Source organism: Salmonella sp. 32031103-2018-00083-FB-01-SM-01 (assembly GCF_017571995.1).
In the GTDB taxonomy this organism is placed as follows: Bacteria; Pseudomonadota; Gammaproteobacteria; order Enterobacterales; family Enterobacteriaceae; genus Salmonella; species Salmonella enterica.
Genome location: NZ_JAGEQL010000003.1, coordinates 113,650 through 344,335 on the forward strand (window position 1 = coordinate 113,650; position 230,686 = coordinate 344,335).

At 52.6% G+C, this 230,686-nt stretch carries 214 protein-coding genes, 13 tRNA genes, 2 other RNA genes and 3 pseudogenes (2 of these 232 running past the window's edge); 113 read left to right on the forward strand and 119 right to left on the reverse strand.

Annotated elements, in window-relative coordinates:
- From slrP to bioB, 7 genes are all read right to left on the reverse strand, one after another.
- Nucleotides 1-74: the 5' end (the start) of an SPI-1 type III secretion system effector E3 ubiquitin transferase SlrP gene (gene slrP, locus J4614_RS10215; RefSeq protein ID WP_208293164.1), read on the reverse strand. Its footprint begins 2,194 nt before the window's first position; the window shows 74 of its 2,268 coding nt (coding positions 1-74); the start codon lies at nt 72-74; its stop codon lies beyond the left edge, outside the window.
- 7 nt (nt 75-81) lie between these two features.
- Nucleotides 82-255, reverse strand: coding sequence for a hypothetical protein (locus J4614_RS10220; protein ID WP_001563585.1), 174 nt, complete (start codon nt 253-255; stop codon nt 82-84).
- Between the two features lie 308 nt (nt 256-563).
- Nucleotides 564-2,585 carry an excinuclease ABC subunit UvrB gene (gene uvrB, locus J4614_RS10225; RefSeq protein ID WP_000042502.1) on the reverse strand — a complete coding sequence of 674 codons (2,022 nt, stop codon included), beginning with the start codon at nt 2,583-2,585 and terminating at the stop codon, nt 564-566.
- Between the two features lie 650 nt (nt 2,586-3,235).
- Nucleotides 3,236-3,922, reverse strand: coding sequence for a dethiobiotin synthase (gene bioD / locus J4614_RS10230; protein WP_208293165.1), 687 nt, complete (start codon nt 3,920-3,922; stop codon nt 3,236-3,238).
- Nucleotides 3,915-4,670 carry a malonyl-ACP O-methyltransferase BioC gene (gene bioC / locus J4614_RS10235; RefSeq protein WP_000079904.1) on the reverse strand — a complete coding sequence of 252 codons (756 nt, stop codon included), beginning with the start codon at nt 4,668-4,670 and terminating at the stop codon, nt 3,915-3,917. The genes bioD and bioC overlap by 8 nt, the downstream gene beginning before the upstream one ends.
- Nucleotides 4,654-5,811, reverse strand: a complete 1,158-nt coding sequence (gene bioF, locus J4614_RS10240; protein ID WP_208293166.1) for an 8-amino-7-oxononanoate synthase — start codon at nt 5,809-5,811, stop codon at nt 4,654-4,656. Before bioF ends, bioC begins: the two co-directional genes overlap by 17 nt.
- Nucleotides 5,808-6,848 carry a biotin synthase BioB gene (bioB, locus tag J4614_RS10245; protein WP_000090724.1) on the reverse strand — a complete coding sequence of 347 codons (1,041 nt, stop codon included), beginning with the start codon at nt 6,846-6,848 and terminating at the stop codon, nt 5,808-5,810. Before bioB ends, bioF begins: the two co-directional genes overlap by 4 nt.
- A gap of 86 nt (nt 6,849-6,934) precedes the next feature.
- Between bioB and bioA the strand changes: the two genes are divergently transcribed.
- Together bioA and J4614_RS10255 are read left to right on the forward strand one after the other, a co-directional pair.
- Nucleotides 6,935-8,224: an adenosylmethionine--8-amino-7-oxononanoate transaminase gene (gene bioA / locus J4614_RS10250; protein ID WP_000205503.1), complete on the forward strand. Its 1,290-nt coding sequence runs from the start codon at nt 6,935-6,937 to the stop codon at nt 8,222-8,224.
- Between the two features lie 57 nt (nt 8,225-8,281).
- Nucleotides 8,282-8,758, forward strand: coding sequence for a kinase inhibitor (locus J4614_RS10255; RefSeq protein WP_000767403.1), 477 nt, complete (start codon nt 8,282-8,284; stop codon nt 8,756-8,758).
- Nucleotides 8,759-8,842: 84 nt separating this feature from the next.
- Here J4614_RS10255 and hutH read toward each other — a convergent pair whose 3' ends face one another.
- The 5 genes from hutH to hutI form a co-directional block, all read right to left on the reverse strand.
- Nucleotides 8,843-10,363 carry a histidine ammonia-lyase gene (hutH, locus tag J4614_RS10260; protein ID WP_183054696.1) on the reverse strand — a complete coding sequence of 507 codons (1,521 nt, stop codon included), beginning with the start codon at nt 10,361-10,363 and terminating at the stop codon, nt 8,843-8,845.
- Nucleotide 10,364: 1 nt separating this feature from the next.
- Nucleotides 10,365-12,050: a urocanate hydratase gene (gene hutU / locus J4614_RS10265; RefSeq protein WP_001115208.1), complete on the reverse strand. Its 1,686-nt coding sequence runs from the start codon at nt 12,048-12,050 to the stop codon at nt 10,365-10,367.
- Between the two features lie 196 nt (nt 12,051-12,246).
- On the reverse strand, nt 12,247-12,972 hold the full coding sequence (locus J4614_RS10270; protein WP_000287407.1) for a histidine utilization repressor: 726 nt from the start codon (nt 12,970-12,972) through the stop codon (nt 12,247-12,249).
- 44 nt (nt 12,973-13,016) lie between these two features.
- Nucleotides 13,017-13,958 carry a formimidoylglutamase gene (gene hutG / locus J4614_RS10275; protein WP_208293167.1) on the reverse strand — a complete coding sequence of 314 codons (942 nt, stop codon included), beginning with the start codon at nt 13,956-13,958 and terminating at the stop codon, nt 13,017-13,019.
- Nucleotides 13,955-15,178 carry an imidazolonepropionase gene (hutI, locus tag J4614_RS10280; protein ID WP_001249490.1) on the reverse strand — a complete coding sequence of 408 codons (1,224 nt, stop codon included), beginning with the start codon at nt 15,176-15,178 and terminating at the stop codon, nt 13,955-13,957. The genes hutG and hutI overlap by 4 nt, the downstream gene beginning before the upstream one ends.
- Before the next feature lie 237 nt (nt 15,179-15,415).
- Here hutI and J4614_RS10285 point away from each other — a divergent pair, with 237 nt between their 5' ends.
- The gene (locus tag J4614_RS10285; protein ID WP_208293168.1) at nt 15,416-16,699 is read left to right on the forward strand and encodes a putative acyl-CoA thioester hydrolase; all 1,284 of its coding nucleotides are present in this window, start codon (nt 15,416-15,418) and stop codon (nt 16,697-16,699) included.
- Between the two features lie 143 nt (nt 16,700-16,842).
- Here the strand turns inward: J4614_RS10285 and pgl are convergent, their stop codons facing one another.
- The gene (pgl, locus tag J4614_RS10290; RefSeq protein WP_023137454.1) at nt 16,843-17,838 is read right to left on the reverse strand and encodes a 6-phosphogluconolactonase; all 996 of its coding nucleotides are present in this window, start codon (nt 17,836-17,838) and stop codon (nt 16,843-16,845) included.
- A gap of 163 nt (nt 17,839-18,001) precedes the next feature.
- On the opposite strand from pgl, the pseudogene J4614_RS10295 reads away from it, so the two are divergent.
- The 6 genes and pseudogenes from J4614_RS10295 to J4614_RS10320 form a co-directional block, all read left to right on the forward strand.
- Nucleotides 18,002-18,151 (forward strand): annotated as a pseudogene (locus J4614_RS10295) (HAD hydrolase family protein); the annotation flags it as partial.
- Between the two features lie 130 nt (nt 18,152-18,281).
- Nucleotides 18,282-19,118, forward strand: a complete 837-nt coding sequence (locus J4614_RS10300) for a pyridoxal phosphatase (RefSeq protein ID WP_001109271.1) — start codon at nt 18,282-18,284, stop codon at nt 19,116-19,118.
- 22 nt (nt 19,119-19,140) lie between these two features.
- Nucleotides 19,141-19,305, forward strand: coding sequence for a hypothetical protein (locus J4614_RS10305; RefSeq protein ID WP_023139965.1), 165 nt, complete (start codon nt 19,141-19,143; stop codon nt 19,303-19,305).
- 130 nt (nt 19,306-19,435) lie between these two features.
- A complete protein-coding gene (locus J4614_RS22310; RefSeq protein ID WP_024151559.1) occupies nt 19,436-19,897 on the forward strand; it encodes an STM2901 family protein in 462 nt (153 codons plus the stop codon).
- Nucleotides 19,882-20,211 carry a DUF1493 family protein gene (locus J4614_RS10315; protein WP_077912235.1) on the forward strand — a complete coding sequence of 110 codons (330 nt, stop codon included), beginning with the start codon at nt 19,882-19,884 and terminating at the stop codon, nt 20,209-20,211. Before J4614_RS22310 ends, J4614_RS10315 begins: the two co-directional genes overlap by 16 nt.
- Nucleotides 20,212-20,584: 373 nt before the next feature.
- Nucleotides 20,585-20,740, forward strand: a pseudogene (locus J4614_RS10320) (HAD hydrolase family protein); the annotation flags it as partial.
- Here the strand turns inward: J4614_RS10320 and modC are convergent.
- From modC to J4614_RS10340, 4 genes are all read right to left on the reverse strand, one after another.
- Entirely contained in the window at nt 20,741-21,799 is a 1,059-nt protein-coding gene (modC, locus tag J4614_RS10325) for a molybdenum ABC transporter ATP-binding protein ModC (protein ID WP_000891710.1), read from the reverse strand.
- Nucleotides 21,800-21,801: 2 nt separating this feature from the next.
- Nucleotides 21,802-22,491, reverse strand: a complete 690-nt coding sequence (gene modB / locus J4614_RS10330; protein WP_000604026.1) for a molybdate ABC transporter permease subunit — start codon at nt 22,489-22,491, stop codon at nt 21,802-21,804.
- Entirely contained in the window at nt 22,491-23,264 is a 774-nt protein-coding gene (gene modA, locus J4614_RS10335; RefSeq protein ID WP_000951416.1) for a molybdate ABC transporter substrate-binding protein, read from the reverse strand. The genes modB and modA overlap by 1 nt, the downstream gene beginning before the upstream one ends.
- Nucleotides 23,265-23,430: 166 nt before the next feature.
- Complete coding sequence (locus J4614_RS10340; protein ID WP_000891513.1) at nt 23,431-23,580, reverse strand: AcrZ family multidrug efflux pump-associated protein; 150 nt, start codon at nt 23,578-23,580, stop codon at nt 23,431-23,433.
- A 128-nt stretch (nt 23,581-23,708) separates the two neighbouring features.
- Between J4614_RS10340 and modE the strand changes: the two genes are divergently transcribed.
- The 8 genes from modE to gpmA all read left to right on the forward strand — a co-directional run bounded on the left by modE (nt 23,709) and on the right by gpmA (nt 32,576).
- Nucleotides 23,709-24,497 carry a molybdenum-dependent transcriptional regulator gene (modE, locus tag J4614_RS10345; protein WP_001147418.1) on the forward strand — a complete coding sequence of 263 codons (789 nt, stop codon included), beginning with the start codon at nt 23,709-23,711 and terminating at the stop codon, nt 24,495-24,497.
- 67 nt (nt 24,498-24,564) lie between these two features.
- Complete coding sequence (gene modF / locus J4614_RS10350; protein ID WP_024155092.1) at nt 24,565-26,040, forward strand: molybdate ABC transporter ATP-binding protein ModF; 1,476 nt, start codon at nt 24,565-24,567, stop codon at nt 26,038-26,040.
- Nucleotides 26,041-26,210: 170 nt separating this feature from the next.
- Nucleotides 26,211-27,119 (forward strand): DUF2167 domain-containing protein, encoded by a 909-nt coding sequence (locus tag J4614_RS10355; RefSeq protein WP_000885516.1) that lies wholly within the window; start codon nt 26,211-26,213, stop codon nt 27,117-27,119.
- Between the two features lie 222 nt (nt 27,120-27,341).
- A complete protein-coding gene (gene galE / locus J4614_RS10360) occupies nt 27,342-28,358 on the forward strand; it encodes a UDP-glucose 4-epimerase GalE (protein ID WP_001265465.1) in 1,017 nt (338 codons plus the stop codon).
- A 10-nt stretch (nt 28,359-28,368) separates the two neighbouring features.
- Nucleotides 28,369-29,415: a galactose-1-phosphate uridylyltransferase gene (gene galT, locus J4614_RS10365; protein ID WP_208293169.1), complete on the forward strand. Its 1,047-nt coding sequence runs from the start codon at nt 28,369-28,371 to the stop codon at nt 29,413-29,415.
- A 2-nt stretch (nt 29,416-29,417) separates the two neighbouring features.
- On the forward strand, nt 29,418-30,566 hold the full coding sequence (gene galK, locus J4614_RS10370) for a galactokinase (protein WP_001049369.1): 1,149 nt from the start codon (nt 29,418-29,420) through the stop codon (nt 30,564-30,566).
- Nucleotides 30,560-31,600 carry a galactose-1-epimerase gene (gene galM / locus J4614_RS10375; RefSeq protein WP_208293170.1) on the forward strand — a complete coding sequence of 347 codons (1,041 nt, stop codon included), beginning with the start codon at nt 30,560-30,562 and terminating at the stop codon, nt 31,598-31,600. The genes galK and galM overlap by 7 nt, the downstream gene beginning before the upstream one ends.
- Nucleotides 31,601-31,823: 223 nt before the next feature.
- Entirely contained in the window at nt 31,824-32,576 is a 753-nt protein-coding gene (gene gpmA / locus J4614_RS10380; RefSeq protein WP_000301554.1) for a 2,3-diphosphoglycerate-dependent phosphoglycerate mutase, read from the forward strand.
- Between the two features lie 90 nt (nt 32,577-32,666).
- On the opposite strand, the gene J4614_RS10385 is transcribed toward gpmA, so the two are convergent.
- From J4614_RS10385 to aroG, 3 genes are all read right to left on the reverse strand, one after another.
- Nucleotides 32,667-33,443, reverse strand: a complete 777-nt coding sequence (locus J4614_RS10385; protein ID WP_001214710.1) for an ABC transporter ATP-binding protein — start codon at nt 33,441-33,443, stop codon at nt 32,667-32,669.
- Nucleotides 33,443-34,522, reverse strand: a complete 1,080-nt coding sequence (locus J4614_RS10390; RefSeq protein ID WP_053258957.1) for an iron ABC transporter permease — start codon at nt 34,520-34,522, stop codon at nt 33,443-33,445. Before J4614_RS10390 ends, J4614_RS10385 begins: the two co-directional genes overlap by 1 nt.
- A gap of 153 nt (nt 34,523-34,675) precedes the next feature.
- The gene (gene aroG / locus J4614_RS10395) at nt 34,676-35,728 is read right to left on the reverse strand and encodes a 3-deoxy-7-phosphoheptulonate synthase AroG (RefSeq protein WP_001109234.1); all 1,053 of its coding nucleotides are present in this window, start codon (nt 35,726-35,728) and stop codon (nt 34,676-34,678) included.
- A gap of 319 nt (nt 35,729-36,047) precedes the next feature.
- Here aroG and J4614_RS10400 point away from each other — a divergent pair, with 319 nt between their 5' ends.
- Both J4614_RS10400 and zitB read left to right on the forward strand, forming a co-directional pair.
- Nucleotides 36,048-36,434 (forward strand): YbgS-like family protein, encoded by a 387-nt coding sequence (locus J4614_RS10400; RefSeq protein WP_000784380.1) that lies wholly within the window; start codon nt 36,048-36,050, stop codon nt 36,432-36,434.
- A 110-nt stretch (nt 36,435-36,544) separates the two neighbouring features.
- Nucleotides 36,545-37,483 carry a CDF family zinc transporter ZitB gene (gene zitB, locus J4614_RS10405; RefSeq protein ID WP_000951250.1) on the forward strand — a complete coding sequence of 313 codons (939 nt, stop codon included), beginning with the start codon at nt 36,545-36,547 and terminating at the stop codon, nt 37,481-37,483.
- On the opposite strand, the gene pnuC is transcribed toward zitB, so the two are convergent.
- From pnuC to J4614_RS10550, 29 genes are all read right to left on the reverse strand, one after another.
- Nucleotides 37,480-38,199 (reverse strand): nicotinamide riboside transporter PnuC, encoded by a 720-nt coding sequence (pnuC, locus tag J4614_RS10410; RefSeq protein ID WP_000345365.1) that lies wholly within the window; start codon nt 38,197-38,199, stop codon nt 37,480-37,482. The genes zitB and pnuC overlap by 4 nt on opposite strands.
- 24 nt (nt 38,200-38,223) lie before the next feature.
- A complete protein-coding gene (gene nadA / locus J4614_RS10415; RefSeq protein ID WP_138019868.1) occupies nt 38,224-39,267 on the reverse strand; it encodes a quinolinate synthase NadA in 1,044 nt (347 codons plus the stop codon).
- Between the two features lie 393 nt (nt 39,268-39,660).
- Nucleotides 39,661-39,785, reverse strand: a non-coding RNA gene (locus J4614_RS10420) — RtT sRNA.
- Nucleotides 39,786-39,814: 29 nt separating this feature from the next.
- Nucleotides 39,815-39,940, reverse strand: a non-coding RNA gene (locus tag J4614_RS10425) — RtT sRNA.
- Nucleotides 39,941-39,969: 29 nt separating this feature from the next.
- Nucleotides 39,970-40,045 (reverse strand) — tRNA-Lys (locus J4614_RS10430).
- Between the two features lie 34 nt (nt 40,046-40,079).
- Nucleotides 40,080-40,155: transfer RNA gene (locus J4614_RS10435), tRNA-Lys, on the reverse strand.
- Nucleotides 40,156-40,294: 139 nt separating this feature from the next.
- Nucleotides 40,295-40,370: transfer RNA gene (locus J4614_RS10440), tRNA-Lys, on the reverse strand.
- Nucleotides 40,371-40,373: 3 nt separating this feature from the next.
- Nucleotides 40,374-40,449: transfer RNA gene (locus J4614_RS10445), tRNA-Val, on the reverse strand.
- 137 nt (nt 40,450-40,586) lie between these two features.
- Nucleotides 40,587-40,662 (reverse strand) — tRNA-Lys (locus J4614_RS10450).
- Between the two features lie 164 nt (nt 40,663-40,826).
- The gene (gene cpoB, locus J4614_RS10455; RefSeq protein WP_000097547.1) at nt 40,827-41,615 is read right to left on the reverse strand and encodes a cell division protein CpoB; all 789 of its coding nucleotides are present in this window, start codon (nt 41,613-41,615) and stop codon (nt 40,827-40,829) included.
- Nucleotides 41,616-41,624: 9 nt separating this feature from the next.
- Nucleotides 41,625-42,149: a peptidoglycan-associated lipoprotein Pal gene (gene pal / locus J4614_RS10460; protein ID WP_001176621.1), complete on the reverse strand. Its 525-nt coding sequence runs from the start codon at nt 42,147-42,149 to the stop codon at nt 41,625-41,627.
- A gap of 34 nt (nt 42,150-42,183) precedes the next feature.
- Nucleotides 42,184-43,476: a Tol-Pal system beta propeller repeat protein TolB gene (gene tolB / locus J4614_RS10465; RefSeq protein ID WP_001562341.1), complete on the reverse strand. Its 1,293-nt coding sequence runs from the start codon at nt 43,474-43,476 to the stop codon at nt 42,184-42,186.
- 123 nt (nt 43,477-43,599) lie between these two features.
- Entirely contained in the window at nt 43,600-44,778 is a 1,179-nt protein-coding gene (gene tolA / locus J4614_RS10470; protein ID WP_000030589.1) for a cell envelope integrity protein TolA, read from the reverse strand.
- 64 nt (nt 44,779-44,842) lie between these two features.
- Entirely contained in the window at nt 44,843-45,271 is a 429-nt protein-coding gene (tolR, locus tag J4614_RS10475; RefSeq protein ID WP_000124676.1) for a colicin uptake protein TolR, read from the reverse strand.
- Nucleotides 45,272-45,274: 3 nt separating this feature from the next.
- Nucleotides 45,275-45,967, reverse strand: a complete 693-nt coding sequence (tolQ, locus tag J4614_RS10480; RefSeq protein ID WP_000131318.1) for a Tol-Pal system protein TolQ — start codon at nt 45,965-45,967, stop codon at nt 45,275-45,277.
- Entirely contained in the window at nt 45,964-46,368 is a 405-nt protein-coding gene (ybgC, locus tag J4614_RS10485) for a tol-pal system-associated acyl-CoA thioesterase (RefSeq protein WP_208293171.1), read from the reverse strand. The genes tolQ and ybgC overlap by 4 nt, the downstream gene beginning before the upstream one ends.
- Nucleotides 46,369-46,596: 228 nt before the next feature.
- A complete protein-coding gene (gene ybgE / locus J4614_RS10490; RefSeq protein WP_000875305.1) occupies nt 46,597-46,878 on the reverse strand; it encodes a cyd operon protein YbgE in 282 nt (93 codons plus the stop codon).
- Between the two features lie 211 nt (nt 46,879-47,089).
- Nucleotides 47,090-47,203 (reverse strand): cytochrome bd-I oxidase subunit CydX, encoded by a 114-nt coding sequence (gene cydX, locus J4614_RS10495; RefSeq protein ID WP_023214132.1) that lies wholly within the window; start codon nt 47,201-47,203, stop codon nt 47,090-47,092.
- A gap of 14 nt (nt 47,204-47,217) precedes the next feature.
- Nucleotides 47,218-48,357 (reverse strand): cytochrome d ubiquinol oxidase subunit II, encoded by a 1,140-nt coding sequence (cydB, locus tag J4614_RS10500; protein ID WP_000568258.1) that lies wholly within the window; start codon nt 48,355-48,357, stop codon nt 47,218-47,220.
- A gap of 15 nt (nt 48,358-48,372) precedes the next feature.
- The gene (gene cydA, locus J4614_RS10505; RefSeq protein ID WP_000884369.1) at nt 48,373-49,941 is read right to left on the reverse strand and encodes a cytochrome ubiquinol oxidase subunit I; all 1,569 of its coding nucleotides are present in this window, start codon (nt 49,939-49,941) and stop codon (nt 48,373-48,375) included.
- 1,582 nt (nt 49,942-51,523) lie between these two features.
- On the reverse strand, nt 51,524-52,393 hold the full coding sequence (gene sucD / locus J4614_RS10510) for a succinate--CoA ligase subunit alpha (protein ID WP_000114631.1): 870 nt from the start codon (nt 52,391-52,393) through the stop codon (nt 51,524-51,526).
- Nucleotides 52,393-53,559 (reverse strand): ADP-forming succinate--CoA ligase subunit beta, encoded by a 1,167-nt coding sequence (gene sucC, locus J4614_RS10515; protein WP_079982515.1) that lies wholly within the window; start codon nt 53,557-53,559, stop codon nt 52,393-52,395. The genes sucD and sucC overlap by 1 nt, the downstream gene beginning before the upstream one ends.
- A gap of 141 nt (nt 53,560-53,700) precedes the next feature.
- Entirely contained in the window at nt 53,701-54,909 is a 1,209-nt protein-coding gene (odhB, locus tag J4614_RS10520) for a 2-oxoglutarate dehydrogenase complex dihydrolipoyllysine-residue succinyltransferase (protein WP_000099858.1), read from the reverse strand.
- Between the two features lie 14 nt (nt 54,910-54,923).
- Nucleotides 54,924-57,725 carry a 2-oxoglutarate dehydrogenase E1 component gene (gene sucA / locus J4614_RS10525; RefSeq protein ID WP_001181500.1) on the reverse strand — a complete coding sequence of 934 codons (2,802 nt, stop codon included), beginning with the start codon at nt 57,723-57,725 and terminating at the stop codon, nt 54,924-54,926.
- A 525-nt stretch (nt 57,726-58,250) separates the two neighbouring features.
- Nucleotides 58,251-58,967 carry a succinate dehydrogenase iron-sulfur subunit SdhB gene (gene sdhB, locus J4614_RS10530; RefSeq protein WP_001537859.1) on the reverse strand — a complete coding sequence of 239 codons (717 nt, stop codon included), beginning with the start codon at nt 58,965-58,967 and terminating at the stop codon, nt 58,251-58,253.
- A gap of 16 nt (nt 58,968-58,983) precedes the next feature.
- Nucleotides 58,984-60,750 carry a succinate dehydrogenase flavoprotein subunit gene (sdhA, locus tag J4614_RS10535; RefSeq protein WP_000775561.1) on the reverse strand — a complete coding sequence of 589 codons (1,767 nt, stop codon included), beginning with the start codon at nt 60,748-60,750 and terminating at the stop codon, nt 58,984-58,986.
- The gene (gene sdhD, locus J4614_RS10540; protein ID WP_000254356.1) at nt 60,750-61,097 is read right to left on the reverse strand and encodes a succinate dehydrogenase membrane anchor subunit; all 348 of its coding nucleotides are present in this window, start codon (nt 61,095-61,097) and stop codon (nt 60,750-60,752) included. The genes sdhA and sdhD overlap by 1 nt, the downstream gene beginning before the upstream one ends.
- Nucleotides 61,091-61,495 carry a succinate dehydrogenase cytochrome b556 subunit gene (sdhC, locus tag J4614_RS10545; RefSeq protein WP_000263340.1) on the reverse strand — a complete coding sequence of 135 codons (405 nt, stop codon included), beginning with the start codon at nt 61,493-61,495 and terminating at the stop codon, nt 61,091-61,093. Before sdhC ends, sdhD begins: the two co-directional genes overlap by 7 nt.
- A gap of 393 nt (nt 61,496-61,888) precedes the next feature.
- The gene (locus J4614_RS10550; protein ID WP_001539488.1) at nt 61,889-62,134 is read right to left on the reverse strand and encodes a hypothetical protein; all 246 of its coding nucleotides are present in this window, start codon (nt 62,132-62,134) and stop codon (nt 61,889-61,891) included.
- A 100-nt stretch (nt 62,135-62,234) separates the two neighbouring features.
- Between J4614_RS10550 and J4614_RS10555 the strand changes: the two genes are divergently transcribed.
- Together J4614_RS10555 and J4614_RS10560 are read left to right on the forward strand one after the other, a co-directional pair.
- Nucleotides 62,235-63,518 (forward strand): citrate synthase, encoded by a 1,284-nt coding sequence (locus J4614_RS10555; RefSeq protein WP_000785811.1) that lies wholly within the window; start codon nt 62,235-62,237, stop codon nt 63,516-63,518.
- A 136-nt stretch (nt 63,519-63,654) separates the two neighbouring features.
- Entirely contained in the window at nt 63,655-64,701 is a 1,047-nt protein-coding gene (locus J4614_RS10560) for an AbrB family transcriptional regulator (RefSeq protein ID WP_001122054.1), read from the forward strand.
- 54 nt (nt 64,702-64,755) lie between these two features.
- On the opposite strand, the gene nei is transcribed toward J4614_RS10560, so the two are convergent.
- From nei to ybgI, 18 genes are all read right to left on the reverse strand, one after another.
- On the reverse strand, nt 64,756-65,547 hold the full coding sequence (gene nei, locus J4614_RS10565) for an endonuclease VIII (protein WP_023262610.1): 792 nt from the start codon (nt 65,545-65,547) through the stop codon (nt 64,756-64,758).
- Between the two features lie 33 nt (nt 65,548-65,580).
- Nucleotides 65,581-65,733, reverse strand: coding sequence for a hypothetical protein (locus tag J4614_RS10570; protein ID WP_001145918.1), 153 nt, complete (start codon nt 65,731-65,733; stop codon nt 65,581-65,583).
- A 67-nt stretch (nt 65,734-65,800) separates the two neighbouring features.
- On the reverse strand, nt 65,801-67,696 hold the full coding sequence (locus tag J4614_RS10575) for a glycosyl transferase (RefSeq protein WP_077914925.1): 1,896 nt from the start codon (nt 67,694-67,696) through the stop codon (nt 65,801-65,803).
- Between the two features lie 57 nt (nt 67,697-67,753).
- Nucleotides 67,754-68,587, reverse strand: coding sequence for a glycosyltransferase family A protein (locus J4614_RS10580; protein WP_131065482.1), 834 nt, complete (start codon nt 68,585-68,587; stop codon nt 67,754-67,756).
- Nucleotides 68,588-68,778: 191 nt separating this feature from the next.
- Nucleotides 68,779-70,557, reverse strand: a complete 1,779-nt coding sequence (locus J4614_RS10585) for a glycosyltransferase (RefSeq protein WP_131065483.1) — start codon at nt 70,555-70,557, stop codon at nt 68,779-68,781.
- A gap of 93 nt (nt 70,558-70,650) precedes the next feature.
- The gene (locus J4614_RS10590; protein WP_000702849.1) at nt 70,651-71,361 is read right to left on the reverse strand and encodes an ABC transporter ATP-binding protein; all 711 of its coding nucleotides are present in this window, start codon (nt 71,359-71,361) and stop codon (nt 70,651-70,653) included.
- A 3-nt stretch (nt 71,362-71,364) separates the two neighbouring features.
- Complete coding sequence (locus J4614_RS10595; protein WP_000998822.1) at nt 71,365-72,135, reverse strand: ABC transporter permease; 771 nt, start codon at nt 72,133-72,135, stop codon at nt 71,365-71,367.
- Between the two features lie 128 nt (nt 72,136-72,263).
- Nucleotides 72,264-73,397, reverse strand: a complete 1,134-nt coding sequence (locus J4614_RS10600) for a glycosyltransferase family 4 protein (protein ID WP_001628634.1) — start codon at nt 73,395-73,397, stop codon at nt 72,264-72,266.
- A gap of 12 nt (nt 73,398-73,409) precedes the next feature.
- Nucleotides 73,410-74,306, reverse strand: coding sequence for a glycosyltransferase family 2 protein (locus tag J4614_RS10605; protein WP_162493579.1), 897 nt, complete (start codon nt 74,304-74,306; stop codon nt 73,410-73,412).
- The gene (glf, locus tag J4614_RS10610; protein ID WP_001531005.1) at nt 74,303-75,454 is read right to left on the reverse strand and encodes a UDP-galactopyranose mutase; all 1,152 of its coding nucleotides are present in this window, start codon (nt 75,452-75,454) and stop codon (nt 74,303-74,305) included. The genes J4614_RS10605 and glf overlap by 4 nt, the downstream gene beginning before the upstream one ends.
- 285 nt (nt 75,455-75,739) lie before the next feature.
- Nucleotides 75,740-76,480, reverse strand: a complete 741-nt coding sequence (locus J4614_RS10615) for a hypothetical protein (protein WP_001194235.1) — start codon at nt 76,478-76,480, stop codon at nt 75,740-75,742.
- 1 nt (nt 76,481) lies between these two features.
- A complete protein-coding gene (locus tag J4614_RS10620; RefSeq protein ID WP_077906418.1) occupies nt 76,482-76,817 on the reverse strand; it encodes a hypothetical protein in 336 nt (111 codons plus the stop codon).
- Nucleotides 76,818-77,276: 459 nt separating this feature from the next.
- Nucleotides 77,277-77,843, reverse strand: coding sequence for a tyrosine-type DNA invertase (locus J4614_RS10625; RefSeq protein ID WP_000824704.1), 567 nt, complete (start codon nt 77,841-77,843; stop codon nt 77,277-77,279).
- Nucleotides 77,844-77,902: 59 nt separating this feature from the next.
- Nucleotides 77,903-78,034, reverse strand: a complete 132-nt coding sequence (locus tag J4614_RS10630; protein WP_001528846.1) for a hypothetical protein — start codon at nt 78,032-78,034, stop codon at nt 77,903-77,905.
- 323 nt (nt 78,035-78,357) lie between these two features.
- On the reverse strand, nt 78,358-79,092 hold the full coding sequence (gene pxpA, locus J4614_RS10635) for a 5-oxoprolinase subunit PxpA (protein ID WP_001017913.1): 735 nt from the start codon (nt 79,090-79,092) through the stop codon (nt 78,358-78,360).
- Entirely contained in the window at nt 79,082-80,014 is a 933-nt protein-coding gene (pxpC, locus tag J4614_RS10640; RefSeq protein WP_000932036.1) for a 5-oxoprolinase subunit PxpC, read from the reverse strand. The genes pxpA and pxpC overlap by 11 nt, the downstream gene beginning before the upstream one ends.
- The gene (gene pxpB, locus J4614_RS10645) at nt 80,008-80,664 is read right to left on the reverse strand and encodes a 5-oxoprolinase subunit PxpB (RefSeq protein WP_001188376.1); all 657 of its coding nucleotides are present in this window, start codon (nt 80,662-80,664) and stop codon (nt 80,008-80,010) included. The genes pxpC and pxpB overlap by 7 nt, the downstream gene beginning before the upstream one ends.
- A 15-nt stretch (nt 80,665-80,679) precedes the next feature.
- Nucleotides 80,680-81,423 (reverse strand): radiation resistance protein YbgI, encoded by a 744-nt coding sequence (gene ybgI, locus J4614_RS10650; RefSeq protein ID WP_000798844.1) that lies wholly within the window; start codon nt 81,421-81,423, stop codon nt 80,680-80,682.
- A gap of 328 nt (nt 81,424-81,751) precedes the next feature.
- On the opposite strand from ybgI, the gene J4614_RS10655 reads away from it, so the two are divergent.
- Nucleotides 81,752-83,233: an MFS transporter gene (locus J4614_RS10655; protein WP_001041123.1), complete on the forward strand. Its 1,482-nt coding sequence runs from the start codon at nt 81,752-81,754 to the stop codon at nt 83,231-83,233.
- A 38-nt stretch (nt 83,234-83,271) separates the two neighbouring features.
- On the opposite strand, the gene phrB is transcribed toward J4614_RS10655, so the two are convergent.
- Nucleotides 83,272-84,693 (reverse strand): deoxyribodipyrimidine photo-lyase, encoded by a 1,422-nt coding sequence (phrB, locus tag J4614_RS10660; RefSeq protein ID WP_208293172.1) that lies wholly within the window; start codon nt 84,691-84,693, stop codon nt 83,272-83,274.
- Nucleotides 84,694-84,803: 110 nt separating this feature from the next.
- Nucleotides 84,804-85,010, reverse strand: coding sequence for a YbfA family protein (locus J4614_RS10665; RefSeq protein WP_000401433.1), 207 nt, complete (start codon nt 85,008-85,010; stop codon nt 84,804-84,806).
- A gap of 336 nt (nt 85,011-85,346) precedes the next feature.
- Between J4614_RS10665 and kdpF the strand changes: the two genes are divergently transcribed.
- The 10 genes from kdpF (at nt 85,347) to J4614_RS10715 (ending at nt 97,959) form a co-directional block, all read left to right on the forward strand.
- Nucleotides 85,347-85,436, forward strand: coding sequence for a K(+)-transporting ATPase subunit F (gene kdpF / locus J4614_RS10670; RefSeq protein WP_001670793.1), 90 nt, complete (start codon nt 85,347-85,349; stop codon nt 85,434-85,436).
- Entirely contained in the window at nt 85,436-87,115 is a 1,680-nt protein-coding gene (kdpA, locus tag J4614_RS10675; protein ID WP_000730068.1) for a potassium-transporting ATPase subunit KdpA, read from the forward strand. The genes kdpF and kdpA overlap by 1 nt, the downstream gene beginning before the upstream one ends.
- Before the next feature lie 20 nt (nt 87,116-87,135).
- Nucleotides 87,136-89,184: a potassium-transporting ATPase subunit KdpB gene (gene kdpB / locus J4614_RS10680; RefSeq protein ID WP_000088039.1), complete on the forward strand. Its 2,049-nt coding sequence runs from the start codon at nt 87,136-87,138 to the stop codon at nt 89,182-89,184.
- A gap of 8 nt (nt 89,185-89,192) precedes the next feature.
- The gene (gene kdpC / locus J4614_RS10685; protein WP_208293191.1) at nt 89,193-89,777 is read left to right on the forward strand and encodes a potassium-transporting ATPase subunit KdpC; all 585 of its coding nucleotides are present in this window, start codon (nt 89,193-89,195) and stop codon (nt 89,775-89,777) included.
- Nucleotides 89,774-92,458 carry a two-component system sensor histidine kinase KdpD gene (gene kdpD, locus J4614_RS10690; protein ID WP_001528833.1) on the forward strand — a complete coding sequence of 895 codons (2,685 nt, stop codon included), beginning with the start codon at nt 89,774-89,776 and terminating at the stop codon, nt 92,456-92,458. Before kdpC ends, kdpD begins: the two co-directional genes overlap by 4 nt.
- Nucleotides 92,455-93,132 (forward strand): two-component system response regulator KdpE, encoded by a 678-nt coding sequence (gene kdpE / locus J4614_RS10695; RefSeq protein ID WP_000186053.1) that lies wholly within the window; start codon nt 92,455-92,457, stop codon nt 93,130-93,132. Before kdpD ends, kdpE begins: the two co-directional genes overlap by 4 nt.
- Before the next feature lie 277 nt (nt 93,133-93,409).
- A complete protein-coding gene (gene speFL / locus J4614_RS10700; protein ID WP_015632840.1) occupies nt 93,410-93,514 on the forward strand; it encodes a leader peptide SpeFL in 105 nt (34 codons plus the stop codon).
- Nucleotides 93,515-93,894: 380 nt separating this feature from the next.
- On the forward strand, nt 93,895-96,093 hold the full coding sequence (speF, locus tag J4614_RS10705) for an ornithine decarboxylase SpeF (RefSeq protein WP_001292402.1): 2,199 nt from the start codon (nt 93,895-93,897) through the stop codon (nt 96,091-96,093).
- Nucleotides 96,090-97,409 carry a putrescine-ornithine antiporter gene (gene potE / locus J4614_RS10710; RefSeq protein WP_000042658.1) on the forward strand — a complete coding sequence of 440 codons (1,320 nt, stop codon included), beginning with the start codon at nt 96,090-96,092 and terminating at the stop codon, nt 97,407-97,409. The genes speF and potE overlap by 4 nt, the downstream gene beginning before the upstream one ends.
- Nucleotides 97,410-97,473: 64 nt before the next feature.
- Nucleotides 97,474-97,959 (forward strand): pyridoxamine 5'-phosphate oxidase family protein, encoded by a 486-nt coding sequence (locus J4614_RS10715; protein WP_000070056.1) that lies wholly within the window; start codon nt 97,474-97,476, stop codon nt 97,957-97,959.
- 114 nt (nt 97,960-98,073) lie between these two features.
- Here the strand turns inward: J4614_RS10715 and pgm are convergent, their stop codons facing one another.
- On the reverse strand, nt 98,074-99,714 hold the full coding sequence (gene pgm, locus J4614_RS10720) for a phosphoglucomutase (alpha-D-glucose-1,6-bisphosphate-dependent) (RefSeq protein WP_000974385.1): 1,641 nt from the start codon (nt 99,712-99,714) through the stop codon (nt 98,074-98,076).
- A 24-nt stretch (nt 99,715-99,738) separates the two neighbouring features.
- Nucleotides 99,739-100,281 (reverse strand): replication initiation negative regulator SeqA, encoded by a 543-nt coding sequence (gene seqA, locus J4614_RS10725; RefSeq protein ID WP_000848395.1) that lies wholly within the window; start codon nt 100,279-100,281, stop codon nt 99,739-99,741.
- Nucleotides 100,282-100,465: 184 nt separating this feature from the next.
- On the opposite strand from seqA, the gene ybfF reads away from it, so the two are divergent.
- The 9 genes and pseudogenes from ybfF (at nt 100,466) to tcuC (ending at nt 108,101) form a co-directional block, all read left to right on the forward strand.
- Complete coding sequence (ybfF, locus tag J4614_RS10730) at nt 100,466-101,236, forward strand: esterase (protein ID WP_000773245.1); 771 nt, start codon at nt 100,466-100,468, stop codon at nt 101,234-101,236.
- 133 nt (nt 101,237-101,369) lie between these two features.
- Nucleotides 101,370-101,663 (forward strand): LexA regulated protein, encoded by a 294-nt coding sequence (gene ybfE / locus J4614_RS10735; protein ID WP_001040939.1) that lies wholly within the window; start codon nt 101,370-101,372, stop codon nt 101,661-101,663.
- A gap of 150 nt (nt 101,664-101,813) precedes the next feature.
- Complete coding sequence (gene fldA / locus J4614_RS10740; RefSeq protein ID WP_001018621.1) at nt 101,814-102,344, forward strand: flavodoxin FldA; 531 nt, start codon at nt 101,814-101,816, stop codon at nt 102,342-102,344.
- Between the two features lie 203 nt (nt 102,345-102,547).
- A pseudogene (locus tag J4614_RS10745) lies at nt 102,548-102,633 on the forward strand (ryhB-regulated fur leader peptide).
- On the forward strand, nt 102,626-103,078 hold the full coding sequence (fur, locus tag J4614_RS10750) for a ferric iron uptake transcriptional regulator (RefSeq protein WP_000131699.1): 453 nt from the start codon (nt 102,626-102,628) through the stop codon (nt 103,076-103,078). Before J4614_RS10745 ends, fur begins: the two are co-directional and overlap by 8 nt.
- 114 nt (nt 103,079-103,192) lie before the next feature.
- Nucleotides 103,193-104,119 carry a tricarballylate utilization LysR family transcriptional regulator TcuR gene (gene tcuR, locus J4614_RS10755; protein ID WP_000423371.1) on the forward strand — a complete coding sequence of 309 codons (927 nt, stop codon included), beginning with the start codon at nt 103,193-103,195 and terminating at the stop codon, nt 104,117-104,119.
- A 97-nt stretch (nt 104,120-104,216) separates the two neighbouring features.
- Entirely contained in the window at nt 104,217-105,620 is a 1,404-nt protein-coding gene (tcuA, locus tag J4614_RS10760) for an FAD-dependent tricarballylate dehydrogenase TcuA (protein ID WP_000228705.1), read from the forward strand.
- The gene (tcuB, locus tag J4614_RS10765; protein ID WP_000811149.1) at nt 105,607-106,746 is read left to right on the forward strand and encodes a tricarballylate utilization protein TcuB; all 1,140 of its coding nucleotides are present in this window, start codon (nt 105,607-105,609) and stop codon (nt 106,744-106,746) included. Before tcuA ends, tcuB begins: the two co-directional genes overlap by 14 nt.
- A 50-nt stretch (nt 106,747-106,796) precedes the next feature.
- Nucleotides 106,797-108,101: a tricarballylate/proton symporter TcuC gene (gene tcuC, locus J4614_RS10770; protein WP_000057011.1), complete on the forward strand. Its 1,305-nt coding sequence runs from the start codon at nt 106,797-106,799 to the stop codon at nt 108,099-108,101.
- 48 nt (nt 108,102-108,149) lie between these two features.
- On the opposite strand, the gene chiQ is transcribed toward tcuC, so the two are convergent.
- From chiQ to nagE, 4 genes are all read right to left on the reverse strand, one after another.
- Entirely contained in the window at nt 108,150-108,482 is a 333-nt protein-coding gene (gene chiQ / locus J4614_RS10775; RefSeq protein ID WP_000722260.1) for a ChiQ/YbfN family lipoprotein, read from the reverse strand.
- A gap of 49 nt (nt 108,483-108,531) precedes the next feature.
- The gene (gene chiP / locus J4614_RS10780) at nt 108,532-109,938 is read right to left on the reverse strand and encodes a chitoporin (RefSeq protein ID WP_001258803.1); all 1,407 of its coding nucleotides are present in this window, start codon (nt 109,936-109,938) and stop codon (nt 108,532-108,534) included.
- Between the two features lie 599 nt (nt 109,939-110,537).
- The gene (glnS, locus tag J4614_RS10785) at nt 110,538-112,205 is read right to left on the reverse strand and encodes a glutamine--tRNA ligase (RefSeq protein ID WP_001287186.1); all 1,668 of its coding nucleotides are present in this window, start codon (nt 112,203-112,205) and stop codon (nt 110,538-110,540) included.
- 210 nt (nt 112,206-112,415) lie between these two features.
- Nucleotides 112,416-114,368 carry a PTS N-acetyl glucosamine transporter subunit IIABC gene (nagE, locus tag J4614_RS10790; protein ID WP_023262936.1) on the reverse strand — a complete coding sequence of 651 codons (1,953 nt, stop codon included), beginning with the start codon at nt 114,366-114,368 and terminating at the stop codon, nt 112,416-112,418.
- A 326-nt stretch (nt 114,369-114,694) separates the two neighbouring features.
- On the opposite strand from nagE, the gene nagB reads away from it, so the two are divergent.
- From nagB to J4614_RS10850, 12 genes are all read left to right on the forward strand, one after another.
- The gene (gene nagB / locus J4614_RS10795) at nt 114,695-115,495 is read left to right on the forward strand and encodes a glucosamine-6-phosphate deaminase (RefSeq protein ID WP_001237059.1); all 801 of its coding nucleotides are present in this window, start codon (nt 114,695-114,697) and stop codon (nt 115,493-115,495) included.
- A 59-nt stretch (nt 115,496-115,554) separates the two neighbouring features.
- Nucleotides 115,555-116,709, forward strand: coding sequence for an N-acetylglucosamine-6-phosphate deacetylase (gene nagA, locus J4614_RS10800; RefSeq protein WP_000271186.1), 1,155 nt, complete (start codon nt 115,555-115,557; stop codon nt 116,707-116,709).
- Between the two features lie 4 nt (nt 116,710-116,713).
- The gene (locus tag J4614_RS10805) at nt 116,714-117,934 is read left to right on the forward strand and encodes an N-acetylglucosamine repressor (RefSeq protein WP_001529052.1); all 1,221 of its coding nucleotides are present in this window, start codon (nt 116,714-116,716) and stop codon (nt 117,932-117,934) included.
- Between the two features lie 46 nt (nt 117,935-117,980).
- Entirely contained in the window at nt 117,981-118,733 is a 753-nt protein-coding gene (nagD, locus tag J4614_RS10810; protein WP_000153143.1) for a ribonucleotide monophosphatase NagD, read from the forward strand.
- A gap of 289 nt (nt 118,734-119,022) precedes the next feature.
- Nucleotides 119,023-120,687: an asparagine synthase B gene (asnB, locus tag J4614_RS10815; RefSeq protein ID WP_001728312.1), complete on the forward strand. Its 1,665-nt coding sequence runs from the start codon at nt 119,023-119,025 to the stop codon at nt 120,685-120,687.
- 221 nt (nt 120,688-120,908) lie between these two features.
- Nucleotides 120,909-120,985, forward strand: a tRNA-Met gene (locus J4614_RS10820).
- Between the two features lie 8 nt (nt 120,986-120,993).
- A tRNA-Leu gene (locus tag J4614_RS10825) sits at nt 120,994-121,078 on the forward strand.
- A gap of 23 nt (nt 121,079-121,101) precedes the next feature.
- Nucleotides 121,102-121,176 (forward strand) — tRNA-Gln (locus J4614_RS10830).
- A 35-nt stretch (nt 121,177-121,211) separates the two neighbouring features.
- Nucleotides 121,212-121,286 (forward strand) — tRNA-Gln (locus J4614_RS10835).
- 15 nt (nt 121,287-121,301) lie between these two features.
- Nucleotides 121,302-121,378, forward strand: a tRNA-Met gene (locus J4614_RS10840).
- 46 nt (nt 121,379-121,424) lie between these two features.
- Nucleotides 121,425-121,499: transfer RNA gene (locus tag J4614_RS10845), tRNA-Gln, on the forward strand.
- A 43-nt stretch (nt 121,500-121,542) separates the two neighbouring features.
- A tRNA-Gln gene (locus tag J4614_RS10850) sits at nt 121,543-121,617 on the forward strand.
- Between the two features lie 132 nt (nt 121,618-121,749).
- On the opposite strand, the gene ubiF is transcribed toward J4614_RS10850, so the two are convergent.
- Complete coding sequence (gene ubiF, locus J4614_RS10855) at nt 121,750-122,925, reverse strand: 3-demethoxyubiquinol 3-hydroxylase (RefSeq protein WP_000184627.1); 1,176 nt, start codon at nt 122,923-122,925, stop codon at nt 121,750-121,752.
- A 143-nt stretch (nt 122,926-123,068) separates the two neighbouring features.
- On the opposite strand from ubiF, the gene miaB reads away from it, so the two are divergent.
- The 10 genes from miaB to rihA all read left to right on the forward strand — a co-directional run bounded on the left by miaB (nt 123,069) and on the right by rihA (nt 133,422).
- Nucleotides 123,069-124,493, forward strand: coding sequence for a tRNA (N6-isopentenyl adenosine(37)-C2)-methylthiotransferase MiaB (miaB, locus tag J4614_RS10860; protein WP_001519200.1), 1,425 nt, complete (start codon nt 123,069-123,071; stop codon nt 124,491-124,493).
- Between the two features lie 204 nt (nt 124,494-124,697).
- Complete coding sequence (locus J4614_RS10865; protein ID WP_023213793.1) at nt 124,698-125,744, forward strand: PhoH family protein; 1,047 nt, start codon at nt 124,698-124,700, stop codon at nt 125,742-125,744.
- Nucleotides 125,741-126,214 (forward strand): rRNA maturation RNase YbeY, encoded by a 474-nt coding sequence (gene ybeY / locus J4614_RS10870; RefSeq protein WP_000084477.1) that lies wholly within the window; start codon nt 125,741-125,743, stop codon nt 126,212-126,214. Before J4614_RS10865 ends, ybeY begins: the two co-directional genes overlap by 4 nt.
- 157 nt (nt 126,215-126,371) lie before the next feature.
- Nucleotides 126,372-127,250 (forward strand): CNNM family magnesium/cobalt transport protein CorC, encoded by an 879-nt coding sequence (gene corC / locus J4614_RS10875; RefSeq protein ID WP_001278612.1) that lies wholly within the window; start codon nt 126,372-126,374, stop codon nt 127,248-127,250.
- A gap of 19 nt (nt 127,251-127,269) precedes the next feature.
- Entirely contained in the window at nt 127,270-128,808 is a 1,539-nt protein-coding gene (gene lnt, locus J4614_RS10880) for an apolipoprotein N-acyltransferase (RefSeq protein ID WP_023213792.1), read from the forward strand.
- A 354-nt stretch (nt 128,809-129,162) separates the two neighbouring features.
- Nucleotides 129,163-130,071 carry an amino acid ABC transporter substrate-binding protein gene (locus J4614_RS10885; RefSeq protein WP_001518176.1) on the forward strand — a complete coding sequence of 303 codons (909 nt, stop codon included), beginning with the start codon at nt 129,163-129,165 and terminating at the stop codon, nt 130,069-130,071.
- A gap of 159 nt (nt 130,072-130,230) precedes the next feature.
- Nucleotides 130,231-130,971 (forward strand): glutamate/aspartate ABC transporter permease GltJ, encoded by a 741-nt coding sequence (gltJ, locus tag J4614_RS10890; RefSeq protein ID WP_000020930.1) that lies wholly within the window; start codon nt 130,231-130,233, stop codon nt 130,969-130,971.
- The gene (gene gltK / locus J4614_RS10895; RefSeq protein ID WP_000272802.1) at nt 130,971-131,645 is read left to right on the forward strand and encodes a glutamate/aspartate ABC transporter permease GltK; all 675 of its coding nucleotides are present in this window, start codon (nt 130,971-130,973) and stop codon (nt 131,643-131,645) included. The genes gltJ and gltK overlap by 1 nt, the downstream gene beginning before the upstream one ends.
- Nucleotides 131,645-132,370 carry a glutamate/aspartate ABC transporter ATP-binding protein GltL gene (gltL, locus tag J4614_RS10900; RefSeq protein WP_000631369.1) on the forward strand — a complete coding sequence of 242 codons (726 nt, stop codon included), beginning with the start codon at nt 131,645-131,647 and terminating at the stop codon, nt 132,368-132,370. Before gltK ends, gltL begins: the two co-directional genes overlap by 1 nt.
- Before the next feature lie 116 nt (nt 132,371-132,486).
- On the forward strand, nt 132,487-133,422 hold the full coding sequence (gene rihA, locus J4614_RS10905; protein ID WP_001207417.1) for a pyrimidine-specific ribonucleoside hydrolase RihA: 936 nt from the start codon (nt 132,487-132,489) through the stop codon (nt 133,420-133,422).
- Nucleotides 133,423-133,507: 85 nt separating this feature from the next.
- Here rihA and J4614_RS10910 read toward each other — a convergent pair whose 3' ends face one another.
- The 5 genes from J4614_RS10910 to J4614_RS10930 form a co-directional block, all read right to left on the reverse strand.
- On the reverse strand, nt 133,508-133,981 hold the full coding sequence (locus J4614_RS10910) for a zinc ribbon-containing protein (protein WP_001044885.1): 474 nt from the start codon (nt 133,979-133,981) through the stop codon (nt 133,508-133,510).
- Nucleotides 133,982-134,073: 92 nt separating this feature from the next.
- Nucleotides 134,074-136,002: a sigma-54-dependent Fis family transcriptional regulator gene (locus J4614_RS10915; RefSeq protein WP_001044197.1), complete on the reverse strand. Its 1,929-nt coding sequence runs from the start codon at nt 136,000-136,002 to the stop codon at nt 134,074-134,076.
- Nucleotides 136,003-136,069: 67 nt separating this feature from the next.
- On the reverse strand, nt 136,070-137,023 hold the full coding sequence (locus J4614_RS10920) for a 2-keto-3-deoxygluconate permease (protein WP_000694477.1): 954 nt from the start codon (nt 137,021-137,023) through the stop codon (nt 136,070-136,072).
- Nucleotides 137,024-137,072: 49 nt separating this feature from the next.
- Nucleotides 137,073-138,245: a UxaA family hydrolase gene (locus tag J4614_RS10925; RefSeq protein ID WP_001670689.1), complete on the reverse strand. Its 1,173-nt coding sequence runs from the start codon at nt 138,243-138,245 to the stop codon at nt 137,073-137,075.
- Between the two features lie 16 nt (nt 138,246-138,261).
- Nucleotides 138,262-138,603 (reverse strand): UxaA family hydrolase, encoded by a 342-nt coding sequence (locus J4614_RS10930; protein ID WP_001574029.1) that lies wholly within the window; start codon nt 138,601-138,603, stop codon nt 138,262-138,264.
- Between the two features lie 236 nt (nt 138,604-138,839).
- On the opposite strand from J4614_RS10930, the gene leuS reads away from it, so the two are divergent.
- From leuS to nadD, 4 genes are read left to right on the forward strand one after another with little or no spacing between them, the layout of a single operon-like run.
- On the forward strand, nt 138,840-141,422 hold the full coding sequence (gene leuS, locus J4614_RS10935) for a leucine--tRNA ligase (RefSeq protein WP_001157912.1): 2,583 nt from the start codon (nt 138,840-138,842) through the stop codon (nt 141,420-141,422).
- 14 nt (nt 141,423-141,436) lie between these two features.
- Complete coding sequence (gene lptE / locus J4614_RS10940) at nt 141,437-142,027, forward strand: LPS assembly lipoprotein LptE (RefSeq protein ID WP_001269951.1); 591 nt, start codon at nt 141,437-141,439, stop codon at nt 142,025-142,027.
- Nucleotides 142,027-143,058, forward strand: a complete 1,032-nt coding sequence (gene holA, locus J4614_RS10945; RefSeq protein WP_000620491.1) for a DNA polymerase III subunit delta — start codon at nt 142,027-142,029, stop codon at nt 143,056-143,058. Before lptE ends, holA begins: the two co-directional genes overlap by 1 nt.
- Nucleotide 143,059: 1 nt before the next feature.
- Complete coding sequence (gene nadD, locus J4614_RS10950; protein WP_023137128.1) at nt 143,060-143,701, forward strand: nicotinate-nucleotide adenylyltransferase; 642 nt, start codon at nt 143,060-143,062, stop codon at nt 143,699-143,701.
- On the opposite strand, the gene cobD is transcribed toward nadD, so the two are convergent.
- Nucleotides 143,676-144,770, reverse strand: coding sequence for a threonine-phosphate decarboxylase CobD (gene cobD, locus J4614_RS10955; RefSeq protein ID WP_208293173.1), 1,095 nt, complete (start codon nt 144,768-144,770; stop codon nt 143,676-143,678). The two genes, nadD and cobD, sit on opposite strands and share 26 nt — an antisense overlap.
- A 96-nt stretch (nt 144,771-144,866) precedes the next feature.
- Between cobD and J4614_RS10960 the strand changes: the two genes are divergently transcribed.
- From J4614_RS10960 to lipA, 11 genes are all read left to right on the forward strand, one after another.
- A complete protein-coding gene (locus tag J4614_RS10960; protein ID WP_001241918.1) occupies nt 144,867-145,475 on the forward strand; it encodes an adenosylcobalamin/alpha-ribazole phosphatase in 609 nt (202 codons plus the stop codon).
- 327 nt (nt 145,476-145,802) lie between these two features.
- The gene (rsfS, locus tag J4614_RS10965; RefSeq protein WP_001161670.1) at nt 145,803-146,120 is read left to right on the forward strand and encodes a ribosome silencing factor; all 318 of its coding nucleotides are present in this window, start codon (nt 145,803-145,805) and stop codon (nt 146,118-146,120) included.
- 3 nt (nt 146,121-146,123) lie between these two features.
- The gene (gene rlmH, locus J4614_RS10970; protein ID WP_000776107.1) at nt 146,124-146,591 is read left to right on the forward strand and encodes a 23S rRNA (pseudouridine(1915)-N(3))-methyltransferase RlmH; all 468 of its coding nucleotides are present in this window, start codon (nt 146,124-146,126) and stop codon (nt 146,589-146,591) included.
- Between the two features lie 30 nt (nt 146,592-146,621).
- Nucleotides 146,622-148,523 carry a peptidoglycan DD-transpeptidase MrdA gene (gene mrdA / locus J4614_RS10975; RefSeq protein WP_000828700.1) on the forward strand — a complete coding sequence of 634 codons (1,902 nt, stop codon included), beginning with the start codon at nt 146,622-146,624 and terminating at the stop codon, nt 148,521-148,523.
- Nucleotides 148,524-148,525: 2 nt separating this feature from the next.
- Nucleotides 148,526-149,638 carry a peptidoglycan glycosyltransferase MrdB gene (gene mrdB, locus J4614_RS10980; RefSeq protein WP_000131713.1) on the forward strand — a complete coding sequence of 371 codons (1,113 nt, stop codon included), beginning with the start codon at nt 148,526-148,528 and terminating at the stop codon, nt 149,636-149,638.
- A 10-nt stretch (nt 149,639-149,648) separates the two neighbouring features.
- On the forward strand, nt 149,649-150,782 hold the full coding sequence (rlpA, locus tag J4614_RS10985) for an endolytic peptidoglycan transglycosylase RlpA (RefSeq protein ID WP_001529015.1): 1,134 nt from the start codon (nt 149,649-149,651) through the stop codon (nt 150,780-150,782).
- Between the two features lie 139 nt (nt 150,783-150,921).
- On the forward strand, nt 150,922-152,133 hold the full coding sequence (dacA, locus tag J4614_RS10990; protein WP_000858711.1) for a D-alanyl-D-alanine carboxypeptidase DacA: 1,212 nt from the start codon (nt 150,922-150,924) through the stop codon (nt 152,131-152,133).
- Nucleotides 152,134-152,241: 108 nt separating this feature from the next.
- The gene (gene ybeD, locus J4614_RS10995) at nt 152,242-152,505 is read left to right on the forward strand and encodes a DUF493 family protein YbeD (protein WP_000850547.1); all 264 of its coding nucleotides are present in this window, start codon (nt 152,242-152,244) and stop codon (nt 152,503-152,505) included.
- 99 nt (nt 152,506-152,604) lie between these two features.
- Nucleotides 152,605-153,246 carry a lipoyl(octanoyl) transferase LipB gene (lipB, locus tag J4614_RS11000; RefSeq protein WP_000284011.1) on the forward strand — a complete coding sequence of 214 codons (642 nt, stop codon included), beginning with the start codon at nt 152,605-152,607 and terminating at the stop codon, nt 153,244-153,246.
- Nucleotides 153,247-153,547: 301 nt separating this feature from the next.
- Nucleotides 153,548-154,501, forward strand: a complete 954-nt coding sequence (locus tag J4614_RS11005; protein WP_001282817.1) for a YbeF family transcriptional regulator — start codon at nt 153,548-153,550, stop codon at nt 154,499-154,501.
- Between the two features lie 205 nt (nt 154,502-154,706).
- Nucleotides 154,707-155,672, forward strand: coding sequence for a lipoyl synthase (gene lipA, locus J4614_RS11010; protein ID WP_000042640.1), 966 nt, complete (start codon nt 154,707-154,709; stop codon nt 155,670-155,672).
- Nucleotides 155,673-155,757: 85 nt separating this feature from the next.
- Here the strand turns inward: lipA and tatE are convergent, their stop codons facing one another.
- Nucleotides 155,758-155,961 (reverse strand): twin-arginine translocase subunit TatE, encoded by a 204-nt coding sequence (gene tatE, locus J4614_RS11015; protein WP_000503938.1) that lies wholly within the window; start codon nt 155,959-155,961, stop codon nt 155,758-155,760.
- A 128-nt stretch (nt 155,962-156,089) separates the two neighbouring features.
- Entirely contained in the window at nt 156,090-156,878 is a 789-nt protein-coding gene (locus tag J4614_RS11020) for a deaminated glutathione amidase (RefSeq protein WP_000495793.1), read from the reverse strand.
- 90 nt (nt 156,879-156,968) lie between these two features.
- Between J4614_RS11020 and crcB the strand changes: the two genes are divergently transcribed.
- Nucleotides 156,969-157,352, forward strand: coding sequence for a fluoride efflux transporter CrcB (crcB, locus tag J4614_RS11025; protein WP_000939753.1), 384 nt, complete (start codon nt 156,969-156,971; stop codon nt 157,350-157,352).
- 60 nt (nt 157,353-157,412) lie between these two features.
- Here the strand turns inward: crcB and cspE are convergent, their stop codons facing one another.
- Together cspE and pagP are read right to left on the reverse strand one after the other, a co-directional pair.
- Nucleotides 157,413-157,622, reverse strand: coding sequence for a transcription antiterminator/RNA stability regulator CspE (gene cspE, locus J4614_RS11030; RefSeq protein ID WP_000034826.1), 210 nt, complete (start codon nt 157,620-157,622; stop codon nt 157,413-157,415).
- Between the two features lie 187 nt (nt 157,623-157,809).
- On the reverse strand, nt 157,810-158,382 hold the full coding sequence (gene pagP / locus J4614_RS11035) for a lipid IV(A) palmitoyltransferase PagP (protein WP_001623090.1): 573 nt from the start codon (nt 158,380-158,382) through the stop codon (nt 157,810-157,812).
- A gap of 378 nt (nt 158,383-158,760) precedes the next feature.
- On the opposite strand from pagP, the gene dcuC reads away from it, so the two are divergent.
- The gene (gene dcuC / locus J4614_RS11040) at nt 158,761-160,146 is read left to right on the forward strand and encodes an anaerobic C4-dicarboxylate transporter DcuC (RefSeq protein ID WP_000958619.1); all 1,386 of its coding nucleotides are present in this window, start codon (nt 158,761-158,763) and stop codon (nt 160,144-160,146) included.
- A 53-nt stretch (nt 160,147-160,199) separates the two neighbouring features.
- Here dcuC and dpiA read toward each other — a convergent pair whose 3' ends face one another.
- Nucleotides 160,200-160,880 (reverse strand): two-component response regulator DpiA, encoded by a 681-nt coding sequence (dpiA, locus tag J4614_RS11045; RefSeq protein WP_000138778.1) that lies wholly within the window; start codon nt 160,878-160,880, stop codon nt 160,200-160,202.
- Entirely contained in the window at nt 160,849-162,510 is a 1,662-nt protein-coding gene (dpiB, locus tag J4614_RS11050; protein ID WP_000121807.1) for a sensor histidine kinase DpiB, read from the reverse strand. Before dpiB ends, dpiA begins: the two co-directional genes overlap by 32 nt.
- Before the next feature lie 385 nt (nt 162,511-162,895).
- Here dpiB and citC point away from each other — a divergent pair, with 385 nt between their 5' ends.
- The 9 genes from citC to rnk all read left to right on the forward strand — a co-directional run bounded on the left by citC (nt 162,896) and on the right by rnk (nt 171,194).
- The gene (gene citC, locus J4614_RS11055; RefSeq protein WP_000467874.1) at nt 162,896-163,972 is read left to right on the forward strand and encodes a [citrate (pro-3S)-lyase] ligase; all 1,077 of its coding nucleotides are present in this window, start codon (nt 162,896-162,898) and stop codon (nt 163,970-163,972) included.
- A complete protein-coding gene (gene citD, locus J4614_RS11060) occupies nt 163,969-164,265 on the forward strand; it encodes a citrate lyase acyl carrier protein (protein WP_000700685.1) in 297 nt (98 codons plus the stop codon). Before citC ends, citD begins: the two co-directional genes overlap by 4 nt.
- Nucleotides 164,262-165,170 carry a citrate (pro-3S)-lyase subunit beta gene (gene citE / locus J4614_RS11065; protein WP_000622347.1) on the forward strand — a complete coding sequence of 303 codons (909 nt, stop codon included), beginning with the start codon at nt 164,262-164,264 and terminating at the stop codon, nt 165,168-165,170. Before citD ends, citE begins: the two co-directional genes overlap by 4 nt.
- Nucleotides 165,171-165,179: 9 nt before the next feature.
- Entirely contained in the window at nt 165,180-166,709 is a 1,530-nt protein-coding gene (gene citF, locus J4614_RS11070; protein ID WP_000192323.1) for a citrate lyase subunit alpha, read from the forward strand.
- A 3-nt stretch (nt 166,710-166,712) separates the two neighbouring features.
- A complete protein-coding gene (gene citX / locus J4614_RS11075; RefSeq protein WP_001238275.1) occupies nt 166,713-167,264 on the forward strand; it encodes a citrate lyase holo-[acyl-carrier protein] synthase in 552 nt (183 codons plus the stop codon).
- Nucleotides 167,236-168,132: a triphosphoribosyl-dephospho-CoA synthase CitG gene (gene citG / locus J4614_RS11080; RefSeq protein WP_000982652.1), complete on the forward strand. Its 897-nt coding sequence runs from the start codon at nt 167,236-167,238 to the stop codon at nt 168,130-168,132. Before citX ends, citG begins: the two co-directional genes overlap by 29 nt.
- Nucleotides 168,133-168,169: 37 nt before the next feature.
- Nucleotides 168,170-169,633 carry a citrate/succinate antiporter CitT gene (gene citT, locus J4614_RS11085; protein WP_000059039.1) on the forward strand — a complete coding sequence of 488 codons (1,464 nt, stop codon included), beginning with the start codon at nt 168,170-168,172 and terminating at the stop codon, nt 169,631-169,633.
- Nucleotides 169,634-169,742: 109 nt separating this feature from the next.
- Nucleotides 169,743-170,549, forward strand: coding sequence for a ribonuclease I (gene rna, locus J4614_RS11090; protein WP_001092571.1), 807 nt, complete (start codon nt 169,743-169,745; stop codon nt 170,547-170,549).
- A gap of 234 nt (nt 170,550-170,783) precedes the next feature.
- Nucleotides 170,784-171,194 (forward strand): nucleoside diphosphate kinase regulator, encoded by a 411-nt coding sequence (rnk, locus tag J4614_RS11095; protein WP_000089748.1) that lies wholly within the window; start codon nt 170,784-170,786, stop codon nt 171,192-171,194.
- An 84-nt stretch (nt 171,195-171,278) separates the two neighbouring features.
- Here rnk and J4614_RS11100 read toward each other — a convergent pair whose 3' ends face one another.
- On the reverse strand, nt 171,279-172,517 hold the full coding sequence (locus J4614_RS11100) for a zinc-dependent alcohol dehydrogenase (protein WP_000646115.1): 1,239 nt from the start codon (nt 172,515-172,517) through the stop codon (nt 171,279-171,281).
- Nucleotides 172,518-172,738: 221 nt separating this feature from the next.
- On the opposite strand from J4614_RS11100, the gene uspG reads away from it, so the two are divergent.
- Complete coding sequence (gene uspG, locus J4614_RS11105; protein WP_000278499.1) at nt 172,739-173,167, forward strand: universal stress protein UspG; 429 nt, start codon at nt 172,739-172,741, stop codon at nt 173,165-173,167.
- 67 nt (nt 173,168-173,234) lie between these two features.
- Here uspG and J4614_RS11110 read toward each other — a convergent pair whose 3' ends face one another.
- The 6 genes from J4614_RS11110 to ahpC form a co-directional block, all read right to left on the reverse strand.
- Nucleotides 173,235-174,002: a dimethyl sulfoxide reductase anchor subunit family protein gene (locus J4614_RS11110; protein WP_000417108.1), complete on the reverse strand. Its 768-nt coding sequence runs from the start codon at nt 174,000-174,002 to the stop codon at nt 173,235-173,237.
- Nucleotides 174,002-174,559 carry a 4Fe-4S dicluster domain-containing protein gene (locus J4614_RS11115; protein ID WP_001250387.1) on the reverse strand — a complete coding sequence of 186 codons (558 nt, stop codon included), beginning with the start codon at nt 174,557-174,559 and terminating at the stop codon, nt 174,002-174,004. The genes J4614_RS11110 and J4614_RS11115 overlap by 1 nt, the downstream gene beginning before the upstream one ends.
- The gene (locus J4614_RS11120) at nt 174,556-176,835 is read right to left on the reverse strand and encodes a molybdopterin-dependent oxidoreductase (protein ID WP_086776511.1); all 2,280 of its coding nucleotides are present in this window, start codon (nt 176,833-176,835) and stop codon (nt 174,556-174,558) included. The genes J4614_RS11115 and J4614_RS11120 overlap by 4 nt, the downstream gene beginning before the upstream one ends.
- Nucleotides 176,828-177,388, reverse strand: a complete 561-nt coding sequence (locus J4614_RS11125; RefSeq protein WP_023215211.1) for a molecular chaperone — start codon at nt 177,386-177,388, stop codon at nt 176,828-176,830. Before J4614_RS11125 ends, J4614_RS11120 begins: the two co-directional genes overlap by 8 nt.
- A 332-nt stretch (nt 177,389-177,720) precedes the next feature.
- Nucleotides 177,721-179,286, reverse strand: coding sequence for an alkyl hydroperoxide reductase subunit F (gene ahpF / locus J4614_RS11130; RefSeq protein WP_000887645.1), 1,566 nt, complete (start codon nt 179,284-179,286; stop codon nt 177,721-177,723).
- A 241-nt stretch (nt 179,287-179,527) separates the two neighbouring features.
- A complete protein-coding gene (ahpC, locus tag J4614_RS11135; protein WP_000052802.1) occupies nt 179,528-180,091 on the reverse strand; it encodes an alkyl hydroperoxide reductase subunit C in 564 nt (187 codons plus the stop codon).
- A gap of 440 nt (nt 180,092-180,531) precedes the next feature.
- On the opposite strand from ahpC, the gene dsbG reads away from it, so the two are divergent.
- The 4 genes from dsbG (at nt 180,532) to J4614_RS11155 (ending at nt 184,488) form a co-directional block, all read left to right on the forward strand.
- The gene (gene dsbG / locus J4614_RS11140) at nt 180,532-181,278 is read left to right on the forward strand and encodes a thiol:disulfide interchange protein DsbG (RefSeq protein WP_000597129.1); all 747 of its coding nucleotides are present in this window, start codon (nt 180,532-180,534) and stop codon (nt 181,276-181,278) included.
- Nucleotides 181,279-181,594: 316 nt separating this feature from the next.
- Entirely contained in the window at nt 181,595-182,497 is a 903-nt protein-coding gene (locus tag J4614_RS11145) for a LysR family transcriptional regulator (RefSeq protein WP_115396171.1), read from the forward strand.
- Nucleotides 182,498-182,662: 165 nt separating this feature from the next.
- Entirely contained in the window at nt 182,663-183,898 is a 1,236-nt protein-coding gene (locus tag J4614_RS11150; RefSeq protein WP_000118132.1) for a phosphoadenosine phosphosulfate reductase, read from the forward strand.
- A complete protein-coding gene (locus J4614_RS11155; RefSeq protein ID WP_001164754.1) occupies nt 183,871-184,488 on the forward strand; it encodes a ParB/RepB/Spo0J family partition protein in 618 nt (205 codons plus the stop codon). Before J4614_RS11150 ends, J4614_RS11155 begins: the two co-directional genes overlap by 28 nt.
- Here J4614_RS11155 and J4614_RS11160 read toward each other — a convergent pair whose 3' ends face one another.
- Nucleotides 184,489-185,649, reverse strand: coding sequence for a pyridoxal phosphate-dependent aminotransferase (locus J4614_RS11160; RefSeq protein WP_058111977.1), 1,161 nt, complete (start codon nt 185,647-185,649; stop codon nt 184,489-184,491).
- A 126-nt stretch (nt 185,650-185,775) separates the two neighbouring features.
- Here J4614_RS11160 and J4614_RS11165 point away from each other — a divergent pair, with 126 nt between their 5' ends.
- On the forward strand, nt 185,776-186,864 hold the full coding sequence (locus tag J4614_RS11165; RefSeq protein ID WP_001016865.1) for an oxidoreductase: 1,089 nt from the start codon (nt 185,776-185,778) through the stop codon (nt 186,862-186,864).
- A 35-nt stretch (nt 186,865-186,899) separates the two neighbouring features.
- Here the strand turns inward: J4614_RS11165 and J4614_RS11170 are convergent, their stop codons facing one another.
- The 7 genes from J4614_RS11170 to entC form a co-directional block, all read right to left on the reverse strand.
- Nucleotides 186,900-187,097, reverse strand: a complete 198-nt coding sequence (locus J4614_RS11170; protein ID WP_000460619.1) for a YbdD/YjiX family protein — start codon at nt 187,095-187,097, stop codon at nt 186,900-186,902.
- A gap of 63 nt (nt 187,098-187,160) precedes the next feature.
- Nucleotides 187,161-189,266, reverse strand: coding sequence for a pyruvate/proton symporter CstA (gene cstA, locus J4614_RS11175; protein ID WP_001043108.1), 2,106 nt, complete (start codon nt 189,264-189,266; stop codon nt 187,161-187,163).
- 181 nt (nt 189,267-189,447) lie between these two features.
- Nucleotides 189,448-189,861, reverse strand: coding sequence for a proofreading thioesterase EntH (gene entH, locus J4614_RS11180; protein ID WP_000637966.1), 414 nt, complete (start codon nt 189,859-189,861; stop codon nt 189,448-189,450).
- 2 nt (nt 189,862-189,863) lie between these two features.
- Nucleotides 189,864-190,619 carry a 2,3-dihydro-2,3-dihydroxybenzoate dehydrogenase EntA gene (gene entA, locus J4614_RS11185; RefSeq protein ID WP_208293174.1) on the reverse strand — a complete coding sequence of 252 codons (756 nt, stop codon included), beginning with the start codon at nt 190,617-190,619 and terminating at the stop codon, nt 189,864-189,866.
- Nucleotides 190,619-191,476 (reverse strand): isochorismatase, encoded by an 858-nt coding sequence (locus J4614_RS11190; protein ID WP_001007166.1) that lies wholly within the window; start codon nt 191,474-191,476, stop codon nt 190,619-190,621. The genes entA and J4614_RS11190 overlap by 1 nt, the downstream gene beginning before the upstream one ends.
- 13 nt (nt 191,477-191,489) lie before the next feature.
- Nucleotides 191,490-193,100, reverse strand: coding sequence for a (2,3-dihydroxybenzoyl)adenylate synthase EntE (entE, locus tag J4614_RS11195; RefSeq protein WP_001222461.1), 1,611 nt, complete (start codon nt 193,098-193,100; stop codon nt 191,490-191,492).
- 9 nt (nt 193,101-193,109) lie between these two features.
- Nucleotides 193,110-194,285 carry an isochorismate synthase EntC gene (gene entC, locus J4614_RS11200; protein ID WP_000367597.1) on the reverse strand — a complete coding sequence of 392 codons (1,176 nt, stop codon included), beginning with the start codon at nt 194,283-194,285 and terminating at the stop codon, nt 193,110-193,112.
- A gap of 308 nt (nt 194,286-194,593) precedes the next feature.
- Between entC and fepB the strand changes: the two genes are divergently transcribed.
- Nucleotides 194,594-195,550, forward strand: a complete 957-nt coding sequence (fepB, locus tag J4614_RS11205) for a Fe2+-enterobactin ABC transporter substrate-binding protein (protein WP_001238994.1) — start codon at nt 194,594-194,596, stop codon at nt 195,548-195,550.
- A gap of 62 nt (nt 195,551-195,612) precedes the next feature.
- On the opposite strand, the gene entS is transcribed toward fepB, so the two are convergent.
- Nucleotides 195,613-196,857, reverse strand: coding sequence for an enterobactin transporter EntS (entS, locus tag J4614_RS11210; protein WP_001081661.1), 1,245 nt, complete (start codon nt 196,855-196,857; stop codon nt 195,613-195,615).
- Between the two features lie 110 nt (nt 196,858-196,967).
- On the opposite strand from entS, the gene fepD reads away from it, so the two are divergent.
- Genes fepD through fepC form a run of 3 tightly spaced genes read left to right on the forward strand, consistent with a single transcriptional unit; the run spans nt 196,968 to nt 199,755 of the window.
- Entirely contained in the window at nt 196,968-197,975 is a 1,008-nt protein-coding gene (gene fepD, locus J4614_RS11215; RefSeq protein WP_001277869.1) for a Fe(3+)-siderophore ABC transporter permease, read from the forward strand.
- Nucleotides 197,975-198,964 carry an iron-enterobactin ABC transporter permease gene (fepG, locus tag J4614_RS11220; RefSeq protein WP_000480064.1) on the forward strand — a complete coding sequence of 330 codons (990 nt, stop codon included), beginning with the start codon at nt 197,975-197,977 and terminating at the stop codon, nt 198,962-198,964. Before fepD ends, fepG begins: the two co-directional genes overlap by 1 nt.
- Nucleotides 198,961-199,755: an iron-enterobactin ABC transporter ATP-binding protein gene (gene fepC, locus J4614_RS11225; RefSeq protein ID WP_000140622.1), complete on the forward strand. Its 795-nt coding sequence runs from the start codon at nt 198,961-198,963 to the stop codon at nt 199,753-199,755. Before fepG ends, fepC begins: the two co-directional genes overlap by 4 nt.
- A gap of 53 nt (nt 199,756-199,808) precedes the next feature.
- On the opposite strand, the gene wzz(fepE) is transcribed toward fepC, so the two are convergent.
- The 4 genes from wzz(fepE) to fes all read right to left on the reverse strand — a co-directional run bounded on the left by wzz(fepE) (nt 199,809) and on the right by fes (nt 206,548).
- The gene (gene wzz(fepE), locus J4614_RS11230) at nt 199,809-200,945 is read right to left on the reverse strand and encodes an LPS O-antigen length regulator Wzz(fepE) (RefSeq protein WP_208293175.1); all 1,137 of its coding nucleotides are present in this window, start codon (nt 200,943-200,945) and stop codon (nt 199,809-199,811) included.
- Nucleotides 200,946-201,194: 249 nt separating this feature from the next.
- Nucleotides 201,195-205,079 carry an enterobactin non-ribosomal peptide synthetase EntF gene (entF, locus tag J4614_RS11235; protein WP_023232980.1) on the reverse strand — a complete coding sequence of 1,295 codons (3,885 nt, stop codon included), beginning with the start codon at nt 205,077-205,079 and terminating at the stop codon, nt 201,195-201,197.
- On the reverse strand, nt 205,076-205,294 hold the full coding sequence (locus J4614_RS11240; RefSeq protein ID WP_000396015.1) for an MbtH family protein: 219 nt from the start codon (nt 205,292-205,294) through the stop codon (nt 205,076-205,078). Before J4614_RS11240 ends, entF begins: the two co-directional genes overlap by 4 nt.
- A 30-nt stretch (nt 205,295-205,324) precedes the next feature.
- Nucleotides 205,325-206,548, reverse strand: coding sequence for an enterochelin esterase (gene fes / locus J4614_RS11245; RefSeq protein WP_265413290.1), 1,224 nt, complete (start codon nt 206,546-206,548; stop codon nt 205,325-205,327).
- 179 nt (nt 206,549-206,727) lie between these two features.
- Between fes and J4614_RS11250 the strand changes: the two genes are divergently transcribed.
- The 4 genes from J4614_RS11250 (at nt 206,728) to J4614_RS11265 (ending at nt 211,179) form a co-directional block, all read left to right on the forward strand.
- Complete coding sequence (locus tag J4614_RS11250) at nt 206,728-208,983, forward strand: TonB-dependent siderophore receptor (RefSeq protein WP_001034964.1); 2,256 nt, start codon at nt 206,728-206,730, stop codon at nt 208,981-208,983.
- 46 nt (nt 208,984-209,029) lie between these two features.
- A complete protein-coding gene (gene entD / locus J4614_RS11255) occupies nt 209,030-209,734 on the forward strand; it encodes an enterobactin synthase subunit EntD (protein WP_023220102.1) in 705 nt (234 codons plus the stop codon).
- A gap of 11 nt (nt 209,735-209,745) precedes the next feature.
- The gene (locus J4614_RS11260; protein ID WP_208293176.1) at nt 209,746-210,864 is read left to right on the forward strand and encodes a YbdK family carboxylate-amine ligase; all 1,119 of its coding nucleotides are present in this window, start codon (nt 209,746-209,748) and stop codon (nt 210,862-210,864) included.
- Between the two features lie 66 nt (nt 210,865-210,930).
- Nucleotides 210,931-211,179 carry a DUF1158 family protein gene (locus J4614_RS11265; protein ID WP_000682498.1) on the forward strand — a complete coding sequence of 83 codons (249 nt, stop codon included), beginning with the start codon at nt 210,931-210,933 and terminating at the stop codon, nt 211,177-211,179.
- Nucleotides 211,180-211,184: 5 nt separating this feature from the next.
- On the opposite strand, the gene J4614_RS11270 is transcribed toward J4614_RS11265, so the two are convergent.
- Entirely contained in the window at nt 211,185-211,526 is a 342-nt protein-coding gene (locus tag J4614_RS11270) for a RamA family antibiotic efflux transcriptional regulator (protein WP_000155635.1), read from the reverse strand.
- A 288-nt stretch (nt 211,527-211,814) separates the two neighbouring features.
- On the opposite strand from J4614_RS11270, the gene J4614_RS11275 reads away from it, so the two are divergent.
- The 3 genes from J4614_RS11275 (at nt 211,815) to nfsB (ending at nt 213,514) form a co-directional block, all read left to right on the forward strand.
- Nucleotides 211,815-212,396 (forward strand): TetR/AcrR family transcriptional regulator, encoded by a 582-nt coding sequence (locus J4614_RS11275; RefSeq protein WP_000113609.1) that lies wholly within the window; start codon nt 211,815-211,817, stop codon nt 212,394-212,396.
- Nucleotides 212,396-212,764 carry an MmcQ/YjbR family DNA-binding protein gene (locus J4614_RS11280; protein WP_195700605.1) on the forward strand — a complete coding sequence of 123 codons (369 nt, stop codon included), beginning with the start codon at nt 212,396-212,398 and terminating at the stop codon, nt 212,762-212,764. The genes J4614_RS11275 and J4614_RS11280 overlap by 1 nt, the downstream gene beginning before the upstream one ends.
- 96 nt (nt 212,765-212,860) lie before the next feature.
- The gene (gene nfsB / locus J4614_RS11285; RefSeq protein ID WP_001585524.1) at nt 212,861-213,514 is read left to right on the forward strand and encodes an oxygen-insensitive NAD(P)H nitroreductase; all 654 of its coding nucleotides are present in this window, start codon (nt 212,861-212,863) and stop codon (nt 213,512-213,514) included.
- 266 nt (nt 213,515-213,780) lie between these two features.
- Here the strand turns inward: nfsB and J4614_RS11290 are convergent, their stop codons facing one another.
- Nucleotides 213,781-215,751, reverse strand: coding sequence for an autotransporter domain-containing protein (locus J4614_RS11290; RefSeq protein WP_208293177.1), 1,971 nt, complete (start codon nt 215,749-215,751; stop codon nt 213,781-213,783).
- Between the two features lie 310 nt (nt 215,752-216,061).
- On the opposite strand from J4614_RS11290, the gene J4614_RS11295 reads away from it, so the two are divergent.
- Nucleotides 216,062-217,309 (forward strand): mechanosensitive ion channel family protein, encoded by a 1,248-nt coding sequence (locus tag J4614_RS11295; RefSeq protein WP_001156978.1) that lies wholly within the window; start codon nt 216,062-216,064, stop codon nt 217,307-217,309.
- Nucleotides 217,310-217,350: 41 nt separating this feature from the next.
- On the opposite strand, the gene pheP is transcribed toward J4614_RS11295, so the two are convergent.
- Complete coding sequence (pheP, locus tag J4614_RS11300; RefSeq protein ID WP_000786283.1) at nt 217,351-218,745, reverse strand: phenylalanine transporter; 1,395 nt, start codon at nt 218,743-218,745, stop codon at nt 217,351-217,353.
- Nucleotides 218,746-219,070: 325 nt separating this feature from the next.
- On the opposite strand from pheP, the gene J4614_RS11305 reads away from it, so the two are divergent.
- The gene (locus J4614_RS11305) at nt 219,071-220,246 is read left to right on the forward strand and encodes a DnaJ family molecular chaperone (RefSeq protein ID WP_001033457.1); all 1,176 of its coding nucleotides are present in this window, start codon (nt 219,071-219,073) and stop codon (nt 220,244-220,246) included.
- A 78-nt stretch (nt 220,247-220,324) separates the two neighbouring features.
- Here J4614_RS11305 and rclC read toward each other — a convergent pair whose 3' ends face one another.
- The 3 genes from rclC to rclA form a co-directional block, all read right to left on the reverse strand.
- On the reverse strand, nt 220,325-220,885 hold the full coding sequence (gene rclC / locus J4614_RS11310) for a reactive chlorine resistance membrane protein RclC (RefSeq protein WP_023230865.1): 561 nt from the start codon (nt 220,883-220,885) through the stop codon (nt 220,325-220,327).
- Nucleotides 220,886-220,897: 12 nt separating this feature from the next.
- Nucleotides 220,898-221,134 (reverse strand): reactive chlorine resistance periplasmic protein RclB, encoded by a 237-nt coding sequence (gene rclB / locus J4614_RS11315; RefSeq protein WP_000922170.1) that lies wholly within the window; start codon nt 221,132-221,134, stop codon nt 220,898-220,900.
- Between the two features lie 156 nt (nt 221,135-221,290).
- Nucleotides 221,291-222,616, reverse strand: coding sequence for a reactive chlorine resistance oxidoreductase RclA (rclA, locus tag J4614_RS11320; protein ID WP_000195929.1), 1,326 nt, complete (start codon nt 222,614-222,616; stop codon nt 221,291-221,293).
- Nucleotides 222,617-222,831: 215 nt separating this feature from the next.
- Here rclA and rclR point away from each other — a divergent pair, with 215 nt between their 5' ends.
- Nucleotides 222,832-223,686 carry a reactive chlorine-specific transcriptional regulator RclR gene (gene rclR / locus J4614_RS11325; RefSeq protein ID WP_023230866.1) on the forward strand — a complete coding sequence of 285 codons (855 nt, stop codon included), beginning with the start codon at nt 222,832-222,834 and terminating at the stop codon, nt 223,684-223,686.
- A gap of 50 nt (nt 223,687-223,736) precedes the next feature.
- Here rclR and J4614_RS11330 read toward each other — a convergent pair whose 3' ends face one another.
- Complete coding sequence (locus J4614_RS11330; RefSeq protein WP_228413429.1) at nt 223,737-223,826, reverse strand: cation transporter; 90 nt, start codon at nt 223,824-223,826, stop codon at nt 223,737-223,739.
- A gap of 331 nt (nt 223,827-224,157) precedes the next feature.
- Nucleotides 224,158-224,234, reverse strand: a tRNA-Arg gene (locus J4614_RS11335).
- A gap of 254 nt (nt 224,235-224,488) precedes the next feature.
- Between J4614_RS11335 and fimW the strand changes: the two genes are divergently transcribed.
- From fimW to fimZ, 4 genes are all read left to right on the forward strand, one after another.
- Complete coding sequence (fimW, locus tag J4614_RS11340) at nt 224,489-225,085, forward strand: fimbria biosynthesis transcriptional regulator FimW (RefSeq protein ID WP_000948629.1); 597 nt, start codon at nt 224,489-224,491, stop codon at nt 225,083-225,085.
- A 161-nt stretch (nt 225,086-225,246) separates the two neighbouring features.
- Entirely contained in the window at nt 225,247-225,558 is a 312-nt protein-coding gene (locus J4614_RS11345) for a hypothetical protein (RefSeq protein WP_000226500.1), read from the forward strand.
- 18 nt (nt 225,559-225,576) lie between these two features.
- Entirely contained in the window at nt 225,577-226,299 is a 723-nt protein-coding gene (fimY, locus tag J4614_RS11350) for a fimbria biosynthesis regulator FimY (RefSeq protein ID WP_001258106.1), read from the forward strand.
- A 603-nt stretch (nt 226,300-226,902) separates the two neighbouring features.
- Nucleotides 226,903-227,535: a fimbria biosynthesis transcriptional regulator FimZ gene (gene fimZ / locus J4614_RS11355; RefSeq protein WP_000801272.1), complete on the forward strand. Its 633-nt coding sequence runs from the start codon at nt 226,903-226,905 to the stop codon at nt 227,533-227,535.
- Nucleotides 227,536-227,580: 45 nt separating this feature from the next.
- On the opposite strand, the gene sfmF is transcribed toward fimZ, so the two are convergent.
- The 3 genes in view from sfmF to J4614_RS11370 are tightly spaced (at most 14 nt apart) and all read right to left on the reverse strand, a layout consistent with a single transcriptional unit that may run on beyond the window.
- On the reverse strand, nt 227,581-228,099 hold the full coding sequence (sfmF, locus tag J4614_RS11360) for a fimbria assembly protein (protein WP_001642932.1): 519 nt from the start codon (nt 228,097-228,099) through the stop codon (nt 227,581-227,583).
- A 9-nt stretch (nt 228,100-228,108) separates the two neighbouring features.
- On the reverse strand, nt 228,109-229,116 hold the full coding sequence (fimH, locus tag J4614_RS11365; RefSeq protein ID WP_000708670.1) for a type 1 fimbria D-mannose specific adhesin FimH: 1,008 nt from the start codon (nt 229,114-229,116) through the stop codon (nt 228,109-228,111).
- A 14-nt stretch (nt 229,117-229,130) separates the two neighbouring features.
- Nucleotides 229,131-230,686: the 3' portion of a fimbrial biogenesis usher protein gene (locus J4614_RS11370; protein ID WP_000754219.1), read on the reverse strand. It continues 1,057 nt past the right edge of the window; the window shows 1,556 of its 2,613 coding nt (coding positions 1,058-2,613); the start codon falls outside the window, past its right edge; its stop codon occupies nt 229,131-229,133.

Sequence of the window (230,686 nt, forward strand, 5' to 3'; positions counted from 1 at the left end):
GGCACCTCTGTTGATGCCTCATTGCTAATACTTTGATGCCTTGCCGTAGATTGTATATTAGTAATATTAAACATATTTTCCCTACCTGATCTGAACGTAACCTAAAGTAACAGATAAGGATATTCTCAACTTTAAACAAGAGGTCATAGTCATCATTATTTCGGACAAATCATTCAGTATTTGCAGCGCTTGACTTATAAATGCTCGCGCTTCCATCACCTCTTTTTTAAGTAGAATGATGTAATCTGTTGCCATGACACGCTTTCAACGAACTCACATAAGATTAAAATGACGATCATAAGGATAGCTATACCGATAATACGGGGCGTTTTTTTTCATAGCCGAGGAGAGAGGGAAAATTAGCGTTGGGTTCAGCCTCAACGCTAATTTTCTTCAGTTGTGATTAAACTAGCTACCCCATTGATGTTTTGAGTTTTTCGACAATCCCGTTAGTCAAAGCCTGTCACTGTTTTTCATTCCTGACTGACTTAGCCCTTACTATTGCACTGAAATTCTCAAAAGCGAGCCATGGTAACGATGACTCGCTGCCGATCGACACATTGTCAGGACGCCGCGATAAACAACTCGCGTAACTGGTGCAACTGGTCGCGAATTTGCGCGGCTTCTTCAAACTCCAGATTTTGCGCGTGCTGCATCATTTGCCCTTCCAGTTCATGAATTTTCTGCTGCAACGCTTTCGGCGTCATATCCAGTTCGACAATTCCGGCTTTTGCCGTAGAACGGCCCTTGCCTTTCCCCTTCGCTTTGGTTTTCGCAATGTTCTGCCCCAGCGCCAGGATGTCGACCACTTTTTTATTCAGCCCCTGCGGAGTGATACCGTGCTCTTCGTTGTACTTCTGCTGCTTCTCGCGACGTCGCTCGGTTTCGCCAATCGCCTTCGCCATCGACGGCGTGATTTTATCGCCATACAGAATCGCTTTACCATTAACGTTACGCGCCGCGCGTCCTATGGTCTGAATCAGGGAGCGCTCGGAGCGCAGGAAGCCCTCTTTATCGGCGTCCAGAATCGCCACCAGCGAGACTTCCGGCATATCCAGCCCTTCGCGCAGCAGGTTAATCCCCACCAGAACGTCAAACTCGCCCAGACGCAAATCGCGGATGATTTCCATGCGCTCCACGGTATCAATATCTGAGTGCAGGTAACGCACGCGCTCGCCGTGTTCTTCCAGATATTCGGTCAAATCTTCCGCCATCCGTTTGGTAAGCGTAGTGACAAGGACACGCTCATTAATGGCCGCACGCTGACGAATTTCGGACAGCAGATCGTCCACCTGGGTCGCCACCGGACGCACTTCAATAATCGGGTCCAGCAGCCCGGTCGGTCGCACGACCTGATCCACCACCTCATCACCAGATTTTTCCAGCTCATAGTTGCCGGGCGTGGCGGAAACATAGATAGTTTGCGGCGCTAAGGCTTCAAACTCCTCAAACTTCAGCGGACGGTTATCCAGCGCCGAAGGCAGACGGAAGCCATACTCGACCAGCGTCTCTTTGCGCGCCCGGTCGCCGCGATACATGCCGCCTATCTGCGGGATGGTGACATGAGACTCATCCACCACCAGCAGTCCGTCGGCGGGCAGATAATCGAACAAGGTTGGCGGCGGTTCGCCCGGCCCGCGGCCCGACAGAAAGCGGGAATAGTTTTCAATGCCTGAGCAGTAGCCCAGCTCGTTCATCATCTCTAAATCGAACTGCGTGCGCTGGCTTAATCGCTGCTCTTCAAGCAGCTTATTATTTGCCAGCAAGACTTTACGCCTGTCCGCCAGCTCATCTTTTATCTCTTCCATCGCCTGCAGAATACGCTCGCGCGGCGTCACGTAGTGCGTTTTGGGATAGATGGTATAACGTGGCACCGTTGACTCTACCTGCCCGGTTAACGGGTCGAACAGCGACAGGCGTTCCACTTCTTCATCAAACAGCTCAACGCGTAGCGCGATATCGTCAGATTCAGCCGGGAAGATGTCGATCACTTCGCCGCGCACGCGAAAGGTACCACGCTGAAAAGCTTGATCGTTACGGGTGTATTGCAATTCCGCCAGCCGACGCAAAATCGCGCGCTGGTCAATCAGCATTCCCACCGTCAGATGCAGCATCATTTTCAGGTAGAGATCCGGATCGCCCAGACCGTAAATCGCGGACACGGAAGCCACCACCACGACATCGCGTCGCTCAAGCAACGCTTTCGTTGCCGACAACCGCATTTGCTCAATATGTTCGTTTACCGAAGCGTCTTTTTCGATAAACGTATCCGAACTTGGCACATACGCTTCCGGTTGATAGTAGTCATAGTAGGAGACGAAATACTCCACCGCGTTTTCCGGGAAAAACTCTTTCATTTCGCCGTAGAGCTGCGCCGCCAGGGTTTTATTGGGCGCAAGCACCATCGTTGGCCGCTGCAAGTCCGCAATGACGTTGGCGATGGTGAATGTCTTCCCGGAGCCGGTCACGCCCAATAACGTCTGATGCGCCAGCCCGTCCTCCAGCCCCTCTTCCAGACGACGTATAGCGTCCGGCTGATCGCCAGAAGGTTTAAAAGCGGAATTCAGTTTGAACGGTTTACTCATGAGCGGCTACCTGAAGGAGTGAGCGGGCAGGGGTGTAATTTTACTCTCGACGGTGAATATTGCCAATAAAAAATACTGGATGAAAAAACAGTAACACTTCAGTGTATAATGGCTATCGGCAGATACCCCACGCTATTTAGAGGTAAAACATAGACAGTCGCGGGGTAAAATTCCAGCAGTGTGCTGGTTATCCCCAGACCAGAGTCTTTTTTAACATTTGTCAAGTCGGATGATGAAAGTTTTATGTCAACGTATCCCCCTTCCTTTACAACCATTGATTTTATATAACTTGCTGTCTGAAAAGGGATATTTTCTCAAGCCGTCTTTCGCGCCAATTTAGTCGCAGGCCGCGTCGCCTCTCGCTTACGTTGTGTTTTCTAACTCTAATACACAAGGTTATCCACAGGAATAGTGGATAACTGCTTCCAGCCCGTATCCCCTGCCGCCTGGCAAAATCAGCCCTTGACGTTTTCGCCGGGCGATAAAAAAAAATTATCGCTATTTTTGGCAGATTATTGGCTAACGAGAAGGGAAAAATTGAGGCGTAGACGCTCACATTTTGCACATTTTTAGCATGGCGACGTCAGGAGGGTCTGGCGAAAGAACAGCAGGATCGTCTGATCCTGCAAGAAGGCGGTTTTTAAGCGCGGTCAGGCGCGTTCCAGGGGGCTGAGGTCCAGATACTGTCCTGTCGCCGCCTGCGATGGAGAAACGCCCAGCCACGGGATTTCCCCTAACAGCGGGGCCGGTATGACGCGGCGAAGCGTCGCGAGATATTCACCATGACGCGCGCCCGGCGGCTGTATGTCGTTGGCTATCCATCCGACAAGTGGTAATCCGGCCTGTTCTACCGCCAGCGCCGTCAGCATGGCGTGATTAATACAGCCCAGCTTGACGCCAACAACCAGAATCACCGGCAGCTGTTCCGTCTGTACCCAGTCGACAAACGTCAGCGTGGCAGAGAGCGGTGTAAACCAGCCGCCCGCCCCTTCTGTCAACACCCAGTCTGCCTGCGCCTCCAGCGTTCGCAATCCGCGTGATAACACCGCCGCGTCTATCGCCCGGCCTTCGTCGGCGCTAACGATGTGGGGAGAGGTAGGCTCGGCAAAAGTATAAGGATTGATAGCGGAATAAGGTTGCGGCAGGCTGCTGTTACGCTGCAAGGCCAGGGCATCGCTATTGCGTAGCCCGTCGGTTGTCATTTCGCTGCCGGAAGCGACGGGCTTATAGCCTACGGTTTGATAACCTAACTGCGTTGCGGCCTGCAATAAGGCGCAACTGGCAACCGTTTTACCGACTTCAGTATCAGTACCGGTCACAAAATAGCGTTTAGTCACGTTCAATCACTCCCATAAAAAGATGGTACGTCAGCGGATATTTCCCCTGCCGCTGCGGCCATGCCAGTTGAATCTGTCTAAGCCGGGCGCGGGTTAATACATCCGACTCCCGCCCTTCATGAAGATGGGTGGCGCCAATGCCTTTAAGCGAGCGCATCGCGCTCAGGGCATCCTCAAACCACAATGTCATCGCCTGAGTATGACGAGACGCCCGCCAGCCGCGCAGCGCGTGGTCAATTGCCTCTTCCGGCAAAAAGCTATTCGCGTGAGCGCGATTATCGACGGCCTGCCATGCCTGACGCAGCTCCGGCAACGACCCCTGGCACAAGGTGGTAAACGCCACCACGCCGCCGGGCCGTACAACCCGATACAACTCGCTCAACGCATCACGTAAATCGCCGCACCACTGGACCGCCAGGTTGCTCCAGGCCAGGTCAAAAACTTCGGCGTCATGGGGAATCGCTTCGATATCCGCCAGCAAATAGTGATGCGCCGCCTGACGATCGCGCGCCTGTTGCAGCATCGCCAGCGAAAGATCCAGGGCGGTCACTTCGCTCCCCCGCTCTCGCCAGTAACGACTCATACGTCCAGGGCCGCAGCCTGCGTCCAACACACTGGCAAACTGGCGGCCTGCCAACAGCGTCAGCAGCGCATCCGCGCTGTGTTGCTGCAAAGAGGCGTGTTGTTCATATTGCGATGCGGCCCGGCCAAACGCCGCCGCAATAGCCTGCTTATTCACCTGCGCCATGCAGCACCTCCAGCAGACGGTCGATATCGCACGCTTCATGCGCCTGCGTTAACGTTAAGCGCAGGCGCGCCGTACCGACAGGCACCGTCGGCGGACGAATCGCCGTCGCCCAGCATCCTTGTTGACGCAGCGCCTCCGCCAGGCGCAATGCACGGCTGTTATCGCCCACGATTAACGGCTGGATGGCGCTATGGGCATTCAGTAGCGTAAATCGGGACGCGTTAACGCCGGCCCGAAAGCGCTGAACCAGAGCGGCGAGTTTTTCGCGCCGTTCACCACCTTCATCGCTACGGATCACCGCCAGCGAGGCGCTTAACGCCTGCGCCTGGGCGGGCGGCATACTGGTGCTGTAAACCAGATGGCGGGCGAATTGCAGCAGATAATCCGCGACGCTTTCCGAGCAGAGCACCGCTGCGCCGCTGACGCCAAACCCCTTACCGAAAGTCACCACCAGCAACTCAGGCTTCACCCCCCGTTGCCAGCAGGTGCCCCGCCCCTCATCGCCAGTCACGCCGATGCCGTGCGCATCATCAACCAACAGCCAGGCATGATGCTTGCGGGCAATGTGCTGGATTTCCGCCAGCGGCGCGCTGTCGCCGTCCATGCTGTATACACCTTCTGTCACCACCAGTTGCTGGCCCACGCAGGGCGATTGCAGTAAACGGGACAGATGCTGCGTATCGTTATGGATAAAGCGGCGAAGCTGCGCCGGACTCAGATTAGCGGCTTCCAGCAGGGAAGCATGACTCAACCTGTCGGCCACAATCCGGTCATTTTTTTTCATTAAGGCGGTAATGACCGCCTGATTCGCCGCAAAGCCAGAGATAAACAGCAGCGCGCGTGGATATCCTAACCATTGCGCCAGTTCCTCCTCTAACGCCTGGTGCGCCACGGAATAACCGCTGATATGACCCGACCCGCCGCTGCCGACGCCAAAACGCGTCGCTGCCTGTTGCCAGGCGCGAATAATCTGCGGGTGTTGGCTTAAGCCGAGGTAATCATTGCTGGAGAAGTTAAGATACTGTCGCCCGTTCACTACCAGCCAGCGTCCGGCGCCCTGCGACACCACATAGCGGCGGCGCAATGTATCCGTCGCCCGACGCGCCGTCAGCGCATCGTCGACGCGTTGTTGCCAACTCATAAGGCTGCCGCGTTGTAATAATCATCGGTGTCAGGCGTCATCAGCGTCTGCTCCAGACGTTGCTGCTGCTCGTTATCGCCCGCCAGCACCCTGGTCTGCTGCGGATTCAGCCCCAGCTTACGGAATAACTGCAGATCCTTGTCCTCTGCCGGATTTGGCGTAGTTAACAATTTGCAGCCATAGAAAATCGAGTTCGCCCCGGCCATAAAGCACATCGCCTGGGTCTGCTCGTTCATCTGTTCACGTCCTGCGGAAAGACGCACGTATGAGGTCGGCATCATGATGCGCGCCACGGCGATAGTACGAATAAAATCAAACGCATCCACGTCATCGTTATCCGCAAGCGGTGTGCCTTTCACCTTCACCAGCATGTTGATTGGCACGCTTTCCGGCGGCGTCGGCAGGTTCGCCAACTGCAACAACAGTCCGGCGCGATCGGTAACCGTTTCGCCCAGACCCACAATGCCGCCGGAGCACACTTTAATCCCTGCTTCACGGACTTTTTCCAGCGTGTCGAGGCGCTCCTGATAGGTACGGGTAGTGATGATATTGCCGTAAAACTCCGGCGAGGTATCGAGGTTGTGGTTGTAGTAATCCAGCCCGGCGTTAGCCAGACGCTGCGCCTGGCTCTCGTTCAACATACCGAGCGTCATACAGGTTTCCAGCCCCATCGCTTTGACGCCCTGTACAATCTTCTCCAGATAAGGCATATCGCGTTCATGCGGATTCTTCCAGGCCGCCCCCATACAGAAGCGGGTCGAACCGGCGTTTTTCGCTTTACGGGCGGAGTCCAGTACCTGCTCTACTTCCATTAAACGCTCGGCTTCCAGCCCGGTTTTATAGCGCGAGCTCTGCGGGCAGTATTTACAATCCTCCGGGCAGGCGCCGGTTTTGATCGACAGCAGCGTACTAACCTGTACCTGCTGCGGATCGAAATGCTGGCGATGAATTTGCTGCGCTTCAAACAGCAATTCCAGCAGTGGTTTTTCAAATAATTCGGTTACTTGCGACAGTGTCCAGCGTGGGTGGCGAGCCATCGGGCTTCTCCAAAATATGTTGTTTGTTTTTGATATGGTGTAGACTCGTAAACCTAAATCTTTTTAATTTGGTTTACAAGTCGATTATGACAACGGACGATCTGGCCTTCGATAAACGCCATATTTGGCATCCTTACACTTCCATGACCTCGCCGCTGCCGGTATATCCCGTTGAGCGGGCCGAAGGCTGCGAGCTGGTTCTCGCCTCGGGCGAACGCCTGATTGAGGGGATGTCCTCCTGGTGGGCGGCCATTCATGGTTATAACCACCCGCAATTGAACGCGGCGATGAAAGCGCAAATTGACGCCATGTCGCATGTCATGTTCGGCGGCATAACCCATCAACCTGCGGTGAATCTGTGCCGTAAGCTGGTCGCGATAACGCCTGAGCCGCTGGAGTGTGTCTTTCTGGCCGACTCTGGTTCGGTGTCGGTAGAAGTGGCCATGAAGATGGCGCTGCAATACTGGCAGGCGCGGGGCGAATCGCGTCAGCGTTTTCTGACGTTTCGCCACGGTTATCATGGCGACACGTTCGGCGCGATGTCGGTGTGCGATCCGGATAACTCCATGCACAGCTTGTGGAAAGGCTATCTGCCGGAAAATCTGTTCGCGCCGGCGCCGCAAAGCCGGATGGATGGCGAATGGGATGAAAGCGACATCGCGCCATTTGCCCGCCTGATGGCCGCGCATCGCCATGAAATCGCCGCCGTGATTCTGGAACCTATCGTTCAGGGCGCGGGCGGGATGCGCATATATCATCCACAATGGCTCAGGCGTATTCGTAACATGTGCGATCGCGAAGGCATTCTGCTGATTGCCGATGAAATAGCCACCGGGTTTGGCCGTACCGGCAAACTGTTCGCCTGCGAGCACGCCGGGATCGCGCCGGATATTCTGTGTCTTGGCAAAGCCTTAACCGGCGGCACCATGACCCTCTCGGCAACGCTCACGACACGCCAGGTTGCAGAGACTATTAGCAACGGCGAGGCGGGGTGTTTTATGCATGGCCCGACGTTTATGGGGAATCCGCTGGCCTGCGCCGTCGCTTGCGCCAGCCTGACGCTGCTGGAAAGCGGCGAATGGCGTCAGCAGGTGGCGTCTATCGAGTCTCAGTTACGCGCTGAGTTAGCCCCCGCGCAAAGTTCTCCCTGGGTGGCGGATGTGCGGGTGTTGGGCGCGATTGGGGTGGTTGAAACCACGCATCCGGTCAATATGGCGGCGCTTCAACGCTTCTTCGTCGGGCAAGGCGTCTGGATCAGGCCGTTCGGCAAGCTAATCTACCTGATGCCGCCCTACATTATTCGTCCGGATCAACTGCGCCGTTTGACCCAGGCGGTCAATGACGCGGTACACAATGAAACATTTTTTAGCCATTAATCAGCGGTAAGCGATGCTGCTTCTGGCTACACTTCTGGTGAGTCAAAAGGAGAGCGCATGAAACTTATCAGCAACGATTTGCGCGATGGAGATAAACTTCCTCATCGCCACGTTTTTAACGGTATGGGCTATGATGGCGATAATATTTCGCCGCATCTGGCCTGGGACGACGTGCCGATGGGCACCAAAAGTTTTGTCGTGACCTGTTACGATCCCGACGCGCCGACCGGCTCCGGCTGGTGGCACTGGGTGGTGGTGAACCTCCCGGCGGATACGCGCGTACTGACCCAGGGGTTCGGCTCAGGACTGGTGGCCGTACCAGACGGCGTCATTCAGACGCGTACCGATTTCGGTAAAGCGGGCTACGGCGGCGCGGCGCCGCCTAAAGGGGAAACGCACCGCTATATCTTTACGGTTCATGCGCTGGACGTCGAGCGTCTTGACGTTGATGAAGACGCCAGCGGCGCGATGGTCGGCTTTAACGTGCATTTCCATTCGCTCGCCAGCGCCTCGATCACGGCGATGTTCAGTTAAACGCTGTGCCGGATGGCGGCGTAAACGTCTTACCCTGCCAACGGGTTGGGTAAGCCGAATAAGCGCCTCGCCATCCGGCAGCATTCACATAAAGTCCGGCACCAGACGCTGTAACGCGCCTTGCGCCAGCAGCGCCGTCGCACACTCAATATCGGGTGCGAAAAAACGATCCTGCGTATAGTGCGCCACCCGCTCGCGTAGTGTCTGCCGCGCCTGTTCCAGTAACGGGCTGGAGGTTAACCCTTCCCGTAAATCTATCCCCTGACAGGCAGCCAGCCACTCCACGGCAATGATGCCGCGGGTATTCGCCGCCATTTCCCAGAGTCGCCGTCCTGCCGCCGGGGCCATTGAGACATGATCTTCCTGATTCGCCGAGGTCGGCAGGCTATCCACGCTGTGCGGGTGCGCCAGCGCTTTATTCTCGCTGGCGAGCGCTGCGGCGGTGACCTGGGCAATCATAAAACCGGAATTAACGCCGCCATTTTTCACCAGGAACGGCGGTAACTGCGACATATGTTTATCCATCATCAGCGCGATGCGCCGCTCCGATAGCGCGCCGATTTCCGCTATCGCCAGCGCCAGATTATCCGCCGCCATGGCAACCGGTTCAGCATGGAAGTTACCGCCGGAGATCACCTCCCCCGCATCGGCAAAGACCAGCGGATTATCGGATACCGCGTTGGCCTCAGCCAGCAGTACCTCTTTCGTCTGACGTAACTGGGTCAGACAAGCGCCCATTACCTGCGGCTGACAGCGAAGGGAATACGGGTCCTGAACTTTATGACAGTGGTGATGTGATTCAGCAATAGCACTGGTATCGGTCAGCAGATGCCGGAACAACCGCGCGACGTCAATTTGCCCCTGTTGTCCGCGCGCGGCATGAATGCGCGCATCAAAAGGACGGCGCGATCCCAGTACGGCTTCGGTGGTCAGCGCGCCGCAGACAACGGCGGAGGCAAATAACTCCTGTGCCTCAAACAAACCGCGCAGCGCGAAGGCCGTTGACGCCTGGGTGCCGTTAAGCAGCGCCAGCCCCTCTTTGGCCGCCAGCGCGACAGGCTCCAGTCCGGCCTTTTTTAGCGCCGTCTGCGCCGGAAGCCATTCACCCTGCCAGCGCGCTTTTCCTTCGCCAAGCAGCGTCAGCGACAGATGCGCCAGCGGCGCTAAGTCGCCCGACGCGCCAACCGAGCCTTTGGCCGGAATCAGCGGATACACGCCGGCATTCACCAGAGCGATGAGCGCTTCTATCTCGCTCAACCGAATCCCGGAAAACCCGCGCGCCAGGCTATTGATTTTCAATACCATGATCAGACGCACCATCGCGTCATCCAGTGGGTCGCCTACGCCCGCGGCGTGAGACAGCACCAACGATCGCTGTAGATTTTGCAAGTCTTCATCAGCGATGCGCGTCTGCGCCAGCAGGCCGAAACCGGTGTTGATGCCGTAGGCGGTACGCCCTTCGGCAACGATATCATTGACGCACGCGACGCTGGCGTTAATGCCGTCAATGGCGCTGGCGTCCAGCCGAAGCTGTACCGGATGACGCCAGACATCGTGCAGTTGAGAGAGGCTTAACTGCCCCGGAGTGAGTGTTATGGTGTTCATATCAGTCTTTCCCCTGCGTCGCCGCAACCATCGGTAAATTCAGACCTTGCTCAACAGCGCATTCCACCGCGAGATCATATCCGGCATCGGCATGGCGCATGACGCCCGTCGCCGGATCGTTGTGTAACACGCGGCGAATACGCGCGGCGGCCTCGTCAGTGCCATCACAGACAATCACCATACCGGCGTGTTGCGAAAAACCCATCCCCACCCCGCCGCCATGATGGAGCGATACCCATGTCGCCCCGCTGGCGGTATTCAGCAACGCATTTAACAGCGGCCAGTCGGAAACCGCGTCGGAACCGTCGCGCATCGCTTCGGTTTCACGGTTAGGGCTGGCGACAGAACCGGAATCCAGGTGATCGCGGCCAATCACAATAGGCGCGGATACCTCACCGCAACGCACCATTTCGTTGAACGCCAGCCCCAGTTTTTGCCGCCACTCCAGGCCTACCCAGCAGATACGCGCCGGTAGCCCCTGAAAATGAATGCGCTCGCGCGCCATATCCAGCCAGTGATGCAGATGTTTATCCTCAGCCACTATCTCTTTGACTTTGGCATCGGTTTTATAGATATCCTGCGGATCGCCGGACAGCGCCACCCAGCGAAACGGCCCGATGCCACGACAGAACAGCGGACGAATATAGGCTGGCACAAATCCCGGAAAATCAAAGGCGTTTTCCACCCCCATCTCTTTCGCCATCTGGCGAATATTGTTGCCATAGTCAAAGGTCGGCACGCCCATTTTACTGAACGCCAGCATCGCCCGAACATGCGCCGCCATGGAACGTTTCGCTGCCTGCATCGTCCCGTGGGGATCGGATTGCGCGTTTTTCTGATACTCCTCCCAGCGCCAGCCGGAGGGTAAATAGCCATGTAGCGGATCGTGGGCGCTGGTCTGATCGGTCACCAGGTCCGGGCGCACGCCGCGATTAACCAGTTCCGGCAGGATATCCGCCGCGTTCGCGCACAGGGCGACGGACACGGCTTTCCCCTCGCGGGTGTAGCGCGTAATGCGGGCCAACGCGTCATCCAGCGTGGCGGCCTGCTCATCCACGTAACGAGTACGCAGACGAAAATCGATACGGCTTTGCTGGCATTCAATCGTCAGCGAACACGCTCCGGCCAGCGTCGCGGCTAGCGGTTGCGCGCCGCCCATGCCGCCCAGCCCGGCGGTCAGCACCCAGCGTCCCGCCAGCGTGCCGTTATAGTGCTGACGCCCCGCCTCGACAAAGGTTTCGTATGTTCCCTGCACGATTCCCTGACTGCCGATATAGATCCAGCTTCCGGCCGTCATTTGACCGTACATCGCCAGCCCTTTCGCATCCAGTTCGTTAAAGTGTTCCCATGTCGCCCAGTGGGGAACCAGGTTGGAGTTGGCGATTAATACCCGCGGCGCGTTGTCGTGCGTTTTAAATACGCCGACCGGTTTACCAGACTGAATAAGCAACGTTTCGTCCGCCTCCAGCCGGGTGAGCGCATCAACAATAGCGTCATAGCATTCCCAGTTGCGCGCGGCGCGACCAATCCCGCCGTAGACCACCAGCTCATGCGGATTTTCCGCCACGTCAGGATCGAGATTATTCATTAACATCCGCAGCGGGGCTTCTGTCAGCCAGCTTTTCGCCGTTAATACCGTGCCTCGGGGCGCGCGGATAGTCTGCTGACGATACTTGCTTTCAGGCATAGCAATGACTCCTCATTGTTATCGGTCTGCCATCGCCAAATAACGCTAAAACGCCACTATCAGGCACCGCCGCAGACCCACAGATAAGAATCAGACATATACTTGTCTATACAAGTAAGCACAAGAATAGAATTAACAAAAATGATACAATTTTGTTATATTGTGTCAGCAATCACGTTTTCCGGCAGCAGTCCGCTCAGGAGATAAATCGTCCCTGTAGCCGGTAGCGCGACCCGGGGAAAAGTAAGCGGGCGTGAGAAACAATCCGCGACGCGGACCAGGTTGTACGACGAATGAGCAGACAAGGCTCATGCTCTTTGATAGTTAACCACGCGCACTCTTGCGCCGTGGCGCGCACCGCCTCCACAATATGTTCCCCTTCCGTTAGCGGCGCGATCCGCGACAAATAAGCGTGCGGCGTGGTCTGACGGTAATCTTGCGTCAGGTAATCCACGGCAATATCCGCATTCACGCAGCGATCTTCAATTTGTACCGGCAGATCGTTTTCATAATGCACCATGATGGAATGGAAAATGACATCGCTCTCATTGACGTTGAGAGCGCTGGCCTGGATAGCGTTTGCCCGCACGCGCTCCAGCGTGAGCACCTCACAACGATGCTGATGACGGCGGGCGGCAATCTCCTCGGCGATACTGCGGACTTCAAACAGCGCGGACTGGCCTTTTGGTTCGGCGACAAACGTCCCCACGCCCTGTAAACGCACCAGCCACCCTTCATCCGTCAGCTCACGCAGCGCCCGGTTGATGGTCATTCGGCTAAAGCCATACTGCGCGACCAGTTCAGCTTCCGACGGAATGCGATCGTGCGGCTGCCAGACGCCGTCGGCTATTTTTTTACAGATGTCCTGTTTCACCGTTTCGTAAAAAGGCGCAGGCGCAGAACGGGAGCGGGATGAATACATGCGTGAAGCCTTCCTTATGCGGATAGTGTTTTCCGGATGACAGATTAACGCCACCAGTGCGCGATTTGCCAGCCAAGCCGCGCCGCCACGCGCGCCGCTGCGCCATCTTCATCAAAGCGTGGATTAAATTCAACCAGATCCGCCGCCTGTAATTTTCCGCTGCGGCAAACCGGCTCAATTAAACGCAGAACCTGTATCAGTGGCACGCCCAGCGCTGCGGGAGCGGAGACGGCCGGCATTTCCCAGACAGGCAATACGTCGAGATCGATAGTCAGATAAATTTTATCCACCTTGTCGATAAACTGCGTCATCTGCGCCAGCGCGTCATGGCAGTCCAGATCCTCCACCACGGTAGCATTCCGCCACTGCGCTTCCCGCCACAACGCCTGCGTATTTGCCGCACGGCTCACGCCGAAACAGGCATAATGAAACGCGCGGCTCTGCGCGTCGCATAGCTGCGCCAGTTGACGAAACGGCGTCCCGGATGTTGCCCGGTCGGTCTGACGGAGATCCAGATGCGCATCAAGATTAATGATCCCTACGCTTTCCTGCGCAAACACGTCCAGCACCCCCGCGCCGTGTCCAAATGCGGTTTCATGCCCGCCGCCCAGCACCAGCGTGCGCATCCCGGCCCGCAGGCAGCGGCTTACCGCATCGCGCAAGGCCTGCTGCGCGCCTTCCAGATCGGGCGTCGGCGCAACCCAATTGCCTAAATCCACCAGCCGTTCATGTCCCTGATGGCTGGCCATATTCGCCAGCGCTTTACGCAACGCGTCCGGGGCGCCTGCCGCGCCGGGACGCCCTGCATTGCGTTTTACCCCCTCGTCGCAGGCAAATCCCATTAACGCGATCTTTTGCTGCCAGTTTTCGGGGGAAAAGGTCTCGCTGCGCGTGACGGTCTGAAACAGACGCCGCGCATCCGGCGCTTCTATACTGTCATCGCGCCCCTGCCAGAGCGCCGGAGAAGCCGGATACCATTGCGTCATGAGATTTGTCCTCTGTATACCCGCTGATATAAAGGATTACGCCCCGGCTCATACACAACCTCTACCGGCTGTTCAGCATCCCACACCACAAAATCCGCCCGGTAGCCGGCCCTGAGCTGCCCATGCGTCGCCTGTCTTCCCAGCGCACGAGCGGCATGGCGCGTAACGCCCGCCCATGCCTCTTCCGGCGTCAGACCAAACTGTACGCAGGCCATATTCATCGCCAGATGCAAACTGCAAAACGGGCTGGTGCCGGGATTGAAATCGCTGGCGACGGCGACAGGCACCTGATAGCGGCGCAGCAGTTCTACCGGCGGGCGCTGCGTCTCGCGCAGAAAATAAAACGCGCCGGGCAATAATACGCCGACAGTACCGCCGTCACGCATCGCCGCGACGCCCGCTTCATCAAGATATTCGATATGATCCGCCGATAAGCCCTGATAACGGCTCACCAACTGCGCGCCGCCCAACAGCGAAAGCTGCTCAACATGGCCTTTAACGGGAATACCTAACGCCTTCGCCGTCTGCAACACGCGCTCACTCTGCGCCACATTAAAGCCGACGCTCTCGCAAAAGAGGTCTACCGCATCAAATAACCCTTTTTGCCAGAGCTGCGGAATCATCGTCTCGCAGACCAGAGTGATGTAGCCGTCCGGGTCGTCACGATACTCCGCTGGCGTAGCATGAGCGGCAAGTAGCGTGGGGCTAATGTCGATAGCGTTTTCGGCGGCAAGTTTTGCAGCGACGCGCAACAGCTTTTCTTCTGTCGCCAGCTCCAGACCATAGCCGGATTTAATCTCCAGCAGCGTAACGCCTTCGCTGGCAAGGCGCATCATGCGTTCGCGCGCCAGCAGGTAGAGCGTCTCCTCCGCACAGGCGCGGGTTGCTGATACCGTCGCGTTAATGCCGCCGCCCTGAGCGCTAATATGCTGGTATGACGCGCCGTTAAGCCGCTGTTCCCACTCTGCGGCGCGGTTACCGGCAAACACCAGATGCGTGTGGCAATCGATAAGTCCCGGGGTTACCAGTCGTCCCTGCATATCATGGATATTGTCCCCACTGACAGGAAGCTGCGTCTCTGGCACGATATCGCAAATATACCCTTCGCGTACAATCAGCGCCTGGTTATCCACCAGCCCATACGGGGCTTGCCGCTGCGGGTCCATTGTCGCCAGCCTGATGTTTCGCCAGACAGTATCGCCCGGTAAAAGTTGCCGCATTCCTGTCGCTCTCTTGCCTGTCATGAGTTGTATAGACATTTATTTTCTTTCTGCTCCGGATTGTCAACTCAAAGCGCGAAAGTTGTTGCTTAATTGTGATAAAACTATCTGATGCTACAGGTGTTTCCAGCCTGAAAAGGAACTTTTTACCTTTTCGCCTTCCCGTTTCGTTCAACTTAGTATAAAAAAGCAGGCTTCAATGGATGTCATTTAACTTTTTCAAGCCCGGAGCAACCTGTGAATACATTATCGGTTTCCCGTCTGGCGCTGGCACTGGCTTTTGGCGTGACGCTGAGCGCCTGTAGCTCTACGCCACCCGATCAGATCCCTTCCGATCAAACCGCGCCTGGCACCGCCTCGCGCCCAATTCTGTCGGCAAATGAAGCGAAAAACTTCGTTGCGGCGCACTATTTTGCCTCCCTGACGCCGAATACCGCCCCGTGGTCGCCGTCGCCGATTACCCTGCCCGCACAGCCTGACTTTGTGGTGGGGCCGGCAGGTACGCCAGGCGTTACGCACACCTCGATTCAGGCCGCGGTCGATGCGGCAATGGTTAAACGCACGAACAAACGCCAGTACATTGCTATTATGCCGGGCGACTATCAGGGGACCGTGTATGTTCCCGCCGCGCCGGGAAGTTTGACCCTGTACGGGACCGGTGAAAAACCGATCGATGTGAAAATTGGGATGGCGATTGATGGTGAAATGAGCGTCGCTGACTGGCGCCGCGCGGTGAATCCCGGCGGGAAATATATGCCTGGTAAACCCGCCTGGTATATGTTCGATAACTGCCAAAGCAAACACGCCGCGACGATCGGTGTGATGTGTTCTGCCGCGTTCTGGTCGCAGAATAACGGTCTGCAGCTACAAAATCTGACCATCGAGAACACGCTGGGCGACAGTGTCGATGCCGGAAACCATCCGGCAGTGGCGCTGCGTACCGATGGCGACAAAGTCCAGATTAACAAGGTCAATATCCTTGGCCGCCAGAACACCTTCTTTGTGACCAACAGCGGCGTGCAGAACCGTCTGCAAACCGATCGTCAGCCGCGTACGCTGGTGACGAACAGCTATATTGAAGGCGATGTGGATATGGTGTCCGGACGCGGCGCCGTGGTGTTCGATAACACCAACTTCCAGGTCGTCAACTCCCGCACACAGCAGGAAGCCTACGTCTTCGCCCCGGCTACGCTGTCCAATATTTACTATGGCTTTTTGGCGATCAACAGCCGCTTTAACGCCTCCGGCGATGGCGTTGCGCGGCTTGGCCGCTCGCTGGATGTCGACGCCAACACCAACGGTCAGGTAGTGATCCGCGACAGCGTGATTAACGAGGGCTTCAACGTTGCCAAACCGTGGGCCGACGCGGTCATCTCGAAACGTCCGTTTGCCGGAAATACGGGAACCGTGGATGACAAAGACGAGGTGCAGCGTAATCTGAACGACACTAACTACAACCGCATGTGGGAATACAACAACCGCGGTGTAGGCAGTAAAGTGGTGGCGGAACCTAAGCAGTAATCGCTGTTCCGGTTCAGGCTTATAAACGGGCCGCCGCAGCAGATGTGGCGGCCCGTGGTTTTACTGCAAGCGATGTTTATCGAAATTAATCAGGCATCCTGCCCTGGTGAGCTCCAGCCCGCCGTCCTCCGGCACACAGCGCTTTAGTACGCGTTCACCACAACCCACATTGGCCCCTGGCCGACGGCATAACGGCCTTTTTCCGTCAGCAACCCCTGAGTGCCCGTAATTTCATAGACCGCGATATGATGTGATTTTTGACCCGCAGCAATCAGGTATTTTCCGCTATTGTCGATATTAAAGCCGCGCGGTTGGGCTTCCGTCGGCTGGAAGCCTTCAACACTCAGTACGCTGCCGTCTTCGGAGACACTAAAGACGGTAATCAGACTGGCGGTGCGGTCACAGGCATACAGATGCCGTCCATCCGGCGTAATATGAATATCCGCCGCCCAACGGGTATCGGAAAAATCGGCGGGCATCATATCCAGGGTTTGTACGCACTCTATCTCACCATGCGGATTTTTAAGCTGCCAGACATCCACCGAACTGTTCAGTTCATTGACGCAATAGGCATATTGTCGATTCGGGTGGAAGACCATATGACGCGGGCCTGCCCCTTCAACTGTATTCACTTCCGCCGGCTCCAGGGCCACCAGATGGCCGTCATCGCTTAGCGTAAACAGACAAATGCGATCCTGTTTTAGCGCAGGCACCCACAAAGTACGGTTATCAGGCGTAATATTTGCCGAGTGGCAGCCGTCCAGCCCCTCCACCACATCCACCAGCTCAACCGGCAGGCCATCCTGTAAACGCGTCACGCTGACATTACCGGCGTTATACGATCCGACAAAGACAAAACGACCATGATGATCGGTAGAAATATGGGTCGGGCTACCCGGCAGGGCGGATTCGGCGGCAAACGTCAGCGCGCCATCATCCGGCGCAATACGATACGCCAGGACACGAAACTCCGGGCGCACGCCGACATAGAGGTAGCGTTTATCCGGACTGACCACCATCGGCTGAACCTGACCGGGCACATCCACGACCTGTACCAGCGTCAGCGTCCCTTCGTGGTTCAGGCTCCAGACGTGAATTTGCTGACTCTCAGGGCTGGCGGTATAGACTGTTTGTTTCATGAATACTCCTTTGCATATGGCATGTAGCTGCAATAACAGGACACAGCTTAACGTAGTCGCTTTTGACGGCGAATGCTGAATTCAGACGCAGAATTTTGTCTGCTTACCGTCCCGGTGTACCATGCCGACAGACGGAATTATTACTCTTAATCTGGAAAAAATTATGACTGCACGCGTGATTGCCCTCGATTTAGACGGAACATTATTAACCCCGCATAAAACCTTACTCCCCTCCTCGCTTGACGCGCTATCACGCGCCAAGGCGCTGGCGCTGGAAACACCTGCTATTTGCTGCAACGGCACCTATTTGTATAAGTGAAGCATTACTACAATAAAAAACTTACTCATGCTTCGCTTCCCATCCCATGACATACAACTATTGATCAACAAAGTGAGCGGTGTACTATCAGTGCAACTTCTAAAATGGACACAGCGAAAATAGCATGAATTATCAGGTAATAGCTCTCGATCTGGACGGTACTTTATTAACACCTGGAAAAAAAATCCTCCCTGAATCACTCACTGCCTTAGAAAATGCCCGAAAATCTGGTGCAAAAGTCGTCATTGTTACCGGAAGGCATTTTGTTGCAATTCATCCTTTTTATCAATCACTTAGATTAGATACTCCTGCAATATGTTGCAATGGTGCATTATTATACGATTACCAAGAAAAGAAGGTGCTTGAGTCTGATCCCCTGCAAGCAGAACAAGCTTCACAACTAATTTCCCTTCTTGATAGTTACAATGTTCATAGTCTGATGTATGCCGATGATGCCATGTTCTACCAAGAACCTACGGGGCATATTATCCGTACAGAAAATTGGGCTAAATCTCTCCCAGAGTCACAACGTCCAATCTTCAAACAAGTACCCTCTCTTAGTGAAGCATCTCAGAACGTTGATGCTATCTGGAAATTCGCCCTTACTGACTCTGATACTGAGAAACTGCATAGCTTTGGTCAAATTGTAGAACGTGAGCTTGGCCTTGCCTGTGAATGGTCCTGGCACGATCAAGTAGACATAGCACAAGCCGGAAACAGTAAGGGTAAACGCTTGGCACAATGGGCAGAATCACAAGGTTTATCAATGGATCAAGTTATAGCCTTTGGCGATAATTTCAACGATCTTAGTATGTTGAAGTCTGCTGGTTTGGGTGTTGCTATGGGTAACGCTGTTGATGAAGTCAAAGCCTGTGCTGATTTGGTTATAGGTAATAATGCTGAAGCTGGTATAGCTGATGTAGTTAATCAGTACTTTTCAGAAGAGAAAATAACAGCGTGACACTGAAACAGGGAGGTGTGTAATGATAGAATTTAAACCAGAAATTGGAATGCGAACTTATATTGATGAACAGTTAGAACAATTTGGTTTTCAATTTAATAATGGCTTAACAACACTTGAAAAATTAAAGACTGTTTTTGCATTACAAAGAAAGATACCAAGTATTAAAAGAAGAATAGTAATCTAACTACCAAGAATTCAAGTGCCTAAGGGAACAGAAAAGGCATATTGAATCGCTTACTACCCCCGTAATTGTTAGTTAGAACAAGAGATTGGGTGTTATATAATTGTTGGTCATGGCTAGAAGGGATGAGTAAATGGACACTACTGAAACATTGAATGGTACGTACTTCTACGGCGGGTTATCCAACCTGACACCACAACAGCTATGGTGGGCTATCACCATCGCCGTTGTGAGCGATCGTCTGGGGATCTCAGCGGTTGATGCTGCACTGGTTATCTCAGGGCAACCAATTCTACCTACGAGGGGTAAACCTCGTGGGACAACTCCAGGAACATCAATTGCTTCTAAGTACATCAGTAATTGGTTGAACTATAAACTGCCACCTGGAATCAGATTACCAACGTTGACAGGCAAAACCATCAACTCATTACAGCTAAGCTCAACGAATAATTTAGGTCGTTTCATTGGTCGTAATGTACCCTGGCTCGGTTGGGTTATGACATTCACTACGATTTATGATATCCAGCGTGATATTAAAGATACATTTAATCGTGTGGCGGTTCCTAAAGATCGCATTCAGTGGACGTATTTCTAATGAGAGATATTGAGAAAGAAATTATCGATTTTATCGATCAGGAATATAACACTAAAAAGTACTTTCTCTTTGGGCCAAAGCGAACCATCATACTTGATACCAGTATTAGGGATGATCTTAAACTCGTTTTTGAAGATAGTGAAGAACTTCTACAAGAGTACTTCAAGCGTTGGAATGTAGATTCAGAAGGATTTGACATACTTAACTATCTGAATCCAGAGTACTTTGGAAGTAAAGAGCCTGATCCGCGTAAGCCACTAACAGTTGGTATGCTCGTTGAAAGTGCTAAAGCTGGACGTTGGTTATATAGTTGAAGAATAAATTTATTATATTTTAAACGCCCATTATTTGGGAATTTTTATTATCATAATGGTAATATGATTAGGCGTATATTTTCATGATTACTAGTAAATACATAGAATGGTTAGCAGTACTAACCAACTATGGGATTTACAGAATGATTAGAATGGAATTTAATACATACGATGATGGAACATACTACTTTCTCTATATTACAGAGGAAGTACGGATAGAAACTAATGGTATTAATGGCTTGCAGATGGAAACCCGCGATTGGCGAGTACGTGATTCAGGCGATCCGTTCCAGTACTTAACCATCAGAAAAAGAAAGGATAAGTACTTTAATGAAGCCATTGTAAATCCGTATACTGAAGTATTAATTATAGCGGCGATAACTACAACGACATCAGTATGCTGGAGGCGGCAGGCACCGGCGTTGCGATGGGCAACGCCGATGAGACGGTGAAAGCGCGCGCTGACGTTGTGATCGGCGATAACACTACCGATAGCATCGCCAAATTTATTTACACCCACCTGCTATAGTCAGGCGGTGATAGAAACGCTTTTCACCTGCGCGTAAAGCCACAGGCCAGGCTTGATATTCAGCTCATCCCTGGCCCACGGGCTTATTCGCGCCCACAGCGTTCTGCCGCCTATCTCAAGCTGGACTTCCACCTGCCCGTTATCGTCATAACAATTCGCCACTTTTGCCCGCAATACGTTGCGGATACTGGTCTGCTGCGGCGGCTGTAGTACCAGCGAGACATCCGACGCCTGTATACGAATACGCAGTGTGGATTGCAGCGGCTGATTGAGTTTATTTACCCACAGGTGCTGGTCGCCAAGCGCCAGAGCGGTCATGGCATAATGCGGGTGATGCTCCAGCACGCTGACTTTCAGAATACTGCTCTGTTGCTCTTTCGGCAGCCACGGGTGCATAACGCTGCTTCCCCAGACCTCCTCCAGCGGGCCAAACGCTTTAACCTGTCCATCCTCCAGCACCATGACTTTATCCGCCAGGTGGAGAATTTCATCAAGAGAATGGCTGACATACAGCATGGGAATATTGATTTCTCGCGCCAGCCGTTGCAGGTACGGCAGTAATTCGCGTTTTCGCGGGATATCCAGTGAGGCCAACGGTTCGTCCAACAGCAGCAACTCCGGGGCGGTGAGCAATGCCCGGCCTATCGCTACGCGCTGTTTTTCTCCGCCGGACAAGCTCCCCGGCAGGCGATCAAGCAACGCTTCAATTCCCAGCAGCGACACCAGCTTATCAAACTGACCGGTCATGCTTTTCGCCATGCCGTAACGCAAATTGCCGCGTACTTTGTAATGGGGGAACAGGCGCGCATCCTGGAAAACATAACCGATGCGGCGCTTTTCCGGCGTTAAACAGATACCGTTTTCCGCGTCATGCAACACCCGGCCATTCAACGCGATGCGTCCTTTTTGCGGGCGAGTCAAACCGCTGATGGCATTAATCAGCGAGGTTTTTCCCGCGCCGGAGACGCCAAAGATAGCCGTGATCCCACTGGCTGGCAGCGTTTCGTTGAGGGTTAAACAGTGCGTTCCCAGCGTCTGGGAAAAATTAAGCTCCAGCATGGTTAGCGCCCCGTCCGTTCACGGCTAATCCGCGCCAGCCATTCAGAAATCAACAGCGAAATCAGCGCTAATACAATCGAAATCACGCACAGCCTCGCCGCCGCGCTCTCCCCGCCCGGCGTCTGGATCAAGGTATACATGGCGGAAGGTATGGTGCGGGTTTCGCCCGGAATATTGGAAACAAAGGTAATGGTCGCGCCAAATTCGCCAAGCGAACGGGCAAACGCCAGCACCGTACCGACAATAATGCCCGGCAGGGTAAGCGGTAAGGTGATAGTCAGAAAAACGCGCCAGCGCCCGGCGCCCAGCGTTCTGGCGGCCTGTTCAAGCTTGATATCCACCCCCTCCAGCGCCAGCCGAATGGCCCGCACCATCAGCGGGAAGGACATCACCGCCGCCGCCAGCACGGCGCCGCGCCAGCTAAAGGCAAACGTGAGACCGAACCAGTCATACAGCCACTGGCCAATAAACCCGCGTCGCCCCATCGACACCAACAGCAGATAGCCGACCACCACCGGCGGCAGCACCAGCGGCAGATGCAGGACGCTATCAAGTAAGGCTTTGCCCGGAAACCGGCATCGCACCAGTAACCAGGCAAAAAAGATCCCAAACGGCAGGCTAAACAGCACGGCCAGGGAAGACACTTTCAGGCTAAGAAGGACAGCCTGCCATTCTGGATCGGTCAGTATCATTACTTCGTCGTAAATCCATAACGTTTAAAGATTGCCGAGGCCTGCGGTCCTTTCAGGTAATCATAGAACGCGCTGACGGTCGCATTTTTATGCCCCTCCACGATAGCGATGGGGTATTCCACTTTTTTATGTGAATCTTCCGGGAACGTCGCCACCACGTTGACCCCCTTGCTGGCGACCGCATCAGAACCGTATACAATGCCCAAAGGCGCTTCGTTACGTTCGACCAGCGCCAACGCGCCGCGCACATCCTCGCCCGGCGCCAGTTTCGGTTCAAGCGTTTGCCATGCGCCCAACTTTTGCAGCGCTTCTTTGGCATAAATTCCCGCCGGTACGTGTTGCGGATCGCCCACTGCCAGACGTCCGCCGTTCAGCAGACGAATCCAGTCCGTTTTGTTGTCGATGGTAAACGGTTTTTGCTCGCTGGCTTTCGGCGCCACCACCACCAGGCTATTGCCAAGCAATGTTTCGCGCGTCGTGGTATCCACCGCTTTTTTATCGGCTGCGTAATCCATCCATTTCTGGTCAGCAGAGATGAACAGATCCGCCGGCGCGCCCGCTTCTATCTGGCGCGCCAGCGTTGAAGAGGAGGCGAATGAGGAGACCACATCCACATTTTTCTCTTTTTTATATTCTGCCGCAATGTCTTGCATCGCGTTCGTTAGCGACGCGGCGGCAAATACGGTGATCTTGCCTTCATCCGCCAGCGCATGACCAGCGATGACGAAAGATAATGTCGCCCCTGCGACCAGGCGTAACCAGGAATGCGCCATCTGTAACTCCTTGTGCGTTTCGTTATGTAAACGACAATATAACGATAATCTCAGGGGTTTCCCAGCGGTTATTCATACCCATTAACGATTAAACACAGAAAATATCGGCAGGAAAAGCAGGATCTTGAGTAACAAAAACGCCCGACTGAGCGGGCGTTTGGGGAAATCAGCGGTTCTGTCTGGACTGGTCTTTCTGACCGATACCGGAAAAAATGTTAAACACCTCACCCAGACCGTAAATCAGACCGAGGATGATGGCCATCACTACCGGTACCATGATGACGGCGAATACCAGACTTTTTAATAACTCTAACATGGGCAACTCCAGATATAGTCCTTTTTGTATTTTAACCGCATCACACAGAAAAGCACTCCCCTTTTGTGCGGTCGGCTTTGCGCTGACGCGCTTTTCAGTCACAATAGTCTTTTTACCAGGAGCTGGTTATGCAGGCCGAAATCCTTCTTACCCTGAAACTTCAGCAAAAGCTTTTTGCCGATCCCCGACGTATCTCTCTGCTGAAACACATTGCGCTTTCCGGCTCGATTAGTCAGGGCGCGAAAGACGCGGGAATCAGCTATAAGAGCGCCTGGGATGCGATAAACGACATGAACCAGCTTAGTGAACATATGCTGGTTGAACGCGCAACGGGCGGCAAAGGCGGCGGCGGCGCGGTATTAACCCGCTATGGTCAGCGTCTGATCCAGCTTTACGATTTGCTGGGCCAAATTCAGCAAAAAGCGTTCGATGTGTTAAGCGACGATGACGCCCTGCCGCTTGACAGTCTGCTGGCCGCTATTTCCCGCTTTTCACTGCAAACCAGCGCCCGAAATCAGTGGTTCGGCACCATTACCGCCCGCGATCGCGATCAGGTGCAACAGCATGTCGATGTGCTGCTGGCCGACGGCAAAACGCGGCTTAAAGTCGCGCTGACGGCGCAAAGCGGCGAGCGTCTCGGCCTGGAGGAAGGTAAAGAAGTGCTGATCCTGCTAAAAGCGCCGTGGGTTGGCATTACCCGGGATGCAGCCGTTGCGCGCGCCGCTGACAATCAGTTGTCGGGAACGATCAGCCATATCGAGCGCGGCGCGGAACAGTGTGAAGTGTTGATGGCGCTGCCGGACGGCCAGACGCTGTGCGCCACGATACCGACTTCAGATGCCGCCACGTTAAAGGAAGGCGATGACGTGATTGCCTGGTTTAATGCGGACAGAGTGATTATTGCAACGTTGTGCTAAGCACATTGACATCCGTTGCCGAAAGACGTATCCCTGTCATTCATCGCTGCAAAAAATGGGATGCAAAATGTCATCGTTGCAAATTTCGCAAGGCACGTTTCGTCTGAGCGATACAAAAACACTTCATCTGGATTCGCTGACGCTCAATGCGGGCGATAGCTGGGCATTCGTTGGGGCTAACGGGAGCGGGAAGTCGGCGCTCGCCCGCGCGCTGGCGGGTGAACTGCCGTTATTAACAGGCGAGCGCCAGTGTCGGTTTACCCGCATTACTCGTCTGTCCTTTGAACAATTGCAAAAGCTGGTCAGCGATGAGTGGCAACGTAATAACACCGATATGCTCAGTCCTGGCGAAGACGATACCGGGCGCACTACCGCGGAAATTATTCAGGATGAAGTTCACCATCCTGCCCGCTGTGCGATGCTGGCGCAGCAGTTCGGCATTTCCGCTTTACTCAACAGGCGTTTTAAATACCTTTCTACCGGCGAGACGCGAAAAGCGCTGCTGTGTCAGGCGCTGATGTCTGAGCCGGAGTTATTGATCCTTGATGAACCGTTCGACGGACTTGACGTGACCGCCCGTCAACAACTGGCGCAACGCCTGACGGCGTTGAACCAGGCGGGTATTACCCTGGCGCTGGTACTCAACCGTTTTGATGAAATCCCGGACTTCGTGCAGTTTGCCGGCGTGCTTGCCGACTGTACGCTGGCGGAAACCGGAACGACGACAGAGTTACTGCAACGGGCGTTGGTCGCTCAACTCGCGCACAGCGAGCGTCTGACAGACGTACAATTACCCGAACCGGACGAACCTTCCGCCCGCCATGCGTTACCCGATGGCGAACCACGGATCGTACTTAACGATGGCGTAGTCTCGTATAACGATCGCCCTATCCTCCACCACCTAAGCTGGCGAGTAAATCCAGGCGAACACTGGCAGATCGTCGGTCCTAACGGAGCGGGTAAGTCTACATTGCTTAGCCTTATTACTGGCGATCACCCGCAAGGCTACAGCAACGATCTTACGCTGTTCGGGCGGCGGCGAGGAAGCGGCGAAACAATCTGGGATATCAAAAAACATATCGGCTACGTCAGCAGCAGTTTACATCTGGATTACCGCGTCAGTACCACGGTACGCAATGTCATTCTCTCCGGCTATTTCGATTCTATCGGCATTTACCAGGCCGTTTCAGACAGGCAACGAAAACTGGCGCAACAGTGGCTGGATATTCTGGGAATCGATAAGCGCACGGCGGATGCCCCTTTCCACAGTCTCTCCTGGGGACAGCAGCGGCTGGCGCTGATCGTGCGCGCGCTGGTTAAACATCCGACAGTGTTGATTCTGGATGAACCGCTACAAGGGTTGGATCCGCTGAACCGCCAACTGGTACGCCGTTTTGTGGATGTATTAATTCGCCAGGGAGAGACCCAACTGCTGTTCGTTTCCCATCATGCAGAGGATGCGCCTGCCTGTATTACCCACCGACTGGAATTTGTACCAGAGGGCGAAAGCTATAAGTACGTTTCCGGACGATGCAATAATTAAATGTATTATCAGAATGGCGCCGCGCGCCATTCTGGAACCGCTCTCCTTTTATTAAGAATAATAATAACGGTCGATAAGCTTACTATCTCTTGAATCGCTGACCGCCTCATTGTCATAATAATCCTGAAATTTTCGACAATGATGTCGTATGTGAATATAAGGGATTCATTATGGCTTTTCGTTTTCCACAAATAATACTATTTTTACTGGCAGCCATGTTATTTTGCCCCGGCAGTTATGCTGAGCAAAAGCCGACCGCTGCGCAGGAAGCACGTAAAACCGCCGTTGAGGTCGCTGTTGAAGGCATGAGTCGCGCCGCCGTTGCGGGTCCGACAAAGATTAGTTTAGGTGATAAAGCCACGCTTAATCTGCCGGAAGGATTTACCTGGATACCCGCAAAAGAAGCGGCGGTATTTATGCGTGAAATTGGTAACTATGTTGACGATGAATATTTTTACGGTCTCGTATTTAAAAAGGAAATGAATGGATTTATTTCTATCGAATATGATGATTCTGGTTATGTAAAAGATGATGATGCAAAAAATTGGGATGCCGATGAATTAATGGATAACCTGCGCAAAGGCACAAAAGAAGCGAATAAAGATCGTATTGCAAAAGGCATTGAGCCGATAGAAATTATTGGCTGGATCGAGAAGCCTACCTACGATGCAACCAATCATCGTCTGATCTGGTCCGCCGCCATCCATGATATCGGCACCAACGAACCACTGAATGAACAAGGCGTGAACTACAACACCTATCTGCTGGGACGTGAAGGCTATTTTTCTTTAAATCTGGTGACCGACAGAGGTTCTGTTGACCACGAAATCCCGCTGGCGAAAAGAATTCTCAGTTCCGTCAAGTTCAACCCTGGACAACGCTACGCTGACTTCAACGAATCAACGGACAAAATAGCGGAGTATGGGCTCGCCGCGCTGATTGGCGGTATCGCGGCCAAAAAAGTAGGTCTGCTTGCTATGCTCGGTATCGCGTTACTTAAATTCTGGAAAGTGACCGCCATCGGCGTCGTCGCTGTCGGGGCGCTCGCCAGGAAGCTACTCTCGCGTAAAAAAGACTGACAGCTCCTGCCCCGTCCGTTTCATTCCCAGGCGCGTAACGCGCCTTTTTTTCGGATAAAAAGCAGAAGCATTCTCAAGCCAGATGATTTGTAATCATTTAATTGATATAAATGCGTAAAATCACCAGCGTGTAAACGATTCCACTAATTTATTACATGTCACACTTTTCGCATCTTTGTTATGCTATGGTTATTCCATACCATAGGCTTAACGGAGCGAATTATGAGAGTATTGGTTACAGGTGGTAGCGGTTACATTGGAAGTCATACCTGCGTACAATTGCTGCAAAATGGTCATGACGTCGTCATCCTCGATAACCTCTGCAACAGCAAGCGCAGCGTGCTGCCCGTTATTGAACGTCTGGGCGGTAAGCACCCGACCTTTGTCGAAGGCGATATTCGCAACGAAGCGCTTATAACCGAAATTCTGCACGATCACGCGATTGATACCGTGATTCACTTTGCCGGCCTGAAAGCCGTCGGCGAATCGGTCGCCAGGCCGCTGGAGTACTATGACAACAACGTCAACGGTACGCTGCGGTTGGTCAGCGCCATGCGTGCGGCCAACGTTAAAAACCTTATTTTTAGCTCCTCCGCCACCGTTTATGGCGATCAGCCCAAAATTCCTTACGTCGAAAGTTTTCCTACCGGCACGCCGCAAAGCCCCTACGGCAAAAGTAAATTGATGGTAGAACAGATCCTCACCGATCTGCAAAAAGCCCAGCCGGAGTGGAGTATTGCGCTGCTGCGTTATTTCAATCCGGTCGGCGCGCACCCGTCGGGCGACATGGGAGAAGATCCGCAAGGTATTCCGAATAACCTGATGCCCTATATCGCCCAGGTCGCCGTGGGTCGTCGCGAATCGCTCGCCGTTTTCGGCAACGATTACCCGACCGAGGATGGCACCGGCGTACGCGATTACATTCACGTTATGGACTTAGCCGACGGGCACGTCGTGGCGATGGAAAAACTGGCGGACAAATCCGGCGTACATATTTATAACCTCGGCGCGGGTGTCGGCAGTAGCGTCCTGGATGTGGTCAACGCCTTTAGTAAAGCCTGCGGTAAACCCATTAATTACCACTTCGCGCCGCGTCGCGACGGCGATCTCCCGGCGTATTGGGCGGATGCCAGCAAAGCCGATCGCGAGCTGAACTGGCGCGTCACCCGCACGCTTGACGAAATGGCGCAGGACACCTGGCACTGGCAGTCACGCCATCCGCAGGGATACCCAGATTAAGGATGTTGTTATGACCCCATTTAATCCCATCGATCATCCGCATCGCCGTTATAACCCGCTTACCGGCCAGTGGGTTCTGGTTTCGCCGCATCGCGCAAAACGCCCCTGGCAGGGGGCGCAGGAAACGCCGTCTCAGCAAATGCTGCCGGCCCACGATCCGGACTGCTTCCTGTGTGCGGGCAATACGCGTGTCACTGGCGATAAAAATCCCGATTACAAAGGGACTTACGTCTTTACTAATGATTTCGCGGCGCTGATGGCCGACACGCCGGATGCGCCGGACAGCCACGATCCGCTGATGCGCTGCCAGAGCGCGCGCGGCACCAGCCGCGTGATCTGCTTTTCTCCCGATCACAGTAAAACGCTGCCGGAGTTGAGCCTGCCCGCGCTGACGGAAATCGTCAGAACCTGGCAGACGCAGACCGCCGAGTTAGGCAAAACCTATCCGTGGGTGCAGGTCTTTGAAAATAAAGGCGCAGCGATGGGCTGTTCGAACCCGCATCCACATGGACAGGTCTGGGCCAACAGCTTCCTGCCGAATGAGGCCGAACGCGAAGATCGTTTACAAAAAGCCTACTTCGCCGAGCAGCGCTCGCCAATGCTGGTGGATTATGTCCAGCGGGAACTGGCGGACGGCAGCCGCACCGTGGTCGAAACCGAACACTGGCTGGCGGTGGTGCCTTACTGGGCGGCGTGGCCGTTCGAAACGCTACTGTTACCCAAAACGCATGTCCTGCGCATTACCGATTTAAACGACGAGCAGCGCGACTCTCTGGCGCTGGCGTTGAAAAAGCTGACCAGTCGTTATGATAACCTGTTCCAGTGTTCCTTCCCCTACTCAATGGGCTGGCACGGCGCGCCGTTTAACGGTGAAGAAAACACACACTGGCAGTTGCACGCGCACTTTTATCCGCCGCTGCTGCGCTCTGCGACCGTCCGCAAATTTATGGTCGGCTATGAAATGCTGGCGGAAACCCAGCGTGATTTAACCGCAGAACAAGCGGCTGAACGCCTGCGCGCGGTCAGCGACATCCATTTTCGCGAATCCGGAGTATAAAAATGAATCTGAAAGAGAAAACGCGCGCGCTGTTTGCTGAAATTTTCGGCTACCCTGCCACCCACACGATTCAGGCGCCAGGCCGCGTCAATCTGATCGGCGAGCACACTGATTACAATGATGGTTTTGTTCTGCCCTGCGCTATCGATTACCAGACCGTAATTAGCTGTGCGCCGCGCGACGATCGTACCGTACGGGTGATTGCCGCCGATTACGACAATCAGGTGGACGAATTTTCACTGGATGCGCCGATCGTGACCCACGATAGCCAGCAGTGGTCTAACTATGTGCGCGGCGTAGTGAAACATCTGCAACAGCGTAACAACGCGTTTGGCGGCGTGGATATGGTCATCAGCGGCAATGTGCCGCAGGGTGCCGGGTTAAGCTCCTCCGCCTCGCTGGAAGTGGCGGTGGGCACCGTCTTCCAGCAGCTTTATCACCTGCCGCTGGACGGCGCGCAAATTGCGCTCAACGGACAAGAGGCCGAGAACCAGTTTGTCGGCTGTAACTGCGGCATTATGGATCAGCTCATCTCTGCGCTCGGCAAAAAAGATCATGCGTTGCTGATTGATTGCCGTACGCTCGGCACCAAAGCGGTTTCCATGCCGAAAGGTGTCGCCGTGGTGATCATCAACAGTAACTTTAAGCGCACGCTGGTGGGCAGCGAGTATAATACCCGCCGTGAACAGTGCGAAACCGGCGCCCGTTTCTTCCAGCAGCCGGCCCTGCGCGATGTCAGCCTTGAGGCGTTCAATGCCGTTGCCAGCGAACTGGACCCGGTAGTCGCAAAACGCGTTCGCCATGTATTGAGCGAAAATGCCCGCACCGTTGAAGCGGCAAGCGCGCTAGAGAAAGGTGATTTGCAACGTATGGGCCAACTGATGGCGGAGTCCCATGCCTCAATGCGCGATGATTTCGAAATTACCGTCCCGCAGATAGACACGCTGGTAGACATTGTCAAAGCGACCATCGGCGATCAAGGCGGCGTGCGCATGACCGGCGGCGGCTTTGGCGGGTGTGTTGTCGCGCTGATCCCGGAAGATCTGGTTCCCGCTGTTCAGCAGGCCGTTGCGCAACAGTACGAAGCGAAAACCGGAATCAAAGAAACCTTTTATGTATGCAAACCGTCACAAGGAGCAGGACAGTGCTAAATGAAACGCCCGCACTGGCCCCCGATGGTCAACCGTACCGCCTGCTAACCCTGCGCAACAGCGCAGGGATGGTGGTAACGCTGATGGACTGGGGAGCCACTCTTCTTTCCGCCCGTATACCGCTGTCTGACGGCAGCGTTCGGGAAGCATTACTGGGCTGCGCCAGCCCGGAACACTACCCTGAACAGACGTCGTTCCTCGGCGCCTCTATTGGCCGTTACGCGAACCGTATCGCCAATAGCCGCTATACGTTTGCCGGCGAAACCGTACAGTTAAGCCCAAGCCAGGGCGAGAACCAGCTACACGGCGGACCGGAAGGCTTTGACAAGCGCCGCTGGCAAATTGTGAACCAGAACGATCGCCAGGTATTATTCGCGCTCACCTCTGATGACGGCGACCAGGGCTTTCCTGGCCATCTTTGCGCCACGGCGCAATATCGTCTGACCGATGACAATAGAATCTCCATCACCTACCGGGCAACGGTCGATAAACCCTGTCCGGTGAATTTGACCAACCACGTCTATTTTAATCTGGACGGCGATCGGACCGACGTGCGCCAACATAAGCTGCAAATTCTGGCGGATGAGTATCTGCCGGTAGATGAATCCGGTATTCCACGCCAGGGGCTAAAATCGGTAGCCAATACCTCGTTTGACTTCCGGATGCCAAAAGTCATTGCCAGCGAGTTTCTCGCCGATGACGATCAGCGCAAGGTTAAAGGCTACGATCATGCTTTCCTGCTACAGACGCAGGGTGATGGCAAAAAGCCGGCGGCCCGTCTGTGGTCACAGGATGGAAAGCTACAAATGATGGTTTACACCACCGCCCCGGCGCTACAGTTTTATTCCGGCAATTATCTGGCGGGTACACCTTCCCGCGGGCCGGAACCTTATGCCGACTGGCAAGGGCTGGCGCTGGAGAGCGAACAGCTGCCGGACAGCCCGAATCATCCTGAATGGCCGCAGCCTGACTGTATCCTTCGCCCTGGCGAGGAGTACGCCAGCCTGACCGAGTATCAGTTTATTCCGTTCTAACGATATGCCGCTACATGCCCGATGACGCAAGCTTATCGGGCCTACGCGCCATTGCCCTGCTCAAACCTCCACCACTTAAAGACAAAATCGCAACTCTGAGTTCACAAGAACCTTACACTGCGCCACTATTTTCGCTATGGTTATGCGTAAGCATTGCCGCCAACACCTCGCGGCAATATAATGAGAATTATTATCATTACATATGATTTATAGGAGTGAGAGTATGGCTGTAACTAAGCTGGTTCTGGTACGTCACGGTGAAAGTCAATGGAACAAAGAGAACCGTTTCACCGGCTGGTATGATGTTGACCTGTCTGAAAAAGGCGTAAGCGAAGCAAAAGCAGCGGGTAAACTGCTAAAAGAAGAAGGTTTCAGCTTTGATTTTGCCTACACTTCCGTACTGAAACGCGCTATCCATACGCTGTGGAACGTACTGGATGAACTGGATCAGGCGTGGCTGCCGGTGGAAAAATCCTGGAAACTCAATGAACGTCACTACGGCGCGTTGCAGGGGCTGAATAAAGCGGAAACGGCAGAAAAATATGGTGACGAGCAGGTTAAGCAGTGGCGCCGCGGTTTTGCCGTGACGCCGCCGGAACTGACCAAAGATGATGAGCGTTATCCGGGTCACGATCCACGTTATGCCAAACTGAGCGAGAAAGAGCTGCCGTTGACCGAAAGTCTGGCGCTGACCATCGACCGCGTTATTCCTTACTGGAACGACACCATCCTGCCGCGTATGAAGAGCGGTGAGCGCGTGATCATCGCCGCTCACGGTAACTCATTGCGTGCGCTGGTGAAATACCTGGATAACATGAGTGAAGATGAGATCCTTGAGTTAAACATCCCGACCGGCGTGCCGCTGGTGTATGAGTTCGACGAAAACTTCAAGCCGATCAAACATTACTATCTGGGCAACGCTGACGAGATCGCTGCGAAAGCGGCTGCCGTGGCGAATCAGGGTAAAGCGAAGTAATCACCTTTGCCGGATAGCGGTATAACTGCCTTATCCGGCCTACGAGCAATGGGTAGGCCGGATAAGCGCAGCGCCATCAGGCAATACGTCTTAAACAGCGATCACGCCGTCCAGCACCACCTGCAATTTCCCCTGCGAACAGCGCTCCACGCGTCCTCGTACCCGGTACACTTCAGCCAGACGCTCCGCAGTAATCACCGTCTCCGGCGCGCCGCTGGCGACCAGCCTGCCGTCTTTTAGCATCAGGACATGGTCACCATGACGCAGTGCAATATTAATGTCATGCGCCACGACTATCGTCACCCTATTTTGCGCCTGGGTATCCCGACGCACGAGATCCATTACGTGAAACTGATAGTTTAAATCCAGCGCGCTGAGCGGCTCATCCAGCAACAGAAGTTCAGGGCGACGAATCAGCGATTGCGCCAGACCCACTAACTGCCGCTGACCGCCGGAAAGCTGGTCGAGATACTGCAACGCCAGATGCGTTATGCCCAATTGCTCAAGGATAGCCAGTATCTGCGCTCTGCCCTGCGCATTGTCTCTGCCGCCTGATGCCCGCAGTACCACGATAATCGACTCCAGTACATGCAGATGTACGCCCTGCGGTAATGACTGCGGCAAAAACACAACTTTCTGCGCCCGCTCGGCAAACGATAACGACATGAGATCTTCGCCATCAAGCAGCGCCTCGCCGTCGGCGTTATTCAGCCCGGCCAGCGAACGTAGTAACGTCGATTTACCACAGCCGTTCGGCCCCAGCAAAATGGTAATTTTCCCGCGCGGCAGTAAGGGAACGTTGAGATCTGCAATAACCGGCTGAGTGGAATAGCCGGCGCTAAATGAGCGGAGCATTAACCCGCGCATCAGAGACTCCCCCGATGTCGCAATACAATGCTTAAAAAGAACGGAACCCCGACCAGCGAGGTGACAATCCCCACCGGCACCATGACGCCCGGAATACTATTTTTCGCCGCAATAGAGGCCAGCGATAACACCAGCCCGCCTATCAGCACGCTGCCCGGAAGGTAGAAACGGTGATCTTCCCCCAAAAGTATTCGCGCAATGTGCGGTGCAACGAGACCAATAAAACCAATCGGCCCGACGAAAGCTACCGCCAGCGCTGATAACAAGCTGATACGCAACAATGACAGCAGGCGTAAACGGCGGACATGAATCCCAAAGCTCATCGCCCTCTCTTCGCCCAGACGTAATGCCGTGAGTTGCCAGGCGCTTCGTAACGCGCAAAAAAGCACAGCAATAAACACCACGGCCAGTACGCCCAATTTTTCCCACGACGCACGGACCAGGCTCCCCATCGTCCAGAATACCAGCCCCTGCAGCGTATCTTCATCAGCCACAAACTGCATAATGGCGACCAACGCGTTAAAGGTGAATACCAGCGCAATGCCGAACAACACCACTCCGGATGCGGCGACGCCTGTCCAACGGGTAATACCGTCCAGTAGAAACGCGGATAAAAGTGCAAAGATGAACGCATTGGCCGGGATAAACCAGGTGGCTGGAATACCGGGAATACCGATCCCCAACACAATCGCCAGCGCAGCGCCAAAAGCCGCCGCGGACGATACGCCAAGGGTAAACGGCGTCGCCAGCGGATTATTTAAAATGGTTTGCATTTCGGCGCCCGCTAACCCTAACGCCATGCCTACCAGCAGCGCCATCAGGGCATAGGGTAAACGAATATCCCAGACAATAACGTGTATGCCCGCATTCACCTTTTCCGGCTGGAAAAGGGCCTGCCACAGCGCACTGAGCGGTAAACCAGAAGACCCACAGGTTACATCCACCATCAGTGAAGCCATCATCGCCAGCGCAATAGCTAACATGAGCACGGCCCGTTTTCGTATGATCTGGCGATAGCGCGGAATGACGGGCGTGGAAGCGAGACCGGGGGCTAAAAGTGATTTGTCCTGACAGGTCATGGTTCGGGCTACGTTATTAATCAGAGGAGAATTATAGCGCCGAATTATTTCGTTATATATTTATTTATATTTCGATTGATGACACGGTGGCCTATCTCACCGGTTTCCAAATAAAAAACCGGCCTTACGGGCCGGTTTAAGACGTAATGAAGATTAGCCGCGACGGGCTTTTACCGCTGCCGACAACTGACGAAGCAGCGCATCGGTATCTTCCCAGCCAATACAGGCGTCAGTAATGCTTTTACCGTAGGTCAGCGGCTGACCGCTTTCCAGACTCTGGTTTCCTTCTACCAGATGACTCTCGACCATCACGCCAATAATCGCTTTTTCACCGCCCGCTATCTGCTGACAGACATCGGCGCAAACCTCCATCTGCTTTTGAAATTGCTTACAGGAGTTGGCATGGCTGAAATCGATCATGACCTGCGGCGTCAGTCCCGCTTTGGTGAGGCCTTCTTTCACCTCAGCAACATGTTGCGCACTATAGTTTGGCGCTTTACCGCCGCGCAGAATGATATGGCAGTCGCCGTTGCCGCTGGTATTCACAATCGCCGAATGACCCCATTTAGTGACGGAGAGGAAGCAATGCGGCGCGCCGGCGGCGTTGATGGCGTCAATGGCGACTTTAATCGTGCCATCAGTACCATTTTTAAAACCGACCGGACAAGAGAGGCCAGACGCCAGTTCGCGATGAACCTGGGATTCAGTAGTCCGCGCGCCAATGGCACCCCAGCTCATCAGATCGGCCAGATATTGCGGCGTGATCATATCGAGGAATTCGCCGGCGGCAGGCAGGCCGCTGTCGTTAATATCCAGCAGCAGTTTGCGCGCAATACGCAGACCGTCGTTAATCTGGAAGCTGTTATCCATATGCGGATCGTTAATCAGCCCTTTCCAGCCGACGGTAGTACGCGGTTTCTCAAAATAGACGCGCATGACAATTTCAAGCTCGCCTTGAAGCTCATCGCGTAGCGCCAGCAAACGGGCGGCATACTCTTTCGCCGCTGCCGGATCATGAATTGAACAAGGACCGATCACCACCAGCAGACGATCGTCATTGCCTTTGAGAATTTTATGGATGGCTTTGCGCGCGTGAGCAACGGTATTTGCTGCATTTTCCGTGGCGGGAAACTTTTCCAGCAGCGCGACCGGAGGTAATAACTCGTTGATTTCTTTAATGCGTAAATCGTCGTTCTGATAATTCATGTTTATTCCAGTGTTGCCGTACTTATCCCAATGAATGCAATCCCTCCAATCTATCTCTTCAATTAAATAGTGTAAACGGGCTTTTACACTTTGAACGGAATAATCCTGGAATTCAGGAAAAAAACGCACAAATGTAGCGAAAAATGGGATCTAACCTACACTTTTTAACTGTAACCACTCTGTTTATGAATTATTGCAAGATTCTCTGCTGCGTTAACCCGCGGCGGCGAACGCTTTTTATCCCTTATTTGAGGATTTGACTGACACGTGCACTGTTGGAAGAGGTTATCCGACATATCCACCATAACAGGAGCATCTTATGAAAATGACAAAACTGACTACGCTTTTACTAACCGCTACCCTCGGCCTTGCCAGCGGCGCAGCGTTAGCTGCTGAATCTAACGCGCAATCCAGTAATGGCCAGGCGAACTCGGCGGCAAATGCCGGTCAGGTTGCCCCGGACGCCCGCCAGAATGTTGCGCCGAATGATGTGAATAACAACGACATCAATACCAACGGCAATACTAACAGCACGATGCAGCATCCAGACGGTTCAACCATGAATCATGACGGAATGACCAAGGATGAAGAGCATAAAAATACCATGTGTAAAGACGGTCGCTGCCCGGATATTAATAAAAAAGTGGAAACCGGTAATGGCGTCAATAATGACGTGAATACCAAAACCGACGGTACCACACAGTAATGCAGAAAAAAGTCTGATAACGGGAGAGCTTTCGCTCTCCTTTTTATTTTGTCAGCGAAAAATCAGTATGATGTCTACAGTATTGATGAGAATAACAAAGGAATGACGTTATGGCGCACTCACACTCTCATGCCGATTCACACCTGCCGAAAGATAATAATGCTCGTCGCCTGCTTTTCGCCTTTATCGTCACTGCCGGATTTATGCTCCTTGAGGTGGTGGGCGGGATACTCTCCGGCTCTCTGGCGTTGTTGGCGGATGCGGGACATATGCTCACCGACGCGGCGGCCCTTCTCTTTGCGCTGCTGGCGGTTCAATTTTCCCGTCGCCCCCCGACTGTTCGCCACACTTTTGGCTGGCTAAGACTCACCACACTGGCGGCCTTTGTGAATGCCATTGCGTTGGTGGTCATTACCCTTCTCATTGTCTGGGAAGCGATAGAGCGCTTTTACACGCCACGTCCGGTGGCAGGTAATCTGATGATGGTGATTGCGGTCGCGGGTCTGCTGGCGAACCTGTTTGCATTCTGGATTCTCCATCGGGGAAGCGATGAAAAAAATCTGAACGTGCGCGCTGCCGCGCTACATGTGATGGGCGATTTGCTGGGTTCCGTCGGCGCAATAGTCGCCGCGTTGATCATTATCTGGACGGGCTGGACGCCAGCGGACCCGATTCTCTCTATTCTGGTTTCGGTACTGGTGTTACGCAGCGCCTGGCGTTTGTTAAAAGATAGCGTCAACGAATTGCTGGAAGGCGCGCCGGTTTCACTGGATATTAATGCCTTACAGCGCCATTTAAGCCGGGAAATCCCCGAAGTCCGCAACGTACACCATGTGCATGTCTGGATGGTCGGCGAAAAACCGGTCATGACATTGCACGCTCAGGTCATTCCGCCACACGACCATGATGCGCTGCTGGAACGTATCCAGGATTTCCTGATGCACGAATACCATATTGCGCACGCTACGATTCAAATGGAGTATCAAGTGTGCCACGGCCCGGACTGTCATCTGAATCAGACGCCATCCGGGCATGTTCATCACCATTAACGGGAAAGCGCGCGCGATCCTCGCTCCCGCGCGCTGTTTATCCACAGGCGGCTACCGTTCACGGCGATAAATGTCAGGATCAGATATTCCAGCGACATCGCATAGACGCCCTGCAAAGCAAAAATCACCACACTGATTACGTTGATTATCACCCACAGGAGCCAGTTTTCGACATATTTGCGTGTCATCAGAATCATCGCCGCGATAGACAGCACCATCATGCAAGAGTCCCAGAACGGGAAGGCGTCCGGTTGCAGTACGGGCATTGTCACCTGTAACCCCAGCATCTGCATAATGGCGACGGCCACGCGCGTCAGGACGGCGAATACGGGATCGATATATCGCGTCATCAAACCAATGGCTATCACACATATCGCCAGCCATGCCATTGCTTTTGGCAACGGCAGCCAGCGGATTTTAAGCTCGGCTTGATTATCCTTTGTTTGCCGCGACCACGCATACCAGCCATAAATATTGGCGGCAAAGAAAAAGAGTTGCAGCAACAGGCTGGCATAAAGCTGGATCTGAAAGAAAATAATCGCAAACAGGGTGACGTTAACCAGTCCAAAAAAGTAGTTGCTGATCTTCTCCAGACTGGCAAGCCAAATACAGAGCAGGCCGGCGATGGTCCCTACCGCTTCGATCCACGAGAGATCGTACCCGCCAGCGCCAATCGGAATATGAATCAGTATGTTGTGCGTACTAAAAAAATCCATTCTCTCCCCCAAAGATTTCCGTCTTTACGCCCGAAGTGTAGTCGCAAAATCCAGCATTCGGTTGAGGGGCAGTAATGCGCCCTCGCGTAGCGCCGCATCAACCTGTATTTCATGCGCCGCGCCTCCCTGCTCCAGCCCTTCAGCAATGGCTTTCAGGCCATTCATCGCCATCCACGGACAGTGCGCGCAGCTACGGCAGGTCGCCCCCTCGCCAGCCGTGGGCGCTTCAAGCAGCTCTTTTTCAGGCACCGCCTGCTGCATTTTGTAGAAGATGCCGCGATCGGTCGCCACGATAAGCTGTCTGTGCGGCAGCGTTTTTGCCGCCTTAATAAGCTGACTGGTGGAGCCCACCGCATCGGCCATCTCGACAATGGACTGCGGCGATTCAGGGTGAACCAGAAGAGCGGCATCGGGATAGATTTTTTTTAAACGGGTCAACGCCTGGGTTTTAAACTCGTCATGCACGATACACGCCCCTTGCCAACACAGTACATCGGCCCCGGTCTGTTTTTGCACGTAATTCCCCAGGTGTCTGTCCGGCGCCCAGATAATTTTTTCCCCCGAACTATCCAGATGCTCAATCAGTTCTACGGCGATACTGGAGGTCACAACCCAGTCCGCACGCGCTTTAACAGCAGCCGAGGTGTTAGCATAGACCACTACGGTTCTGTCAGGATGCGCATCACAAAAAGCGCTAAATTCGTCTATTGGGCAGCCTAAATCCAGCGAACATTCCGCCGCCAGGGTAGGCATAAGAATGGTTTTTTCCGGGCTGAGGATTTTGGCGGTTTCCCCCATAAACCGTACGCCCGCTACCAGTAACGTGGATGCGGCGTGCTTCGCGCCGAAACGGGCCATTTCCAGCGAGTCGGAAATACAGCCGCCGGTTTCTTCTGCCAACTGTTGAATTTCCGGATCGGTGTAGTAGTGCGCCACCATCACAGCATCCCGTTCGCTGAGGAGTCGTTTGATTTTCTCACGATAAAATTGCTTTTCATCGTCGTTCAACGGCGTTGGTTTCGGCGGGAACGGGTAGATTGCGGCTTGTGGGTCAAACATTACGCTCATCGTGGTTTCTCGTTTTACTGACTTAACGAAACAACCGAATGAAAGCGTAATAAACGCCACAATCGGTTAATTTGTTTTATATGCTAAACAAGATAGCTGATTCAATAAGGAAAGTCACAATAATTACGTAGCCCCGTATCTGATGGCGGCGTAACGTCTTATCAGGCCTACGTGAGCGGTGCCGTCTGTAGGCCTGATAAGCGCAGCGCATCAGGCAAGACCCGAACCTGCGGCAGGTTCGAATCTTCCATATTGCAGATAGCAAAAAGGCGCCTTTAGGGCGCCTTTTTACATTGGTGGGTCGTGCAGGATGACTCGGCTTCGCCTCGCCCTACGGGCCGTCGCTGACGCAACGTTATCCTTCACGCTCAACATCTGAGTTTGATGTTAAATTGGTGGGTCGTGCAGGATGACTCGCTTCGCTCGCCCTTCGGGCCGTCGCCGTAAACGGCTCCGTTGTCTCACTGCGTTCGACCCGAACCTGCGGCAGGTTCGAATCTTCATATTGCAGATAGCAAAAAGGCGCCTTTAGGGCGCCTTTTTACACTGGTGGGTCGTGCAGGATGACTCGCTTCGCTCGCCCTTCGGGCCGTCGCCGCAAGCGGCTCCGTTGTCTCACTACGTGAGACCCGAACCTGCGGCAGGTTCGAATCTTCTATATCGCAGATAGCAAAAAAGCGCCTTTAGGGCGCTTTTTTACATTGGTGGGTCGTGCAGGATTCGAACCTGCGACCAATTGATTAAAAGTCAACTGCTCTACCAACTGAGCTAACGACCCCCTGGATAAGGGTTACTGCTTCAATCATTCAGGATGGTGGGTCGTGCAGGATTCGAACCTGCGACCAATTGATTAAAAGTCAACTGCTCTACCAACTGAGCTAACGACCCATACGGGTGCTGCCTGAAAGATTTTACTCGGACCATCTAAAGATGGTGGGTCGTGCAGGATGACTCGGCTTCGCCTCGCCCTACAGGTTGCTGACGCAACGTTATCCTTCACGTTCAACATCTGAGTTTGATGTTAAATTGGTGGGTCGTGCAGGATTCGAACCTGCGACCAATTGATTAAAAGTCAACTGCTCTACCAACTGAGCTAACGACCCGAGTGGTGGGTGATGACGGGATCGAACCGCCGACCCCCTCCTTGTAAGGGAGGTGCTCTCCCAGCTGAGCTAATCACCCGATACTACGCTGGATATTACTGACTAACCGAAGTTAGTGGTGGGTTGTGCAGGATGACTCGGCTTTGCCTCGCCCTACGGCGCCGTTGCTGATGCAACGTTATCCTTCACGTTTTATTCTCGTTTCCACCGAACGATTGGTGGGTCGTGCAGGATTCGAACCTGCGACCAATTGATTAAAAGTCAACTGCTCTACCAACTGAGCTAACGACCCACTTTTACGTTGCTTTCGAGTTGTTTAATATCCCGTGGCAACGGCGGCATATATTACTGATTTCAGGTTTGAGCGCAACAAAAATTTCGACGCAGGGGGCTCAACTGCTTAGGAATCGCACGACGCGACCAGAAAAAAGGCGTTTTCTGGTCGCATGGTACGCATTACATCGCGTTAAGGCGCTTTTGCGCCTGTTTCGCGCCATCAGTGCCAGGATATTTGTTAATCACCTGCTGATAAACCGCTTTCGCTTTTGCCGTATCACCTTTGTCCTGCATGATAACGCCAACTTTGTACATCGCGTCCGCAGCCTTCGGCGACTTAGGATAGTTTTTTACTACCGAGGCGAAATAATAGGCGGCATCATCTTTTTTACCCTTGTTGTAATTCAACTGGCCCAGCCAGTAATTGGCGTTCGGCTGATAAGTAGAATCAGGGTATTTCTTGATGAAGTTCTGAAACGCCACAATCGCGTCATCCTGGCGAGACTTATCCTGCACCAGCGCAATTGCCGCATTGTAATCGGTATTCGCATCGCCACTTTGTACCGGCGCCCCTGAGGTTGCCGTACCGGCATCCGGGGCGGGGGTCGCAGCGGTTGCCGCCCCGCTCTGGTCACCAGCTGCTGGCTGCGCTGCGCCGCCATTATTTAAGCTTCCCAGCTGCAGCATAATTTGCTTCTGGCGCTCCATCACCTGATTCAGTTGATACTGATTTTCCTGGATTTGGCCGCGCAAAGAATCGATATCAGACTGATTATCGGAGAGCTGCTGCTGAAGTTGGGTTAAAAGCTGGCTGTGAGCGTTAGAGATACGCTCAAGTTGAGTGACGCGGTCTTCGACCGAGCCTGAGCCGACACTACTGATTGGCGCCTGAGCAAAAGCGGCCCAGGGGGCCGCTATGCCAACCAGTAACGACAGACTCAACAGGTGATGTCTGAAGTTACTGCTCATGCAATTCTCTTAGTAAACCAGTACAGCGCGACGGTTCTTAGCGTAAGCCGCTTCGTCGTGGCCCAGTACGGCAGGTTTCTCTTTACCGTAAGAAACGATGGAGATCTGGTCAGCGGAAACGCCTTTACCCTGCAGGTACATTTTAACGGCGTTAGCACGACGTTCGCCCAGGGAGATGTTGTACTCAGGCGTACCGCGTTCGTCCGCGTGACCTTCTACGGTGACTTTGTAAGACGGGTTGCTACGCAGGAAGTTAGCGTGCGCATCCAGCATTGCCGCGAAGTCAGAACGGATATCGTACTTGTCGAGATCGAAGTAAACGATGTTGTTCTGCTGCAGCTGCTGCATCTGCAGACGCGCTTGCTCTTCAGATGACATGTTGCCGTTGCCGTTAGCGTCCATACCAGTGCCGGCGCCGTTCAGCATGCCGCCTTCGCTACCGTCATTGCTGGCGTTCTTGTTGGAAGAACATGCCGCGATTGCCATAACAGGCAGGGCAATCATCAGGCCCTTCAGCACTTTGTTCAGTTGCATTTCTTTAATTCCTTTAGTAATCAATTAATTATTATCACAGATACGGCGACCAGGCAGGCGATTTCACCTGACCATCAGTTGCCGGAAGACGCGCTTTGAAACGCCCATCTGTAGAAACCAAATTCAGCACAGATCCCATCCCCTGAGAAGAGCTGTAGATTACCATCGTGCCGTTAGGTGCCAGACTTGGCGTTTCATCCAGGAACGTTGACGACAGAACCTGTACGCCACCCGTCACCAGATCTTGTTTGGCAATGTGCTGCTGCCCGTTATTTGAGCTTACCATTACCATAAATTTACCGTCGCTGCTGACATCCGCATCCTGGTTTTGCGAACCTTCCCAGGTAATACGCTGCGCCGCACCGCCGTTAATGTTCATTTTATACACTTGCGGACGTCCAGCCTGGTCAGAGGTAAAGGCCAGAGTCTGGCTGTCCGGGAACCAGGTCGGCTCCGTATTGTTGCTACGCCCGTCCGTTATCTGACGAATCTGGCCGGAAGCAAGATCCATAACGTACAGGTTCAGACTTCCGGTTTTCGATAACGCGAACGCCAGTTTCGTCCCATCCGGCGAGAAGGCCGGCGCGCCGTTGTGACGCGGGAAGGACGCAACCTGACGCACTGCGCCGTTTGCCAGCGTCTGGATAACCAGAGCGGAGCGACCGCTTTCAAATGTCACGTAAGCCAGTTTTGAGCCGTCCGGAGACCACGCCGGAGACATCAACGGCTGCGGAGAACGGTGCACTACGAACTGATTGTAGCCATCGTAATCCGACACACGCAGTTCATACGGGAACTGACCGCCATTAGTCTGTACCACATAGGCGATACGAGTACGGAACGCGCCCTTAATGCCCGTCAGTTTTTCAAAGACTTCGTCACTGGCAGTGTGGCCTGCATAACGCAGCCACTGCTTGTTCACTTTATAAGAGTTTTGCGCCAGTACAGTCCCCGGCGCGCCGCCAGTGTCAACCAGCTGATAAGCAACATTGTAGGAACCGTCCGGATTCGGCGTGACCTGCCCAACGACGACGGCATCAATACCCAGCGCAGACCATGCGGTAGGCTGAACTTCCTGAGCGGTGGCTGGCTGCTGCGGCAGTCGGGACCGGTCTAACGGATTAAATTTACCGCTATTGCGTAAATCTGCCGCCACGATGCCGCCGATATCTTCAGGCGCAGCGCCCGGCCCGGCCCATTTAAAAGGCACAACGCCAATCGGTCGCGCCGAGTCCACCCCCTGGGTGATCTCGATACGGACTTCTGCGTGCAGCACCGCCGCCCACAGCATCAGAAAACCAAATGCTACTCGTAATGCCTGCTTCATCATATCTCCCATACCTGGGCCTGCGACCCACGATAATTTAGCAGAATGTTAACAAACTCAAATACACAAAACCACCAGGACCAGTAACAACTCAACTGCTCCAACTTCCATAAAGAAAAGTATCTACAGTTTAAAGTCTAGTTTGGCATCCTTTATTTTCTCATAAACAGCCTGGCTTGGCGGTTTAGGAATTTTCGCGGTTTTTGCCGCCATTAACGCCGCCTGACAAAGCGCCGGATCGCCGCCCTCAGACGTAATGCTTTTTAATGAGCCATCCGGCGCCAGGCTAATATGCAAGACACATTGTTTGCCCTGATACAGGCTCGCATCATACAGGCGGCTCTGAATGGCGACCTGAATCTGTTTCGCGTAGGCGCTGATATCAGCGCCTGTCGCCCCACCGTTAGCGCCCGATGTACCGCTATCTTTCGATGGCTGGCCATTCCCTTTCGCGCCGCCGCCGGTTTTCGGCGCATTCTTACCCGAGCTGAGATCGCCAAGCAGATCGTCGACGCCTTCTGCGGCGGCCGCTTTTTCGGCAGCCGCTTTCTTCTTAGCGTCCGCCGCTGCTTTCGCCGCCGCGGCATCCGCTTTCTTCTTCGCCTCCGCCGCCGCTTTCGCCGCCTCGGCATCCGCTTTCTTCTTCGCCTCCGCCGCTGCTTTCGCCGCTTCGGCCTCCGCTTTCTTCTTCGCCTCCGCCGCTGCTTTCGCCGCTTCGGCCTCTGCTTTCTTCTTCGCGTCCGCCGCCGCTTTCGCCGCTTCGGCTTCCGCTTTCTTCTTCGCGTCCGCTGCCGCTTTTACCGCCTCGGCCTCTGCTTTCTTCTTCGCGTCCGCCGCCGCTTTCGCCGCCTCGGCCTCCGCTTTTTTCTTCGCGTCCGCCGCCGCTTTCGCCGCTTCTTCGGCCTGTTGCTGCTGCTGTTGCGCCAGTTTTGCCGCTTCTTCAGCCTGCTTTTGCTGCTCCTGAGCCGCTAAACGTTCTTTCTCAAGTTGTTTCAACCGCTCCTGTTCGGCAGCCTGCTTCTGCTGCAGCTCCTCTGCTTGCTGCTGTTGCAGCTTTTTACGCTCTTCTTCCGCGCGTCTGGCGCTGGCCTGTTGATCCTGCTGACGGTTGTACTGCTGCACAACGGCGCCAGGATCGACCATCACCGCGTCGATAGCGGAACCGCCGCCGCCGCCGGCAGAAGCCTCTATATGCTCATCAAACGAACTCCAGATCAGCACTGCAAATAAGATGATATGCAGTACGGCTGAAATAATTATCGCCCGTTTGAGCTTGTCGTTTTGTTCGGTTGCCTTTGACACTCTCGGTTCCCAAAAAACTGTTCGCCTGTTACTCGCCGTCTTTCAAGCCAACGGGACGCAGACTTCAGATTGGCTGCGTCATTAAGCCAACCGATTTTACGCCCGCGCTGTGTAACAAGTTCAGCGCTTTAATTATTTCATCGTACGGCACCTCTTTCGCGCCGCCGATTAAAAAGACTGTTTTCGGATTAGCCTGCAGATGACGCTTTACTTCTGCGATCACCTGTTCAGACGGCAGTTGATCCATTCGATCTTTATCAACCACTACGCTGTATTGCCCTACTCCGGAAACCTCAATAATGACCGGTGGATCGTCGTTACTACTGACCGCTTGCGACTGATTCGCCTCCGGCAAGTCGACTTCCACGCTCTGGGTAATGATCGGCGCGGTTGCCATAAAGATCAGCAGCAGCACCAACAGTACGTCGAGCAGCGGTACAATATTGATTTCGGACTTAAGTTCGCGACGACCTCGTCCACGCGTTCTGGCCATGGCTTACCCCTTGTTGCTTTCGCTTACGGTAAACGCCTGGCGGTGCAGAATCGCGGTGAACTCTTCCATAAAGTTGTCGTAATTCAGTTCCAGCTTGTTCACGCGCTGATTCAGTCGGTTGTAAGCCATAACCGCAGGGATGGCGGCAAACAGACCAATCGCCGTGGCAATCAATGCTTCGGCAATACCCGGCGCAACCATTTGCAGAGTCGCCTGTTTCACCGCGCCCAGGGCGATAAACGCATGCATAATCCCCCATACGGTGCCAAACAGACCGATATAAGGACTGATAGAGCCTACCGTGCCAAGAAACGGGATATGCGTTTCCAGCGTTTCCAGCTCTCGGTTCATGGAGATGCGCATCGCACGCGACGCCCCCTCTACCACGGCCTCCGGCGCATGGCTGTTGGCGCGATGGAGCCGGACAAACTCTTTGAACCCGCTATAAAAGATTTGTTCCGAGCCCGACAGACTATCGCGTCTCCCCTGGCTTTCCTGGTACAGACGCGATAGTTCGATTCCGGACCAGAATTTATCTTCAAACGCTTCCGCCTCACGCGCAGCGGCGTTCAGGATACGCGTTCGCTGGATAATGATGGCCCAGGATGCTATTGAAAAACCAATCAAAATCAACATGATAAGTTTAACCAGAAGGCTTGCCTTCAGGAACAAATCAAGGATATTCATGTCAGTCACTGCTTAAACTCCGCGACAATAGACTTAGGAAGCGCACGAGGCTTCATTTTGAGTGGATCAACGCAAACAATCAGAACCTCTGCTTCATTTAGCAGCGTGTTCTCTGCGTTGACAATGCGTTGCGTGAAAACCAAAGCGGTGCCACGCATTGACGTAATTTCTGTTTGAACTTCAAGCATATCGTCGAGCCGCGCAGGCGCATAGTATTCCAGCGTCATCTTGCGCACCACAAAGGCGACCCGCTCCGCCAGCAGCACCTGTTGGCTGAAGTGATGGTGACGCAGCATCTCCGTGCGCGCTCTTTCATAAAAAGCGACATAGCTGGCGTGATAAACCACACCGTCGGCGTCCGTGTCTTCGTAATAAACTCGAATTGGCCATCGAAACATATACTTATTCATCCCTGCAGCCTCTTTGTTGGCGTCATCCGCTTGCCGCCGTAATGCCTCAAGAATGCCGTTGTATATCGCCTTGTATTCACTTTACATCCCGGTAATGCAACAAAAGTAGAGCTTTTAAACGTTGCTACTATACGCGCGGGAATGAGGCTTGGGAATGGGGGGAAGTTAAGGGAGAGTAAAAATATATGGGCTTATGCAAGCCCCTATATTTTTAAGGAGGTTTCTTATTCACAAGAAGAAGAAAATCAGGCCGACGATAAGGACGATATCCGCAAGGAGCGGACAAAAAATCCCTTGCCAGTGTACGGATTCAGGGCGAAAACCCACGCCGTGGATTATGCCTGCGCAAACCGCCCACATCAGCAGTAATCCGTGCCAGATTTCAAGCGTGCTGGTCCTGGCGGCAAACCGTGACGGGTCCCAGAACATACATCCTGCCAGCACTATCGCCATCACGAAGGAAAGCGCCCTTAACGGGCGCTTGTCCATTACCGCATAAATATACTTCATCCTCTAAGCTGCCTCTTTGTTGGCTGCGGCTGTTAGTCGGCCCATCCCTGGGCCTCCCCCTTACAGGGCCGCTGCAAGCAGCGTTCAAATCTGTTCCTGACAGATTTGTTACCCCAGTCACTTACTAATGTAAGCTCCTGGGGATTCGCAGCCTTGCCGCCGCGATGCAACTTAAATGATTTTGTATATTGCATAGCGACAATATGAATCATTAGCTTTCTTCTTGACTGGTTTTACCCGCTTCAACGTGCTCAAGCGCCAGGGCGGTAATGATCCCGAATGCACAGGCAAGAAGCGTTCCCAGAATCCATGCGAAATACCACATTTTAAGCTCCTTACTTAGTACAGAGAGTGGGTGTTGCTTTCAATATGTTCTTTAGTGATACGACCGAACATTTTCCAGTAACACCAGCTGGTGTAGATCAGAATGATCGGTACGAACACCGCCGCAACCCAGGTCATCAGGTTCAGCGTCATCTGGCTGGATGTCGCATCCCACATGGTCAGACTGGCATTCATCATCGTGCTGGACGGCATCACAAACGGGAACATAGCGATACCCGCCGTCAGAATAATGCAGGCCAACGTCAGCGAAGAGAACAGGAATGCCCACGCGCCTTTCTCCATACGGGAAGTCAGGATAGTCAGCAGCGGCAGAACCACGCCCAGAGCCGGAACCAACCACAGGATCGGAGCATTATTAAAGTTCACCAGCCAGGCGCCAGCTTCACGCGCCACTTCTTTAGTCAGCGGGTTAGAGGCGGCATGATGGTCAATCGCGGATGTCACGACATAACCATCAATACCATACATTACCCAAACGCCCGCCAGCGCAAAGCACACTAATGTCACCAGCGCCGCAATCTGCGAGGTGGCGCGCGCGCGCAGGTGCAGTTCGCCAACGGTGCGCATTTGCAGGTAAGTCGCCCCCTGCGTGATGATCATCCCTACGCTTACGATACCCGCCAGCAGACCAAACGGGTTCAGCAACTGGAAGAAGTTACCGGTGTAGTACAGACGCAGATACTCATCTACATGGAACGGTACGCCCTGCAACAGGTTGCCAAAGGCCACGCCAATCACCAGCGGCGGCACAAAGCTACCGATGAACACGCCCCAGTCCCACATGTTGCGCCAGCGCGGGTCTTCAATCTTGGAACGGTAATCAAAACCGACCGGACGGAAGAACAAAGACGCCAGCACCAGGATCATCGCCACATAGAAACCGGAGAACGCCGCAGCGTAAACCATCGGCCAGGCAGCAAACAACGCACCGCCCGCGGTGATCAACCACACCTGGTTACCGTCCCAGTGTGGGGCGATAGAGTTAATCATAATTCGACGTTCGGTGTCGTTACGACCGAGGAAACGGGTGAGCATCCCCACCCCCATGTCGAACCCATCGGTGACAGCGAAACCAATTAGCAAAATGCCAACCAGCAGCCACCAGATAAAACGTAGTACTTCATAATCGATCATTTGACGACTCCTGTCTTAGCGTGCCGGCTGAGAAGTCACGGTGGACTGCTCAAAGTGATAGCGACCGGTTTTCAGGCTGCTTGGGCCAAGGCGTGCAAATTTGAACATCAGGAACAATTCTGCCACCAGGAACAGGGTATACAGGCCGCAAATCAGGAACATGGAGAACAGCAGATCGCCCACGGTCAGCGATGAGTTCGCCACGGCTGTCGGCAACACTTCGCCGATCGCCCACGGCTGACGACCATATTCGGCGACGAACCAACCTGCTTCAACCGCAATCCATGGAAGTGGAATACCGTACAGCGCCGCGCGCAACAGCCATTTTTTCTCACCGATGCGGTTACGAATCACGCTCCAGAAGGAAAGTGCGATGATCGCCAGCAGCAGGAAGCCGCACGCCACCATGATACGGAAAGCGAAGTACAGCGGCGCAACGCGAGGAATGGAATCTTTCGTCGCTTGCTGGATCTGCGCTTCGGTCGCGTCAGTCACATTAGGCGTATAGCGTTTCAGCAGCAGGCCGTAACCGAGATCTTTCTTCATGCTGTTAAACTGGTCGCGAACGGCCTGGTCGGTAGAACCGGCGCGCAGCTGCTCCAGCAGTTCATAGGCTTTCATCCCGTTACGGATACGCTCTTCATGCTGAACCATGAGATCTTTCAGGCCAATAACCGGCGTGTCCACGGAACGCGTAGCGATAATGCCGAGCGCATAAGGGATCTGAATCGCCAGATGGTTTTCCTGTTTGTCCTGGTCAGGAATACCGAACAGGGTAAAGGAGGCCGGAGCAGGTTGCGTTTCCCATTCGGCTTCAATCGCAGCGAGCTTGGTTTTCTGCACGTCGCCCATTTCGTAACCGGATTCGTCGCCGAGTACGATAACGGACAGTACGGCAGCCATACCGAAGCTGGCGGCAATAGCAAAGGAGCGTTTAGCAAAGGCGAAGTCACGACCTTTCAGCATGTAGTAAGCGCTGATACCGAGGATGAACATCGCGCCGGTGACATAGCCGGACGCCACAGTGTGAACAAATTTCACCTGTGCTACCGGGTTCAGCACCAGTTCAGAGAAGCTCACCATTTCCATACGCATGGTTTCGAAATTGAAATCCGCAGCGATTGGGTTTTGCATCCAGCCGTTCGCTACCAGAATCCACAACGCGGAGAGGTTGGACCCCAGAGCCACCAGCCAGGTGACGCACATATGCTGAACTTTACTCAGACGATCCCAGCCGAAGAAGAACAGACCTACAAAGGTGGATTCGAGGAAGAAGGCCATCAAACCTTCGATGGCCAGCGGCGCACCGAAGATGTCCCCAACATAGTGGGAGTAGTACGACCAGTTTGTCCCGAACTGGAACTCCATGGTCAAACCGGTAGCCACACCCAGAGCAAAGTTGATACCAAACAACTTGCCCCAGAACTTGGTCATATCTTTATAAATCTGTTTGCCGGAAAGGACGTATACCGTTTCCATAATGGCCAGCAGGAACGCCATACCGAGCGTTAGCGGCACAAACAGGAAGTGGTACATCGCGGTCAAGGCAAACTGTAAGCGCGACAGTTCGACTATATCTAACATCATGACTCCTTGCTCATCGCATGAAGACTCCGAGAGTGAACCCCGTTAGAAAGGGTCACACGCATGCCCCAATACAAATTTATTTGCGGCCTTCCATCGTACTATCCCCTCGGGAAGGAAACAGTAATGATGAAAGGTTACAAACATGTTAATAAAAAACCCAAATTGATCCCGCAAATATATTACGCCGTAAAACCCTTACAATAAACAGGTTTTTAGTGGGTCAGATTTGCTTTTTTCGACAGCGATCAATTTATGGCTAATCTATCGCTTTTCAGGGAATTTGATCACGGACAATTTAACCAGTTTTTATGCTCTTTTCCAACATTTAAATATTGATTAAAATCAATTTTTGAAGTTAATGTTAATAATGTTTATTCATTGAATGCATGGTGAATTTTTTGTTAACTTTTTGTTTTTGCAAAGAGTAATTTCAAACTCCCTGTAAAAAGAGGCTTATTCGGTAAGGCTAAACATTTTGTGCGTTTTTTACTGCCCCGCATCCCGTAAAAAACATTGCACATTGATGTTCAATTATTGCTAAATAGCTCACAGATTTTTTCTGTAGGTTATCAACACTTATTATTTTATACATTTAATCTATTTTTATTTTACTTATAATTAACACCGCAAAGAAACTATCTCATTGCACACGCGCCATCATCCCACCGGGATTACCCTGCCCCAACTTCCCTTTCCCGACGACTAACGGCCAGGATCATCTTGCCAGGTTATCGCCTTAATTATCGCTAATAAGCTTTCCAGATAGCCAGAAACAAACATTTTATTCGCTAATTTTTCTTTATTTCAATAACACCGTATTTACCTCTCTATAATTATTATAGCGAAGATTCTGTTATCACCTTCACAGATTCACCCTCAATTTCTACGTCACTCATAGTGATAATTCTGTTTATTCGCAGCCATAAATACCCTTTAAACATGATTGATCACGAACGAATAGTGTCAATAAGTTCTTAATAATTTTTAAAGTTAACCTCTTTTAACCAGCAAAAGTTCATATAATTTATTAAACGATATCTTTAATACTTCAGGGAAATAATGCCGGTACTCTTATGATTAAAATAGCTGTTTTATTCTGCCATTAAACAAGCAGCCTGTGTAAGCGCGATACATCTGAGGAGACATGTAGTTCGCACTCAGGCAAACATGCGCGGCCATAGAGTCAAGCGTCAATTTACTATAGAGGTTAGCGTCAACATAGTGTAATGCTGCAATGCATTTTTTTCATGGAGAAAAGCGCATAATCCGTCTCCGATGAGGTCGGCAGGTCTTTGACTAAGACAGCATCTGTATTTGCTGCAAAAGAGTTAACCAGCAAACTGAGTAAATTTACTGCCGCTGCCAGACGGTTATTATCAATTATTTTTAGACTCCACCATGTTTTTTTAATGAGGCATCATTTTCCTATAGTTCAATATTTACAAAGCCAATAATTTTATATCCCGGATGCTTCCCCCGTACTTTGCCACAAACAATAAAGCCATAAAAAAGGCCACCGTAAAGGTGGCCAACCATGTCGAAAACGGACATTTATCTGTTCCCGCAGGAACAGCGAGTTTTATTTTATAATTGCTTTCAGCGCTTCGCCGATATCGGCCAGACTGCGAACGGTTTTCACGCCTGCGGCTTCCAGCGCGGCGAATTTTTCATCCGCAGTGCCTTTACCACCGGCAATGATGGCGCCCGCGTGGCCCATACGCTTGCCTTTCGGCGCGGTAACACCCGCGATATAGCCAACAACCGGCTTGGTCACGTGATCTTTAATGTAAGCAGCCGCTTCTTCTTCTGCGCTACCGCCGATCTCGCCGATCATCACGATCGCTTCGGTCTGCGGATCTTCCTGGAACAGCTTCAGGATGTCGATGAAGTTAGAGCCCGGAATCGGGTCGCCGCCGATACCCACGCAGGTGGACTGGCCGAAACCGTAGTCGGTGGTCTGCTTAACCGCTTCGTAGGTCAGCGTGCCGGAACGGGAAACGATACCCACTTTACCCGGCTTATGAATGTGACCCGGCATGATGCCGATTTTGCATTCGCCCGGGGTGATCACACCTGGGCAGTTCGGGCCGATCATGCGTACGCCTGCTTCGTCCAGCTTCACTTTCACGGTCAGCATATCCAGCGTCGGAATACCTTCGGTGATGGTGATAATCAGTTTGATGCCTGCGTCGATCGCTTCCAGAATGGAGTCTTTGCAGAACGGCGCCGGGACGTAGATAACGGATGCGGTCGCACCGGTAGCTTCTACTGCTTCGCGCACGGTGTTGAACACCGGCAGACCCAGATGCGTGGTGCCGCCTTTGCCCGGCGTTACGCCGCCGACCATTTGCGTACCGTAAGCAATCGCCTGTTCGGAGTGGAAAGTCCCCTGGCTACCGGTGAAGCCCTGGCAGATAACCTTGGTATCTTTATTAATTAAAACGGACATTATTTCCCCTCCACTGCGGCAACAACCTGCTGAGCTGCATCCGTCAGACTTTTCGCTGCAATAATATTCAGGCCACTGTCAGCCAGTTTCTTCGCGCCGAGTTCGGCGTTGTTGCCTTCCAGACGCACCACCACCGGAACGTTCACGCCCACTTCTTCCACCGCGCCGATGATACCGTCGGCAATCAGGTCACAACGGACGATACCGCCGAAGATGTTAACCAGAACCGCTTTCACGTTGTCATCCGAGAGGATGATTTTAAACGCTTCGGTGACGCGCTCTTTGGTTGCGCCGCCGCCCACGTCAAGGAAGTTAGCCGGTTCGCCGCCATGCAGCTTAACGATGTCCATAGTGCCCATCGCCAGGCCTGCGCCGTTAACCATGCAGCCGATGTTACCGTCCAGCGCAACGTAGTTCAGTTCCCACTGCGCCGCCTGAGCTTCACGCAGGTCTTCCTGAGACTGGTCGCGCATTTCGCGCAGATCCGGCTGGCGGAACAGCGCGTTGCCGTCAGCGCCCAGTTTGCCGTCGAGACAAATCAGGTCGCCCTGCTTAGTGATCACCAGCGGGTTGATTTCGATTAGCGCCAGGTCGCGCTCAAGGAAAATGGTTGCCAGGCCCATAAAGATTTTGGTGAACTGCTGCACCAGTTTACCTTCCAGACCCAGTTTGAACGCCAGTTCACGCCCCTGATACGGCATCGGGCCGGTCAGCGGATCGAGCGCGACTTTATGGATCAGATGCGGGGTTTCCTCCGCGACTTTTTCGATCTCTACGCCGCCTTCGGTAGACGCCATAAAGACCACGCGACGAGAACTACGGTCAACTACCGCGCCGAGGTACAGTTCTTTGCCGATGTCGGTCGCCGCTTCAACCAGAATCTGGTTTACCGGTTGGCCATTAGCGTCTGTTTGATAGGTCACCAGACGTTTGCCCAGCCAGTTTTCCGCAAAGGCGCGAATCTCTTCCTTGCTTTTTACTACCTTCACACCGCCCGCTTTGCCGCGGCCGCCAGCGTGAACCTGACATTTCACTACCCACGGGCCGGCGCCGATTTTAGACGCGGCTTCTTCGGCTTCACGCGGAGTAGTACAGGCATAACCCACCGGCGCCGGTAAGCCATAGCGGGCAAAAAGTTGTTTTGCCTGATATTCATGTAAGTTCATGTGTTCTGTCCATCCTTCAGGTAATCGTTATCTTTAGACCTGTAGGCCTGAAAGCTGCGCGCCATCAGGCATTACACCATCGCCGGATGGCGGCGTGAACGCCTTGTCCGGCCTACAGGTAGCAGGTGATGCTCTTGCTGACTACACGTCCAACAGCAGACGGGTCGGATCTTCCAGCAACTCTTTGATGGTGACCAGGAAGCCCACGGATTCGCGACCATCGATCAGGCGATGATCGTAAGAGAGCGCCAGGTACATCATCGGCAGGATTTCTACCTTGCCATCCACCGCCATCGGCCTGTCTTTAATAGCATGCATTCCCAGAATCGCGCTCTGCGGCGGGTTGATGATCGGGGTAGACATCAGCGAACCGAATACGCCGCCGTTGGTAATGGTAAAGTTACCACCGGTCAGGTCCTCTACGGTCAGCTTGCCGTCGCGGCCTTTGACAGCCAGTTCTTTAATTTTTTTCTCGATGTCAGCCATGCCCAGCGTATCCACGTCACGCAGGACCGGCGTGACCAGGCCACGCGGCGTAGACACCGCCATGCTCACATCAAAGTAGTTGTGATACACCACGTCATCGCCGTCGATAGAGGCGTTCACTTCCGGATAACGCTTCAGCGCTTCCACTACCGCTTTCACGTAGAAGGACATAAAGCCCAGGCGGATACCATGACGTTTTTCAAACACTTCGCCATACTGCTTACGCAAATCCATAATCGGCTTCATGTTGACTTCATTGAAGGTCGTCAGCATGGCGGTGGAATTTTTCGCTTCCAGCAGACGCTCGGCCACGCGCTTACGCAGGCGGGTCATTGGCACGCGTTTTTCGCCGCGCGCGCCCAGAGCGGGTTGTGCTGCAGGTTCAACAGCGGGTGCTTTAGACTCACCTTTCGCCAGATGTTTTTCCACATCTTCACGGGTCAGACGCCCACCCACACCAGTGCCTTTAATGGCGCTGGCTTCCAGATTGTGTTCAGCCAGCAGGCGACGGATCGCCGGGCTGAGCGCATCGTTGTTTTGTTCTTCCAGCGACGCCTGCTGGCGCTGTGCCGGCGTAGACGCTTTCTCTTCAGATTTCGCGCTGGTCTCTTTACCCGCGCTGTTGCCTTCACGCAGGCGACCCAGGATCTGGCGAGAGGTGACAGTCGTCCCCTCCTCTTCCAGAACCGCATCCAGAATGCCGTCCGCTGATGCCGGTACTTCCAGTACCACTTTGTCAGTTTCGATTTCTACCAGCACTTCGTCACGAACAACCGCATCGCCCGGTTTTTTATGCCAGGTGGCGACGGTCGCGTCCGCTACGGACTCAGGCAGGTCGGGAACAAGAATATCTACGCTACTCATTATTTATCCTTTATTTAATCGACGTTCAGCGCGTCATTAACCAGATCTTGTTGCTGTTTCTGGTGAACGGACATATACCCTACCGCCGGAGAGGCGGAGGCCGGGCGACCTGCATAACGCAGAGCGGCCCCAAACGGAATCACTTCACGGAAATGATGCTGACTGCAGTACCATGCGCCCTGGTTGAGCGGCTCTTCCTGGCACCAGACAAAATCATGGACGTGAGCGTATGGTTGCAGCGCTTCCTGCACCGCTTTATGCGGGAACGGATAGAGCTGTTCGATGCGCACGATAGCGACATCTTTCTGGTCGTTTTTGCGCCGTTGTTCCAGCAGGTCGTAATAAACCTTACCAGAACACATTACCACGCGTTTTACGGCTTTAGGGTCCAGCTCGTCAATTTCGCCAATGGCCGGCTGGAAGGAACCGTTCGCCAGTTCATCAAGCGTGGAAACCGCCAGCGGGTGACGCAGCAGCGATTTCGGCGACATCACCACCAGCGGACGACGCATCCCGCGCAGCGCCTGACGGCGCAGCATATGGTAGACCTGCGCCGGGGTGGACGGCACGCAAACCTGCATATTCTGCTCGGCGCAAAGTTGCAGATAACGTTCCAGACGCGCGGAGGAGTGCTCCGGCCCCTGCCCTTCATAGCCATGCGGCAACAGCATCACCAGACCGCACATCCGGCCCCATTTCTGCTCGCCGGAGGAGATGAACTGGTCAATCACTACCTGCGCGCCGTTGGCAAAATCGCCAAACTGCGCTTCCCAGATAGTCAGGGTACGTGGTTCCGCCGTGGCATAACCGTATTCAAAAGCCAGTACCGCTTCTTCAGACAGCACGGAGTCCCAGACTTTAAACTGTCCCTGACCGCTGTGAATATGCTGCAACGGCGTATACGTTGAGCCGTTCGTCTGGTTGTGGATCACCGCATGACGATGGAAGAAGGTGCCGCGACCGGAGTCTTCCCCGGACAGGCGCACCGGAATGCCTTCATCGACCAGCGTGGCGTAAGCCAGATTTTCCGCGCCGCCCCAGTCAAACAATTTCTCGCCTGCCGCCATTGCCTGACGGTCGCCATAAATTTTCGCCACGCGAGACTGCATTTCAATGGCTTCCGGCACGGTGCTGATACGTTTTGCCAGCTCCTGCAGGCGCTTCATTTCTACCTTGTTCGGGTATGCTTCATCCCATTCGTGGTTTAGATACGGCGACCAGGTGAACGAGTGCATATTCATCGGACGCCACTCTTTCACCACGCATTCGCCTGCATCCAGCGCATCGCGATAGAGGTTGACCATTTCGGTGGCATCTTCCAGCGTTGCGACCTTATCAGCTTCCAGTTTGTCGGCATAGATTTTACGCGGCGTCGGATGCTTTTTGATTTTCTGGTACATCAGCGGCTGGGTTGCGCTTGGCTCGTCGGCTTCGTTGTGGCCGTGACGGCGGTAGCACACCAGATCGATGAACACATCGCGTTTAAAGGTATTACGGAAGTCCAGCGCCAGACGGGTCACAAAAGCGACGGCTTCCGGATCGTCCGCATTGACGTGGAAAATCGGCGCCTGGACCATTTTACCGATATCGGTGCAGTAAGGCGTTGAACGCGCATCCAGTGGGTTAGAGGTGGTGAAACCCACCTGGTTGTTGATAACGATACGTACCGTACCGCCCACTTCGTAACCGCGCGCTTTCGACATGTTCAGGGTTTCCTGAACCACGCCCTGGCCGGTCACCGCGGCGTCGCCGTGAATAGTGATCGGCAACACTTTGTTGCTGCTCGGTTCGTCCAGTCTGTCCAGACGGGCGCGCACGGAGCCCATCACCACCGGGCTCACAATTTCCAGATGCGATGGGTTAAACGCCAGCGCCAGGTGAACCAGACCGCCTTCGGTTTCGATATCTGACGAGAAGCCCATGTGATACTTCACGTCGCCGGTACCCAGATGTTCTTTATGCTTACCGGCAAATTCGTCGAACAGATCCTGCGGTTTTTTACCCAGTACGTTGATCAGCACGTTCAGGCGACCGCGGTGCGCCATCCCCAGCACCACTTCGCGAGTGCCGCTGTTACCCGCATGGCGAACCATCTCTTTCAGCATGGGTATCAGCGCATCTCCCCCCTCGAGCGAGAAACGTTTCGCACCCGGGAATTTGGCACCCAGATAACGTTCCAGCCCTTCAGCGGCGGTCAGCTCGTTCAGGAAGCGTTTTTTCTCGTCAGCGCTAAAGGCCGCGCGACCGGATTCGATGCGCTGTTGGATCCAGCGTTTCTCTTCGGTGCTGGTGATGTGCATATACTCAGCGCCAATCGGGCCGCAGTAGGTCTGTTTGAGCGCGTCGAGCAGCTCGCCCAGCTTCATCGTCTCTTTGCCGCTGGCAAAGGAGCCGACATTGAAGGTTTCCTGGAAATCGGCCTCGGTCAAATCATGGAAAGAAGGATCCAGATCCGCCACGCGTTCTTGTTTCCACAGTCCCAGCGGATCGAGGTTTGCATGCTGATGGCCACGGAAACGATAAGCGTTGATAAGCTGCAGGACTTTAACCTGCTTCACATTGGTGTCAGGGTCGGAAATCGTAGAAGAGTGACGTGAGCCAGCCAACGCCTGCCGCCGGAAATATTCACGTGTTTTTGAATGGAGTTGATCCGGTTTGACTCCGGTACCAGGTAACTGCTGGAACGTCAAACGCCAGTTAGCGTCTACCGAGTCAGGATCGGTTAAGAAGTCTTCATAGAGCTGTTCTATCCAGCTCTGATTCGAACCAGAGAGGTAAGAAGAGTCCAACCAGGCTTTCAAAGCGCTGTTCTGCATCGTGATCCCTTAAGCATCTTTTCTGCTTATTTAATACTCTAAATAGGTCACGTTTCAGGAAGGCGGCAAGCTTGCGAATCCCTGGGAGCTTACATCCAGTAAGTGACCGGGGTGAGCAAGTGCAGCCAACGCACATGCAACGTGATCTATGACGAGTATTTCGCCGTGGATACTAACCACGCATACGCTGTATGCGTGCCGGGGTTCACTTGTTGCGGACTGTCGTGTCATCTGCGTCCGCTAAGGAACCTTTAAAAACTGTCTAATAATCTTCGCTGTTCAGGCTACGACTGCGTTGCGGCCTTCGCTCACTCCGGTCACATAGTTAACTATGCTCCCGAAGATTCGTTCAGACCGCGCCTTGTCTCGCTCTGAACATCTCGATTATTACTAATCATATGGCAGTTTTTAGAGGTTTCCTGCACTTCTATTGCCCGATGGCGCCTGGCTTATCAGGCCTACAGAATACGTAACCCGTAGGCCGGATAAGACGGTACGTCGCCATCCGGCAACCACTACAACTACTTACGCACTACGCTGCAACAGCATCGACTTAATATGGCCGATAGCGCGCGTCGGGTTCAGTCCCTTAGGACATACACTGACGCAGTTCATAATGCTGTGACAGCGGAATACGCTGAATGCATCGCTCATCCCTTCCAGACGACTGTCGGTCTCGGTATCACGACTATCGATCAGGAATCGATACGCCGCGAGCAGCCCCGCCGGACCGATAAACTTATCCGGGTTCCACCAGAATGACGGGCAGGATGTTGAGCAACAGGCGCAAAGAATACATTCATACAGCCCATCGAGTTTTTCACGCTGCTCCGGCATCTGCAGATGCTCACGAGCCGGTGGATTTTGCCCATTATTCAATAAGTAAGGCTTAATCTTCTCATATTGTGCGTAGAATTGCCCCATGTCTACCACCAAATCGCGGATCACCGGCAAACCGGGTAGCGGGCGAATCACAATCTTCTTACCCGGCTGAGTCAGCGCCGAAATAGGGGTAATACAGGCCAGACCATTCTTACCGTTCATATTCAAACCATCAGAACCACACACGCCTTCGCGGCAGGAACGGCGGAAAGAAAGGCTTGGATCTTTTTCTTTAAGCTGGATTAACGCATCCAGCAGCATCATGTCACGCCCTTCTTCGCCTTCCAGGGTGTAGTCCTGCATACGCGGAGCGTTATCGACATCCGGGTTATAACGATAAATCGAAAATTCGAGTTTCATCATCCTGTCTCCGCAATTAATAAGTACGAATCTTCGGCGGGAACGCCGGACGCAGTTTCGGTTCCATATTGACGCTTCGGCGCGTCATGGATTCCGTTTGCGGTTGATACAGGGTATGACACAACCAGTTGGCATCATCACGCTCCGGGAAATCGAAGCGGCTATGCGCGCCGCGGCTTTCCGTCCGGAAGTTGGCTGATACGGCAGTGGCGTAGGCGGTTTCCATCAGGTTATCCAGCTCCAGACACTCAACACGCTGGGTATTAAACTCGCTGGACGTGTCATCCAGACGGGCGTTTTTCAGACGCTCGCGGATCACTTTCAACTGCTCAAGCCCTTTCGCCATCGCGTCGCCTTCACGGAATACGGAGAAGTTATGCTGCATACACTCCTGCAACGCTTTGCGGATAGCCACCGGATCTTCGCCATTGCGGTTATTGTTCCAGCGATTCAGGCGCTCCAGAGAACCTTCAACGTCAGACTCGCTGGCGTCGCGCAGCACGCCCTGCTCGGCGATGGATTCCTGTAAATGCAGCCCCGCCGCACGGCCAAAGACCACCAGATCCAGCAGTGAGTTACCGCCCAGACGGTTGGCGCCGTGAACCGATACACAGGCGATTTCGCCTACCGCAAACAGCCCCGGAATCACCACATCTTCGCCCTGCTCGTTCACGGTCAGCGCCTGACCGGTCACTTTAGTCGGAATACCGCCCATCATGTAGTGGCAGGTCGGGATAACCGGAATCGGCTCTTTCACCGGGTCAACGTGGGCGAATGTGCGGGACAGCTCCAGGATACCCGGCAGGCGAGATTCCAGCACCTCTTTACCCAGGTGATCCAGTTTCAGTTTAGCGTGCGGCCCCCACGGACCATCACAGCCGCGACCTTCACGGATTTCGATCATGATGGAACGCGCCACCACGTCACGACCCGCCAGGTCTTTGGCGTTCGGCGCATAACGCTCCATAAAGCGCTCGCCGTGTTTGTTCAGCAGGTAACCGCCTTCGCCGCGGCAGCCTTCTGTCACCAGCACGCCCGCCCCGGCGATACCGGTCGGGTGGAACTGCCACATTTCCATGTCCTGCACCGGGACACCGGCACGCAGCGCCATACCGACACCGTCACCGGTATTGATATGAGCGTTGGTGGTGGACTGGTAGATACGGCCTGCGCCGCCGGTCGCCAGCACCGTCGCGCGGGCTTTGAAGTACACCACTTCACCGGTTTCGATGCACAGTGCGGTACACCCCACCACCGCGCCATCCTGGTTTTTCACCAGATCCAGCGCATACCATTCGGAGAAAATCGTGGTGTGGTTTTTCAAATTCTGTTGATACAGCGTATGTAGCAAGGCGTGACCGGTACGGTCAGCCGCTGCCGCGGTACGTGCCGCCTGCTCGCCGCCAAAGTTTTTCGACTGGCCGCCGAACGGGCGCTGATAGATACGTCCATCATCAAGACGGGAGAACGGTAGCCCCATGTGCTCCAGTTCCAGAATCGCTTCCGGTCCGGTCTTACACATATATTCGATAGCATCCTGGTCACCAATGTAGTCCGACCCCTTAACGGTGTCGTACATGTGCCATTCCCAGTTATCTTCATGGGTATTGCCGAGCGCCACGGTGATACCGCCCTGCGCGGAAACGGTATGGGAACGGGTCGGGAAGACTTTCGAGAGCAGCGCACAGGTTTGGCCGCTTTGGGAAATTTGCAGCGCCGCGCGCATACCTGCGCCACCGGCACCAATCACAACAGCATCAAATTCTCTGACTGGCAGTTTCATTACACACCCCACACCACAACAAATCCATAGATGACGTAAACCACCAGCGCAACAACAATAACGAGTTGCAGTATCAGACGCACTGCCAGTGGTTTAACGTAGTCGGTTAACACCTGCCACATGCCGATCCAGGCATGAATCAAGATGGAAAAAAGCGCCAGCAGGGTGAAGACTTTGGTGAAGGCCGATGAGAAGAAACCGGTCCAGGCTTCAAAGGTCAGTTCGCCGCTCGTGGCGAAAAAACCCACCATGTAGATGATGTATAACGTCAGAACGATAGCGGTAGCACGGACCAGGATGAAGTCATGTACGCCATTGCGTCCTAATGCGGAGGCGTTGCTTACCATACGAGGACTCCTGCGAGAAGTGAAAGCACGACAGTGATAACAAAAGAGATTTTGGCAGAGCGTTGACCCGCTTCGAATGTTTCTTCCAGATAGCCAAAATCCATTAACATGTGACGAATTCCCACGATGACGTGATACGCCAGCGCGGTAAGGATGCCCCACATGATAAATTTAACGATGAAGCCGTCCATGATATCGGCGGCCTGCTGGAATCCTTCCGGAGAAGAGAGGCTGGTGCCCAGTAGCCACAGTAGTATGCCGACTGCGATGAAAGTAATCACACCGGATACGCGATGGAGAATGGACGCTATCGCTGTGATGGGGAACCGAATCGTTTGTAGATCCAGATTGACAGGTCTTTGTTTTTTCACATTTCTTATCATGAATAACGCCCACATGCTGTTCTTATTATTCCCTTAAGACTTCGGTTACAGTGGTGAATCTACCTGTAGCCAGAAAGACGACGGGATTTCCTTCCTCCGGTCTGCGTGCGGGTCAGACAGCGTCCTTTCTATAACTGCGCGTCATGTAAAACACTGCTTCCAGTAGCTAAAACGACACGTTACAACGCTGGGTGGCTCGGGATTGCAGGGTATTCCGGAGACCTGGCGGCAGTATAGGACGTTCACAAAATCATTACAATTAACCTACATATAGTTTGTCAGGTTTTATCCTGAACAGTGACACAGGTCACGATAACAACATTTTTTTAATTTTCAATCATCTGATTTGACAAACATTAAACAAAATTGTTACAAACAACACCAGAAAAAGCATATAATGCGTAAAAGTTATGGGGTCACTCTTTCACCTGTTAATAAGTTATGCAACAGTACAATGATATTGACCCATTCTTTCAGGACAGTTATTAGTGATAGACAGGTTACATTACTCGGATTGCTACGTTCCTGATTTGCTGCTAATTCGAAATTAATCAAGCCGTTACCTGCAAGCGCCCATTGCTCTGTACCCAGGTCATCCCCTCTTTCACAGAGCGGCGAGCCAAATAACAAACTGGTAACGGTTGATTGATGCATACACAGAATCTTCCCTGCACTAACGACAAGGAAGATGACGTGGAGAAGGCAAGTCTGAGTTCCGGCAGTCTTAAGCAATAAGGCGCTAAGGAGACCGTAAATGGCTGATACAAAGGCAAAAATCACCCTTACTGGTGACACTGCTATTGAACTGGATGTGCTAAAAGGTACACTCGGTCAAGATGTTATTGATATTCGTAGTCTCGGTTCAAAAGGAGTTTTTACTTTTGACCCTGGTTTCACCTCTACCGCATCCTGCGAATCTAAAATCACCTTCATCGACGGCGACGAAGGCATTTTGTTGCATCGCGGTTTCCCGATTGACCAGCTTGCTACCGATTCCAACTATCTGGAAGTCTGTTACATCCTGCTGTACGGCGAAAAACCGACGCAGGAAGAGTATGACGAGTTCAGAACGACAGTCACCCGCCATACGATGATCCATGAGCAAATCACTCGCCTGTTCCATGCTTTCCGTCGCGACTCACATCCGATGGCGGTAATGTGCGGGATCACTGGCGCGCTGGCGGCGTTCTACCACGACTCGCTGGATGTGAACAATCCGCGCCACCGTGAAATCGCGGCGTTCCGCCTGCTGTCCAAAATGCCGACCATGGCGGCGATGTGTTACAAATATTCCATCGGTCAGCCGTTTGTTTATCCGCGCAACGACCTTTCCTACGCCGGTAACTTCCTGAACATGATGTTCTCCACGCCGTGTGAAACCTATGAAGTGAATCCGGTACTGGAGCGCGCGATGGACCGTATTCTGATCCTGCACGCTGACCATGAGCAGAACGCCTCTACGTCAACGGTACGTACCGCAGGTTCAAGCGGCGCCAACCCGTTCGCCTGCATTGCCGCCGGGATCGCCTCCCTGTGGGGACCCGCGCACGGCGGCGCCAACGAAGCCGCGCTGAAAATGCTGGAAGAAATCAGCTCTGTTAAACACATTCCGGAATTTGTTCGCCGTGCGAAAGACAAGAATGATTCTTTCCGCCTGATGGGCTTCGGTCACCGTGTTTACAAAAACTACGATCCGCGCGCCACCGTGATGCGTGAAACCTGCCATGAAGTGCTGAAAGAGCTGGGCACCAAAGACGATCTGCTGGAAGTGGCGATGGAGCTTGAGCACATTGCGCTCAACGACCCGTACTTCATCGAGAAGAAACTGTACCCGAACGTAGACTTCTACTCCGGCATCATTCTGAAAGCGATGGGCATTCCGTCCTCCATGTTCACCGTGATCTTCGCCATGGCGCGTACCGTTGGCTGGATTGCACACTGGAATGAAATGCACACTGACGGCATGAAAATCGCCCGTCCTCGTCAGCTGTATACCGGCTACGATAAACGCGACTTTAAATCGGCGCTGAAGCGTTAATTGACAACCGGATGGCGACGCAACCCTCGCCATCCGTTACATTTTCCCTTTTTTCTTATCCTCATTATTTTATTCTTACCCCGTTACTCTCTATGATTAATTAAGGTTTCGCTAAATATCATTCAGGGAGCATGGAATGCCGATTCTGCAGTGGTTTTTGTTGTTCCTGTTATCGCTGCTCATTTCCCTTATTTTTCTCTATCTGCACCTTCCGGCGGCGATGCTGCTCGGTCCAATGATTGCGGGTATCGTGTTGAGTTTGCGAGGTAGTACGCTACAACTTCCGCGCGGTATTTTTCTCGCCGCGCAGGCGATTCTCGGCTGTATGATCGCCCAAAATCTAACCGGTTCGATATTGACCACCCTCGCCCTCTACTGGCCGGTCGTGCTTTTAGTGTTGCTGGTGACGCTGCTTTCCAGCGCGATAGTCGGCTGGCTGCTGGTACGCTACAGCTCGCTGCCCGGCAACACCGGCGCATGGGGGTCATCGCCGGGCGGCGCAGCGGCAATGGTAGCGATGGCGCAAGATTACGGGGCGGATATCCGCCTGGTGGCGTTTATGCAGTATCTACGGGTACTGTTTGTGGCTGGCGCGGCGGTGCTGGTGACACGCCTGATACTCGGCGACAGCGCGGCAGCGGTCAGCCAACAGGTGATCTGGTTTCCGCCGCTTAGCGGTAATTTATTGACGACGCTGCTATTAGCGATCGTGGCGGGCATTGCCGGTCGCCTGATGCGTATCCCTTCCGGCACGATGCTGCTCCCCATGTTGGCAGGCGCGCTTCTCCATTCGCAAGGCATCATTGAGATTGAATTACCCGAATGGCTGCTGGCCGTGGCGTATATGGCGATAGGCTGGCGTATTGGGCTGGGTTTTGACAGACAGGTGTTTTTTATGGCGCTGCGGCCATTGCCGCAAATCTTATTGTCAATTTTCGCGCTGATGGCGATTTGCGCCGCGATGGCGTGGGGAATGGCTTACTACATGCAGATTGATTTTATGACGGCTTATCTCGCCACCAGTCCCGGGGGTCTGGATACGGTTGCCGCGATCGCGGCAGGAAGCAGTGCCGATATGGCGCTCATCATGGCAATGCAAACCCTACGGCTGTTCAGCATTCTGTTAACTGGGCCAGCAGTGGCCCGTTTTATATCAACCTATGCGCCCAGACAACCTTTGTAGGACTGATAAGCGTCGCGCCATCAGGCAATAGCCGCTCGCCGATGGCGGTTCCGGCTATTTCTGGCAATGCGGGCACCAGTAAAACGGGCGTGAGGAAAGTGTTGTTTTTTCAATAATGCCGCCGCACCGCTCGCACGCTTCGCCGTCACGGTGGAAAACCTTAAAGCGAAACAGTGCGCCATGATGCTTGTTTTCATCCGCCTGACCGCGAGTAGTGTAGGAAAGGCGCGGAATATCCAACAGCGCGTGAGAAAGCGCATTCAGTTGCGCCTCGTTGAGATCTTTCGCTTTATGCTGTCCGGTTAACCCTACCTGCCAGAGGATTTCAACGCGAAGATAATTCCCCAATCCCGCCAGAAAGGCCTGATCCAGCAACAGCCCGGAAAATTGTCGGTTGCGAAAACGCGGCGACAGCAATCGAGCTTTAACCTCTTCCGGAGTGAGACGCACGTCCAGCACATCCGGGCCGACTCGCTGTAAAAAAGGGTGCGTCGTGAGCTGGTCTGCTGTCAGCATTTCGATATCAGACGCGCTATAAAGCAGAATAGTTTTATCCGCCGTTTGTAGCCTGACGCGCAATATACGCGTGGTCTGCGGTATTTCACCAGTATCGATCACCCGCCATACGCCATAGAGTTGGTTGTGGCTGTAGAGCGTCAGGCCATTTGAAAAGTGGGTCAATAACGCTTTTCCCCGCGTCTCTATCCGGGTAACAAGTTGACCGGTAAGCTGCGATTCATACGGTTTTAACTGTGCAAAGGCAAACCAGACATCGGTTAAAGGTTTGCCTTTGATTGCCGCCTCCAGATTATCCGCCGCACGACGAATTTCCGGGCCTTCAGGCATGATAATATCCTTTGTTAACAGTTGATTAATGGACTACACCGCCTCTGACTGTCTGGAATGCACATCGAACGCCATAATGAACATCCACAGCGGATGGACAAACAAGCGGTGGTATCCAGTGATAATAACATTATCGCAGCACGAGACCACTTCCCCGTCAGGGTTAACGTGATCGCGCCAGGGCATAATCGACTCAGCCCTTGTCGGGCAAGCGCCCAATAATGATTGTCTGCCTACCGGAATTAAATGACGCTTAGTTATATTTTGCCCAAAATTTTTTTCTGTTGATCCTTTTAAAGCCTTCTTTCCAATAACTGGCATTCAACTCTTTGATATACTTTTCTCCGGGAAAAAGTTTATCCTTTAAAGGCAGTTTTTTGGCTAGCACGATTCTTTCTGCGTTAGATCCCGCGGACTCTGAATGTGTGAGGGAAGATAAGGCGTCCAGTTGAGCGCTTGAGGGTCTGGCTATCAATTCAAAAAAAGGTTCTGACAATACAACACTACTAAGTGCTGCATAATTTTCTTTTTGTATGAGCGGTTTGATGTACTCAAAAAAAGAAATAATCCCTGATTGCAATCTTGCCGCTTTTTTTAAATACTCAATTTCAGAACCACTGCTATCTTCACGTACAGGAATTATTCCATTATTCGTTTTTTTATAACCAATTGTTGACCCGGTATTGTCAGCCATAGCGAACTCCATTATTTCCACCCCTCCTGATAAGAAAAGATCACATTTATCGTGGGGATGGCCATAGTTGGTTAGCCAACCAAACATCTTATTATAAATAGATCGGTTATCATTGGCGCCAGCAAAAGTTGCCAAATAAAACCCATGTATTTGTTTTTCTGCCCATTGCGCACCTAAAGAACGAGCAAATACTGATTGAATATTACCCATCCATCCTACATCGATAAGTGCTATATTTTTATAACCTTCACAGGCCGTCTTAAAGTAATCAGCGTAAACTTCCCTGTGCTGAGTATTTTTTAATAAAATATATGGAAATAATTTATTTATAAGCCAGTGAACCTTATGTTCCTCTCCTGAAACAGGAATATATTCCTCGTCAGGAAAGCCAACATGATGTATATCTGAAATATGCTCACTCGCATCTAACCCCGCGATAGCAAGTATCTTTTTAATACTTTTCTTATTCTTACCACCAAAAAGATGCCAAATCCTGTGCATCGGCCAATCAGTCATCCCCACCATATAAGCTGATGCGCGGGATATATATAAATATTCACATTTTACATGTTCTTCTGAAAAGTATTCATTATAAATTTTATAGATTAAGTGAGCATCGCGTGCTAAAAAAAGCGCTTTATCAATTTTATGAATCTTTAACTGATTCGCTAACCAGGATACATAACCTAATAATAACGGACCAAATACTTTAAATCCTATCTCATTTAAAGGATCATTTTGATGGAAAGCAGAAACTTGTTTAAGTAATAAAGTCTTACAAATAGATTCACCAATAATATCTTTAGTTTTCCAATGATTAGATACCCCATGATTATACTCTGACCAATCAGCATGGAGAGTATTTATGCCGAGTTTTTTAGCATTCAGAATATCAGCATGAACATTGTCGCCAACATGCATCCATGATGCAATATCTACATTTTCATTTTTCTTGACTATTGAAAATAATTTACCACTATTTTTAGAGTACCGCTCTTCGCCAGATGAATAAACTGGAATGTTACTGATATCATAGCCACATGATGTTAACAACTCCTTTAATATTGCTGATGGAAGGTACATATCACTAATTAAAATGACTTTGCAACCATCACTAATAGCCTTTTCAAACAAACAGCTTCCACGCGCATTTTTATATAAAACAATCTTCTCCATTTGTATTTCCAGATCGATTATCTTTTTTACTGTCGCTGGTGAAAGCTGCGGATGCTTTTTTAAAACTTCATCGTATATTTCAGATATAAGTATTTCCGGCTCGCCGCCAAAACGCCTGACCCTATTCTCTCTGGCACTTACTTCCGCCTGAACTCTTATCTCTGGGAAATTATCAATAATACCAATCTCGTACGCTGATATAAAAAATTTCTCAGTTGCTAAAGTTGATTGCATTAATGAAAACAAATCTCTGGGACGGTAAATCCTCCGGCTAACCAATGTATCAAAGATATCAAAGCTTACGGTCTTGTATTTTTTAAAGTTCATATCCATATTTTATTTAATCTTATTTTCAATATAAGAAATTTTATGAAAAAAACTATTGTTAGCAATATTTGAAAGTAACACATTGAGTAATGATGAGTCATCAATACTTCTCATCATTTTATTTTCTGCAATTTTGCATTCTATATCAAATAACTCATTGTTAATTACGGTATAATTGCCAAATTCAAAGTCATCATTTTCTCTGAAATGATAAAATGCCAGTGCTTCAGGTAAGATCCAAACATCATTTTCTGCCAGGTAATGAATAAAAAAAGGCCAGAAAAATGCAGGAGAGGATAATTTATGACTTTCAATCACATCGATAACAGAATTTTTATCGAATAAACACGAGGACAGTGGAATAGAATTCCTGTAATAAATAACATCAAAACTAACAGGGCCAGCATTTAAATAGTGGTTCCATGGTTGCGTTGAATTTATAATTATTCTATTATTTTCCGCAATCTCAGCAACTTTATTTGTATGGCATGCTATTGCATTTACAGATGAATACGTTGACTGTATATTCGCCAAAACACTGAGTAGCCTTGACACATATTCAGGGGCCCAGGAGTCGTCATCATCCATAAAGCATAAATAATTAGATTCAGACATCTTAATAGCATTAAAGATACAGCTTTCGTCGTAGATAACACTATATATATTTGACAGTTCTTTCAGATAAAAATCATCCACATTGTGACATTTCAATTCTTCCCCCATGCAGAAAATGATGATATTTATTTTTTTGAACGTCTGGTCATTAATGGATTGCAAGGCCCGCATTAATAGCCGAGTACGCCCAGGTTTATGTCGGACAATAACTAAAAGACTCTTTTCCATATTCTGATTTCGCGTTTTACGGTATATATAAAATTAACACCCTATGAATGAATGCTGACATTGGGTAAGGATTATAATATTTTATTAGACTGACACCAGATAAGGTGTAGCAACAGAACCATACCTAAGATTATCATAGTCATATAATTAAAAAATCGGTATAATTCTCATCAACACCACTTACATCATGTTTAATATTTATCTTCAGATTTTTTATTGAATTTTTTATACCAAAAGAGCTTTGAGGTAAGATAGGGCAAACTATTTTTCATTTCTTTTTTTGCAGATTTAAACCGATAAAAATTTTTGACTGCCGTAAACAAACCATTAATAATAACTTTAAAAAACTCCATTTTTGAGTGGGTAAGTTTTAATAATTTACCATTTTCTATATTTAAATGATAGATAGTAATTCTCCGGAATGAAAACTTAGTAGGGTGATAATGACGATAATCAACCACGATTGGTTTTTTAATTAAAAAGAAAGCTGGAATTAAGTGTCCATTAAGGGTTATGCATCTAAAAAATTTGTAGATGGCTTTTTCTTTACCAGAACATGGGTAATCAACACAACCATTAACAATATCAATACCTTCTACATTGAATTTTTCATTATGAGTTATTGCATTAATTCTTTTTCTTATCTCCAGAAGATCTACATTATCTTCCCAAAACTCCCGCCCAGAAAGACAATCGTTATATGACATAATCATTGCTCTGGCAAGTTCATAGCGGCATGAAAAACTCGCAAGAAAGACTTCCCGCACAAAGAAAACACTTAACAGTAGTGCAGCAAACTTTCTTTTACTAATTAATGCAGGTACAGCAACAGTCCTGAAGTTCAAATAGCTATTTAGAACCGATATTTTTCTTTCAAAATCCATTTGCCACGAAGCCACACCATTAAGTGTGACAATATTATGTTTTTTATGCATATATCCAAATAGCAGGTCATCACCACGAACAAAGAAAGGAAATGAGTAATATTCAATAGCGTTAATATTAAAGGCAAAAAACCACCATCCACCGTAGCCTATTTTTCTTTCATTATCAAAAGTATCTAAAGAATCTATTTCCCGAGCATCCAGATAATGTTTATCCGGGTAATGTAAAAAATCTCTATGCCATATGGCACCAGATTCATGTATGATTGCCGGGTTATCCTCAAAAAGCATACAGCCAGTAACAACTGTATTTTTGTCTTTAGCCATCAGTAAAAAAGCATGAGTTCGACAAATCGATTCAATTTCACATGAGCCGTCGTCATCCATAAATATGACATGTTTGACATCGTTGATTTTCCCTGCCTCTATCAAACCTCTCATAAACCCGCCTGATCCACCGAGGTTTTCATTATTGATAACCATAATGCCGTTTCCTGACGGGTGATTAATCGCCTCGCCATTATTAATGACAATCAATTTAAAACGATCTTTAAATTCGCTCTGGGTTAAGAGTGTTTTATTAATTCTATTGATTGTTTTAGTAACAGCTTCTTTTCTATTATAAGTTGTTATAACTAAAGCCATAGATGATTTACTAACATGATCTTTGGTCAGAAATTCAAATCCATTTAAAACAGAGTCTTCGTCTGATTGCCACTCCACATAGATATATCCGAAATTTATTTTTGATATATCAATCTCAATCTCATCACTAATATTGCATGACGATTTAAAATCAATTTGCTTTAATACTCTAATGACACCATTCTCTTTGTGCCTTACGTTTATAGTTCCGCGACCAATTATATTAACCCGCAAAAAAAGTGATGTTAAGGTTGTATATTTTTTCCATTTCTTAATTGAGAATGCATTAAAAAAAGTATCAAAATATGCAACCTTATGACGCGGAACAAGTAAGTTACGTGAGGTATAGTTATACTTCCCGCCCTGAGTTCTGAAATAAAGCTGCTCTTCCGTGCATAGATCAATGTTTGGTAAAATTACTTTTTGAAGTAAAAAATACATAACGAACCTATAAATTTATATTATCTGGGGTAACGCTATTATAAAATAGTAAATTACTCACCGCGTAGTGATATAAATACTGCAATAAGAATATTAAAATCCGCCTTTGCTAACTATCTCACCGTGCTCAAGCCTGATGAACTTATTACATACAGATTTAGCCAGTTCATCATCGTGAGTGGCCATTACCATAATGCCCGCTTTAGAGATAAAGCTATTTAATCTCATCTCTGCTTTTCTTTTAAAATCACTATCACCCACGCTCATCCATTCATCCATCAGTAAAATTTCAGGATTAATTGCAGTAGAAATAGAAAAACCAAGCCTCAGAACCATACCACTAGAATACGTTCTAACGGGGATTTTAATAAAATCACCTAACTCGCTGAACTCGATGACATCTTCTGTAATATTTTTTATTTCATTTTTTGACAGACCGAGAAATAGTCCCCTCAGTTTTATATTTTCCAGGCCTGTAAGCTCACCATCCATTCCCATCATGGGATCAATGAGGCTGGTGACTCGACCGATACATTCATACTTCCCTGAAGTTGGTTTATAGGCCCCTGCAAGTACTCTCAGAAGAGTGGTTTTGCCCGAACCATTGTGTCCGATAAGCGCAAGACGGTTACCTTCGGTAAGCGTAAAATCAATTTTTTTTAATGCCTCTACTTCAATAATCCCGGTATTCGATGAGCCAATTCGTCCACCTGAAGCAGCCTGTAGAAAAGTTTTTTTAAATGAACGGTGGCTGGAGTTAAATATAGGGAGTATTACGCCAACGTTTTTGCAAGAGATTTTCATTAATTATAACCAGTATACGATTCTTGAGCGATATTTAGTCAACACTAAGGTTGAGACCATCAACATAATAATAGAGGTTATTATTGTGTAAAACCATATAGTTACATCTGGTACAGTTCCCATTAATGGTTTCCTGAGCATCTCCATAAAGTAATAAAAAATATTATAATCAACAAATTCCTTTCTTCCCTTTGGTAATTGTTCCGATGTCCAAATGATGGGAGTTATAAAAAAACACAACGTTACCACACTTTGAACAACCGGTCCCATATCACGATATCTTGTGCAAAAAATGGCGAGAATCATACCTGTAGAAATTAATGAGATGGATGTTATTATAATTGCAGGTATAAAAAGGAGAATATCAAGATTTACCGATGTATTGGTAAAAAAAATCACGAAAGGTATAATGATAAAATTATGCAACATAATCATAAACTGCCGATAGAAAACACGTAATATATATAAATATAGCGGAAGATCAGATTGTTTAATAATTGATGCGGACTCATTAAATATTCCGCATGACTCATTAATAGTTGCTGATAGAAAGGCCCAAAAGATCATACCTAAAGTAAGATGCATGATAAAATTTTCGGAACCAGAACTGAACAGCGAACCGTAAAGAGGTCCCATTGCTGATATGGTGACCCCCATCGAAATCGTTATCCAAAAAGGCCCTAACACCGATCGCCGGTATCGTCCCAGGACATCATTCCAACCTAGCGAAATCCAAAGTTGGTGCCTGGCCAGAGCTTCTTTCAAATCATTCATTGTTTCCGTGTCACCTTTACCTGAAGAACTTATTCTTTAACGATATGAAAATATAACTTATTTATTTTCTATAATATTTACATACTATTTATCTAAACACTGACCTACTTCATAAGCACTTTATGGTGTTAGCAACCAATAGTGTCTTTATAAATTTGCAATGTCTTATTAATGACTAATATGCTGGAAAACAATTCCTTTACACGTTTTCTTCCATTCGCCCCCATCTCTAAGCGAATCTGTGGATTTTTTAACAAATACTCTAATTCTACCGCTAACTCCTGAGCTGAATTACTTTTCACGATCAACCCATTATAGTTATGAATAATTAAGCTATCACATCCGCCGGTATCATAAGCAATACATGCACGTCCTACAGATGATGCCTCTAATAAAAGCCGTGGTACTCCTTCCGGATAAATAGATGGTAATGCAACGATATTCGATTTCTGAATAAGCTCATATACATTCGAAGAGCGTCCCAGCCAGTTAATTAGTCCTTCATTATGCCAGTGATGAATGAGCTCCAAAGGGATAGCATCTTTATCGTCCTCGGCCAATATACCTGCAACATTTAAAACAAAATGAATATTTTTTTGTCTGAGGATCTTTTTTGCTTCAATGAGATCGCCAAGACCTTTACTCCATAACATTCGGCTTGCAAAAAGGACTATCGGTATCTCATGTTTTTTCTCTATAGAGAATTTATAAATATCCGGGTTAATTCCAGCACCTTCGATAATGATAGTTTTATGATAATCAATACCTACTAAACGCGATATTTTTCGTCGATCTTTATCATGTTCAAAAATAAAAACACCACGCTTATTACCGGCAATATATTTGTAAACCAAAACGGTTAACGCACGCAATATTCTCATTGGCACGGTATTATATAAAAAGATTCGACCAAGTCCGACAAAGCTGATAACAACTGGACTATTACTTCTCCTGGCGCTAACCCCACCAATCAGGCAAGGTTTGAGCGTAATACAATGCAATAAGTCAGGATTAATCTCTTTAATAATTTTCCGAGCGTTAAGGAATGCTCTAAAAAAAACAAACATATTAAATGACTGAGCAACAAGAGACACATTGTGACAAATAAAACCAAGCGTTTTGAATTTTTTTATAATCTCTTCACCAATAAAATGACTTATGATATGAATTTCATAACCCGCATCCCTTGCCGCTATCGCACGTTCTGTCCAATGTAAATCAAAGTACCAGTCTGAATTTACAAAATAACATAACCTTTTCATCTCTTCGTCCTGCTAATGATATTTCCCGCTAATACCTTTAAGTCCATGAAGTATTCCCTGCCAGATAAAATATAGATAATGAAATTTCTTACGCTGCCATGGTAATATGGCGAGATATTTAGAGAGGCGTAATACTATAGAAAGAACACTGAATATCCTGGGAACGGGTAAAAGTTTTCTCAGCAGCAACAAATTTCTACAAAGATAATATACTTTCCATTCGGGGCAGATACACCTTCCATGAATAGAGATATCATGAATAAATTTAATTTCTGGGGAGTAACGAATTTTCTGCCCGGACAATACTAGCTTATAACCAAAGAAAAAATCATCATAATAAAGGAAAAGTTCATCATGGATATCGTTAAGATGGTTATTCAATACCTTTCGATCAATAATCATACCAACGAATGACACAGTTTGAACATCAGTAACCTGAGTTCTTACTGGAGAAAACCTCTCTGGGCGTATCACATAATAAATAGTCTCAAACACCGTAGATGGAACCCTGATGAAAGGCAAATTCATCCGACAAGACCGTCCATAGGTGTCCTGAACTCGCGACGCAAATATACGGTATCTTGAGGTATCTAATAACGAGAAATGCTTTAAAATATTAATTTCCGGGTAAGCATCATCATCATAGAAAAATACCCAATCGGCATTACTATATGAGCATATATATTGACTACCTACTTTAAATCCGCCAGCACCACCAAGATTATCTTTAAGATTAAGTATCGTGATGCCAGGTTCACTTAATGAAGAAAGCCATTCCCTGGTACCGTCGCTTGAGCCATTATTAACGATAACAATAGAGGAAAAACCCGCCTTAACAGTCTCTCGCACACTTTTTTTTAATTTTTCAAGACGGTTAAAAGTTACGATTAGCGCTGTACACTTCATCAAACGGTAACTGTAAAAGCTGGCATTTCTTTTTGTTCATATAGCGACGTTAAGTATACGTCCGCCGTCTGTAATGCTTCAGCTATCGTGATGTCCATATCGAGATAACGATAAGTGCCAAGACGACCAATGAAAGTAATATTTTTTTCTTTTTTAGCCCGCGACAGATATTTATTCAGTAAATCCATTTTATCTGCCCTGCGAACAGGATAGTAGGGTATATCACCAGCTTCACATTCCCGACTATATTCTTGATAACATATTGAAGCTTCATGTCTCTCCCACGGAGAAAAATATTTGTGCTCAGTAATCCGAGTATAAGGAGTATCTATTGAACAATAATTCATTACTGCGCATCCTTGATAATCACTCTGGCAAATTATTTTTTTAAAGTCTAATGTACGATATTCCAGTCGGCCATATTGACAGGAGTAAAAGGCATCCAGCGCGCCACTGAAAAAAACATGATCATAATCTGTCCGCATTTCCTGAGTGAAGGAGCGACATAGTTCAACAGCGATATTTTCGTGTTCGACAATGGACTTGACCATTTGTGTATAACCAAATTTTGGTATTCCCTGAAACTTATGATTGAAATAGTTATCATTATAATTAAAGCGAACAGGGATACGTTTCAATACAGAAGCGGGTAACGCGGAAGGATGAAGCCCCCATTGTTTAATGGTATAACCTTTAAAAAAAGCTTCATATAACTCTTCGCCAATGAAACGCAAGGCCTGTTGCTCAAAATTTTGTGGTTCCAGAATGGTGCTATCACATTTTTGAAGCAGTAATTTCCTGGCGTCATCAGGTGAGCAGGCGACACCAAAAAATTGATTGATGGTATGAAGATTGATAGGTAGAGAAAATACCTGACCATTTACTGTAGCCTTAACCTTATTGATATAAGGCATCATCTCAGCGTATTTATTTACATAATTCCATACAGTTTCATTATCAGTATGAAAAATATGAGGACCATAAACGTGCACCATAATACCCGTGTGCTCATCTCGGGCATCATAAGCGTTACCACCGATATGCGAACGTTGATCAATAATATTGACTACATGTCCCTGCTCGGCTAACTGGCGTGCTATTACTGCGCCTGAAAGGCCCGCACCTACAATTAGTATCTTTTTACGTTGCATTATTTTTGTCACTCTGTTCGCAGACACAGATAATATTAGATGGTTTATCCAGAATCATTGTCATTTATATCAGTAGGGTAAAGTGAAATTTACTCAACGCATCCAGATAATTCCACGCTACCGCCACAGCGCGTAAACCCTCGCACTGATTACAGATTCATTAATGTCACACGTTATGCGGTATTTCCGGACAACGATGATTGCCATATTTATTTTGCGAAGATAACTCATTCAGAACGCAACATAACGGGTCTGAATACCGCGCGGCATGATGTAAATATGCTGTCAGCATAAATCCGGTGCGTTACCGGCCCCAGTTTTTACCAACGCACTCTGTTGACTGATGTCCGGGCCGACGTCCGGTATCCTTATTCTTACCGCATCAGATAGCGGTACTCCTGTCGGGATATCCCAGCGTTGTTTCAGCGTCTGCTCCGCGAGCCAGACCTGCCTCACGCCGGTTCCCAGCATACGGGCCGTCATTTCCGGGCTACAGCCTGACAACAGTAATCCCAGCACCCGCCGTCCCTGTTTTGGCAGACGCTCTGACAGTAACCTGACCAGCGTGCGGCTGTTTATCTCCATCACCAGCTCCGGTACGCTCAACGCGTTTTTCATCTCCTCCTCGTAAGGCGATGTCTGTAGTGATGACCATATGGCAAGCTCAGCCATTCTGGCCAGAACCCTTACCGACATAGCGCGTTTAATCAACCTCAGATGGCGGAAATAACCTTCCACGCTGACGTCAACCGGTAAAAACGCGTTACTGCTGCAAAAAACCACTGTCCGCGGATAACGCTGAAAAACCTGTTGCCACAGCAGAAGCTGAGTTGATGGCCGTCCGGCGGATATCACCATCGCGCCGGGCCACCGACGCAACCGATCCAGCAGCCCTTCTGGTGTCCTGAGACGAACGCAGTCCTCCACGCAAAGGCCACCGGTATCCGGAAACTGCGCAGGATTTTCGCCTGACTGACAAAACATAATCAGCCGGAGAGGCGGCAGTACTCTGGTTAACGTCTGCATATCAGTACGTCAGAACCTGGTACAGGCTGAACAACGCTGCGACGGTGGAGACCGACAGCAGGAGCAAAAATATTTTCGCGCCCATACTGTACCGACACTTACTGGTGCCCCCCCTTCCGGTGGACATTTCCGCATATTCTTGCGTCATCAGATTGTTCTCCTCTGGCCATTGCCGACCCGGCACTGCGCCAGCAACGGCAGCTTCGTGTTGTGGAAACAACATGTCCGCACCCTTTCGTGGACCGGGAGCCATTCCATGTCTGTATGAAAAATGACGTCTGGCCCTATCTAAACACAGCACTCTGACACCCTGTCCGGTTCTGCTTTTCGGCTGCACAGGCCGTCAGTCCCCCTGGTAGTAAATGCTCCTGCCGCAGGGTAATTCTGCCCTGTGCGGAGTACAAAATGACAAATAAAAAACACAGTAATCTATTGATTTATATATTTATTATGTAAATCAGCTTTCCCTGAACAGACTTCTCTGTGATTTAACAATATGATTCAAAAAGTTAAATAAAGGATTTAATTCTTTGATATGATGATTAATCAGCATTAAATATTATTTAATACGTTTTTTTAACACTTAAAATTAACATTTTGTGCAGGCAGGACAAAAATGGATACAGCATAGTGCTGGTTGGACCAGGTAAATTTTCCCTTAGTTTTTTTATTGTTATATGGATAACTTCTTAATAAGCAAGAGATTACGATTGCATGACTCTTGTGTGGAAGGGGTAAATCTGAGAGGATGATGAAAGCGCGAAGCGGACTTAACTTTTTGAATCAGAACGTACGGTTATACTCGACGTTTTTTTCGCCATATTCCATGAAAACGCCCGGCGTTACTTGCGGTGTATCTTACGGTGTGCTGGATATTCCTGTGCCCCAGATAGTCCTGTATGAGCCGTGTATCAATCCCTTTATCAGCAAGGGCGTAGCCGCAGGCATGTCGCAGCATATGAGGATGTGGCGCTATCGTTAATTCGGCTAACCGCCCTGCCTCACGAAGTATGTAAAAAAATTGTTGCCGGCTGAGCGGATGCCGTCGCAGCGACAGGAACAGCCAGTCTCCGTCAGCCCCTTTCTCAAGATACTTCCTGGCCCTGAGCCAGCTTTTCAGTACGTTATACTCATCGGGAAGGAGGGGGTGACACGTTGAAAAGCCATTTTTGAGGCGCCGGATATAAAGCTGTCTTCCTGCAAGATCAATATCCGACAAGCGCAGCCCCAGCAGCTCACTGGCCCGGAAGCCGTGAATAAACGCCATCAGGATTAAGCAGCGGTTTCTTTCCGGGAAGGGCATTCTGTCGGTCGCTGACAGCAGTTTTTCAATCTCTTCTTGCGTAAGATATTTTCTTTTCACAAAACAAATCCATCATAACAAAATGAGTAATATACTAAAAAATCACTGATCAGATGAGTTTAATTTTCGCTAAAAAAGTTGCTATGCGTAAACAGCTTAAAATCCATATAGCTGACAATCTGGCACGCTATCCATGACGTGATAGTGAAACAGCGAATCAATCTGGCTTCAGTCTCCTGATAAGTTGTCATGACGAGGAATATAAATGCTAAAAATGAGGCTATCGTGAGGTAAATCAATCAGAAAGGGGTAATAGAGAGTCAGGTAGTTTACCCGCCCCGGAGGTTTGATTAGATGGCGATAGCTAACAATATCATAGTGATTTTCAAAAATTCTGCTGCTAACAGCAATAAGCTCATCATACTGGCTATTACAGCATCACTTGGTTATTTTTAAAATAATATATTATAAAGGGATTTATATAGTATTGAATAAATCCCTCTTCCTGACATTAAGAGGACAGAACACGATAATTTTTAGCAGCCGTAATATAATAGCTTCAATCGTCTGGCTCTCAGGCAATAACGTGTATATTACGCGCATTGAACGCGGCGCGTAGCCTGCGTGCGAATGCAAGCGCATACTCGCCGTCGCCATGAATGCACACCGTTTGCGCCGTGACAGTCGTCCACACACCAGTAACACTTTTCACTCTCCCGGCTTGCACCATATCCAGCGTTTGCGCCAGCGCCTGCTCTTCGTCGTGAATCAGCGCGCCAGGTTGCGTGCGCGGCACCAGGCTACCGTCGGCCTGATAGCCGCGATCGGCAAACACCTCCTGCCGCGTCACCAGGCGATAGCGTTCACCGGCCCGGATCAGCTCACTTCCCGCCAGTCCAACCAGTATCAGTGACGGATCATAGTCGTGTACCGCTTTCGCAATCGCCTGTGCCAGACGGGGATCTTTCGCCGCCTGGTTATAGAGCATACCGTGCGGTTTAACATGGCGCATCACGCCGCCTTGCGCCTGAACAATCGCCCCCAGCGCGCCGATTTGGTACAGCGTCTGGGCGTATACCGTTTCCGGCGGTAAAACCATCGCCGTCCGCCCAAAATTATCCCGATCCGGAAAGCTGGGATGCGCGCCGATCGCCACGCCGTTTTTCAGCGCCTCGCGCACGCAGGTCAGCATGGTTTGCGCATCACCGGCGTGAAAACCACAGGCGATATTGGCGGAGGAGACCAGCGTTAATAATTCGCTGTCGCTGGCGCAACCTTCGCCCAAATCCGCATTTAAATCAATGTTCATGCTGAAGTCGCCAGGTAAGCTGTTCCAGATAGCGCTGACGCTCGCGTCGCGCGTTGAGCGCCTCTTCCAGCGAACATTGCACAAAATGGATCGGTTGCCCTAGCGGGATCTGCGCCAGATGGTACATATCTGCCTCGATGATGCAGGCAATGCGCGGATAGCCGCCAGTTGTCTGGGCATCATTCATTAGCACAATAGGTTGACCGTTGTAAGGCACCTGTACGACACCGGGCAGCAAACCGTGCGACAGCAGTTCGCGATCCGTTGTCCGCGTTAACGATTGTCCCTGCAAACGATAGCCCATGCGATTACTTTGCGGACTGAGTTGCCACGGCGAACGCCAGAACGCTTCTTGCGAGGCGCGATCGAATTCACGGTATTCCGGCCCCGGCAGCGCACGGATGCGATTCCCCCACAGTAACTGCTTCACGCCCTGCGGCCCGCTAAACTGTCGCGATGCTTTACCCGTCGCCAGCCGATCGCCATCTTTTAGCAGCCGTCCTTCCAGCCCACCGATACCGGACTTCAGATCGGTACTACACGATCCCATCACCTCCGGCACAGCAATACCACCCGCTACCGCCAGATAGCTACGCATCCCGTGAAGCGGTCGATGCAGCGTAAGACGTTGACCCGCTTTTACCAGCAATCGCCAGCCGGTCCAGACCGGTTGATCATCCAACTGCGCCTCGCAGCCTGCGCCGGTAAGAGCGAACCAGGTCTCATTTTCAAATTCGACAACCAGTTGACCGAGAGTGATTTCCAGCGCCGGGGCATTCGCATCGTTCCCGACCAGGAGATTAGCGGTCTGAAAGGCGGGTTTATCCAGCGCACCGCAGTGACTCAGCCCCGACTGACGAAAGCCGTGACGCCCGCTATCCTGCACGGAGGTATAAATCCCCGCGCGAATAATATTCAGCATATTCCCTCCTTTTGCGGCACAAAGCGTACGCTATCGCCAGGGCGTAGCAAAACCGGAGGCTCCCGCATCGGATCGAATAACTTCAACGGCGTGAGGCCGATCAGCTGCCAGCCGCCCGGCGTGGATAATGGATAAATACCCGTCTGCGCGCCGCCGATGCCGACAGAACCGGCCGGAACCTGCAGGCGCGGCTCCGCGCGTCTGGGCATATGGAGCGATTCTGGTAAATTCCCAAGATAGGGAAAGCCAGGCTGAAAGCCTAAAAACCAGACGACATACTCAACGGAGGCATGTAGCTCCACGACCTGCTTTTCACTCAAACCGCTGTGCCGTGCCACCGCCGCCAGATCCGGCCCGCCTGCGCCGCCATAGATCACCGGGATCTCAACCGAACGCGAGTCCGGCTCCAGCGCCTCGCTCTCTTCCCACCAGCGCTGCAGACGCTCAATCGCATCCAGCGCCAGGGTTTGCGGTTCCCGCAAGATCACGGTGATATTGTTCATCCCGGGAATGGCTTCCACCACGTTCGGCATATCAACCAGACGCTGCGTCAGACGCCAGATGCGTTTCTGGCTCGCCAGCGTAATCGGCGGTTCAAGTTCCAGGACGACCGCCGTTTCGCCTAACAGATAACAACGCGCTCGCTGCACTTTATTACCTCTCAGTTATGCCGGGTTAGGGATATCAATAAACGTCACATCCAACGCCGTGTTTTCGTTCAACCATTCGCTCAGGGCGCGAATACCGCCGCGTTCAGTGGCATGGTGCCCGGCGGCATAAAAATGCAGCCCCTGTTCGCGCGCGGAATGAATGGTCTGTTCAGACACCTCGCCGGTAATAAAAGCATCCACGCCGAAGCGGGCGGCGCTATCAATAAAACTTTGCCCGCCGCCGGTACACCAGGCGACACGCTGCACATTCTCTGGCCCGGTATCGCCGCACCATAGCGGTTTACGCCCCAGACGCGCTTCAATCCATGAGGCCAGTTCCAGCCCCGGCACCGGCATTGAGAGCTCTCCCCACGGCACCAGCGGCTCAATTTCTCCTTTCACGGTAATGCCCAATAGCGCCGCCAACTGCGCATTGTTGCCCAGCTCAGGATGCGCATCCAGCGGCAGATGCCAACCGTAAAGGTTAATATCATTTGCCAGTAACGTTTTTAAGCGACGGCGTTTCATCCCGCGAATAACCGGAGACTCGCCTTTCCAGAAGTAACCATGATGAACAATGACCGCATCGGCCTGCAAACGCACCGCCTCATCGAGCAGCGCCTGACTTGCGGTCACGCCGGTAACGATTTTCTGTACCGTCTCTTTTCCTTCGACCTGTAAACCATTCGGCGCATAATCGCTTATTGCCGCACTGTTCAGCTTGTCGTTAATCAGTTGTTCCAGCTCGGTGTTTTTCATCATCGCTCCCTTTAACCCACGTTCTACTTTCCCGTTACGGGTTCAGTCTCCGTTAACATAGCCTCCCGTTGGCCGTTCGTCGATAAACATTTGTTTGACACATCAAGAAACAATCACCCCCGGGTTTGGCGCAAATTACTTAGCAAAACACGATCGGTTTCATGTATATTTATGCAATCATAACGCATATTGCAGAAAAAATCAGTTCTGTATCATGTTGGTAACTTTAAGGAAACACGGCGATACGGCAGGCTTAATAAGCCCACAAAGAAAGGCATTATCTGAGAATGCCGCGTTCTTTCCGCAGCGTCTCTATCCCGGAAATACGATGAATAAACAAGCATCTCAACCCCGCGCTATTTACTACGTTGTCGCCCTGCAAATTTGGGAGTACTTCAGCTTTTATGGTATGCGCGCCCTACTGATTCTTTATCTCACCAATCAGCTAAAATACGACGATAACCACGCCTATGAGTTATTCAGCGCTTATTGTTCGCTGGTCTACGTAACGCCGATTCTTGGCGGCTATCTGGCGGATAAGGTGCTTGGCAACCGAATGGCAGTCATGCTGGGCGCATTTTTAATGGCTATAGGTCATTTAGTGCTGGGCGCCAGTGAGATCGCGCCGACATTCCTTTATCTGTCGCTGGCGATCATTGTCTGCGGCTACGGCCTGTTTAAATCGAATATTAGCTGCCTGCTGGGCGAACTGTACCAGCCGGAAGATCCGCGCCGCGACGGCGGATTCTCGCTGCTTTACGCAGCGGGCAATATTGGTTCGATCGTGGCGCCTATCGCCTGCGGCTATGTGCAAGAGGAGTACAGTTGGGCGATGGGCTTTGCGCTCGCCGCCATTGGTATGCTGGCGGGGTTAGTGATCTTCCTGTGTGGAAATCGTCATTTCACCCACACCACCGGCGTGAATAAAGCCGTGTTGTGCGCCAGAAACTACCTGCTGCCGAATTGGGGCTGGCTGTTAATTCTGCTGGTAGCGGCGCCGTTGCTGATTACCGTTCTGTTCTGGAAAGAATGGTCTGTCTATGCCTTAATCGTGGCGACCGCGATCGGCCTGGTCGTGCTGGCAAAAATTTATCGCCAGGCGCAAACGGCCAAACAGCGCAAAGAACTGGGGCTGATTGTCACCCTGACCCTGTTCAGTATGCTGTTCTGGGCGTTTGCCCAGCAGGGCGGTAGCTCTATCAGCCTGTATATCGACCGCTTTGTGAACCGCGATATTCTGGGCTATTCCGTTCCTACCGCCATGTTCCAGTCGGTGAACGCCTTTGCCGTGATGCTGTGTGGGGTCGTCCTGGCCTGGCTGGTTAAAGAGAGCGTAAGCGGTAATCGCACCGTGCGTATCTGGGGCAAATTCGCGCTGGGTCTCGGTCTGATGAGCGCCGGATTCTGTATTTTGACCCTGAGCGCACGCTGGTCCGCCGCTTACGGACACTCTTCAATGCCGCTAATGGTGCTGGGACTGGCGGTGATGGGCTTTGCCGAGCTGTTTATCGACCCGGTCGCCATGTCGCAAATTACGCGCATTGATATCCCCGGCGTCACCGGCGTATTAACCGGAATTTATATGCTGCTGTCCGGCGCGATAGCTAACTATCTGGCAGGCGTCATCGCTGACCAGACCTCGCAAAGCGCCTTCGACGCCAGCGGCGCGGTTAATTACGCCATCAACGCCTATGTGGATGTTTTTGAACAGATCACCTGGGGCGCGTTAGCCTGCGTAGGGGTTGTCCTGCTGATTTGGCTGTATCAGTCCTTCAAATTCAAAAGCCGCGCGCTGGCCGTCGAATCCTGATAGCAGAATGCCCGGTAGTTTGCGCTATCGGGCCTGTATCACACCCCTTTTCTCGCCGCCTCATAGGCGGAAAGCGTCGCTATTCTCGCCTGTTTGTGCTCCACAATAGGCCGAGGATAATCAAGCACGACTCCCGCTTTTTCCGCCCACCGCCACGGCTCGTGAATCGCTTTTCCAGGGATATCGCGTAATGCCGGTAGCCACTGGCGGATAAATTCGCCGTCGCGATCGAATCTCTCTCCCTGAGTCGTGGGATTAAAAATACGAAAATAAGGCGCGGCATCAGTACCGGTTGAAGCGGCCCACTGCCAGCCGCCATTATTGGCGGCAAGATCGCCGTCAATAAGCTGCGACATGAAATAGCGCTCCCCTAACCGCCAGTCAATTAGCAGATCTTTTACCAGAAAGCTGGCGGTAATCATGCGTAAACGGTTATGCATCCAGCCCGTCGCGTTAAGCTGGCGCATCGCCGCATCGACAATGGGATAACCGGTTTCGCCTTTCTCCCATGCCTGAAAATAGTGCGGGTTCTCCTGCCACGCGACGCGTTTTGTCCAGCGGATAAACGGCTGGTGTTTGCATAATGCCGGATACCAGGTCATTAAATGACGGTAAAATTCCCGCCAGATGAGCTCATTCAACCAGACGCTTCCCGGTCCGCCGTCCAGCGCCTGCGGCTGCTCCGCCAGTAATCGGTGCAGGCACTGTCGCGGCGACAGGCCGCCCGTCGCCAGGCTGGCGGAAAGCCGACTGGTGCCTTCAACCGCAGGGAAATCCCGCTGTGACTCATACCCGTCTGCGCCCTGCGCGCAAAACTGACGTAGCTGCGCGATGACCGCGTTTTCTTCCACCGGGAAAAGCGCGGCGTCAAACGCCTGTTGCGGGTAGTTAAGCGAGACTGGCGTTAAGGGTGTAGAAAGCGCGCCGCTCACCCGGATCTTCGGGGCCGGAACGCACGGCGGGATATCCTCTTTTAACCGTTTCAACCAGGCGTTTTTAAACGGCGTAAAAACTTTATACATTTCATGATTGCCGGTCATCACCGCGCCGGGCGCCAGAATCACGCTATCGTCAAAGCCTTCGCAGATGACAGAGGGCAGCGTTTTTTCCACCGCCGCATCACGCTGACGCTCGTTAAACTCATACTGATAGTTATAAAACAGATGGCTGACGTCATGCTGTCGGCAAACGTTTTTGACCGTTTTAATACTGGCGTTAAAATCCGCCACTTCATGAAACAGCAGCGGAATGCCTTTCTCTGCAAGGGCCGTCTGTAGCGCATTGAGCTGCGCGCTGATGAATGCCGCCTGCCGCGGCGCCATATCATGGGCCTGCCACTGCGCGGGGGTGGAAATATAAAGCGCCAGCACCCGCGCGGATGCATCGCGGCAGGCGGCGGCCAGCGCAAGGTTATCCTGTAAACGCAGATCGCGCCTGAACCAGACTAAATGGGTGGGCATACAACTCCTGAAAGATGAAACGTCACGGCGAATAGCGTTAAACAGTGTAGACCCTGGCGCATAAAAAAACCGCCAGCGTGGCGGCTGACGGTTTTTCAGGCTGGTCGCGATTAATAAAAGTCGCAGGTGGCTTTTTCAGCCTGCGCCATCCATACCGGTTTATCACTGGTTTTCGACCAGACACGGTGCAGATAACTATAAAAACGCGCGCGGTCTTTCCAGAAGAGCATCACTGGCAGCGCCAGCACGCCTGCGATCACCGCGAAAGCACGACGGGCAAAAATGACATGCGCCGGATAGTCTTTATAGTGTTCCATACGTTTCCCCCCTTTATACCGAGGCTACCCGCCCCGGTATAGATTGAATCGGTGAATAGCACCGAAAAATTGAACCTCGTTACCTGATTAAAATAGTACCGCTTTCGGTGTAATTTTACTACTCATCCGACCACTTATTTTCACGCTTTTCCAGCAGATTTACATTCAAAGCGTAAATTAGTTACAAAAAGGTTAAATTAATACTAATCATTAGTTAAATAATGGTCTTTGCCATTTTTATACTTTTTTTACACTCCGCCCGCCAATTTTTGCGAAATCTTTGCAGCCAAAAAATTACCTTTCTCAGGAGTAAAACAATGCCACTGGAGGTGCTCTGTGAGTGCAGGCGTGATAACCGGCATCGTGCTGGTTTTCTTACTTTTAGGTTATCTGGTCTATGCCCTGATTAATGCGGAGGCGTTCTGATGGCCGCGCAAGGATTTTTACTGATCGCCAGTTTTTTACTGATTTTATTGGTACTGGCGAAACCGTTGGGTTCGGGCCTGGCAAGGCTCATCGCCGCCGTTCCGTTGCCGGGCGTGGCTGGCATTGAGCGTATCCTCTGGCGAACTCTTGGCATTACCGACCACGAAATGAACTGGCGTCAGTATTTACTGGCGCTACTGACGCTCAATCTGCTGGGACTGGGCATCCTGTTTTGCCTGCTGTTCTGGCAGGAGTGGCTGCCCTTAAATCCGCAGCGGCTACCGGGTCTGTCCTGGGATCTGGCGCTGAATACCGCCGTCAGCTTTGTCACCAATACCAACTGGCAAGCCTACAGCGGCGAAAGCACGCTGAGCTACTTTAGCCAGATGGCGGGGCTGACGGTGCAAAATTTCCTGTCGGCGGCGACCGGGATTGCGGTGGTTTTTGCACTTATCCGCGCCTTTACGCGCCAGAATGTGCACACGCTGGGTAATGCCTGGCAAGATCTGGTACGCATTACGCTATGGATATTATTTCCTGTCGCGTTAATTATCGCGCTGTTTTTTATCCAACAAGGCGTACCGCAAAACCTGTCGGCTTATCAGCCCATCACCACCCTTGAAGGCGCTAAACAACTCTTGCCGATGGGTCCGGTTGCTTCGCAGGAGGCGATCAAAATGCTTGGCACTAACGGCGGCGGTTTCTTTAACGCCAACTCTTCGCATCCGTTCGAAAACCCCACCGCGCTCACTAATCTGGCGCAGATGCTGGCGATATTTTTGATTCCAGCCGCGCTCTGTTTCGCCTTTGGCGAAGCGGCGGGCGATCGCCGTCAGGGACGCGCGCTACTGTGGGCAATGTCATTCATTTTTGTGGTCTGCGTAGCGGTAGTGATGTGGGCGGAAGTTCAGGGAAATCCACATCTGTTGGCGGCAGGCGCGGACAGTAGCGTCAACATGGAGGGTAAAGAAACACGCTTTGGCGTGCTGGCCAGCAGCCTGTTTGCCGTCGTCACGACCGCGGCGTCCTGCGGGGCGGTAAATGCCATGCACGACTCGTTTACCGCTCTGGGCGGTATGGTGCCGATGTGGCTGATGCAAATTGGCGAAGTGGTCTTTGGCGGCGTCGGTTCAGGCCTGTATGGCATGTTGCTGTTTGTCCTGCTGGCGGTGTTTATCGCGGGGCTGATGATCGGTCGCACACCGGAATATCTGGGGAAAAAAATCGACGTGCGCGAAATGAAAATGACCGCGCTGGCGATTCTGGTCACGCCGATGCTGGTCTTGTTGGGTTCGGCGCTGGCGATGATGACGGATGCCGGACGCAGCGCAATGCTGAACCCTGGCCCGCACGGTTTTAGCGAAGTGCTATATGCCGTCTCCTCTGCCGCCAACAACAACGGTAGCGCCTTTGCGGGTCTGAGCGCTAACTCGCCTTTCTGGAACTGTTTGCTGGCGTTCTGCATGTTCGTCGGACGTTTCGGCGTGATTATTCCTGTCATGGCCATCGCCGGATCGCTGGTCAGTAAAAAAGTACAGCCGGCCAGTCAGGGAACGCTGGCGACCCACGGCGCGCTATTTATTGGACTGCTTATCGGCACGGTACTGCTGGTCGGCGCGCTGACATTTATTCCTGCCCTGGCGCTTGGCCCGGTAGCGGAACATTTCTCTTTACCTTGAGCGATGCGGAGTACATTGATATGAGTCGCAAGCAACTGGCGCTGTTTGAACCTGTTTTACTCGTACAGGCGCTAACGGATGCCGTAAAAAAATTAAGCCCACGCGCCCAGTGGCGTAACCCGGTGATGTTTGTGGTCTGGGCCGGCAGCGTGCTAACCACTCTGTTAACGCTCGCTATGGTAACAGGACAAATAACGGGAAGCGCCTTGTTTACAGGGGTGATCAGCCTGTGGTTATGGTTCACCGTACTGTTCGCCAATTTTGCCGAAGCGCTGGCGGAAGGCCGCAGCAAAGCCCAGGCAAACAGTCTGAAAGGGGTGAAAAAGACCGCGTTCGCTCGCCGCCTGCGCGCCCCGCGCCATGATGCGCAGGCCGATAACGTGCCCGCCGCTGAACTGCGGAAAGGCGACATTGTCCTGGTCAAAGCGGGCGATATTATTCCCTGCGATGGCGAGGTCATCGAAGGCGGCGCCTCGGTGGATGAAAGTGCGATTACCGGCGAATCCGCGCCCGTGATCCGTGAGTCCGGCGGCGATTTCGCTTCTGTCACCGGCGGCACGCGAATTCTTTCCGACTGGCTGGTGATTGCCTGTAGCGTCAATCCTGGCGAAACCTTTCTTGACCGGATGATCGCGATGGTGGAAGGCGCGCAGCGGCGGAAAACGCCTAACGAGATTGCCCTGACGATTTTGCTCATCGCCCTGACCATTGTCTTTTTGCTGGCGACCGCCACCCTGTGGCCCTTCTCCGCCTGGGGCGGTAACGCGGTCAGCGTCACCGTGTTGGTGGCGTTGCTGGTGTGCCTGATCCCCACTACCATCGGCGGGCTACTCTCCGCCATTGGCGTAGCCGGAATGAGCCGAATGTTGGGCGCGAACGTCATCGCCACCAGCGGCCGCGCCGTAGAAGCCGCGGGCGATGTCGACGTGTTACTGCTGGATAAAACCGGCACTATCACGCTCGGCAATCGCCAGGCGTCCGATTTTATACCCGCCCGAGGGGTGGACGAACGCACGCTGGCTGACGCCGCGCAGCTCGCTTCGCTGGCCGACGAAACGCCGGAAGGCCGCAGCATTGTGATCCTCGCCAAACAGCGCTTTAACCTGCGTGAACGAGATGTGCAGTCGCTTCATGCCACCTTTGTTCCGTTTACCGCGCAAAGCCGCATGAGCGGAATTAATATCGATAACCGGATGATCCGTAAAGGTTCGGTGGACGCGATTCGGCGTCATGTCGAGAGCAATGGCGGCCATTTTCCCGCCGATGTCGAGCAAAACGTCGAGAACGTGGCGCGTCTGGGCGCGACGCCGCTGGTGGTCGTGGAAGGCGCGCGCGTACTGGGTGTTATCGCCCTCAAGGATATCGTTAAAGGCGGCATTAAAGAACGTTTCGCCCAGCTGCGAAAGATGGGTATTAAAACGGTGATGATCACTGGCGATAACCGCCTGACGGCGGCAGCGATTGCCGCCGAAGCCGGTGTGGACGATTTTCTTGCCGAAGCCACGCCGGAAGCCAAGCTGGCGCTGATCCGTCAATATCAGGCGGAAGGACGGCTGGTCGCCATGACCGGCGACGGCACTAACGATGCCCCGGCGCTGGCGCAGGCTGACGTCGCGGTGGCGATGAACTCCGGCACCCAGGCGGCAAAAGAAGCCGGTAATATGGTGGATCTGGACTCTAACCCGACCAAGTTGATTGAAGTGGTGCATATCGGTAAGCAGATGCTGATGACGCGCGGCTCGCTCACCACCTTCAGTATCGCGAATGATGTAGCGAAATATTTCGCCATTATTCCCGCCGCGTTTGCCGCTACCTATCCGCAGCTAAACGCGCTCAACGTGATGGGGCTACATTCGCCGAACTCCGCCATTCTGAGCGCGGTGATCTTTAACGCCCTGATTATTATTTTTCTGATCCCGCTGGCATTAAAAGGCGTGAGTTATAAGCCGCTTTCCGCATCGGCCATGCTGCGCCGTAATTTATGGATCTATGGTCTGGGTGGTCTGGTGGTGCCGTTTATTGGCATCAAAGTGATTGATGTGCTGCTGACCCTGCTGGGTCTGGCATGAGGTGTATGATGATCGGTTTACGTCCTGCTTTTTCGACAATGTTATTTCTGCTGTTATTGACCGGCGGCGTGTATCCGCTTCTGACCACGGCGCTGGGGCAGTGGTGGTTTTCCTGGCAGGCTAATGGCTCGCTGATTCATAAAGACAATGTGATACGCGGCTCAGCGCTTATCGGACAATCGTTTACCGCCGCAGGTTATTTTCATGGCCGGCCCTCCGCCACCGCCGATACGCCTTATAATCCACTGGCGTCGGGCGGAAGCAACCTGGCCGCCAGCAATCCCGAACTGGATGCGCAAATACAGTCCCGCGTCGCCGCGCTACGCGCCGCTAACCCCCAGGCGAGTTCCGCGGTTCCGGTTGAGCTGGCGACGGCGTCGGCAAGCGGGCTGGATAATAATCTGACGCCCGGCGCCGCGGCATGGCAAATCCCCCGCGTGGCGGCGGCTCGCCAGCTTCCCGTTGAACAGGTCGCGCAACTGGTTGCAGAATATACGCACAGGCCGCTGGCGCGCTTTCTTGGGCAACCGGTGGTGAATATTGTTGAGCTTAATCTGGCGCTGGATGCGCTACAGGGACACAGAGCGAAATGAACGACGAACCCTTGCGTCCTGATCCGGATCGCTTGTTGGAACAAACGCCCCCGCCCCACCGGGGGAAGTTGAAAATTTTCTTCGGCGCCTGCGCAGGCGTCGGAAAAACCTGGGCGATGCTGGCGCAAGCGCAGCGGCTGCGAGCGCAGGGGCTGGATGTGGTGATCGGCGTGGTAGAGACGCACGGCCGTAAAGAGACCGCCGCGCTACTTGATGGGCTGACCATTCTGCCGCCAAAACGTCACTCGCACCGGGGGCGGCAAATCCGCGAATTTGACCTGGATGCCGCCCTCGCCCGGCGTCCGGCGCTGATTTTAATGGATGAGCTGGCGCACAGTAACGCGCCTGGCTCACGCCATCCTAAGCGCTGGCAGGATATTGAAGAGCTGCTGGAAGCGGGAATCGACGTTTTCACCACCGTGAACGTACAACATCTGGAAAGTCTGAACGATGTGGTGAGCGGCGTCACGGGGATTCAGGTGCGCGAAACCGTCCCCGATCCCTTTTTTGATGCCGCCGATGAAGTCGTACTGGTCGATCTGCCGCCCGACGATCTGCGCCAACGGCTCAACGAAGGTAAAGTGTATATCGCCGGTCAGGCGGAACGCGCTATTGAACATTTTTTCCGCAAGGGCAATCTGATCGCCCTCCGCGAGCTGGCGCTACGCCGGACAGCCGATCGCGTGGACGATCAGATGCGCGCCTGGCGCGCGCATCCGGGCGAAGAAAAAGTATGGCATACCCGCGATGCGATTTTACTGTGTATCGGGCATAACACCGGCAGCGAAAAGCTGGTGCGTACCGCGGCGCGTCTGGCCTCCCGGCTCGGCAGCGTCTGGCACGCCGTCTATGTCGAAACGCCAACGTTACACCGCTTACCGGAAAAACAACGGCGGGCTATTTTAAGCGCGCTGCGCCTGGCGCAGGAGCTTGGCGCGGAAACCGCCACCCTGTCCGATCCCGCCGAAGAGAAAGCGGTCGTGCGCTATGCCCGCGAGCATAATCTGGGGAAAATCGTCATGGGCCGCCCGGCGTCGCGACGCTGGTGGCGACGTGACGCTTTCGCCGACCGTCTTGCCAGGCGCGCGCCGGATCTCGATCAGGTGATCGTCGCGCTGGAAGAACCGCCTGCCCGCGCGTTGGCGCAAACGCCTGATAACCGACCTTTTAAAGAGAAATGGCGTGGGCAGATTCAGGGCTGTCTGGTCGCCGTGGCGCTTTGCGCCATCACCACGCTTATCGCTATGCAGTGGCTTGTCACCTTCGACGCCGCCAATCTGGTGATGCTCTATTTGCTGGGCGTAGTGGTGATTGCGCTGCTTTACGGACGCTGGCCGTCGGTGGTGGCGACGGTGATTAACGTGGCGAGTTTCGATCTCTTTTTTATCGCGCCACGCGGTACGCTCGCCGTTTCGGACGTGCAATATTTGCTGACCTTTGCCGTGATGCTGACGGTTGGTCTGGTGATTGGCAATCTTACTGCCGGGGTGCGCTATCAGGCGCGCGTCGCCCGTTATCGGGAACAGCGTACCCGCCATTTATATGAAATGTCTAAAGCGCTGGCCGTCGGGCGTAGCGAACATGATATCGCCGCGACCAGCGAGCGGTTTATCGCCTCGACGTTTCAGGCGCGCAGCCAAATTTTATTACCTGATGCTAACGGTAAGTTGCTGCCTCTCACCCACCAGCAAGGCATGACGCCGTGGGACGACGCAATTGCGCGCTGGAGTTTTGATAAAGGCCAGCCTGCCGGCGCAGGCACCGATACCCTCCCTGGCGTGCCTTATCAAATCCTGCCGCTGAAAAGCGCCGATAAAACATACGGTCTGGCTATCGTCGAACCGGGTAATTTGCGTCAGTTAATGGTGCCGGAGCAGCAACGCCTGCTGGAAACATTTACTCTGCTTGTCGCCAACGCGCTGGAACGACTGACGCTAACCGCCAGCGAAGAACAGGCGCGTCTCGCCAGCGAGCGCGAAAGTATTCGCAACGCTCTGCTGGCGGCGCTATCGCATGATTTACGCACGCCGCTGACGGTATTGTTCGGCCAGGCGGAAATTTTGACGCTGGATTTAGCCAGCGCAGGATCGCCCCACGCGCGTCAGGCCAGTGAAATCCGCCAGCATATTCTCAACACCACCCGGCTGGTGAATAATTTGCTGGATATGGCGCGTATTCAGTCCGGCGGGTTTAATCTTAAAAAAGAGTGGCTGACGCTGGAAGAGGTCGTCGGTAGCGCGTTACAGATGTTAGAGCCGGGTTTATTGCATCCGATTACATTGTCGCTGCCGCAACAGTTAACGCTTATCCATGTCGATGGCCCCTTATTTGAGCGTGTCCTGATCAACTTGCTGGAAAACGCCGTTAAGTACGCCGGGCCGCAGGCCAGTATCGGCATTGATGCTGCGGTTAAGGACGATCGTTTACAACTGGATGTCTGGGATAACGGGCCGGGTATTCCTGCGGGGCAAGAACAGAAGATTTTCGATAAGTTCGCCCGCGGCAACAAAGAGTCCTCCGTCCCCGGCGTGGGGCTGGGGCTGGCGATTTGCCATGCTATCGTAGAGGTACACGGCGGCACGCTTACCGCCTATAATCGACCGCAGGGCGGCGCCTGTTTCCGTGTGACGCTGCCGCAAGGAAAGCCACCTGAACTTGATGATTTTCATGAGGATATGTGACAAACGTTCTGATTGTTGAAGATGAACAGGCCATCCGCCGCTTTCTGCGCGCCGCGCTGGAAGGCGACGGCCTGCGCGTGTATGAAGCTGAAACATTACAACGTGGTTTACTGGAAGCCGCCACGCGAAAGCCCGATCTGATTATTCTCGATCTCGGCCTGCCGGATGGCGACGGAATCGATTTTATTCGCGACCTGCGTCAGTGGAGCGCAATACCGGTGATTGTCCTTTCCGCCCGCAGCGAAGAAAGCGATAAGATTGCCGCGCTTGACGCCGGAGCTGATGATTACCTGAGCAAGCCATTCGGCATTGGCGAGTTGCAGGCGCGTTTGCGTGTCGCGCTGCGACGGCACGCCGCCAGCCCTTGCGCCGATCCGATCGTCCGCTTTTCCGGCGTGACGGTCGATCTCGCCGCACGGTTGATCCACCGTGGCGACGAAGAAATCCATCTGACGCCGATTGAGTTCCGCCTGCTGGCGGTATTACTCAATAATGCCGGCAAGGTATTAACCCAACGGCAGTTATTAAACCAGGTCTGGGGCCCTAACGCCGTGGAGCATAGCCACTATTTGCGCATCTATATGGGACATTTACGCCAGAAACTGGAACAAGATCCCACCCGCCCACGCCATTTTATTACCGAAACCGGAATTGGCTATCGCTTTATGCCGTGAATAGCCATTCATTATTTTTAAATAACTTCTAATTTTTATGTCATTTATTTTCGGCGTCGCGAATAATTATTTTCGCGGCGATATTATATTTTATGAAGGATATAAAAAACATATAATTAACATTTAAGAAACAATCCGTTATTTCACAGCACGATATGCATAATCGCCGACTAATTATTTTTCAAATGATCGTTTTTTGTTGATCTGGTTCACAGATCGCTGGCGCTCCCTGGATAAAATATCCATGCTTTCAATAAATCAATGAAAGGACCTCAAAATGGAAAATAATAATCGTTTTATGCCCCATATAAGGCGGACAACGCATATTATGATGTTTGCCCACCGTAATAGTTTCGATTTTCATTTCTTTAATGCCCGGTAGTTTTTCTGCTACGGGTACTTCAGCATACAGGTCTTTCCGACCCTTATGTCATTCAGGTCTATTGCCTAAATAACTCGAATTGTTAAAAGCGACAGCACGGTAATTCCTTTACACCAAGCCAGCTAACCATCTGGTTTGATAGAAGAAATTCCGACTCAGCGCAATTTTAGTTATCACGGTTTCTGCCTGTATATCGTAGTACTCAACTCCTTAAATCCTGAATTTCCTGCAACCGGACGGGTTGGGATTTATTACATCTAAAATAAAGCTAATTTACTGATTTTTTTATCAGCGGGATAGCTTTGATTTTTTCCGGAAGAATCAGTTTCTCATGCGAGAAATTGAGGGCCTGCTATTACCTGAAATAAAGAGATGAAAAAATGTCAGAATTAAAAATTGCCGTTAGCCGTCATTGCCCGGATTGTTTTTCTACACATCGTAATATTGTAAATGTTGATGAGAGTCGTTTCATCGACGTGGCTGCCATCGTGTTATCCATCGACGACATTGAACACGGAAAACTCGATGAAATCGACGCAACGGGTTACGGTATTCCCGTGTTTGTCGCGACTCATGACGAAGGGCGCGTACCGCCTGAGTATTTGCCGCGTATCTCTGGTGTATTCGAATATAATGAATCCCGTACTGCCTTCTATGGTCGTCAGTTGGAAACCGCAGCAAGCCACTACGAAACGCAGTTACGTCCGCCGTTTTTCCGCGCGCTGGTGGATTATGTCAACCAGGGCAACAGCGCATTTGACTGCCCGGGGCACCAGGGCGGCGAATTCTTCCGCCGTCATCCTGCCGGTAATCAGTTCGTGGAATACTTTGGCGAAACGCTCTTCCGCTCCGACCTATGCAACGCGGACGTGGCGATGGGCGATCTGCTGATTCACGAAGGCGCACCTTGCATTGCGCAGCAACATGCGGCGAAAGTCTTTAACGCCGATAAGACCTACTTTGTGCTGAACGGGACCTCCTCCTCTAACAAAGTCGTACTCAACGCGCTGTTAACGCCGGGCGATCTGGTACTGTTTGACCGTAACAACCACAAATCTAACCACCACGGCGCATTATTGCAGGCGGGCGCAACGCCAGTTTATCTGGAAACCGCGCGTAACCCGTATGGTTTTATCGGCGGGATCGACGCTCACTGCTTCGAAGAAGATTACCTGCGCGAGCTGATTAGCGAAGTCGCGCCGCAGCGTGCCCGCGAAGCACGTCCATTCCGTCTGGCCGTCATCCAGTTAGGCACCTACGACGGTACCATTTATAACGCCCGTCAGGTCGTCGATAAAATTGGTCATCTGTGCGACTACATCCTGTTTGACTCCGCCTGGGTCGGCTATGAACAATTTATTCCGATGATGGCCGATTGTTCGCCGCTGCTGCTGGAACTGAACGAAAACGATCCGGGTATTCTGGTGACGCAGTCCGTTCATAAACAACAAGCCGGTTTCTCCCAGACCTCGCAGATCCATAAAAAAGATAGCCATATCAAAGGGCAATCGCGCTACGTTCCGCATAAGCGCATGAACAACGCCTTTATGATGCACGCCTCCACCAGCCCGTTCTATCCGCTGTTCGCCGCGCTGGACGTTAACGCCAAAATGCACGAAGGCGTCAGCGGTCGCAATATGTGGATGGATTGCGTAGTTAACGGCATCGATGCCCGTAAATTGATCCTCGAAAACTGTCATCACATCCGTCCGTTCGTACCGGAACTGATTGATGGTAAGCCGTGGCAGTCATACCCGACATCAGAGATCGCCAGCGATCTGCGCTTCTTCCACTTCGTTCCGGGAGAACACTGGCATGCGTTTGAAGGCTATGCCGAACATCAGTACTTTGTCGACCCTTGCAAACTGCTGCTCACCACACCGGGCATTAATGCAGCGAGCGGCGAATATGAAGACTTTGGCGTTCCTGCCACGATCCTCGCCAACTTCCTGCGCGAGAACGGCGTTGTGCCGGAAAAATGCGACCTCAACTCCATTCTGTTCCTGCTGACGCCGGCAGAAGACATGGCGAAGTTACAACAGCTTGTCGCCCTGCTGGCTCGTTTCGAAAAACTGCTGGAAGCTGATGCGCCGTTAGCGGAAGTATTACCGTCCATCTACAAACAGCATGAAGCGCGTTATGCCGGCTATACCCTGCGTCAGCTTTGCCAGGAGATGCACGATCTCTATGCGCGGCACAACGTGAAACAGCTGCAAAAAGAGATGTTCCGTAAATCGCATTTCCCGAAAGTCAGTATGAATCCGCAAGAGGCCAACTATGCCTATCTGCGCGGCGAGGTCGAACTGGTTCGCCTGCCGGAAGCGGAAGGTCGTATCGCGGCTGAAGGCGCTCTGCCTTACCCGCCGGGAGTGCTGTGTGTAGTTCCGGGTGAAATCTGGGGCGGTTCTGTCCTGCGTTACTTCAGCGCCCTGGAAGAAGGGATCAACCTGCTGCCGGGCTTTGCGCCTGAACTGCAGGGCGTTTATATCGAAGAACACGACGGCCGTAAGCAGGTCTGGTGCTACGTCATTAAACCTCGTGACGCGCAGCGCTCCCTGCTGAAGGAGGAAAAATTATGAGTAAACCTAAATCCAATAAAATGGGTGTCGTGCAGCTCACAATTCTGACTATGGTCAACATGATGGGCTCCGGGATCATCATGCTACCGACCAAACTGTCTGAAGTCGGCACGATATCCATTATCTCCTGGCTGGTCACCGCCGTCGGCTCGATGGCGCTGGCCTGGGCGTTTGCGAAATGCGGTATGTTTAGCCGTAAATCCGGCGGCATGGGCGGTTACGCCGAATATGCCTTCGGTAAATCCGGCAACTTTATGGCGAACTATACCTACGGCGTCTCGCTGCTGATCGCCAACGTGGCTATCGCCATCTCCGCTGTCGGCTATGGCACAGAGCTGTTCGGCGCCGCGCTGACGCCGCTCCAGATCGGTCTGGCGACTATCGCCGTATTGTGGGTTTGTACTATCGCAAACTTTGGCGGCGCGCGTATTACCGGACAGATCAGTAGCGTTACCGTTTGGGGCGTCATCATTCCGGTTGTCGGCCTGTGCATCATTGGCTGGTTCTGGTTTAGCCCCAGCATGTACGTAGCGTCATGGAACCCGCACCATGTTCCGTTCTTTAGCGCGGTCGGTTCTTCCATCGCCATGACGTTGTGGGCATTTCTTGGACTGGAATCCGCCTGCGCCAACGCAGACGTGGTCGAGAATCCGGAAAAGAACGTCCCCATCGCGGTACTGGGCGGTACGCTGGGCGCGGCGGTCATCTATATCGTTTCGACTAACGTGATTGCCGGGATTGTGCCGAACATGGATCTGGCGAACTCCACGGCGCCGTTTGGTCTGGCGTTTGCCCAGATGTTCACGCCTGCGGTAGGTAAAGTGATCATGGCGCTGATGGTAATGTCCTGCTGCGGCTCGCTGCTGGGCTGGCAGTTCACTATCGCCCAGGTCTTTAAATCCTCCGCTGACGAAGGCTATTTCCCGAAAGTCTTCTCTCGTGTAACGAAAGTCGACGCGCCGGTACAGGGGATGCTGATTATTGTGATTATTCAGACTGGCCTGTCGCTGATGACCATTAGCCCGTCGCTGAATAGTCAGTTTAACGTCCTGGTTAACCTGGCGGTGGTGACGAACATTATTCCGTATATTCTGTCGATGGCCGCGCTGGTTATCATTCAGAAAATGGCGAATGTGCCGTCATCAAAAGCGAAAGTCGCTAACTTCGTGGCCTTCGTTGGCGCCATGTATAGCTTCTACGCGCTATATTCCTCCGGTGAAGAAGCCATGCTGTACGGCTCAATTGTGACCTTCCTCGGCTGGACGTTATATGGCCTGGTCTCACCGCGTTTTGAATTGAAAAATAAACACGGCTGATGGCATGCCCGGGCTGCGGTAACGGTAGTCCGGGCATTTTCACTCTTTGAATAAGATAATAGAAATGAGTAATCCAGAACGGGAAGTCACTGATATAGCAGAAATACTGGCTATTCTCAGTAAACACGAAGTGTGTCGAATAGGGTTTAACGACAATCTCTGTCCGTATGTTGTCCCCGTAAATTTTGGCTACGAGTATCAGAATGGACGCTGGATATTTTATTTTCACGGCGCACGCACCGGGAAAAAGATGCGTCTGTTACGTAAGAACCCGGCAGTATGCATTGAAATGGACGGCGACCATGCATTACTACGTGCCGATGACCCCTGTGATTATAGCTACGCCTACACCAGCGTTTTCGCCACCGGGCTGGCATCGATATTGCAAACACGCGAGGAGATGCGCTACGGCCTGGACGTCATTATGCGTCAGACCGATCCGGGAAAAACCTTCAGTTATCGGGAAGATATGATGAAAGCGGTTTGCGTGGTGCGTATTGAATGCGACGCCCTCACCTGCCGCCGACATCTGGCGACTCAGAGCGAATAAGTCAGATATCACACGCGCCTTATCCGGCCTGGAGGCGATTTACAGGCCTGATAAGCGCAGCGCCGTTAATACAAAAAAGGAGCCGTAAGGCTCCTTTTTCTTCCATATCGCCCATCAGGCGTTTTTCAATACTTCGCTAACGATTTCAACGGCTTCTTTCTCAATCTGCTTGCGATGTTCTTCCCCCAGGAAGCTTTCGCAATAGATCTTGTAAGCGTCTTCCGTACCGGATGGACGCGCGGCGAACCAGCCGTTATCGGTCATTACCTTCAGGCCGCCAATCGATGCGCCATTACCCGGCGCTGCGGTAAGACGCGCGGTGATCGGGTCGCCTGCCAGCGTGCTGGCGCTGACCATTTCCGGAGACAGTTTAGACAATGCCGCTTTCTGGGCCGATGTCGCTGCCGCCTGCAGACGGTTATAGCTCGGGGCGCCAAAACGCGCTGCCAGTTCATTGTAATGCTCTTGCGGGTTTTTCCCGGTAACGGCGGTGATTTCCGCCGCCAGCAGGCACATGATGATACCGTCTTTATCGGTAGACCACGGCGTACCGTCGAAACGCAGGAACGAAGCGCCCGCGCTCTCTTCTCCACCGAAACCAAAGCTGCCGTCGAACAAACCGTCAACAAACCATTTGAAGCCAACCGGTACTTCTACCAGCTTGCGTCCCAAGTCATTCACCACGCGGTCAATCATCGCGGAAGAGACCAGCGTTTTACCGACAGCCACGTCTTTGCCCCACAGCGGACGATGCTGGAACAGATAGTTAATGGCGACCGCCAGATAATGGTTCGGGTTCATCAGCCCTGCAGGCGTCACGATGCCATGACGGTCGTAGTCCGGGTCGTTGGCGAAGGCCAGGTCAAACTTGTCACGCAGCGCCAGCAAACCCGCCATCGCACATTCGGAGGAGCAATCCATGCGGATCGCGCCGTCTTTATCAAGGTGCATAAAGCGGAAGGTTTGATCAACCTGATCGTTAACTAACGTCAGGTTAAGTTTGTAATGCTCAGCGATACGTTTCCAGTATTCAATACCGGAGCCGCCCAGCGGATCGACACCCAGCGTCAGACCGGCTTTCTGAATCGCCGCCATATCAACGATATCCGCCAGCCCTTCGACAAACGGCTGTACCAGATCTACCGCTTTAACGTGGCCCGAGGCCATTGCCGCATCCAGAGAGATGCGCTTAACGCCTTGCAGGCCGCCCGCCAGCAGCGCATTGGCGCGATCTTCTACCACTTTAGTGACGTTGGTATCCGCCGGGCCGCCATTGGGCGGATTATATTTAATACCGCCATCTTCCGGCGGATTGTGCGACGGCGTAATGACAATACCATCAGCCAGCGGGCCGCCTTTTTTGTTATGGACCAGGATAGCATTTGACACGGCAGGCGTTGGCGTAAAGCCATTATTTTCCTGCACGATAACGTCCACGCCGTTTGCCGCCAGCACTTCCAGCACGGAAATGAAGGCCGGTTCCGAGAGCGCATGGGTGTCTTTCCCCACATAGCAGGGGCCGGTAATGCCATTTTTCGCCCGCTCTTCAGCAATCGCCTGGGCGATCGCCAGAATATGCGGTTCGTTGAAACTGTGACGACCTGCGCTGCCGCGATGGCCGGAAGTGCCAAATTTCACGGCATGTTCTGCATTCCCTGCCTCCGGTTTCAGTACATAATACTGCGCCGTCAGTTGGGCGACGTTAATCAAATCACTCTGTTGCGCGGGTTGTCCTGCGCGGTTGTGGATTGCCATTGCCTGGTCCTTCTAATGCAAGGATTAAATTGTTCCGCAAACCTTTTCAATCAATTCCGCCGGGAATTGCATTGACTGCATGATGTGTTCGATCATGCTGCATTTACGGCCGGTGTTGGTGTTGGTGATCACCCAGTACGGCGTGCCGGGAACGTGCTTAGGTTTAGTTTGATTCCCATTTTTCAGCAGCGTTTGTTCATCCGCCGCAAAATAGACGCGCGTGCGGCCATGCAACGACTCCGTCGCCTCCGCAAACGCGTGGTGATCCAGTGAATAGAGTGTAGTCAGAATCAGCATAAAGCGGTTGACCGCTTTTTTCTGCTCGGCATATTCGTCAGACAACAGCAGCTCACGCATCGCGCGAACTTTGTCTTTTACCGGGTTGACCGGTTTCGCTTCGGCAACGGGTTGCGCCGCAGGCGTCCCCTTCACCGCTGAAGCCGTTGGCTGTGTCGTGGCGGAAAACTTCAACATACGCCGTAAAATGTCGGATGCGCTCTCGCCGATATGCTTGGTGTGGCTGGCAATATAGCTATAGAGTTCATCATCAACTTCAATCGTTTTCATCTTAATCCAGTGCGATGTCTTTGCTGAATACAAGTCATTGGGATTATAGGAACAAATCCCAACAGCGGATAGCGTTAAGCCCGGCTGACAAAAAAACTCGGAGTAAACCTTAGAGGTTGCAGCCCAGTGGCAGAATGGTCAACATAATACCCTAACCCGACAGAGCGAAAAAAAGAACTTTGCCATGAAATTAAACATCCGAGCGCAATCTGCACAAAACCTGCACAATAATTCCCCCATCGTTCTCGTTCATGGCCTGTTTGGCAGCCTGGACAACCTCGGCGTACTGGCGCGCGATCTGGTGACCGATCACGACATTATTCAGGTCGATATGCGCAATCATGGTTTATCGCCGCGCGATCCGGTCATGGATTACCCGGCAATGGCCCAGGATCTTCTGGATACGCTTGACGCGCAGCAGATTGAAAAAGCGACGTTTATTGGTCATTCCATGGGTGGAAAAGCGGTAATGGCGCTGACGGCGCTGGCGCCCGATCGCATCGATCGTCTGGTCGCGATTGATATCGCACCCGTGGATTATCACGTTCGCCGCCACGATCGCATTTTCGCGGCTATTAACGCCGTCAGCGAATCCGACGCGACATCCCGCCAACAGGCGGCAGGGATTATGCGCCAGCACCTCAACGAAGAAGGCGTGATCCAGTTTCTGTTAAAATCCTGGGCTGAAGGCGAATGGCGTTTTAATGTTCCGGTATTATGGGAACAGTATCCGCATATCGTCGGCTGGGAAACCATTCCGCCCTGGGAACATCCGGCGCTGTTTATTCCAGGCGGTAACTCGCCCTACGTGACCGAAGCGTACCGCGACGCGCTGCTGGCGCAATTCCCTTTGGCGCGCGCGCATGTGATCGCCGGCGCGGGCCACTGGGTACACGCCGAAAAACCAGAGGCGGTTCTGCGCGCCATCCGCCGTTATCTGCACGATAAACGTTAACTGATTAAAAACTCATCGCCTGTGCGCGATTACGCGCGCGGGCGTTGGCGTCGCTTCCTCGCTGATGTATGATGGCGCGCTATCCATCCGGGCATAAGCCTGGCTGATTGTTTCCCCCGAAGTCACCAAAATCATGGCCAAAGAACAAACGGACCGTACGACATTAGATCTGTTCGCGCACGAGCGTCGCCCGGGACGACCTAAAACGAATCCGCTTTCGCGCGATGAACAGTTACGCATCAACAAGCGCAACCAGTTAAAACGCGACAAAGTTCGTGGCCTCAAGCGTGTCGAATTAAAACTCAACGCACAAGCGGTTGACGCGCTAAATGAGCTGGCCGAAGCGCGCAACATTAGCCGCAGCGAGCTCATTGAAGAAATATTAATGAAGCAGCTTATGGCGCTGCGCGGCCAGGGTTTAGTCTGAAAATAAGTTTTGTTTCATATTTCGTGTAGCAGAGCGTGCAGTCCCGCGTGATTGCTGTTTCCGCATATCTGCCTGTTCTGCTATGATTGCCCTTATCCGTGGGCAATTCGCCACCACCATTTCAATAAGTTTCAAGAGGTTATTTTACTCATGGCAATCACTGGCATCTTTTTCGGCAGCGACACCGGTAATACCGAAAATATCGCAAAAATGATTCAAAAACAGCTTGGTAAAGACGTTGCCGATGTGCATGACATTGCAAAAAGCAGTAAAGAAGACCTGGAAGGGTATGACATTCTGCTGCTGGGCATCCCAACCTGGTACTATGGCGAAGCGCAATGTGACTGGGATGACTTCTTCCCGACTCTCGAAGAGATTGACTTTAACGGTAAGCTGGTGGCGCTGTTTGGCTGTGGCGATCAGGAAGACTACGCGGAATACTTCTGTGATGCGCTGGGCACGATTCGCGACATTATTGAGCCGCGCGGCGCCACGATTGTGGGTCACTGGCCAACCGCAGGCTATCATTTTGAAGCCTCTAAAGGTCTGGCTGACGACGATCATTTTGTCGGTCTGGCGATTGACGAAGACCGTCAGCCTGAACTGACCGCCGAGCGTGTTGAAAAATGGGTTAAGCAAGTTTCAGCTGAATTGCACCTCGACGACATCCTCAACGCCTAATCTTATGCGGCGCAGCGTTATATCTGCGCCGCATCAATAGACAAGACCAATCAAAATAATTGCTACAAATTTGTAACTTTCGCACCCATCCCTGTACAATGTCCGGGTGTAATCAGGTGGCGCCAGAATTTGCAGGCAAAACCACAGTTTTATTAACATCTGCGAGAGACTTGCGGTTTTCATTTCGGCATGGCAGTCCTATAATGATACGCATTATCTTGAGTGCAATTTCTGTCACTTCTCTAATGAAGTGAATCGTTTAGCAACAGGACAGATTCCGCATGACTGACAACAATACCGCATTAAAGAAGGCTGGCCTGAAAGTAACGCTTCCTCGTTTAAAAATTCTGGAAGTTCTTCAGGAACCAGATAACCATCACGTCAGTGCGGAAGATTTATACAAACGCCTGATCGACATGGGTGAAGAAATCGGTCTGGCAACCGTATACCGTGTGCTGAACCAGTTTGACGATGCCGGTATCGTGACCCGCCATAATTTTGAAGGCGGTAAATCCGTTTTTGAACTGACGCAACAGCATCATCACGACCATCTTATCTGCCTTGACTGCGGAAAAGTGATTGAATTTAGTGATGACTCTATTGAAGCGCGCCAGCGTGAAATTGCGGCGAAACACGGTATTCGTTTAACTAATCACAGCCTCTATCTTTACGGCCACTGCGCTGAAGGCGACTGCCGCGAAGACGAGCACGCGCACGATGACGCGACTAAATAAGTGTAAATCTTTCGAAGAGCCAACCGCCCGGTTGGCTTTTTTATATCCTCCTCTTTCCTGCCGCTTGATGTTGATTTAATGTAAAAAACGCTATCGCATCTCAGGAGAGCAGGAATGGAGCTTCGCCAGTTACGCTATTTCGTGCGTATTATTGAAACCGGCAGTATGGGCAGCGCCGCGCAGGATCTTGATATTGGCGTTTCAGCATTAAGTCAACAGATGTCCCGTCTGGAAAACGAGCTTGCCATCCGTCTGCTGCAGCGCACTTCGCGCGGCGTAACGCCAACCAACGCCGGGCTGGCCTTTTATTCGCAGGCGCAACTCGCCCTGCGTCATGCCGACGACGCGATTCTCGCCGCCAGAGAAGCGCGCCTTTCCGGTCATGTGAGCGTAGGAATGGCCCCCAGTACCGCCTCCATACTGGGTATACCGTTTATCCATGCCATGCAGGAAAACTATGCCGATGTCCGACTGCATGTGGTGGAAAGCTTGTCCGGTAATCTGGAAAGAATGATCAATACCCGCCAGATTGATTTAGCCGTTGTCTTTCAAAAAGATAAAATCCTGCGCTGGAGCGCCAGACCGATCCTTGAAGAACAGCTTTTTCTGATTGGCTCCCATGCCCTGCTGGCGGCGCTTCCTGATAACCCGATCACACCTGAACAACTGGCAGGCATTCCGCTCATTATGCCAAGCCAGGGACACGGGCTGCGCGGCAGGCTGGACGCTGTCTGCCAGGAACATGCGCTTAACGTTGAAATCGTCGCGGAAATTGACGGCCTGGCGTTGTTGATGCGCGCCGTGCGCGACGGTCTTGGCGCCACGTTGCAGCCCGGCGCGGCGATTTCTCATCTGGATAACGACGCGCTACGCGTGATCGGCGTCCATAATCCGGTACTCAGCCGCCCCAATTTTTTAGTCAGCCTGTCGGATGATGAACTGACGCCCGCCGGCCTTGCCGCCAGAGTAGTCCTTACCAAAGTTATGCGTCAGTTAGTCGACGCTGGTGAATGGCCAGGCGCAACCCTTTACGCTTACTAAACCCCTGTTTAGCGCTACCTGATAGCGCGCCGCTTATTTATCCGTATACATTTCAATTACAAATTTAACAAATAGTTAAATGGTACGGGAGTATAAGATGGTTGATGTACTGGTGATAGGCGGAGGCAATGCCGCATTATGCGCCGCCCTGACCGCACGGGAAGCGGGCGCATCGGTTCTGCTGCTGGAGGCTGCCCCGCGAGAATGGCGCGGCGGAAATTCTCAGCACACACGAAACCTGCGCTGTATGCATGATGCGCCGCAGGATGTGCTGGTAGAAAGCTATCCTGAAGAGGAATTCTGGCAGGATCTGTGGCGAGTCACCGACGGCAACACCAACGAGGCGCTGGCGCGGCTGGTCATTCGCACCTCTTCGCAATGCCGCGACTGGATGCGCAAACATGGCGTTAACTTTCAACCGCCGCTATCTGGGGCGCTCCACGTTGCGCGCACCAATGCGTTTTTTATGGGCGGAGGGAAAGCGCTCGTCAATGCCTATTACCGTAGCGCCGAACGGCTGGGCGTACAGATTCGCTATAACACGCCGGTTCACGCGCTTGAACTTCATGACGGCGAATTCGTGGCAGCGCTGGCGGGTAGCGAACGTATTACCGCCAAAGCCTGCGTATTAGCGGCTGGCGGTTTCGAATCAAACCGTGAATGGCTGCGGGAGGCCTGGGGAGAAAACGCCCGCGGCGAATGGCCCGCGGATAATTTCCTGATTCGCGGCACGCGTTTTAACCAGGGCGTATTACTCAAATTTATGATGGATGCCGGCGCGGATATCATTGGCGATCCGTCCCAGTCGCACTGCGTAGCGATTGATGCCAGGGCGCCGCTGTACGACGGCGGTATTTGTACTCGCGTGGATTGCGTATCGCTGGGTATTGTCGTGAATCGCGACGCCGAACGTTTTTATGATGAAGGCGAAGATTTCTGGCCGAAGCGTTACGCCATTTGGGGGCGGCTGGTGGCTCAACAGCCAGGACAAATTGGCTATTCGATTATCGACAGCAAAGCCATCGGCCACTTTATGCCGCCGGTTTTTCCTGGCGCGCAGGCCAATACGCTGGCTGAGCTGGCCTGCCAGTTGGGGCTGGACGCGGAAAAATTTACCCATACCGTCACGCAGTATAACCAGGCCTGCCAACCCGGTCATTTTGATCATACCTTGCTTGATGACTGCGCCACCAAAAACCTGACGCCGGCGAAAACCCACTGGGCGCGCCCGCTTGATGCGCCGCCCTACTACGGTTATGCGCTGCGACCCGGCATCACGTTTACCTACCTGGGCCTGAAAGTTAACGAACGTGCCGCGGTGCATTTTGCCGGTCATCCAAGCCGCAACCTATTTGTTGCTGGCGAGATGATGGCAGGAAATGTTCTGGGCAAGGGGTATACCGCAGGCGTCGGCATGTCTATCGGCACAACCTTTGGCCGCATTGCGGGAATAGAAGCCGCTCGCGCGGCGCACAAGGAGGCGCAGCATGAAACAGCTTGAAAAATTAATCATTGAGGCCACCGTGCTTACCGAACCGGAAGCCGAGGTCGAACGCGTCATGCAAGTGTGTAACGCATGTCGCTACTGCGAAGGTTTTTGCGCGGTATTTCCGGCGATGACCCAGCGGCTCGAATTCGGTAAAGCCGATATTCATTATCTGGCAAATTTATGTCATAACTGCGGTGCCTGCCTGCACGCGTGCCAGTACGCGCCACCCCATGAATTTGCCATTAACGTGCCGAAAGCGATGGCGCAAGCCCGCCTGGAGACGTATCAACAGTATGCCCAGCCCGCCGCTTTTGGCGCGTTATACCGTCGGGCGGGGATCACCGTCGCGCTGGCGCTGATAGTCGGTCTGACGCTCTTTTTATTACTGACGATGGCGCTGAAAGGGTCGCTGATTCATCCGCCGCTGGCCGGTGACTTCTATCAAATTTTTCCGCATAGCCTGCTGGCATGGATGTTTGGCTCAGTTTTTGTGTTGGCAATCGGTTTGCTTATGGCGGGCGTAATCCGCTTCTGGCGTGAGATCTCGCCGGGGGTACCGCGTTCGGTGGAGATTGCGGAAGCGTCGCACAATGCGTTAACGCTGAAATATCTCGACGGCGGTCACGGCAAAGGCTGTAACGAAGCGGACGATGCGTTCACGCTGCTGCGCCGTCGCTTTCATCACTTTACCTTCTACGGTTTTATGCTCTGTTTTGCCGCCACGGTCGTGGCGACGGGCTATCACTACGTCGCCGGTTGGGAAGCGCCCTACCCGTTCTTTAGCCTGCCGGTCATGCTCGGCACGCTGGGCGGTATCGGTCTGCTTATCGGCCCGGCCGGGCTACTGTGGCTCAATCTGCGGCGGTCGCCGTTACATGGCGATGCGCGCCAGAAACCCATGGATCGCGGCTTTATTCTGCTGCTGTTCTTAACCAGTCTTACCGGGCTGGCGCTGCTGGCAGGCAGAGACACCAGCGGAATGGGCATACTGCTGGCTCTCCATTTAGGCGTGGTGATGGCGCTCTTTCTCACCCTTCCCTACGGAAAATTCGCCCACGGATTTTTCCGCTGCGCGGCCTTACTCAAATGGGCAGTTGAGAAGCGACGCGGAAAACATGCGGGGGATACAGGCAACTGACCCGCAACATCTTACCCATAAAACAATAAAGACAGTGGAGAGCAAACCCTATGGCACAACACACACCTGCAACATCGCGCGCCGGCACGTTCGGCGCAATACTGCGCGTGACAAGCGGCAATTTTCTTGAACAGTTTGATTTTTTCTTGTTCGGATTTTACGCCACCTATATCGCCAAAACGTTTTTTCCGGCGGAAAGCGAATTTGCCTCATTAATGTTGACCTTTGCCGTCTTTGGCTCCGGTTTTTTAATGCGCCCCGTCGGCGCGATTGTGCTTGGCGCCTATATTGACAGAATCGGACGTCGTAAAGGGCTGATGGTGACGCTGGCGATTATGGGCTGCGGTACGTTGCTCATCGCCCTCGTCCCCGGCTACCAAACGATCGGCCTGGCAGCGCCTGCGTTGGTGCTGTTAGGCCGGTTATTACAAGGATTTTCTGCGGGCGTTGAGTTAGGCGGCGTCTCGGTCTATCTGTCCGAAATCGCAACGCCAGGCAATAAAGGGTTTTATACCAGTTGGCAATCCGCCAGTCAGCAGGTCGCGATCGTTGTTGCCGCGTTGATTGGTTATAGCCTGAATATCACGCTGGGACACGACGCGATATCGGAGTGGGGCTGGCGAATTCCGTTCTTTATCGGCTGTATGATCATTCCGCTGATTTTTGTTTTACGTCGTTCATTACAAGAAACAGAAGCGTTTTTACAACGCAAGCATCGCCCCGACACCAGGGAAATTTTTGCAACTATCGCCAAAAACTGGCGCATTATTACGGCCGGAACGCTGCTGGTGGCGATGACCACCACAACGTTTTATTTTATCACCGTTTATACGCCGACCTATGGCAGAACCGTGCTTAACCTCAGCGCGCGGGACAGTTTGATCGTTACCATGTTGGTGGGGGTGTCCAATTTTATCTGGTTACCCATTGGCGGCGCGATTTCCGACCGGATTGGCCGTCGCGCCGTGTTAATGGGCATTACGTTGCTGGCGCTAATCACCACCTGGCCAGTCATGCAGTGGCTGACCGCCGCGCCCGACTTTACCCGCATGACGCTGGTACTGCTGTGGTTCTCTTTCTTTTTTGGCATGTATAACGGCGCAATGGTCGCGGCGTTAACCGAAGTGATGCCAGTCTATGTGCGTACCGTTGGTTTCTCACTGGCCTTTAGCCTGGCGACGGCGATTTTTGGCGGCCTGACGCCGGCCATCTCTACCGCGCTGGTAAAGTTAACCGGCGATAAAAGCTCGCCCGGCTGGTGGCTGATGTGCGCGGCGTTATGTGGACTTGCCGCGACGGCGATGCTGTTTGTACGTCTGAGTCGCGGCTATATCGCGGCAGAAAATAAAGCCTGAAAAAACCACGGGCGGAAAACATTCGCCCGTGGGTGGCAAGGCATGGTTTTATTGCACGTTATTATGACTGCGAATTTCCTGCCAGACCTTATCGCAGTCAGCCTTGACCGCCTGATCGTTACCCGTGCGCGTCGCCTGAATGCACTGCTGATAGTCCAGTACCCGCACGCTTTCTTCGTTAGCAAATTGCTGATGTTTGCGCTCTTTTTTAAGGACATTCAGTACGCTTTGGCAGGCCTCTATCTTCTCAGGCGAGCCCTGTGCGGTATTGATACAGGCGCTGTACGCCTCTTTCAGCCGGCTATCTTCTTCCGGCGCGGGTGATGACGCGCAGGCCGTCAAACCGGCGGTCATGCTGGCGATGAGTAAAATTTTTTTCATAGGTCGTTCCTCAACAGCGCGGCAGACCGGCAGCCTGCCGCATCTGACATCAGAAAATAGTGAATGGCGCAATAACGATAAATTTCACGTCACGCTCATCCTGGAAGATGTTGCCGTAACCACCGCCCCAGCTTGGAATATTGGAGTGGTTGTCATATTCGGTGAAGTGCAGTTTGAACATGGTGCCTTTGGCACGCCCCTCCTGCAGGGTATAGACCGCATCCAGACTGTATGAGGACTCTTCGATAGTGCGGTTTTTGTCGTAGTAAGCATCCGGGTTACTTTGCCAGGTTGCCGGTTTAGCATCCCAGGCGTAAACGTAAGACGCGCCCACAGCCCAGCCCGGCAGATTCCAGTTTTTCAGGTCATACATCGCGCCGAAGAAAACCGCCTTTTCACCGTTAGCGTTAAAGTCGGAGCGGTTATCCCACCAGATATCCAGACGACCGTTTGAAGAGGCGTAGGTTGGCGTCATACGTTGCAGAAAATAGCCCTGCTGACCGTCCGCTTTCACCCAGGTGCCTTCCAGACGCAGGTCAACCACTTCCGCGACTTTGTAGCCGAAGGTCAACGCCTGCAGCCAGGCCGTACCGTCGTAAATATCATTCACGCTGCGATCGTCTACTTTGTCGCGCGCGCCGTAGAACTGGTAACTGGTGGTGAACGGATTGCCGCCTAAATCAAATTTATAGCTGGCCTTCGCGAAATATTGATCGACATAGCCTTCGGACTGACCAAACGCCGCTTCCAGCACCAGATCATTTTTGAAGTCGTACTTCGCGCCGATGGAGTGGAGATAATCCACATTGGTTTTTTTATCCGCCTGATAAAACTTATCCATTTCGGTATGCCACGGCGCTTTATATTCGTTAGTCCACATGTAGGAAAAACTTAACGCGCCCGCATCGCCATAGTCAAAACTGGCGCCGGCTTCCGCACCCTGATAGGTACCTGGCATAAAACTCCAGTGCGGCGCTAACAGCGTCTGACCGGTAGGCTGAATATAACCGGCGCGCGCCCAGACCGGGCCATATTTAAATTTCGCGGCGGCTTTATAAAGACTGATACCACTCTTATCGCCGGAATAGTCTTCGTCGTAGCCTTTATTCTTTTTCGAGAAGGCAATTTCGTTTGGATGACCGCTGTCGCCGTTTTCTGCCATTTCAATCGCGGTAAACGCTGCGATATCCAGACCGAACATATCCGCAGCGTAACCAGACTGAAAATCCAGGTTAGCGTTCCAGGTCGCATGAGAAAGGTTAGTTTTATATTTGTCGCCGTCGGTCACATCTTTGCGATCGCGTTCACGCTGCCAATAATAGATGCCGCCCGTTAACGTGGAGTCGTCGAAAAAGCCGGAGGCTTGCGCCTGCGGAACAACGATCCACCCCGACATTGCTGTGATACCGGCGATAGCCAGAGCCAGCGTACTACGTTTGCCACTAAACGTACGCATAAGTTAATCCTCTTTGACGTATAAATTGCTGCCGACAAAAGCGAACAGCGAAAAAATAAAAATAAAAAGTAGCGCTGAGAAACCTCATTTACTACGTTAAATAGACTATTTTTCGCGATGCGAATTATCAATCTCTTTCTGTAACCAGTATGTAATAATATGAGCAACCGCACATATTTAATTGCTTTCTGTTACATTCAACTGCTGGTGGGGGAAGCAGACCGCCAGAAAGAAAATTGACTTGTTTTCCATAGGCATGAAAATAATTGTCTCCTGTTGACCTGACGCTTATAACATTTAGATTAATAATCATTTATCAGATCAATAATTTTCAGAGAATAATTAATTCGCCTCGCAAAAAAGAGAATCGACTTAGAGCCTATCCCACCAGGCGTTATTGGCGCAGCCAGTTTGGACACGGACAGCGCGCAAAAACCGGAGCGTACACGTAGTACGTGAGGATTTTGAGCACTGCCCAGGTCCAAAATGGCAAGTAAAATAGCCCTAATGGGATAGGCTCTTGGAAATGCAGAGAAAAAACGCCGCAGAACGCGGCGTTGACAAGGTATTTTTACAGCATTCGCCTGTTGGCGCAGTGCTTATTCGCCCGCTTTCGCCCAGGTATCACGCAGGCCCACAGTGCGGTTAAAGACCAGCTTATCGGCCGTTGCATAGCGGCTGTCGAGGCAGAAGTAGCCTTCACGTTCAAACTGGAAAGCTTTCCCTGCTACCGCCGCTTTCAGTGACGGCTCGCCATAACCCTGCTTAATCACTAATGATTCGGGGTTGATAACGGACAGGAAGTCCTCCGCGGCGCCTGGATTCGGCACGCTGAACAGACGGTCGTAGAGACGAATTTCAATCGGCAGCGCATGTGCTGCGCTAACCCAGTGGATTACGCCTTTCACTTTACGCCCGTCAGCCGGATCTTTACTCAGCGTATCGGCATCATAGGTACAGAAGATGGTGGTGATATTCCCTTCGGCATCCTTCTCTACGCGCTCCGCTTTAATGACGTAGGCATTACGCAGACGCACTTCTTTGCCCATCACCAGACGCTTGTACTGCTTGTTCGCTTCTTCGCGGAAATCTGCGCGATCGATCCAGATCTCACCGCTAAACGGCACTTCACGGCTGCCCATCTCCGGTTTATTCGGATGGTTAGGCATGGTAACCATTTCGCTCTCACCCTGCGGGTAGTTTTCGATAACCAGTTTTACCGGATCGATTACCGCCATTGCGCGCGGCGCGTTTTCGTTCAGATCTTCGCGAATGCAGGATTCCAGCGACGCCATCTCAATGGTGTTGTCCTGCTTGGTGACGCCGATGCGTTTGCAGAACTCACGAATAGAAGCCGCGGTATAGCCGCGACGGCGCAGACCGGAAATAGTCGGCATACGCGGATCGTCCCAACCTTCGACGTGTTTGTCGGTCACCAGCAGGTTCAGCTTACGCTTGGACATCACGGTGTATTCCAGATTCAGCCGCGAGAATTCGTACTGGCGCGGGTGAACCGGAATGGTGATGTTGTCCAGTACCCAGTCGTACAGACGACGGTTGTCCTGGAACTCCAGCGTACACAGAGAATGAGTAATACCTTCCAGCGCATCGCTGATGCAGTGAGTAAAGTCGTACATCGGGTAGATGCACCACTTCGTGCCGGTCTGATGATGCTCGGCGAATTTAATGCGATACAGCACCGGATCGCGCATCACGATAAACGGCGACGCCATGTCGATTTTAGCGCGCAGACAGGCTTTACCCTCTTCAAAACCGCCGGTACGCATTTTTTCAAATAGCGCGAGGTTTTCTTCCACGCTGCGATCGCGGAACGGGCTGTTTTTACCCGGCGCGGTCAGCGTACCGCGGTATTCGCGGATCTGCTCCGGCGTCAGCTCATCAACGTAGGCCAGGCCTTTATTGATCAGCTCGACCGCATAGGCGTGCAGTTGGTCAAAGTAATCGGAGGAGTAGCGAATATCGCCAGACCAGTGAAAGCCTAACCACTCGACGTCGTTTTTGATCGAATCAACGTACTCGATATCTTCTTTTACCGGGTTGGTGTCATCGAAACGCAGGTTGCACTGGCCCTGATAATCTTGCGCGATGCCAAAGTTCAGGCAGATAGATTTCGCGTGGCCGATGTGCAGATAGCCATTCGGCTCCGGCGGAAAACGGGTATGGACAGTGGTATGTTTACCACTCGCCAGATCTTCATCAATAATCTGACGAATAAAGTTAGTCGGGCGGGCTTCAGCCTCACTCATCGTGGATTCCTCAAAGCGTAAACAACGTATAACGGCATATGATCTTATAAGCCGGACAGACTGACAACCTTTAGTTACTTAAAAAGTGGCTTTGCAGAAAATATTGGGGCTAATTGCGGTAAAAAAAAGCGGCGAAGGTTCCCCTCTGCCGCTTATGTTTTCTGTGATATCGCCGGATGACGTCTTACGCCTTATCCGGCCAGGAAGCGATTATTTGCTCTTGATCTCGTACAGTGGCGTTTGACCCGCTACCACGTGACCATCCGCTTTGATGACCAGAGCGCTGAAGTCATCGCTGTTGCTACAAACAACCGGGCTTATCATGGAACGCGCATTGGCATTCAGGAAGTCCAGATCCAGTTCCAGAACCGGCTGACCCGCCGTGACTTCCGCACCCTCTTCTACCAGACGCTTGAAGCCCTGACCGTTCAGCGCGACGGTATCGATACCCATATGGACAACGATCTCCGCGCCTTTTTCGGTTTCCAGACAGAACGCGTGGTTAGTGTTGAAGATTTTCACGATAGTACCCGCGGCCGGAGAAACCACGGTTTTATCGGTGGGTTTCACTGCTACGCCGTCGCCGACCGCTTTGCTGGCGAAAGCTTCATCCGGTACCTGATCCAGCGCCACTACCTCACCGGTAATCGGAGAGACTAGTTCAGCGATAGTCACCGCATTCGGCACCGCCTGGGGTTTGGCCGCCGGAGCAGGTGTTGCAACGTGAGCCGCATCAGCAGACGCTGCCGCGACCGGCCCCCGCGCCACCACTTTCTTCATTTCATCGCCAATCGATTCCGCTTTCGCGCCGACAATAACCTGAATGGTCTGTTTGTTCAGTTTCACCACGCCGGAAGCGCCGAGGCGTTTGCAGGCCGCATCGTTGACACGAGCAGAGTCATTCACGGTCAGGCGCAGACGGGTAATACACGCATCGATCGCTTTCAGGTTGTCCGTACCGCCAACCGCAGCAATATAGCTGGTCGCCAGTTGCGTTAACCCTTCTTCGGTGTTGCTGTTGGCTTCTTCCGTTACCATCTCATCAACTTTATCTTCGCGGCCCGGCGTTTTCAGGTTAAACATACGAATAACCGCGCTGAACAGCAGGAAGTAGATGATAAAGAATACAACGCCCATCACCAGCAACATCCAGACGTTATTGCTGGCCGCTGGCAGGTTATACATCAGAACATAGTCGATCGCGCCTGCCGAGAAAGAGAAGCCCGCATGGATACCCAGCAACGTCGCGACGAACAGGCTGATACCGGTCAAAATGGCGTGCAGGAGGTACAGCAGCGGCGCCAGGAACATAAACAGGAATTCCAGCGGCTCGGTTACGCCGGTCAGAAACGCGGTGATCGCGACAGACAGCAGCATACCGCCCACCATCGGACGACGTTCTTTCGGCGCGGCGAAATACATCGCCAGAGCGGCGCCCGGCAGACCAAACATCATGATCGGGAAGAAGCCGGACATAAACATCCCCGCCGTGCCGTCGCCAGCATAGAAGCGGTTGATGTCGCCGTGGAATACAGTGCCTGCGGCATTGGTGAATTCGCCAATCTGGAACCAGGCGATGGTGTTCAGTACCTGATGCAGACCGGTTGGGATCAGCAGACGGTTGATGAAGCCAAAGATACCGGAACCCAGCGCGCCTGCGGAAACGATCCATTCACCGCCCGCATGGATGCCATGCTGTACCGGCGGCCAGACGTAACCGAAAATAGCGGCCAGCACCAGACAGAAAAAGCCCGTTGCGATCGGCACAAAACGTTTTCCACCGAAGAAACTGAGAAAATCAGGCAGTTTGATACCAGACCAGCGATTATAAACCGCGCCGCCGACCAGACCGGTAATAATCCCCGCCAGCACGCCCATGTTGATTTCCGGGTTAATCGTCACCATCGCTTTGGTCATGACGAAGTAACCCACGGCTCCCGCCAGCGCTGCCGCGCCCGCGCTATCTTTAGACCAACTGGATGCCACGCCGATAGCGAAAACCAGCGCCAGGTTATCGAAAATAGACCCGCCCGCTTGCGCGATAAACGGCATATTCAGCAAATCTGGTTGGCCGAATCGCAGCAACAACGCTGCCACCGGCAACACGGCGATAGGGAGCTGCAACGCCCTACCCAGCCGCTGGAAAAAACCTAAAACATTCATCTTATTCCCCCTACGAGACGCCGATATGGCTTCTTTGAAGCCGTTTTTTATTGTGCTGCAAACGTTAAAAACGTGATGTTCTGTAATCGAACGGTGAGATCATCTTCTGCAGAGTGTGTGGAAAATTAATTCGCCTCGCAAATTAAACGGGTGTTTTTTGTGATTATAATCACTAAATATCGTAATCACCCCCACCATCCACTGGCTAACACGGAAAACTTATTTTATGATTCAAAAAATCAGGACGGATTGAACACGAACCCTGGATATCCAGGTTACGCTTAATACGATCCGCCAAATTTTGACATTGATTATTGAGGTGAAGAATGAGACTGATCCCCCTGAGTACCGCAGAACAGGTTGGCAAATGGGCCGCTCGCCATATCGTTAACCGTATTAATGCGTTCAAACCGACCGCCGATCGTCCGTTTGTCCTTGGACTGCCTACCGGCGGCACGCCGCTAACGGCGTACAAAGCGCTGGTTGAGATGCACAAAGCGGGCGAGGTCAGCTTTAAGCATGTGGTCACCTTTAATATGGACGAATATGTTGGCCTGCCGAAAGAGCACCCGGAAAGCTACCACAGCTTTATGCATCGTAACTTTTTCGATCACGTTGATATTCCAGCAGAAAACATCAATCTTCTCAACGGTAACGCACCGGATATCGATGCAGAATGCCGTCAATATGAAGAAAAAATTCGTTCTTACGGTAAAATCCATCTGTTTATGGGCGGCGTCGGCAACGACGGTCACATCGCCTTTAACGAACCGGCGTCTTCCCTGGCTTCCCGTACCCGTATCAAAACGTTAACCCATGATACTCGCGTAGCGAACTCCCGCTTCTTTGACGGCGACGTAAACCAGGTGCCGAAATACGCGCTGACGGTAGGCGTGGGCACGCTGCTGGATGCGGAAGAAGTGATGATTCTGGTGCTGGGCCATCAGAAAGCCCAGGCGCTGCAGGCGGCGGTTGAAGGCAACGTCAACCACATGTGGACTATTAGCTGCCTGCAACTCCATCCGAAAGCGGTTGTGGTATGCGATGAGCCGTCCACAATGGAACTTAAAGTTAAAACATTGAAATATTTCAATGAATTAGAAGCAGAAAATATTAAAGGTCTGTAATGTTGTCTCCGCCCCGCCAGTCAATGCGGGGCGGTAAATTTTTGATATCGGGGGTCAGAATGTATGCTTTAACCCAGGGCCGGATCTTTACCGGTCACGAAATTCTTGATGACCATGCGCTTGTTGTCGCTAATGGCCTGATTGACCGCGTTTGTCCGATGGCCGAACTGCCGCCGGGAATAGAACAACGCTCATTGAATGGGGCCATTCTCTCCCCCGGTTTTATTGATGTGCAGTTAAACGGCTGCGGCGGCGTGCAGTTTAACGATACCGCAGAAGCCGTCAGCGTTGAAACGCTGGAAATTATGCAGAAAGCCAATGAAAAATCGGGCTGTACTAACTTTCTGCCAACGCTTATCACTACCAGCGACGAATTGATGAAACAGGGTATTCGCGTCATGCGCGAATACCTGGAAAAACATCCGCACCAGGCGCTGGGTCTCCACCTGGAAGGCCCCTGGCTTAATCTGGTAAAAAAAGGCACCCATAATCCTGATTTCGTGCGTAAACCAGACGCTGCGCTGGTCGATTTCTTGTGCGATAATGCCGACGTCATCACCAAAGTTACACTCGCGCCGGAAATGGTGCCTGCTGACGTAATCGCTAAACTAGCGAATGCGGGCATTGTGGTTTCCGCAGGCCACTCCAACGCGACGTTAAAAGAGGCAAAAGCGGGCTTCCGCGCCGGGATTACCTTTGCGACTCACCTGTTTAACGCGATGCCGTACATTACAGGGCGTGAGCCGGGCCTTGCTGGCGCCGTTCTGGACGAAGCGGATATTTATTGCGGCGTTATCGCCGATGGTCTGCATGTCGACTACGCCAACATTCGCAATGCCAAACGCCTGAAAGGCGACAAACTTTGTCTGGTGACAGACGCCACCGCACCGGCGGGGGCCAATATTGAGCAGTTCATTTTCGCAGGTAAAACAATATACTACCGCAATGGACTGTGTGTGGATGAAAACGGTACGTTGAGCGGTTCGTCCTTAACCATGATTGAAGGCGTACGTAACCTGGTCGCGCATTGCGGCATCGCGCTGGATGAAGTGCTGCGCATGGCAACGCTCTATCCGGCACGCGCTATCGGCGTTGATAAACATCTCGGTAGCATTGCGCCGGGTAAAGTCGCCAACCTGACCGCGTTCACCCACGATTTTAAAATTATCAAGACCATCGTTAATGGTGACGAGGTCGTTGACTTGAGTAAGTGAGAATATGACACCAGGCGGACAAGCTCAGATAGGTAACGTTGATCTCGTAAAACAGCTTAACAGCGCGGCCGTTTACCGCCTGATTGACCAGCATGGTCCTATCTCGCGCATACAAATTGCCGAGCAAAGCCAGCTTGCTCCCGCCAGCGTAACGAAAATTACGCGTCAACTCATTGAACGCGGGCTGATCAAAGAAGTCGATCAGCAGGCCTCTACCGGAGGCCGCCGCGCTATCTCTATCGTCACGGAAACCCGTAACTTCCATGCCATTGGCGTTCGCCTGGGTCGTCATGACACCACTTTAACGCTCTACGATCTGAGCAGTAAAGTGGTCTCTGAGGAGCATTATCCGCTGCCGGAGCGCACCCAGGAGACGCTGGAACACGCGCTGCTCAACACCATCGCCGTCTTTATTGATAGCTGTCAGCGTAAAATTCGTGAATTGATCGCTATCTCGGTGATCCTGCCAGGGCTTGTCGATCCGGAAAGCGGCGTGATTCGTTACATGCCGCACATTCAGGTTGAAAACTGGGGACTGGTCGAAGCGCTGGAAAAACGGTTTCACGTTACCTGTTTCGTGGGACACGATATTCGTAGCCTGGCGCTGGCGGAACACTACTTCGGCGCCAGTCAGGATTGCGAGGACTCGATTCTGGTGCGCGTCCATCGTGGTACAGGCGCCGGGATTATCTCCAACGGGCGCATCTTCATTGGCCGTAACGGCAACGTCGGCGAAATTGGGCACATTCAGGTGGAGCCGTTGGGCGAGCGCTGCCACTGCGGTAATTTCGGCTGTCTGGAAACCATTGCCGCCAATGTGGCGATTGAACAACGGGTGCTGAATTTACTTAAACAAGGGTATCAAAGCCGTGTTCCGCTTGACGACTGCACGATTAAAACCATCTGTAAGGCGGCAAACCGGGGCGACAGCCTGGCCTCGGAAGTCATTGAGCATGTTGGTCGCCATTTGGGCAAAACGATCGCCATTGCTATCAACCTGTTTAATCCGCAAAAAATCGTCATTGCCGGCGAGATCATTGAAGCCGATAAAGTCCTGTTGCCCGCTATCGAAAGCTGTATCAATACGCAGGCGTTAAAGGCATTTCGCAAAAATTTGCCGGTGGTACGCTCCACGCTGGATCACCGTTCTGCTATCGGCGCATTTGCCTTAGTTAAACGCGCCATGCTCAACGGAACATTGCTGCAACGTTTGCTGGAAAGTTGATGCGCTCTTATAGTATCGGATTATTCATAAATTCCCTGGGTAGTTCATGACCATCAAGAATGTAATCTGCGATATCGACGGCGTGCTGATGCACGACAACGTAGCCGTACCCGGTGCGGCGGAATTTCTGACGGGGATTCTGGAAAAAGGTCTGCCGCTGGTGCTGCTGACCAATTACCCGTCGCAAACCGGCCAGGATCTGGCGAACCGTTTTGCTACCGCTGGCGTTAACGTGCCGGACAGCGTGTTTTATACTTCAGCAATGGCGACAGCCGATTTTCTGCGCCGTCAGGAAGGTAAGAAAGCGTATGTCGTAGGTGAAGGCGCGCTTATTCACGAGCTCTATAAAGCGGGTTTTACCATTACCGATGTGAACCCTGATTTTGTCATCGTTGGAGAGACCCGCTCCTACAACTGGGACATGATGCATAAAGCGGCATTTTTCGTCGCCAACGGCGCGCGCTTTATCGCCACCAACCCGGATACCCACGGTCGCGGCTTTTATCCGGCCTGCGGCGCGCTGTGCGCAGGCATTGAAAAAATTTCCGGCCGGAAGCCGTTTTATGTCGGCAAACCCAGCCCGTGGATCATCCGCGCGGCGTTAAACAAAATGCAGGCGCACTCGGAAGAGACCGTTATCGTCGGCGACAACCTGCGCACCGACATTCTGGCGGGATTCCAGGCCGGTCTGGAGACCATTCTGGTGCTTTCAGGCGTATCAACAATCAATGATATTGACAGTATGCCGTTCCGCCCAAGCTGGATTTACCCTTCCGTCGCTGAGATCGACGTTATCTAAACCTGTCCCCTGCCTGATGACGCGCCGCTTTCAGGCCTACGGTTCGAACAACATTGTAGGTCTGATAAGCGAAACGCCATCAGGAAAAACATAATTCAATTAAACCACGATAAAACTGAAGATCCATCAATAAATCCACGCAATACGTAATCATTTTTCACTAATCAACAATGACGATTGCATTTTTCATTTTTCAGACCGTAATCCCCTTGCGCCTTCCACGCCTTTGCGGCATTTTTTAGTCAAGCAAACACAAAAAGTACGACGCAACAGATTAACGGAGAAGGCTATGTGTTCTATTTTCGGCGTATTCGATATCAAAACAGATGCAGCGGAACTGCGTAAAAAAGCCCTTGAACTGTCACGCCTGATGCGCCATCGCGGCCCGGACTGGTCCGGCATCTACGCTTGCGATAACGCGATTCTCGCACATGAACGCTTGTCGATTGTTGATGTTAACGCCGGCGCCCAGCCCCTGTATAACGCCAGAAAAACCCACGTACTGGCGGTGAACGGTGAAATTTATAACCATCAGACGTTACGCGCGGAGTATGGCGATCGTTACGCGTTCCAGACAGGCTCCGACTGCGAAGTTATCCTCGCGCTATATCAGGAAAAAGGGCCGGATTTCCTTGACGATTTACAGGGGATGTTCGCCTTCGCCCTGTATGACAGCGAAAAAGACGCTTATCTGATTGGTCGTGACCATATCGGTATTATTCCGCTCTACATGGGCTATGACGAATTCGGCAACTTCTACGTAGCGTCAGAAATGAAAGCGCTGACCCCGGTCTGCCGCACCATTAAAGAGTTCCCGGCGGGCAGCTACCTGTGGAGCAAAGACGGCGAAATTCGTCAGTACTATCAGCGCGACTGGTTCGATTACGATGCGGTAAAAGACAACGTCACCGACAAAAATGAGCTTCGTCAGGCGCTGGAAGAATCCGTGAAAAGCCACCTGATGTCCGACGTTCCTTACGGCGTGCTGCTGTCCGGCGGTCTGGACTCTTCAGTTATCTCAGCGATCACCAAAAAATTCGCCGCCCGTCGCGTCGAAGATCAGGAACGCTCTGAAGCCTGGTGGCCGCAGTTGCACTCTTTCGCCGTCGGTCTGGAAGGTTCACCTGACCTGAAAGCCGCGCAGGAAGTAGCTAACCACCTCGGCACCGTGCACCATGAAATTCACTTCACCGTGCAGGAAGGCCTTGATGCCATTCGTGATGTTATCTACCACATCGAAACCTATGATGTGACCACCATCCGCGCCTCCACGCCGATGTACCTGATGTCGCGTAAAATCAAAGCGATGGGCATCAAAATGGTGCTGTCTGGCGAAGGCTCTGATGAAGTATTTGGCGGCTACCTGTACTTCCATAAAGCGCCGAACGCCAAAGAACTGCACGAAGAGACCGTACGTAAACTGCAGGCTCTGCATATGTATGACTGCGCCCGTGCCAACAAAGCAATGTCCGCCTGGGGCGTGGAAGCACGCGTACCGTTCCTGGATAAAAAATTCCTCGACGTGGCAATGCGCATCAACCCGCAGGACAAAATGTGCGGCAACGGTAAAATGGAAAAACATGTACTGCGCGAGTGCTTCGAATCCTATCTTCCGGCAAGCGTGGCGTGGCGCCAGAAAGAGCAGTTCTCTGACGGCGTAGGCTATAGCTGGATTGATACGCTGAAAGAAGTGGCGGCAAAACAGATTTCCGATCAACAACTGGAAACCGCCCGCTTCCGCTTTCCATACAACACGCCGTCGTCTAAAGAAGCGTACTTGTACCGGGAAATTTTTGAAGAGCTGTTCCCGGTGCCAAGCGCGGCGGAATGCGTACCCGGCGGCCCGTCCGTCGCCTGTTCTTCCGCCAAAGCCATTGAGTGGGATGAAGCATTCAAAACGATGGATGACCCATCAGGCCGCGCGGTCGGCGTGCATCAGTCGGCGTACCAGTAAATTAACGATGACGAAAGAGCCCTTAGGGGCTCTTTTTTTATAGCAAACCACTTTCGGAAAAACGATTAATAACCAATAATTGCCGAATATTGCGCCACGCTGTTCGCAACCTAACCAAACAGACACTTTCCGACGTTTTTCGATGAAAAAGAGGTTGACGCTTCAAGGCTCAATACGCATAATGCGCCCCGCAACGCCGATAAGGTAACGCGAAAAAAGATGGCTACGTAGCTCAGTTGGTTAGAGCACATCACTCATAATGATGGGGTCACAGGTTCGAATCCCGTCGTAGCCACCATCTTTTTTGCGGGAGTGGCGAAATTGGTAGACGCACCAGATTTAGGTTCTGGCGCCGCAAGGTGTGCGAGTTCAAGTCTCGCCTCCCGCACCATTCACCGATAAGCGTTGTACGGATGGGGTATCGCCAAGCGGTAAGGCACCGGTTTTTGATACCGGCATTCCCTGGTTCGAATCCAGGTACCCCAGCCATATTTCTTCGAGTTTGCGGTTCACCGCGACGGTATTGGGGTATCGCCAAGCGGTAAGGCACCGGTTTTTGATACCGGCATTCCCTGGTTCGAATCCAGGTACCCCAGCCATCGAAGAAATCATCTGGCTACGTAGCTCAGTTGGTTAGAGCACATCACTCATAATGATGGGGTCACAGGTTCGAATCCCGTCGTAGCCACCATATTCAGAATGCGTCGAGGTATTCGACCGGTTCGAAAATAATTTGTTGGGGTATCGCCAAGCGGTAAGGCACCGGATTCTGATTCCGGCATTCCGAGGTTCGAATCCTCGTACCCCAGCCAGTTTTAAAGACGCTCTGCTAATGAGCGCAAGAAGTACGACAATTGGGGTATCGCCAAGCGGTAAGGCACCGGATTCTGATTCCGGCATTCCGAGGTTCGAATCCTCGTACCCCAGCCACCTTTAAAAAGCTCGCTTCGGCGAGCTTTTTGCTTTTCTGGTAATTCGGACTGCCTGATGGCGCTACGCTTATCAGGCCTACGGGCGAATACAGGCCGGGTAAGGTATTGCCGCCACCCGGCATAACACAAACTACAACCCCAACGCATACTTCAGCGCCTGACGTTTTAGCACGCCTGCGCGCTGCGCCGCCATCAGCCCCATATTGCGTAAAATACGCAGCGGCGGCAATTCATTGCTGAACCCGGCATAAAACAGATCCATTCCACTTTGCATCATAAAATTATCTGCCATGCGCCGCGTCTGATAGCGTTTCAACACCGAATGGCTGGCCCAGGACTCGCCATAGCTACGGGCACTCGCCAGCACATCAATCAACGCATCAACATCCCGATACCCCAGGTTGACGCCCTGCCCGGCCAGCGGATGAATGGTATGCGCCGCGTCGCCTACCAGGGCCAGCCCCGGTTGTACATACTGCAACGCGTGACGACGGGTTAGCGGAAACGCGCCCGCCGCGACCGGCATCACCGCCCCCAGACGCGCCGGAAAATGCTGGTTAATTTCCACCTGCAATTGCGTCATCGATAAACTCTGTAGCTGGCGAATACGTGCCGGAGCGTCATACCACACCAGCGACGCCCAATCGTCGAACAGCGGCAAAAAGGCGCGCGGCCCCGTTGGCGTAAACTGCTGCCAGGTGCTGTCGCCTGGCGCATTTTCACACTTGACGGTGATAAGCATACACGACTGCGCATATTGCCAGGCATGAATGCCAATTCCCGCCATTTGCCGAACCTGCGAATTCGCGCCGTCGGCGCCAATCACTAACTTCGGCGTTACCCATTCGCCGTCGGCCAGTTCCAGCGCATAACCATCGTGGCGGCGGTGCAATGCCGCCAGTGAAGCCGGAACGCGCAGCGTCACGCCGGGGTGCGCTTCCAGCGCCTGCCATAGCGCCTGTTGCAGGACGTTGTTCTCTACCATATAGCCTAACAGCGGCAGCTTGAGTTCAGCGGCGTCGAACACCACATGGGCGTTTTCCCACTCCCAGGTCTCCAGTCGCCGATAAGGATGGCTACGCATCCCCTGCACCGCCTCCCAAACGCCCAGTCCCTTAAGCAGCGCCACGGATGCCGCGCTAATGGCCGAAATCCGCACGTCAGGCTGGCTGTCAGCCACAAACGGCGCAGGCGCGGCATGTTCTATTACCATCACCGTAAATCCTTGCTGCGCCAGACCCAGCGCCAGCGCGCCGCCGACCATTCCCCCGCCGACAATGGCAATTTCCGTTGGTTGATTTGTCATGGTCATTCATCCTGTTACGTTTTAGACAAGTTTACAGGATTTTTTACCCATTAGGGCTGACGTCAGTCATACTGGTCACAACCGCGCCAAAGCATTACACTATGCGCCCTGCTTTTCAGCCACTATTTCGCAAGAGCAAGTCGATGACTAAAAAACTCCATATTAAAACCTGGGGCTGTCAGATGAACGAGTACGATTCATCGAAGATGGCCGATCTGCTGGACGCCACCCACGGCTATCAACTAACCGACGTGGCGGAAGAGGCGGATGTGCTGCTGTTGAATACCTGCTCAATCCGCGAGAAGGCTCAGGAAAAAGTCTTCCATCAATTAGGTCGCTGGAGACTGTTAAAAGAGAAAAATCCCGATCTGATTATCGGCGTCGGCGGCTGCGTGGCTTCCCAGGAAGGCGAGCACATTCGTCAACGCGCCCATTACGTCGACATTATTTTTGGCCCGCAAACCTTACACCGCCTGCCGGAGATGATTAACTCCGTGCGTGGCGACCGCAGCCCGGTGGTCGATATCAGCTTCCCGGAAATCGAGAAGTTCGACCGTTTGCCGGAACCGCGCGCAGAAGGCCCGACCGCTTTCGTTTCTATCATGGAAGGCTGCAATAAATATTGTACTTACTGCGTGGTACCGTATACCCGCGGTGAAGAAGTCAGCCGTCCCTCAGACGATATCCTGTTCGAAATCGCCCAGTTAGCGGCGCAGGGCGTGCGTGAGGTCAACCTGCTGGGCCAGAACGTTAACGCCTGGCGCGGAGAAAACTACGACGGCACCACCGGCACCTTTGCCGATCTGCTGCGTCTGGTTGCCGCCATCGACGGCATTGACCGTATTCGCTTTACCACCAGCCATCCGATTGAGTTCACCGACGATATTATCGAGGTGTACCGCGATACGCCGGAACTGGTCAGTTTCCTGCATCTGCCGGTACAGAGCGGTTCCGATCGCGTGTTGAATCTGATGGGGCGCACCCACACTGCGCTGGAATATAAAGCAATCATCCGTAAACTGCGCGCGGCGCGGCCGGACATTCAGATAAGCTCTGACTTTATCGTCGGTTTCCCTGGCGAAACTACCGATGATTTCGAAAAAACCATGAAGCTTATCGCCGACGTCAACTTTGATATGAGCTACAGCTTTATCTTCTCTGCGCGTCCGGGAACGCCGGCTGCCGATATGGTTGATGACGTACCGGAAGAAGAGAAAAAGCAGCGTCTGTATATTCTGCAAGAGCGTATCAATCAGCAGGCGATGGCATGGAGCCGCCGTATGCTCGGCACGACACAGCGCATTCTGGTGGAAGGCACGTCACGTAAAAACATTATGGAACTGTCTGGCCGTACCGAAAACAATCGGGTGGTGAACTTTGAAGGCACGCCGGAGATGATCGGTAAGTTTGTCGATGTGGAAATTACTGACGTCTATCCGAACTCCCTGCGCGGAAAAGTGGTGCGTACCGAAGATGAAATGGGTCTGCGCGTCGCCGAAACGCCGGAGTCCGTCATTGCCCGTACCCGTAAAGAAAATGAGCTGGGCGTAGGATTCTACCAGCCTTAATCCTGCAGGAAAGGCAATAATGCCCGATGGCGCTACGCCTGTCGGGCTTCCTGGTCATGGCCTGTCGCCCGACGGGCCTTGCAATTTTCTCTCTCCATCCCCATCTTCATTGCAATGCTTGCGCCTTTTCCCTATGGCGTGAATAATTTCCTTAGATGCCGGTAAATGTTCAGCGTCCGGCGATACAGATACAAGAGGAACAGTTTGAATATAGACACTCGCGAAATTACCCTTGAGCCCGCAGACAACGCCCGTCTGTTGAGCCTTTGCGGGCCGTTTGATGACAATATTAAACAGCTCGAACGTCGTCTCGGTATTGAAATCAACCGCCGTGACAATCACTTTAAACTGACCGGTCGTCCGATTTGCGTGACCGCGGCGACAGATATTTTGCGAAGTCTGTATGTCGATACCGCACCGATGCGCGGCCAGACTCAGGATATCGAACCGGAACAAATTCATCTGGCGATCAAAGAAGCGCGGGTGCTGGAACAGAGCGCGGAAAGCGTGCCTGACTATGGCAAAGCTATTAATATCAAAACTAAGCGCGGCGTGATTAAACCGCGTACCCCGAACCAGGCGCAGTACATCGCCAATATTCTCGATCACGATATTACCTTTGGCGTCGGCCCGGCGGGTACCGGTAAAACTTATCTTGCGGTCGCCGCTGCGGTAGACGCCCTGGAGCGCCAGGAGATTCGCCGTATTCTGCTGACCCGTCCGGCGGTGGAAGCGGGCGAAAAACTGGGCTTCCTGCCAGGCGATTTAAGTCAGAAAGTGGACCCGTACCTGCGTCCGCTGTATGACGCGCTGTTCGAAATGCTCGGCTTTGAAAAAGTCGAGAAGCTGATTGAGCGCAATGTGATTGAAGTCGCGCCGCTGGCCTATATGCGCGGACGCACATTAAACGACGCCTTTATCATTCTGGATGAAAGCCAGAACACCACTATCGAACAGATGAAGATGTTCCTGACGCGTATCGGCTTTAACTCGAAAGCGGTGATCACCGGTGACGTGACGCAGATTGACCTGCCACGCAACACCAAATCCGGCTTGCGTCATGCCATTGAAGTGCTGGCGGAAGTCGATGAAATCAGCTTTAACTTCTTCCACAGCGAAGACGTGGTGCGCCATCCGGTCGTTGCCCGCATTGTTAACGCCTATGAAGCCTGGGAAGAGGCAGAACAAAAACGCAAAGCGGCGTTGGCGGCAGAGCGTAAGCGTGAAGCCCAGGAGCAGAAACAGAAATGAGCCAGGTGATCCTCGATTTACAGTTGGCCTGTGAAAACCACGCGGGCCTGCCGGATGAAGCTCAGTTTCAACGCTGGCTGGACGGCGTTATTCCGCAGTTTCAGGAAGAGGCGGAAGTCACAATCCGTCTGGTGGATGAGGCCGAAAGCCATGACCTTAATTTGACGTACCGCGGGAAAGATAAACCCACTAATGTTCTCTCCTTCCCGTTTGAAGCGCCCCCCGGCATTGAAATGCCGCTACTGGGCGATCTGATTATTTGCCGTCAGGTCGTGGAGCAGGAAGCGCAGGAACAGAGCAAGCCGCTGGAGGCGCACTGGGCGCACATGGTCGTGCACGGTAGCCTGCATTTGCTGGGTTACGATCATATCGACGATGACGAAGCGGAAGAGATGGAGTCTCTCGAAACGGAGATTATGCTTGCTATGGGCTATGAGGATCCGTACATTGCCGAGAAGATTGCAGAATAGTAACTTGCCGGATGGCGGCGCTTGCGCCTTATCCGGCCTACATTCATGCCTTTTGTAGCCCTGATAAGCGTAGCGCCATCAGGCAAAACATGCCGTCACAGCTGAGTATACGCATGACGAGCTTTGTATTAACTAACATGAGAACCCATACGACGCCATGAGCGACGACAATTCACACAGTAGTGACACAGTAAACAGTAAAAAGGGATTTTTTTCCCTGCTACTCAGCCAGCTTTTCCACGGGGAACCTAAAAACCGTGATGAGTTGCTGGCGCTGATCCGTGATTCCGGGCAGAACGAGCTTATCGATGAAGATACGCGCGATATGCTCGAAGGCGTAATGGACATCGCCGACCAGCGCGTTCGCGATATTATGATCCCGCGCTCCCAGATGATTACCCTGAAACGCAACCAGACCCTGGACGAATGTCTCGATGTTATCATCGAGTCCGCCCACTCGCGTTTTCCGGTGATCAGCGAAGATAAAGATCACATTGAAGGGATTCTGATGGCCAAAGATTTGCTGCCGTTTATGCGCAGCGATGCCGAAGCCTTCAGCATGGACAAAGTGTTACGCCCCGCGGTTGTCGTACCGGAAAGCAAACGGGTTGACCGTATGCTCAAGGAATTCCGCTCCCAGCGCTACCATATGGCCATCGTTATCGATGAGTTTGGCGGCGTTTCCGGCCTGGTGACTATCGAAGACATCCTCGAACTGATTGTCGGTGAAATTGAAGATGAGTATGACGAAGAAGACGATATCGACTTCCGTCAGCTTAGCCGCCATACCTGGACGATTCGCGCGCTGGCGTCGATTGAAGACTTCAATGACGCTTTCGGCACCCACTTCAGCGATGAAGAAGTCGATACCATCGGCGGACTGGTGATGCAGGCGTTCGGCCATTTACCGGCCCGCGGCGAAACCATTGACATTGATGGTTACCAGTTCAAAGTGGCGATGGCCGATAGTCGTCGTATTATTCAGGTGCATGTCAGGATCCCGGATGACTCGCCCCAGCCAAAACTGGACGAATAACAGCAATAGTGGACTAAAAATGGCATTTGCCTCGTTAATTGAACGCCAGCGTATTCGCCTGCTGCTGGCGTTATTATTCGGCGCCTGCGGAACACTGGCTTTCTCTCCGTATGACGTCTGGCCCGCAGCGATAGTATCGCTTATCGGGCTGCAGGCCTTAACGTTCAATCGCCGCCCGCTCCAGTCTGCCGCCATCGGCTATTGCTGGGGACTCGGACTTTTCGGTAGCGGGATTAACTGGGTTTATGTCAGTATCGCGCAGTTTGGCGGCATGCCGGGCCCGGTTAACGTTTTTCTGGTGGTGCTGCTTGCAGCTTATCTCTCGCTGTATACCGGACTGTTTGCCGGGATTTTGTCGCGCCTGTGGCCAAAAACCAACTGGCTGCGCGTCGCTATCGCCGCGCCTGCAATATGGCAAATCACCGAATTTTTACGCGGCTGGGTGCTGACCGGCTTCCCCTGGCTGCAATTTGGCTATAGTCAGGTCGACGGCCCGCTAAAAGGCCTGGCGCCGGTAATGGGCGTCGAAGCGATCAACTTCCTGCTGATGATGATCAGCGGCCTGTTAGCGCTGGCACTGGCGACGCGGAACTGGCGTCCGCTGGCTGTCGCCGTGATTCTGTTTGCTTTGCCCTTTCCGCTACGTTATATCCAGTGGTTTACGCTGGAACCGACCAAAGCGACCCAGGTATCGCTGGTGCAGGGCGATATTCCGCAGTCGCTGAAGTGGGACGAAAACCAGCTACTGAATACGCTAAAAATTTATCTCAACGAAACCCGCCCAGAATTAGGCAAATCACAGATTATTATCTGGCCTGAGTCGGCGATTCCGGATCTCGAAATCAATCAGCAGCCCTTCCTTCGTTCGCTGGACGAGATGTTACGCGAAAAAAATAGCACGCTGATCACCGGTATTGTCGATGCGCGTCTCAATAAACAGAATCGATACGACACCTACAATACGATTATTACGTTGGGCAAAGATAATCCATACAGTTATGACTCGCCCAATCGCTACAATAAAAATCACCTTGTACCCTTTGGCGAGTTCGTTCCGCTGGAGTCTATCCTGCGTCCGCTGGCGCCGTTCTTCGATCTGCCCATGTCCTCCTTTAGCCGCGGCCCTTATATCCAGCCGCAGTTACATGCGCACGACTATAAGCTGACGGCGGCAATCTGTTATGAAATTATTCTTGGCGAACAGGTGCGGGATAACTTCCGCCCGGACACCGACTACCTGCTGACGATTTCTAACGACGCCTGGTTTGGTAAGTCCATTGGCCCGTGGCAACATTTCCAGATGGCGCGGATGCGTTCGCTGGAGCTGGCGCGTCCGTTACTGCGCAGTACTAATAACGGTATTACGGCGGTGATTGGCCCGCAGGGCGAAATTCAGGCGATGATCCCGCAGTTCACACGCCAGGTGCTGACCACCAAAGTCACGCCGACCACGGGGTTAACTCCCTATGCTCGTACCGGCAACTGGCCGCTATGGGTACTGACCGCGCTGTTTGCTTTTGGCGCGGTAGTGATGAGTCTGCGACAACGACGGAAATAATCTCTCCCCAGGCCGGATAGCGCTTCATTTATCCGGCCTGAAAATTCTCCTTTTTCCCCCATTCTGGCACGTCTATTGCTTTGTTAAACATGGCAAACCTGTTCTGGCTGCTTGTGCAACCTGGTCGCACCAAAATCGATCATCGGTAGCACCTGAACGGTGCAATGTAGGATTTTTGCCTCTGAACGGTGCGGCGCACTTCGCAAAAATAAACAATATCGCAGCAAAATATTTACAACAAGCCACACTAAATGTTAACAAACACACATAACACTGCACGCGCAAGTTGCAGGCAATAACAACATCACAATAGCTATCAATGCGTCGACGGCGCAGATGATAAAGGAGTTGGATATGCAATTACGTAAGCTAACCACAGCAATGCTGGTCATGGGACTGTCTGCGGGCCTTGCGCACGCAGAAGATGGCGCGCCTGCCGCTGGTAGCACCCTGGACAAGATCGCTAAAAATGGCGTGATCGTCGTCGGGCATCGCGAATCTTCTGTGCCCTTTTCTTATTACGACAACCAGCAGAAAGTGGTCGGCTATTCCCAGGACTACTCCAACGCCATTGTGGAAGCGGTAAAAAAGAAACTTAACAAGCCGGATCTGCAGGTGAAGCTGATTCCGATCACCTCGCAAAACCGTATTCCGCTGTTGCAAAACGGAACCTTCGATTTTGAATGTGGTTCAACGACTAACAACCTTGAGCGCCAGAAACAGGCCGCCTTCTCCGATACGATTTTCGTCGTCGGGACGCGACTGCTGACTAAAAAAGGCGGCGATATTAAAGATTTCCCGGATCTGAAAGGCAAAGCGGTCGTCGTCACCTCCGGGACGACCTCTGAAATTCTGCTGCATAAGCTTAACGAAGAGCAAAAGATGGGGATGCGTATTATTAGCGCGAAAGACCACGGTGACTCGTTCCGCACCCTGGAAAGCGGTCGCGCCGTCGCCTTTATGATGGATGACGCGCTGCTGGCCGGCGAGCGCGCCAAAGCCAAGAAACCGGATAACTGGGAGATTGTCGGTAAACCGCAGTCCCAGGAAGCCTACGGCTGTATGCTGCGTAAAAACGACCCTGAGTTTAAAAAGTTGATGGACGATACCATCGCTCAGGCGCAAACCTCCGGCGAAGCGGAAAAGTGGTTTGATAAGTGGTTTAAAAATCCGATCCCACCGAAAAACCTGAACATGAATTTCGAATTGTCTGACGAGATGAAAGCCCTGTTCAAAGCACCGAATGATAAAGCGCTTAACTAACTAAAACTAAATGGGACGGGACTCCTGTCCTCTCGATTGTCGCTCAGCACGGACAGACTATAAGCCTGATGGTCGTTCCCCCTCGGGCCTGAAACCGCAAATCGCCGGGCAACAATCTTCGAGGGTAGCACTGCTACCCTTTTTTTTCGGAGTAGATGTATGTCAATAGACTGGAACTGGGGTATTTTTTTACAGGAAGCCCCCTTCGGCAATACCACCTATCTCGGCTGGCTATGGAGTGGTTTTCAGGTCACCGTAGCCCTTTCGATTACCGCCTGGATTATCGCTTTCCTGGTAGGATCTATTTTCGGCATTTTACGTACCGTTCCCAACCGTTTCCTCTCCGGACTGGGCACATTGTACGTAGAACTGTTCCGTAACGTGCCGCTGATCGTGCAATTCTTCACCTGGTACCTGGTGGTGCCTGAACTGTTGCCGGAAGATCTTGGCATGTGGTTTAAGGCGGAACTCGATCCCAATATTCAGTTTTTCCTCTCCTCAATGATCTGTCTGGGACTGTTTACCGCCGCCCGCGTTTGCGAACAGGTGCGCGCCGCGATTCAGTCTCTGCCTCGCGGGCAGAAGAACGCGGCGCTGGCGATGGGGCTAACGCTGCCGCAGGCTTATCGCTATGTCCTGCTGCCGAATGCCTATCGCGTTATCGTGCCGCCAATGACGTCAGAGATGATGAACCTGGTGAAAAACTCGGCTATTGCCTCAACCATCGGCCTGGTGGATATGGCGGCGCAGGCAGGCAAACTGTTGGATTACTCGGCGCACGCCTGGGAATCCTTCACCGCCATTACGCTGGCCTATGTGCTGATTAACGCCGTTATCATGCTGGTCATGAGCCTGGTTGAACGCAAAGTCCGCCTGCCGGGCAACGTGGGGAGCAAATAATGTACGAATTTGACTGGAGTTCGATTATCCCCTCACTGCCTTACCTGCTGGCCGGGTTGGTCATCACGCTGAAGATCACCGTCACCGCCGTTGTCGTGGGGATAGTCTGGGGAACCATTCTGGCCGTCATGCGCCTCTCAAGCTTTACCCCTATCGCCTGGTTTGCTAAAGCGTATGTTAACGTTTTCCGTTCCATCCCGTTGGTGATGGTCTTGCTGTGGTTCTATCTGATTGTACCCGGCTTTCTGCAAAACGTGCTGGGACTATCGCCGAAAACCGATATCCGCCTGATCTCCGCGATGGTGGCATTCTCTATGTTTGAAGCGGCCTACTATTCCGAGATTATTCGCGCCGGTATTCAAAGTATTTCCCGCGGGCAGTCCAGCGCCGCGCTGGCGCTGGGGATGACCCACTGGCAGTCGATGAAGCTCATTATTCTGCCGCAGGCGTTTCGGGCGATGGTGCCGCTGTTGCTTACGCAGGGCATCGTGCTATTTCAGGACACCTCTTTAGTTTATGTACTCAGCCTGGCGGACTTCTTCCGCACCGCGTCGACTATCGGCGAGCGTGACGGAACTCAGGTCGAAATGATTCTGTTCGCCGGCGCCGTTTATTTTGTTATCAGCCTGAGCGCGTCGTTGCTGGTCAGCTATTTGAAGAAAAGGACAGTTTAATGATTACCCTGAAAAATGTTTCAAAATGGTATGGTCACTTTCAGGTGCTGACCGATTGTTCAACAGAAGTGAAAAAAGGTGAGGTGGTGGTAGTCTGCGGGCCATCGGGTTCCGGTAAATCCACGCTAATTAAGACCGTCAACGGTCTGGAACCGGTGCAAAAAGGCGAAATTACCGTTAACGGCATTATTGTGAACGACAAAAAAACCGATCTGGCGAAACTGCGTTCCCGCGTGGGCATGGTATTCCAGCACTTCGAGCTATTTCCCCACCTGTCGATCATCGAAAACCTGACGCTGGCGCAGGTGAAAGTGCTGAAACGCGATAAGGCCGCCGCCCGCGATAAAGGCCTGAAGCTGCTGGAGCGCGTTGGTCTGTCTGCACATGCCAACAAGTTCCCGGCGCAGCTTTCCGGCGGTCAGCAGCAGCGTGTCGCCATCGCCCGTGCGCTATGTATGGACCCCATTGCCATGTTATTCGATGAACCGACTTCCGCACTCGATCCGGAAATGATCAACGAGGTACTGGACGTGATGGTCGAACTGGCGAACGAAGGGATGACCATGATGGTGGTGACGCACGAAATGGGCTTTGCCCGTAAAGTGGCTAACCGGGTGATCTTTATGGATGAAGGTAAAATCGTCGAAGATTCGCCAAAAGAGGAGTTCTTCGCTAACCCCAGTTCCGATCGCGCAAAAGACTTCCTTGCGAAAATCCTGCACTAATCTTCCCGGCGCGCACGTCAGAGTGCGCGCTATCTCACGCTTTACCGCTTCGCTTCTCGAAACGTATCCAGCCGGGCGTTAACCTTGTCACAAAGTACCGCTTACAAGGAACCGCTATGGCACTGCCCATTATTATTGATTGCGATCCGGGTCATGATGACGCGATCGCCCTCGTTCTCGCCCTCGCCTCCCCTGAACTGGAAGTGAAAGCGATCACTTCTTCCGCCGGCAACCAGACGCCGGATAAGACCCTGCGCAACGTGCTGCGGATGCTGACACTGCTCAAACGCCCGGATATTCCGGTGGCGGGCGGCGCGGTGAAACCTCTCATGCGCGAACTGATTATCGCCGATAACGTTCACGGCGAAAGTGGTCTTGACGGCCCGGCGCTGCCCGAGCCGTCATTCGCCCCGCAAAGCGGCACTGCCGTTGAGCTGATGGCAAAAACACTGCGTGAGAGTTCACAGCCAGTCACCATCGTCTCCACTGGCCCACAGACCAACGTGGCGCTGCTGCTGAATAGCCATCCGGAACTGCATACGAAAATCGCCCGCATTGTGATCATGGGCGGAGCAATGGGATTGGGTAACTGGACGCCCGCTGCGGAATTTAATATTTACGTCGACCCGGAAGCGGCAGAAATTGTCTTCCAGTCAGGCATTCCGGTGGTGATGGCCGGGCTGGACGTCACCCATAAGGCGCAGATTCACGCCGCCGATATCGAACGCTTTCGCGCTATTGGCAACCCGATTTCCACCATCGTTGCCGAACTGCTGGACTTCTTTATGGAGTACCACAAAGACGAAAAATGGGGATTTGTCGGCGCGCCGCTGCATGACCCATGCACCATCGCCTGGCTGCTGAAACCCGAGATTTTCACCACCGTTGAGCGTTGGGTTGGCGTGGAAACCCAGGGGAAATACACCCAGGGGATGACGGTGGTGGATTATTATTTCCTGACGGGGAATAAGCCGAATGCAACGGTGATGGTCGATGTAGACCGCCAGGGATTTGTCGATTTGCTGGCGGAACGGCTGAAGTTTTACGCGTAATATTTGCCGGATGGCAGCTTCGCCATATCCGGCCTACGTGAACGATTTTTGGTAGGCCGGATAAGACGCACCGGCGCTCTTCCTCTCACGGCTCAAACGGTCTTCTCTGAAACTGGTCGTGCCCACACTTCGGGCACAGCGGCAACACATCCGGCGTGTAAACCGCCAGATGATAGTGGCACTTCTCGCACACCAGATTCCCCAATCCCACCACCTCACCGCTGTGATACACGCCGTGGTGATTCAAATCCTGGAATACCTCGCGCCATTCCAGCTGGGTTTTGTCGGTAATGTCCGCCAGTTCCTGCCAGAGACTCTCTTTAATCACCCGCAAGAAGACGCTATCTTCCTGGCTCTCTTCGTAGCTCATGGCGAACTCTTCCAGATCGCGTCTGACAGCGCGCGTCAGTTCGTCCACCTCGGTTCGCGTTAACTCCCCTGTTTGCATCACGCGCTGGCGCGCCTGCTCCACCAGCGCATCAATGTCGCGCTCGCCATTGCGTAAACGCTCGCTTAATGAGGCCACCAGTTCACGGTAATATTGAGCAACCTTGTTCATCACTTCACCTCTTGGATCGTTAACTGCCTATAATAATAGACGTTATTTGCGTTACGCTTTGCAAGGCTGCCCACAGAGTCTGTAAATTCTTGTCAGGCCGACTCGCGTATCCAGCGCGTCAGCGAGGTACGATCGACATTTAATCGTTTCGCCACTAACGATTTATTATCCCTTTCCGCCTCTAATAATTTTCTCAAAATACGCAGGCGAATCGTTTTATAATCGCCAGCCAACATCTGGCAGTCGTGGCAGGTACTTGGCTCGCGTCGGCTCCCCTCTTCCAGATCGTCCAGCAAGAGGCGGCCCTCATCCAGCGTTGCCGGGGAGTGATCAATAGAGAGCACCAGCCGTTCGATAATATTGCTTAACTGCCTGACGTTTCCGGGCCAGGCGAAGCGCTGAAGCTCTTGCCACAGCGCCGGGGTTAACGTTAGTGCCGGGCGTTTATAATGCTGGCTGAAACTGGTAAGCAGCGACAGGCCGATGGCTTTGATATCCTCCGGACGTTTGCGTAGCGGGATGGTGGTCACTTTTAATACGTTAAGCCGATAGTAAAGATCTTCGCGAAATGTCCCGTCCGCAATGAGCTTCGTTAATGTCTGATTGGTCGCTGCAATCACGCGAATATCAACAGGTATCATCTGGTCTGAGCCCAGCCGCATAATCTGCCGCTCCTGCAATACCCGTAATAAGCGCGTCTGTAGCGGTTTATCCAGTTCGCTAATCTCATCCAAAAAAATGGTACCGTGGTGCGCTAATTCAAACAGGCCTATTTTGCCTTTCGGCGACGCGCCGGTAAATGCGCCGGCGACATAGCCAAAGAGTTCGCTCTCCAGAATCTGAGGGGCCATCGCGCCGCAGTTAATGGCGACAAACGGGCCGTTGACGCGTTGGCTGGCATTATGAATACTTTGCGCCAGCACCTCTTTTCCCGTCCCGCTTTCGCCATTAATTAAGATAGTCGCGTCCGTACCGGCATAATTTTTAATGATCGCCAGACGACGCAGCATTTCCGGGTTTTCGGTAAGCAGATCGTCGAAATGATAGCGGGCGCTCAAGCCGCGGCGAGACAGTTCCTGGCGGCGAACATGATGTTCCGCCCCCTGTAAACTGGAGACGGTTTGCATCGTCAACACTACCCGGCTTAACTGTCTGGCCGCAAATACCGGATACAGATTAACCACCATCGCGCCTTGCGGCGTATCGACGACTTTCGCGCTGACGGTTTTTCCCTCGCGTAATGTATGCCGCTCCTGGTGCAATACCTGTTTCAGGAAAGACGCGTCATAAATTTCACCGGAGGCGTTAACTTTAAAAAGTTGGCTCGCATATTTATTGTAATGCAGTAACGCGCCGGTATCATCAAGCGTGATAACAGCTTTATCAAACTGATCGAGAATCAGCTGCAGATGATGACGCTCGAGTAATTGGCTGCGAAAAGCCAGATATAATGAGCGGGCCTCTTCCAGAGCTTCGGTTATTGAGGCGGGGCTGGAATCAAGTAAACGGAATTGCGAGCCCAGCGGTGAAAAATAATCCTGACAAACGGTATCGCCAACAATGCAATCTAATGGCGTGGACGCTAATTGTTGCTTCAGGCAAGAAATCGTTTCTTTATCATTTCCCTGTAAGGTAAAAATTTTATAGTTAATATTTAACTGTTCCGCTACGCGCGCGCATCCTTTGATCACACTGGAAAAGCCGACAATACCGACAGTGCCTTTTTGTCCTTTAAAAGGGATAAGCGCATCAAGAATGTCGTAGCCGGACATTTTAATTTCGACTACCGGTAATTTACTGTGCTTTTTTAATATTTCCGCACAGCCGCCACGACTAATCAGTACCTGGTGCCCACGAGACTCTAATAAAGGTAGCTCATCCAGGATACGATTAAGCGTCGTTTGATGAATAGTGACGGCGTAATCCAACCGCGCGACCAGCGCCTCGGCAGCCTTTGCCAGTTGAGGGTAAGGAGAGACAAAACAGAGAGGAGATGCGGCTATATCTTTCGTCTTATTCATCACTCACCATCCTGTTGGTTTATGAACGGGCGAGACCGCCCGTCGTGATTTATTTTCCGCCGAAACGCTAACCGCCTGCGGCGGCTGGGTTCAGTTTACGATCGTAGCGTTTTTTTATCCATACGGTCAGGAATGGGGCGCACAGAGCGGTAATAATCGTCGAGGCCGCCACCTGCGCCGCCGCCGTCGACGCCAGGTCGGTAAAATGCGGATCGAGCAGCGCGATTGCCGCTGGCGTCGCGACGGCGTTGCCAGAGGTAGTGGAGACCGCCGCGCCTGCCACGCCGCTACCTCCCGTCAGACGATCGGCGAAAATATTAAAAAATCCGCCAATCGCCACCGTCATGAGTCCCAGTAAAATGCCTGAAGAACCTGCCGTGATAAGTCTTGCGAAATCAATACCGTATCCTAACCCAAAGGCAAAAAAGGGAATCGTTACCACACTGCCCTGTTTAAGAAACTTGCGCATGTCCTCATCCAGATTGCCCAAAATCATGCCAATGATAATGGGAATAATAACCGCCACCAGATTCATAAAGGGTATCGACACCATGCCTGCCGACCCTAACGCCAGCATGGTGAAAAAGGGACCATCGTTCAACGATATTACCGCAATCGCGCCGCCGTCAGTTTCATCGCCGTACTCCCCAACCAACGCGGCATATAACCCACTGTTCGAGTTGGTCATCGCCGAAATAATCGCTAAAGCCGACAGACCTAATAACCCATCCGGGCCGCAAAATTTTCCGACCAGAATGCCAATAATCACGCCGCTGGCAAATTTCGCAAAGGTGATCGCAGCGCCTTTTTTCAGCGCTTTCGGCGCGGCTTTAAACTGGATATCCGCGCCCATACAGACTAAAAACATGCCTAAAATCGCCATTGCACCATGCGAAATAGAGGTGACAAAACCGCCTATTTCCAGCGCCTCCGGCGCAAAGGTTTTAAACAATGCGCCGATGATTAGCGGTACAACCATCATACCACCAGGAAAACGTTCCAGTGTTTTTTTAATTTTCATAGCTTATTCCCAGGAGATAACCGGACAGCTTGTGCTGCCCGATTTGGTATCAGAACGTCGGCGCGATCTTATAAATAGAGAATTCGTTATGACCTAAATCTTCTGATTTAGTCGTTTTCCCATTCGCGACGCGTAAAATTTCCTGATAAATTTCCTCGCCCATTTGCGTAATAGAAGCCTCGCCAGACATAATGGCGGACACATCAATATCAATATTGTCCTGCATCATTTCCCACGTTGCTTTATTACCCGTAATTTTTATTACCGGCGCTATTGGGTTACCGGCAGGCGTTCCGCGACCGGTAGTAAAAATAACGATCTGCGCTCCACCCGCCACCATGCCGGAAATAGATTCAATATCCTGCCCCGGGGTATCCATAATCCACAGGCCCGGATGCGTTGGACTATCGGCATATTCCAGTACACCCTGTAGTGGCGCATGACCCGCTTTATGCATACAGCCTAACGATTTTTCTTCAATGGTAGTCAACCCGCCTTTAATATTGCCCGGCGTCGGCTGTCCCCCGCGAATATCCTCGCCCAGCGCTTTTGCTCGCGCCTCGCAGCCGACCACTAAATCAATGAGCTGTTGACCAACCTCCGGCGTCACCGCACGTTTCGCCATCACATGCTCGGCGCCAATAAATTCCGTCGTTTCAGAAAGAATTGAGCTTCCGCCGCAGCGTATCAGCTTATCCGAGGCGACCCCGCAGGAAGGGTTAGACGCCAGCCCCGATGTCGTATCTGACCCGCCGCACTCCATCGCCAGCAGCAGCTCGCTAACCGGTGCTTGCTGCGGTTTTTGCATGGAGAGTTGTTGCGCATAGTCGCGGGCCAGCGAAATCCCCCTGGCCTGACATTTAAGCGTGCCGCCCTCTTCCTGAATGGTGATGCAGGAGGTCGGTTTGCCAAATGCGGTAATCTCTTCTGCGATGCGCAGCGGCTCCGCGCCTTCACAGCCTAAGCCCACAACCACAATAGCGCCGACGTTGGGATTATTCGCCACATTAATCAATGTCTTTTCCGTCAGACGCGCATCGCCTGCCACCTGGCAGCAGCCAAAATCGTTATTCACCCATGTCGCGCCTTTTACCTGCCGGGCAATATCCTGGGCGACTTTATTCGCACAAACGCTGGTAGGTAAAATCAGTACATAATTACGGATGCCAAAACGGCCGTCAGGGCGGCGGAAACCCAAAAAAGTCTCATTGCTCATAATCATTTTCCCTTGTTTTATATTATTTCCAGTCACCACGTCCGCGTTCGCTTTCCACATTGTGGACGTGCACATAGTCGCCACTTTTTATTTCCTGAGTGGCGCGGCCAATGGATTCGCCATATTTATAAACTTCGCCATGAAAAGGCACATCGCAGATGGCGAATTTGTGGCCAAATGGCACATCCTGATGTAACACAACGCTTATCTCGCGTTCGCCAATGAACATTGTGGCGGTTTCGCCGGCCTTGAGCGCCGTAATAGCCGTCGCGACGCAATCCTGAGGGTGAATCACCACTGCATTTTTTTTCACGATTAACTCCTTTGCTTTAGTCCTGTCTTCCCTAATCAAAAGGCGTGCCATTTTTTAACTGCATGGTTTATATGACTTTATTTTTATGGGCCGATCTGGCGGTGACAGGAACTGCGGTAATTTGCCTCAGTCGTGTCGCATTTTGCGTCACCTCCTCATGAACGCCTGGCGCGACAAATGTTCTACCCCCTGTTTTGACGTGCGTGTTTGGGCTATGCTATGCGGATCTAAACACCACCTCTAAAGCTACATTTGTAGCTGTATCGAAAACAGGACTACTGGCTGCCATGCAAGAGCAATACCGCCCGGAAGAGATAGAATCCAAAGTACAGCTTCACTGGGATGAGAAGCGCACATTTGAAGTGACCGAAGACGAGAGCAAAGAGAAGTATTACTGCCTGTCGATGCTTCCCTATCCTTCTGGCCGACTACACATGGGCCACGTACGTAACTACACCATCGGCGACGTGGTTGCCCGCTACCAGCGTATGCTGGGCAAAAACGTGCTGCAGCCAATCGGCTGGGACGCCTTCGGCCTGCCGGCGGAAGGCGCGGCGGTGAAGAACAACACCGCGCCGGCGCCGTGGACGTACGACAACATCGCGTACATGAAAAACCAGCTCAAAACGCTGGGTTTTGGCTATGACTGGAGCCGTGAAATCGCGACCTGCACCCCGGAATACTACCGTTGGGAACAGAAATTCTTCACCGAGCTGTATAAAAAAGGCCTGGTGTACAAGAAGACTTCTGCCGTTAACTGGTGCCCGAACGATCAGACCGTTCTCGCCAACGAACAGGTGATCGACGGCTGCTGCTGGCGTTGCGACACCAAAGTTGAGCGTAAAGAGATCCCACAGTGGTTTATCAAAATCACCGCTTACGCAGACGAGCTGTTGCGCGATCTGGATAAGCTGGACCACTGGCCTGATACCGTAAAAACGATGCAGCGCAACTGGATTGGCCGCTCTGAAGGCGTGGAAATCACCTTCGATGTGAAGGGTTACGATAACACCCTGACCGTCTATACCACCCGTCCGGATACCTTTATGGGCGCCACTTACCTGGCGGTGGCCGCCGGTCATCCGCTGGCGCAAAAAGCGGCGGCGAACAACGCCGAGCTGGCGGCGTTCATCGACGAATGCCGTAACACCAAAGTGGCCGAAGCCGAAATGGCGACCATGGAGAAAAAAGGCGTCGACACCGGCTTTAAAGCGATTCATCCGTTAACTGGCGAAGAGATCCCGGTCTGGGCGGCAAACTTTGTCCTGATGGAGTACGGCACTGGCGCGGTGATGGCCGTTCCGGGTCACGATCAGCGCGACTACGAATTTGCCTCCAAATACGGTTTGACCATCAAGCCGGTGATTCTGGCCGCCGACGGTTCCGAGCCGGATCTTTCCGAACAGGCGCTGACCGAAAAAGGCGTGCTGTTTAACTCCGGCGAGTTTGACGGCCTGGCCTTTGAAGCAGCGTTTAACGCCATTGCCGATAAACTGGCGGAAAAAGGCGTCGGCGAGCGTAAAGTGAACTACCGTCTGCGTGACTGGGGCGTTTCCCGTCAGCGTTACTGGGGCGCGCCGATCCCGATGGTCACCCTGGAAGACGGCACCGTGCTGCCGACGCCGGAAGATCAACTGCCGGTTATTTTGCCGGAAGATGTCGTCATGGACGGCATCACCAGCCCGATCAAGGCCGATCCTGAGTGGGCGAAAACCACCGTTAACGGTATGCCGGCGCTGCGTGAAACCGACACCTTCGACACCTTTATGGAATCGTCATGGTACTACGCGCGTTACACCTGCCCGCAGTATCAGGAAGGAATGCTGGATTCGAAAGCGGCAAACTACTGGCTGCCAGTCGATATCTACATCGGCGGTATTGAACATGCCATCATGCACCTGCTCTACTTCCGCTTCTTTCATAAGCTGATGCGCGATGCGGGCATGGTCACCTCTGACGAGCCGGCTAAACAGTTGCTGTGCCAGGGCATGGTACTGGCGGATGCGTTCTATTATGTCGGCGAGAACGGCGAACGTAACTGGGTTTCGCCAGTTGACGCTATCGTCGAGCGCGATGAAAAAGGCCGCATCGTCAAAGCAAAAGACGCAGCGGGTCATGAGCTGGTCTACACTGGCATGAGTAAAATGTCCAAGTCGAAAAATAACGGTATCGACCCGCAGGTAATGGTTGAACGTTATGGCGCGGACACGGTACGCCTGTTTATGATGTTCGCTTCTCCGGCGGATATGACTCTGGAATGGCAGGAGTCCGGCGTAGAAGGCGCAAACCGCTTTATTAAACGCGTCTGGAAGCTGGTTTACGAACACACCGCTAAAGGTCCTGTCGCGGCGCTGAACGTCGATGCGCTGAGCGAAGATCAAAAAGCGCTGCGTCGCGATGTGCATAAAACCATTGCCAAAGTGACCGATGATATCGGCCGCCGTCAGACGTTCAACACCGCCATTGCGGCGATCATGGAGTTGATGAACAAACTGGCGAAAGCCCCGCAGGAAGGCGAACAAGACCGCGCACTGCTTCAGGAAGCGCTGCAGGCCGTCGTGCGTATGCTTAACCCGTTCACCCCGCACGTCTGCTTTACCTTGTGGCAGGAACTGGGTGGCGAAGGCGATATCGACAACGCGCCGTGGCCGGTTGCCGACGAGCAGGCAATGGTGGAAAACACCACGCTGGTTGTCGTGCAGGTTAACGGTAAAGTTCGCGGTAAGATCACCGTTGCGGTGGATGCCACTGAAGAACAGGTGCGTGAACGTGCAGGCCAGGAACATCTGGTGGCAAAATATCTTGATGGCGTTACCGTGCGTAAAGTGATTTACGTTCCGGGTAAACTCCTCAATCTGGTTGTTGGCTAAGCGCGGGAGGAAGCGTGCGATATCTGGTAACACTGTTGTTATCTCTGGCGGTGCTGGTCACCGCCGGATGCGGCTGGCATCTGCGTAGCACTACGCAGGTTCCGGCTTCAATGAAAACGATGATCCTCGATTCAGGCGATCCGAACGGTCCGCTAAGTCGTGCGGTACGTAATCAGTTACGGCTGAATAACGTAAACCTGCTTGATAAAGACACAACGCGCAAAGACGTTCCGTCTCTGCGGCTTGGAACGGTGACTATTTCGCAGGATACGGCGTCAGTGTTCCAGGACGGCCAGACGGCGGAATATCAGATGGTGATGACCGTCAATGCCTCGGTATTGATTCCGGGCCATGACATCTATCCTATCAGCACGAAAGTGTACCGTTCGTTCTTCGATAACCCGCAGATGGCGTTGGCGAAGGATAACGAGCAGGCCATGATCGTTCAGGAGATGTACGACAAAGCCGCTGAACAGCTGATTCGTAAGCTGACCAGCGTCCGCGCGGCGGATATTCAGGCGACGAAAGAGGAGGCTACCGCCGACAATGAGACGGCGGTGCCCGCCTCTACGCCAGCACGCGTCTCCACTACGCTGAGTAACTAATGATCAGGTTGTATCCTGAACAACTCCGCGCGCAGCTCAACGAAGGGCTGCGTGCGGCATATCTATTATTGGGCAACGATCCGCTGCTGCTGCAGGAAAGTCAGGACGCTATTCGTCTGGCGGCTGCGTCGCAAGGCTTCGAAGAGCACCACGCTTTTACTCTCGATCCCAGTACCGACTGGGGATCGCTTTTCTCACTCTGCCAGGCGATGAGTCTGTTCGCCAGTCGTCAAACGCTGGTGCTGCAACTACCGGAAAACGGGCCTAACGCGGCAATGAATGAGCAACTCGCCACCCTGAGCGAGCTGCTGCATGACGACCTGTTATTAATAGTACGCGGAAACAAGCTCACCAAAGCGCAGGAAAACGCCGCCTGGTATACCGCGCTGGCAGACCGTAGCGTTCAGGTCAGTTGTCAGACGCCGGAGCAGGCGCAGCTTCCCCGCTGGGTGGCCGCCAGAGCGAAAGCACAGAATTTGCAACTGGATGACGCCGCGAACCAACTGCTGTGCTATTGCTATGAGGGCAATCTGTTGGCGCTGGCGCAGGCGCTGGAACGGCTGTCGCTGCTTTGGCCTGACGGTAAGTTAACGCTTCCTCGCGTGGAGCAGGCCGTCAATGACGCCGCCCACTTTACCCCTTTCCACTGGGTGGATGCGTTACTGATGGGGAAAAGCAAACGCGCGCTGCATATTCTGCAACAGCTACGCCTTGAAGGCAGCGAGCCGGTTATTCTGCTGCGGACCCTCCAGCGAGAGCTGCTGCTGCTGGTAAATCTCAAACGTCAGTCCGCGCATACGCCGTTACGCGCGCTGTTTGATAAACACCGGGTCTGGCAAAACCGTCGCCCCATGATCGGCGACGCGTTGCAGCGTCTCCATCCTGCACAGCTTCGCCAGGCCGTGCAGTTACTGACGCGTACAGAAATTACGCTCAAACAGGATTATGGTCAGTCGGTATGGGCAGATCTTGAAGGGCTGTCGCTCCTGCTCTGCCATAAGGCGCTGGCAGACGTATTTATTGATGGGTGATATGAAATCGTTACAGGCTTTATTCGGCGGCACCTTTGATCCGGTGCATTATGGACATCTTAAACCTGTTGAAACGCTGGCGAATCTGATCGGCTTATCGCGGGTGATTATTATGCCTAACAATGTGCCGCCGCATCGCCCCCAGCCGGAAGCTTCCAGCGCGCAGCGTAAATATATGCTGGAGCTGGCTATCGCCGATAAGCCGCTTTTTACGCTGGATGAACGCGAGCTACAGCGAAACGCGCCCTCTTACACTGCGCAAACGTTGAAAGCATGGCGCGAAGAACAGGGCCCCGAAGCGCCGCTGGCGTTTATTATCGGCCAGGACTCTCTGCTTAACTTCCCCACCTGGCATGATTACGACACCATCCTTGATAACACTCACCTGATCGTTTGTCGTCGTCCGGGCTATCCCCTTGAAATGACGCAGGCGCAACACCAGCAGTGGCTGGAACAGCATCTGACCCATACGCCGGACGATCTGCACCAGTTGCCAGCCGGTAAAATTTACCTGGCGGAAACGCCCTGGCTTAATATCTCCGCAACCCTCATCCGCGAACGTCTGGAAAAAGGCGAATCCTGCGACGATCTGTTGCCGGAAAACGTGCTGAACTACATCAATCAGCAGGGGTTATACCAGTAAGCACATTGCGCAGCGCCGACAGCAGACGCTCGTTTTGCGCAGTGCTGCGTATCGCCACACGATAATAGCGGCTGTCCAGCCCCGGGTAGTTAGCGCAGCTACGGATTAAAATCCGCTGCGTCAGCAACCGTCGCTGCAGGTCAATATCCTCTCGCTCACAGCGTAGCAACAGATAGTTTGCCCGCCCGGGATAGACCGTCAGCAGGGGGAGCTGACAAAGCGCCTGATAAAACCGGGCGCCCTCCTCCCGTAACCAATGCCAGGTCGCCTGTTGCCAGGCGCTATCCTGTAACGCTACCTCACCGGCAAGCGCCGCCAGCGCGTTAACCGACCACGGCATTTGTTGGCGACGCATCCGCGCCACCGCCGCGTCATCGCTGTTGACGAGATATCCCAACCGCAGGCCGGGAATGGCATAAAATTTGGTCAGCGAACGCAGCACCCAGATATGCGGATTATCTTTAAGAGCAGGCATAAAGCCCGTCTCATGCGGAATAAAATCGATAAACGCTTCATCCAGGATCAGGTTAATGTTCAGCGATTTGCAGCGATCGGCAATGGCCTGTAATAACTGCCGCTCCGGCAGCAGGCCGGTAGGATTATTGGGCGTACACAGAAACAGGCAGTCCAGATCGGGCGTCAACGCCTCAAGAATGGCATCGGTAAGCTGCCAGCCATCCGCTTCGCGTAGAGACCAACGACGAATTTCACAGCCACTTTGCGCCAGCGCCCGGCCATACTCCGCGAAACCTGGCGTGACAATCATTGCACGACGCGGTTTAAGACCGCTCGCCACGGTAAAGATTGACTCCGTCTCGCCATTTCCCGCCAGTATCCACGATGCCGGCACCTGATGATGACGCGCCAGCGCCTGGTGCAAATGAAAATAATCGGCGTCCGGGTAGCGCTCAATGCAGTCCAGATTGTCGATAAGCGCGCGTTTCACGCTGACAGGCATACCCAGCGGATTAATGTTTGCGCTAAAATCCAGTAACTGGTCAGGCGAGATGCCCAACACCGTCGCGGCTTCCCGAATATTACCGCCATGCGCGCTGTTGAATAACGCCATTATGCCTCCGGCCAAAAAATGCTATTTTAGTGAAAAAAACGTTGCGCAATCAGGGGCATTATCATGTTTTGCGCATTTAACCTCATGAGGAATACCATGCGATTGTGGCTGGTGCGTCATGGCGAAACCGAGGCCAATGTCGCCGGGTTGTATAGCGGACATGCTCCCACGCCGTTAACGGAAAAAGGGATTGGCCAGGCGAAAACGCTACATACTTTATTGCGCCACGCGCCATTTGACCGGGTGTTATGCAGCGAGCTGGAGCGCGCGCGCCATACCGCCCGGCTCGTACTGGAGGGCCGGGATACGCCGCAACACATCTTACCTGAGCTTAATGAGATGTACTTCGGCGACTGGGAAATGCGCCATCACCGCGACCTCACCCATGAAGATGCCGAAAGCTATGCCGCCTGGTGTACGGACTGGCAGAATGCGGTTCCGACCAATGGCGAGGGTTTTCAGGCTTTTACCCGGCGCGTAGAGCGCTTTATCTCGCGACTCGACGCGTTTAGCGATTGCCAGAACCTGCTGATCGTCAGCCATCAGGGCGTACTCAGCCTGTTGATTGCCCGTCTGCTCGCAATGCCCGCCGCCTCGCTATGGCATTTCCGGGTAGAACAGGGATGCTGGAGCGCAATCGACATATGCGAAGGGTTCGCCACCCTGAAAGTATTAAATAGTCGTGCCGTCTGGCGGCCTGAGTGATGAATTTTCCGTTTTTTCTCGCCGCAGCGGTTTCGCCCATTGACAGCCCCCGACAGGCTGTTATTCTCCGCAGCCAGGCTTTTTTCACCTTGCAGAGCTTTGCAGAAATTGTTTTACAAAAATGGCGATGCTTTCTGTGACGTGGGATGGGATGATAATCTGGTTTTAAACGCCGATCCGGCGACATAAGTCCCGGTATCGCCGCTGATTCAGGTATACTACACGGCGTCCCGCCGGAAGGTTAGCGTTAACTCGCAACGCCTTACCGGTCCAGCCTGTTGGCCTTTTTCTATCGTTATAACGCAATTATTCACCCAGGGGGAAAACTTGCAGGGTAAAGCACTCCAGGATTTTGTTATCGACAAAATTGATGACCTGAAAGGTCAGGACATCATCGCCTTAGATGTTCAGGGTAAATCCAGTATCACCGACTGTATGATTATTTGTACCGGCACCTCCAGCCGTCACGTTATGTCTATTGCCGACCACGTGGTGCAGTCGTCGCGCGCGGCCGGTATGCTGCCGTTAGGCGTCGAAGGCGAGAATGCGGCTGACTGGATTGTCGTCGATCTGGGCGATGTGATTGTGCATGTCATGCAGGAAGAAAGTCGCCGCCTGTATGAACTGGAAAAACTCTGGAGTTAATGCGTGAAGCTGCAACTTGTCGCTGTCGGCACGAAGATGCCCGACTGGGTTCAAACGGGATTTACGGAATATCTGCGTCGTTTTCCGAAAGATATGCCCTTTGAGCTGATCGAAATCCCTGCGGGCAAACGCGGCAAGAACGCGGATATCAAACGCATTCTCGACAAAGAGGGCGAGCAGATGCTGGCCGCCGCCGGTAAGAATCGCATTGTTACCCTGGATATTCCAGGCAAGCCGTGGGATACGCCGCAGTTAGCCAATGAGCTGGAGCGCTGGAAACAGGACGGGCGCGACGTCAGTTTGCTGATTGGCGGCCCGGAAGGATTATCTCCCGCCTGCAAAGCGGCAGCGGAACAGAGCTGGTCGCTCTCGGCGTTAACGCTCCCTCACCCACTGGTTCGGGTTCTGGTCGCGGAGAGTTTGTACCGGGCGTGGAGCATCACAACCAACCACCCTTATCACCGTGAGTGATCGTGAAGTCTTGAGAAGATTAAGCAGCGGATGAAACGACAAAATTCTTTTCGTGACTATACGGCTGAGTCCGCACTGTTTGTGCGTCGGGCGCTGGTCGCCTTTTTGGGTATTTTGCTGCTGACCGGCGTACTGATCGCCAATTTGTATAATCTGCAAATCCTCCGTTTTACCGATTACCAGACCCGCTCGAACGAAAACCGTATCAAGCTGGTGCCAATTGCGCCAAGCCGCGGGATAATCTACGACCGTAACGGCATTCCCCTTGCGCTGAACCGCACTATCTATCAGATTGAAATGATGCCGGAAAAGGTGGATAACGTTCAGCAAACGCTGGATGCGCTACGCAGTGTGGTCGATTTAAACGACGACGATATCGCCGCCTTTAAAAAAGAGCGCGCCCGATCCCATCGCTTTACTTCTATTCCGGTGAAAACAAACCTGACGGAAGTTCAGGTCGCGCGCTTTGCCGTCAACCAGTACCGTTTTCCGGGCGTTGAAGTCAAAGGCTATAAACGCCGCTATTATCCATACGGATCGGCGCTGACCCACGTTATCGGCTACGTATCGAAAATCAATGATAAAGACGTCGAGCGTCTCGACAGAGAAAACAAACTGGCAAACTACGCCGCCACCCATGACATCGGCAAGCTGGGCATTGAGCGCTACTATGAAGATATTCTGCATGGGCAAACCGGTTATGAAGAGGTTGAAGTCAACAACCGCGGCCGCGTCATTCGCCAGCTCAAAGAGGTGCCGCCGCAGGCCGGACACGATATCTACCTGACGCTGGATCTCAAGCTCCAGCAGTATATTGAAACGCTGCTGGCAGGCAGTCGCGCGGCGGTGATTGTCACCGATCCGCGTACCGGCGGCGTGCTGTCGCTGGTCTCCATGCCAAGTTACGACCCTAACCTTTTCGTGGATGGCATCTCCAGCAAAGATTACTCCGGGCTGCTTAACGACCCGAACACGCCATTAGTGAACCGCGCGACTCAGGGTGTCTACCCACCCGCTTCTACCGTTAAGCCTTACGTCGCCGTATCGGCGTTAAGCGCTGGCGTCATCACCCGTAACACCAGTCTTTTCGACCCTGGCTGGTGGCAGTTGCCGGGGTCTGAGAAACGCTACCGCGACTGGAAAAAATGGGGCCACGGGCATCTGAATATCACCAAATCCCTTGAAGAGTCGGCGGATACCTTCTTCTATCAGGTGGCCTATGACATGGGAATCGACCGCCTGTCAGAATGGATGGGTAAGTTTGGCTATGGGCACTATACGGGAATTGATCTCGCAGAAGAGCGCTCTGGTAATATGCCGACCCGCGAGTGGAAACAGAAACGCTTTAAAAAACCGTGGTATCAGGGCGATACGATTCCGGTGGGCATCGGCCAGGGCTACTGGACGGCAACGCCGATTCAGATGAGTAAGGCGCTGATGATCCTTATTAACGACGGTGTAGTTAAAGTCCCGCATCTGTTAATGAGCACCGCGGAAAACGGTAAACAGGTGCCGTGGGTACAGCCGCATGAGCCGCCGGTGGGCGATATTCACTCCGGCTACTGGGAAATTGCGAAAGATGGAATGTATGGCGTCGCCAACCGCCCTAACGGCACGGCTCATAAATATTTTGCCAGCGCGCCCTATAAAATCGCGGCGAAGTCGGGCACCGCGCAGGTCTTTGGCCTGAAGGCCAACGAAACGTACAATGCGCATAAAATCGCCGAGCGCCTGCGTGACCATAAATTAATGACCGCCTTTGCGCCGTATAACAATCCCCAGGTCGCCGTCGCGATCATCCTTGAAAACGGCGGCGCAGGCCCGGCAGTAGGCACGATCATGCGCCAAATCCTTGATCACATCATGCTGGGCGACAACAACACCCATTTGCCTGCGGAAAACCCGGTGGTTGCAGCGGCGGAGGACCAATAATCATGACGGATAATCCGAACAAAAAAACCTTCTGGGATAAAATTCATATCGATCCCACGATGCTACTCATTCTGCTGGCGTTACTGGTTTACAGCGCATTGGTCATCTGGAGCGCCAGCGGCCAGGACATCGGCATGATGGAGCGTAAAATTGGTCAGATTGCGATGGGGCTGGTGGTTATGGTGGTGATGGCGCAGATCCCGCCGCGCGTATATGAAGGCTGGGCGCCCTATCTCTATATCATTTGTATCATTTTGCTGGTCGCCGTTGATGCCTTCGGCGCAATATCCAAAGGCGCGCAGCGCTGGCTCGATCTGGGAATCGTTCGCTTTCAGCCTTCGGAAATAGCCAAAATCGCCGTGCCGCTGATGGTCGCCCGCTTTATTAACCGCGACGTCTGCCCGCCCTCGCTGAAAAATACCGCCATCGCCCTGGTATTAATCTTTATGCCTACCCTGCTGGTTGCCGCCCAGCCGGACCTCGGGACGTCTATTTTGGTCGCCCTTTCCGGTCTCTTTGTCCTATTTTTGTCTGGTCTGAGCTGGCGCTTAATTGGGGTCGCCATTGTATTGATCGCTGCATTTATTCCTATTTTGTGGTTTTTCCTGATGCACGATTACCAACGCCAGCGCGTCATGATGCTCCTTGATCCGGAGACCGATCCGCTGGGCGCGGGCTATCATATTATTCAGTCTAAAATCGCCATTGGCTCAGGCGGCCTGCGCGGTAAAGGCTGGCTCCACGGCACCCAGTCGCAGCTGGAGTTTTTACCCGAACGCCATACCGACTTTATCTTCGCGGTACTGGCGGAAGAGCTCGGTCTGGTGGGCATCCTGATTCTGCTCGCGCTCTATATTTTGCTGATAATGCGCGGTCTGTGGATTGCCGCCAGAGCGCAAACTACATTTGGTCGCGTGATGGCTGGCGGATTAATGTTAATATTATTCGTTTATGTCTTCGTAAATATTGGTATGGTGAGCGGTATTCTGCCTGTGGTTGGAGTACCTTTACCCCTGGTCAGCTACGGGGGCTCCGCACTGATTGTGCTGATGGCCGGGTTCGGGATTGTGATGTCGATCCACACCCACAGAAAAATGTTGTCGAAAAGCGTATAAGGGGTGCGCAATGCGTAAGCAGTTGCCTGTAATCTGCGTCGCGGCAGGGATAGTACTACTCGCGGCATGTACTAATGACGGCGGTCAGCAGCAAACCACCGTCGCGCCGCAACCTGCGGTATGTAATGGTCCGACTGTGGAAATCAGCGGAGCGGAACCGCGTTATGAACCTCTGAATCCGACCGCAAACCAGGATTATCAGCGTGACGGTAAAAGTTATAAAATCGTTCAGGACCCGTCCCGCTTTAGCCAGGCTGGCCTGGCCGCTATTTATGATGCGGAACCCGGCAGTAATTTAACCGCCTCCGGGGAGATGTTCGATCCGATGCAGCTTACCGCCGCCCATCCGACACTGCCTATCCCCAGCTATGCGCGAATCACCAACCTGGCCAACGGTCGCATGATCGTCGTGCGTATTAACGATCGCGGCCCCTATGGCACCGATCGGGTCATCTCCCTGTCCCGCGCAGCGGCGGATCGTCTGAATACCTCGAATAATACTAAAGTACGGATTGACCCCATTATCGTGGCGCCGGATGGTTCGCTCTCCGGCCCGGGGATGGCCTGTACGACGGTGGCGAAACAGACCTACGCTCTGCCCCCGCGCCCTGATTTAAGCGGCGGAATGGGAAGCGCCTCTTCAGCGCCTGCGCAACCGCAAGGCGACGTGCTTCCGGTCAGCAATGCCACGTTGAAAAGTGACGATACCACCGGCGCGCCGGTGAGCAGCAGCGGCTTCCTCGGCGCGCCGACCACGCTGGCGCCTGGCGTGCTGGAGGGTAATGAACCGACGCCGGCGCCACAGCCAGCGCCGGTTTCCGCGCCGGTGACGGCTCCAGCGACTGCGACGCCGGTTAGCGCGCCTGCCGCCACGGCCCCGGTATCTGCCCCGGTGAGCGCGCCTGTCGCCGCGGCGAGCGGCCGTTTCGTCGTCCAGGTCGGCGCCGTCAGCGATCAAACGCGTGCGCAGCAATACCAACAGCGTTTAAGCCAGCAGTTCAGCGTACCAGGACGCGTAATACAAAACGGCGCGGTCTGGCGTATTCAACTGGGGCCTTTTGCCAGTAAAGCCGAAGCCAGCGCGTTACAGCAACGTTTGCAAACAGAAGCACAATTACAGTCCTTTATCGCCAGCGCGCAGTAACCGATCGCAGGTATCTGTACTGTCAATTTCTGTAAATGACATTAACAAAGTCACGCGGAAAGTCAGATGCCTGCCAGTTATGCTTTTGCTATAGTAGGGCTCTTTTTTTAATTTCATCACGGACGTCGTAGTTCAGACCATGAAGACCACTTTTTCCGCTCGTTTTATGCAGCGCATGGCGCTCACCACGGCGCTTTGTGCCGCGTTTATCTCAACCGCACATGCCGATGACCTGAATATCAAAACTATGATCCCGGGTGTTCCGCAGATCGATGCGGAATCCTACATCCTGATCGACTACAACTCCGGTAAAGTTCTGGCGGAACAAAACGCCGACGAACGTCGCGACCCGGCGAGTCTGACGAAGATGATGACCAGTTACGTCATCGGACAGGCAATGAAAGCGGGTAAATTTAAAGAAACCGACCTGGTTACCGTCGGTAATGACGCCTGGGCCACCGGCAATCCGGTATTTAAAGGCTCCTCGCTGATGTTCCTCAAGCCGGGAATGCAGGTACCGGTCTCTCAGTTGATACGCGGCATCAATCTGCAATCCGGCAATGACGCCTGTGTGGCGATGGCTGATTTCGCCGCCGGTAGCCAGGATGCTTTCGTCGGGCTGATGAACAGCTATGTGAACGCGTTGGGGCTGAAAAATACCCACTTCCAGACCGTACACGGCCTGGACGCCGACGGACAATACAGTTCAGCTCGCGATATGGCGCTGATTGGCCAGGCGTTAATTCGCGATGTGCCGAACGAATATGCCGTTTATAAAGAAAAAGAGTTCACCTTTAACGGCATTCGCCAGTTAAACCGTAACGGTCTGCTGTGGGATAACAGCCTGAATGTGGACGGTATCAAAACCGGCCATACCAGCAAAGCGGGCTATAATCTGGTCGCTTCCGCAACCGAAGGCCAGATGCGATTGATTTCCGCCGTGATGGGCGGACGGACCTATAAAGGCCGTGAAACAGAAAGCAAAAAACTGCTGACGTGGGGCTTCCGTTTCTTTGAAACCGTTAATCCGCTGAAGGCTGGTAAAGAGTTTGCCTCTGAACCCGCCTGGTTTGGTAATACCGATCGCGCCTCGCTGGGCGTCGATAAAGACGTTTACCTGACGATCCCTCGTGGTCGCATGAAAGATTTGAAAGCGAGCTATGTACTGAATACCGCAGAACTGCACGCGCCGCTGCAGAAAAACCAGGTGGTCGGCACCATCAACTTCCAGCTGGACGGTAAAACCATCGAGCAGCGTCCGCTGGTCGTACTGCAAGAGATCCCGGAAGGGAACTTCTTCGGTAAAATCATTGATTACATTAAATTAATGTTCCATCACTGGTTTGGATAAAAATTGAACGCTTGAAAGTGTGATTTTCGTCCCCATATACTATGCATCAGTAAAACTCCCGCCCTGTGGCGGGAGTTGTTATTTTTTTTACGTAATGCCGGAGCTGACATGAAAACCAAACTTAACGAACTGCTTGAATTCCCTACGCCATTTACTTACAAAGTAATGGGGCAGGCGTTACCTGAGCTGGTTGATCAGGTGGTTGAAGTGGTACAGCGCCATGCGCCTGGTGATTACTCTCCGACGGTAAAACCGAGCAGCAAAGGCAACTACCACTCGGTCTCTATCACCATTAATGCCACCCATATTGAACAGGTTGAAACGCTGTACGAAGAACTGGGCAATATTGATATCGTGCGAATGGTATTGTAATACATCCAGACGGTTACCCGGTCTTATCCGGGTAACTCCCCGCCTCCCCCGCTGTGATATACTTTCCTCTCTTTTTTCATTCTCTACGGAGATGCCGTTTTGTATCAGGATAAAATCCTTGTCCGCCAGCTCGGCCTTCAGCCCTATGAAGCTATCTCTCAGGCCATGCATAACTTTACCGATATGCGCGATGAAAACAGCCATGATGAAATCTGGTTGGTTGAGCATTACCCGGTGTTTACCCAGGGCCAGGCCGGTAAAGCGGAACATATATTGATGCCTGGCGATATTCCCGTTGTGCAGAGCGATCGTGGAGGACAGGTGACCTATCATGGTCCGGGCCAACAGGTAATGTACGTTTTACTTAACCTGAAACGACGTAAACTGGGCGTGCGTGATTTAGTCACCCTACTTGAACAGACCGTGGTGAATACGCTGGCTGAAATTGGTATTGAGGCGCATCCGCGCGCCGATGCGCCGGGCGTCTATGTGGGTGAAAAGAAAATCTGCTCGCTGGGTTTACGTATCCGTCGCGGCTGCTCATTCCACGGTTTAGCGCTAAACGTTAACATGGATCTTTCTCCTTTCCTGCGCATCAACCCGTGTGGTTATGCCGGCATGGAAATGGCCAAAATAACACAGTGGAAAGAAGACGCTACCACGGATAATATTGCGCCCCGCTTGCTGGCGAATATTTTAGCTCTGCTAAATAATCCATCGTATGAATATATTGCTGCTTAATGCGTAAAATATAATGGCCCAAGAAATTTATGGGTCATTAATCATATATGATTTGAATGCTTTACTTCTCCCCCCGCTTTCTATATTTTCGTTATATCCCTGCTGTAGCCGCCAGGCGGCATGGCCTCTTCAGTCCTCATGATGAGGAATTTTCCGTGAACAAAATCCCGGCCTTGCTGTTACTTATCTTATTGAAATGACTTAAAATACATTCATAAGAGTAATTTTAAAACCAACTCATAAATGCAAAATATACTATTTCATCTATTATTCATAATACGAATGAATTCGGAGCCAGAGCGTGAGTGATAATAATCAGGCAGAAAGACAACCGGCCGATCAACATCTACAAGACAAACCGCAAATTTTCAGAACACTGAGAAATATTGACCTCAATCTGTTGACGATTTTCGAGGCCGTATATGTCCATAAAGGGATCGTCAATGCCGCGAAAATTCTTAACCTGACGCCGTCAGCCATCAGCCAGTCCATTCAAAAATTACGGACTATATTTCCCGATCCGCTGTTTATTCGCAAAGGCCAGGGCGTAACGCCCACGACGTATGCTACGCATCTGCACGAATACATCAGCCAGGGGCTGGAATCTATTCTTGGCGCCCTGGATCTTACGGGCAGCTACGATAAGCAGCGTACCATTACAATTGGCACGACGCCTTCGGTCGGCGCGCTAGTGATGCCGATTATTTACCAGGCCATCAGGCCGCGTTATCCTCAGCTTTTGCTGCGCAACATTCCGGTAGACGATGCCGAAAGCCAGCTTAGTCAGTTTCAGACCGATCTCATTATCAATACCCATAGCTATAACAACCGGAGCATCCAGCATCACGTCCTGTTTAGCGATACGCTTGAGATTGTCTGCCGCCAGCATCACCCATGTCTGGCGAACGCCATTACTGAAGAGAGACTGAACAGCGCGGATCACACCTTTCTGATGCTGGAGGGACAACATCTTTCCCTACTGCGCCAGCGACTGCAGGAGACATTTCCCGATCAGCAAATCAGTTTTAGCAGCTACAATATTTTTACCATTGCCTCGCTGATCGCCAGCAGCGATCTGCTGGGACTGATGCCCACCCGCTTCTACGACTTATTTAGCCGCTGCTGGCCGCTTGAACGCCTTCCCTACGCGCCGGTGAATAGTGAACAGGTCGAGTTCTCGCTGCATTACAATAAACTGAGTCTGCGCGATCCGGTGCTGGAGAACGTCATTGATATCATTCGTGAGGCGTTCTGACAAAAATGTTGCATTCAGGTCACGGAAGATATGGGCAAACAGCACAAAACAACAACTATTTTACATTTTGCCGGGCTGTCAGGCTGCTTTATGGCCCTTATCAATGATATACTGCGTGTCACAAATTCAAAAATAGTTGATAAATACAACTTTCCCTTGAATTGAAACGCTTTCCTTCGTTATTCGCAACTGGAACACGCACGCTATGAGTAAACCCATTGTGATGGAACGCGGTGTAAAATACCGCGATGCCGATAAGATGGCTCTTATCCCGGTTAAAAATGTGGTCACAGAGCGCGACGCTCTACTACGTAAACCGGAATGGATGAAAATAAAACTTCCGGCGGATTCTACCCGTATCCAGGGCATCAAAGCCGCAATGCGCAAAAATGGCCTGCATTCTGTCTGCGAGGAAGCGTCTTGCCCAAACCTGGCTGAATGTTTCAACCACGGCACCGCTACGTTTATGATCCTTGGCGCCATTTGCACTCGCCGCTGTCCGTTCTGTGATGTCGCCCATGGCCGCCCCGTTGCGCCGGATGCGGAAGAGCCGCAGAAACTGGCGCAAACGATCGCCGACATGGCGCTACGCTATGTGGTCATCACCTCTGTCGACCGTGACGATCTGCGTGACGGCGGCGCCCAGCATTTTGCTGACTGCATCACCGCTATCCGTGCCAAAAGCCCGGAGATAAAAATAGAAACCCTGGTGCCAGACTTCCGTGGACGTATGGATCGCGCGCTGGATATTCTTAACGCGACGCCGCCGGATGTGTTTAACCACAACCTGGAAAACGTGCCGCGTATTTACCGCCAGGTTCGTCCGGGCGCCGATTACAACTGGTCGCTGAAATTACTGGAACGCTTCAAAGAAGCGCACCCGGAAATTCCGACAAAATCGGGTCTGATGGTGGGCTTAGGCGAAACCAATGCGGAAATCATTGAGGTTATGCGCGACTTACGCCGTCATGGCGTCACCATGCTGACGCTTGGTCAGTATCTACAGCCAAGCCGCCATCACCTGCCGGTACAGCGTTATGTCAGCCCGGAAGAGTTTGACGAGATGAAAGCGGAAGCCCTGGCGATGGGCTTTACCCATGCCGCCTGTGGCCCCTTTGTACGTTCTTCGTACCATGCTGATCTCCAGGCCAAAGGCATGGAAGTGAAATGATCGTGTAATAGACGCTTACATTTCAGGCAAAAAAAACCGGCAACTTGCCGGTTTTTTTACTCTGCGGAGCAAGCGCATCGCGCTATTACTCTTTGTGCGAGAGTTTTTCAGCCTGAACGCTACCGTCGACGTCTTTCTTAACGCCCGCGTCTTCATCGTTCATTGCTTTCTTGAATCCTTTAATCGCCGTGCCCAGGTCTCCGCCCAGCGTACGTAACTTCTTGGTACCAAACAGCAGAACAACCAGTGCGGCAACCACCAGCAGTTTGGTAATACTAATCTCACCCATAGATACCTTCTTCACTAAAAACAGGCTGCGTAACGCGCCGGATTAACCTGAGAATATTAACGGTCTTTCGACGCGCGCACACAATAGCAATCTGTAACAAGGTGAATCAAGCTTTGCGTAAAAAAACATCATAATAATTGCGGTGGCGCAAATCGTCGTTGCTGCAAAAGAGGAAGTTGCTCCCGCACCTGGTCTATTCGTTCTCTGAATATTTCCGCGACGATCAGCGCCGGACGATCGGCTGCTGCGGCTATCGTTACCCCCAACGGATCGATAATACGACTTTGACCAATATTACGATTACCACACTCCCCGGCCGCAATCATATAGCAGGTGGTATCCAGCGCTCTCGCCGCCAGCAGCGTCGACCACTGCTGCTCTTTCAACGGGCCGCGAACCCAGCCCGTCGGCAGCGCCAATACGTCAGCCCCCTGTAAAGCCAGCGCTAACGCCATGTCAGGAAAGCGCAGGTCATAACAGGTCATAAGCCCCACCTTAACCCCCTCCACGTCCAGCACAGGCGCGATAGCGGTTCCGGCATCAATACTTTGGGATTCTTGCATCGAAAACGCATCATAGAGATGCAGCTTCGCGTAACGCGCGACAATGTGACCTGCCCGTAGCGCCACCAGCATATTAACCGCCCGTCCAGGCGTTGACGGGACAAGGATAGTGAATATCGTCGTCATATTATTATGAGCGCTTTCTTCCTGAAGCCGCGTCATAAACGCGCCATCCAGCGGCTGCGCGGCGCGAATCGGCAGGTCAAGGTCGATGTCATCTCGCGCTAATATCCCCTCAGGCAGCACCAGAAGCGATACGCCGCGGCCCGCCGCCTGAGCCATTAACGAAACGCAAACTTGCGCATTCTTTTCCCATACAGAACTCACCACAAACTGCCCGGCTGCAACGAACATATCCCCTCCCACACCTCTGTCAGGACTCGCCAATTATGCGTGTTCGGCGTTACACTCCTCCTGTATAGCAATTAAATAAAGGATTCGGCAGTGTTACAGCTTCTTTTAGCAGTTTTTATCGGCGGTGGAACGGGGAGCGTAGCCCGGTGGATGCTAAGTATGCGTTTTAATCCGCTTCATCAGGCGATTCCCATCGGTACGCTAACAGCAAATTTGCTTGGCGCGTTTATTATCGGCATGGGGTTCGCCTGGTTTAACCGCATGACACATATCGATCCGATGTGGAAAGTGCTCATTACGACCGGCTTTTGCGGCGGCCTGACGACCTTTTCTACTTTTTCTGCTGAAGTGGTATTCTTGCTGCAAGAGGGGCGCTTTGGCTGGGCGCTGCTGAATGTGCTGATTAACCTGTTGGGTTCGTTTGCCATGACAGCGCTGGCATTCTGGCTATTTTCCGCCGCAGCGGCGCGTTAAGCGCAAAAAAAAAAACCCGCCGAAAGGACGGGTTTTGAAATCTTGCTGTCGGACGTATGCTTACAGAGCAGTTACGTTTGCAGCGGAAGGGCCTTTGGCACCGTTAGTGATTTCGAACTCTACGCGCTGACCTTCAGCCAGAGTTTTAAAACCATTGGTCTGGATTGCAGAGAAGTGTACGAACACGTCTTTGCTGCCATCTTCCGGAGTAATGAAACCGAATCCTTTGGATTCATTAAACCACTTAACGTTACCTTTAATCTTAGACATCAAAATTACCTTTACATGAAAAATAGACACAAATGCTGTGTCGGATACCAGTACAACAATTGTGATGCATTTTGTCCAGTCGAACTTTGCGAAAAAGTGATAAATATCGCGTTAATTTTTAGCTAACCCTGTCTACTTATTGTTTTTTAAGGCTTTTTTATTCACAACTGAAGCATGCCCTTCCCCGTCAAAACTGGAAACGCATCCAGGCGAAATAGACGTTTCCGTTGTTATACGAACCCGGAATGTAGGTCATCTGAAAGGTAGCGGGACCATAGCCTATCGACGCTAAAGGCAACAGTACAGGGATGGGAATATAATTCCAGTTGTCGCGCGCGGTAACGCCTGCGGTAAAGCCCAGTCCCAGACGAAAATTATCGTCTTCCAGCGGTCGCCAGGTTTTTTCCCAGCCATAACCGCCTATGGGTTCCCATTTGTTAAATGAATCTTTAAAGGCCATCATATAGAGGCCATGCCAGTTGCCTTTGTCGTCCCAGCGCGACTGACCAAAACCAACGCCCCACGGCCGCTCGTTATAGCGATCCGTTTTCTCTTTATCGTAGGCAAAGCGCGCATGCCAGGTAATGGCGGGGACATACAAATCATAATGCTCAGGCTGTCGCCACGTTTCTGCGACGTTATCGGTAAACGTGTTAAACCACCCTTTATCCGCCGCAGAGACTGAAGGAATAGCCAGCCATGGCATAACAAGGAGAGCAATAATAAGAAAATACTTTCTGATAATCATCACAACAGCCATACCGTTCAAAAATTCGACCGTGATAATAACAACATTAACCTGAATAAAATCTTAACAAACTATAAACAGAGAATAATCTGAGAAAGTATCGGGTTAACGGCGTTTGATTTAGCACTCAGAACCGTCGCGCTCTCCTTACTAAGTTTTCACAAAAAACACAAAACAAAGCACAACAAACAAAACAATAAAATAACAATAAATTAATACTTATAGCGCTACAGAAAATTCGTATAAGCATATTTCATCTTTAGCGATGACATGAAAAAATAACCGCGCCGTGATTTTAATCAGTAAGGCGCCATCCTTTATTCGGTACATTTTTATACCACTTTTGTGGTTCTTATTTTTACTCTGGGTGTCGATAAGACAGGGGAAACAATGCTAACAGTTATAGAGCTCCTTATCGGAGTCGTCGTTATTGTGGGTGTAGCGCGCTACATCATTAAGGGATATTCCGCCACTGGCGTTTTATTTGTCGGCGGTCTGGTTCTGCTTATTATCAGCGCACTGATGGGGCATAAGGTATTACCTGCCAGCGAAACCAGTACCGGCTATACCGCAACAGATATTGTTGAATACATCAAAATTTTGCTCATGAGTCGCGGCGGCGATCTTGGCATGATGATCATGATGCTGTGCGGCTTTGCCGCTTATATGACGCATATCGGCGCGAATGATATGGTCGTGAAGCTGGCGTCGAAACCTTTACAGTACATAAACTCGCCCTACCTGTTGATGATTGCCGCCTATTTTGTCGCCTGCCTGATGTCGCTGGCCGTCTCTTCCGCGACGGGGCTTGGCGTACTGCTCATGGCTACTCTCTTCCCGGTGATGGTCAACGTCGGCATTAGCCGCGGCGCGGCGGCGGCTATTTGCGCCTCTCCGGCCGCCATCATCCTCTCGCCAACGTCTGGCGATGTGGTTTTAGCCGCAAAAGCGGCGGAGATGCCGTTAATCGATTTCGCGTTCAAAACCACGCTGCCGATTTCCATCGCCGCAATTATCGGTATGGCGATTGCGCACTTTTTCTGGCAACGCTATCTGGATAAAAAAGAGAACATTTCACATGAGATGCTGGACGTTGCGGAGATTACCACCACGGCCCCGGCGTTTTATGCCCTTTTGCCGTTCACGCCCATTATCGGCGTACTGATTTTTGACGGTAAATGGGGGCCGCAGTTGCACATTATTACCATCCTGGTGATCTGTATGCTGCTGGCCGCCGTGCTGGAATTCGTGCGCGGCTTCAACACGCAAAATGTGTTTTCCGGCCTGGAAGTGGCTTATCGCGGCATGGCGGATGCGTTTGCCGGCGTCGTGATGCTGCTGGTCGCGGCGGGCGTTTTCGCCCAGGGGCTGAGCACCATTGGCTTTATCCAAAGTCTGATCTCGATTGCCACTTCTTTTGGCTCCGCCAGCATTATTCTGATGCTGGTATTAGTGATTTTAACCATGCTGGCCGCGATGACCACCGGTTCAGGCAATGCGCCTTTTTACGCCTTTGTTGAGATGATCCCTAAACTGGCGCACTCCTCCGGCATCAACCCAGCCTATTTATCCATCCCAATGCTGCAAGCCTCAAACCTGGGGCGCACGATTTCGCCGGTCTCCGGCGTGGTGGTCGCTGTCGCCGGGATGGCTAAAATATCACCGTTTGAAGTGGTGAAGCGCACGTCCGTTCCGGTCATCGTCGGTCTGTTGATCGTCATTATCGCCACGGAAATTATGGTGCCAGGCGCCTCTTCCGCCGTTACTGGCGGCTGATAGCCGGTAAGCCGGGGCGAGGGAAAACATCGCCCCGGCATCTTAAACCAAGCTTAGCCGCCGTGGTAAATACGCTGCGGCCTGCCCACTTTGCCATGAATAATCTCTGCGACAATCAGGTGCTGACTCGCGCAATATTCCAGGTAACGTCGGGATGTGGTGCGGCTTATCGTTAAGGCCTGCGCAACCGTTTCAGCCGTATGGCGTACGGTTGGATCGGCAAACAGCTTCATCACCGCATTAAGGGTTAAGGCATCAATACCGGTCGGCAAATCCCCTTTCGGTTCGCCGCGCGCATAGGCGTTGAACATTTCATCTATCTGCTTCTGGCTTGCGCTATCCGCGCTCGCCAGCATACGTCTGCGCTGTTGATAGCGGGTCAGCGTCTGTCCCAAACGTTCATAAGCAATAGGTTTGACCAGATAATCAAACGCGCCGCTACGTACCGCTTCCGCTACCGTCTCCATGTCACTGGCGGCGGTCGTAAACACGACGCCGCCGGGATAGCGCGACTGCATTAATTCATGCAGCAGCGTAATCCCCTTCCCATCCGGCAGATAATTATCCAACAGAATTAATCCAGGTTTGAACCGGTCAATCATCATTCTCGCCTGCGCCAGATTGCCCGCCAGCCATATCTGCTTAAAGCCAGGAATATGGCGGATATATTCTGCGTGCATCTCCGCCAGCAGCGTTTCATCCTCAACGATCAATAGGGTTAATGGTTCTGTCATCGTTTTTTTTCACTTTCGGAAGGAATAAAGAAAATAAGGTGCCACAAGGATCATTGTCTTCCAGCGTAATGACCCCGCCACAGCGCCCCACATAACTTGCAATCAGATATAACCCGATACCATGCTCACCGGGTTCGTCGGTTCGGGTACTTACGCCCTGTTCAAAAATTTTTTCCCGCAGCGCTTCAGGAACGCCGCAGCCCTGGTCGGCGACCTCTATCACCACCTCGTCGCCCTCGTCGCTCAGGAAAAGTTCGATGGTATTGTCGCCTTCCTGTGTACGCAAACTCGCTTCAAACGCGTTATCCAGCAGATTCCCGACGATGGCGGCGAACTCCGTGCTATCCAGCCCCTCCGGCAGTTGATGTAGCTGGCTGCCGGGAACAATCACCATCTTGAGCCCCAGTTCACGCGCGCGCTGAACTTTGCCAAACAGCAAACCGGCCACCTGACGATCGGCGAAGGCGCCGCGTAAACTATCAATAAGTTGCTGCTGCGCCTGCGACTCACCCTGCACCATCTCTCTGACCCGATCATACTCCTTCATTTGCAGCAGGCCGTTCAGAGTCGACATCCAGTTCAGGTGCTCATGGCGTAGCGTGCGCAGGCTCTCAACATACTGTTTAATCTGGGTTAGCTGCGCGTTCAACGTCGCGATTTCATCTTTGCTGCGAAAACTAATAATAGCGCCCAGCAACTCCTCGCCGGAACGGATAGCTTCACGATTGGCGATGACGCTCAGGCCATTGAAGTTGGCCATCACGTCCTGGCGTCTTTCTGCGATCTGGCAGGTAAAAAAGTCTGCCGGATTGACGACTTCCGCTATCAGCTTGCCCAGCCACTGACGCCCCGGCGACGGCAGCCCCAACATTTTTCTCGCATTGCGGTTAATCGCGGTGATATGTCCCTCCGGATCAACGGCGATCAGCCCTTCATAAACCGAGCTAAACAACGCCTCCTGCTGGCGTACCACGCGCGCAATCTGTTTCGGCTCCATGCCCAGCATTTGTCGGCGGATATGCGCGGCGAAAAACCAGGAAAGCAGCATTAATACCAACAGCAACAGGACAAAAACCCCCGCCATCGGTAATAAGAAGTCCAGCCGCCAGGAGTCGATTTTACTGACCAGATAGCCAATTGAAACAACGCCGATCACGTTGCCTTCGTTGTCAAAGATAGGCGTTTTGGCGCGCATCGCCATCCCTATTGAGCCCTTACCGGTAATGAAATAACTTTCTCCTCTTTCCAACGCGCCGGGTTTCGTAAACTGCATGGGATAGCCGATTTTTTCCGGATTCGGATGGTAAAGCCGGATCGAGTGGCGATCGCCTATCACCACATAGTCAAAATCCGTCCCGCGCTGCAGTTTATTCGCAATTATCGCCAGGCGTTTATAGTCCCGGTTTTTTACGGCGGCGATAATGCTGTCGTTAGAAGCAATAATTTTTGCCTGATTCATCGCCATATCACGAACATGGGACGCCAGATAATCTTCGAAACTGGCAGACAAATATTGTGCTAACGCTGCCACGATGAAAACAGAAACCACCAGAATGAGCAGAAAAATACGTAACGGAAACGCGAGTTGCCGAAAAAAAGGAAACAGCTTTTTATTTTTCTGATAGGACATTAAGGTTCCTTATGGGTATTTCTCTGCAGATTTATCGCAAATGTAATAAAAATGTTTTGAGCATCTTGAAGCCTATAAAAACCAATCGTTACAGATTCCCCACATTAAATCAATTAAACAACTAAAACCCATCGCCGGAATGGCGATTAAATTAATTAAAAAACTTAAAACCATAAAACACTTAAAAACCATCTAACGCTTTGTGAAATAAATCAAAATTTACCACCAAAATACTCCTTACGATGTATACGTCAGTGAGAAAAAATAAATAACTCGTCATAAAAATACTCCTACTCTGACTGAAAAGAAAAAGTTATCAAGTTGCAACACAGCGCAACATATACAGAAAAGTGGCAACAAGCATATCACCAGGATATTTCTTACTATGTTTGGCAATAATGTATTCACTCGGGTAAAACGCTCTGAAAATAAAAAAATGGCGGAGATCGCTCACTTTCTCAAAGAGAATGATTTAAGCGTCGATACCACTGTAGAGGTGTTTATTACCGTCAGCCGTGATGACCGTCTTATTGCCTGCGGCGGTATTGCTGGAAATATCATTAAATGCGTGGCCATTAGCGAATCAGTACGCGGCGAAGGCTTAGCGTTAACGCTAGCGACGGAATTGATTAATCTCGCCTGGGAACGGCACTGCACCCATCTTTTTATTTATACCAAAACGGAATACGAAGCGCTGTTTAAACAGTGCAGCTTTTCGACGATAGCCAGCGTCCCCGGCGTGATGGTCTTAATGGAAAATAGCGCGACCCGGTTGAAACGGTATGCGGAATCGCTGGCGACATTACGTCACGAGGGAAAGAAAATTGGCTGTATTGTGATGAACGCCAATCCTTTCACGAACGGCCATCGCTATCTGATCCAACAGGCGGCTGCGCAGTGCGACTGGCTGCATCTGTTCCTGGTCAAAGAAGATACGTCACGCTTTCCCTATGAAGACCGACTCGATCTGGTTCTTAAAGGGACCACCGATATCCCGCGCTTAACCGTTCACCGCGGCTCCGAATACATTATTTCTCGGGCGACGTTCCCCTGCTATTTCATTAAAGAGCAGAGCGTTATTAATCACTGTTATACCGAAATCGACCTGAAGATTTTCCGCCAGTATCTGGCGCCCGCGCTTGGCATCACACACCGCTTTGTCGGTACGGAACCATTTTGTACCGTTACCGCCCAGTATAACCTTGATATGCGTTTCTGGCTGGAGACGCCAACGCTTCCCGCCCCACCCATTACGCTGGTGGAAATAGAGCGGCTTTGCTTCCAGGAGACGCCGATATCCGCCTCCTGGGTACGCAAGCTGCTGGTTAAACACGATCTCACGGCTATCGCGCCGCTGGTTCCCGACGCCACCCTGCGCTATTTGCAGGGCATGGTCGAACGCCATCCGGGCAGCGCGGCAGCCCGTCAAAAGTCCCCCGTATTAGCAACAGGTGAAAAATGAAAATAAACCAGCTAGCCGTCGCAGGCACGCTTGAGTCCGGCGATGTGATGATACGCATTGCGCCGCTCGATACGCAGGATATTGACCTGCAAATCAGCAGTAGCGTTGAAAAACAGTTTGGCGAGGCCATTCGCGCCACCATCCTGGAGGTGCTTTCTCGCTACGACGTGCGCGGCGTACAACTGAACGTCGATGATAAAGGCGCTCTGGACTGCATTTTGCGCGCCCGACTGGAAACGCTACTGGCGCGCGCCAGCGGTATTGCCGCTCTGCCCTGGGAGGATCGCCAATGATTTCCGCCTCTCTGCAACAACGTAAAACCCGCACCCGCCGCAGTATGTTATTCGTACCGGGCGCCAACGCGGCGATGGTGAGCAATTCGTTTATCTATCCGGCCGACGCGCTGATGTTCGACCTGGAAGACTCCGTTGCATTACGCGAAAAAGACGCGGCGCGCCGTCTGGTATATCACGCGCTGCAACATCCGCTTTACCGTGACGTCGAAACCATCGTCCGCGTGAATGCGCTGGACTCCGAATGGGGCGTCAACGATCTGGAAGCGGTCGTGCGCGGCGGCGCGGACGTGGTGCGTTTACCGAAAACCGACACCGCGCAGGACGTCATTGATATCGAAAACGAAATTCTGCGCATTGAAAACGCCTGCGGTCGCGAACCGGGCAGTACCGGCCTGTTAGCCGCCGTGGAATCGCCGCTGGGTATTACCCGCGCGGTAGAAATCGCCCACGCCTCTGAACGGTTGATCGGGATTGCGCTGGGCGCGGAAGACTATGTTCGCAACCTGCGCACCGAACGCTCTCCGGAAGGCACCGAACTGCTGTTCGCCCGCTGCTCCATTTTGCAGGCCGCGCGTTCCGCCGGCATTCAGGCCTTCGATACCGTCTATTCCGACGCCAACAACGAAGCCGGTTTCCTGCAAGAAGCCGCCCACATTAAACAGTTGGGCTTTGACGGTAAGTCACTGATCAACCCCCGCCAGATAGAGCTGCTGCACAACCTTTATGCGCCGACGCGTAAAGAGGTCGCCCATGCGCGTCTGGTCGTTGAAGCCGCAGAAGCCGCCGCCCGCGAAGGTCTTGGCGTCGTTTCCCTTAACGGCAAGATGGTCGACAGCCCGGTGATTGAACGCGCCCGTCTGGTGCTCTCCCGTGCAGAACTTTCCGGTATTCGCGAAGAATAAGGCAAAACAATGACGCAGAAAAATGAATCTCAACGCCAGGATCGCGTAGCAGCCTGGAGCCGTCACGCTGAAAGCGAACTGAGCGCTTACCAAAGTGCGGCAAAATTGGATCTACAAGCGCAAAAACCGCGCGACCACAAACTGTGCGCCAGCCTGGAAGAGGCCATCCGCCGTTCCGGTTTACGCGACGGCATGACGCTCTCTTTTCACCACGCGTTTCGCGGCGGCGATCTGACGATTAACCTGGTGATGGAAACCATCGCGAAGATGGGCTTCAAAAACCTGACCCTGGCCTCCAGTTCGCTAAGCGACTGCCATGCGCCGCTGGTTGAACACATTCGTAACGGGGTGGTCAGTCGCATCTATACGTCAGGCTTGCGCGGCCCGCTGGCGGAAGAAATTTCTCGCGGCCTGCTGGCTGAGCCGGTTCAGATTCACTCCCACGGCGGTCGTGTACATCTGGTACAAAGCGGCGAACTCAATATTGATGTTGCGTTTCTTGGCGTGCCCTCCTGCGATGAATTCGGTAATGCTAACGGTTATACCGGCAAGGCCTGCTGCGGTTCACTGGGCTACGCGATGGTGGATGCCGACAGCGCGAAACAGGTCGTAATGCTGACGGAGCAACTGCTGCCGTATCCGCATAACCCGGCAAGCATCGCTCAGGATCAGGTTGATCTGATTGTGCAAATCGAAGAAGTCGGTGATGCAAACAAAATCGGCGCTGGCGCGACCCGCATGACCACTAATCCGCGTGAACTGCTGATCGCCCGCAGCGCGGCGGAAGTCATTGCTCACTCCGGCTACTTCAACGAAGGTTTCTCCCTGCAAACCGGCACTGGCGGCGCATCGCTGGCGGTCACCCGCTTCCTGGAAGACAAAATGCGTAGCCGCAACATTGTGGCTAATTTCGCGCTGGGCGGAATCACCGCCACCATGGTCGACCTGCATGAAAAAGGCTTAATCCGCAAACTGCTTGACGTGCAGAGCTTCGATCGTAACGCTGCGCAATCTTTGGCCCGCAACCCGAACCATATCGAAATCAGCGCTAACCAGTACGCCAACTGGGGCTCTAAAGGCGCTTCCGTCGACCGTCTGGACGTGGTGGTATTGAGCGCGCTGGAAGTAGACACCCACTTCAATGTTAACGTGCTGACCGGCTCCGACGGCGTTCTACGCGGCGCGTCCGGCGGTCACTGCGATACCGCCGTCGCGGCGGCGCTGTCCATCATCGTCGCGCCGCTGGTGCGCGGTCGCATCCCAACGCTGGTTGATAACGTCACCACCTGCGTCACACCAGGCTCCAGCGTTGACATTCTGGTCACCGATCACGGTATCGCCGTCAATCCGGCGCGTCCGGAGCTGGCTGAACGCCTGAAAGCTGCGGGAATGAAAGTGGTATCGATTGAGTGGCTGCGCGAACGCGCGCAACTGCTTACCGGTCAGCCCCGCCCTATCGAATTCACTGACCGCGTGATTGCTGTCGTGCGTTATCGCGACGGTTCAGTGATCGATGTGGTGCATCAGGTGAAGGAATAAGCCATGCGCCTGCTTCCGGAACTCGCCGCCTGTCACAACGTTTCTATTCCTGAGCTGCTCGCCAGCCGGGATGAGAGACAAGCAAGACAGCGCGCCTGGCTAACGCGCCACGCTACTCCGCTGGTCTCCTTTACCGTGGTGGCGCCAGGCCCGATGAAAGACAGCGCGTTAACCCGCCGGATCTTTAATCACGGCGTGACTGCCCTGCACACGCTGGCAGAAGAGTATGGCTGGACCATCCGGGAGCAGGCTGCACTGGCTTCCGCCAGCGGGCCGGAAGGACTGCTGGCGATTGACGCGCCCGCTCAGGCGCTCAAACAGGCGACCATCGCGCTGGAACAGCGTTATCCACTGGGGCGCCTGTGGGATATCGATGTCCTGACGGCGGAAGGCGAAATACTCTCTCGCCGCCATTTCGCGCTTCCCGCTCGCCGCTGTCTGCTGTGCGGGCAAAGCGCGGCTGAATGCGCGCGGGGTAAAACCCACGCGCTGACTGATTTACTGACTCATATGGAGGCGCTGCTGCATGATGCCGATTCCCGCCAACCCGACTAACGCCTCCATTCAGCCTCAGTCGCTGTATGACGCCTGGGCCGATTTGGCCTGGCGCGCCATGCTGACCGAGGTAAATTTATCGCCAAAACCCGGTCTGGTAGACCGACTAAACTGCGGCGCGCACAAAGATATGGCGCTGGCGGATTTTCACCGCAGCGCGGAGGCGATTCGACACTGGCTGCCGCGCTTTATGGAATATGGCGCCAGCTGCACGCGCCTGCCGCCAGAGTCGGTTCTGGCGGGCCTGCGTCCATTGGGGATGGCCTGTGAAGCAGCGATGTTTCGCGCAACGGCGGGCGTCAATACCCATAAAGGCAGCATTTTCTCGCTGGGGTTACTGTGCGCCGCCATTGGCCGCCTGTATCAGCTACGCCAGCCGATCGCCGCAGAAACACTCTGCGCTACCGCCGCCGATTTTTGCCGCGGCCTGACCACGCGCGAACTGCGCCAGAACAACCTACAGCTCACCGCAGGTCAGCGGTTGTATCAGCAACTGGGATTAACCGGCGCGCGCGGCGAAGCGGAAGCAGGCTATCCGCTGGTCATCCGCCACGCGTTGCCGCACTACCGCGCATTGCTGGCGCAGGGGCGCGATCCCGAACTGGCGCTGCTTGATACCTTACTGCTGCTGATGTCGCTTAACGGCGATACCAACGTCGCGTCGCGCGGCGGGGCGGACGGTCTGCGCTGGTTACAGCAGCAGGCGGCTTTCTTATTACATCAGGGCGGCATACGGACGCCTGACGATCTCGTTTATCTCCACCGGTTCGATCAGCAATGCATTGAACGCAATCTCAGCCCAGGCGGTAGCGCCGATCTGCTGATCGTGACCTGGTTTTTAGCGCAAATTTCGCAAGTTAATCATTAACACAATTATAGAAAATATCCTTTCCGGAGAGTCATTTATGTCTTTATCCAAAGATAATATATGGAAGTTGTTGGCCCCATTAGTGGTGATGGGCGTCATGTTGCTAATTCCTGTTCCAGATGGTATGCCGCCGCAGGCCTGGCACTATTTTGCGGTTTTCGTCGCGATGATTGTCGGTATGATCCTGGAGCCGATCCCGGCGACAGCGATCAGTTTTATCGCCGTAACCATTTGCGTTATCGGCAGCAATTACCTGCTATTTGACGCTTCAGAACTGGCCGATCCGGCGTTTAACGCCAGTAAACAGGCGCTGAAATGGGGGCTTGCCGGTTTCTCCAGCACCACGGTCTGGCTGGTTTTCGGCGCGTTTATTTTCGCGCTGGGCTACGAAGTGACCGGGCTGGGGCGCCGCATTGCGCTGTTTTTGGTAAAATTCATGGGTAAACGCACGCTGACGCTCGGCTATGCGATTGTCATTATCGATATTTTGCTGGCGCCATTTACTCCCTCCAATACGGCTCGTACCGGCGGGACTGTCTTCCCGGTCATCAAGAACCTGCCGCCGCTGTTTAAATCGTTTCCAAACGATCCTTCCGCACGCCGCATCGGCGGTTATTTGATGTGGATGATGGTGATCAGTACCAGCCTGAGCTCTTCGATGTTTGTCACTGGCGCGGCGCCAAACGTGTTAGGTCTGGAGTTCGTCAGCAAGATCGCCGGCGTCCAGATTAGCTGGCTGCAGTGGTTTCTCAGCTTTCTGCCGGTAGGGATTATTTTACTGATCGTTGCGCCGTGGCTCTCCTATGTGCTTTATAAACCCGAAGTGACCCACAGTGCGGAAGTCGCAGCCTGGGCTGGCGGCGAGTTAAAAAACATGGGGCGTCTGTCCCGCAAAGAGTGGACGCTGATTGGCCTGGTGCTGCTTAGCTTAGGATTGTGGGTTTTTGGTGGAAAAATCATCAACGCCACTGCCGTGGGTCTGCTGGCCGTCTCGCTGATGCTGGCGTTGCATGTTGTGCCGTGGAAAGACATTACGCGCTACAACAGCGCCTGGAACACCCTGGTGAACCTCGCTACGCTGGTGGTCATGGCCAATGGCTTAACCCGCTCCGGCTTTATTGACTGGTTCGCCAATACCATGAGTACACATCTGGAAGGTTTCTCGCCGGATGCAACCGTCATTGTACTGGTACTGGTGTTCTATTTCGCGCACTACCTGTTCGCCAGCCTTTCCGCTCACACCGCGACCATGCTGCCGGTCATTCTGGCGGTGGGTAAAGGCATTCCGGGCGTTCCGATGGAACAACTGTGTATTCTGCTGGTGCTGTCTATCGGTATCATGGGCTGTCTGACGCCGTATGCCACCGGCCCTGGTGTGATTATCTACGGCTGCGGTTACGTGAAATCCAAAGACTACTGGCGGCTTGGCGCAATCTTTGGCGTTATCTATATCGCGATGCTGTTGCTGGTGGGCTGGCCGATTCTGGCAATGTGGAATTAAACATTACGCCAACGTAGGTTAAAAATGATGCCGTTCAGGTTCACCTGAGCGGCATTTTTTATGATTAAATGGGTAACATTCATAATGTGTATAAATTATCGAATTCACCATGAACACAATATGGCATTACAGCCCGCTGCTGGCTGCCCTCTTAACCCCGATTTTTGCCGCCAACGCCGACGAACTTCAGGCGCAACAGTACGGTGATTTCACTGACTATGTGCTGGCGCTTTCCTGGCAAACCGGTTTTTGTCAAAGCCAGCATGAACGCCGCCATCGGGAGCCCGATGAGTGCCGTCTGCAAAAAGAGCCAGCCAACAAAGCAGACTTTCTGACCGTCCACGGCCTGTGGCCTGGATTACCCAAATCTATCGCCGCACGCGGTGTTGACCAGCGACGCTGGCAGCGCTTTGGTTGTGCGACGCGGCCAATCCCGAATCTGCCTGAAGTCAAGGCCAGCCGGAAATGCTCCGCCCCCGCCCCCGGACTTTCGCCTGACATCGCGGCAGCGCTTAAGGAAGTGATGCCCGGCGCGGGGGGGAATTCCTGTCTGGAGCGCTACGAATATGCCAAACATGGCGCCTGTTTCGGGTTTGATCCCAATGCCTATTTCGGCACCATGATACGGCTGGATAAGGCGATAAAAGACAGCTCGCTGGGGCAGTTTCTGGCGGATAATTACGGCAAAACCGTTAGCCGCGCTGAGTTTGATAGCGTCGTCGCACAAATGTGGGGCCAGGATAATGTCAAAGCCGTTAAAGTAAACTGCCATGGCAACCCCGCCTATTTAACAGAGATTCAGTTTTCACTAAAGGCGTCGATGATTAACGCCCCGCTCTCCTCTGCCTCATTTCAGCCGCAGCCGCATCCCGGCAACTGCGGGAAACAGTTTATTATCGATAAAGCCGGTTATTGACGAAGCAGAGGTTTAAAACCGTAGCCACATTTGAGAACACGCCCGAATGTAGACTAAAATTCACTCAAGGCTATGACGTTTGAGGATTTACCCGAATGTGAACTAAATCACTTCAAAGACGGGGGAAGTCTCAGTATCATCATGAGAGTTAAACCCTCGCCGCCAGACGGTGAGGGTTTTCTTTTGGGACCATTTACCTGCACTACTCGCAGTATCGATGACATGGAGTAAGAAATGTCCAGACCCACTATTATCATTAACGACCTTGACGCCGAACGTATTGATCGTCTTCTGGAACAGCCTGCGTATGCGGATCTGCCGATTGCCGACGCGCTCAACGCCGAACTGGATCGCGCGCAAATGTGTTCGCCACAAGAGATGCCGAACGATGTCGTCACCATGAACAGCCGCGTTAAATTCCGCAATTTGAGCGATGGTGAAACACGCGTGCGGACGCTGGTGTACCCCGCCAATATGACGGACAGCAGTACCCAGCTTTCGGTAATGGCGCCCGTCGGCGCGGCGTTGCTGGGACTGCGCGTCGGCGACACCATTCACTGGGAACTGCCGGGCGGCGCCTCCACCCATCTCGAAGTGCTGGAACTCGAATATCAGCCTGAAGCCGCGGGCGACTTCCTGCGTTAAACCCCATCTGCATAAGCGTTAATGCGTTTACACAGAGGATGCCTACGCATCCTCTTTCCGTTAGCCCTTTCATTTCTGCCTGTTTCAGACAACGCCGCCTGGCATCGGGTTGATTACTCCCGTCGCCTGTTTCTGCGCCGCTTGTGCCGACGTCGCTCCCGGCACCAGGATAACCTTTCGGCACTCTTCTTCACGTTTTTCGAAAATTTCGTAGCCGCGCGCCGCCTCTTCAAACGGCATATAGTGCGTGACAATCTCCTCCGGCTTCAGCAACCCTTTTTCAATAAGCGGTAATAACTCCCCCAGCCACGCGTGAACATGGGTTTGACCCATTTTAAAAGTTAGCCCCTTATCAAAGGCGTCGCCGAATAAAAAGCCGTGAATAAAACCGGCATACACGCCGGGTACGCTGACCACGCCGCCGCGTCTGACCGCCGCGATACATTGTCGCAGCGCTTTGCCGCTACTGCCTTCCAGTTTAAGGTTCGTCAGCACCGTCTCCGTCAAACTGCCTTTCGCTTCAAAGCCTACGGCATCAATTACCGCGTCCACGCCGCGGTGTCCTGCCGTCTGCTCGATGATTTTTTCCGCCGGATCGTTCTCATCATCGAAGTTGATCGGTATCGCGCCATAGCGTTCTTCGGCGAAACGCAAGCGCCAGGCGTGGTGATCAACGACGAAGATCTGCTCCGCGCCCAGCAGGCGCGCACAGGCGATAGTCAGTAATCCTACCGGCCCTGCGCCAAAAACCGCCACGCTGGAACCTTGCTGAATCTGGGCATTTTTTGCCGCCTGCCAGGCGGTAGGCAAAATATCAGAAAGAAACAGCGCTTTATCGTCAGATAACAGCGGCGGCACCTTAAATGGACCAACATTACCTTTTGGCACGCGAACATATTCGGCCTGTCCGCCGGGAACGCCGCCATACAGATGGCTATACCCAAACAGCGCCGCCGGTGGCGGGATCTGTTTTTTATTCATCGCCGCGCCGTGTCCGTCGTTAGTGTTTTCACACGCTGAATATTGCTGTAGCCGACAGAAAAAGCAGTCACCACAGGCAATGACAAACGGGATAACGACCCGATCCCCTTTCCGAATATTCTTTACATCATGTCCGGTTTCCACCACCTCGCCCATAAACTCATGGCCGAAAATATCGCCATGTTTTACCTGTGGGATCTTGCCGCGATAGAGATGCAAATCAGATCCGCAAATCGCGGTGGCGGTAACACGCAAAATGATATCGTCAGGCTGCTCAATGCCGGGATCGGGTACGTTTTCAACCTTTACGTGATGTGGACCGTGATACGTCAATGCTTTCATGCAGCCTCCGGGGTAACGGTGAATGTTGCGTTCGACTATAAAAGGGTAGCTATCCCGGAGAGACTGCCGGCAAAACAGGCGGCTTTAGGATTTTTCCTGGAAAATATACGATTTTTTAGCGCCAGGTTGTCGCAATATTTAAAATTGCCAGACAAATAGCAGAAAGAAACATTATTATATGCTTGAATAAATTCAGTATTGATTAACAGGGAGTAACGGGTATGTATAAGACAATCATTATGCCGGTTGATGTTTTTGAAATGGAACTTAGCGATAAAGCTATTCGCCACGCTGAGTTTCTGGCGCAACAGGATGGCGTCATTCATCTGTTGCATGTACTGCCTGGGTCCGCGAGCATGAGTCTGCACCGTTTTGCCGCCGACGTGCGTCGCTTTGAAGAACATTTACAGCATGAGGCGGAAACGCGTCTGCAAACGATGGTGGGACACTTCAGTATCGATCCTTCACGAATTAAAACACATGTTCGCTTTGGTAGCGTGCGCGATGTCGTCAATGAGATGGGCGAAGAACTGGATGCGGATGTCGTGGTAATCGGTTCGCGTAATCCGTCCATCACGACACACCTGTTGGGGTCTAACGCCTCAAGCGTGGTGCGCCATGCGACGCTGCCGGTATTGGTTGTGCGTTAACTCTGGTGGCTAAAAACTGACACGCCCTGCCAGGTCGCGCCTGGCAGGGCTTTTTATTGCATCATCGTTAGTACAAATGCCCGATATTCACAATAGTACTCACCGTGTCGCCAAAAAAGACCAGCCGACTCAGAAATACACCAACGAATAACAAGACGAACAGGAGTTTCGGGCGCGAATCACCGTGACGGCTGGCGACAAAAGCGAGCGCAAGGCAAACCAGGCTTGCCAGATAAAACGGTGAAGCCAGCCATGAATGCGCCGTCATCTGCATGACCGTTCCCCCGCTTAACCACACCAGCGGCGCCGCGATAAGTACCGCGATACACACCACAATTCCCTGGCGTAACGCAGGAACGGCAGGCCTGAGTTTTAACAGCGGAATCGCCGCGCAACCCATGACCCATACCGTAATAAAAAATAACAGCATGGTAAATCCATTAGCGATAGCCACCATCGCTGGCGCGGCGTAGGTCATCCCCTGCACCGCCACCAGTAACACGCCGAACACGGAGGCGATAAGAGTCATCGCTTTATGTCCCTTTGCCAGGAACGTTACGCCGACCGCTGCGCCAAACAACGTAGCACCAAGAATTTCCCGACTTAACCAGGCATGTCGCAGGTTAATCAGCGCATTATAAGCGCGATCGGGATGCGCCAGATGCAGAATCGCGGCAATAGACGCCAGTGCCAGCACCAGCCCAGTGACCAACCAATAGAAACGCTGGCCTTCCACTTCACCACGCAGCGTACGCCATGTCAGTACCAAAGCCATACCGACAGACATCTGGCTTAATACCGTAAAAAACACCAGCGGCAGTTCATATTTTTCCATTACTTGTCCTCCGGCTGCTTAGGCTGGCGCGCCAGAATAAAGCGCGTTCCTGGATTGAGCTGTGGCATATGCGGGAACCCTGGCGGATACTGCACCGCATTATCGGGCACAGGATCGACATCCAAATCGATAATCGACAAGGCGCCCACCGGACAGGCGTTCACGCACGCCGGATTCATACCGATATCAAGACGCTCGTAGCACATACTGCATTTTTCCGCTTTACGCGTCTCTTCATTAAAACGCGGCGCGCCATAAGGACAGTTACGAATACAGTTTTTACAGCCGATGCAGCGCTCAGGGTTATGCACCACCACGCCATCTTCACGTTTGGTATAGGCTTCGACCGGACAGGCGGCGACGCAGGCCGGATGTTCGCAGTGGTTACAGGCCAGCGAGTAAAACGCCCGCTCTTCATGTGGATAGATGTCTTTATCCAACGGATAAACGTAGCGCCAGAAGCGATCCGGCTCCAGTTGGTTAAAGCTTTTACACGCCATAGCACAGCCGCGGCAGCCGATGCACTTATCGCTATTCACTAAAAACGCACGTCTCATGCTACGGACTCCCCTTTACCGATCAATACAACGTCAGCAAACTGACTGTGGATAGCGGCGCCCGGCGCGCCAGTTTTCATCAGCCCCATATCAGCAGGCGTATCAGCCACGACGTTTTGCACGTTGTACTGCCGTTTCGGGAACCAGGCTTCATACATCACCAGAAAATCTTCCGGCACGTTGGTGGTGACTTTTGCCCGCAGCTCAACTTCACCGGTGCCATTGAAAACTTTGACCAGATCGTTCTCGCTGATGCCTTTTTTCTGTGCGGAAGAAGGATGGATATAAACGAACGGTTCCGGGTAGAACACCTGCATCCAGTCCAGGTTGATAAACTGCGAGTGCAGGCCAAACTGCACGTGCGGCGTAAACAGATGGAACGGCAGTTTGCTCTCGGCTTCCGGTTTGTATTCCGGCAGCGCGGTGTGGCCGTTTTTCTCCGCCAGTTCAGATTTAAATTCATACTTGCCTGACGGCGTTTTGAACTTGCGGTCATACCAGGCGGCAGAGCTTGGCAGGATCGCTTTTTTCGGCCCGTCCAGCAGATCGTCCCAGGAAGAGATGCCGAACATTTTCGCCATACCGTCGTTGAACTCCTGATCCAGCCAGCGCTTGTGATCGAACTCTTGCGGGAAGGTACAGGAACCCGGCGCCATCTTATTAATGGTGCGCGACAGCATGGTAGCGATTTCGAGATCGCATTTTGCTTCATACATCGGCTTAATCGCCGGCTGATTAATGGAAAGCCAGTAGTGCCAGTAAGAAGCATCCACGTTCCACTCTTCAAACGCGGTGGTAACGGGCAGCACGATATCAGCGTGTTGCACCGTTTCGTTGAAGAACTGATCGGCGCAGACCACCATTTCCAGTTTTTCAAACGCTTTCTTCATCTTGCTGCGATCGAAATCCTGGGCAAACGGGTTTTTACAGGCGACCCACAGCATACGAACCGGCGGATCGTTGGCCTCCAGAATCCCCTGCGCCGTCTGGTTAATATTCAGGGAGCGATCGGAGTACTGCACGGCGTCGCTGCCAGCGGCAGCCCCGAATTCACTGGTGGTGCCCGCCGCTCCCGGTATGCCAATAGCGCCCTCCGGCGGCTTCTGCAGCATGGCGTTATAGTTAAAGCCCCAGGTATGCAGATGGCCATAACGCGCGCCGCCGCCTTCGACACCGATGTTGCCGGACATAGCGACAAAGGCATCGATAGCGCGAACGTTGGCGCCGCCGTTGACATGACGCTGCATCCCGTAACCAATCCAGACCGTGGCCGGCTTAACCGCCGTAAACTCTTCTGCCAGCTGGCGAATGACATCCGCAGACAGGCCGCAGATTTCTGCTGCCCACTCCACGGTCACATGGTTACGCAGATAGGCTTCAAATTCCGGATAGCCGTGAGCATCGTTGTTGACAAAATTCTGATCCACCAGGCCTTTATCCACCAGATGACGCGCCATTCCCAGCGCCAGCGCGCCGTCTGAGCCAGGCCGCACGCGCAGGTAGAGATCGGCTTTGGCGGCAGTCTGCGACAGCAGCGGATCGATAACGACGACCTTCGCCCCTTTCTCGCGCGCCTGATAGATGTACTTCATGCTGTGCATTGAGCACCAGGCTGGGTTGGCGCCCCAGATAATGATGTATTTCGCTTTCACCATATCTTCCGGGTCGTTACACCACATGTCGCCCATGTCGTAGTTTTGCGCGTCGATACCGGCAGGCCAGCACGGCGTACCGGCAAAACGGGTGGTATAGCCAAGCGAGGACATCATCCCTTCAACGGCATAGTTCAGCACGCCAAACTTACCGGAATATTTGGTCAGCGCCAGACCGAGCATAGAACCGTCTTTTTTCTTAATCTCCAGCATCTTGGCGGCAATGCGCTGCATCGCCTCTTCCCATGAGATGCGACGCCAGTTGCCGCTACCGCGAACGTCCTGCGCCATGGGATATTTAATACGATCGGGGCTATAAACCCGGCGCGGATAGCTTAACCCTTTGACGCAAGGGGTACCGTGAGTAAATGTTGATTCCGGCGCGCCTTCCACGAAAGTAATGACCCCGTCCTTTACCCATGTCTTGAGGCTACAGGTGTCATAGCAGTTACGCGGACACGCGTTACGATAAATTTTGTACGTTTTAGGGTTAAAGGGAACAGGCGGCTGCGCAAGCGCGCATCGGGAGGTCAGTAATCCTCCGGGTAAAGCCGCAACGGCGCCCAGTGCCACTATCCCCTTTAAAAAAGAACGTCTGTTCAGATGTCCCGTCTCATTACTCATATTGATACTCTCGTTTTAATTCATCAAGCCAATAAAATAAGATGTCCGCCACCGTATATAACGTGGCCGTTTGTGCATGAGTTTTTATTTTTTCGATATATAATGGCACCCACTTTGTTAAATAATTATTGATATATTGAGTGAGAGTAGATCGGTATGGTGACGTTTGCCGAGTGTTAGCCAGTAATAGTGTGGTCAATTCCAGCACGCAGGAAATATGATCGTCAGGAATATTGCTCTCCTGATTAACCGATAATCCCAACGCTGCCATAAACTCCCGTATCTCCAGCGTCGCCTTTCCCATCACCAGCGCATCGTCTTCCAGATACACTGAAGCGAAAGGCGCAGCCAGCAGCTTGCCAGGACCAACGAATAGCGCATTAAAGTCATACTCCGCCTCCAGCCACGCCCGATCGGTAAGGTTTACCGCAGCAGTGGGATTTAATCTCACGTAGGCAGATTTCAGTGAACGACTATCATGAGAATTAAAAAAATCACGCAATGTAAGCCCTGTTTTTTCTAATTCCGTCAGTGATTCATAGATTGAATCCATGAATAAATAACCTCACATACAAATGCAATATAAATCAAGAAAAAAGAATGGGCATGTTAACGGAAGCGCTTAATCTTTCTTTGATAAAAAAACAGAAAAATTCCCGTTAAATCCGTAGAAGAGGTTTTTATTGTTTCAAAGTTTAAAAACAGAAGACCGTTGAAATAAAAAACCGTCTGTTATTAACAGACGGTTTCAGAGTATTGATAATGAAGAATGTGTTTTAGCTGGCGGCGTGCCCCAGGCATAAACAGCGCAGGCCCGAATAGCTTACACTATCGGGCCATTTACGATGGCCAGTTAACTGACCTTGCAGGTGTGCTTACTTCTTTTTATGCGATTTTGGTGCGAATCAGATAATCAAAGGCGCTCAACGAGGCTTTCGCCCCTTCGCCTGTGGCGATGATAATCTGTTTGTAAGGAACGGTGGTACAATCGCCTGCGGCGAAGACGCCCTTAACACTGGTTTCACATTTGGCGTCAATAATGATCTCGCCCATGCGGTTACGCTCAAGCACGCCTTCCAGCCAGTGGGTATTCGGCAACAGACCAATCTGCACAAAAATCCCTGCCAGCGCGACGCTATGAATATCGCCGCTGACACGGTCACGATACTCCAGCCCCACCACTTTCGAACCGTCGCCCTTCACTTCTGTCGTTTGCGCATTCAAAATGATATCGACATTTTTCAGGCTACGCACTTTGTCCTGTAGCACCTGATCCGCCTTCATCTCCGGCGCGAACTCCAGCAACGTAACGTGTTCTACAATACCTGCCAGATCGATAGCCGCCTCAACGCCGGAGTTGCCGCCGCCGATGACCGCCACACGCTTCCCTTTAAATAGCGGACCGTCGCAGTGCGGACAATAGGTGACGCCTTTGGTGCGATACTGATCCTCGCCCGGCACATTCATATTGCGCCATTTCGCGCCGGTGGCGATGATGATACTGCGCGCTTTCAAGACTGCGCCGGACGCCGTTTCAATCTGATGCAGGCCACCTTCTGTCGCGGCCGGAACCAGTTTACTTGCGCTCTGGCTGTCGATAACGTCAACGTCGTAATCGCTGACATGCGCTTTCAGCGCGCCCGCCAGTTTCTGGCCTTCGGTTTTCGGCACCGAGATATAGTTTTCGATATCCACGGTATCCAGCACCTGACCGCCGAAGCGCTCGCCCATCAGACCGGTACGGATACCTTTGCGCGCCGAGTAGACCGCCGCCGCCGCGCCCGCCGGGCCGGAGCCGACAATCAGCACGTCATACGCATCGCGTTTGTTCAGCGCTTCCGCCGCACGTTTTTCTGCGCCAGTATCTACTTTAGCGACAATCTCGGTCAGAGTCATACGTCCCTGGCCGAACTCTTTACCGTTGACAAACACCGCCGGAACGCCCATCACGTTACGTTCGGTAATTTCGTTCTGGAAGGTGCCGCCATCAATTGCCGTATGTTTAATACGCGGGTTCAGCACCGCCATCAGGTTCAGCGCCTGCACTACATCCGGGCAGTTATGGCAGGAGAGTGAATAATAAGTTTCGAATTCAAAATCGCCGTCAATATCGCGAATCTGCTCCAGCAGCGACTGCGCTTCTTTTGACGGATGACCGCCGGTCCACAGCAGCGCCAAAACCAGCGAGGTAAATTCGTGGCCCAGCGGAGAACCGGCAAAGCGCGGCCCCTGCTGAGAACCTGGATTCGTAATCAGGAAAGACGGCTTGCGCACCGGCAGAGTATTGTCTTCTTTAAACGTGACTTTGTCGGACAGCTCGGCGATTTCAGCCAGCAGTTCCTTGATTTCCGCCGATTTAGCGCTGTCATCCAGCGTGGCAATCAGCTCAACAGGTTTGGTCAGTTTCTCAAGGTAAGCCCTGAGCTGGGTTTTCATATTTGTGTCGAGCATTCTTCTTCCCTCTCTGAAAACATCATCATGCAAGCCGACTTCGCGGGACTGCATTAATACAACTTGCGTCATGGTGCTGAAATGAAATGGGCGCGGGTGCGCCCATGACTGAAACAATTTCCAAAGTATTTCACGTCAGAGTAAGGCGGCTAGCCTGAGAATCCCCGGGAGCTTACTGAAGTAAGTGACCGGGGTGAGCAGGCGACGCCAACGCAGCTATGGCGTGAAAGACGACGGAAATTTAAATTTTACCGACCAGGTCTAAGGATGGAGCCAGAGTCGCTTCACCTTCTTTCCATTTCGCCGGGCATACTTCGCCTGGGTGAGCGGCAACATACTGTGCTGCTTTAATTTTACGCAGCAGGTCAGACGCGTCACGGCCGATACCTTCAGCGGTAACTTCGATCGCCTGGATGATACCCTGCGGGTCAACAACAAAGGTCGCACGGTCTGCCAGACCTTCATCTTCACGCATGTTGTCGAAGTTACGGGTCAGGGCGCCAGTCGGGTCGCCGATCATCGCATATTTGATTTTTGCGATAGTTTCAGAGCTGCTGTGCCATGCTTTGTGCGTGAAGTGAGTATCGGTTGAGACGGAATAAACGTCTACGCCCAGCTTCTGCAGTTCTTCGTAATGGTCGGCAACGTCACCCAGTTCAGTCGGGCAAACAAAGGTAAAATCGGCCGGGTAGAAGAAGAAGACGCTCCAGCGGCCTTCGGTATCTTTCTCGGTGACTTCAATGAATTCACCGTTTTTGAACGCCTGGTTTTTGAAAGGTTTGATTTTGGTGTTAATTAAGGACATCTATACTTCCTCCGTGTTTTCGTTGAGGAGTAAGTTAACGAAATTTTGCTGATTCGGCTAATGCGTTTCCATTATCAAATCAATAAGCGTTAACTAACAACCCGATTCGGGCGACATTGTGAACACTGCGCCCTGTCAGCCATCTAAAGTAAAAAGGCCGCCTGACAGGCGGCCCCATTACCTGAACTACCCGTAGGTAACTTCAGAGCCAGTACGACTCGTCTTGCAAATTACAGACGTATTGTCTGCAACTCGAAATCCATAGCGTATATGCTGGCTAAGTGTTGCGCTCTACATTACCTTAACAAAGGCTGTAACAGCGAAAAGGATTACATCACCCCAGCATAGAAAGGGCAATCCCGGCACGCCAGCTCTTACCTATGTCTGTGATAGGCATCATCATTAATACTCTTTTCGCTTTGATCTTAAAAGGAAAAAATATGATTAAACGTACATTGCTGCTTGCTATGCTGCCCATTCTCGCCCACGCGGAAGAACTGCCCGCGCCGGTTAAAGCCATTGAAAAACAGGGCATAACAATCCTGAAATCCTTCGAGGCGCCGGGGGGCATGAAGGGCTATCTCGGAAAGTATCAGGATATGGGCGTCACGATTTACCTGACGCCGGACGGCAAACACGCGATTTCCGGCTATATGTATAATGAAAAAGGTGAAAATCTTAGCAACGCCCTGATAGAAAAAGAGATCTATGCGCCGGCCGGACGAGAAATGTGGCAGAAAATGGAAAAGGCGTCATGGATACTCGACGGTAAAAAAGACGCGCCGGTGGTGCTGTATGTCTTCGCCGACCCTTTCTGCCCCTATTGTAAGCAGTTTTGGCAGCAAGCTCGCCCGTGGGTCGAATCCGGCAAGGTACAATTACGTACGTTACTGGTCGGCGTGATTAAACCGGAAAGCCCGGCCACAGCCGCAGCGATTTTAGGCGCGAAAGACCCGGCGAAAACATGGCATGACTATGAAGCCTCCGCAGGAAAGATGAAGCTGGAGGTTCCGGCGTCCATCCCCCCGGCGCAGATGAAAGTCATTAATCAGAATCAGCAGTTAATGGACGATCTTGGCGCTAACGCGACGCCAGCAATTTATTACATGAATAAAGATAAGACGTTGCAACAGGTTGTGGGTTTACCGGAAAAAGCGCAACTGGACGCCATGATGGGGCAGCCTTAACGCAGAAATTAGCAAGGCAGAAGCTTAACCGTACCACGCCCGATAGCGCTGCGTTTGTCGGGCCAACCTCCTCCAGGCATTAACGCGACGCCAGACCAGCATGTCATCCGGCACAGCTTTTTTAGACTAACGGCGTGATTATAAAAGTGTACGTTATGTTCGTCTTTACTGTGATTATTTACTCGCTAAAATATTCATAACTGTGGTATTTTAGTTTAAATAAACTCTACATTAAGTTTAATAAACATAATTCTGGTAAATTATTGAGATTAAGTCATAATCATGGAAGATACCATGATTATGCCTGGAAGATACTATGGCTAACCTTTACGACCTTAAAAAATTTGATCTTAACTTGTTGGTTATATTTGAATGTATTTATCAACATTTAAGCATTAGCAAAGCGGCAGAAACTCTCTATATTACACCTTCTGCCGTAAGCCAGTCATTGCAACGCCTGCGCACGCAATTCAATGACCCTTTATTTATTCGTTCAGGTAAAGGAATTACGCCTACCGTAACAGGCATTAATTTACATTATCATTTAGAAAATAACCTTAACAGCCTGGAACAAACTATTAATATAATGAATCAGTCCAGTCTGAAGAAAAAGTTTATTATCTATAGCCCACAGCTGTTGATCACCCAATATGTGATGAAATTAGTTGAATATATTCGCAAAGATTCACAGGTTGAAATTGAACATCACGACATTTTGACCACTGACGAACAGCCTGAAGATCTTCTTGCCTACCGCAAAGCAGATATTGTGGTTTCAATGGCCCCACTCAATAATCGTTCTATTGTTTGTACTCACTTTAATAAGGTGGAATGTATCCTGACTTGCAGTGAAAACCATCCCCGGCTAGGTGAAACCGCAACTATCGACGAAATTCTACAAGAGTCATTTACGCAATTCGTCGCCCGGAAAAACGATATAAAAGAGCATCATTCACTTATCCATGATATGCTGGGGGAAAGAATAATTGGTTTCAGAAGCAAATCGCTGATAACCATCGCCAACGCCATCAGCGCCACGGAGCTTATTGGTTTTTTACCACAATCACTTGTTGACTATTACTCATCCACTATCAAACTTAAAAAAATCTCCATACCTTTTACCATTGCTCCCATACAACTCTATCTTATGTATAATAGAGCTTCGATGAATAATAGCGGATTTACTGAGCTCATTGAACAAATAACAAAAAAGCATTAATAAGAAGGCCAAATAAAGGATATTAACATAAATTTAATGTATATATTTATGGAATATATTTATTTGGCAAATATAATAAATCATTGCAAGTTCATCTAATCTGCTTATCCTTTATGTTAATTATTTCGAATATACTGTAGTTAACACATCGGAGACTATCCAGAGATGTCGGTTTATAAAGTTCCGCTTGAGCAAAATGTTCTGGAAGCGGCTCAAGAGCGTATAATGTGGACCCTGGAAACCTTACCCCGGGTCTGCGTCTCATTTTCCGGTGGTAAAGATTCAGGACTTATGCTGCACCTGACGGCAACGTTGGCGCGCAAAATGAATAAAAAGATCCACGTTCTCTTCATTGACTGGGAAGCGCAATTCTCCTGTACCATCGCCTATATTGAATCATTACGTGAATACTACGCGGACGTTATTGAGCGTTTTTATTGGATCGCATTACCCTTAACCACACAAAATTCCCTTTCACAATACCAGCCGGAGTGGCAGTGTTGGCAGCCGGGTGCCGACTGGGTACGACAACCGCCAGAAGATGCGATTACCGATCCGGCCTTTTTTTCCTTTTATCAACACGGCATGACCTTTGAACAGTTCGTTCGCGATTTTGCCGACTGGTTTTCAGAAAAGCGTCCTGCCGCTATGCTGGTCGGTATTCGTTCCGACGAATCCTATAACCGATTTGCCGCTATCGCTAACTCGCATAAGCTGCGCTTTGCCGACGATAAGCCCTGGACCACGTTAGCCCCTAAGGGTCACACCTGGTATATCTACCCCATCTATGACTGGAAAACCGCAGATATCTGGACCTGGTTCGCCAAAACAGGTAAACCCTGTAACCCTTTGTATAATTTGATGTATCAGGCTGGCGTACCGCCCCGTTACATGCGTATTTGCGAACCGTTCGGCCCGGAACAACGACAGGGGTTATGGCTGTATCATGTTATCGAACCTGAGCGCTGGGCGGCCATGTGCGCCAGAGTCAGCGGCGTACTCAGTGGAGGTATCTACGCCGGACAAGACAACCATTTTTATGGCCACCGGAAAATTTTAAAACCCGATCACCTTAACTGGGAAGAGTACGCGCTGCTCCTGCTACACAGTATGCCTGAAGTCACTGCCGAACATTACCGTAATAAAATCGCCGTTTATTTGCAGTGGTATAAGAAAAAAGGCATGAACACCATCCCACAGACGCAGCAGGGCGATATCGGATCGCGCGATATTCCGTCGTGGCGACGGATCTGCAAAGTTTTACTGAACAATGATTACTGGTGCCGGGCGCTGTCATTCAGTCCGACAAAACCTAAGAATTACCAGCGTTATAACGAACGTATGAAAGCTAAACGCCAGGAATGGGGGATCTTATGCAACACCGACTCACAACCGAAATAACTCACTTTCTCTCTGAACTGCCTGAAGAAGAGAGAATCGCCGCCATTAATGAATTTAGAATGGCGATACATAACGTTAGTCCTTTTCGCGATGAGCCTGTCGATTGTGTCCTGTGGGTGAAAAACGATCATATTTCGCCTAATGACTACAACCCAAATAACGTTGCGCCGCCGGAGAAAAAACTGCTGCTTAAATCGATTGAACAAGATGGGTTTACTCAGCCGATAGTGGTGGTAAAGGCCGATGCGGAGGAGTACGAGATTGTGGACGGTTTTCACCGTCATGAGCTGGGTAAAGGAAAAACGGTCCTGAAAAGGCGTCTGAAAGGCTACCTGCCGATAACGTGTCTGGACAGAGAACGTCACGAACGCATGGCGGCAACCATTCGGCATAACCGCGCGCGCGGACGCCACCAGATCCACGCCATGTCAGAAATCGTGCGCGAACTTTCTCTGCTAGGCTGGGACGAAAGCAAAATCGGCCAGGAGTTAGGTATGGACGCCGATGAAGTCCTGCGCCTGAAACAGATCAACGGCCTGCAGGAGCTTTTTGCAGACCGTCGATTCTCCAGAGCGTGGACGGTTAAATAACTACAGTTTACACAGGCGCTCTGCGGCGGCCAGCAGCGTTGATTCCTGTTTAGCGAAACATAAACGTATAAGCTGATGCTGGAAAGGGGCGGCGCAAAAGACAGAGAGCGGAATAGCGGCGACGCCGACTTCTTTGGTTAGCCACTGACAAAACTCAACGTCATTTAGCGTCGACACTGCGCTGTAATCGATTAACAGAAAATAGGTACCTTCACAGGGCAGCACTTTTAATCGGCTTTGCGCCAGCGCGTTAACCAGCACATCGCGTTTTTTCCGGTAAAAATCGGGTAACGCGCGATAGTGTTCCGGCGCGGCGCGCAGCATATCCGCCAGCGCCAGTTGCGCCGGCGTATTGACGCAAAACGTCAGGTACTGGTGAACTTTGCGTATTTCGGCGCTAATGGCCGCAGGCGCAACGCAGTAACCAATCTTCCATCCTGTCATATGAAAGGTTTTACCAAACGATGAAACGGCAACCGCCCGCTCTCGTAACTGAGGGTGCGCCAATACGCTGGCATGACCTTCGACGGCAAAACAAATATGTTCGTACACTTCATCGCTTAACACATAAATTTCCCGCTCGCCGATAGCCTGCCACAGCGCCTCGATATCCGCCTGACACCAGACGGTAGCGGTGGGATTATGCGGCGTATTGAGGATCACCAGCCGCGTGCGCTCGCTAAGCAACGCCGAAAACGCCTGCCAGTCGACGCGAAAATGCGGCGGCGTAAGCGCTATGCGTTTTAACACGCCGCCGGAAAGCGCCACGGCCGGGGCATAGCTGTCGTAACTGGGATCGAAACAGATAACCTCATCCCCTGCCCGCACCAGCGCGGTAATCGCCGCATACAGCGCTTCTGTCGCGCCCGCCGTGACGGTGATATCACTGACGTCATCGGGTCGATAACCATATATTTCCGCCGTTTTATCGGCAATGGCCTCCCGCAGCGCCTGCGCGCCCGTCATCGGCGCATATTGATTCGCGCCCTGCGCGACATGATAAGCCAACCGCTCGTGCAAATAACGAGGACCATCAAAATCAGGGAAGCCTTGCGATAAATTTATTGCCTGATGTTTCTGCGCCAGCGCGCTCATTTGCGTAAAAATCGTGGTGCCAAGATTGGGCAATTTGCTTTTTGGAATCAGTGGGTTATTTCTCATTATCTTCATACCCGCCAGTGATGTGGTTGTTGACACACTATCACAGGGTGTTAGTATTTGGCAATCAAGACGTTTAGATGTCTAAATATAATAACAACGGTGAGAAGACCCTAAGGACAACACAACATGAACCACACTGAAATCCGCGTCGTTACCGGCCCGGCGAATTATTTTTCCCATGCTGGAAGCCTCGGAAGACTGACAGACTTTTTCACGCCGGAACAGCTTTCCCACGCCGTTTGGGTGTTCGGCGAACGCGCGATTGCCGCCGCCCGGCCTTACCTGCCGGAAGCGTTTGAACGTGCTGGCGCAAAACATCTGCAGTTTACCGGCCATTGTAGCGAACGCCATGTTGCCCAACTGGCGCACGCCTGCAACGACGATCGTCAGGTGGTGATAGGCGTCGGCGGCGGCGCGCTGCTCGATACCGCCAAAGCGCTCGCCCGCCGTCTGGCGCTGCCGTTTGTCGCTATCCCGACAATCGCGGCGACCTGCGCCGCCTGGACACCGCTTTCCGTCTGGTATAACGACGCGGGACAGGCGTTACAGTTCGAAATTTTTGATGATGCCAATTTTCTGGTGCTGGTCGAACCGCGCATTATTCTGCAGGCGCCCGATGACTATCTGTTAGCTGGCATTGGCGATACGCTGGCGAAATGGTATGAAGCCGTTGTGCTTGCGCCGCAGCCTGAAACGTTGCCTTTGACCGTAAGACTGGGCATTAACAGCGCGTGCGCTATTCGCGATCTCCTGCTGACCAGCAGCGAACAAGCATTAGCGGATAAACAGCAGCGTCGGCTGACCCAGGCATTTTGCGACGTGGTGGATGCGATTATCGCTGGCGGCGGTATGGTCGGCGGCCTCGGGGAACGCTATACCCGTGTCGCCGCCGCCCATGCGGTACACAACGGTCTGACCGTCCTGCCGCAAACGGAAAAATTCCTGCACGGAACGAAAGTGGCTTATGGCATTCTGGTGCAAAGCGCGCTACTGGGACAAGATGACGTGCTGGCGCAATTGATTGCAGCGTACCGGCGATTTCATCTGCCGGCCCGACTTAGCGAACTGGAGGTGGATATTCATAACACCGCCGAGATCGATAGGGTAATCGCACATACCCTGCGCCCGGTCGAATCCATCCACTATTTACCGGTGACGTTAACGCCTGACACCCTGCGTGCGGCGTTTGAAAAAGTTGAATTTTTCAGAATATAGCCTGGTGACGTTGCGCTTATCAGGCCTGGCAACACTCAGCAGCAACGCGCGCCGCCTTTTCCACCATAGCGCGCATCCTGCCGCTCGCGGAAAAATTCTTCATAGGTCATCGGCGTCTGATCCGGATGCGTTATGCGCATATGTTCCACATAGTTGTCGTAGTCTGGCACGCCAATCATCATTTTTGCGGCCTGTCCCAGATATTTTCCGGCTTTCGAAAGCGTATCGAACATCGTTGTCACCTGTCATCCAAATGCCCTCTCCTTATTCTGGAGAGGGCTATTGATGTAAAAAGATTAGTGCGCGCCTTTCGCCTGCGTCACGATCTCATCCACATTTTCCGGCATCGGCTCATACGGCGTTTCATTCGCCGTCGGTTTATCAATCTTCAGAGCGGCCAGCGCCGTCTTAATAGAGAAGACCGCCAGCACCACGACCACCACCATAAAGAAGATGGTTAGCCCGGCATCCAGACGGTTATTGAATACCAACTGCGCGAGCTGCGATTCGGTGTACTGCGGCGGAATATTGCCGCTGTCGATCATCGCCTGGAACTTATTGGCAATGGCCAGGAAGCCGATTTTCGCATCCGGACTAAACGCTTTCTGCCAGCCCGCCGTCAGCGTACAAATCAGCAGCCAGGCCGTTGGCACCAGCGCGACCCACGCATAACGCTGACGCTTCATTTTGAACAGTACCACGGCGCAAAGCATCAGCGCCATCCCCGCCAGCATCTGGTTAGCGATGCCAAACAGCGGCCACAGGGTGTTAATACCGCCCAACGGATCGACCACGCCCTGATGGAGGAAATACCCCCACGCCAGCACGCACAATGCCGTAGCAAGCAGGTTCGCTGGCAGCGAATCGGTACGTTTCAGCCCTGGCGACACTACGCCCAACAAATCCTGCAACATAAAGCGCGCCGCACGGGTACCCGCATCCACCGCCGTCAGAATAAACAGCGCTTCAAACAGAATGGCAAAGTGATACCAGAACGCCACATCCATCATGCCGCCCAACGCGCCATGTAAAATGTAGGCCATCCCTACCGCCAGCGTTGGCGCACCGCCTGCGCGGGAGATAATGGATTGTTCGCCGACTTCATTGGCAATCTGGTGTAACGTATCCGGCGTGATAGCGAAACCCCAACTACTGACCACCTGCGCGGCAGAAGCCACGACATCCGCTGTCCCCGCTGGCGCCAGTACCGCCATCGGGCTATTCATCGCAAAGTAAACGCCCGGATCGATAATACAGGCGGAGACCAGCGCCATAATGGCGACGAAAGATTCCATTAACATCCCGCCGTAGCCGATAAAGCAGGCCTGGCCTTCGTTGGCCAACATCTTCGGCGTCGTGCCGGAGGAGATGAGCGCATGGAAACCGGATACCGCGCCGCAGGCGATGGTGATAAACAGGAACGGGAACAGGTCGCCCGTCCAGACCGGTCCGGTACCATCAACAAATTTGGTCAGCGCCGGCATAGTCAGCGTCGGACGCATGATCAGAATCCCGACCGCCAGACCGACAATCGTACCAATTTTCAGGAAGGTAGAGAGGTAATCACGCGGCGCGAGCAGCAGCCAGACCGGCAGTACCGCCGCGACAAAACCATACCCCACCAGCATCCAGGTAAGCTGCACGCCAGTAAAATCAAAGTACGGCGCCCAGGTTGGGCTTGCCGCCACCCATCCGCCGGAAATAATAGCGAAAATAAGGAATACCAGCCCAATGACCGACACCTCGCCGATGCGCCCCGGACGCAGATAACGCAGGTAGATGCCCATAAAAATCGCCAGTGGAATGGTGAACGCAACAGTGTACGTTCCCCACGGGCTATGGGTCAGCGCTTTCACCACGATCATCGCCAGGACGGCCAGAATGATCACCATGATCATAAAGCAGGCCACCAGCGCGATCACCCCGGCCGTCGCGCCCATCTCCTCTTTAACCAGCTCGCCAAGCGAACGCCCATCACGCCGGGTCGAGACGAACAGCACCATAAAGTCCTGCACCGCTCCCGCCAGCACAACGCCCGCCAGCAGCCAGATCATCCCCGGCAGATAGCCCATCTGCGCGGCCAGTACCGGCCCGACCAGCGGACCTGCGCCAGCAATGGCCGCAAAATGGTGACCAAAAAGCACTTTTTTATCGGTCGGGACATAATCCAGACCATCATTATGACGTACCGCGGGCGTCATACGCGTTGGGTCAACCGCCAGCACTTTTTTGGCGATATAGAGCCCATAAAAACGATACGCAATAAGATAGACACAGACCGACGCCACCACGATCCATAGCGCGTTGATCTGTTCCCCACGATTTAACGCAATATAGCCCAGGGCAAACGCACCCAATACTGAGAGCGCTGTCCAGACGAGGTATTTCCCTGATTTATTCATAGTTGTTGTCCGTTTGGGTGTTCCAGAGAGATGTTACATTTTGTTTCTATAACACCTTTACCGTAATTAACAACACAACAACATGATAAAACCGGATCGTTACCCATTTTTTACATTACAGTGTTAACCAGATCACTTCCTTTCTTCGTTAACGCTGCAATTGCATTTTACTTTGCCAGAACTATCCCATTACCGCCGTTCCCAGGCGACAGGTGCAGCAGCGCCTCCCCTGCTCGTCAAAGAGCGTAATTTCCCAGCTTTGATTCTGCCGCCCCAGATGCAGCGGCAGGCAAACGCCGCGTACTTTCCCCTGCGAGACGGCGCGGTGGTGGGTGGCGTTTAACTCGGTCCCGACCACGCACTGCCCGTCGCGGGTCATCAGATAACCCGCCATTGATCCTAACGTCTCCGCCAGCGCTGCCGATGCGCCGCCGTGTAGCAGACCAAACGGTTGATGAGTGCGGGCATCGACGGGCATTTCCGCCTCCAGCACGTCATCGCCCAGACGGGTGTAAACAATGCCCAGATGCGCCACCAGCGTGTTCTGACTGGTAGCGTTCAATTCATCCAGCGTTAAATGCCGTTTCCAGATCATCGTCAGGCTCCCAATGTTGAACCACCGTCCACCACGATATCCTGCAAGGTAATGTGGCTGGCCAGATCGCAGGCAAGAAACAAAATGGTATTGGCTATCTCCTGCGGACGGGCGATTTTACCGAGCGGAATACCGAGCTTAAACTGTTCGCCGAAACCGCGGATACGCTGCTGTTCGGCATCTTTACTCACCCATAAAGTGCGCTGCATATCGGTGTCAGTCGAACCCGGCGACACCACATTACAGCGTACCCCGCAGCCCGCCAGCTCCAGCCCTACGGTTAGCGCCAGGCTTTTCAGCGCCGCTTTAGAGGCGCCGTAAGCGCTCATACCGATACGCGGCGTATGCGCCGCATCTGAGGCTACGGTGACAATCGCCCCTCCCTGCTGACGGCGAAACTGCGCCATCGTCTGCGAAAACAGGTTAAATGCCCCGCCCACATTAACCGCAAACGTCTGCTGCCAGTCGTCGACGCTAAGCGCATCGGTCGCTCCCATACGCAAAATACCGGCGGCGTTGACCAGCACATCCAGCCGCGGCGTTTTTTGCAACACACGCTGACACACCTGCGCAACCTGTGCGGCATCCGCCACATCCATGACTTCGGTAGCAAAGGGATAATTCTCTTGCGTAAATTCGCGATCGAAGCCGATCACCCGCGCCCCGGCGTCAACAAACGCCAGCGCCGTCGCATAACCGATTCCTTTCCCCGCCCCGGTCACCCATACCGTTTTGTCTGAAAAATCAAAGCTGGCCATTACTCTACCCCGCGAGAAAGCAGCGCCCACCAGGCGTCAATGGTCGGATTTTTCGCCAGCATAACGAAGTCGATATCGCCGTGTACTTTACGCCAGCGCGCCGCCAGCCCCATCATGCGTACTGAATCCAGGCCATAATCAATCAGGTTTTCATCATCCAGCGGCTCGTCAGTCTCATCCAGCAACGGCAGAATCAACGCCCGCAGCGCCGCTTTACTGGCAGGAACCGGCGTCGGCAGCAGCGATTCAGTCATGACGACGCGACCGGAACGCCCCGCCACATAGTTCAGCGCCATCAGATGCTCTTCCCGGCTGAAATCCGCCAGCGCATCCGCCACCATAAACGGCTTAATGTCGCGCATAAACGCATCGGTAGCGGTGGTCATACAGCCAATATGCGCATACACACCGGTAATGATGAGCTGATTGCGTCCGGTATCTTTTAACATCTGTTCCAGCGGCGAGCGGTGAAACGCGCTATAACGCCACTTCACCAGCACCGTATCCGCCTCATCCGGCGTTAAGGCTTCTACCACCTTCTGCTGTTCCGGAGAGCGCGTCAGTCCCGGTCCCCACATATCATTGAGTAACGCGCGATCTTCATCGCTTTGCTCTTTCGGCTGAGCGGTGTAATAGACCGGGATATGATGTTCCTTACAGTACTGGCGCAGAGCGGCGATATTGGCAATCACCTGGTCCATCATTGGGCAGTTGCGGCCCCAAAAGCTGACAAAGTAATCCTGCATATCGTGGATGAGCAGCGCCGCGCGCTCCGGCTCAAATGCCCAGTTCACTTTGTTGGTCGGGATATCCAGTGCGGTGGGCAGCGCGTAAGACTGTAGTTTCGGAATGGCCATCTCTCTTTCTCCTTCAGAGCGGTGAACGTGACGCCAACCGCTGGCGTAATTGTTTTTTATCGACTTTACCAACCGGCGTCAGTGGCAGTGACGCAACGCACTCCACGCGATCCGGTAATTTAAATTCCGCCACGCCCTGCTCTCGCAGGAAACGGCGTACCTGTACCGCTCGCAGCGGCTCTTTTACCACCAGATATGCGCAACTTTTTTCCCCCAGCAGTTCATCTTCCATGCTGACCAGCGCCGCATGGATCACCGCCGGGTGGCGCAGTAACAGGTTTTCTATCTCTTCGGCGGCTATCTTCTCGCCGCCCCGATTGATCTGATCTTTTTCACGCCCGTGAACGGTGATGTAGCCGTCTTGATCAATGGAGATCAGATCGCCGGAGCAGTAAAAACCGTTGGCGTCAAAGGCGCTGGCATTGTGTTGCGGACTGTTGAAATAGCCGCGAAAAGTATAGGGGCCGCGCGTCATCAGACGACCAATCTCGCCCGGCGGCAGTGGATTCCCGTCGGCATCCGCCACCCACACTTCGTCGTCCGGACACATGGGTCTTCCCTGGGTATTGATAATCCGTTCCGGACTATCGTCCAGCCGGGTATAGTTCACTAACCCTTCCGCCATACCAAAGACCTGCTGCAACTGACAGCCAATTTCAACCGGAATACGGGCGGCCAGCGTCGCAGAAAGCCGCGCGCCGCCAACCTGCAATAACCTTAATGACGCCAGCGGCGCATTGCCGCCCCACTCCTGGATAGCCTGTAGCCATAGACTGACCGCGGGCGGCACCAGCGCCGTGGCATTAATCTGGTGTTTTTCGATCAGCGGGAAACAGAGCGTGGCGCTGGGATCGGTCGCCAGCACTACCGTTCCTTTGGCGAGAAAAACGCCCAGCGCGCCCGGCGAACTCATGGCGTAGTTATGCGCGGCGGGAATCGCGCACAGAAAACGCGTCTCCTCGTTGAAACCGCAAATCTCATTGCTGCGGCGCACGCTGTAGTAATAGTCGTTATGGGTACGGGGAATAAGCTTTGGCGTGCCGGTAGTACCGCCGGAAAGCTGAAAGTAGGCCACTTCGTCAGCAGGTGATGGCGTGGCGGTGAAATCTTCCGCCGCCTGCCGCATCGCCGCGTCCAGGCTGTGATCGCCGTCGTCGTTACGCAATAACACCACCCGCACAGAGCGGTGTTCAGCCACAAACGTGTTGAGAAAGTCCTCCCCGGCGAACAGCGTATGTTGGCGATCGGCAATCACCAGCGTCGGCGCGATCTGCATCGCATAGGCGTTAAGTTCGGTACGTTGATGGCTAAACAGCGCCAGAACGGGCGCTACGCCAAGCTTCAACAGGGCGAAAAAGGTGATATACAGTTCCGGTACATTCCCCAGTTGCACCAGAGCGGTTTCGCCAGGTTTGATGCCCTGACGGCGTAAACTGCAGGCCAGATTATCCACGGCCTGGTTGAGCTGGCGATAGCTGAATGCGCGCTCGCCTTCAATGACCGCCGTCTTATCGCTGTCAGCGTGGCGGGTCAGAATATCGGTCAACGGCACGTCTTGCCAGTAGCCTTTTTCACGATAACGGCGGGCAAATTCATCCGGCCAACGGGTGAAAGGTATACGCATCATCGTTCCTTAATGCAGTCCAAAAACGTTCAACATCGTAGAGAGCTTGACGCCGGTTTCCCGCCACTCGCCGACTGGCGAAGAGGCAGGGACAATCCCGGCGCCGGCGAACAGGCGCACCTGATTACCTTGCAATTTCGCACAACGAATCGTCACTACCCACTCGCCGTTTCCTTCGGCGTCGCACCAGCCGACAATGCCGCCAAACAGTTCACGATCGAACGGTTCCAGTTCAGCAATCAGCTTTTTCGCGACCTGATGGGGGAAACCGCTTAACGCAGGGGTCGGATGCAGCAGACAGGCCAGCGTCAGCGCGTTTTCTCCGGCGTTGGCCTTGCCCTCAAACGGCGTACCGAGATGCCATAGCGTCGGCGTGGTGATCAACTGCGGAGAGGAAGGTAATTGCAGTTCCGTGCTGCGATCGCGCAGGATCTGCTTCATCGCCTGCGTCACCAGCTCATGTTCATGGCGATCTTTTTGTGAAGCCAGTAGTCGGTTTCCCGCCTCGCGATCCAGAACGTCATCCGGCTGTCGGCGTGCCGAGCCTGCTAACGGCAGCGAACTAAACCGCTCGCCCTCTTTGCGTAGCAACAATTCGGGGCTGGCGCCCAGCAGAACGCCGCCATCCGCCAGTGGCACATGGAAGTTGTAACTAACTGGATTCTGCGCAACCAGCCGCTCCAGCAATGCTCCGCTATCCACCGCCACATCAGTGGTGATATCTATTAGCCGGGAAAGCACCACTTTATCGACGTCTGGCGTGGCGGTCAGCATAGCCGCGCGTGCGACCATTGCTTCAAAAGCATCCTGCTCCGGAATCGCCTTTCGCGCCGTCACCGTCAGTGGCTGATGGTCAGTAAAATAACGCGCCGTGCGCTGCTTTTGCTGGCGGGAAAAGGACTGCCACGCCATCGGGATAAATAGCGACGACGGCTGACGGGTATCAAAGGGGATCGCCCCCACCAGGATAGGGTTGGCGATGCCCTGCGATTTGGCCTCGGCAAACTGCTGGCGCAATTTCTGCTGGAAAGGGCTATCCGGCGAATCTCCGGCAACCGCAGGCTCGGTATAACGGGCGAAGCACCCGGAAGTGGTAAAACTGCGATACGGCGACATGAAGAAAAAGCGATCGGGAGCAAGCGTTGCCATTGTCTCCTGAGCGTCCTCGGCCAGTGACATATCCATATCATCCTCCAATGATAAAGGCTTATATACACTTCATCTTTCAAGCTGCCTCTTTGTTGGCTGCGCTCAGAAACCCCGGTCACACAGTTATCTATGCTCGCGGGGATTTCTTCCCTTGCCGTTGCGATGCTTCTTGAATGATTTTGTGTATAATAATGATTATTATTTCTATTTTTAGTGCGCTAACCTAAGAGTAAAACGTCGCTCTGTCAACTCTGGTCATGAGTTAAATGGCACTAAGGCTTGCATCTCGCTGCCGCCGACATGAAAATGAGAAGCATTAACTTTATTAATAACAGGACGCTATTGTGAGACTCCCCGCCTTTTATCGTTGGCTGCTTTTAGTGGTCGGTTTATCAATTTCAGGAATATCCTTAGCCCAGGACGCCGGTTGGCCCCGGCAAATCCAGGACAGCCGCGGCGTTCATACTCTGGACCACAAACCCGCGCGTATCGTCTCTACCAGCGTGACGTTAACAGGCTCGCTGCTGGCGATTGATGCGCCCGTCGTCGCCAGCGGGGCCACTACGCCGAATAACCGCTTTGCTGACGATCAAGGGTTTATGCGTCAGTGGAGCGACGTAGCAAAGGCTCGCCATGTCGCCCGGCTGTATATCGGCGAACCGAATGCCGAAACGGTCGCCGCGCAAATGCCGGATCTCATTTTGATTAGCGCCACCGGCGGCGACTCCGCGCTGGCGCTTTACGATCAGCTCTCCGCTATCGCGCCGACGCTCGTCATCAATTATGACGATAAAAGCTGGCAGAGTTTGCTCACGCAGCTTGGCGAGATCACCGGTCAGGAGAAACAGGCCGCCGCGCGAATAGCGGAATTTGAGGCGCAACTGACGACGGTTAAACAGCGAATCGCCCTGCCGCCGCAACCGGTTAGCGCGCTGGTGTATACCCCTGCCGCGCATAGCGCCAATTTGTGGACGCCAGAATCAGCACAAGGCAAGCTATTGACGCAGTTAGGCTTTACGCTGGCGACATTGCCCCGAGGGCTGCAAACCAGCAAAAGCCAGGGTAAGCGCCACGATATCATTCAGCTTGGCGGTGAAAATCTGGCCGCCGGGTTAAACGGCCAATCTCTTTTCCTGTTTGCCGGCGACAACAAAGATGTCGCGGCCCTTTACGCCAATCCGCTGCTGGCGCACCTGCCAGCGGTGCAAAATAAGCGCGTCTATGCCCTGGGCACGGAGACGTTCCGTCTGGATTATTACAGCGCAACGTTGCTGCTTAACCGGCTGGCCGCCCTGTTTTAGCCTTATCGGAGTCTTATCCGACTGACCAGACCGATTTTGTCAGTCGGATAAACGCCTCTTCATCAGCCAGCATCGCTAACCGGCGGCGTCTGGCGAAAACGACGTAGCTCGCCCAGCACTAACAGCAGCAGCAAACCAATAATTACCAGCCCGAATCCACTCACGCTTGCGGAAGCGACCGGCGTCATCATTGCGCCAAGACCGCCTAACAGCGCCGCGCCGATAGCGTCTCCCGTGACGTTTTGCGCGGTCCACAGGCCGTTCATTCGCCCCAGCATATTTTCCGGCGTCTGGGTTTGCAGCAGGGTATATTGTAATAACGAACTGATGGCGCTAAGCCAGCCAAACAGCGCCAGACAGATAACACCTGCGATCCAGACCGGCATGATGGCGAACAGCCCCACAGCCAGAAAAGAACCCACTGTCGAAACCAGCATAATGAGCCCCGGACGAACGCTATGCGCCAGTTGTCCGCTGGTCAGCGCGCCAATGGCCGCCCCCAGCGGAATTGCCGCATACAGCAAACCGATTTGCGCCGCCGACATCTGCCAGCTCATCGCCAGCGCCGGATAGAGGACGCGTACCGCGCTTGCCATCGTCACCAGGCCGCCAAGCAGCGCAATACCGCCGATAAGCGGACTGGCGAGCAAAAAACGAAATGCCGCCAGTAACGCGATAAATGGATTTTCCCGCGGCTGCGGAGGGACAGGCAGTCGCGGCAGCGTCAGTAACGGCAATAGCGTAATAAACGTCCCGGCGGCCGCCAGCCCATAGTTCCAGGCTACACCGCCGCTGGCAAGCAATATGCCCCCCAACATCGGCGAAATAACCGATCCCAGACGTACCGTCAGCATGGTAATCGCGCCGGCCTGCATCAGATTTTCTCTTCCGACCAGCGCTGGCGTCGCCGCCAGTAACGCGGTCACGCCCAGAGACGCGAAAAAGCCGTCCCACAGGCCAAGGAGATATATCGCCAGCAATGATGGTTCCGGCAGCAGCGCGTTCACGCACAGGCCAATAAAGCCAATACCGCAAGTACCGCGCGCCAGCAGAATCACCTTTTTACGTTCGTAGCGATCGGCCAGTACGCCGCCCACCATTAAGCCAATAAACATGGCGCCGCCGGTTAACGTTACCGACAGCCCTACCTGCCAGGTGGAGTGCGTCATCATTTGGATCTGTACCGGAACCGCCACGCCAAGCAGCCCCAGCGAGACAATAGAGATAAAACGGGCCAGAAATACTGCGCGAAATGCAGGGTGCGTCTTCAACAGGCTGAGATTGAGCAGCCAGGATTGTCGATTCATTACAACGCCTTAATGCGAGTTTTTTTAAATATCCATTCAATGGCTGCACATGCTAACATAACCAAATAAGATAGATAACGATAATTACTATCATTATCAGGGAAGTTACTATGTCATGCTCATTTTCCGTGACGCGCGCGTTTGCCGTGCCCGGATTGTTGTTATTACTGAGTCTCGCCGCGGTTTTAAGCCTGGTCATTGGCGCGAAACCGCTGCCCGCCGCCGCCGTGCTGGAGGCGTTCACCGGCGTATGCCAAAGCGCCGATTGCACCATCGTCCTGGATGCGCGTTTGCCGCGTACGCTGGCCGGATTACTGGCAGGCGGCGCGTTGGGTCTCGCCGGGGCGCTCATGCAAACACTTACTCGCAACCCGCTCGCCGACCCGGGGATTCTGGGCGTTAACAACGGCGCCAGCTTCGCCATTGTACTGGGCGCGGCGCTGTTTGGTTTCTCCACGCCGCTGGAACAGCTTTTCATGGCATTTAGCGGCGCGCTTATCGCATCGCTGATTGTCGCCTTCACCGGTAGTCAGGGCGGCGGCCAGCTAAGCCCGGTCCGCCTGACACTGGCGGGCGTGGCGCTTGGCGCGGTACTGGAAGGGCTGACCAGCGGCATCGCACTGTTAAATCCAGAGGTCTATGACCAGCTTCGCTTCTGGCAGGCGGGATCGCTGGACATTCGCAGCCTGCAAACGTTGAAAGTCGCGCTTGCGCCCGTGGTTATCGCAGGGATCGTGGCGCTATTTCTGAGCCGTGCGCTGAACAGCCTGAGCCTCGGCAGCGATACCGCGACGGCGCTGGGGAGTAAAGTGGCGCGCACCCAACTTATCGGTTTACTGGCGATTACCGTCTTGTGCGGCAGCGCAACGGCGCTGGTTGGCCCTATCGCCTTTATTGGTCTGATGATGCCGCATATGGCGCGTTGGCTGGTGGGCGCAGACCACCGCTGGTCGCTGCCAGTGACGCTACTGGCAACCCCTGCTCTGCTGCTTTTTGCCGATATTATTGGTCGTCTGTTGGTGCCGGGCGAACTCCGCGTATCGGTTGTCAGTGCATTTATCGGCGCGCCGGTACTTATTTTTCTGGTACGCCGTAAATCGAACGGAGGCGGCCTGTGATGTTTCTTTCTCGTCGGCTTATCGTAAGCTGCCTGCTTCTGGCGGCTGGCTGCTTCGCCATTGGTTTATGGAGCCTGCAAAGCGGCGCCGTGCCTCTTGAGACCGGGCAGATTATTGCCGCGCTGCTGGGCGACGCGCCGCGTAACATCACCCTTGTCGTAACCGAATGGCGACTACCGCGCGTATTAATGGCGCTGCTGATTGGCGCTGCGCTTGGCGTCAGTGGCGCGATTTTTCAGTCGTTGATGCGTAACCCGCTAGGCAGCCCTGATGTAATGGGCTTTAATACCGGCGCCTGGAGCGGCGTACTGGTCGCAATGGTCCTGTTTGGCCAGCATCTTACCGCGATCGCGCTGGCGGCAATGGCGGGCGGTATCGTCACGTCATTGATTGTCTGGCTGCTCGCCTGGCGTAACGGGATTGAAACTTTCCGGCTGATTATCATCGGTATCGGCATCCGCGCGATGTTAGTCGCCTTTAATACCTGGCTTCTGTTGCAGGCGTCGCTGGAAACGGCGCTCACCGCCGGCTTATGGAACGCCGGGTCGCTCAACGGTCTGACATGGGCAAAAACCTGGCCTTCGGCGCCGCTGATTATTGTGATGCTGACAGGCGCCGCGCTACTGGTGCGTCGTATGCGGCTGCTGGAGATGGGCGATGACAGCGCCTGCGCGCTGGGTGTTAGCGTGGAGCGGTCACGCCTGATGCTGATGCTGGTGGCGGTGTCGCTCACCGCTGCGGCAACGGCACTGGCTGGCCCCATCTCGTTTATTGCCCTTGTCGCGCCGCACATCGCCCGCCGTCTTAGCGGCACAGCGCGCTGGGGATTAACCCAGTCGGCGCTGTGCGGCGCGTTGTTACTACTGGCCGCCGATGCATGCGCGCAGCAACTGTTTATGCCTTATCAGCTTCCAGTGGGCGTGGTCACCGTCAGCCTCGGCGGTATTTACCTTATCGTCTTGTTAATTCAGGAGTCCCGCAAAAAATGACCGAATCCGTAGCCCGTTTGCGCGGCGACCAGTTAACGCTGGGTTATGGCAGCTATACCGTCGCAAAAAACCTTAATGTTTCGATTCCGGACGGCCATTTTACCGCCATCATCGGCCCTAACGGCTGCGGCAAGTCAACGTTGCTACGCACGCTAAGCCGTCTGATGACGCCTGTTGACGGCCATGTCTGGCTGGATGGCGAACAAATACAGCGTTACGCCAGTAAAGAGGTGGCGCGGCGCATCGGATTGCTGGCGCAAAACGCCACCACGCCGGGCGATATCACCGTACAAGAGCTGGTCGCCAGAGGGCGCTATCCGCATCAGCCGTTATTTACCCGCTGGCGCAAGGAAGATGCCGACGCCGTCGCCAGTGCCATGCGTGCAACAGGTATCACCTCACTGGCGACGCAAAGCGTAGATACTCTGTCCGGCGGCCAACGCCAGCGGGCGTGGATAGCCATGGTGCTGGCGCAGGAAACGTCCATCATGCTGCTGGATGAGCCGACAACGTGGCTGGATATTAGCCATCAAATTGATTTGCTGGAATTGTTAAGCGATCTCAACCGCGAAAAAGGTTATACGCTCGCCGCCGTCCTGCACGACCTGAATCAAGCCTGCCGATACGCCACGCATTTGATTGCATTACGCGAAGGTAACATTGTCGCGCAGGGCGCGCCGAAAGAGATTGTTACCGCAGAGCTTATCGAAAAAATCTATGGGCTGCGCTGTATGATTATCGACGATCCGGTTGCCGGGACGCCACTGGTGGTACCGCTGGGGCGGCGATAGTCGTTCACACAGATGACAAAGCCGGATAATCGCTATCCGGCTTTTCATGTAAATCAGACTAACCGTTCATCTATCGCCAGCGCGTTTTCCATTTTACGCGAGACCATCGCGTGACGCAGTAATACGCCGCCGCAGGCCATCATACCGCCAATCAACGCCGCCAGAATAATAATGATCGCTTTACCCGGGCCATCTTTTTTCACTGGCAGAGACGGCGACAGTTGATATTTAAACGGGGTAAACTTCACGTCGCTCACATTCATTGCCGCCAGTTGTTCAACATGGTATTGACGGTTACGCAAATCACCGTCGATCTCGGCCACGTCCGTTACCCCTTTTTCAATTTCCAGTTTGCGGGAAATACCATCCGCACCGAGAGAAATAGAAAAATCCGGATCATCTTTTACCGCCTGACCATTGCTGTAAACCGGTCTCTTAATGCCAGCGGCGTTGGCGATTTCCAGCGAATAATGGAGACGTTGAATATTGGCATCAAGCTGGTTTTTGAGACGCACCCGATCCATCGCCAGCTTTTCCTGCTCATAGCGGGCTTTGATTTCCAGCTGGTTACGAATATTTTCCAGCGTCTCTTTCACGACGATATCAGAGATGTACTGAATATAGCCAGCCAGCACTTTTTGCGCTTCTTCCCGCGTCGGCGCGGTAAAACTCAACGTCCACGACGTGAATAATGATGTTTCATTTTTCTTGCCGGCATTACTGTCCACTGCTTTCATTTTTTCGCTCAGCACGACAATCGCCCGGTGAAGATCCTGCTCGTCTATTTGCGCGCCTTTTAATTGATCCATGACATACGGAGAAGAACGAAGATATTCTTCCAGCAGCGAGGGCGAGCTAAACTTTTTAATAAACAGATTAAAGACGCTGGCCCGATCAACGCTTACCTCCATATCCAACACGCGCAGCGCGGTCAACGTTCTCTCCAGTCCCTGCCACTGTACCGACTCCGCCGGTGTGACAATCGCCTGGCTGGTCCATTTTTGCGGCAGCAAAAAGGACAGAAGTAACCCCACGCACGCAAAGGCGAAAACGGTAGCAAGAATACGACGTTTCGCCTGCCATAACACCTCTATAAGGCTAAACAAATCGATTTCATGACTGTTGGCGGGCGGCAGTGAGTAACCTGCAAGTGACTGATGTTTTTCTTGTTTTACATTAAGAGATGGCATGCCGTATGACCTGAAAACTTTATCCAATGAAAGAACACATTCCTGTCAGATATTCTAACAGCAAGTCAGAATTATCCGAAACACTCTTTGCGCGCCAGTGCCCGAAAAGCTAAATATTCGGAATTAAACTTGCCTGTAGCATGTATCACTTATGTTAAAAGAATTAATCGTTGCAATAAAAAACCCATAATAATTAGTAATTATTATGGGTTTCAGGATTTAATTTTTTAAAGGCAGAAACAACGCCCGTTATTTATTAATGAGCTCGCTGATGATGGGCCCGATAGTTTCAAAAGCGGAGGGAGAAATAATATCTACATGCGCGCACGGCTGGTGATAAATAGCCAAAGACGCTATCCACGGCGACCAGCTCTGTTCAGGCGATACGCCTTCCGGCACCGTTTTATCCGCCACAAAGAGCGTAGCATGTCCATCAAACGGTACGCTATGCGCCGTCGTCAGCAAACGGACGGCATCCGCATAATTGCCTTCAATGGCGGTAAATAAGGCTTCGGAGGCATTTCCCTGCTGAGCGGCGACAAACGCTGCGCGTTCACGTTCAATTTCCGCCAATACGTCCGGATTGAGGCCATTCGCCTCTTTTTCCCGCCAGTTTTGCGTTTCCGGCGGCCAGGTGTCCAGTAACCCCAAAAACGCTACGGTTTCGCCGCGTGCGCGCAACCGGGCGGCGATCCCTTGCGCCAGCGTCCCGCCCAGCGAATAGCCTAATAAATAATAAGGGCCATGCGGCTGCCGGGCGAGCAAAGTCGCCAGATGATGTTCACATACCTCATCAAGGGTGGTTGCGGTTTGCATAGGGCCAGCGGGGCGCGGCGACTGAATCCCCATAATCGACCACGACGGGCTGAGATAGCGTGATAACACGCTAAATTGCCAGGCGAACCCCGACGCCGGATGGAAACAAAATAACGTTGGACCATCGCTTTCACGCAGCGGCAACAGCGGCCCGAACCCCAGATTGCGCGAGCGTTCGTCATCGTCAGTATCGAGCAGCTTACTCAACTGCGCCACGTCAGACGCCACCATCACCTGCCCCGGCGTCACCTGGCGATTAAACGTCTGGCTTAGCTGCGCGGCCAGTTTCATCGCCAGCAGCGAGTGTCCGCCCAGCGCAAAGAAATCACTTTCAACGTCGTTAATCTCACAGCCCAGCAGGCGGGAAAACGCCGCGGCGACAGCAATCTCCGTTGCGGACTGCGGCGCACGCCCTTTCACGCGCGGCGTCAGGTCCGGCAGCGGCAGGGCTTTGCGATCCAGCTTGCCATTAGCGCTAAGCGGCAAGCTGGCAAGTTGCAACAGCACAACTGGCACCATATGCGCGGGAAGTTTTTGGCGTAATTTTTCCTGCAGCGCTGGTAAATCCAGCGGCAAACCGGAGTGCGACACCAGATAGCCGACCAGTTGCCGGGCATCCCCGCCCGTCGCCGCCGCCTGATTAAAGACGCAGGCATGTGCTACCGCCTGTTCAACATCCGGCAGCGTTTGCATGACGCGGTCAATCTCGCCCAGTTCAATACGTTGCCCCCGAATTTTGAGCTGATCGTCGCTGCGCCCCAGGTACTCCACCGCGCCGGAATCCAGCCAGCGCGCCACATCTCCGGTACGGTACATCCGTTCGCCTGGCGCAAAAGGATCGGCGATAAAACGGCTGGCGGTAAGATCCGGACGCCCCAGATAGCCCTGCGCCAGTTGGATACCGGTAAGATAGAGATCGCCAGCCACGCCCGGCGGCACCGGCTGCATATGCGCATCGAGAATACGCAAACCGGTATTCCAGACGGGATAACCAATCGGGATACTGTTGCCGTCAACAGCCGCCAGCTCATCGCCACAGGCCGGATACCAGCTCACATCCACCGCGGCCTCCGTTGGCCCGTACAGATTGTGTAGCGGCGCGTTGGTTAACGTCTCCCATTCGCGGCACAGCGCCGTCGGCAGGGCCTCGCCACTACAGAAAACGCGCTTTAAGGAAGCGCAGCTTTTCCCAGCCGACGCTGGCGTGAGCGAGGCAATAAAGGCCGCCAGCATCGACGGCACAAAATGGGTGGTCGTGACGCCGTATTGCGCAAAGAACCGCTGCATCGCGAGCGGGTCGCGGTGCGCTTCCGGTTCAGCCATCACCAGTTTCGCCCCGGCGATAAACGGCCAGAAAAACTCCCATACTGAGACGTCAAAACTGCACGGCGTTTTTTGCGCTACTACATCATCCGCCGTCAACGGATAGTGATCCTGCATCCACAGCAACCGGTTGACTATCGCCGTTTGTCCCACCATCACCCCTTTCGGCCTGCCCGTCGAACCAGAGGTGAAAATGATGTAAGCGGTATGATGCGGTAACGACAGCCCCAGCGGAGTGGCGTCACTGACCGGTAGCGGTTGGCTATAACACAAATATTCCATCCCCGGAATATCGTGAAAGCGCGCCAGCTGCGCCTGAGTCGTAATTAACAGTTTCGGCTGCGCATCTTCCAGCATCATTCGCAGCCGATCGTCAGGATAACCGGTATCCAGCGGCAGCCAGGCGGCGCCCGCCTCGACAATGCCATGCAGCGCTAAGGTCAGGAAAACCGACCGCGGCAACGCCACCGCCACGCTATCGCCAGGCTGAACGCCGCGTTCCCGCAGCGCGTACGCCAGCGCCACAACCTGTTCGCGCATTTCACGGTAGGTAAAGTGATAATGCGCATCTGCCAACGCGGAAGCCTCTGGCGTTTTTTGCGCCTGCTGCGCCACCAAATCGCTAAGCGTGGCGGCGGGAATCGTTACCGCCGTATTATTAAGGTGTGCTAATTGCGTTTGTTCTTCCGCCAGCAGCATTTGCGCATCGCCGCAGCGCAGCGCCGGGTTATCCGCAAACTGCGTGATAAGCGCCATCAATCGTAAGGCATGGCGGGAGAGCGTGGCGTCATCGTAACGCTGTGCATTCGCCAGCAATTCAATATCCAGACCGCCGTTTTCATCCGGAAAAAGCGCCAGTTCAAGATCGTTAACCGGCCCCGTCGCCAGGGTATGGGTTTGCGCCTGTATGCCAGGAAGATCCAGATGATAATCAAACACTTTTATATTGAGCACCGGGCCAAATAGCGGCGTCTCCCCTGCGGCTCGCCCGCTATCGCGTACAATCTGTTCGGCGTCGTAACGCTGGTGGCGGCGCATCTTCTTTAACTGCGCCGCAAGACGCTTCGCCAGCGTTGGCAGATCTTCCGTCGCATGAAGGTTAACCGCCAGCGGCAACACGTTAAGGACAGGCCCGGTCGCCGTTAACGCCGCCGAGCCCATCCGCCGCATAAAGATAAATCCGGCGGCATAATCCATTCGCCCGCATAATCGTCCCAGCCACAACGTCACCAGCGCCAGGGCAAGATCCGCTCGCGGTATCTCAGGCATGTGCGCCGCCAGTTGGCGAAACGCCCCCGCCGGCGCGCTCAATTTCATACGCAGAATATCCGCGCTCGCCGACCGCCCCGGCAGCGGCGCGGCAGAAATTGACGCCGGCGGCGGCAGCTCGCGTCGCTGCTGCGCCCAGAAGGCGCCGTCACGCTGCCAGGCCTCGCTCTGGCGATAGCGCTGATATTCCTCGACCACATCCGCAAAGGGGGTAAAAGGCGACTCCGGCGTAGGGGCGTCGCTCTGCCAGGCGCGATAAATCGCCGCAATCTGGCGGGTTATCGCCGGGAAGCTAAAGCCATCCACCAGCAAATGGTGATAGCGCTGATACCAATACCAGCGGGTATCATCAATGCGGATTAACTGGTGAAAAGCCAGCGGCTTACCGCTATCTGCGCGCAGGTTTTGCCGTAAATCCGCCTGCATTAACGTCAGCGCCGCGTGATGCGGATCGGGCTGGTCGCGTAAATCGGCAATCGGGGGCTCGCCGAAGGTGCGCTCAGGATCTATCCATTGCCAGACCTCGCCGTTCTCTTCGGTAAAACGCATCCGTAGCGTATCCGCCTGTTGCATCCCTACCGCTACCGCTTTTGCCAGCAAGGGGGCATCCAGCTCGCCATTCAGTTCCACGTAGTGCGCCACGCTCCAGGCGGAGGGTAAATCAGAGAGTTTTTCCGCCATCCAGATCCCCGGCTGAGCGGCGACTAATGGTAAACGCTGCGTCATTTCGCCTCCTGCTTATCGGCATAATGCGCCGGATTCAGTGTTGTCCAGCGCGTATTAAGCCACTGCTGGCACGCGTCCTGCGATTGCGCTTCGCATACCACGTTCCAGCCTGCGGGAAGCGCGCACGCCGCTGGCCAAAGGCTGAATTGACGCTGCGTATTTTGCAGGATGTAAAACTGTCCCTGCGGATTATCGAAGGGATTACTGAATTCCATACTCAACTCCTGTCATGGACATGTGCCCGGTTAAAGCGTGTCGATAAGCGGCTGCCAAAGCAGCATCAGCCCTTGCGTTAGCCCGCCGCGCCAGCAAAGCGCATCGTGTCCGCCGTCAACCTGACGCCAGAAAATGGACTGCTGCGAGGTATTCAGTTGGGCATAAAGCGCCTGATTCGCCTGAAACACGATCGGCTCACGCACGCCGGCCTCCAGTACGATACGCAGTCCGCGCGCGCATAATGCGCCGGTTTTCAGCCGGGTAATGACTTCCCCCTCCGGCGGGGTGATGCGATGGGGCCACCAGAACGATCCTGACTGGCTTAGTACACAGCCAAAACGCGTCGGCCAGTTCAGGCCGGCATACAGCGCCGACAGGCCGCCAAAACTCTGTCCGGCGACCACCGTTCGCCCGGCATCATCGCTAAAAGGCGTCACGGCTCTGACTTGCGGCAACAGTTCCTGCTGCACCGCCAGCCAGAAGTCGGCATTGCAGGTCAACTCCTGGCTGCGGTGTTGAGTATCAATCGCGTCAATCAGCAGATAGACGGCACCGGGAAGCAGGCGTTGATGAGTCAGCGAGGCGAGCGCGGGCCAGACGGGCATATTTTCCGCCCAGAATTGACCGTCCAGCAGAATAGCCAACGGTCTTTCCTCCGGCGCCTCGTCTCCGGTCGTCAATATCCATACGCGGCGGGAATTGCCCAGACGTGCGCTATGCCACTGCATCATCAAAGGCGGCGAGTACGGCGTTTCAGGACGATCCCATCCCGGCTGAAGGGGCGCATCCGGCATTTCCAGCGCTGAAACCGCATGACCACGTCCTCCCCGCCAGCTTTGCGAATTAAGCGGGTCGGCAATCGCCTGCGGTAATAGCTGTCGCCAGCCTTCACGCAGTGCGTTCCGATCGGGCGTTTCGCCCGGCGCAAAAGCGGCAAAAACGTCATCGCGTTCGGTAGGAATAAAACAGTAGCTGCCGCGCCAGTTAGCGCTAAGCGCCGTACTCCAGCGCCAGACATCCGTTCCGGCAATACGCGCCATCGTCTGAGGCTGCGCGTTTTGATGATGATCGGTTACGCCAGTGATGTAGACCCAGACACGCCGTATCGGGGAGTGTGTTTCGTTTCCCTGCGGGTCGCGCCACCAAAAAGTGACCCGATAATTTCCGTCTTTTTCCCGTATCCATTCCGGCCCGGTTTTCGTCCTCCACCAGGCCTCACTTCCCGTTGCCAGCGCCTCTTTCATTATAACCATTTGTTTATTATGAATTTTGTATATAAAAGGTGAAATATATTGATAATATTATTGATAACTATTTGCATTTGCAATAGCGTATTGTCGCGCTATGGGACGCGCGAACACAATTTCACCACCCGGCCAATGCCTTTGACGGGCGCTTTGGCTTATGTGGCTAAAGAAAAGCAGGATATACAATGAACAAGAAGATTCATTCCCTGACCTTACTGGTCAATTTAGGGATTTACGGGGCCGCTCTGCCCGTGATGGCAGAAGAAAAAACCGATAGCGCTGCGCTCACCAATGAAGACACCATCGTGGTGACCGCTGCCCAGCAAAACCTACAGGCGCCAGGCGTATCCACCATCACCGCCGATGAGATCCGCAAAAATCCGCCCGCGCGCGACGTGTCAGAAATCATCCGCACCATGCCGGGCGTGAACCTGACCGGCAACTCCACCAGCGGTCAGCGCGGGAATAACCGCCAAATCGATATTCGCGGCATGGGGCCGGAAAACACCCTTATCCTGATTGACGGTAAACCCGTCACCAGCCGTAACTCGGTACGCCTGGGCTGGCGCGGCGAACGCGATACCCGTGGCGATACCGCGTGGGTGCCGCCGGAGATGATCGAACGCATTGAAGTGCTGCGTGGCCCTGCCGCCGCACGCTACGGCAACGGCGCGGCGGGTGGCGTGGTCAATATCATTACCAAAAAAGGCGGTAGCGAGTGGCACGGTTCCTGGAATACCTATTTCAACGCGCCGGAACATAAAGACGAAGGCGCGACCAAACGCACTAACTTTAGCCTGAACGGCCCGCTGGGCGGGGATTTCAGCTTCCGTCTGTATGGCAACCTCGACAAAACGCAGGCGGATGCGCGTAATATTAACCAGGGGCATCAGTCTGAACGTACCGGGAGTTACGCCGACACGCTACCGGCAGGACGCGAGGGGGTCATTAACAAAGATATCAACGGCGTAGTTCGTTGGGATTTTGCTCCGCTTCAGTCTCTGGAGCTGGAGGCCGGATACAGTCGCCAGGGCAATCTCTATGCCGGTGATACTCAGAACACCAATACGAACCAACTGGTGAAAGATAATTACGGAAAAGAGACGAACCGCCTCTATCGGCAGAACTACTCTCTGACCTGGAACGGCGGCTGGGATAATGGCGTAACCACCAGTAACTGGGTGCAATACGAACATACCCGTAACTCCCGGATGCCGGAAGGCTTAGCAGGCGGCACCGAAGGAATTTTCGATCCCAAAGCATCGCAAAAATATGCCGATGCCGATTTGAATGACGTCACCCTACACAGCGAAGTGAGCCTTCCTTTCGATCTGCTGGTCAATCAAAACCTGACGCTGGGTAGCGAATGGGCCCAACAGCGTATGAAAGACGAGCTCTCCAACTCGCAAACCTTTATGGGGGGAAATATCCCGGGTTACAGCAGTACCAATCGTAGCCCCTATTCAAAAGCGGAAATTTTCTCTCTGTTTGCTGAAAACAACATGGAACTGACCGACAGCACCATGCTGACGCCGGGGCTACGTTTCGATCATCACAGTATTGTGGGGGATAACTGGAGCCCGTCGCTGAACCTGTCGCAAGGTCTGGGGGATGACTTTACCCTGAAAATGGGGATCGCCCGCGCTTATAAAGCCCCGAGTCTGTACCAGACTAACCCAAACTATATTTTGTACAGTAAAGGTCAGGGTTGCTACGCGACTGGCGCGGGTACCGGCATCGGCTGCTATATGATGGGTAACGATGATCTGAAAGCCGAGACCAGCATCAATAAAGAGATCGGTCTGGAATTTAAACGCGATGGCTGGCTGGCCGGCATCACCTGGTTCCGCAATGATTACCGCAATAAGATTGAAGCGGGTACGGTGCCGTTGCAGCGTATCAACAACGGCAAAACGGATGTCTATCAGTGGGAGAACGTGCCGAAAGCGGTCGTTGAAGGTCTGGAAGGCACGTTAAACGTACCGGTTAGCGACACCGTCAACTGGACGAATAACGTTACGTATATGCTGCAGAGTAAAAACAAAGAGACCGGCGAACGCCTGTCGATTATTCCACAGTACACGCTTAACTCAACCCTGAGCTGGCAGGTACGTCAGGACGTTTCTCTGCAATCGACCTTCACCTGGTACGGCAAACAAGAGCCGAAGAAATATGATTATCAGGGCAACCCCGTTACCGGAACAGATAAGCAAGCGGTCAGCCCATACAGTATTGTTGGCCTGAGCGCGACCTGGGACGTGACCAAAAATGTCAGCCTGACCGGTGGCGTGGATAACCTCTTTGACAAACGTCTGTGGCGTGAAGGTAACGCGCAAACCGTCAGGGATACTCAAACTGGCGCTTATATGGCGGGCGCTGGCGCGTACACCTATAACGAACCGGGACGTACGTGGTATATGAGCATTAATACCCATTTCTGATGGCAACCTTCCCTCCCTCATTCGGGGAGGGAATTAGCAAAAAACGATGCTGACATCTCATTTTCCCCTTCCCTTTGCCGGACACAGGCTGCATATCGTCGACTTTGATGCGAGCAGCTTTCACGAACACGACCTGCTATGGCTACCTCATCACGATCGGCTCCGGTCTGCCGGACGCAAGCGTAAAGCTGAACATCTGGCAGGCCGCATTGCCGCCGTTCATGCGCTACGCGAGGTGGGCGTCAGGACAGTGCCCGGTATTGGCGACAAGCGACAGCCGCTATGGCCGGACGGCCTATTTGGCAGCATCAGCCACTGTGCGTCAACGGCGCTGGCCGTCATATCCCGACAACGTGTCGGCATTGATATAGAAAAAATCATGAGTCAGCACACGGCGACAGAGCTGGCGCCGTCCATTATCGATAGCGATGAGCGCCAAATTCTCCAGGCGAGCTCGCTCCCTTTTCCGCTTGCCCTGACGCTGGCTTTCTCCGCCAAAGAGAGCGTTTATAAAGCCTTTTCAGACCGCGTCACGCTCCCGGGATTCAATAGCGCAAAAGTTACCTCGCTTACCGCCACGCACATCTCGTTACATCTGCTGCCAGCCTTTGCCGCCACGATGGCTGAACGTACCGTCCGTACAGAATGGTTTCAACGTGGCAATAGCGTTATTACTCTTGTTTCTGCAATAACGCGCTTTCCCCACGACAGGAGCGCTCCCGCTTCTATACTTAGCGCAATACCCCGATAAATGAGATCACTATGACGCTGAATGATTTTCATGTTTCTGAACCTTATACGCTTGGTATTGAGCTGGAGATGCAGGTGATCAATCCACCTGGCTACGATTTAAGTCAGGACTCTTCTACACTGATCGACGCCGTTAAGCCCCAACTTACTGCGGGAGAAATTAAGCACGATATCACCGAAAGTATGCTGGAGATGGCCACGGGCGTCTGCCGCGATATTGACCAGGCGGCGGCCCAACTTTCTGCCATGCAGCACGTTATTTTACAGGCGGCGTCGGAACACCATCTCGGCATTTGCGGCGGCGGTACGCACCCTTTTCAAAAATGGCAGCGTCAGGAGGTCTGTGATAATGAGCGCTATCAACGCACGCTGCAAAATTTCGGCTACTTAATTCAACAGGCGACGGTTTTCGGCCAGCATGTCCACGTCGGCTGCGCGAACGGCGACGATGCGATTTATCTTTTACACGGGCTGTCGCATTTTGTGCCACACTTTATTGCGCTCTCCGCCGCGTCTCCCTATATGCAAGGATCTGACACCCGTTTTGCCTGCGCGCGCCTGAATATTTTTTCCGCTTTTCCCGATAACGGTCCCATGCCGTGGGTCAGTAACTGGCAAGAGTTTGCCGGACTATTTCGTCGTCTGTCTTACACCACGATGATCGACAGCATCAAAGATTTGCACTGGGATATCCGCCCCAGCCCGGCCTTTGGCACGGTAGAAGTTCGGGTGATGGATACGCCGCTCACCCTTGATCATGCCATCAATATGGCAGGGTTGATTCAGGCGACCGCGCACTGGCTGCTGACCGAGCGTCCCTTTAAACCGCAGGAACAAGACTATCTGTTATATAAATTCAACCGTTTTCAGGCTTGCCGCTATGGTCTGGAGGGCGTGCTAACCGATGCCTATACCGGCGACCGCCGTCGCCTGGCAGATGATACGCTGCGTCTGCTGGACAACGTTACCCCCTCAGCGCGCAAGCTGGGCGCCGACAGCGCCATTGACGCACTACGTCTGCAGGTGAAAAAAGGCGGTAACGAAGCGCAATATATGCGGGAGTTTATTGCCGACGGCGGATCGCTGATAGGCCTGGTACAAAAACATTGTGAAATCTGGGCGGGACAATAGACAGCATATTTGCCTTACCAGGCGATATCCCGGACAATGGCGTTTTAACTTACGTTTAACAAAGCCATGAAACACCCGCTTGAATCATTGATGACCGCTGCCGGTATTTTGCTGATGGCGTTGCTCTCCAGCCTGCTGCTGCCCGCCCCTTCGCTCGGCCTTGCGCTGGCGCAAAAACTGGTCGGGATCTTTCATCTTATGGATCTCAACCAGCTTTATACTTTGTTGTTTTGTTTATGGTTTCTTTTGCTCGGCGCGCTGGAATATTATGTTATTCGCTTTATCTGGCGGCGCTGGTTTTCGCTGGCCAATTAAACATTTCAATGCGTACGGCCATGATTTTCTTTACGATAAGCGCCTGGCGGCAGGTTGAACGTGCGGGTAAAAATGCGCGTAAAGGTTTGCTGCGAATCAAAACCATACTTTAGACAAATATCATACACCTTCTGGTCGGTGTCGCGCAGGTCGCGCGCCGCCAGTTTTAGCTTCCGTTCACGCACGTAGCGCCCCAGACTCTCCCCTTTGTACTGCATAAAAAGGCGCTGCAGGTGCCACTTGGAATACCCCGCATGACGGGCAATATCATCAATACGTAACGGCTGATTCAAATTATCATCAATCCACTCGACAATCGTGTCGATAACCTGAGCGGAAATGGTCATCGTGCTCTCCCCTCTATCAAACTCGTCAGCGGCTCCCGCACCGCACATTTACGGCAACAGCAATAAGCATAGTAATAACCACACAAATTGTGAGACAGCTTATCGCATGGCCTGCAATATGCTTTTCTACCACTTCATGCGGCAGCCCTTGATTATGAGTGAGTAAGCACTCATTATAGAAAGCAAAGATACGCCGTCAAGGTACTTTTCAAAGGTTGACATTCACCGTTGCGACGCGACAACGGGCATGATTCAATCATGTTTTTCCAGACATAAGGGTAACGTGTAGTGGCTCGTCCGAAGAGTGAAGACAAAAAACAAGCATTACTGGAAGCGGCAACCCAGGCGATAGCGCAATCCGGTATCGCCGCCTCAACGGCGGTGATTGCGCGTAACGCAGGTGTTGCAGAAGGAACATTGTTTCGCTATTTCGCGACCAAAGATGAGCTGATTAACACGTTGTATTTGCATTTAAAGCAGGATCTCTGCCAGTCAATGATAATGGAGCTGGATCGATCCATTACCGATGCCAAAATGATGACTCGTTTTATCTGGAACAGTTACATCAGTTGGGGTCTGAACCATCCCGCGCGCCATCGGGCGATCCGTCAACTGGCCGTCAGCGAAAAGCTCACCAAAGAGACGGAACAACGGGCCGACGATATGTTCCCCGAATTGCGCGATTTATGTCATCGTTCCGTTTTGATGGTGTTTATGTCGGATGAGTACCGCGCCTTCGGCGACGGCCTTTTTCTGGCGCTGGCTGAAACAACAATGGATTTCGCCGCGCGCGATCCCGCTCGCGCTGGCGAATATATTGCGCTGGGATTCGAAGCCATGTGGCGCGCGCTGACTCGCGAGGAGCAATAATGGACGGTCAAACACTGCACGCCTGTGCAAAACGCTTTGCGCTGGAACTGCCTTTTACCGAACACTGCTGGCCTTTCGGCCCACAGTACGATGTGTTTAAAGTCGACGGCAAAATATTCATGCTTTTCACTGAACATCACTGCCGTCCAGTGGTGAACCTGAAGTCGAATCCCCAAAAATCCCTGGTAAATCAACAAATTTACCCCAGCATTGCGCCTGGCTATCACATGAATAAGAAACACTGGATTTCAGTCTATGCGGGCGAGGATATCACCGTCTCGCTACTCAACGATTTGATAAATGACTCATGGAATCTGGTCGTAGACGGGCTGCCTAAAAGAGAGCAACTGCGCCTGCGGCCGCGCTGATGCAATAACCGTTTCCGCATTTTCCTCCCTTATCTTTTTACCGATAACCCGGTACCCTGCTGATACAAAAGGGTACTAAACCAACCAGGAGCATTTATGGATATCGTTTCTGTCGCCTTAAAGCGCTACTCCACTAAGGCGTTCGATCCCAGCAAAAAACTGACCGCCGAAGAAGCGGATAAAATAAAAACACTACTACAGTACAGCCCCTCCAGCACCAATTCCCAGCCGTGGCACTTTATTGTCGCCAGTACGGAAGAGGGCAAAGCGCGTGTCGCAAAATCCGCCGCCGCCAATTATGTGTTTAACGAACGTAAAATGTTAGACGCCTCCCATGTGGTGGTCTTCTGCGCAAAAACCGCAATGGATGACGCATGGCTTGAGCGCGTCGTCGATCAGGAAGATGCCGATGGCCGTTTCGCTACGCCGGAAGCTAAAGCGGCAAATGATAAAGGTCGCCGCTTTTTCGCCGATATGCACCGCGTCTCGCTGAAAGATGACCACCAGTGGATGGCGAAACAGGTCTATCTGAACGTCGGCAACTTTCTGCTGGGCGTCGCCGCGATGGGTCTCGACGCCGTCCCCATTGAAGGTTTCGACGCCGAGGTGCTCGACGCTGAATTTGGTCTGAAAGAAAAAGGCTATACCAGTCTGGTCGTGGTGCCGGTCGGCCATCATAGCGTCGAGGATTTCAACGCCGGGCTGCCGAAATCACGTCTGCCGCTTGAAACCACACTGACGGAAGTCTAATCCCCTGCCTAAGCCGGACGCCCGTCCGGCTTTTTTCACCTTTCTGCCAGGTTCCCCAATGATCAATGGCGCGAAGTGCCAGGTTTAACATCGCTAGTGTTAACTTTCTCTTTCAAGGTATTGAAAATAAATAACATTTAAAACTGGCACGCCGTTGGCCATATCTGGATACCCCTTATCTGGATGAAGGAGAAAACGGCGTGGCACCGGTTTGCGCCTACGATGGCGATATTGTCACCACGGGGTTGGCCCTCCCTGGCGTGTCATCAAAATCGGGCGCTAAACCCAACGTTATAACGGGTTTGATTGCCATCGCTTAACCCTGCCGTTTGCGACAGCCCGGCGAAAGCGGACACCGTTGCCGACAGCGGAATATCTGCGCCAATCGCGATATCAACCCAGTTTTTATCCTGCGCTTTTCCGTCGCGGCTAAACGTCAGCGCGGTCGATTTAAGGCCGCCATTCGCCACATACGTATCATCGCCAAACTGACGGCGATAATTAATCTGCGCCCAGGAGTGAATGATGCTGTGGCGGAGATCCAGACGCCAACCAGCGCTACCCACCTGCGAATGGGCGTTTTGGTCGCCAAAACGCATTGATGTACTGGTATTGAGCTTCTCGCTATAACCATTAACGTGGCTGTAATCCCATGCATATTGCAGCATCGGTCCGGTCGTTAACCACGGCATCATGACAAAATCATAACCGCTGGTTAACCTCGCGCCCCACAGCCGACCGTTGGTTTCGCCCTCTTCCACCCGTCTTAGCGCACCGAGCGTTATACTGCGCTGGATGTTACTGAATTTAGCGGACAGATAGTGTAAATCGCTATCCAGCCACGCCTGACCGGCGCGTAAATGGCTGAATACGGCGGCCTGAAAACCGCGGGCATCATAACGATAATTATCGTCAGGATGTTGCTTATCCAGAGAACCGGCTATCAGCCCTCCCAGCAGTACCTGCTCGTTAAGCTGATAATCGACGCCAACCGTCAGATTATTATGATTACCGTTCCCGTCGGCCTCATTATTATCATAACGTTGATATCCCCCGCTGTATCCGCCGAACATGCCCAGTGAACCAACAGGATTTTCCCCCTGGCGAAGCTGCTGATAACGGCTGTCAAGCGTGGTACGACTGCCTTGCGCCATCGACTGAACGCTTTGGTTCAGGTATGTCGCCTGTACCGGCGCGGCAATGATCGACTGGATATATTGCGCAATAATGGTATGGACCTGCGGACCGGGATGTAAATGATCGGCAAACAGATAGTCCTGCGACGCATTAAATCCAGGCATCGCCGAGGAGCACGCCGAAGCGGATACGCCTGGCGGGCAGGCCATACCTACGGTATTTGTCAGACCAAACGCCTGCGGGTTGGCAAGAATTTCCTTAAAGAGGCCGTTGATATCGGCACGGGCTATATTGCCGCCGTGTTGCTCCAGCCCCTTCTCTTCCATCTGATTATAATAATCGGTCAGAGCTGACGCCTGCCCTGCCGCCTTTTCATAGCCCGCCAGCAGTTGCTCAACGAGCAGTTGCTGAATAAACGGATTGCTGCTTACCGTTGCAGCCGCCGCCAGCAACGCCTTGCGGATCGCCTGTTGCCGACTGGCGAAATCGGGCGTAGCGCCCTCCGCCAGCGCCTCTAACGCCGCTTTTAGCGCCGGGGGCGCCGCTGCGCCCAGCCCGGCGGTGATTACCGCCTCCAGAAGCATTGGCGTCGCACTAATATCCGGTACGTTTGGCACCACGACCAGCCCGGCGCCGGCATCCAGTAACATCCCTACCTGCGCCGCCGCGCTAGTGGCGCTATTACCGGCTATTTGCTGTGCCATGGCAGGTCGCGCGATGGCCGCCGCCAGATCGTTTCCGCCTACCCAGTGAATATACAAACCGTTGTGGTCGGCTTTTCCCCCTGTTTTGGCAAGCCACTGCCGTACCTGATCCGCGGTATTATCCTGCGGGTTTAATTCCGGGGTCGCCGTCGCGCCGCCGGCGGCATAATTAGAACCGCCATTGTTGGAGGGGCTTAATGCCAGCCCAAATCGTTCGGCCAACTGTTCATCGTAGAGCTTATTTTGACCACTATCCCAGGTCCAGCGACCGTTATTCCCGGTATCGCTAAGGCTATCGCCAAATACCGTAAGAGAGTCAAACGCACAGGCAGATAATGGCGCGGCCAGCGCCAGCGAGAGTATGCCGTATTTTAGCAGGGTACGCTTTTGGGTCATCCGATGTTCCTTAATGTTATTGTTGAGAGGTACGACGGTGCTAATCATCATCCGACAGAAACATTGCAATCGTTTTAAGCATTCTGGTTAAAATGTTTTCATCCATTGTTGACGAACTGGCGCCTGTTCAAAAAAATGGGGTGGCGTAAAATAACGACGTTTATGGGGCGCTGGATAAAATATAGCGTATGGATAACCCCTGAAGCGCTTTTACCCGTCTGTTGCTGATTATGCCTGAAGCGCAGGCGTCCTGATTTGCATAAATGCCATTCAGCAGTCATCATAGGCTGCTGTTTATAAAGGAGAGATTATGCAGGAATTGATATCCCGGGTAGAAGATTTAGCGGGAATTGAAATGAATCACACCACGTCGCTGGTGGTGATATTTGGTATTATTTTTCTGACGGCAGTTGTCGTGCATATTATTTTGCACTGGATAGTACTGCGCGCTTTCGAAAAACGTGCCAGCGCCAGTTCCCGCCTGTGGCTGCAAATTATTACCCAGAATAAATTATTCCATCGTCTGGCTTTTACGCTGCAAGGCATCATTGTCAATATTCAGGCCGCGCTCTGGCTACAAAAAGGCAGTGAGGCTGCGGATATCCTGACGACCTGCGCGCAGTTATGGATTATGACCTACGCCCTGCTGTCGTTATTTTCTCTGCTGGACGTGATTTTCAATCTATCGCAAAAATGGCCCGCCGCCTCTCAGTTGCCGCTAAAAGGAATATTTCAGGGTATTAAGCTCATCGGCGCCATTATCGTCGGCATTCTGATGATCTCACTGCTGATTGGCCAGTCACCAGCAATTTTAATCAGCGGGCTGGGCGCGATGGCCGCGGTATTAATGCTGGTCTTTAAAGACCCGATTCTTGGCCTGGTTGCCGGTATACAGCTTTCCGCCAACGATATGCTCAAACTGGGCGACTGGCTGGAGATGCCAAAATATGGCGCAGATGGCGCGGTCATTGATATTGGCTTAACCACGGTAAAAGTACGCAACTGGGATAATACCATCACCACCATTCCCACCTGGTCGCTGGTTTCCGACTCGTTCAAAAACTGGAGCGGCATGTCTGCGTCCGGCGGACGCCGGATTAAACGCAGCATTAATATTGACGCGACCAGTATCCATTTTCTGGATGATGATGAAAAACAGCGGCTGTTAACCGCGCAACTGTTAAAGCCGTACCTTACCAGCCGTCATCAGGAAATCGATGAATGGAATAAACAACTGGATGCGCCGGAATCAGCCTTAAATCACCGCCGAATGACCAATATCGGAACATTTCGCGCCTATCTGAACGAATATTTACGCCACCATCCGCGCATCCGTAAAGACATGACGCTGATGGTACGCCAACTGGCGCCTGACGATCATGGTTTGCCGATAGAGATCTACGCCTTTACCAATACCGTCGTGTGGCTGGAATATGAGAGCATTCAGGCCGATATTTTCGACCATATTTTTGCCGTGGTGGAAGAGTTCGGCTTGCGTATTCATCAGACGCCGACCGGCAGCGATATTCGCGCGCTGTCAGGGACATTGCGGCATTAATGGATTGCCCGATCGCATGAGCATGGGATCGGGCAAAAAAGTTAATGAGCCTTACGGCGCAAAACTGTAAACGCGATAAACAGGAATACAATCCATACCGGCAGCAAAATCGCCGACAATCGCATATCGTCCATCGTACACATTAACACCAGAATCAGCGCCAGAAACGCAATGCACAAATAGTTTCCGGCGGGATAGAACAGCGCCTTAAATTGCGTCTCGCGCCCTTTACGACGCATCGCCGCGCGAAAACGTAAATGCGCGAGACAAATCATTATCCAGTTTAGCAATAGCGTCGCGACAACCAGCGCCATCAACAGGCTAAACGCTTTTTGCGGCAACAGATAGTTGATCAGCACCACCAGCGAGGTAATCGCTCCGGAAAGTATCAGCGAGTTCACCGGCACGCCGCGATGGCTGACGCGAGTTAAAAATTTCGGCGCGTTGCCTTGTACGGACAGGCCGAACAGCATTCGGCTATTCGAATAAACGCCGCTGTTATACACCGAAAGCGACGCGACCAGAATAACGAAATTCAGCGCCGACGCCACCACATTACTGTCCAGGTTATGGAAGATCATCACAAAAGGGCTGCTATTGGATTTCACCTCTACCCACGGATAGAGCGCCAGCAACACCACCAGCGAACCGATGTAGAACAGCAAAATACGGTATACCACCTGATTCACCGCTTTCGGAATGCTTTTTTGCGGATCGCGCGCTTCCGCCGCAGTAATGCCGATCAGCTCCAGTCCGCCAAAAGAAAACATAATCACCGCCAGCGACAGAAGCAAACCATGCCAACCGGTAGCGAAGAAACCGTTATAACGCCAGAGGTTATCAATGCTGGCATGTTCGCCGCCGTGGCCGGAGAACAGCAGCCACAGACCAAAACCTATCATGCCGATAATCGCCAGCACTTTAATGAGCGCGAACCAGAATTCCGTTTCGCCATACAGGCGAACGTTCACCAGATTTACGGCATTAATGATAATAAAAAACGCCGCCGCCCATATCCATGTTGGTACATCAGGCAGCCAGTACTGCATATAGATGCCCGCCGCGGTCAGCTCCGCCATCCCGACCAGCACAAACATGACCCAATAGTTCCAGCCCGACAAAAAGCCCGCAAACGGCCCCCAATATTTCCAGGCGAAGTGGGCAAACGATCCGGAAACCGGCTCTTCCACGACCATTTCACCCAACTGGCGCATAATGAGAAAAGCGATAATCCCGGCAACGCCATAGCCCAACAAAACAGCCGGCCCCGCCATTTGAATCGCCGGGCCGATGCCCAGAAACAGTCCGGTGCCAATGGCGCCGCCCAGCGCGATTAGCTGAATATGGCGGTTTTGCAACCCCCGTTGAAGCGTCGGTTCATTCTTCGACGCGGCATCCGACACGCTGGCGCCGGATGCAGTTGACGCGTTTTTCACGTCCTACCCCTGTATCGTTTTTATTGAGGGGCACCTTTTAACATTTCGCTCTCGCTGCCGCAAGGCGCAATCGTTTGTCAAGGCTCAACTCCGGACGTTAACGTTATCGTGTAAAAAAAGATGTCGCGGGGAGTAAAAAGAAAAGAGTGCGCGCCGATATAAAACGTTACGGGTGACAGACGCCGAGTATAAAATATGTGAATAACTCTGGACGAAAAGTACGACACCCTACAGAATACATTTAGTATTTTTTCAGTATTTTCAAAAAGGTGAATCAGACCTGGTATCTGTTATCCGTTTTTGAGCCACGCCAGGCATCAACGTCATGAATAAGATCATCAAACGTTTAGAGATCATCAAAAGCGCCATCGAACTTGAGGACGAAGAGATTATCCGTCAGCAGCTCATCTACCTGAAAAATGAGCCGCAGGATGCCGTAATCAGCGCGATTGCCCAGGCGATTGAAGCTCGTCGATTCAGTGACGCCATGCAAGAGATCGCCGCCTGGCTACAGGCTCAACGGGCGCTCTCGACGTGGCAAGATCCCTCTATTGCCGCCAGTAAACTGGAGCTGAAAGCGCTTGAAGCCCAGCTTCGCGATCTGATTGACAAACGAAATGCGCGGGTACAAATCCTCGACGATTTCAACGATCTCTATCATCTGCGTCTCGGGCCGTTGATGAGCCGTATTCTGGAGTTGCGTAAACAGCTCGCGGTGAGTATGCAGCGTAAGCAAGAAGCCGAAATAAAACGCCGGGAAAAGGATTATCAATCCTGCCTGCAATTTATTTCCCAGGCCGTGGATCAACTGGCAACGCTAAAACAGCAGTGGACAGGATTGAATGCCGCCTCGCGCGAAGCGGTGGGCATCCGTCAGCGAATCCAGCAGCAGACGGAATTAATTACCGCGTTGCTGGCGGAAATTCGCGAGCTGGAAGCGGATTTTTCCCACCAGGACGACAGCGCATTCCGCCAGGCGCAGGAAAATGCGGAACAGGACTATCACCAGTACCGGGAGCAGCAGCAGGAAGCGCAATTCCGCTACGCCCGCGATCAACGTTTGTCGGCTGACGAACGCAGTGAATTAAAACGTTTGTGGCGTCAGGCCAGCCGCCTGTGTCACCCGGATGTGGTCGCCGATGAATTGAAAGAAAAAGCGCACCAGATGATGGTACAGCTTAATCAGGCGCGGCAGAATGCCGATCTGGCGGCAATTCGCGCGTTATTGACGCAGCTGCAAAGCGGTCTGGAACCGATGATGGCAAGCGACAGGCTAAATAACCTGGAACATCTGCGCCATAAAATACGCCAGCTCCGCACACAAATCGACGCGCTGTTGAAAGAGATAACGCAACTGGAAACGGAAAACGCCTGGCGGCTCGCCTCTTCCGTTGCGGATAAGGAAGCCTATTTCTCCGAGCAGGAACGGGCGCTAACCGAAATTCGCAATACGCTGGAGGCGCAGGTTCAACAGGTGGAACAGGAACTTCTGTCAGGGTAGTCCATCATTCATCAATAAATTGTCGGATGGCGCAAGCGCCACCCGACGAATCGCGGCATAAAGAGGGTAAGAGGGTCGCTACTGTCGCTGTAAAAGTAACGAACGGGCGGAGTCCGCCATGATCATCACCGCACCTGCCAGCATTAACGTATCTTTTAATACCAGCCGTCCGGCGCCCGATAAATACGGAAAACCATAATGCGCATCGCCCAGCGGCATAACCCAGGCCTCCGGCGTGGTGATTAAAAACGACAGCGTGACAAATGGCGTCAGGAATACCAGCACGCCGCCTGCAAGCCCTAACCAGCGGCTGACAGGGTTAGCCAGTACCAGCGCCGCGATAATCAATTCCACCACGCCCAGACCATCCGAAAACGCATACGTATTATTGGCCGTTTGCCAGGCGCGTTCCTCCGGTTTTAGTTCGCCCTCATGAGTCAGATGCTGACGATATTCTTCAGGATGTTCATAGAAAAAAGACATAAACGGGCTGTTCGCTACAAACGGGGTAATACTGTCTGCCTCATAGGGCACAAATTTTAGTAGCCCAATCCAGATAAAAACGATGGCGATACTCAGGCGAATTAATGTTAATCCCAGCCGATCCCCCTGACTTAACAGACGAAGATATTTGTCCATCTCAGGCTCTCCTTATTTATATAATATCGCAGTGGCGTAACCCGTATTATCAATACGCATGGACGTAATTTTCCATGACGACGCCTGTTTACTTTGCGCCAGTCTGGCAATAGCGTCTTCAAGCATTGACGGCGTTGCTGACACCGCAGAAACGCTGATATATTCAACGTCAGTTAGCGGCTGGGCGGAGGCGGAAAATGCCAGCGGCGCAGCCAATAATGAAGCAATAAGTGTGGTAACTTTTAACATCGAGATTTCCAGTCGTGGGTTATTTCAATGGTGTTATAATACGTTACGCCTGATTAAAGCCTTTTCTTTCAGACGCCAGCATATTTGTCCTGGCGTATTTTTATGGCCTGACAGGCAAAAAAAAGCCCTGATTAACAGGGCTACGTTATTTATGTTTTACTTAATGAGAGAGAAGAGATCGTTTAAAGACTCACTCATTGTAGGATGGGTAAATATCTGGTCGCGTAACACCGTATAAGGTAAATCTGCATCCATAACGGTTTTAACAATATTAATCATTTCATGAGAATCGACGCATAACAATGACACCCCTACAATACGCTGCGTATTCACGTCCACTACCGCTTTTAGTACGCCACGGGTATCGTTCATAACACGGGCGCGAGGGATCGCCGCCACCGGTAATGTCACCACCTGCACCGTTGCGCCGCTTGCCCGCGCTTGTTCTTCCGTCAGCCCGACACGAGAGAGCGGCGGCGTCATAAAGACGGAATACGGAACGTTCTGGCGATCGCGGGTACTGCGTTTGCCATCTCCCAATAACCCATCGCGTACAATACGAAAATCATCCAGTGAAATATAGGTAAACTGCAACCCACCGGTAACGTCGCCCATCGCCCAGATATTGTCCGCCGTGGTACGCAGGTAATCATCCACGATGATCCCGCCGCGTTCGTTCACCGCCACGCCGGCGTTCTGCAACTGTAAGCCAGCCGTCGCCGGTTTTCGCCCCGACGCCACCAGCAGGGCATCCACAAGATGCGCGCCTTCCGGCGTTTCTACTTGTACCGCGCCCTCCTTTGAGGATACGGCCTGTACGTTGGCGTTTAAAATCAGCTCGACGCCCTTTTCCTGTAAAATACGGGTAATTGCCTGCGCGATATCCCGATCTTCACGAGGCAGGAATTGCGGCGCTGCTTCAAAGATAGTGACCTTCGTACCGAAGTTGGCGAACATTGAGGCAAATTCAAGGCCAATATAACCGCCGCCTAAAATCCCCAGCCGCGCCGGACGCTGGCTCAGGCTGAGTAGCCCGGTGCTATCGAACACCCCTGCCGTCGTTGTTAAGCCCGTAATAGCCGGGATCACCGACTCTGCGCCAGTATTAATGAAGATCTTTTCTCCCCGTAACACCCGCTCGCCGTCCGCCTGGAATACCCGTAAGGTATGGTTATCAATAAACTCCGCCCTTCCCTCAATCACATCGACATTGTCCAGGTCGGCAAGATTATGAAAATTTTTGTCGCGTAAAAAATTTACGACCGCCGCTTTGCGTTGCATGGCGACAGAAAAATCGCCCTCACGTTCCGCGTCATGAACCAGCGTTTTCGTTGGAATGCAGCCAATGTTGATGCAGGTTCCGCCGAACATACTGGCGGACTGTTCGATAATCGCCACGCGCCATCCCGTCTTCGCCAGAGTTGCCGCCAACGTTTTTCCTGCCTTGCCAAAACCAATAATGAGCGCCTGATACTGTGTCATCTTCTTTCTCCGCCAAATCACCATCTGTTTGTCAGGACAAGTATAAATAACGTCAAAAAAGACAGGGTTATCCGCAACGCGTCATTTTTTGTCTTATCGTCTAAATTGGCGGTTAGCAAAAACAAGGGTAGAAATGACATTGAGTCCGAAATATAGTGAACAGAGACAGAAATGGTGATCCCTATTTTTGAAAATAAATCTGTTCTGGAGTCTATATGGATGCGCTTAGTCGGCTATTGACGCTTAACGCCCCTCAGGGCTCAATCGACAAGAATTGCCCGTTAGGCGGCGACTGGCAGTTACCGCACGCCGCTGGCGAGCTATCGGTGATTCGCTGGCATACCGTTACGCAGGGCGAAGCGCAACTGGAAATGCCTACCGGCGACGCCATGACGCTTACGCCGGGAAAGGTGGTGATTCTGCCGCAAAACTCCGCCCACCGTTTGCGCCAGTCTGGCGAAGCACCGACACATATCGTGTGCGGTAGTCTACGTCTGCACACGACGTCACGTTATTTCCTTACCGCGTTGCCGGAAGTGTTATGTCTTGCCCCGCCGCTGCATAGCCCCGCCAGTATCTGGCTTAACGCCGCCATTTTGCTGTTACAGCAGGAGTCAGAACGCCATTTACCCGGCGCTGACGTCTTATACAGTCAGCAGTGCGCCACGCTGTTTACCCTCGCCGTTCGCGACTGGCTATCGCAGGCTGGCACGGCGAAAAGCGTGCTCAATTTATTGCTGCATCCCCGGCTGGGCCGCGTAATCCTTCACATGCTGGAAACACCGGCGCGTCCCTGGACGGTCGAAACGCTGGCGCAACGGGTACACATGTCGCGGGCAAGCTTCGCCCAGCTATTTCGCGACGTGTCCGCTACGACGCCCTTAGCCGTGTTAACAACGCTGCGCCTGCAAATCGCCGCTCAGACCCTGTCGCGTGAAGCGCTGCCGGTGATGGTGATTGCCGAGTCGGTAGGTTATGCGAGCGAATCTTCTTTTCACAAAGCTTTTGTCCGTGAATTCGGTTGTACACCAGGCGAGTACCGCAAACGGATCAGCGCGCTCGGACGATAAACGTAGGCTGAACCCGCCTGCAGTTTGACGCCGCAGGCGGGCGACACACGTTATGCCGCAAGGCGACGATGCCTGCGCAGCCACATCAGCTTGTAGGCTGCCGGAATGATGAACAGCGACAGCAGCGGCGCGGTAATCATGCCGCCGATCATCGCATAGGGAACGCTGGTAATGATTAATAACGCTTCCCTTACGTCGACTCTGTAACCTGCCCCGTGGCGGTCTCAACACTAATAGACGCTCTACGTAGGCGATAATCCCAAAAAATACAGCGGTTGACAGACTAAGCAGCAAGACGGAATCACAATGACCCGACTCTTTTTTAGAGAAGCATAAATTTTTATTTGATTACAAACAGTTCAGCGTTGTATTTAAGGGTTTTATTTGAGGGAAATAAAACAGCCCCCGTAACGACGCCTGTTGCGAGATTATTGATAATTAAAAACGTAAGGTAACTGTTTGATTTATAAGTGGCGCGCCCTGCAGGATTCGAACCTGCGACCCACGGCTTAGAAGGCCGTTGCTCTATCCAACTGAGCTAAGGGCGCCTTGTGAAGTGAAGACTTCGTGTAGACGAAACGCGAGAATTATACGGTCAGGCACTCCTGAGTCAATGGCTTTTGTTCTGGTTGCTGACTAAGTGTACGAATATCGTCTTTTCTGGCGCAATGCCAGGTTCCAGGAAATCGCCTGGACACATCTCAGCACGCATAAAGTGGGAATTAAGGCCGCCAGTATTTAGATAATCAATCAGTTTCTTTAATATTTCACCATGATTCACCTGCCGTGTAGGATATTTTTTATGCTGAGTATCGCTATTAAGGAACAAAACAGTCACTTTGAGCATGGTTTGAAAATCATCATGACGCGTCTGGCGAATCAATGGCAGCAGAAAATTGACTTTCTGCCGCCAGAAGAGATAGATAATGCCGATATCGCTTTCCTGGCCCTGGATGATGATTGGTTCAGCGCAGGCTGTTACCAGATACCGATGCATACCCAACATCAGCTACGGGTAATTATTTGTAATAAATGCGATAAAGAAAAGCTCATGTTCAGACCATGTCTGTATATGCTGCCGCATATTTATCGGGAAGATGATGTTGAAGAAATTACCCGGAAAATGATATTGATCTTACATAAGCGAGCGCTTCGACATAGCGTCCCTTCTGGCATTTGCCACTACTGCACGACTCGTCATTTTTCAGTAACAGAACGTCACTTATTAAAACTGATCGCCAGCGGTTATCATTTAAGCGAAACGGCCGCTTTACTTTCGCTTTCTGAAGAGCAGACAAAGTCACTCCGCCGGAGCATTATGCGCAAATTACATGTTAAAACGGAGCAGCAGTTTTTAAAGTATATTAGAGTTAACCTTCATTTCTTACTCAGTAAGTAAACTCACTTAACTTTTTACAAGGCTTACGAAATATCTCACCAATAATTAAGTAACGATACCTACAGGCATTTTTTTAACGCTGCCACAATGATGCCCATAATATCCTGATAGATTCAGGGGTCGAAAATATATGGCTGCATCATAAATGCCTGGAGGAGTGTTTGGTGGCACAGGGTACTTTATTAAAGGAAAGGATAAATCCCCCACACCTGGCGTCTTCACCCACACGTCATTCATATCTCAACAGCAGATTGTTAAAATCTGAGCCAATCGTTAATCTCTCAACTGCGCAATTAATCGGCTATGAGGTCCTGACGCAACTTCCGTCAAAACATGATAGCGAAGTTTTTTTTCAGCAGTTAATGCTGATGGAAGGCATTGAAACATCAGAGCAACGAGGCATTGCTTTTTACGCTGGTGCAACGATGGGACAAGGTTATTTATGGCCAGCCATATTACCAGATATATATTAGAGCAATGGAAAAAGCAGGATGCGCAGCGTACCACGCAGGGAAAGACACCGCCGTTTAAGAAATGCCAAAGACTGCGCCTGCCGTTATCACTCTCCAACGCCGCAGATATTTGATCGCCTTGAGTTACTGGACCAACAGCTTAATTATGCCTTGCCGGTTGGTATCATTTCCCAGGCAATAATTACAACTGATAACTACCTCGGCTATTCATTGAGTCACTACTTATTTTCCGGAAAACGTACCGCTGCATTCCGCTCATTAGATGACATTTCTTTGTGGATTGAAAAGGGGTCGCTCAGACAACTGATTGTAGATATGGAGGCGCTACCTGTCTCCTGTATTGAGGCGCTTAACCAGCTACGCGCGCTCAGTTGGCAACAAAGCGATATCCAGATTTACCTGCTGGTATCAGATAAAACCGCCGCTATAACACAGTTTATCCGTATGGCTGGGCGTTTTTTTGTTCTGTCACGACGACAAAATCTGGCTTCAGTACGCGAAGCCTTGTTATCAGCCGCCGAACCTCGCTTATCGGAAAGCTTTAGCCGTACTGACTGGTTGATGATTGAAACTTTAGCGCAAGGTGCCTCTTTAAAAGAAATAGCACGTCAGCAAAGCGTATCTTATCATCGTGTAGTTTACCGGCTTAAACAACTTATCACCCTCCTTAACCTTCCCCACAGGCAAAGCTTTCTTCGGCTGATCCAGCAGCTAAACGTTACTTTCCACGATATTTTTTAACGGAGTAACGTTTTGGCGAATAAGATTTTTTAAGAAATTACTTATTTTCACTTCCATTAAATGTAAATATTTCACATAAAATTAATATTTACAACTCGTCCTGGTAAGCGATAAAAATTTTTTTCTTACATCGTCCCCTGTCCCTCCTCGTTTTTTGAGGTCTCCAGCGTCAACATCTTTCTGTTATTACATAACAAATACTAAACAATTAGTCTTTCATATTATTTTTATACTTAAAAACAACAGTTTAAACTACTCAATGTCAACTCCAAAGAAAATAGCTCCACCACGAACAAATTTTCTATAACGCCACAGAACATCCTACCCGCTATCCATAATTCGCATTTCGCAAGACTTTTCCGAGAAATCAGACCAGGTATAATCCATATTGTTTTTACTTAATCAGAAATTTCTTTTTTGTTGGTGCGAAATGGACATTCCACATATTTATTACTCTTACGCAAAATAGCCAGTCAACAGGGAAGTCTCATTCTTTATTATTGCTCCACTGTGTGGTGTGTAGATCTGGCTATTTCACAATCTTTAAGGTGTCTGACGCTTATTCTAAAACGAAGGACGCATAACAGTCTGAGGCATACAACAATGAAACCTGCATCTGTTATCATTATGGACGAACACCCTATTGTAAGAATGTCGATCGAAGTTTTACTCGGTAAAAATAGCAATATTCAGGTTGTCCTGAAAACGGATGATAGCCGAACAGCGATAGAGTATCTGCGCACTTATCCTGTTGACCTTGTCATTCTGGATATTGAATTACCGGGCACCGACGGCTTTACCTTACTTAAACGAATCAAATCTATCCAGGAACATACCCGGATACTTTTTTTATCGTCGAAATCAGAGGCTTTTTATGCCGGAAGAGCAATAAGAGCGGGCGCAAACGGATTTGTAAGTAAACGCAAAGACCTCAATGATATTTATAATGCGGTAAAAATGATTTTATCCGGCTATTCTTTTTTTCCATCTGAGACGCTTAACTTTATCAGTAATACCCGTCCCCCCAAAGGCGGGCACCATGATATGCCACTTTCTAACCGCGAAGTCACCGTGCTGCGCTATCTGGCCAATGGAATGTCTAACAAAGAAATTGCCGAGCAACTTTTATTGAGTAACAAGACTATCAGCGCGCATAAGGCCAATATATTTTCTAAACTTGGCCTTCACTCTATCGTTGAGCTTATCGATTACGCCAAATCACACGAATTATTGTAAATGTACTCCCGGCGAATTATCGTTCGGGAGCCACAATAACGGACACTAATTGTAATTGATCAGGAAGGTCGCATCCGCGTTAGCAAGTCCGGGCTGCACGCCATCGGCTAAGGCGATATAGTTCGCATAGAATTTCAGGGTAGCATTGCCGTTGTTGTCAATATCGACGGCCTTGCTGGCCTGTTCAAGCGGCAATCGACGTTGATCGCCATCGCGAATTTCAATCGCCAGTTTTTGCGCCATTTCCGTATCAGCAAGCGCCAGTAATGCCGTGCCGGGCGCTGGCGTCCCGGAAAACGTTATAGACGCCGACCCCGGCGGGCAACCTTCAAGTTTTAGGCTAAAGGCTACCGGTTGCGTGGCGTCACCGACGGCGTGAAGCTGTTTTGTCGGCCAGGTGCCGAGGTTAACCGACTTGTTACTGTCGCCCGCCACCACGGCGCAGGTAAAATCCACCACGTTACCGCGCAGTTCAATATTCACTTCGCCCAGAGATGAGTTGGCCTGACTCAGCGGGCTGAACAAAACACAACCGATAGCGATGAAAACGCGCCGAAAGATCATTATGCCTCCTTAATCATAATCGACTCGTAGATAGCCGCGCGCAGTAAACGGCCCTTCCGCCGGTTTATTCCCCGTCACGCTGATCGGCCAGGCGCGAATACCTACGCGAGCGGCGGCGTTATCATCAAGATGAAACGGAATTTTACTCGACAAATTATTGGGTGTGAGCGGCGTACCGTTGCTATTAGCAACTACAAAACCTAAATCCGGATTATCGGACACCATCGCCTGCCCTGAGGCCTTTTCGGCTTCAAGCCGCATCGATAAATAGGCCTGCGCCGCGACGTTGGTACATTTGATAGCGATAGTTTTCGTTTGCGGCGTGACGCCTTGCGGACGATTACCCGCCCCCGCCTGACTAAATAACGACGCGCCGATATCGCCGAAATCAAACTCCACGACCTGTCCGGCATTCACTTCGCAGTTTTGCGGCACTTCCACTTTGCCGCTGTAGCTAATGGTATATACCGGCGTGCTCAACGCGTCGCCGGTAGAGGTCGTCACATAGACGGTAAACATTGTCTGGCGAGGGATCGTCACCATATTAATAAAAGGCCGTATCACTTTTAATTTAAAAACCAGCTTTGAGTCCTGCACGCCAAACGGCATTTGCTGCGACACGTTAGAGTCGACGCCCATGCGAATATAGTTACGGGGCGGATAAAATACGCCAGCGACACTATCGGTGATGCTCATCGCGCCCAGAAGGTAGTCATTCAGTTTGAGGTATTTAAAATTTCCTTCGGTGCTTCGTACCGGTAATTCTGATACATAGCTTCGGTAGGTATAATTTACCGTTGTCCCCGCCGGGCACGTCGCGTTTACGCCGACCCAACCTGATTTTTCCGGCAACGTAACCACCTGTCCCGGCTGATTATTGCCGCTGGTGAAAACATCTGACAGGTCGTAAAAGATATCGGTCACCGTCCCGTTTGAATTGCGGCAAACCGTCGCCAGCGCGGGATGGGTGAAAAAGAGCGCGGTCCCCGCCAGCAATAGCGCTGAGTATATTTTCATCTCTATTTTTCCTTTTATGACGACGGACGGATACAAGTCGCGCTGGCTATCGTAATCGCCTGCTTCAGGCTATCCTCCGCCAGGGCGTAAGGGGCGATACAACGTGCGTTTTTCCCCTCTCCCCACTGGATGAACAGTTCACCTTTTAGCGGCAAGCCGCTCAGATAAATTTGTCCGTCATCGCCGACCATGCTGGTAATGCCGCTGGCGGTTTCTCGTACTATCGCGCCAAACGGTAACGGACGTCCGCCAAGCCTCGCGGTAATGATGGCCCTTACGCCTATCCGCGTATCAAAAGCGGCCCGCACCAGCGCGCCCTCTGTCGGCACTACGCTGCTGACGTTATTTTCGACATCGGTATGGTTGTCCATCGTGTTGGTATCTAACGCGACGCGGTTATAGCGATATACCGTGGCGTAGGGCATTACCGCATAGCCCCGCCAGTCCGTTTTCACGCCGGTCTGGTTTTCGATGCGCACGCCTTTCGCTCCCGGCGCTTTAATCAAGACATTGGTATCGCCCAACGGTTGGCTAAACGTAATACCATCCGCATGACCGACCACGCCGCCGGAAAGTTGCCAGTTATAGTCATGCTGATCGCGATCGTAGTTATATCCCACGCCCAGCGTGCCATACGTCGCCTGCCAGCTAGCGCTGGCGCTGCCGCTATAACCATTGCTACTGCTACGCCCCTGCGTCACGCTGTAGCTCAGATTACGTCCTTCCAGAAGCGTGCCGCCCACGCCGGTCTGCCAGCTATTGTCGCCGTCGCGGTTGCGGTTGGCGTTAAACGTGGCATAAGTACGATCAAGAAGAGTGTCGCGCGCATAGCGCCGTCCGGTCAGAATGCTAAACGGAACGGACATATTGAATGCCAGAATGCGGTCGGCGCCTGAGATCCCCACCGACTCGCTCCACGACCATGACAGCGAATAACTTATGCCATGCCATCCACTGGCGTATCCCAGTTGATACCAGGTATTGGTATCCGCCGTATTCCAGTAATTTTGTTGACTGCCGGAAAGATACAGTGACCCGTAATCCCCCAGGTTTTGCGAAATATTGACCTGAAAGCGGCCTTTTTTGCTGTAACGGAGATTGTGGTAGCTCTGCGCCACCGGCACTTTATGGCGGCGTCCGTCGCTATCGTATTCGTAGTCGTACCCTTCCATACTGCGGTATGCCACATCATCCAGGGTGTAAAATCCGCGTGTGGAATAGCGGTAACCCAGCAATTGAAAATTAGTCCCGTAATTATTCAGCGATTTGGCGTACAGAAAACGCAACGATTGCCCCTGATGGGTGCTGTCATCTGCCAGTTGGCTACGCGCATGTGTGACATCGACCGACACGGCACCCCAGCCGCCCAAATTTCGCCCCGCCCCGATCACCACGGCACGGTAACGATCGGCAAGTTGCGTACCGCCGTAAGCCGTCAGCCCCGCAGGCAGGCCGGCAATCACCGTTCCCTGGAAAAAGAATGGCGAAGACTGCTGACTATTGCCGCTGCGAAAATCCCCGGCCACCAGGTCATACTTCACCCTGCCCTCACGCTGCAATAGCGGAACGG

What these genes read in the sequence shown, in the direction of transcription:
- mrdA (WP_000828700.1), top strand. Translation starts at nt 146,622, where the DNA reads ATGAAACGACAAAATTCTTTTCGTGACTATACGGCTGAGTCCGCACTG.
- sdhB (WP_001537859.1), bottom strand. Translation starts at nt 58,967, where the DNA reads ATGAAACTCGAATTTTCGATTTATCGTTATAACCCGGATGTCGATAAC.
- J4614_RS10600 (WP_001628634.1), bottom strand. Translation starts at nt 73,397, where the DNA reads ATGAAAAGGTTATGTTATTTTGTAAATTCAGACTGGTACTTTGATTTA.
- nagB (WP_001237059.1), top strand. Translation starts at nt 114,695, where the DNA reads ATGAGACTGATCCCCCTGAGTACCGCAGAACAGGTTGGCAAATGGGCC.
- uvrB (WP_000042502.1), bottom strand. Translation starts at nt 2,585, where the DNA reads ATGAGTAAACCGTTCAAACTGAATTCCGCTTTTAAACCTTCTGGCGAT.
- J4614_RS11240 (WP_000396015.1), bottom strand. Translation starts at nt 205,294, where the DNA reads ATGGAATTCAGTAATCCCTTCGATAATCCGCAGGGACAGTTTTACATC.
- tolB (WP_001562341.1), bottom strand. Translation starts at nt 43,476, where the DNA reads ATGAAGCAGGCATTACGAGTAGCATTTGGTTTTCTGATGCTGTGGGCG.
- nei (WP_023262610.1), bottom strand. Translation starts at nt 65,547, where the DNA reads ATGCCTGAAGGCCCGGAAATTCGTCGTGCGGCGGATAATCTGGAGGCG.
- J4614_RS11260 (WP_208293176.1), top strand. Translation starts at nt 209,746, where the DNA reads ATGACGCTGAATGATTTTCATGTTTCTGAACCTTATACGCTTGGTATT.
- kdpC (WP_208293191.1), top strand. Translation starts at nt 89,193, where the DNA reads ATGATCGGTTTACGTCCTGCTTTTTCGACAATGTTATTTCTGCTGTTA.
- J4614_RS11125 (WP_023215211.1), bottom strand. Translation starts at nt 177,388, where the DNA reads ATGGATTCAATCTATGAATCACTGACGGAATTAGAAAAAACAGGGCTT.
- J4614_RS10630 (WP_001528846.1), bottom strand. Translation starts at nt 78,034, where the DNA reads ATGACAACTTATCAGGAGACTGAAGCCAGATTGATTCGCTGTTTCACT.
- J4614_RS10595 (WP_000998822.1), bottom strand. Translation starts at nt 72,135, where the DNA reads ATGAATGATTTGAAAGAAGCTCTGGCCAGGCACCAACTTTGGATTTCG.
- citG (WP_000982652.1), top strand. Translation starts at nt 167,236, where the DNA reads ATGATGCCGATTCCCGCCAACCCGACTAACGCCTCCATTCAGCCTCAG.
- citF (WP_000192323.1), top strand. Translation starts at nt 165,180, where the DNA reads ATGACGCAGAAAAATGAATCTCAACGCCAGGATCGCGTAGCAGCCTGG.
- rclC (WP_023230865.1), bottom strand. Translation starts at nt 220,885, where the DNA reads ATGGACAAATATCTTCGTCTGTTAAGTCAGGGGGATCGGCTGGGATTA.
- J4614_RS10560 (WP_001122054.1), top strand. Translation starts at nt 63,655, where the DNA reads ATGCCGATTCTGCAGTGGTTTTTGTTGTTCCTGTTATCGCTGCTCATT.
- mrdB (WP_000131713.1), top strand. Translation starts at nt 148,526, where the DNA reads ATGACGGATAATCCGAACAAAAAAACCTTCTGGGATAAAATTCATATC.
- J4614_RS11190 (WP_001007166.1), bottom strand. Translation starts at nt 191,476, where the DNA reads ATGGCCATTCCGAAACTACAGTCTTACGCGCTGCCCACCGCACTGGAT.
- hutU (WP_001115208.1), bottom strand. Translation starts at nt 12,050, where the DNA reads ATGCCTGAAAGCAAGTATCGTCAGCAGACTATCCGCGCGCCCCGAGGC.
- nagE (WP_023262936.1), bottom strand. Translation starts at nt 114,368, where the DNA reads ATGAATGTTTTAGGTTTTTTCCAGCGGCTGGGTAGGGCGTTGCAGCTC.
- tcuA (WP_000228705.1), top strand. Translation starts at nt 104,217, where the DNA reads ATGGTTGATGTACTGGTGATAGGCGGAGGCAATGCCGCATTATGCGCC.
- sucC (WP_079982515.1), bottom strand. Translation starts at nt 53,559, where the DNA reads ATGAACTTACATGAATATCAGGCAAAACAACTTTTTGCCCGCTATGGC.
- ybfF (WP_000773245.1), top strand. Translation starts at nt 100,466, where the DNA reads ATGAAATTAAACATCCGAGCGCAATCTGCACAAAACCTGCACAATAAT.
- cpoB (WP_000097547.1), bottom strand. Translation starts at nt 41,615, where the DNA reads ATGAGCAGTAACTTCAGACATCACCTGTTGAGTCTGTCGTTACTGGTT.
- corC (WP_001278612.1), top strand. Translation starts at nt 126,372, where the DNA reads ATGAGCGACGACAATTCACACAGTAGTGACACAGTAAACAGTAAAAAG.
- cydX (WP_023214132.1), bottom strand. Translation starts at nt 47,203, where the DNA reads ATGTGGTATTTCGCATGGATTCTGGGAACGCTTCTTGCCTGTGCATTC.
- fepD (WP_001277869.1), top strand. Translation starts at nt 196,968, where the DNA reads ATGTCATGCTCATTTTCCGTGACGCGCGCGTTTGCCGTGCCCGGATTG.
- J4614_RS10960 (WP_001241918.1), top strand. Translation starts at nt 144,867, where the DNA reads ATGCGATTGTGGCTGGTGCGTCATGGCGAAACCGAGGCCAATGTCGCC.
- ybgC (WP_208293171.1), bottom strand. Translation starts at nt 46,368, where the DNA reads ATGAATAAGTATATGTTTCGATGGCCAATTCGAGTTTATTACGAAGAC.
- J4614_RS11100 (WP_000646115.1), bottom strand. Translation starts at nt 172,517, where the DNA reads ATGAAAGCATTGACGTATCACGGTCCACATCACGTAAAGGTTGAAAAC.
- gltK (WP_000272802.1), top strand. Translation starts at nt 130,971, where the DNA reads ATGTACGAATTTGACTGGAGTTCGATTATCCCCTCACTGCCTTACCTG.
- J4614_RS11290 (WP_208293177.1), bottom strand. Translation starts at nt 215,751, where the DNA reads ATGACCCAAAAGCGTACCCTGCTAAAATACGGCATACTCTCGCTGGCG.
- nadA (WP_138019868.1), bottom strand. Translation starts at nt 39,267, where the DNA reads ATGAGCGTAATGTTTGACCCACAAGCCGCAATCTACCCGTTCCCGCCG.
- fldA (WP_001018621.1), top strand. Translation starts at nt 101,814, where the DNA reads ATGGCAATCACTGGCATCTTTTTCGGCAGCGACACCGGTAATACCGAA.
- tcuR (WP_000423371.1), top strand. Translation starts at nt 103,193, where the DNA reads ATGGAGCTTCGCCAGTTACGCTATTTCGTGCGTATTATTGAAACCGGC.
- tatE (WP_000503938.1), bottom strand. Translation starts at nt 155,961, where the DNA reads ATGGGTGAGATTAGTATTACCAAACTGCTGGTGGTTGCCGCACTGGTT.
- J4614_RS10255 (WP_000767403.1), top strand. Translation starts at nt 8,282, where the DNA reads ATGAAACTTATCAGCAACGATTTGCGCGATGGAGATAAACTTCCTCAT.
- rclA (WP_000195929.1), bottom strand. Translation starts at nt 222,616, where the DNA reads ATGACACAGTATCAGGCGCTCATTATTGGTTTTGGCAAGGCAGGAAAA.
- J4614_RS10925 (WP_001670689.1), bottom strand. Translation starts at nt 138,245, where the DNA reads ATGATTATGAGCAATGAGACTTTTTTGGGTTTCCGCCGCCCTGACGGC.
- J4614_RS11145 (WP_115396171.1), top strand. Translation starts at nt 181,595, where the DNA reads ATGGCTAACCTTTACGACCTTAAAAAATTTGATCTTAACTTGTTGGTT.
- sdhD (WP_000254356.1), bottom strand. Translation starts at nt 61,097, where the DNA reads ATGGTAAGCAACGCCTCCGCATTAGGACGCAATGGCGTACATGACTTC.
- fes (WP_265413290.1), bottom strand. Translation starts at nt 206,548, where the DNA reads ATGGTTATAATGAAAGAGGCGCTGGCAACGGGAAGTGAGGCCTGGTGG.
- J4614_RS10355 (WP_000885516.1), top strand. Translation starts at nt 26,211, where the DNA reads ATGGCTTTTCGTTTTCCACAAATAATACTATTTTTACTGGCAGCCATG.
- rnk (WP_000089748.1), top strand. Translation starts at nt 170,784, where the DNA reads ATGTCCAGACCCACTATTATCATTAACGACCTTGACGCCGAACGTATT.
- J4614_RS11280 (WP_195700605.1), top strand. Translation starts at nt 212,396, where the DNA reads ATGGACGGTCAAACACTGCACGCCTGTGCAAAACGCTTTGCGCTGGAA.
- J4614_RS10805 (WP_001529052.1), top strand. Translation starts at nt 116,714, where the DNA reads ATGACACCAGGCGGACAAGCTCAGATAGGTAACGTTGATCTCGTAAAA.
- J4614_RS11120 (WP_086776511.1), bottom strand. Translation starts at nt 176,835, where the DNA reads ATGAGTAATGAGACGGGACATCTGAACAGACGTTCTTTTTTAAAGGGG.
- J4614_RS11165 (WP_001016865.1), top strand. Translation starts at nt 185,776, where the DNA reads ATGAACCACACTGAAATCCGCGTCGTTACCGGCCCGGCGAATTATTTT.
- speF (WP_001292402.1), top strand. Translation starts at nt 93,895, where the DNA reads ATGTCAGAATTAAAAATTGCCGTTAGCCGTCATTGCCCGGATTGTTTT.
- J4614_RS10305 (WP_023139965.1), top strand. Translation starts at nt 19,141, where the DNA reads ATGATAGAATTTAAACCAGAAATTGGAATGCGAACTTATATTGATGAA.
- bioB (WP_000090724.1), bottom strand. Translation starts at nt 6,848, where the DNA reads ATGGCTCGCCACCCACGCTGGACACTGTCGCAAGTAACCGAATTATTT.
- entE (WP_001222461.1), bottom strand. Translation starts at nt 193,100, where the DNA reads ATGCGTATACCTTTCACCCGTTGGCCGGATGAATTTGCCCGCCGTTAT.
- dacA (WP_000858711.1), top strand. Translation starts at nt 150,922, where the DNA reads ATGAAGACCACTTTTTCCGCTCGTTTTATGCAGCGCATGGCGCTCACC.
- pagP (WP_001623090.1), bottom strand. Translation starts at nt 158,382, where the DNA reads ATGGCTGTTGTGATGATTATCAGAAAGTATTTTCTTATTATTGCTCTC.
- J4614_RS10655 (WP_001041123.1), top strand. Translation starts at nt 81,752, where the DNA reads ATGAATAAACAAGCATCTCAACCCCGCGCTATTTACTACGTTGTCGCC.
- citT (WP_000059039.1), top strand. Translation starts at nt 168,170, where the DNA reads ATGTCTTTATCCAAAGATAATATATGGAAGTTGTTGGCCCCATTAGTG.
- miaB (WP_001519200.1), top strand. Translation starts at nt 123,069, where the DNA reads ATGACTAAAAAACTCCATATTAAAACCTGGGGCTGTCAGATGAACGAG.
- holA (WP_000620491.1), top strand. Translation starts at nt 142,027, where the DNA reads ATGATCAGGTTGTATCCTGAACAACTCCGCGCGCAGCTCAACGAAGGG.
- dpiB (WP_000121807.1), bottom strand. Translation starts at nt 162,510, where the DNA reads ATGTCCTATCAGAAAAATAAAAAGCTGTTTCCTTTTTTTCGGCAACTC.
- zitB (WP_000951250.1), top strand. Translation starts at nt 36,545, where the DNA reads ATGGCGCACTCACACTCTCATGCCGATTCACACCTGCCGAAAGATAAT.
- J4614_RS11250 (WP_001034964.1), top strand. Translation starts at nt 206,728, where the DNA reads ATGAACAAGAAGATTCATTCCCTGACCTTACTGGTCAATTTAGGGATT.
- uspG (WP_000278499.1), top strand. Translation starts at nt 172,739, where the DNA reads ATGTATAAGACAATCATTATGCCGGTTGATGTTTTTGAAATGGAACTT.
- gpmA (WP_000301554.1), top strand. Translation starts at nt 31,824, where the DNA reads ATGGCTGTAACTAAGCTGGTTCTGGTACGTCACGGTGAAAGTCAATGG.
- cydA (WP_000884369.1), bottom strand. Translation starts at nt 49,941, where the DNA reads ATGTTAGATATAGTCGAACTGTCGCGCTTACAGTTTGCCTTGACCGCG.
- fimY (WP_001258106.1), top strand. Translation starts at nt 225,577, where the DNA reads ATGCGCAGCGTACCACGCAGGGAAAGACACCGCCGTTTAAGAAATGCC.
- cydB (WP_000568258.1), bottom strand. Translation starts at nt 48,357, where the DNA reads ATGATCGATTATGAAGTACTACGTTTTATCTGGTGGCTGCTGGTTGGC.
- ybgE (WP_000875305.1), bottom strand. Translation starts at nt 46,878, where the DNA reads ATGAAGTATATTTATGCGGTAATGGACAAGCGCCCGTTAAGGGCGCTT.
- J4614_RS11170 (WP_000460619.1), bottom strand. Translation starts at nt 187,097, where the DNA reads ATGTTCGATACGCTTTCGAAAGCCGGAAAATATCTGGGACAGGCCGCA.
- chiP (WP_001258803.1), bottom strand. Translation starts at nt 109,938, where the DNA reads ATGCGTACGTTTAGTGGCAAACGTAGTACGCTGGCTCTGGCTATCGCC.
- entC (WP_000367597.1), bottom strand. Translation starts at nt 194,285, where the DNA reads ATGGATATGTCACTGGCCGAGGACGCTCAGGAGACAATGGCAACGCTT.
- modE (WP_001147418.1), top strand. Translation starts at nt 23,709, where the DNA reads ATGCAGGCCGAAATCCTTCTTACCCTGAAACTTCAGCAAAAGCTTTTT.
- ybgI (WP_000798844.1), bottom strand. Translation starts at nt 81,423, where the DNA reads ATGAAAAACACCGAGCTGGAACAACTGATTAACGACAAGCTGAACAGT.
- J4614_RS10920 (WP_000694477.1), bottom strand. Translation starts at nt 137,023, where the DNA reads ATGAAAATTAAAAAAACACTGGAACGTTTTCCTGGTGGTATGATGGTT.
- hutI (WP_001249490.1), bottom strand. Translation starts at nt 15,178, where the DNA reads ATGCGGCAACTTTTACCGGGCGATACTGTCTGGCGAAACATCAGGCTG.
- pxpC (WP_000932036.1), bottom strand. Translation starts at nt 80,014, where the DNA reads ATGCTGAATATTATTCGCGCGGGGATTTATACCTCCGTGCAGGATAGC.
- sucA (WP_001181500.1), bottom strand. Translation starts at nt 57,725, where the DNA reads ATGCAGAACAGCGCTTTGAAAGCCTGGTTGGACTCTTCTTACCTCTCT.
- cobD (WP_208293173.1), bottom strand. Translation starts at nt 144,770, where the DNA reads ATGGCGTTATTCAACAGCGCGCATGGCGGTAATATTCGGGAAGCCGCG.
- odhB (WP_000099858.1), bottom strand. Translation starts at nt 54,909, where the DNA reads ATGAGTAGCGTAGATATTCTTGTTCCCGACCTGCCTGAGTCCGTAGCG.
- J4614_RS11330 (WP_228413429.1), bottom strand. Translation starts at nt 223,826, where the DNA reads ATGATTACCGCGCCGCTGCTGTCGCTGTTCATCATTCCGGCAGCCTAC.
- leuS (WP_001157912.1), top strand. Translation starts at nt 138,840, where the DNA reads ATGCAAGAGCAATACCGCCCGGAAGAGATAGAATCCAAAGTACAGCTT.
- J4614_RS11265 (WP_000682498.1), top strand. Translation starts at nt 210,931, where the DNA reads ATGAAACACCCGCTTGAATCATTGATGACCGCTGCCGGTATTTTGCTG.
- glf (WP_001531005.1), bottom strand. Translation starts at nt 75,454, where the DNA reads ATGCAACGTAAAAAGATACTAATTGTAGGTGCGGGCCTTTCAGGCGCA.
- J4614_RS10885 (WP_001518176.1), top strand. Translation starts at nt 129,163, where the DNA reads ATGCAATTACGTAAGCTAACCACAGCAATGCTGGTCATGGGACTGTCT.
- ybeD (WP_000850547.1), top strand. Translation starts at nt 152,242, where the DNA reads ATGAAAACCAAACTTAACGAACTGCTTGAATTCCCTACGCCATTTACT.
- J4614_RS10385 (WP_001214710.1), bottom strand. Translation starts at nt 33,443, where the DNA reads ATGCGCGGGTTAATGCTCCGCTCATTTAGCGCCGGCTATTCCACTCAG.
- modF (WP_024155092.1), top strand. Translation starts at nt 24,565, where the DNA reads ATGTCATCGTTGCAAATTTCGCAAGGCACGTTTCGTCTGAGCGATACA.
- modC (WP_000891710.1), bottom strand. Translation starts at nt 21,799, where the DNA reads ATGCTGGAGCTTAATTTTTCCCAGACGCTGGGAACGCACTGTTTAACC.
- entS (WP_001081661.1), bottom strand. Translation starts at nt 196,857, where the DNA reads ATGAATCGACAATCCTGGCTGCTCAATCTCAGCCTGTTGAAGACGCAC.
- rclR (WP_023230866.1), top strand. Translation starts at nt 222,832, where the DNA reads ATGGATGCGCTTAGTCGGCTATTGACGCTTAACGCCCCTCAGGGCTCA.
- rna (WP_001092571.1), top strand. Translation starts at nt 169,743, where the DNA reads ATGAACACAATATGGCATTACAGCCCGCTGCTGGCTGCCCTCTTAACC.
- pal (WP_001176621.1), bottom strand. Translation starts at nt 42,149, where the DNA reads ATGCAACTGAACAAAGTGCTGAAGGGCCTGATGATTGCCCTGCCTGTT.
- entF (WP_023232980.1), bottom strand. Translation starts at nt 205,079, where the DNA reads ATGACGCAGCGTTTACCATTAGTCGCCGCTCAGCCGGGGATCTGGATG.
- fimW (WP_000948629.1), top strand. Translation starts at nt 224,489, where the DNA reads ATGCTGAGTATCGCTATTAAGGAACAAAACAGTCACTTTGAGCATGGT.
- J4614_RS10590 (WP_000702849.1), bottom strand. Translation starts at nt 71,361, where the DNA reads ATGAAAATCTCTTGCAAAAACGTTGGCGTAATACTCCCTATATTTAAC.
- tolR (WP_000124676.1), bottom strand. Translation starts at nt 45,271, where the DNA reads ATGGCCAGAACGCGTGGACGAGGTCGTCGCGAACTTAAGTCCGAAATC.
- ahpC (WP_000052802.1), bottom strand. Translation starts at nt 180,091, where the DNA reads ATGTCCTTAATTAACACCAAAATCAAACCTTTCAAAAACCAGGCGTTC.
- fur (WP_000131699.1), top strand. Translation starts at nt 102,626, where the DNA reads ATGACTGACAACAATACCGCATTAAAGAAGGCTGGCCTGAAAGTAACG.
- tcuB (WP_000811149.1), top strand. Translation starts at nt 105,607, where the DNA reads ATGAAACAGCTTGAAAAATTAATCATTGAGGCCACCGTGCTTACCGAA.
- dsbG (WP_000597129.1), top strand. Translation starts at nt 180,532, where the DNA reads ATGATTAAACGTACATTGCTGCTTGCTATGCTGCCCATTCTCGCCCAC.
- citX (WP_001238275.1), top strand. Translation starts at nt 166,713, where the DNA reads ATGCGCCTGCTTCCGGAACTCGCCGCCTGTCACAACGTTTCTATTCCT.
- J4614_RS11305 (WP_001033457.1), top strand. Translation starts at nt 219,071, where the DNA reads ATGAATAAGATCATCAAACGTTTAGAGATCATCAAAAGCGCCATCGAA.
- ybfE (WP_001040939.1), top strand. Translation starts at nt 101,370, where the DNA reads ATGGCCAAAGAACAAACGGACCGTACGACATTAGATCTGTTCGCGCAC.
- rclB (WP_000922170.1), bottom strand. Translation starts at nt 221,134, where the DNA reads ATGTTAAAAGTTACCACACTTATTGCTTCATTATTGGCTGCGCCGCTG.
- rihA (WP_001207417.1), top strand. Translation starts at nt 132,487, where the DNA reads ATGGCACTGCCCATTATTATTGATTGCGATCCGGGTCATGATGACGCG.
- phrB (WP_208293172.1), bottom strand. Translation starts at nt 84,693, where the DNA reads ATGCCCACCCATTTAGTCTGGTTCAGGCGCGATCTGCGTTTACAGGAT.
- aroG (WP_001109234.1), bottom strand. Translation starts at nt 35,728, where the DNA reads ATGAATTATCAGAACGACGATTTACGCATTAAAGAAATCAACGAGTTA.
- J4614_RS10910 (WP_001044885.1), bottom strand. Translation starts at nt 133,981, where the DNA reads ATGAACAAGGTTGCTCAATATTACCGTGAACTGGTGGCCTCATTAAGC.
- kdpB (WP_000088039.1), top strand. Translation starts at nt 87,136, where the DNA reads ATGAGTCGCAAGCAACTGGCGCTGTTTGAACCTGTTTTACTCGTACAG.
- J4614_RS10930 (WP_001574029.1), bottom strand. Translation starts at nt 138,603, where the DNA reads ATGGCACGCCTTTTGATTAGGGAAGACAGGACTAAAGCAAAGGAGTTA.
- J4614_RS11115 (WP_001250387.1), bottom strand. Translation starts at nt 174,559, where the DNA reads ATGAGACGTGCGTTTTTAGTGAATAGCGATAAGTGCATCGGCTGCCGC.
- tcuC (WP_000057011.1), top strand. Translation starts at nt 106,797, where the DNA reads ATGGCACAACACACACCTGCAACATCGCGCGCCGGCACGTTCGGCGCA.
- J4614_RS10585 (WP_131065483.1), bottom strand. Translation starts at nt 70,557, where the DNA reads ATGTATTTTTTACTTCAAAAAGTAATTTTACCAAACATTGATCTATGC.
- J4614_RS11020 (WP_000495793.1), bottom strand. Translation starts at nt 156,878, where the DNA reads ATGTTCGTTGCAGCCGGGCAGTTTGTGGTGAGTTCTGTATGGGAAAAG.
- J4614_RS10390 (WP_053258957.1), bottom strand. Translation starts at nt 34,522, where the DNA reads ATGACCTGTCAGGACAAATCACTTTTAGCCCCCGGTCTCGCTTCCACG.
- modB (WP_000604026.1), bottom strand. Translation starts at nt 22,491, where the DNA reads ATGATACTGACCGATCCAGAATGGCAGGCTGTCCTTCTTAGCCTGAAA.
- J4614_RS10220 (WP_001563585.1), bottom strand. Translation starts at nt 255, where the DNA reads ATGGCAACAGATTACATCATTCTACTTAAAAAAGAGGTGATGGAAGCG.
- J4614_RS10300 (WP_001109271.1), top strand. Translation starts at nt 18,282, where the DNA reads ATGAATTATCAGGTAATAGCTCTCGATCTGGACGGTACTTTATTAACA.
- sucD (WP_000114631.1), bottom strand. Translation starts at nt 52,393, where the DNA reads ATGTCCGTTTTAATTAATAAAGATACCAAGGTTATCTGCCAGGGCTTC.
- J4614_RS10615 (WP_001194235.1), bottom strand. Translation starts at nt 76,480, where the DNA reads ATGCAGACGTTAACCAGAGTACTGCCGCCTCTCCGGCTGATTATGTTT.
- J4614_RS11155 (WP_001164754.1), top strand. Translation starts at nt 183,871, where the DNA reads ATGCAACACCGACTCACAACCGAAATAACTCACTTTCTCTCTGAACTG.
- citC (WP_000467874.1), top strand. Translation starts at nt 162,896, where the DNA reads ATGTTTGGCAATAATGTATTCACTCGGGTAAAACGCTCTGAAAATAAA.
- bioC (WP_000079904.1), bottom strand. Translation starts at nt 4,670, where the DNA reads ATGGCGCAGGTGAATAAGCAGGCTATTGCGGCGGCGTTTGGCCGGGCC.
- J4614_RS10550 (WP_001539488.1), bottom strand. Translation starts at nt 62,134, where the DNA reads ATGCATCAATCAACCGTTACCAGTTTGTTATTTGGCTCGCCGCTCTGT.
- fimH (WP_000708670.1), bottom strand. Translation starts at nt 229,116, where the DNA reads ATGAAAATATACTCAGCGCTATTGCTGGCGGGGACCGCGCTCTTTTTC.
- cspE (WP_000034826.1), bottom strand. Translation starts at nt 157,622, where the DNA reads ATGTCTAAGATTAAAGGTAACGTTAAGTGGTTTAATGAATCCAAAGGA.
- citD (WP_000700685.1), top strand. Translation starts at nt 163,969, where the DNA reads ATGAAAATAAACCAGCTAGCCGTCGCAGGCACGCTTGAGTCCGGCGAT.
- J4614_RS11295 (WP_001156978.1), top strand. Translation starts at nt 216,062, where the DNA reads ATGCAGGAATTGATATCCCGGGTAGAAGATTTAGCGGGAATTGAAATG.
- hutG (WP_208293167.1), bottom strand. Translation starts at nt 13,958, where the DNA reads ATGACGCAATGGTATCCGGCTTCTCCGGCGCTCTGGCAGGGGCGCGAT.
- bioA (WP_000205503.1), top strand. Translation starts at nt 6,935, where the DNA reads ATGACAACGGACGATCTGGCCTTCGATAAACGCCATATTTGGCATCCT.
- pgl (WP_023137454.1), bottom strand. Translation starts at nt 17,838, where the DNA reads ATGAAACAAACAGTCTATACCGCCAGCCCTGAGAGTCAGCAAATTCAC.
- entH (WP_000637966.1), bottom strand. Translation starts at nt 189,861, where the DNA reads ATGATCTGGAAACGGCATTTAACGCTGGATGAATTGAACGCTACCAGT.
- entD (WP_023220102.1), top strand. Translation starts at nt 209,030, where the DNA reads ATGCTGACATCTCATTTTCCCCTTCCCTTTGCCGGACACAGGCTGCAT.
- chiQ (WP_000722260.1), bottom strand. Translation starts at nt 108,482, where the DNA reads ATGAAAAAAATTTTACTCATCGCCAGCATGACCGCCGGTTTGACGGCC.
- galE (WP_001265465.1), top strand. Translation starts at nt 27,342, where the DNA reads ATGAGAGTATTGGTTACAGGTGGTAGCGGTTACATTGGAAGTCATACC.
- fimZ (WP_000801272.1), top strand. Translation starts at nt 226,903, where the DNA reads ATGAAACCTGCATCTGTTATCATTATGGACGAACACCCTATTGTAAGA.
- gltJ (WP_000020930.1), top strand. Translation starts at nt 130,231, where the DNA reads ATGTCAATAGACTGGAACTGGGGTATTTTTTTACAGGAAGCCCCCTTC.
- speFL (WP_015632840.1), top strand. Translation starts at nt 93,410, where the DNA reads ATGGAAAATAATAATCGTTTTATGCCCCATATAAGGCGGACAACGCAT.
- ybeY (WP_000084477.1), top strand. Translation starts at nt 125,741, where the DNA reads ATGAGCCAGGTGATCCTCGATTTACAGTTGGCCTGTGAAAACCACGCG.
- J4614_RS11110 (WP_000417108.1), bottom strand. Translation starts at nt 174,002, where the DNA reads ATGGAAAAATATGAACTGCCGCTGGTGTTTTTTACGGTATTAAGCCAG.
- galK (WP_001049369.1), top strand. Translation starts at nt 29,418, where the DNA reads ATGAATCTGAAAGAGAAAACGCGCGCGCTGTTTGCTGAAATTTTCGGC.
- sfmF (WP_001642932.1), bottom strand. Translation starts at nt 228,099, where the DNA reads ATGATCTTTCGGCGCGTTTTCATCGCTATCGGTTGTGTTTTGTTCAGC.
- J4614_RS10555 (WP_000785811.1), top strand. Translation starts at nt 62,235, where the DNA reads ATGGCTGATACAAAGGCAAAAATCACCCTTACTGGTGACACTGCTATT.
- J4614_RS22310 (WP_024151559.1), top strand. Translation starts at nt 19,436, where the DNA reads ATGGACACTACTGAAACATTGAATGGTACGTACTTCTACGGCGGGTTA.
- nagD (WP_000153143.1), top strand. Translation starts at nt 117,981, where the DNA reads ATGACCATCAAGAATGTAATCTGCGATATCGACGGCGTGCTGATGCAC.
- J4614_RS11270 (WP_000155635.1), bottom strand. Translation starts at nt 211,526, where the DNA reads ATGACCATTTCCGCTCAGGTTATCGACACGATTGTCGAGTGGATTGAT.
- J4614_RS10270 (WP_000287407.1), bottom strand. Translation starts at nt 12,972, where the DNA reads ATGTATTCATCCCGCTCCCGTTCTGCGCCTGCGCCTTTTTACGAAACG.
- J4614_RS10580 (WP_131065482.1), bottom strand. Translation starts at nt 68,587, where the DNA reads ATGGAAAAGAGTCTTTTAGTTATTGTCCGACATAAACCTGGGCGTACT.
- nadD (WP_023137128.1), top strand. Translation starts at nt 143,060, where the DNA reads ATGAAATCGTTACAGGCTTTATTCGGCGGCACCTTTGATCCGGTGCAT.
- gltL (WP_000631369.1), top strand. Translation starts at nt 131,645, where the DNA reads ATGATTACCCTGAAAAATGTTTCAAAATGGTATGGTCACTTTCAGGTG.
- J4614_RS11150 (WP_000118132.1), top strand. Translation starts at nt 182,663, where the DNA reads ATGTCGGTTTATAAAGTTCCGCTTGAGCAAAATGTTCTGGAAGCGGCT.
- pxpA (WP_001017913.1), bottom strand. Translation starts at nt 79,092, where the DNA reads ATGAACATTGATTTAAATGCGGATTTGGGCGAAGGTTGCGCCAGCGAC.
- J4614_RS10340 (WP_000891513.1), bottom strand. Translation starts at nt 23,580, where the DNA reads ATGTTAGAGTTATTAAAAAGTCTGGTATTCGCCGTCATCATGGTACCG.
- cstA (WP_001043108.1), bottom strand. Translation starts at nt 189,266, where the DNA reads ATGAATAAATCAGGGAAATACCTCGTCTGGACAGCGCTCTCAGTATTG.
- kdpA (WP_000730068.1), top strand. Translation starts at nt 85,436, where the DNA reads ATGGCCGCGCAAGGATTTTTACTGATCGCCAGTTTTTTACTGATTTTA.
- J4614_RS10715 (WP_000070056.1), top strand. Translation starts at nt 97,474, where the DNA reads ATGAGTAATCCAGAACGGGAAGTCACTGATATAGCAGAAATACTGGCT.
- J4614_RS10665 (WP_000401433.1), bottom strand. Translation starts at nt 85,010, where the DNA reads ATGGAACACTATAAAGACTATCCGGCGCATGTCATTTTTGCCCGTCGT.
- bioF (WP_208293166.1), bottom strand. Translation starts at nt 5,811, where the DNA reads ATGAGTTGGCAACAACGCGTCGACGATGCGCTGACGGCGCGTCGGGCG.
- seqA (WP_000848395.1), bottom strand. Translation starts at nt 100,281, where the DNA reads ATGAAAACGATTGAAGTTGATGATGAACTCTATAGCTATATTGCCAGC.
- sdhA (WP_000775561.1), bottom strand. Translation starts at nt 60,750, where the DNA reads ATGAAACTGCCAGTCAGAGAATTTGATGCTGTTGTGATTGGTGCCGGT.
- hutH (WP_183054696.1), bottom strand. Translation starts at nt 10,363, where the DNA reads ATGAACACCATAACACTCACTCCGGGGCAGTTAAGCCTCTCTCAACTG.
- nagA (WP_000271186.1), top strand. Translation starts at nt 115,555, where the DNA reads ATGTATGCTTTAACCCAGGGCCGGATCTTTACCGGTCACGAAATTCTT.
- dcuC (WP_000958619.1), top strand. Translation starts at nt 158,761, where the DNA reads ATGCTAACAGTTATAGAGCTCCTTATCGGAGTCGTCGTTATTGTGGGT.
- J4614_RS10915 (WP_001044197.1), bottom strand. Translation starts at nt 136,002, where the DNA reads ATGAATAAGACGAAAGATATAGCCGCATCTCCTCTCTGTTTTGTCTCT.
- nfsB (WP_001585524.1), top strand. Translation starts at nt 212,861, where the DNA reads ATGGATATCGTTTCTGTCGCCTTAAAGCGCTACTCCACTAAGGCGTTC.
- modA (WP_000951416.1), bottom strand. Translation starts at nt 23,264, where the DNA reads ATGGCGCATTCCTGGTTACGCCTGGTCGCAGGGGCGACATTATCTTTC.
- potE (WP_000042658.1), top strand. Translation starts at nt 96,090, where the DNA reads ATGAGTAAACCTAAATCCAATAAAATGGGTGTCGTGCAGCTCACAATT.
- citE (WP_000622347.1), top strand. Translation starts at nt 164,262, where the DNA reads ATGATTTCCGCCTCTCTGCAACAACGTAAAACCCGCACCCGCCGCAGT.
- ubiF (WP_000184627.1), bottom strand. Translation starts at nt 122,925, where the DNA reads ATGACAAATCAACCAACGGAAATTGCCATTGTCGGCGGGGGAATGGTC.
- pgm (WP_000974385.1), bottom strand. Translation starts at nt 99,714, where the DNA reads ATGGCAATCCACAACCGCGCAGGACAACCCGCGCAACAGAGTGATTTG.
- galT (WP_208293169.1), top strand. Translation starts at nt 28,369, where the DNA reads ATGACCCCATTTAATCCCATCGATCATCCGCATCGCCGTTATAACCCG.
- rlpA (WP_001529015.1), top strand. Translation starts at nt 149,649, where the DNA reads ATGCGTAAGCAGTTGCCTGTAATCTGCGTCGCGGCAGGGATAGTACTA.
- fepC (WP_000140622.1), top strand. Translation starts at nt 198,961, where the DNA reads ATGACCGAATCCGTAGCCCGTTTGCGCGGCGACCAGTTAACGCTGGGT.
- asnB (WP_001728312.1), top strand. Translation starts at nt 119,023, where the DNA reads ATGTGTTCTATTTTCGGCGTATTCGATATCAAAACAGATGCAGCGGAA.
- entA (WP_208293174.1), bottom strand. Translation starts at nt 190,619, where the DNA reads ATGGCCAGCTTTGATTTTTCAGACAAAACGGTATGGGTGACCGGGGCG.
- lipA (WP_000042640.1), top strand. Translation starts at nt 154,707, where the DNA reads ATGAGTAAACCCATTGTGATGGAACGCGGTGTAAAATACCGCGATGCC.
- J4614_RS10570 (WP_001145918.1), bottom strand. Translation starts at nt 65,733, where the DNA reads ATGCCCTGGCGCGATCACGTTAACCCTGACGGGGAAGTGGTCTCGTGC.
- pnuC (WP_000345365.1), bottom strand. Translation starts at nt 38,199, where the DNA reads ATGGATTTTTTTAGTACGCACAACATACTGATTCATATTCCGATTGGC.
- sdhC (WP_000263340.1), bottom strand. Translation starts at nt 61,495, where the DNA reads ATGTGGGCGTTATTCATGATAAGAAATGTGAAAAAACAAAGACCTGTC.
- ahpF (WP_000887645.1), bottom strand. Translation starts at nt 179,286, where the DNA reads ATGCTCGACACAAATATGAAAACCCAGCTCAGGGCTTACCTTGAGAAA.
- J4614_RS10400 (WP_000784380.1), top strand. Translation starts at nt 36,048, where the DNA reads ATGAAAATGACAAAACTGACTACGCTTTTACTAACCGCTACCCTCGGC.
- dpiA (WP_000138778.1), bottom strand. Translation starts at nt 160,880, where the DNA reads ATGACAGAACCATTAACCCTATTGATCGTTGAGGATGAAACGCTGCTG.
- lnt (WP_023213792.1), top strand. Translation starts at nt 127,270, where the DNA reads ATGGCATTTGCCTCGTTAATTGAACGCCAGCGTATTCGCCTGCTGCTG.
- fepG (WP_000480064.1), top strand. Translation starts at nt 197,975, where the DNA reads ATGTTTCTTTCTCGTCGGCTTATCGTAAGCTGCCTGCTTCTGGCGGCT.
- J4614_RS11160 (WP_058111977.1), bottom strand. Translation starts at nt 185,649, where the DNA reads ATGAGAAATAACCCACTGATTCCAAAAAGCAAATTGCCCAATCTTGGC.
- kdpD (WP_001528833.1), top strand. Translation starts at nt 89,774, where the DNA reads ATGAACGACGAACCCTTGCGTCCTGATCCGGATCGCTTGTTGGAACAA.
- glnS (WP_001287186.1), bottom strand. Translation starts at nt 112,205, where the DNA reads ATGAGTGAGGCTGAAGCCCGCCCGACTAACTTTATTCGTCAGATTATT.